199 protein-coding genes and 2 pseudogenes (2 of these 201 only partly in view) are annotated in these 230,686 nt (G+C 58.2%); 120 read left to right on the top strand and 81 right to left on the bottom strand.

All coding sequences use genetic code 11. The features are described 5' to 3' along the window. Positions 1 to 1,478, bottom strand: partial view of a bifunctional tRNA (5-methylaminomethyl-2-thiouridine)(34)-methyltransferase MnmD/FAD-dependent 5-carboxymethylaminomethyl-2-thiouridine(34) oxidoreductase MnmC gene (gene mnmC, locus ACTWLJ_RS15390; RefSeq protein WP_445177445.1) — the 5' portion only. It extends 502 nt beyond the left edge of the window; the window shows 1,478 of its 1,980 coding nt (coding positions 1-1,478); it begins with the start codon at positions 1,476 to 1,478; its stop codon lies off the left edge, out of view. 149 nt (positions 1,479 to 1,627) lie between these two features. Between mnmC and pap the strand changes: the two genes are divergently transcribed. Beyond that, entirely contained in the window at positions 1,628 to 3,142 is a 1,515-nt protein-coding gene (gene pap / locus ACTWLJ_RS15395; RefSeq protein WP_445177446.1) for a polyphosphate:AMP phosphotransferase, read from the top strand. 103 nt (positions 3,143 to 3,245) lie between these two features. Then, the gene (locus tag ACTWLJ_RS15400) at positions 3,246 to 4,430 is read left to right on the top strand and encodes a thiolase family protein (protein WP_445177447.1); all 1,185 of its coding nucleotides are present in this window, start codon (positions 3,246 to 3,248) and stop codon (positions 4,428 to 4,430) included. A 118-nt stretch (positions 4,431 to 4,548) separates the two neighbouring features. Here ACTWLJ_RS15400 and ACTWLJ_RS15405 read toward each other — a convergent pair whose 3' ends face one another. Continuing rightward, entirely contained in the window at positions 4,549 to 4,743 is a 195-nt protein-coding gene (locus ACTWLJ_RS15405) for a DUF6316 family protein (RefSeq protein ID WP_445177448.1), read from the bottom strand. Positions 4,744 to 4,951: 208 nt separating this feature from the next. Between ACTWLJ_RS15405 and ACTWLJ_RS15410 the strand changes: the two genes are divergently transcribed. Next, the gene (locus tag ACTWLJ_RS15410) at positions 4,952 to 5,911 is read left to right on the top strand and encodes a DMT family transporter (protein ID WP_445177449.1); all 960 of its coding nucleotides are present in this window, start codon (positions 4,952 to 4,954) and stop codon (positions 5,909 to 5,911) included. Positions 5,912 to 6,016: 105 nt separating this feature from the next. Here the strand turns inward: ACTWLJ_RS15410 and ACTWLJ_RS15415 are convergent, their stop codons facing one another. Next, positions 6,017 to 7,411 (bottom strand): class II fumarate hydratase, encoded by a 1,395-nt coding sequence (locus tag ACTWLJ_RS15415; RefSeq protein ID WP_401215853.1) that lies wholly within the window; start codon positions 7,409 to 7,411, stop codon positions 6,017 to 6,019. Positions 7,412 to 7,604: 193 nt separating this feature from the next. Between ACTWLJ_RS15415 and ACTWLJ_RS15420 the strand changes: the two genes are divergently transcribed. The 5 genes from ACTWLJ_RS15420 to ACTWLJ_RS15440 all read left to right on the top strand — a co-directional run bounded on the left by ACTWLJ_RS15420 (position 7,605) and on the right by ACTWLJ_RS15440 (position 12,133). After that, positions 7,605 to 8,123: a DUF2059 domain-containing protein gene (locus tag ACTWLJ_RS15420; protein WP_102354097.1), complete on the top strand. Its 519-nt coding sequence runs from the start codon at positions 7,605 to 7,607 to the stop codon at positions 8,121 to 8,123. A gap of 15 nt (positions 8,124 to 8,138) precedes the next feature. Continuing rightward, complete coding sequence (locus ACTWLJ_RS15425; RefSeq protein ID WP_201237292.1) at positions 8,139 to 8,438, top strand: BolA family protein; 300 nt, start codon at positions 8,139 to 8,141, stop codon at positions 8,436 to 8,438. Between the two features lie 304 nt (positions 8,439 to 8,742). Beyond that, positions 8,743 to 9,684, top strand: coding sequence for an oxygen-dependent tRNA uridine(34) hydroxylase TrhO (trhO, locus tag ACTWLJ_RS15430; RefSeq protein WP_445177450.1), 942 nt, complete (start codon positions 8,743 to 8,745; stop codon positions 9,682 to 9,684). A gap of 36 nt (positions 9,685 to 9,720) precedes the next feature. Beyond that, positions 9,721 to 10,323 (top strand): DsbA family protein, encoded by a 603-nt coding sequence (locus ACTWLJ_RS15435; RefSeq protein ID WP_445181360.1) that lies wholly within the window; start codon positions 9,721 to 9,723, stop codon positions 10,321 to 10,323. Continuing rightward, entirely contained in the window at positions 10,316 to 12,133 is a 1,818-nt protein-coding gene (locus tag ACTWLJ_RS15440; RefSeq protein WP_445177451.1) for an ABC transporter ATP-binding protein, read from the top strand. The genes ACTWLJ_RS15435 and ACTWLJ_RS15440 overlap by 8 nt, the downstream gene beginning before the upstream one ends. Here the strand turns inward: ACTWLJ_RS15440 and ACTWLJ_RS15445 are convergent, their stop codons facing one another. After that, a complete protein-coding gene (locus ACTWLJ_RS15445) occupies positions 12,134 to 16,750 on the bottom strand; it encodes a deaminase domain-containing protein (protein ID WP_445177452.1) in 4,617 nt (1,538 codons plus the stop codon). It lies immediately after the preceding gene. 175 nt (positions 16,751 to 16,925) lie between these two features. On the opposite strand from ACTWLJ_RS15445, the gene ACTWLJ_RS15450 reads away from it, so the two are divergent. Both ACTWLJ_RS15450 and ACTWLJ_RS15455 read left to right on the top strand, forming a co-directional pair. Then, positions 16,926 to 19,385: an EAL domain-containing protein gene (locus tag ACTWLJ_RS15450; RefSeq protein ID WP_445177453.1), complete on the top strand. Its 2,460-nt coding sequence runs from the start codon at positions 16,926 to 16,928 to the stop codon at positions 19,383 to 19,385. Between the two features lie 79 nt (positions 19,386 to 19,464). After that, on the top strand, positions 19,465 to 20,226 hold the full coding sequence (locus ACTWLJ_RS15455; RefSeq protein WP_445177454.1) for a TenA family transcriptional regulator: 762 nt from the start codon (positions 19,465 to 19,467) through the stop codon (positions 20,224 to 20,226). Positions 20,227 to 20,360: 134 nt separating this feature from the next. On the opposite strand, the gene ACTWLJ_RS15460 is transcribed toward ACTWLJ_RS15455, so the two are convergent. From ACTWLJ_RS15460 to ACTWLJ_RS15480, 5 genes are all read right to left on the bottom strand, one after another. Next, entirely contained in the window at positions 20,361 to 21,287 is a 927-nt protein-coding gene (locus tag ACTWLJ_RS15460; RefSeq protein WP_401215842.1) for a GGDEF domain-containing protein, read from the bottom strand. Positions 21,288 to 21,648: 361 nt separating this feature from the next. After that, entirely contained in the window at positions 21,649 to 22,389 is a 741-nt protein-coding gene (locus ACTWLJ_RS15465; protein ID WP_401215840.1) for a YciK family oxidoreductase, read from the bottom strand. A gap of 107 nt (positions 22,390 to 22,496) precedes the next feature. Beyond that, positions 22,497 to 23,168 carry an N-acetylmuramic acid 6-phosphate phosphatase MupP gene (gene mupP, locus ACTWLJ_RS15470; protein WP_339464823.1) on the bottom strand — a complete coding sequence of 224 codons (672 nt, stop codon included), beginning with the start codon at positions 23,166 to 23,168 and terminating at the stop codon, positions 22,497 to 22,499. A 4-nt stretch (positions 23,169 to 23,172) separates the two neighbouring features. Further along, on the bottom strand, positions 23,173 to 23,871 hold the full coding sequence (gene ubiG, locus ACTWLJ_RS15475) for a bifunctional 2-polyprenyl-6-hydroxyphenol methylase/3-demethylubiquinol 3-O-methyltransferase UbiG (protein ID WP_445177455.1): 699 nt from the start codon (positions 23,869 to 23,871) through the stop codon (positions 23,173 to 23,175). Positions 23,872 to 23,927: 56 nt separating this feature from the next. After that, on the bottom strand, positions 23,928 to 25,262 hold the full coding sequence (locus ACTWLJ_RS15480) for a TRZ/ATZ family hydrolase (protein ID WP_445177456.1): 1,335 nt from the start codon (positions 25,260 to 25,262) through the stop codon (positions 23,928 to 23,930). Positions 25,263 to 25,370: 108 nt separating this feature from the next. Between ACTWLJ_RS15480 and mtnA the strand changes: the two genes are divergently transcribed. From mtnA to fabF, 30 genes are all read left to right on the top strand, one after another. After that, positions 25,371 to 26,447, top strand: coding sequence for an S-methyl-5-thioribose-1-phosphate isomerase (gene mtnA, locus ACTWLJ_RS15485; protein WP_445177457.1), 1,077 nt, complete (start codon positions 25,371 to 25,373; stop codon positions 26,445 to 26,447). Between the two features lie 413 nt (positions 26,448 to 26,860). Continuing rightward, positions 26,861 to 29,635, top strand: a complete 2,775-nt coding sequence (gene gyrA / locus ACTWLJ_RS15490; RefSeq protein WP_401215831.1) for a DNA gyrase subunit A — start codon at positions 26,861 to 26,863, stop codon at positions 29,633 to 29,635. A 134-nt stretch (positions 29,636 to 29,769) separates the two neighbouring features. Then, positions 29,770 to 30,855, top strand: a complete 1,086-nt coding sequence (gene serC / locus ACTWLJ_RS15495; protein ID WP_445177458.1) for a 3-phosphoserine/phosphohydroxythreonine transaminase — start codon at positions 29,770 to 29,772, stop codon at positions 30,853 to 30,855. Then, the gene (gene pheA, locus ACTWLJ_RS15500; RefSeq protein ID WP_028620536.1) at positions 30,855 to 31,949 is read left to right on the top strand and encodes a prephenate dehydratase; all 1,095 of its coding nucleotides are present in this window, start codon (positions 30,855 to 30,857) and stop codon (positions 31,947 to 31,949) included. Before serC ends, pheA begins: the two co-directional genes overlap by 1 nt. A gap of 13 nt (positions 31,950 to 31,962) precedes the next feature. Further along, the gene (gene hisC, locus ACTWLJ_RS15505; RefSeq protein ID WP_445177459.1) at positions 31,963 to 33,075 is read left to right on the top strand and encodes a histidinol-phosphate transaminase; all 1,113 of its coding nucleotides are present in this window, start codon (positions 31,963 to 31,965) and stop codon (positions 33,073 to 33,075) included. A gap of 28 nt (positions 33,076 to 33,103) precedes the next feature. Beyond that, complete coding sequence (locus ACTWLJ_RS15510; protein ID WP_445181361.1) at positions 33,104 to 35,311, top strand: bifunctional prephenate dehydrogenase/3-phosphoshikimate 1-carboxyvinyltransferase; 2,208 nt, start codon at positions 33,104 to 33,106, stop codon at positions 35,309 to 35,311. Positions 35,312 to 35,316: 5 nt separating this feature from the next. After that, positions 35,317 to 35,997, top strand: a complete 681-nt coding sequence (cmk, locus tag ACTWLJ_RS15515) for a (d)CMP kinase (RefSeq protein WP_401215959.1) — start codon at positions 35,317 to 35,319, stop codon at positions 35,995 to 35,997. Positions 35,998 to 36,116: 119 nt separating this feature from the next. Beyond that, a complete protein-coding gene (rpsA, locus tag ACTWLJ_RS15520) occupies positions 36,117 to 37,805 on the top strand; it encodes a 30S ribosomal protein S1 (RefSeq protein ID WP_150630124.1) in 1,689 nt (562 codons plus the stop codon). A gap of 191 nt (positions 37,806 to 37,996) precedes the next feature. Then, positions 37,997 to 38,275 (top strand): hypothetical protein, encoded by a 279-nt coding sequence (locus tag ACTWLJ_RS15525; protein ID WP_445177460.1) that lies wholly within the window; start codon positions 37,997 to 37,999, stop codon positions 38,273 to 38,275. 154 nt (positions 38,276 to 38,429) lie between these two features. Beyond that, complete coding sequence (ihfB, locus tag ACTWLJ_RS15530; protein WP_003189779.1) at positions 38,430 to 38,726, top strand: integration host factor subunit beta; 297 nt, start codon at positions 38,430 to 38,432, stop codon at positions 38,724 to 38,726. 27 nt (positions 38,727 to 38,753) lie between these two features. After that, positions 38,754 to 38,993 carry a LapA family protein gene (locus ACTWLJ_RS15535; protein WP_401216784.1) on the top strand — a complete coding sequence of 80 codons (240 nt, stop codon included), beginning with the start codon at positions 38,754 to 38,756 and terminating at the stop codon, positions 38,991 to 38,993. Between the two features lie 225 nt (positions 38,994 to 39,218). Next, positions 39,219 to 40,295 (top strand): dTDP-glucose 4,6-dehydratase, encoded by a 1,077-nt coding sequence (rfbB, locus tag ACTWLJ_RS15540; protein WP_445177461.1) that lies wholly within the window; start codon positions 39,219 to 39,221, stop codon positions 40,293 to 40,295. Next, positions 40,292 to 41,173, top strand: coding sequence for a dTDP-4-dehydrorhamnose reductase (gene rfbD, locus ACTWLJ_RS15545; protein ID WP_401216781.1), 882 nt, complete (start codon positions 40,292 to 40,294; stop codon positions 41,171 to 41,173). Before rfbB ends, rfbD begins: the two co-directional genes overlap by 4 nt. Next, positions 41,170 to 42,066: a glucose-1-phosphate thymidylyltransferase RfbA gene (gene rfbA, locus ACTWLJ_RS15550; RefSeq protein WP_445177462.1), complete on the top strand. Its 897-nt coding sequence runs from the start codon at positions 41,170 to 41,172 to the stop codon at positions 42,064 to 42,066. The genes rfbD and rfbA overlap by 4 nt, the downstream gene beginning before the upstream one ends. 434 nt (positions 42,067 to 42,500) lie before the next feature. Then, positions 42,501 to 43,943 carry a mannose-1-phosphate guanylyltransferase/mannose-6-phosphate isomerase gene (locus ACTWLJ_RS15555; RefSeq protein ID WP_445177463.1) on the top strand — a complete coding sequence of 481 codons (1,443 nt, stop codon included), beginning with the start codon at positions 42,501 to 42,503 and terminating at the stop codon, positions 43,941 to 43,943. A 140-nt stretch (positions 43,944 to 44,083) separates the two neighbouring features. Further along, on the top strand, positions 44,084 to 45,451 hold the full coding sequence (locus tag ACTWLJ_RS15560) for a phosphomannomutase (protein WP_445177464.1): 1,368 nt from the start codon (positions 44,084 to 44,086) through the stop codon (positions 45,449 to 45,451). A 159-nt stretch (positions 45,452 to 45,610) separates the two neighbouring features. Further along, positions 45,611 to 46,399, top strand: a complete 789-nt coding sequence (locus ACTWLJ_RS15565; RefSeq protein ID WP_445177465.1) for an ABC transporter permease — start codon at positions 45,611 to 45,613, stop codon at positions 46,397 to 46,399. Positions 46,400 to 46,403: 4 nt separating this feature from the next. Beyond that, complete coding sequence (locus tag ACTWLJ_RS15570) at positions 46,404 to 47,129, top strand: ABC transporter ATP-binding protein (RefSeq protein ID WP_445177466.1); 726 nt, start codon at positions 46,404 to 46,406, stop codon at positions 47,127 to 47,129. Continuing rightward, entirely contained in the window at positions 47,126 to 48,328 is a 1,203-nt protein-coding gene (locus ACTWLJ_RS15575) for a hypothetical protein (RefSeq protein ID WP_445177467.1), read from the top strand. The genes ACTWLJ_RS15570 and ACTWLJ_RS15575 overlap by 4 nt, the downstream gene beginning before the upstream one ends. A 240-nt stretch (positions 48,329 to 48,568) precedes the next feature. Then, positions 48,569 to 49,696, top strand: a complete 1,128-nt coding sequence (locus tag ACTWLJ_RS15580) for an acyltransferase family protein (protein ID WP_445177468.1) — start codon at positions 48,569 to 48,571, stop codon at positions 49,694 to 49,696. A 277-nt stretch (positions 49,697 to 49,973) separates the two neighbouring features. After that, complete coding sequence (gene gmd, locus ACTWLJ_RS15585) at positions 49,974 to 51,005, top strand: GDP-mannose 4,6-dehydratase (protein ID WP_401216752.1); 1,032 nt, start codon at positions 49,974 to 49,976, stop codon at positions 51,003 to 51,005. Continuing rightward, positions 51,005 to 51,901, top strand: coding sequence for a GDP-mannose 4,6-dehydratase (locus ACTWLJ_RS15590; RefSeq protein WP_401216750.1), 897 nt, complete (start codon positions 51,005 to 51,007; stop codon positions 51,899 to 51,901). Before gmd ends, ACTWLJ_RS15590 begins: the two co-directional genes overlap by 1 nt. After that, positions 51,902 to 53,044, top strand: a complete 1,143-nt coding sequence (locus ACTWLJ_RS15595) for a glycosyltransferase family 4 protein (RefSeq protein ID WP_401216749.1) — start codon at positions 51,902 to 51,904, stop codon at positions 53,042 to 53,044. It begins immediately after the preceding gene. Continuing rightward, entirely contained in the window at positions 53,044 to 54,153 is a 1,110-nt protein-coding gene (locus tag ACTWLJ_RS15600; protein ID WP_401216747.1) for a glycosyltransferase family 4 protein, read from the top strand. Before ACTWLJ_RS15595 ends, ACTWLJ_RS15600 begins: the two co-directional genes overlap by 1 nt. 752 nt (positions 54,154 to 54,905) lie before the next feature. Further along, positions 54,906 to 55,877: a UDP-glucose 4-epimerase family protein gene (locus ACTWLJ_RS15605; RefSeq protein WP_401216787.1), complete on the top strand. Its 972-nt coding sequence runs from the start codon at positions 54,906 to 54,908 to the stop codon at positions 55,875 to 55,877. Further along, complete coding sequence (locus tag ACTWLJ_RS15610; RefSeq protein WP_401216745.1) at positions 55,874 to 56,923, top strand: MraY family glycosyltransferase; 1,050 nt, start codon at positions 55,874 to 55,876, stop codon at positions 56,921 to 56,923. Before ACTWLJ_RS15605 ends, ACTWLJ_RS15610 begins: the two co-directional genes overlap by 4 nt. Positions 56,924 to 57,004: 81 nt before the next feature. Continuing rightward, positions 57,005 to 58,999 carry a polysaccharide biosynthesis protein gene (locus ACTWLJ_RS15615; RefSeq protein WP_401216743.1) on the top strand — a complete coding sequence of 665 codons (1,995 nt, stop codon included), beginning with the start codon at positions 57,005 to 57,007 and terminating at the stop codon, positions 58,997 to 58,999. 110 nt (positions 59,000 to 59,109) lie between these two features. After that, on the top strand, positions 59,110 to 59,445 hold the full coding sequence (locus ACTWLJ_RS15620) for a ComEA family DNA-binding protein (protein WP_445177469.1): 336 nt from the start codon (positions 59,110 to 59,112) through the stop codon (positions 59,443 to 59,445). Between the two features lie 208 nt (positions 59,446 to 59,653). Next, positions 59,654 to 60,448, top strand: coding sequence for an SDR family NAD(P)-dependent oxidoreductase (locus tag ACTWLJ_RS15625; protein WP_445177470.1), 795 nt, complete (start codon positions 59,654 to 59,656; stop codon positions 60,446 to 60,448). A 30-nt stretch (positions 60,449 to 60,478) separates the two neighbouring features. Further along, the gene (gene fabF, locus ACTWLJ_RS15630) at positions 60,479 to 61,753 is read left to right on the top strand and encodes a beta-ketoacyl-ACP synthase II (protein ID WP_445177471.1); all 1,275 of its coding nucleotides are present in this window, start codon (positions 60,479 to 60,481) and stop codon (positions 61,751 to 61,753) included. On the opposite strand, the gene ACTWLJ_RS15635 is transcribed toward fabF, so the two are convergent. From ACTWLJ_RS15635 to eat, 3 genes are all read right to left on the bottom strand, one after another. Next, the gene (locus ACTWLJ_RS15635) at positions 61,750 to 62,307 is read right to left on the bottom strand and encodes a TetR/AcrR family transcriptional regulator (protein ID WP_445177472.1); all 558 of its coding nucleotides are present in this window, start codon (positions 62,305 to 62,307) and stop codon (positions 61,750 to 61,752) included. The genes fabF and ACTWLJ_RS15635 overlap by 4 nt on opposite strands. Before the next feature lie 137 nt (positions 62,308 to 62,444). Next, the gene (locus ACTWLJ_RS15640; protein WP_445177473.1) at positions 62,445 to 62,612 is read right to left on the bottom strand and encodes a DUF2897 family protein; all 168 of its coding nucleotides are present in this window, start codon (positions 62,610 to 62,612) and stop codon (positions 62,445 to 62,447) included. A gap of 206 nt (positions 62,613 to 62,818) precedes the next feature. Continuing rightward, a complete protein-coding gene (eat, locus tag ACTWLJ_RS15645; RefSeq protein WP_445177474.1) occupies positions 62,819 to 64,183 on the bottom strand; it encodes an ethanolamine permease in 1,365 nt (454 codons plus the stop codon). Positions 64,184 to 64,598: 415 nt separating this feature from the next. Between eat and kdpF the strand changes: the two genes are divergently transcribed. From kdpF to ACTWLJ_RS15675, 6 genes are all read left to right on the top strand, one after another. Continuing rightward, entirely contained in the window at positions 64,599 to 64,688 is a 90-nt protein-coding gene (kdpF, locus tag ACTWLJ_RS15650; RefSeq protein WP_007963673.1) for a K(+)-transporting ATPase subunit F, read from the top strand. A gap of 8 nt (positions 64,689 to 64,696) precedes the next feature. Then, positions 64,697 to 66,391 carry a potassium-transporting ATPase subunit KdpA gene (gene kdpA / locus ACTWLJ_RS15655; protein WP_445177475.1) on the top strand — a complete coding sequence of 565 codons (1,695 nt, stop codon included), beginning with the start codon at positions 64,697 to 64,699 and terminating at the stop codon, positions 66,389 to 66,391. Between the two features lie 24 nt (positions 66,392 to 66,415). After that, positions 66,416 to 68,473: a potassium-transporting ATPase subunit KdpB gene (gene kdpB / locus ACTWLJ_RS15660; protein WP_445177476.1), complete on the top strand. Its 2,058-nt coding sequence runs from the start codon at positions 66,416 to 66,418 to the stop codon at positions 68,471 to 68,473. A 131-nt stretch (positions 68,474 to 68,604) separates the two neighbouring features. Next, entirely contained in the window at positions 68,605 to 69,150 is a 546-nt protein-coding gene (gene kdpC, locus ACTWLJ_RS15665; RefSeq protein ID WP_445177477.1) for a potassium-transporting ATPase subunit KdpC, read from the top strand. 127 nt (positions 69,151 to 69,277) lie between these two features. Beyond that, positions 69,278 to 71,929, top strand: coding sequence for a DUF4118 domain-containing protein (locus tag ACTWLJ_RS15670; protein ID WP_445177478.1), 2,652 nt, complete (start codon positions 69,278 to 69,280; stop codon positions 71,927 to 71,929). Positions 71,930 to 71,977: 48 nt separating this feature from the next. Beyond that, positions 71,978 to 72,673, top strand: coding sequence for a response regulator (locus tag ACTWLJ_RS15675; RefSeq protein ID WP_445177479.1), 696 nt, complete (start codon positions 71,978 to 71,980; stop codon positions 72,671 to 72,673). 141 nt (positions 72,674 to 72,814) lie between these two features. On the opposite strand, the gene ACTWLJ_RS15680 is transcribed toward ACTWLJ_RS15675, so the two are convergent. Further along, a complete protein-coding gene (locus ACTWLJ_RS15680; RefSeq protein ID WP_445177480.1) occupies positions 72,815 to 73,852 on the bottom strand; it encodes a patatin-like phospholipase family protein in 1,038 nt (345 codons plus the stop codon). Between the two features lie 217 nt (positions 73,853 to 74,069). On the opposite strand from ACTWLJ_RS15680, the gene ACTWLJ_RS15685 reads away from it, so the two are divergent. The 3 genes from ACTWLJ_RS15685 (at position 74,070) to ACTWLJ_RS15695 (ending at position 76,227) form a co-directional block, all read left to right on the top strand. Beyond that, a complete protein-coding gene (locus tag ACTWLJ_RS15685) occupies positions 74,070 to 74,348 on the top strand; it encodes a hypothetical protein (RefSeq protein ID WP_007963692.1) in 279 nt (92 codons plus the stop codon). A 79-nt stretch (positions 74,349 to 74,427) separates the two neighbouring features. After that, positions 74,428 to 75,192, top strand: coding sequence for a CHAD domain-containing protein (locus ACTWLJ_RS15690; protein WP_445177481.1), 765 nt, complete (start codon positions 74,428 to 74,430; stop codon positions 75,190 to 75,192). Positions 75,193 to 75,432: 240 nt separating this feature from the next. Then, positions 75,433 to 76,227: an acyl-CoA thioesterase gene (locus ACTWLJ_RS15695; protein WP_401216717.1), complete on the top strand. Its 795-nt coding sequence runs from the start codon at positions 75,433 to 75,435 to the stop codon at positions 76,225 to 76,227. A 10-nt stretch (positions 76,228 to 76,237) separates the two neighbouring features. On the opposite strand, the pseudogene ACTWLJ_RS15700 reads toward ACTWLJ_RS15695, so the two are convergent. From ACTWLJ_RS15700 to ACTWLJ_RS15710, 3 genes and pseudogenes are all read right to left on the bottom strand, one after another. Further along, a pseudogene (locus tag ACTWLJ_RS15700) lies at positions 76,238 to 76,453 on the bottom strand (Mpo1-like protein); the annotation flags it as partial. 211 nt (positions 76,454 to 76,664) lie between these two features. Continuing rightward, positions 76,665 to 78,146 carry a methyl-accepting chemotaxis protein gene (locus tag ACTWLJ_RS15705; RefSeq protein ID WP_445177482.1) on the bottom strand — a complete coding sequence of 494 codons (1,482 nt, stop codon included), beginning with the start codon at positions 78,144 to 78,146 and terminating at the stop codon, positions 76,665 to 76,667. Positions 78,147 to 78,359: 213 nt separating this feature from the next. After that, positions 78,360 to 79,166 (bottom strand): TatD family hydrolase, encoded by an 807-nt coding sequence (locus ACTWLJ_RS15710; RefSeq protein WP_445177483.1) that lies wholly within the window; start codon positions 79,164 to 79,166, stop codon positions 78,360 to 78,362. Positions 79,167 to 79,403: 237 nt separating this feature from the next. Here ACTWLJ_RS15710 and ACTWLJ_RS15715 point away from each other — a divergent pair, with 237 nt between their 5' ends. From ACTWLJ_RS15715 to ACTWLJ_RS15725, 3 genes are all read left to right on the top strand, one after another. Then, on the top strand, positions 79,404 to 80,825 hold the full coding sequence (locus ACTWLJ_RS15715; protein WP_401216713.1) for a transglycosylase SLT domain-containing protein: 1,422 nt from the start codon (positions 79,404 to 79,406) through the stop codon (positions 80,823 to 80,825). Positions 80,826 to 80,933: 108 nt separating this feature from the next. Further along, complete coding sequence (locus ACTWLJ_RS15720) at positions 80,934 to 81,368, top strand: DoxX family protein (protein WP_401216711.1); 435 nt, start codon at positions 80,934 to 80,936, stop codon at positions 81,366 to 81,368. Positions 81,369 to 81,616: 248 nt separating this feature from the next. Continuing rightward, positions 81,617 to 81,925: a class I SAM-dependent methyltransferase gene (locus ACTWLJ_RS15725; protein ID WP_445177484.1), complete on the top strand. Its 309-nt coding sequence runs from the start codon at positions 81,617 to 81,619 to the stop codon at positions 81,923 to 81,925. Between the two features lie 7 nt (positions 81,926 to 81,932). Here the strand turns inward: ACTWLJ_RS15725 and ACTWLJ_RS15730 are convergent, their stop codons facing one another. Further along, on the bottom strand, positions 81,933 to 82,619 hold the full coding sequence (locus ACTWLJ_RS15730) for a response regulator (protein ID WP_445177485.1): 687 nt from the start codon (positions 82,617 to 82,619) through the stop codon (positions 81,933 to 81,935). A gap of 106 nt (positions 82,620 to 82,725) precedes the next feature. Next, complete coding sequence (locus ACTWLJ_RS15735) at positions 82,726 to 82,860, bottom strand: hypothetical protein (RefSeq protein WP_445177486.1); 135 nt, start codon at positions 82,858 to 82,860, stop codon at positions 82,726 to 82,728. A gap of 21 nt (positions 82,861 to 82,881) precedes the next feature. Here ACTWLJ_RS15735 and ACTWLJ_RS15740 point away from each other — a divergent pair, with 21 nt between their 5' ends. The 12 genes and pseudogenes from ACTWLJ_RS15740 to ACTWLJ_RS15795 all read left to right on the top strand — a co-directional run. Further along, positions 82,882 to 83,457 (top strand): fimbrial protein, encoded by a 576-nt coding sequence (locus tag ACTWLJ_RS15740; protein WP_445177487.1) that lies wholly within the window; start codon positions 82,882 to 82,884, stop codon positions 83,455 to 83,457. A gap of 84 nt (positions 83,458 to 83,541) precedes the next feature. Beyond that, positions 83,542 to 84,318 (top strand): fimbria/pilus periplasmic chaperone, encoded by a 777-nt coding sequence (locus ACTWLJ_RS15745; RefSeq protein ID WP_445177488.1) that lies wholly within the window; start codon positions 83,542 to 83,544, stop codon positions 84,316 to 84,318. Positions 84,319 to 84,328: 10 nt separating this feature from the next. Beyond that, a complete protein-coding gene (locus ACTWLJ_RS15750) occupies positions 84,329 to 85,108 on the top strand; it encodes a fimbria/pilus periplasmic chaperone (protein WP_445177489.1) in 780 nt (259 codons plus the stop codon). 214 nt (positions 85,109 to 85,322) lie between these two features. After that, positions 85,323 to 87,815 carry a fimbria/pilus outer membrane usher protein gene (locus ACTWLJ_RS15755; RefSeq protein ID WP_445177490.1) on the top strand — a complete coding sequence of 831 codons (2,493 nt, stop codon included), beginning with the start codon at positions 85,323 to 85,325 and terminating at the stop codon, positions 87,813 to 87,815. Positions 87,816 to 87,906: 91 nt separating this feature from the next. After that, positions 87,907 to 88,965 carry a fimbrial protein gene (locus ACTWLJ_RS15760; RefSeq protein WP_445177491.1) on the top strand — a complete coding sequence of 353 codons (1,059 nt, stop codon included), beginning with the start codon at positions 87,907 to 87,909 and terminating at the stop codon, positions 88,963 to 88,965. 20 nt (positions 88,966 to 88,985) lie between these two features. Beyond that, entirely contained in the window at positions 88,986 to 89,492 is a 507-nt protein-coding gene (locus ACTWLJ_RS15765) for a fimbrial protein (RefSeq protein ID WP_445177492.1), read from the top strand. An 81-nt stretch (positions 89,493 to 89,573) separates the two neighbouring features. Next, a complete protein-coding gene (locus tag ACTWLJ_RS15770; RefSeq protein ID WP_445177493.1) occupies positions 89,574 to 90,632 on the top strand; it encodes a fimbrial protein in 1,059 nt (352 codons plus the stop codon). 246 nt (positions 90,633 to 90,878) lie between these two features. Then, the gene (locus ACTWLJ_RS15775; protein WP_445177494.1) at positions 90,879 to 95,228 is read left to right on the top strand and encodes an Ig-like domain-containing protein; all 4,350 of its coding nucleotides are present in this window, start codon (positions 90,879 to 90,881) and stop codon (positions 95,226 to 95,228) included. Positions 95,229 to 95,524: 296 nt separating this feature from the next. Continuing rightward, complete coding sequence (locus tag ACTWLJ_RS15780) at positions 95,525 to 99,256, top strand: Ig-like domain-containing protein (RefSeq protein WP_445177495.1); 3,732 nt, start codon at positions 95,525 to 95,527, stop codon at positions 99,254 to 99,256. Between the two features lie 81 nt (positions 99,257 to 99,337). Beyond that, positions 99,338 to 99,856, top strand: a complete 519-nt coding sequence (locus ACTWLJ_RS15785; protein ID WP_445177496.1) for a hypothetical protein — start codon at positions 99,338 to 99,340, stop codon at positions 99,854 to 99,856. 164 nt (positions 99,857 to 100,020) lie between these two features. Further along, positions 100,021 to 100,173 carry a hypothetical protein gene (locus tag ACTWLJ_RS15790; protein ID WP_445177497.1) on the top strand — a complete coding sequence of 51 codons (153 nt, stop codon included), beginning with the start codon at positions 100,021 to 100,023 and terminating at the stop codon, positions 100,171 to 100,173. Between the two features lie 89 nt (positions 100,174 to 100,262). Beyond that, positions 100,263 to 100,418: pseudogene (locus ACTWLJ_RS15795) on the top strand (helix-turn-helix domain-containing protein); the annotation flags it as partial. A 169-nt stretch (positions 100,419 to 100,587) separates the two neighbouring features. Here ACTWLJ_RS15795 and ACTWLJ_RS15800 read toward each other — a convergent pair. After that, a complete protein-coding gene (locus ACTWLJ_RS15800) occupies positions 100,588 to 101,544 on the bottom strand; it encodes an alpha/beta fold hydrolase (protein ID WP_445177498.1) in 957 nt (318 codons plus the stop codon). 21 nt (positions 101,545 to 101,565) lie between these two features. Beyond that, positions 101,566 to 102,315 (bottom strand): 3-oxoacyl-ACP reductase family protein, encoded by a 750-nt coding sequence (locus ACTWLJ_RS15805; protein ID WP_445177499.1) that lies wholly within the window; start codon positions 102,313 to 102,315, stop codon positions 101,566 to 101,568. Between the two features lie 195 nt (positions 102,316 to 102,510). On the opposite strand from ACTWLJ_RS15805, the gene ACTWLJ_RS15810 reads away from it, so the two are divergent. From ACTWLJ_RS15810 to ACTWLJ_RS15830, 5 genes are all read left to right on the top strand, one after another. After that, positions 102,511 to 103,431 (top strand): LysR family transcriptional regulator, encoded by a 921-nt coding sequence (locus tag ACTWLJ_RS15810; RefSeq protein WP_445177500.1) that lies wholly within the window; start codon positions 102,511 to 102,513, stop codon positions 103,429 to 103,431. 798 nt (positions 103,432 to 104,229) lie between these two features. Continuing rightward, entirely contained in the window at positions 104,230 to 104,355 is a 126-nt protein-coding gene (locus ACTWLJ_RS15815) for a wax ester/triacylglycerol synthase domain-containing protein (RefSeq protein WP_445177501.1), read from the top strand. After that, the gene (locus ACTWLJ_RS15820) at positions 104,352 to 104,942 is read left to right on the top strand and encodes a WS/DGAT domain-containing protein (protein WP_445177502.1); all 591 of its coding nucleotides are present in this window, start codon (positions 104,352 to 104,354) and stop codon (positions 104,940 to 104,942) included. Before ACTWLJ_RS15815 ends, ACTWLJ_RS15820 begins: the two co-directional genes overlap by 4 nt. A 323-nt stretch (positions 104,943 to 105,265) precedes the next feature. Further along, positions 105,266 to 105,715, top strand: coding sequence for a hypothetical protein (locus tag ACTWLJ_RS15825; protein ID WP_445177503.1), 450 nt, complete (start codon positions 105,266 to 105,268; stop codon positions 105,713 to 105,715). Between the two features lie 92 nt (positions 105,716 to 105,807). Further along, entirely contained in the window at positions 105,808 to 106,434 is a 627-nt protein-coding gene (locus ACTWLJ_RS15830) for a response regulator (protein ID WP_445177504.1), read from the top strand. A 16-nt stretch (positions 106,435 to 106,450) separates the two neighbouring features. Here ACTWLJ_RS15830 and ACTWLJ_RS15835 read toward each other — a convergent pair whose 3' ends face one another. Next, positions 106,451 to 107,140: a response regulator transcription factor gene (locus ACTWLJ_RS15835; RefSeq protein ID WP_445177505.1), complete on the bottom strand. Its 690-nt coding sequence runs from the start codon at positions 107,138 to 107,140 to the stop codon at positions 106,451 to 106,453. Between the two features lie 333 nt (positions 107,141 to 107,473). On the opposite strand from ACTWLJ_RS15835, the gene ACTWLJ_RS15840 reads away from it, so the two are divergent. The 5 genes from ACTWLJ_RS15840 (at position 107,474) to greB (ending at position 116,778) form a co-directional block, all read left to right on the top strand. Further along, positions 107,474 to 109,783 (top strand): type I secretion system permease/ATPase, encoded by a 2,310-nt coding sequence (locus ACTWLJ_RS15840; protein WP_445177506.1) that lies wholly within the window; start codon positions 107,474 to 107,476, stop codon positions 109,781 to 109,783. Beyond that, positions 109,780 to 111,021, top strand: coding sequence for an HlyD family type I secretion periplasmic adaptor subunit (locus tag ACTWLJ_RS15845; RefSeq protein ID WP_445177507.1), 1,242 nt, complete (start codon positions 109,780 to 109,782; stop codon positions 111,019 to 111,021). Before ACTWLJ_RS15840 ends, ACTWLJ_RS15845 begins: the two co-directional genes overlap by 4 nt. Before the next feature lie 2 nt (positions 111,022 to 111,023). Next, positions 111,024 to 112,460: a TolC family protein gene (locus tag ACTWLJ_RS15850; RefSeq protein ID WP_445177508.1), complete on the top strand. Its 1,437-nt coding sequence runs from the start codon at positions 111,024 to 111,026 to the stop codon at positions 112,458 to 112,460. Between the two features lie 95 nt (positions 112,461 to 112,555). Then, a complete protein-coding gene (locus ACTWLJ_RS15855; RefSeq protein WP_445177509.1) occupies positions 112,556 to 116,185 on the top strand; it encodes a transporter substrate-binding domain-containing protein in 3,630 nt (1,209 codons plus the stop codon). A 116-nt stretch (positions 116,186 to 116,301) separates the two neighbouring features. After that, entirely contained in the window at positions 116,302 to 116,778 is a 477-nt protein-coding gene (gene greB, locus ACTWLJ_RS15860; protein WP_445177510.1) for a transcription elongation factor GreB, read from the top strand. A gap of 48 nt (positions 116,779 to 116,826) precedes the next feature. Here the strand turns inward: greB and ACTWLJ_RS15865 are convergent, their stop codons facing one another. Beyond that, positions 116,827 to 119,331, bottom strand: a complete 2,505-nt coding sequence (locus ACTWLJ_RS15865) for an ABC transporter permease (protein ID WP_445177511.1) — start codon at positions 119,329 to 119,331, stop codon at positions 116,827 to 116,829. Further along, on the bottom strand, positions 119,331 to 120,014 hold the full coding sequence (locus tag ACTWLJ_RS15870; protein ID WP_401216708.1) for an ABC transporter ATP-binding protein: 684 nt from the start codon (positions 120,012 to 120,014) through the stop codon (positions 119,331 to 119,333). Before ACTWLJ_RS15870 ends, ACTWLJ_RS15865 begins: the two co-directional genes overlap by 1 nt. Before the next feature lie 10 nt (positions 120,015 to 120,024). Between ACTWLJ_RS15870 and ACTWLJ_RS15875 the strand changes: the two genes are divergently transcribed. The 3 genes from ACTWLJ_RS15875 (at position 120,025) to ACTWLJ_RS15885 (ending at position 122,133) form a co-directional block, all read left to right on the top strand. After that, the gene (locus ACTWLJ_RS15875) at positions 120,025 to 120,630 is read left to right on the top strand and encodes an arylesterase (protein WP_445177512.1); all 606 of its coding nucleotides are present in this window, start codon (positions 120,025 to 120,027) and stop codon (positions 120,628 to 120,630) included. A 57-nt stretch (positions 120,631 to 120,687) separates the two neighbouring features. Beyond that, positions 120,688 to 120,981 carry a hypothetical protein gene (locus ACTWLJ_RS15880; RefSeq protein ID WP_007955656.1) on the top strand — a complete coding sequence of 98 codons (294 nt, stop codon included), beginning with the start codon at positions 120,688 to 120,690 and terminating at the stop codon, positions 120,979 to 120,981. A 180-nt stretch (positions 120,982 to 121,161) separates the two neighbouring features. After that, complete coding sequence (locus ACTWLJ_RS15885; RefSeq protein ID WP_445177513.1) at positions 121,162 to 122,133, top strand: L,D-transpeptidase family protein; 972 nt, start codon at positions 121,162 to 121,164, stop codon at positions 122,131 to 122,133. A 125-nt stretch (positions 122,134 to 122,258) separates the two neighbouring features. Here ACTWLJ_RS15885 and oprI read toward each other — a convergent pair whose 3' ends face one another. Continuing rightward, positions 122,259 to 122,510, bottom strand: coding sequence for an outer membrane lipoprotei OprI (gene oprI, locus ACTWLJ_RS15890; protein WP_003199355.1), 252 nt, complete (start codon positions 122,508 to 122,510; stop codon positions 122,259 to 122,261). A 639-nt stretch (positions 122,511 to 123,149) separates the two neighbouring features. Here oprI and ACTWLJ_RS15895 point away from each other — a divergent pair. Further along, positions 123,150 to 123,431, top strand: a complete 282-nt coding sequence (locus ACTWLJ_RS15895; RefSeq protein ID WP_003226804.1) for a GNAT family N-acetyltransferase — start codon at positions 123,150 to 123,152, stop codon at positions 123,429 to 123,431. Positions 123,432 to 123,496: 65 nt separating this feature from the next. On the opposite strand, the gene ACTWLJ_RS15900 is transcribed toward ACTWLJ_RS15895, so the two are convergent. Together ACTWLJ_RS15900 and ACTWLJ_RS15905 are read right to left on the bottom strand one after the other, a co-directional pair. Continuing rightward, the gene (locus ACTWLJ_RS15900; RefSeq protein ID WP_401213492.1) at positions 123,497 to 124,573 is read right to left on the bottom strand and encodes a 3-deoxy-7-phosphoheptulonate synthase; all 1,077 of its coding nucleotides are present in this window, start codon (positions 124,571 to 124,573) and stop codon (positions 123,497 to 123,499) included. 149 nt (positions 124,574 to 124,722) lie between these two features. Beyond that, positions 124,723 to 125,166 carry a PilZ domain-containing protein gene (locus ACTWLJ_RS15905; protein WP_401213489.1) on the bottom strand — a complete coding sequence of 148 codons (444 nt, stop codon included), beginning with the start codon at positions 125,164 to 125,166 and terminating at the stop codon, positions 124,723 to 124,725. On the opposite strand from ACTWLJ_RS15905, the gene ACTWLJ_RS15910 reads away from it, so the two are divergent. The 5 genes from ACTWLJ_RS15910 to cysB all read left to right on the top strand — a co-directional run bounded on the left by ACTWLJ_RS15910 (position 125,165) and on the right by cysB (position 129,121). Beyond that, complete coding sequence (locus tag ACTWLJ_RS15910; protein ID WP_401213486.1) at positions 125,165 to 125,551, top strand: thioredoxin family protein; 387 nt, start codon at positions 125,165 to 125,167, stop codon at positions 125,549 to 125,551. The two genes, ACTWLJ_RS15905 and ACTWLJ_RS15910, sit on opposite strands and share 2 nt — an antisense overlap. Beyond that, a complete protein-coding gene (locus ACTWLJ_RS15915; RefSeq protein ID WP_445177514.1) occupies positions 125,548 to 126,504 on the top strand; it encodes a putative 2-dehydropantoate 2-reductase in 957 nt (318 codons plus the stop codon). Before ACTWLJ_RS15910 ends, ACTWLJ_RS15915 begins: the two co-directional genes overlap by 4 nt. Positions 126,505 to 126,527: 23 nt before the next feature. Then, positions 126,528 to 127,433, top strand: a complete 906-nt coding sequence (locus ACTWLJ_RS15920) for a 5'-nucleotidase (RefSeq protein WP_122844743.1) — start codon at positions 126,528 to 126,530, stop codon at positions 127,431 to 127,433. A 97-nt stretch (positions 127,434 to 127,530) separates the two neighbouring features. Further along, positions 127,531 to 128,034, top strand: coding sequence for a universal stress protein (locus tag ACTWLJ_RS15925; protein WP_401213477.1), 504 nt, complete (start codon positions 127,531 to 127,533; stop codon positions 128,032 to 128,034). 112 nt (positions 128,035 to 128,146) lie between these two features. Then, on the top strand, positions 128,147 to 129,121 hold the full coding sequence (gene cysB, locus ACTWLJ_RS15930) for an HTH-type transcriptional regulator CysB (RefSeq protein ID WP_008079948.1): 975 nt from the start codon (positions 128,147 to 128,149) through the stop codon (positions 129,119 to 129,121). A gap of 9 nt (positions 129,122 to 129,130) precedes the next feature. Here cysB and ACTWLJ_RS15935 read toward each other — a convergent pair whose 3' ends face one another. Continuing rightward, positions 129,131 to 129,613, bottom strand: a complete 483-nt coding sequence (locus ACTWLJ_RS15935; protein WP_445177515.1) for a GreA/GreB family elongation factor — start codon at positions 129,611 to 129,613, stop codon at positions 129,131 to 129,133. 2 nt (positions 129,614 to 129,615) lie between these two features. Then, positions 129,616 to 130,026: a hypothetical protein gene (locus tag ACTWLJ_RS15940; protein ID WP_445177516.1), complete on the bottom strand. Its 411-nt coding sequence runs from the start codon at positions 130,024 to 130,026 to the stop codon at positions 129,616 to 129,618. Positions 130,027 to 130,152: 126 nt separating this feature from the next. Here ACTWLJ_RS15940 and earP point away from each other — a divergent pair, with 126 nt between their 5' ends. Together earP and ACTWLJ_RS15950 are read left to right on the top strand one after the other, a co-directional pair. Next, complete coding sequence (earP, locus tag ACTWLJ_RS15945) at positions 130,153 to 131,295, top strand: elongation factor P maturation arginine rhamnosyltransferase EarP (RefSeq protein ID WP_445177517.1); 1,143 nt, start codon at positions 130,153 to 130,155, stop codon at positions 131,293 to 131,295. A 48-nt stretch (positions 131,296 to 131,343) separates the two neighbouring features. After that, on the top strand, positions 131,344 to 131,913 hold the full coding sequence (locus ACTWLJ_RS15950; RefSeq protein ID WP_445177518.1) for an elongation factor P: 570 nt from the start codon (positions 131,344 to 131,346) through the stop codon (positions 131,911 to 131,913). A 183-nt stretch (positions 131,914 to 132,096) separates the two neighbouring features. On the opposite strand, the gene ACTWLJ_RS15955 is transcribed toward ACTWLJ_RS15950, so the two are convergent. From ACTWLJ_RS15955 to ACTWLJ_RS15965, 3 genes are all read right to left on the bottom strand, one after another. Continuing rightward, positions 132,097 to 132,516, bottom strand: coding sequence for an organic hydroperoxide resistance protein (locus ACTWLJ_RS15955; protein WP_401213466.1), 420 nt, complete (start codon positions 132,514 to 132,516; stop codon positions 132,097 to 132,099). 356 nt (positions 132,517 to 132,872) lie between these two features. Then, a complete protein-coding gene (locus ACTWLJ_RS15960; RefSeq protein ID WP_445177519.1) occupies positions 132,873 to 133,364 on the bottom strand; it encodes a MarR family winged helix-turn-helix transcriptional regulator in 492 nt (163 codons plus the stop codon). 45 nt (positions 133,365 to 133,409) lie between these two features. Beyond that, positions 133,410 to 134,366, bottom strand: a complete 957-nt coding sequence (locus ACTWLJ_RS15965) for a LysR family transcriptional regulator (RefSeq protein WP_445177520.1) — start codon at positions 134,364 to 134,366, stop codon at positions 133,410 to 133,412. A gap of 110 nt (positions 134,367 to 134,476) precedes the next feature. Here ACTWLJ_RS15965 and ACTWLJ_RS15970 point away from each other — a divergent pair, with 110 nt between their 5' ends. Next, positions 134,477 to 135,226, top strand: coding sequence for a sulfite exporter TauE/SafE family protein (locus ACTWLJ_RS15970; protein ID WP_445177521.1), 750 nt, complete (start codon positions 134,477 to 134,479; stop codon positions 135,224 to 135,226). Here the strand turns inward: ACTWLJ_RS15970 and ACTWLJ_RS15975 are convergent. Next, the gene (locus ACTWLJ_RS15975; RefSeq protein ID WP_026000633.1) at positions 135,216 to 136,070 is read right to left on the bottom strand and encodes a LysR substrate-binding domain-containing protein; all 855 of its coding nucleotides are present in this window, start codon (positions 136,068 to 136,070) and stop codon (positions 135,216 to 135,218) included. The genes ACTWLJ_RS15970 and ACTWLJ_RS15975 overlap by 11 nt on opposite strands. A 96-nt stretch (positions 136,071 to 136,166) precedes the next feature. Between ACTWLJ_RS15975 and ACTWLJ_RS15980 the strand changes: the two genes are divergently transcribed. After that, positions 136,167 to 136,388: a DUF1127 domain-containing protein gene (locus ACTWLJ_RS15980; protein ID WP_445177522.1), complete on the top strand. Its 222-nt coding sequence runs from the start codon at positions 136,167 to 136,169 to the stop codon at positions 136,386 to 136,388. Between the two features lie 64 nt (positions 136,389 to 136,452). Next, positions 136,453 to 137,679, top strand: coding sequence for a winged helix-turn-helix domain-containing protein (locus ACTWLJ_RS15985; RefSeq protein ID WP_445177523.1), 1,227 nt, complete (start codon positions 136,453 to 136,455; stop codon positions 137,677 to 137,679). A gap of 98 nt (positions 137,680 to 137,777) precedes the next feature. Here the strand turns inward: ACTWLJ_RS15985 and ACTWLJ_RS15990 are convergent, their stop codons facing one another. Further along, positions 137,778 to 139,124 carry a class II 3-deoxy-7-phosphoheptulonate synthase gene (locus tag ACTWLJ_RS15990; RefSeq protein ID WP_401213451.1) on the bottom strand — a complete coding sequence of 449 codons (1,347 nt, stop codon included), beginning with the start codon at positions 139,122 to 139,124 and terminating at the stop codon, positions 137,778 to 137,780. Positions 139,125 to 139,272: 148 nt separating this feature from the next. Here ACTWLJ_RS15990 and ACTWLJ_RS15995 point away from each other — a divergent pair, with 148 nt between their 5' ends. Then, a complete protein-coding gene (locus ACTWLJ_RS15995) occupies positions 139,273 to 140,028 on the top strand; it encodes a spermidine synthase (protein ID WP_401213449.1) in 756 nt (251 codons plus the stop codon). Between the two features lie 95 nt (positions 140,029 to 140,123). Here the strand turns inward: ACTWLJ_RS15995 and ACTWLJ_RS16000 are convergent, their stop codons facing one another. Beyond that, positions 140,124 to 140,927, bottom strand: a complete 804-nt coding sequence (locus ACTWLJ_RS16000; RefSeq protein ID WP_445177524.1) for a crotonase/enoyl-CoA hydratase family protein — start codon at positions 140,925 to 140,927, stop codon at positions 140,124 to 140,126. 421 nt (positions 140,928 to 141,348) lie between these two features. Between ACTWLJ_RS16000 and ACTWLJ_RS16005 the strand changes: the two genes are divergently transcribed. Further along, positions 141,349 to 143,022 (top strand): DEAD/DEAH box helicase, encoded by a 1,674-nt coding sequence (locus ACTWLJ_RS16005; protein WP_401213498.1) that lies wholly within the window; start codon positions 141,349 to 141,351, stop codon positions 143,020 to 143,022. A 117-nt stretch (positions 143,023 to 143,139) separates the two neighbouring features. On the opposite strand, the gene ACTWLJ_RS16010 is transcribed toward ACTWLJ_RS16005, so the two are convergent. Next, on the bottom strand, positions 143,140 to 143,907 hold the full coding sequence (locus ACTWLJ_RS16010; RefSeq protein ID WP_445177525.1) for a DODA-type extradiol aromatic ring-opening family dioxygenase: 768 nt from the start codon (positions 143,905 to 143,907) through the stop codon (positions 143,140 to 143,142). A gap of 104 nt (positions 143,908 to 144,011) precedes the next feature. Between ACTWLJ_RS16010 and ACTWLJ_RS16015 the strand changes: the two genes are divergently transcribed. Beyond that, positions 144,012 to 144,668 carry a thiopurine S-methyltransferase gene (locus ACTWLJ_RS16015; RefSeq protein ID WP_445177526.1) on the top strand — a complete coding sequence of 219 codons (657 nt, stop codon included), beginning with the start codon at positions 144,012 to 144,014 and terminating at the stop codon, positions 144,666 to 144,668. 201 nt (positions 144,669 to 144,869) lie between these two features. Here ACTWLJ_RS16015 and htpX read toward each other — a convergent pair whose 3' ends face one another. Together htpX and ACTWLJ_RS16025 are read right to left on the bottom strand one after the other, a co-directional pair. Continuing rightward, on the bottom strand, positions 144,870 to 145,757 hold the full coding sequence (gene htpX / locus ACTWLJ_RS16020) for a protease HtpX (RefSeq protein WP_401213439.1): 888 nt from the start codon (positions 145,755 to 145,757) through the stop codon (positions 144,870 to 144,872). A 305-nt stretch (positions 145,758 to 146,062) separates the two neighbouring features. Further along, a complete protein-coding gene (locus ACTWLJ_RS16025) occupies positions 146,063 to 147,274 on the bottom strand; it encodes a pyridoxal phosphate-dependent aminotransferase (RefSeq protein ID WP_401213437.1) in 1,212 nt (403 codons plus the stop codon). Between the two features lie 224 nt (positions 147,275 to 147,498). On the opposite strand from ACTWLJ_RS16025, the gene msrB reads away from it, so the two are divergent. The 3 genes from msrB to ACTWLJ_RS16040 all read left to right on the top strand — a co-directional run bounded on the left by msrB (position 147,499) and on the right by ACTWLJ_RS16040 (position 148,961). Next, positions 147,499 to 147,894, top strand: coding sequence for a peptide-methionine (R)-S-oxide reductase MsrB (gene msrB, locus ACTWLJ_RS16030; protein ID WP_445177527.1), 396 nt, complete (start codon positions 147,499 to 147,501; stop codon positions 147,892 to 147,894). A gap of 123 nt (positions 147,895 to 148,017) precedes the next feature. Then, entirely contained in the window at positions 148,018 to 148,503 is a 486-nt protein-coding gene (locus tag ACTWLJ_RS16035; RefSeq protein WP_401213432.1) for a glutathione peroxidase, read from the top strand. Beyond that, the gene (locus ACTWLJ_RS16040) at positions 148,500 to 148,961 is read left to right on the top strand and encodes a MarR family winged helix-turn-helix transcriptional regulator (RefSeq protein WP_445177528.1); all 462 of its coding nucleotides are present in this window, start codon (positions 148,500 to 148,502) and stop codon (positions 148,959 to 148,961) included. Before ACTWLJ_RS16035 ends, ACTWLJ_RS16040 begins: the two co-directional genes overlap by 4 nt. Here ACTWLJ_RS16040 and ACTWLJ_RS16045 read toward each other — a convergent pair. Next, entirely contained in the window at positions 148,945 to 151,266 is a 2,322-nt protein-coding gene (locus tag ACTWLJ_RS16045; protein WP_445177529.1) for a response regulator, read from the bottom strand. The two genes, ACTWLJ_RS16040 and ACTWLJ_RS16045, sit on opposite strands and share 17 nt — an antisense overlap. A 166-nt stretch (positions 151,267 to 151,432) precedes the next feature. Between ACTWLJ_RS16045 and ACTWLJ_RS16050 the strand changes: the two genes are divergently transcribed. Both ACTWLJ_RS16050 and ACTWLJ_RS16055 read left to right on the top strand, forming a co-directional pair. Next, complete coding sequence (locus tag ACTWLJ_RS16050; protein ID WP_401213425.1) at positions 151,433 to 152,323, top strand: ATP-binding protein; 891 nt, start codon at positions 151,433 to 151,435, stop codon at positions 152,321 to 152,323. Beyond that, entirely contained in the window at positions 152,320 to 152,802 is a 483-nt protein-coding gene (locus tag ACTWLJ_RS16055) for a GAF domain-containing protein (RefSeq protein WP_401213422.1), read from the top strand. The genes ACTWLJ_RS16050 and ACTWLJ_RS16055 overlap by 4 nt, the downstream gene beginning before the upstream one ends. Here ACTWLJ_RS16055 and ACTWLJ_RS16060 read toward each other — a convergent pair whose 3' ends face one another. From ACTWLJ_RS16060 to ACTWLJ_RS16095, 8 genes are all read right to left on the bottom strand, one after another. Continuing rightward, positions 152,803 to 155,748, bottom strand: coding sequence for an HD domain-containing phosphohydrolase (locus tag ACTWLJ_RS16060; RefSeq protein ID WP_445177530.1), 2,946 nt, complete (start codon positions 155,746 to 155,748; stop codon positions 152,803 to 152,805). It abuts the gene before it with no gap. Positions 155,749 to 155,796: 48 nt separating this feature from the next. After that, positions 155,797 to 159,447 carry a transporter substrate-binding domain-containing protein gene (locus ACTWLJ_RS16065; RefSeq protein ID WP_445177531.1) on the bottom strand — a complete coding sequence of 1,217 codons (3,651 nt, stop codon included), beginning with the start codon at positions 159,445 to 159,447 and terminating at the stop codon, positions 155,797 to 155,799. A gap of 8 nt (positions 159,448 to 159,455) precedes the next feature. After that, entirely contained in the window at positions 159,456 to 160,082 is a 627-nt protein-coding gene (locus ACTWLJ_RS16070; RefSeq protein WP_445177532.1) for a response regulator, read from the bottom strand. A 350-nt stretch (positions 160,083 to 160,432) separates the two neighbouring features. Next, positions 160,433 to 161,761 (bottom strand): deoxyguanosinetriphosphate triphosphohydrolase, encoded by a 1,329-nt coding sequence (locus tag ACTWLJ_RS16075; RefSeq protein WP_445177533.1) that lies wholly within the window; start codon positions 161,759 to 161,761, stop codon positions 160,433 to 160,435. Positions 161,762 to 161,829: 68 nt separating this feature from the next. Next, positions 161,830 to 162,993 (bottom strand): EAL domain-containing protein, encoded by a 1,164-nt coding sequence (locus ACTWLJ_RS16080; RefSeq protein WP_445177534.1) that lies wholly within the window; start codon positions 162,991 to 162,993, stop codon positions 161,830 to 161,832. 124 nt (positions 162,994 to 163,117) lie between these two features. Beyond that, a complete protein-coding gene (locus tag ACTWLJ_RS16085; protein ID WP_401213405.1) occupies positions 163,118 to 163,456 on the bottom strand; it encodes a hypothetical protein in 339 nt (112 codons plus the stop codon). Continuing rightward, positions 163,453 to 163,839, bottom strand: coding sequence for a phage holin family protein (locus tag ACTWLJ_RS16090; RefSeq protein ID WP_401213402.1), 387 nt, complete (start codon positions 163,837 to 163,839; stop codon positions 163,453 to 163,455). The genes ACTWLJ_RS16085 and ACTWLJ_RS16090 overlap by 4 nt, the downstream gene beginning before the upstream one ends. Positions 163,840 to 163,841: 2 nt before the next feature. Next, positions 163,842 to 164,156, bottom strand: coding sequence for a DUF883 family protein (locus tag ACTWLJ_RS16095; RefSeq protein ID WP_025113166.1), 315 nt, complete (start codon positions 164,154 to 164,156; stop codon positions 163,842 to 163,844). 306 nt (positions 164,157 to 164,462) lie between these two features. Between ACTWLJ_RS16095 and ACTWLJ_RS16100 the strand changes: the two genes are divergently transcribed. After that, a complete protein-coding gene (locus tag ACTWLJ_RS16100; protein WP_445177535.1) occupies positions 164,463 to 165,671 on the top strand; it encodes an ammonium transporter in 1,209 nt (402 codons plus the stop codon). Between the two features lie 11 nt (positions 165,672 to 165,682). Here the strand turns inward: ACTWLJ_RS16100 and ACTWLJ_RS16105 are convergent, their stop codons facing one another. Then, on the bottom strand, positions 165,683 to 167,395 hold the full coding sequence (locus tag ACTWLJ_RS16105; RefSeq protein ID WP_445177536.1) for a cation:proton antiporter: 1,713 nt from the start codon (positions 167,393 to 167,395) through the stop codon (positions 165,683 to 165,685). Between the two features lie 206 nt (positions 167,396 to 167,601). Here ACTWLJ_RS16105 and ACTWLJ_RS16110 point away from each other — a divergent pair, with 206 nt between their 5' ends. From ACTWLJ_RS16110 to ACTWLJ_RS16120, 3 genes are all read left to right on the top strand, one after another. Beyond that, positions 167,602 to 167,838: a glutaredoxin family protein gene (locus ACTWLJ_RS16110; protein WP_445177537.1), complete on the top strand. Its 237-nt coding sequence runs from the start codon at positions 167,602 to 167,604 to the stop codon at positions 167,836 to 167,838. 175 nt (positions 167,839 to 168,013) lie between these two features. Then, on the top strand, positions 168,014 to 168,331 hold the full coding sequence (locus tag ACTWLJ_RS16115; RefSeq protein ID WP_122591930.1) for a transcriptional regulator: 318 nt from the start codon (positions 168,014 to 168,016) through the stop codon (positions 168,329 to 168,331). An 81-nt stretch (positions 168,332 to 168,412) separates the two neighbouring features. Then, entirely contained in the window at positions 168,413 to 169,303 is an 891-nt protein-coding gene (locus ACTWLJ_RS16120) for a pseudouridine synthase (protein ID WP_445177538.1), read from the top strand. Between the two features lie 83 nt (positions 169,304 to 169,386). Here ACTWLJ_RS16120 and ACTWLJ_RS16125 read toward each other — a convergent pair whose 3' ends face one another. Then, positions 169,387 to 169,608 (bottom strand): YgdI/YgdR family lipoprotein, encoded by a 222-nt coding sequence (locus ACTWLJ_RS16125; protein ID WP_401213384.1) that lies wholly within the window; start codon positions 169,606 to 169,608, stop codon positions 169,387 to 169,389. Between the two features lie 78 nt (positions 169,609 to 169,686). Further along, a complete protein-coding gene (gene mobA, locus ACTWLJ_RS16130) occupies positions 169,687 to 170,289 on the bottom strand; it encodes a molybdenum cofactor guanylyltransferase MobA (protein ID WP_445177539.1) in 603 nt (200 codons plus the stop codon). A gap of 82 nt (positions 170,290 to 170,371) precedes the next feature. Between mobA and moaB the strand changes: the two genes are divergently transcribed. Next, on the top strand, positions 170,372 to 170,911 hold the full coding sequence (gene moaB, locus ACTWLJ_RS16135) for a molybdenum cofactor biosynthesis protein B (protein WP_085710731.1): 540 nt from the start codon (positions 170,372 to 170,374) through the stop codon (positions 170,909 to 170,911). Continuing rightward, positions 170,895 to 172,121 carry a molybdopterin molybdotransferase MoeA gene (locus ACTWLJ_RS16140; protein WP_445177540.1) on the top strand — a complete coding sequence of 409 codons (1,227 nt, stop codon included), beginning with the start codon at positions 170,895 to 170,897 and terminating at the stop codon, positions 172,119 to 172,121. The genes moaB and ACTWLJ_RS16140 overlap by 17 nt, the downstream gene beginning before the upstream one ends. 53 nt (positions 172,122 to 172,174) lie before the next feature. Here the strand turns inward: ACTWLJ_RS16140 and ACTWLJ_RS16145 are convergent, their stop codons facing one another. Then, positions 172,175 to 172,483, bottom strand: a complete 309-nt coding sequence (locus ACTWLJ_RS16145) for a hypothetical protein (RefSeq protein ID WP_445177541.1) — start codon at positions 172,481 to 172,483, stop codon at positions 172,175 to 172,177. 316 nt (positions 172,484 to 172,799) lie between these two features. Between ACTWLJ_RS16145 and yegS the strand changes: the two genes are divergently transcribed. Further along, positions 172,800 to 173,717 (top strand): lipid kinase YegS, encoded by a 918-nt coding sequence (gene yegS, locus ACTWLJ_RS16150; protein WP_445177542.1) that lies wholly within the window; start codon positions 172,800 to 172,802, stop codon positions 173,715 to 173,717. On the opposite strand, the gene ACTWLJ_RS16155 is transcribed toward yegS, so the two are convergent. Then, entirely contained in the window at positions 173,701 to 174,360 is a 660-nt protein-coding gene (locus tag ACTWLJ_RS16155; protein WP_401213372.1) for a response regulator, read from the bottom strand. The genes yegS and ACTWLJ_RS16155 overlap by 17 nt on opposite strands. Then, the gene (locus ACTWLJ_RS16160) at positions 174,357 to 175,250 is read right to left on the bottom strand and encodes a sensor histidine kinase (RefSeq protein ID WP_445181362.1); all 894 of its coding nucleotides are present in this window, start codon (positions 175,248 to 175,250) and stop codon (positions 174,357 to 174,359) included. Before ACTWLJ_RS16160 ends, ACTWLJ_RS16155 begins: the two co-directional genes overlap by 4 nt. Before the next feature lie 257 nt (positions 175,251 to 175,507). On the opposite strand from ACTWLJ_RS16160, the gene ACTWLJ_RS16165 reads away from it, so the two are divergent. Further along, on the top strand, positions 175,508 to 175,711 hold the full coding sequence (locus ACTWLJ_RS16165; RefSeq protein ID WP_401213370.1) for a hypothetical protein: 204 nt from the start codon (positions 175,508 to 175,510) through the stop codon (positions 175,709 to 175,711). A gap of 33 nt (positions 175,712 to 175,744) precedes the next feature. Here ACTWLJ_RS16165 and ACTWLJ_RS16170 read toward each other — a convergent pair whose 3' ends face one another. Continuing rightward, positions 175,745 to 176,215 (bottom strand): hypothetical protein, encoded by a 471-nt coding sequence (locus tag ACTWLJ_RS16170; RefSeq protein WP_445177543.1) that lies wholly within the window; start codon positions 176,213 to 176,215, stop codon positions 175,745 to 175,747. A gap of 453 nt (positions 176,216 to 176,668) precedes the next feature. Between ACTWLJ_RS16170 and ACTWLJ_RS16175 the strand changes: the two genes are divergently transcribed. Further along, positions 176,669 to 177,604: a chemotaxis protein CheV gene (locus ACTWLJ_RS16175; RefSeq protein ID WP_445177544.1), complete on the top strand. Its 936-nt coding sequence runs from the start codon at positions 176,669 to 176,671 to the stop codon at positions 177,602 to 177,604. A gap of 91 nt (positions 177,605 to 177,695) precedes the next feature. Next, entirely contained in the window at positions 177,696 to 178,502 is an 807-nt protein-coding gene (locus ACTWLJ_RS16180; protein WP_445177545.1) for an MOSC domain-containing protein, read from the top strand. A gap of 83 nt (positions 178,503 to 178,585) precedes the next feature. Here ACTWLJ_RS16180 and ppnP read toward each other — a convergent pair whose 3' ends face one another. From ppnP to ACTWLJ_RS16220, 8 genes are all read right to left on the bottom strand, one after another. Further along, the gene (ppnP, locus tag ACTWLJ_RS16185) at positions 178,586 to 178,870 is read right to left on the bottom strand and encodes a pyrimidine/purine nucleoside phosphorylase (RefSeq protein WP_007940055.1); all 285 of its coding nucleotides are present in this window, start codon (positions 178,868 to 178,870) and stop codon (positions 178,586 to 178,588) included. A gap of 81 nt (positions 178,871 to 178,951) precedes the next feature. Further along, the gene (locus tag ACTWLJ_RS16190; protein WP_445177546.1) at positions 178,952 to 179,494 is read right to left on the bottom strand and encodes an exonuclease domain-containing protein; all 543 of its coding nucleotides are present in this window, start codon (positions 179,492 to 179,494) and stop codon (positions 178,952 to 178,954) included. Positions 179,495 to 179,564: 70 nt separating this feature from the next. After that, entirely contained in the window at positions 179,565 to 181,526 is a 1,962-nt protein-coding gene (locus ACTWLJ_RS16195) for an acetyl/propionyl/methylcrotonyl-CoA carboxylase subunit alpha (protein ID WP_445177547.1), read from the bottom strand. 116 nt (positions 181,527 to 181,642) lie between these two features. Beyond that, on the bottom strand, positions 181,643 to 182,440 hold the full coding sequence (locus tag ACTWLJ_RS16200; protein ID WP_445177548.1) for an enoyl-CoA hydratase/isomerase family protein: 798 nt from the start codon (positions 182,438 to 182,440) through the stop codon (positions 181,643 to 181,645). Further along, positions 182,437 to 183,594, bottom strand: coding sequence for a citronellyl-CoA dehydrogenase (atuD, locus tag ACTWLJ_RS16205; RefSeq protein WP_445177549.1), 1,158 nt, complete (start codon positions 183,592 to 183,594; stop codon positions 182,437 to 182,439). Before atuD ends, ACTWLJ_RS16200 begins: the two co-directional genes overlap by 4 nt. 30 nt (positions 183,595 to 183,624) lie before the next feature. Further along, the gene (gene atuC / locus ACTWLJ_RS16210; protein ID WP_445177550.1) at positions 183,625 to 185,241 is read right to left on the bottom strand and encodes a geranyl-CoA carboxylase subunit beta; all 1,617 of its coding nucleotides are present in this window, start codon (positions 185,239 to 185,241) and stop codon (positions 183,625 to 183,627) included. Positions 185,242 to 185,244: 3 nt separating this feature from the next. After that, positions 185,245 to 186,129 (bottom strand): SDR family oxidoreductase, encoded by an 885-nt coding sequence (locus ACTWLJ_RS16215; protein ID WP_445177551.1) that lies wholly within the window; start codon positions 186,127 to 186,129, stop codon positions 185,245 to 185,247. Positions 186,130 to 186,141: 12 nt separating this feature from the next. After that, positions 186,142 to 187,932: an acyclic terpene utilization AtuA family protein gene (locus ACTWLJ_RS16220; protein ID WP_445177552.1), complete on the bottom strand. Its 1,791-nt coding sequence runs from the start codon at positions 187,930 to 187,932 to the stop codon at positions 186,142 to 186,144. Between the two features lie 186 nt (positions 187,933 to 188,118). Here ACTWLJ_RS16220 and ACTWLJ_RS16225 point away from each other — a divergent pair, with 186 nt between their 5' ends. From ACTWLJ_RS16225 to ACTWLJ_RS16235, 3 genes are all read left to right on the top strand, one after another. Beyond that, on the top strand, positions 188,119 to 188,742 hold the full coding sequence (locus ACTWLJ_RS16225) for a TetR/AcrR family transcriptional regulator (RefSeq protein WP_401213339.1): 624 nt from the start codon (positions 188,119 to 188,121) through the stop codon (positions 188,740 to 188,742). A gap of 91 nt (positions 188,743 to 188,833) precedes the next feature. Then, positions 188,834 to 189,631: a substrate-binding periplasmic protein gene (locus ACTWLJ_RS16230; protein ID WP_445177553.1), complete on the top strand. Its 798-nt coding sequence runs from the start codon at positions 188,834 to 188,836 to the stop codon at positions 189,629 to 189,631. 87 nt (positions 189,632 to 189,718) lie between these two features. Further along, positions 189,719 to 190,732, top strand: a complete 1,014-nt coding sequence (locus ACTWLJ_RS16235; RefSeq protein WP_445177554.1) for a GNAT family N-acetyltransferase — start codon at positions 189,719 to 189,721, stop codon at positions 190,730 to 190,732. 272 nt (positions 190,733 to 191,004) lie between these two features. On the opposite strand, the gene ACTWLJ_RS16240 is transcribed toward ACTWLJ_RS16235, so the two are convergent. After that, positions 191,005 to 191,559: an RNA polymerase factor sigma-70 gene (locus ACTWLJ_RS16240; protein ID WP_401213330.1), complete on the bottom strand. Its 555-nt coding sequence runs from the start codon at positions 191,557 to 191,559 to the stop codon at positions 191,005 to 191,007. Positions 191,560 to 191,927: 368 nt separating this feature from the next. On the opposite strand from ACTWLJ_RS16240, the gene ACTWLJ_RS16245 reads away from it, so the two are divergent. Further along, on the top strand, positions 191,928 to 204,926 hold the full coding sequence (locus ACTWLJ_RS16245; RefSeq protein WP_445177555.1) for a non-ribosomal peptide synthetase: 12,999 nt from the start codon (positions 191,928 to 191,930) through the stop codon (positions 204,924 to 204,926). Positions 204,927 to 205,155: 229 nt separating this feature from the next. After that, positions 205,156 to 205,980 carry an alpha/beta fold hydrolase gene (locus ACTWLJ_RS16250; RefSeq protein ID WP_445177556.1) on the top strand — a complete coding sequence of 275 codons (825 nt, stop codon included), beginning with the start codon at positions 205,156 to 205,158 and terminating at the stop codon, positions 205,978 to 205,980. Between the two features lie 83 nt (positions 205,981 to 206,063). Here the strand turns inward: ACTWLJ_RS16250 and dsbG are convergent, their stop codons facing one another. From dsbG to ACTWLJ_RS16270, 4 genes are all read right to left on the bottom strand, one after another. Then, positions 206,064 to 206,834, bottom strand: a complete 771-nt coding sequence (gene dsbG, locus ACTWLJ_RS16255; protein ID WP_401213324.1) for a thiol:disulfide interchange protein DsbG — start codon at positions 206,832 to 206,834, stop codon at positions 206,064 to 206,066. Continuing rightward, the gene (locus ACTWLJ_RS16260; RefSeq protein ID WP_445177557.1) at positions 206,810 to 207,691 is read right to left on the bottom strand and encodes a prolipoprotein diacylglyceryl transferase family protein; all 882 of its coding nucleotides are present in this window, start codon (positions 207,689 to 207,691) and stop codon (positions 206,810 to 206,812) included. The genes dsbG and ACTWLJ_RS16260 overlap by 25 nt, the downstream gene beginning before the upstream one ends. After that, on the bottom strand, positions 207,691 to 209,427 hold the full coding sequence (gene dsbD, locus ACTWLJ_RS16265) for a protein-disulfide reductase DsbD (protein WP_445177558.1): 1,737 nt from the start codon (positions 209,425 to 209,427) through the stop codon (positions 207,691 to 207,693). The genes ACTWLJ_RS16260 and dsbD overlap by 1 nt, the downstream gene beginning before the upstream one ends. A gap of 128 nt (positions 209,428 to 209,555) precedes the next feature. Beyond that, a complete protein-coding gene (locus tag ACTWLJ_RS16270) occupies positions 209,556 to 210,239 on the bottom strand; it encodes a hypothetical protein (protein WP_445177559.1) in 684 nt (227 codons plus the stop codon). A 267-nt stretch (positions 210,240 to 210,506) separates the two neighbouring features. On the opposite strand from ACTWLJ_RS16270, the gene ACTWLJ_RS16275 reads away from it, so the two are divergent. From ACTWLJ_RS16275 to ACTWLJ_RS16295, 5 genes are all read left to right on the top strand, one after another. Further along, complete coding sequence (locus ACTWLJ_RS16275) at positions 210,507 to 211,187, top strand: response regulator (protein ID WP_401213314.1); 681 nt, start codon at positions 210,507 to 210,509, stop codon at positions 211,185 to 211,187. Next, positions 211,187 to 212,509, top strand: a complete 1,323-nt coding sequence (locus ACTWLJ_RS16280) for an ATP-binding protein (RefSeq protein WP_445177560.1) — start codon at positions 211,187 to 211,189, stop codon at positions 212,507 to 212,509. The genes ACTWLJ_RS16275 and ACTWLJ_RS16280 overlap by 1 nt, the downstream gene beginning before the upstream one ends. A gap of 217 nt (positions 212,510 to 212,726) precedes the next feature. Then, entirely contained in the window at positions 212,727 to 213,212 is a 486-nt protein-coding gene (locus ACTWLJ_RS16285) for a GNAT family N-acetyltransferase (protein ID WP_445177561.1), read from the top strand. A 142-nt stretch (positions 213,213 to 213,354) separates the two neighbouring features. Then, complete coding sequence (locus ACTWLJ_RS16290; protein ID WP_445177562.1) at positions 213,355 to 214,764, top strand: aspartate aminotransferase family protein; 1,410 nt, start codon at positions 213,355 to 213,357, stop codon at positions 214,762 to 214,764. 83 nt (positions 214,765 to 214,847) lie between these two features. After that, positions 214,848 to 215,069, top strand: a complete 222-nt coding sequence (locus tag ACTWLJ_RS16295) for an MbtH family protein (RefSeq protein WP_401213304.1) — start codon at positions 214,848 to 214,850, stop codon at positions 215,067 to 215,069. Between the two features lie 817 nt (positions 215,070 to 215,886). On the opposite strand, the gene ACTWLJ_RS16300 is transcribed toward ACTWLJ_RS16295, so the two are convergent. From ACTWLJ_RS16300 to ACTWLJ_RS16335, 8 genes are read right to left on the bottom strand one after another with little or no spacing between them, the layout of a single operon-like run. Continuing rightward, positions 215,887 to 216,792 carry a metal ABC transporter substrate-binding protein gene (locus tag ACTWLJ_RS16300; protein ID WP_445177563.1) on the bottom strand — a complete coding sequence of 302 codons (906 nt, stop codon included), beginning with the start codon at positions 216,790 to 216,792 and terminating at the stop codon, positions 215,887 to 215,889. Further along, positions 216,793 to 217,692 carry a metal ABC transporter permease gene (locus ACTWLJ_RS16305; RefSeq protein ID WP_003226663.1) on the bottom strand — a complete coding sequence of 300 codons (900 nt, stop codon included), beginning with the start codon at positions 217,690 to 217,692 and terminating at the stop codon, positions 216,793 to 216,795. It abuts the gene before it with no gap. Further along, a complete protein-coding gene (locus tag ACTWLJ_RS16310; RefSeq protein WP_445177564.1) occupies positions 217,692 to 218,540 on the bottom strand; it encodes a metal ABC transporter ATP-binding protein in 849 nt (282 codons plus the stop codon). Before ACTWLJ_RS16310 ends, ACTWLJ_RS16305 begins: the two co-directional genes overlap by 1 nt. Further along, a complete protein-coding gene (locus ACTWLJ_RS16315) occupies positions 218,537 to 219,466 on the bottom strand; it encodes a metal ABC transporter substrate-binding protein (protein ID WP_445177565.1) in 930 nt (309 codons plus the stop codon). The genes ACTWLJ_RS16310 and ACTWLJ_RS16315 overlap by 4 nt, the downstream gene beginning before the upstream one ends. Before the next feature lie 35 nt (positions 219,467 to 219,501). Beyond that, complete coding sequence (locus ACTWLJ_RS16320) at positions 219,502 to 220,077, bottom strand: DUF6162 family protein (RefSeq protein WP_445177566.1); 576 nt, start codon at positions 220,075 to 220,077, stop codon at positions 219,502 to 219,504. Further along, positions 220,074 to 220,415, bottom strand: a complete 342-nt coding sequence (locus ACTWLJ_RS16325) for a hypothetical protein (RefSeq protein WP_445177567.1) — start codon at positions 220,413 to 220,415, stop codon at positions 220,074 to 220,076. Before ACTWLJ_RS16325 ends, ACTWLJ_RS16320 begins: the two co-directional genes overlap by 4 nt. After that, the gene (locus ACTWLJ_RS16330; RefSeq protein ID WP_445177568.1) at positions 220,412 to 220,954 is read right to left on the bottom strand and encodes a thiamine pyrophosphate-binding protein; all 543 of its coding nucleotides are present in this window, start codon (positions 220,952 to 220,954) and stop codon (positions 220,412 to 220,414) included. Before ACTWLJ_RS16330 ends, ACTWLJ_RS16325 begins: the two co-directional genes overlap by 4 nt. Continuing rightward, positions 220,951 to 222,153: a PepSY-associated TM helix domain-containing protein gene (locus ACTWLJ_RS16335; protein ID WP_445177569.1), complete on the bottom strand. Its 1,203-nt coding sequence runs from the start codon at positions 222,151 to 222,153 to the stop codon at positions 220,951 to 220,953. Before ACTWLJ_RS16335 ends, ACTWLJ_RS16330 begins: the two co-directional genes overlap by 4 nt. Positions 222,154 to 222,270: 117 nt before the next feature. On the opposite strand from ACTWLJ_RS16335, the gene ACTWLJ_RS16340 reads away from it, so the two are divergent. The 3 genes from ACTWLJ_RS16340 to leuD are packed head-to-tail and all read left to right on the top strand — an operon-like array spanning position 222,271 to position 224,584. Next, entirely contained in the window at positions 222,271 to 222,543 is a 273-nt protein-coding gene (locus ACTWLJ_RS16340; RefSeq protein WP_445177570.1) for a hypothetical protein, read from the top strand. An 11-nt stretch (positions 222,544 to 222,554) separates the two neighbouring features. Further along, complete coding sequence (gene leuC / locus ACTWLJ_RS16345) at positions 222,555 to 223,973, top strand: 3-isopropylmalate dehydratase large subunit (RefSeq protein WP_445177571.1); 1,419 nt, start codon at positions 222,555 to 222,557, stop codon at positions 223,971 to 223,973. After that, on the top strand, positions 223,970 to 224,584 hold the full coding sequence (gene leuD / locus ACTWLJ_RS16350; protein ID WP_445177572.1) for a 3-isopropylmalate dehydratase small subunit: 615 nt from the start codon (positions 223,970 to 223,972) through the stop codon (positions 224,582 to 224,584). Before leuC ends, leuD begins: the two co-directional genes overlap by 4 nt. Before the next feature lie 47 nt (positions 224,585 to 224,631). On the opposite strand, the gene ttdR is transcribed toward leuD, so the two are convergent. From ttdR to soxR, 4 genes are all read right to left on the bottom strand, one after another. Then, complete coding sequence (ttdR, locus tag ACTWLJ_RS16355; protein ID WP_445177573.1) at positions 224,632 to 225,639, bottom strand: L-tartrate utilization transcriptional activator TtdR; 1,008 nt, start codon at positions 225,637 to 225,639, stop codon at positions 224,632 to 224,634. 21 nt (positions 225,640 to 225,660) lie between these two features. Continuing rightward, positions 225,661 to 226,536 carry an alpha/beta fold hydrolase gene (locus ACTWLJ_RS16360; protein WP_445177574.1) on the bottom strand — a complete coding sequence of 292 codons (876 nt, stop codon included), beginning with the start codon at positions 226,534 to 226,536 and terminating at the stop codon, positions 225,661 to 225,663. Between the two features lie 212 nt (positions 226,537 to 226,748). Beyond that, positions 226,749 to 227,207: a VOC family protein gene (locus ACTWLJ_RS16365; protein WP_445177575.1), complete on the bottom strand. Its 459-nt coding sequence runs from the start codon at positions 227,205 to 227,207 to the stop codon at positions 226,749 to 226,751. A gap of 131 nt (positions 227,208 to 227,338) precedes the next feature. Beyond that, positions 227,339 to 227,791, bottom strand: a complete 453-nt coding sequence (gene soxR / locus ACTWLJ_RS16370; RefSeq protein ID WP_445177576.1) for a redox-sensitive transcriptional activator SoxR — start codon at positions 227,789 to 227,791, stop codon at positions 227,339 to 227,341. 94 nt (positions 227,792 to 227,885) lie between these two features. Between soxR and ACTWLJ_RS16375 the strand changes: the two genes are divergently transcribed. Next, positions 227,886 to 228,251, top strand: coding sequence for an antibiotic biosynthesis monooxygenase (locus tag ACTWLJ_RS16375; protein ID WP_445177577.1), 366 nt, complete (start codon positions 227,886 to 227,888; stop codon positions 228,249 to 228,251). Here the strand turns inward: ACTWLJ_RS16375 and ACTWLJ_RS16380 are convergent. The 3 genes in view from ACTWLJ_RS16380 to ssuD are tightly spaced (at most 48 nt apart) and all read right to left on the bottom strand, a layout consistent with a single transcriptional unit that may run on beyond the window. Continuing rightward, entirely contained in the window at positions 228,248 to 229,351 is a 1,104-nt protein-coding gene (locus ACTWLJ_RS16380) for a sigma-54 interaction domain-containing protein (protein WP_445177578.1), read from the bottom strand. The two genes, ACTWLJ_RS16375 and ACTWLJ_RS16380, sit on opposite strands and share 4 nt — an antisense overlap. A 23-nt stretch (positions 229,352 to 229,374) precedes the next feature. Continuing rightward, entirely contained in the window at positions 229,375 to 230,562 is a 1,188-nt protein-coding gene (locus ACTWLJ_RS16385; protein ID WP_445177579.1) for an acyl-CoA dehydrogenase family protein, read from the bottom strand. Positions 230,563 to 230,610: 48 nt separating this feature from the next. Further along, positions 230,611 to 230,686 carry the 3' portion of an FMNH2-dependent alkanesulfonate monooxygenase gene (gene ssuD, locus ACTWLJ_RS16390; protein ID WP_401213255.1) on the bottom strand. It continues 1,064 nt past the right edge of the window, so the window shows 76 of its 1,140 coding nt (coding positions 1,065-1,140); its start codon lies off the right edge, out of view; the stop codon is at positions 230,611 to 230,613.

Genomic DNA, 230,686 nt, shown 5'->3' on the forward strand with positions numbered 1-230,686 from the left:
CACACCACGGTGCGCAGTGCCTGACTTTGCTCGGTTTCGGACAAGCAGGTGATCTGCCCGCGAATGCGCTTGAGGGGCAAGTCGGCACTCTGCGCAAAGCGCTGAATCTCGGCGGCACCGGCCAGTACCACCACCGGGGCGGCGGCGAGCAGGCGGTCACCGTCGAACGCTTGCCATTGGTCATCGACCTTGCGCAGTTGCAACACGTCGTGATGTTGCAGCAAGGTGATATTTGGCTGTGCAGCTTGCGCCTGACACAGTGCTGGCGGATGCACCCAACCACCTTCGGGGTAGAACAAACCGCCATGGGCCAGAGCGATGCCGGCCTGCACTTCGGCTTGCGGCTGATCGAGCCAATGCACCAGATCTTCCGGGAACGCCTCGGCCAGTTGCGCATGACGCTCGGCTTCCTTGGCATTGAACGCCAGTTGCAGCACGCCGCAATCGTCCCAATCCGTGCCGCGTTGCAGGGTTTCCAGCAGACGTCGGGTGTAGCCGAAACCGCTGACGATCATTTGCGAAAGGGTTGTGCCGTGCGCGGACAACTTCAGATAAAGCACGCCCTGCGGATTGCCCGAAGCTTCGCGGGCCACGGCGTCATGCCGTTCCAGCAAACTGACCTGCCAACCGCGAGCAGCGAGGCTAGCGGCGCTGGCGCAACCGGCCAGACCTGCACCGATCACCAGTGCCCGACGTTCACCGGTCAGCGGTGCAGGACGGGCGAACCATGGTTTGGCCGGGACCGGTGGCACCACATCCTGTGGCCAGCCGAGAAACTCGCCGCGCAGGATTTCCCACTTGTGACCGATGCCCGGTGTGCGCTTCATCTTGAACCCGGCGGCGTTGAGCAAGCGCCGCACCCAGCCGGTGCTGGTGAAGGTGCTGATGGTCGAGCCGGGCGCGGCCAGTCGCGCCAGTTCGACGAACAGTTCGGCGGTCCACATGTCGGGGTTTTTCGCCGGGGCAAAACCGTCGAGGAACCACGCGTCGATCTGCGCGTCGAGTTGCGGCAGTTGTTCCAGTGCGTCGCCGATCATCAACGTCAGCGTCACTCGACCGTTGGCCAGGGTGATGCGCTGAAAGCTCTGATGGATCGCCACGTAGTGCGTGAGCAACTGATCGGCCAATGGCTTGAGGTCCGCCCAGAGCGCCAGTGCCCGTTGCAGATCAGCAGGGCTGAGCGGGTACTTTTCGACGCTGACAAAATGCAGCCGCGCGCCGGCCACCGCGTGCTGTTCAAACAACTGCCAGGCGCAGAGAAAATTCAGCCCGGTGCCGAAGCCGGTTTCGCCGATCACCAGTCTTCCATTTGCTGGCAACGCGGCAAAACGCTCGGCCAGACGGTTCTGTTCGAGGAACACGTAACGGGTTTCATCCAGACCTGACTTGTCGGAAAAATACACGTCATCGAACACCCGCGAATGCGGACGTCCCTGGTCGTCCCAGTCGAGTTGGGCGTGGGGCATTACAGATTTCATGGCAGGCTCGGCAACGGCAAGGCGGCCATTCTAGCTGATCGCGCAGGGGGCGCTTGATCCATGGCAAGGTGAGGGCTGGGCATGTCGGGGAAAATGCCAAAAGATCGCAACATCCGCTAGTCTTGCTGAACCCTGTAAGGAGCTGTCCCATGTTCGAATCCGCTGAAATCGGTCACGCCGTCGACAAAGACACTTACGAAGCCGCCGTGCCCGCTCTGCGTGAAGCGTTGCTTGAAGCTCAGTTCGAGTTGCAGCAGCAAAAGCGTTTTCCGGTGATCATCTTGATCAACGGCATCGAAGGCGCGGGCAAGGGCGAGACCGTCAAACTGCTCAACGAGTGGATGGACCCGCGCCTGATCGAAGTGCGCACCTTCGACCAGCAGACCGATGAAGAGCTGGCGCGGCCACCGGCATGGCGTTACTGGCGGATGCTGCCGGCCAAGGGGCGGATGGGGATTTTCTTCGGTAACTGGTACAGCCAGATGTTGCAGGGACGGGTACACGGGTTGTTCAAGGACCCGCGTCTGGATCAGGCGATCAACGCCGCCGAGCGTCTGGAAAAAATGCTCTGCGATGAAGGCGCGCTGATCTTCAAGTTCTGGTTTCACCTCTCCAAGAAACAAATGAAGGCCCGCCTCAAGGCGCTGGCCGATGACCCGCTGCACAGCTGGCGCATCAGCCCGCTGGACTGGCAGCAATCGGAGACCTATGACAAATTCGTCAAGTACGGCGAACGCGTGTTGCGCCGCACCAGTCGCGACTACGCGCCGTGGCACGTGATCGAAGGTGTGGACGCCCATTATCGCAGCCTGGCGGTCGGCAAGATTTTGCTCGAAGGCCTGCAAAGTGCGCTGAAACGCCAGAGCATCCAGACGCACGATGTCACCGCTGCGCCGCTAGGCGTGGCGGTCGATCAGTTGAACCTGCTCGACAGTCTCGACCTGACCCGGCGTCTGGACAAGAAAGACTACGAAGAACAATTGATCACCGAACAGGCGCGTCTGTCGGGGTTGATGCGTGACAAACGCATGCGTCGACATGCGCTGGTGGCGGTATTCGAAGGTAACGATGCGGCAGGCAAGGGCGGGGCGATCCGTCGTGTCGCCGCTGCACTTGATCCGCGCCAGTACAGCATCGTGCCGATTGCCGCGCCGACCGAAGAAGAGCGCGCGCAGCCGTACTTGTGGCGGTTCTGGCGGCACATTCCGGCGCGGGGCAAGTTCACCGTGTTCGACCGCTCCTGGTATGGCCGGGTGCTGGTGGAACGGGTCGAAGGTTTCTGCAGTCCGGCGGACTGGATGCGCGCCTACAGCGAAATCAACGACTTTGAAGAGCAGATCGCCGACGCCGGGGTGATCGTGGTCAAGTTCTGGCTGGCAATCGACAAGGACACGCAAATGGAGCGCTTCCAGGAGCGCGAGGAAATCCCCTTCAAGCGCTTCAAGATCACCGAGGACGACTGGCGCAACCGTGAAAAGTGGGACGTGTATCGCACGGCCGTGGGCGACATGGTTGATCGCACCAGTACCGAAATTTCCCCGTGGACGCTGGTCGAAGCCAATGACAAACGCTGGGCCCGGGTCAAAGTGCTGCGCACGATCAATCGCGCACTCGAAGAGGCTTTCGAGCGTTCCGACAAGCACGAGAAAAAACACAAGAGCTAAGCCGATGGACCCGCATACGCGAGGTGAATGATTGTCGCGGTCGGCGCCGGGGTGGACTTATGCTCGAGTCCACTCTCAACCGATAACAACAATGAGGTATGCCATGCGTGAAGTGGTGATCGTCGACAGCGTACGGACCGGCCTGGCCAAATCCTTTCGCGGCAAGTTCAACCAGACCCGCCCTGACGACATGGCGGCGCATTGCGTCAACGCGCTGCTGACGCGCAACGACATCGACCCGGCCAGCGTCGAGGATTGCATCGTCGGCGCCGGCTCCAACGAAGGCGCGCAGGGCTACAACATCGGCCGCAACGTTGCGGTGCTGTCGCAGTTGGGCACTGGCGTTGCCGGGATGACCCTCAACCGTTTCTGCTCATCCGGGTTGCAGGCAATTGCGATTGCCGCGAACCAGATTGCCTCGGGTTGCAGCGACATCATTGTCGCCGGCGGCGTCGAATCGATCAGCCTGACGATGAAAAGCGTCAATACCGACCACCTGATCAACCCTTTGCTTAAACAACAATCGCCGGGCATCTATTACACGATGGGCCAGACCGCCGAAGTCGTCGCGCGGCGTTATGGCGTCAGCCGTGAAGCGCAGGATCGTTACTCCCTGCAAAGTCAGCAACGCACCGCGCAGGCACAAGCGGCGGGGCTGTTCGCTGACGAAATCGTGCCGATGTCAGTCAAGTACCGGGTTGAAGACAAGAACACCGGTGAAGTGCAGATTCTCGACGGCATCGTCGATCACGATGACTGCAACCGCCCTGACACCACTTACGAAAGTCTTGCCGGGTTGAAACCGGTGTTTGCTGAAGACGGCTCAGTGACTGCGGGCAATTCATCGCAACTGTCCGACGGCGCCTCGATGACGCTGGTGATGAGCCTGGAAAAAGCCCTGCAACTGGGGCTCAAGCCGAAAGCATTTTTCCGTGGTTTCACCGTGGCCGGTTGCGAGCCCGATGAAATGGGTATCGGCCCGGTGTTCTCGGTGCCGAAACTGCTCAAGGCCAAGGGTTTGCAAGTGGCTGATATCGATTTGTGGGAACTGAACGAGGCGTTCGCTTCGCAATGCCTCTACAGCCGTGATCGGCTGGAAATCGATAACGAGAAGTACAACGTCAATGGTGGTTCGATTTCCATTGGTCACCCGTTCGGCATGACCGGGTCGCGTCAGGTCGGGCATCTGGTGCGTGAACTGCAACGGCGCAATTTGCGTTATGGCATTGTGACCATGTGCGTGGGTGGCGGGATGGGCGCTACCGGGTTGTTTGAGGCGGTGCGTTAAGCCTTGAGAGGTTTGTTGTCAGTCCAATAGCATCGCCAGCAGGCTGGCTCCCACAGGTTTGGTGTTCAGCACAAAAACCTGTGGGAGCCAGCCTGCTGGCGATTGGTATCAACACTATTCAAGGGCGGGAATCGAGTAGTTGCATCCGCGCGATATAGGCCTTGATCTCTTGCTCAGCGGACTCGGCACTGTCGAACGGCCCTTCAAGGGTGTTTTCTCGCGTGCTGAAATACAGATCACCATTGACCCGGCAAATCCGCTCACTACGAAAATGCGTGGCGGGGGCCGCGTCCTGGGCGCGCATGGCTAACATGGCAAGTCTCCTGAAATGGCCATGAATGAGTCCGATCAGCTTATGCCTGAAGCACTTGGCTCGCTCCTTCAGCCGATCAACGGCAGTGCGCCAATAAACCGTTGCGACCTGCACAGTTTCATTCGCGGCCTGGCCTGAACTGTCCCTGTGTCGCGCCAGCCTCTGCGCCTAGAATGAGCGCTCTCGTCAGCAGGCTTTTGGGGTTCACATGCACATATCTTCCGGGCGCTGGGTGTATGGATTGTTCCTCGCGCTGCTGACCGCGTTTCTCTGGGGAATCTTGCCGATCAAACTCAAGCAGGTGTTGCAGGTGATGGACCCGTTCACGGTCACCTGGTATCGCCTGACGGTTGCCGGTGGCTGCCTGTTTATCTATCTGTCGTTGGCCAAGCGTTTGCCGAGCCGCAAAGTGCTCGGGCCCAAGGGAGGCTGGCTGGTGCTGATGGCGGTACTCGGGCTGGTCGGCAACTACGTTTTGTATCTGATGGGCTTGCAGTTGCTCAGCCCCGGCACCGCGCAACTGGTGGTGCAGACCGGGCCGATCATGTTGCTGGTCGCCAGTGTTTTCGTGTTCAAGGAGCGTTTCAGCATCGGTCAGGGCGTTGGCCTCGCGGTGCTGCTGATCGGCTTCGTGCTGTTTTTCAATCAGCGTCTGGCGGAGTTGCTCACCTCGCTGTCGGACTACACCGCTGGCGTGCTGCTGGTGCTGTTGGGTTCGACGGTCTGGGCGTTTTACGCGCTGGGGCAGAAGCAATTGCTGACGGTGTGGAATTCGTTGCAAGTGATGATGGTGATCTACCTGTTTTGCGCGCTGTTGCTGACGCCGTGGGTGCATCCGCTGGAAGCATTGGAGTTGAGTCCGTTGCAGGGCTGGTTGTTGCTGGCGTGCTGCATGAACACCTTGATTGCCTATGGCGCATTTGCCGAGGCGCTGGCGCATTGGGAGGCTTCGCGGGTCAGTGCGACGTTGGCGATTACGCCGTTGGTGACCTTTGGCGCGGTAGCGATTGCGGCCGAAGTCTGGCCGGATTATGTGCATGCCGAGCAGATCAATGGCTTGGGTTACGGCGGGGCAGTGCTGGTGGTGCTGGGTTCGGCGCTGGTGGCGTTGGGGCCTTCGTTGATTGCCGGGCTCAAGGCGCGGCGGGCACGGATGGTTGCCAGTTAAAACGCGTCATCGTTCATCGCGGGCAAGCCACGCTCCCACAGGCGATACATGACCCTGTGGGAGCGTGGCTTGCCCGCGATGACGGTCTGACAGGCGCTAAAGTTCTCAGCCCTTGGCGCCAGCCTCGGTCATATTCTCCGGCCGCACCCACGCATCAAACTCTTCATCGGTCAGATAACCCAGTTCCAGCGCCGCCTCACGCAAGGTCAGCCCTTCGCCGTAAGCCTTCTTGGCGATTTCCGCCGACTTGTCGTAACCGATATGCGGATTCAACGCCGTCACCAGCATCAAGCCACGTTCCAGATGCTGAGCCATGACCTGCGCATCCGGTTCGAGCCCGGCGATGCAATGCTGCTGGAAGTTGCTGCAACCATCGCCGAGCAGGCGGATCGATTGCAGCAGGTTGTGGATGATCACCGGTTTGAACACGTTCAGCTGCAAGTGACCCTGACTCGCAGCGATACCGATTGTCACGTCGTTGCCCAGCACCTGACAGGCGAGCATCGACAGCGCTTCGCACTGGGTCGGATTGACCTTGCCGGGCATGATCGAACTGCCCGGCTCGTTGGCCGGCAGGCGTACTTCGGCAAAACCTGCGCGTGGGCCGGAGCCGAGCAGGCGCAGGTCGTTGGCGATTTTCATCAGCGCCACGGCCAGGGTTTTCAACGCGCCGGAGAGGGTGGTCAGCGGTTCGTGCCCGGCCAGCGCGGCAAATTTGTTCGGCGCAGTGACGAAAGGCAGGCCCGACAACGCCGCCAGTTCAGCGGCAATCGCCTCGCCAAAACCATGCGGCGAATTCAGCCCGGTGCCGACTGCGGTGCCGCCCTGTGCCAGTTCGCAAACGGCTGGCAATGAGGCGCGAATCGCTCGCTCGGCGTAATCCAGTTGCGCTATGAACCCGGACACTTCCTGACCGAAGGTGATCGGCGTGGCGTCCATCATGTGCGTGCGGCCGGTCTTCACCAGTTTCATGTGGCGGGCGGCCAGTTCGGCGAGGCCGCCGGACAACTCGGCAATCGCCGGCAGCAGTTGTTCCTGCACGGCGCGGGCGGTGGCGATGCTCATGGCCGTGGGGAAGCAGTCGTTGGAACTCTGCGAGCGGTTCACGTGATCGTTCGGGTGCACCGGCGTCTTGCCGCCGCGTGGGTTGCCGGCCAGTTCGTTGGCGCGGCCGGCGATCACTTCATTGACGTTCATGTTGCTCTGGGTGCCGCTGCCGGTCTGCCAGACCACCAGTGGAAACTGGTCGTCGTGCTGGCCGTCGAGGACTTCGTCGGCAGACTGTTCGATCAGGCGGGCGATGTCCGCGGGCAGATCACCGTTGCGGTCGTTGACCCGGGCCGCGGCTTTCTTGATCAGGGCCAGGGCGTGCAGCACCGGCAGCGGCATGCGTTCCTGTCCGATGGCGAAGTTGATCAGCGAGCGTTGCGTCTGAGCACCCCAGTAAGCGTCGTCCGGGACCTCGATCTGGCCCAGGCTGTCGGTTTCGATACGGCTCATCGTGCACACTCCTGTTGGTCTGTTTGCGCAGTTTAGGCCCGGTTCGGCCCAGGTGGTTCCATCAACCCGATTGTTGACCGGTAAAACCCGGTCAATCAAGCGCCGCAAGGCCCGGGGGTTGAGCCGCAGCGATTTTTAGGCGCAGAATGGCCCCCCTTGGGGTTTTACCTCGCCTGCTAGAAAAGGAAACTCGATGACTCGTCTTCGTGCCATCTGCACCGCGGTTGCACTGGTTTGCGCCAGCGGCCAGGTGCTTGCCGATACCGCCAGCCACAACGCCAGTGCCGAAGCTTTCCTGACCCTGGCACACGCTGACAAACTGGGCACTCCGGTGTACATGCAAGTGCAGCAGATGTTTGCCCAGCGTTTTGAACAGACCAAAGCCCCGGAAGCCAAGAAAGCCGTACTGGAAACCTACCAGGCCAAGGCCAACGCTGCGCTGGACCAGGCCATTGGCTGGAACAAGCTCAAGCCTGACATGGTCAAGCTCTACACCAGCAACTTCAGCGAATCCGAGCTGAAAGACCTGGTCGCGTTCTACCAGTCGCCACTGGGCAAGAAAGTCCTGGAAAAAATGCCGCAGCTGACTCAGCAATCGGCCCAGATGACCCAGGCCAAGCTGGAAAGCGCAGTGCCTGTCGTCAACAAACTGTTGGATGACATGACCAATGAGCTGGCTCCGAAAGGCGCAGCTCCGGCCAAGAAGAAGTAATCAGCGGAGTTCGGTATGACCATGCAACAACGCATCGAATCGACGCTGGGCCTGTTACAGCCCGAGCATCTGCAAGTGCTGGATGAAAGCCACATGCACAGTCGCGGGTTACAGACCCACTACAAGGCTGTGGTGGTCAGCGCGCAGTTCGAAGGCTTGAACCGGGTCAAGCGCCACCAGAAAGTCTACGGCACGCTCGGCGAGCTGATGGGCGAGTTCCATGCGTTGGCGCTGCACACCTACACCCCGCAGGAATGGGCAGAGATCGGCGCCGCCCCGGCGTCGCCGACCTGTGCTGGCGGTAGCAAGCACTGATAGATCTGCCGGCTTTTGTAGTGAGGGAGTATTGGGTGAGGGGCTGTTGTGGTGAGGGGATTTATCCCCGTTGGGTTACGAAGTAGCCCCAAAACCCTTCAATCCCTTTTCTCCAGTTGAACCTCCGTTATCGGATTTACGACTGCTGCGCAGCCGAACGGGGATAAATCCCCTCGCCACAGAGTTTCGACAGATCCTAAAACCATCGTGTTTTTGCTAGAATCCGCAACGCGCCGCTAACCCGGCGCGTTTTTTTTCGTATCCGGTTCACCCTTTACGAGGGTAGCCACCTGGAGAAACACCCATGACACAACCGATTGTCGTGGCGGCACTGTATAAGTTCGTCACCCTCGAAGATTACGTCGCCCTGCGCGAGCCATTGCTGCAAGCGATGGTCGACAACGACATCAAAGGCACCCTGCTGATCGCCGAAGAAGGCATCAACGGCACGGTTTCCGGCAGTCGCGAAGGCATTGATGGCCTGCTGGCCTGGCTGAAGAACGACCCGCGCATGATCGACATCGATTACAAAGAATCGTATTGCGACGATCAGCCGTTCTACCGCACCAAGGTCAAGCTCAAGAAAGAGATCGTCACCCTCGGCGTCGAAGGCGTGGACCCGAATAAAAAGGTCGGCACCTACGTTGATCCGCAAGACTGGAACGCGTTGATCAGCGACCCGGAAGTGCTGTTGATCGACACGCGCAACGATTACGAAGTGTCGATTGGCACCTTCGAAGGCGCCATTGATCCGAAAACCACCAGTTTTCGCGAATTCCCCGATTACATCAAAGCTCACTTCAACCCGGCCGTGCACAAGAAAGTCGCGATGTTCTGCACCGGCGGCATTCGTTGTGAGAAAGCCTCGAGCTACATGCTCACCGAAGGCTACGAAGAGGTTTACCACCTCAAGGGTGGCATTCTGAAGTACCTCGAAGAGGTGCCGCAGGAAGAGACCAAATGGCAGGGCGACTGCTTCGTCTTCGACAACCGCGTGACCGTGCGTCACGATCTCAGCGAAGGCGACTACGATCAATGTCATGCCTGCCGCACACCGGTCAGCGTTGAAGATCGCACCTCCGAGCATTACGTGGCCGGCATCAGTTGCCCGCACTGCTGGGACAAGCTGAGCGAGAAGACTCGCCGCAGCGCCATTGATCGGCAGAAGCAGATCGAACTGGCCAAGGCGCGCAACCAGCCGCACCCGATCGGCTACAACTATAAGCAAGCATCCTCCGAGGTCTGAACCATGTCTGCGCGCCTGCTCTATGTGATGGACCCGATGTGTTCCTGGTGCTGGGGGTTTGCTCCGGTGGCCAAGGCTCTGGTCGAGCAGGCTCAGGCGGCGGGTGTCGAGTTGCATCTGGTGGTCGGCGGACTGCGCACCGGCAGCGGTGCGGCACTCGAACCGACCACCCGACGCTACATTCTCGAACACTGGCAAGCGGTCACCGAGGCCACTGGCCAGCCGTTCAAGCTTGAGGGCGCGTTGCCTGACGGTTTTGTCTACGACACCGAACCGGCCTGCCGCGCAATCGTCACTGCGCGCAGCCTTGCGCCGGATTGCGCTTGGAAACTGGTCGGGCTGATCCAGCAAGCGTTTTACGCCGAAGGCCGCGACGTAACCCAGGCCAGCGTGCTGGTGGAATTGGCTGAACAGGCGGGCGTGCCGCGTATCGAATTTGCCGCTTTGTTCGATCATGCCGATCAACACAACGCGACCCAGGCTGATTTCAGTTGGGTGCAGGATCTGGGCATTGCCGGGTTCCCGACTCTGCTTGCCGAGCGCAATGGTCAACTGGCGTTGCTGACCAACGGCTATCAACCGCTCAGCGAACTCTCGCCGCTGCTTGGCCGCTGGCTGGAGCGCGCAGCCTGTGCCTGACCTGGCCGATGACACGCCAGCCGTAAAGCGTGTCGACCGGCTGAGCTGGGCAGAAGTCCGGCGCTTGGCACTGCATCATAAAAAATCCCTGTGGATCGCCAACGGCGTGGCCGTATTGGCGACGCTGTGCAGCGTGCCGATTCCGTTGCTGCTGCCATTGCTGGTCGATGAAGTCCTGCTCGGCCATGGCGATTCAGCGCTGAAAGTGATGAACCAGGTGCTGCCGGGTATGTGGCAGCAGGCGGCCGGTTATATCGGTCTGATGCTGGTCGTTACCCTGACCCTGCGTTGCAGCGCGTTGTGTTTTGGTGTGTTGCAGGCGCGGCTGTTTGCGCGGTTGGCCAAGGACATCGTCTATCGCATTCGCGTGCGCCTGATCGAACGCTTGAAGCGAATTTCCCTCGCCGAATACGAAAGCCTCGGCAGCGGCACGGTGACCACGCATCTGGTCACCGATCTGGATACCCTCGACAAGTTCGTCGGCGAAACCCTCAGCCGTTTCCTGGTGGCGATGCTGACGTTGGTCGGTACCGCCAGCATTCTGATGTGGATGCACTGGAAACTGGCATTGCTGATTCTGCTGTTCAACCCGCTGGTAATCTACGCCACAGTGCAGTTGGGCAAACGGGTCAAACACCTGAAGAAGCTGGAGAACGACAGCACTGCGCGCTTCACTCAGGCATTGAGCGAAACCCTCGATGCGATCCAGGAAGTGCGCGCCGGCAATCGTCAGGGATTCTTCCTCGGACGGCTCGGTTTGCGGGCGCAGGAAGTGCGCAATTACGCGGTCAATTCGCAGTGGAAAACCGATGCCTCCAACCGCGCCAGCGGCTTGCTGTTCCAGTTCGGCATCGACATCTTCCGTGCGGCAGCGATGCTTACCGTGCTGTTTTCCGATCTGTCGATTGGGCAGATGCTCGCGGTGTTCAGTTACCTGTGGTTCATGATCGGCCCGGTCGAACAACTGCTGAACCTGCAATACGCCTATTACGCGGCGGGCGGGGCGCTGACGCGAATCAACGAACTGCTGGCGCGGGCTGATGAGCCGCAATACCCGGGCGGCATCGATCCGTTCAAGGGGCGCGACACCGTTGGCATCGAAGTGCAGGGCCTGAGCTTTGGCTATGGTGATGAACTGGTGCTGGATCAGATGAACCTGTCTATCGCTCCGGGTGAAAAGGTTGCGATTGTCGGTGCCAGCGGCGGCGGTAAAAGCACTCTGGTGCAACTGCTGTTGGGTCTGTACACGCCATTGGCCGGGACCATCCGTTTTGGTGGTTCGACGCAACAGGAAATCGGCCTTGAGACCGTGCGCGAAAACGTCGCCGTTGTGCTGCAGCATCCGGCGCTGTTCAACGATACAGTGCGCGCCAACCTGACCATGGGCCGGATGCGCAGCGACGAAGACTGCTGGCAGGCGCTGCAAATCGCGCAGATGGAGGCGACCATTCGCGCCCTGCCTGATGGTCTGGACAGTATCGTCGGGCGCTCTGGCGTGCGCTTGTCCGGCGGCCAGCGGCAACGGCTGGCGATTGCACGGATGATCCTCGCCGAGCCGAAAGTGGTGATTCTCGACGAGGCCACCTCGGCCCTCGACGCCGCCACCGAATACAATCTGCATCAGGCCATGGCGCGGTTCCTCAGTGGCCGCACCACGCTGATCATTGCCCATCGCCTGTCGGCGGTGAAGCAGGCGGATCGGGTGTTGGTGTTCGACGGCGGTCAAGTGGCCGAGGACGGCGATCACCAGCAACTGATCGCCGATGGCGGGCTGTACGCCAAGCTCTACGGCCATTTGCAGCGGATGTAATCAGCTCCAGAGCACCTGCAGCGCGTTCTCCCCGCCATCGTGGCCGAACTGCTTCATTACCAGCGAACATGATTCGCACGGGCGCATGGTCGTCGCGATGTCGACCGAGCGTATTTCCGTGGTGTCGGGATATTTGTCGCGGATGACCCTGATCAGTTTGCTTTCACTGTCGAGCGAAGTCGGTCGGACGGTTTGTGCCGGCTGATAGGTTTTCAGATCCTTGATGGTCAGCGGCACGGCCAGCAGTTGACCTTGTTCCGTCACCTCCAGTGACGTTTTCGGGAAGGCTGCGCTGTAATCGACGTTGATGTAGGTGGTCTGACCGATCCGCACATGATTGGCGCCCATGTGCCGAAACAACGGCAAGCGCTGGGTGCTGCCCTGTGCACCGGAAACGCTGACATAGATTTCCCGCTGGCCACTGGCGGTGGTGACCTCGGCGTAGGCGATGTTGCGGGCGTTGACCGGTCGTTCGCGCATGGGCAACAGGTTCTGCAGTTTTTGCATGCTGCCGTCGATGCGTAGCGCCGCGTTGGCATTGGCCGGTTGAATCGTCGGTGACAAAAACAGCGTGTCGAAAATTTCAGCGGTTTTCTGCCGAAAGGCTTCCGGCGCTTCCTTGCTGCGCGCCCACGTGACGGCACCCTCAGGCAAGCGAGTGACGATCATTCGGGTCGAATGATCGAACATCAAGGCTTCGCCCGGGCTGGTGTCGACCTTCAGCCATTTCATGTTGTTCGCGGGGCGCGTGCTGGTGCCGAGAGGAATGGCGATCTGCTCCATGGTTAGCATGGCGCGCTGCACCGATTCGAGACCATGGATGCGCACCATGTTGTTGGCGTTCAGTGATCCGGTATAAACGGTCAGCAGTTCTGCGCCGAGCGTACCGTCTGTCAGTTCAGCGCTCGTCAGGCGATTGAAGGTCAGTTGTTTGCCGGGGATTTGCCCTTGGCGCAGGCTCGACAGATAGTATTCATGGCTGTTGATCCGAAAAAACACGTGGGAGGCTGAATCGTCGATGGCCTGTACCAGAATTGCGCCAACCTGATGTGAATCGTCGAGCCCGTCGTACGATCCACCGGTCTTGATCCGGGCATAGATGCCTTTGCGAAACTGCAGCGTGGCCTCGATTTTTTGTCTGGGCACCAGTCTGCCGTCACGGAAGCCGAGGGGGGCGAGTTCGCCGGTGAACAGGGACGGCCGATTATTGACGATTCGATAAAGCTTGCCATCGACCGCGAGGAACGTCCCTTCATGACGGCCCATGCTGACCGGTTCCGAGACCCGTTCGCCGAACCATGGCGCATAGCCTCTTTCCTTGTCGATCGCGCCGAGGGCCGGGGTCGGCGCGGGGTCGTCGGTGACATAGCTGACACGACAATCGCTGCGCCCCGGCGCTCGTCGAATCCGGCATGGCAGCAGTGTCCACTGGCGACTGTCATCGAGCAGATCAACCCGGCACAGCTCATCGCCGTCGAGTCGATAGGGCACATCGTCGATCATTACCGTGGTGCGTCCACCGGCCTCGGGCAGGTGTTGCACGCGTGACTTTTCCGACAGTTCGATGACGAGCTGATCGTCGTTTTTTTTCACGCCGCTGTAGTGGGAGCGCCCCGGTGAAAAATCGTGATCGAGTTGCGTCAGTCGAGGGCCGTAAGGGCGGTTGGACTGCGGATCGAGTAGATGGTACCTGGAGCCGCTGGCCGAAACGTTGCGCACCGGAACGTCGTCAATGCCTTTGACCACTGCGAGCTGGTCAGCATGGCCCAGTGGTTTCCAGCGGCCGGCGTCAAGTGACTGCGGCAAGCTATGCAACAGATCATATTCAGCGATTCTGCCTGCCTGCTTTTTCAGGCGCATTAGCGCACGATTTTCCAGATGGCCCACAGCACGCACGACTCCGCGTAATCCGCGCCCCCCAAGCTTCAGCAGCGCGGGCGCAGAGTCCAGCGGGTTGAAGTTGCGCAAACTGGAAATCAGCAGGGTTTTCGACAATTGAGCGATGCGTGGAAGCACCACACGAATGGCCATTTTCCCTGCTACCGCTGCCAGGCGAATGCTGCCCGCGACGAACTTGCCCAGAGGAATCGCGAACGAAACGATATCGAGCAACAGGCCGAGTATGCCCAGCACCCGTTTGCCGGAATTGTCCGATTGCAGGTCTTCGAGGCTGCCCCAGAACGGGATGAACCCCTTGAGGGCATGGGTCCAGTGATTTCCGTTGTTATCACGCTCGAAACCGGTATCTCCCCATGCTTCGCTGCGCAGCGTCTGTTCATCGACATAGAACAAGTGAGTAGCAACAAACGCGGCGATCTGGCCGGTTCGCGCCGAAGTAAAGGTAAGGTTCGGCAAACTGTCGTGATGGGCCTGCGGGATCGAAGATGGGCTCAAGGCTTCACCCAGAGGTTCAAGGATCGCCACGCACCTTGCGTCCTTTTTGGGTATCGAGCCGGTTTCGTGTGCGTCCCGATCGAGTGGCAGGGGGCGGCCGACGATGCGGGTAATGCTCTGGCCGCGGGTTCTTCCGCGCTTTGGGGGAAGCGCTGACAACAGCAAACCACCGATATGCGAGAGCGTCAGCTTCGGGCATTTACGTATTACACCGGCACGGGGCAGGCACTCGTAGAAACGCGGCTGCCCCAGATAAGTGACCTGCAGTATGAAGCCCATGCGGGCCCTGTAAGGCAGTATGTTTTCTGCGGTTTCGAGGTGGGCCGGAATGTGGCGTGTCTTATCCCTGAGGCTGTGAATTTTCACTTCACCATGCTCCAGTGCCCGACGATCGTCCCACGGCAATGTGACCAGCTGGCTTTTGATCAAATATTCATAGGCGTTTCTGGTCTTGGCCAGATAGTCATTGAATTGCTGATCGAACAGCGTCTTGATATCGGGCAACGTACAGTTATGCGGGAAACGCGAAAGCGGTTGCCCCGGTCTTTCATTGCTGACAAAGCCGCTACTCAGCTTCCGCTCTGCGGACAGACTGAGCCATTCACTGGCGCGTCTGCCATCGCTGCTGACGTACCACCGGGTATCGGGCGTCAGGCCACCGGATGCATAGATTTCCAGCAGCGGCCAGGTGGGCAGTGCCACATCCGGGGTGTCGAAAATACTGCGTCGGGCGCGACTGGCCGGTCGATGATGGTGGCGCTTCAACTTAATGGTGGTGTGGTCGTACAGGCCGCTTGTCAGTGCCCGTTCCAGTTCGCGTTTTGCCAGTGACAAACGTTGCGGCGGATCGACATCCAGCAGCAGGACCGCCTTGTTCAGTCGGGTCCGGTGGTCCTCCAGACGTTGCACCGCGTGTTGCCCGGTCTGCAGTTCGTCCAAAGGCCCGATCGTACCGGTCGCCAGCGCCCAGGTCAGTGCCGCCGGAGCGCGTGTCATTGCTATCAAGACCTGTAATTCGGGAGTGGCATTTTCGCTTTTCTTCAGGGGCAAATCGGTCAACTGTTGAAAGGTCAGATACTGCAACGACTCAGGATCGAGTGCGTGGGCGAGGTGGGCTCCATGCACGAAATTGACCCAGACCACCGAGGAGGCGTATGGCAGATCCTCTGGAATGTCACGCACCTGAAGCTCAACGGAAAATTGCGTCAGGCAGATGTTTCCCAGCAACGCCTTTTCGATTGGCGTCGACACTCGATCCGAGTCTTCAAGATGTTGCAAAAAGTCCCGCTGAATGGCGGTGTAGCTTTTCCCGTAGTTGGCGCGTTGCTCCATGGTAAAGCCGGCCAGATCGGTCGGACTGTCATGGCGAGGCAGGTCATACCACAGACGCAAGACATCCAGCAGCAGGTGTGTCCCGACGTCCGGGGCTGTTTGCTCCCCGGGTTCGGCACCGTACCAAGCCAGGGCTTTCAGCAGGAGCAGGCCAAGATCACGAGCTTTTGGCGTACCAAGCAGACGCTCCAGGCAGGCGAAAGGCTGGCGCTCAAGTTGTCTGGGCGTTAACGGCGGAGCCACCTCGCTGGCCAGGCAGTCGATTGCCGACAGGGTTTTGCCCGTGAGCCAATCGCCAATCAGGTCGTGGACGGTGGTTTTGTCGTCGTCAGTCATCAGAATCGCAGGCGCCGAATGAAGATTCAGCCGATGGCGCGCGCGTTGCTCTTCAACTTCGTCGATCAGTCGGGTCAGTGCATCTGCATCTTGCGTTCGCGGTAGTGTGAACCCGGACTCACTCAGCAACTGCGAAAGCGGCAGCAACCTGTCGGAACGCAGGTGTGCGCCTATACTCAGCAATGCTCGTTGAAACCGGCGAATCTTTTCTGGCGCTTTGGTCACATCCTTGATGATGTAGCTGGCATCACTTTGATCACGACGACTGCTGGTGAACCGGCACTGGTTGGCCACCGCACTGACGTGCGTCAGCTGCCCGCTGGATGCTTGCAATTGCTGGGTTAAAAGTGCGTCGCCCGCATCCTCGAACAGCGCCTGCAGGAGTGTTTGCGCGAGGTTGTGCGCTATGCCGAGGCGCGAGTCGGGTTCGGGCGAAAGGTAAAAGTTGTCGAGATCAGTGGAGGCTGCCTGTACGGCCCGCAATCCAGTCACCAGCGCACGGTATTCTGTCTGTTGTGCGGTATGGCGTTGCAGCGGGGATATCGGTGTTTGCATGGGATAACAGCTCTGGAATGGTCGTGAGCCGTCAGTGTCGAAGTATCGTGTGCACTCGGTGCGGTACATATGTATCGCGCGATGCAGTGTCTTGGCTTGCCGTAAGGAGGAACGCCCCCTAGGCTAGCTCTAGCGGTCTCCTCTTACGATGGCAGTGCGTGCGCAAAAGGACCTCATGAAGCAAAAAAGGACTCTCGGAACGCCACGGCTGTTGGGCATCGTCTGGCCATTTATTGCCGTTGTGTTATTTCAGGCGTTATTGGGGGGCGTGAGTCTTTACGTCCTGTCAGCCGTACGCGGCTATGTCGCTGGCGAAAGTCTTTGGTCCAAGGGCCAGAAAGACGCCATCTATTACCTCAATCTTTATGCCGACAGCCGTGACGAGGCGATTTTCCTCAAATACAAGGACGCGATTGCGGTGCCGCAGGGCGGACATCAATTGCGCCTGGCACTCGACCATCAACCGCCGGATCTGCAAGCAGCACGCGAAGGCATTCTCAAGGGAGGCAATCATCCGGACGATGTTTCGAGCCTGATCTGGCTGTACCTCAACTTCCGTCATTTCAGTTATCTGGAAACTGCCATCGATCGCTGGACGGTGGGCGATGCCTATCTGGTCGAGTTGGACAACGTCGCCCGCGAGATGCACCAGGGCATCAGCGAGAATGCCGCGACCCCGGCCGACATCCACCGCTGGAAGGAACAGATCTTTGCCATCAACGACGGCGTGACCCCGGCGGCGAAAGCGTTCAGTGATGCCTTGGGCGAAGGCTCGCGGATGATTCTGAGGTTGTTGCTGTTCACCAACCTGGCGACAGCGGCGGGGCTGATCCTGCTGGCGCTGTTGCGCACCCATAAGCTGCTCAAGCAACGCCATGCCTTTGCCGAGGCGCTGCAACTGGAGAAGGATCGCGCGCACATCACCTTGCAGTCGATTGGCGATGGTGTGATCACCACCGACGTCAGTGGTGCAATTGAGTACATGAACCCTGCCGCCGAAGCGATGACCCACTGGAAGGCCGAACAGGCTGCCGGTTTGCCGTTGGCGGCGCTGTTCAACCTGCTGGATGACAATGCCCAGGCCGAGGGGCTGACCCTGATCGAGCACATTCTCAGCGGCGGGCTCAGTGGCGGCAGCGAGCATTCCAAACTGATTCAACGACTGGATGGCAGCACCGTGTCAGTCAATCTGGTGGGCGCACCGATCCGCCATGCCGACAAGGTCAGCGGCACCGTGCTGGTGCTGCATGATATGACTCAGGAGCGGCAATACATCGCCAATCTTTCGTGGCAGGCGACCCATGATGCGCTGACCGGGCTGGCCAATCGCCGCGAGTTCGAATATCGCCTGGAGCAGGCGCTGCACAACCTGACGCGTCAGGTCGGGCGGCATGCCTTGATGTTCCTTGATCTCGACCAATTCAAACTGGTCAACGACACCTGCGGTCATGCTGCCGGTGACGAACTGTTGCGGCACATCTGTGCGCTGTTGCAGTCCGGTCTGCGCGAAGGCGACACGCTCGCGCGGCTCGGTGGTGACGAGTTCGGCATTCTGCTGGAGAACTGTGCACCAGAGGCGGCGGAAAAAATTGCCGAAATTTTGCGGCAAACCGTGCAGAACCTGCACTTCGTCTGGAAGGGCCGGCCATTCCTGACCACCGTGAGTATCGGTCTGGTGCACATCGCCCAGACACCGACCACCCTTGAAGCTTCGCTGCGCGCCGCTGATATGGCCTGCTACATGGCCAAGGAAAAGGGCCGCAATCGGGTGCAGGTCTACCACGCCGATGATTCGGAATTGTCTCTGCGCTTCGGCGAAATGGCCTGGGTTCAGCGCCTGCACATGGCGCTGGAAGAAAACCGCTTCTGTCTGTACGCCCAGGAAATCGCTCCGCTGGGCGCTGCTCCAGGGGGCGGCGGCCACATCGAAATCCTCTTGCGCCTGCATGATGAAGCCGGACGTATGATTCTGCCCGACAGTTTCATTCCGGCGGCAGAGCGTTATGGCCTGATGAGTCAACTGGATCGCTGGGTAGTCGAGAATGTTTTTAAAGTAATTACCCAATGTATAAACGAAGAGCGCGAAGGCCCTTTGGCAATGTGTGCGATTAATCTTTCAGGCATTACTATCGGAGATGACGCGTTCTTGCACTTCCTGCGTGAACAGTTTGTTAACTACGCTATACCGCCTGAAATGATTTGTTTTGAAATCACCGAAACCAGTGCTATTGCGAATCTAGGAAGTGCAATTCGATTTATTAACGAACTCAAAGGCTTAGGTTGTTACTTCTCACTGGATGACTTTTGCGCCGGTATGTCTTCGTTCGCTTATCTGAAACATTTGCCTGTAGACTTCCTGAAGATCGACGGGAGTTTCGTAAAGGATATGCTGGACGACCCGATTAACCGCGCTATGGTCGAAGTGATCAATCACATCGGGCATGTCATGGGTAAACAGACCATTGCCGAGTTTGTTGAGACGGCCCAGATCGAGCAAGCATTGCTTGAAATTGGGGTGGATTACGCTCAGGGTTATGTCATCGAACGCCCGCAATTGTTTACCTGCGACAGTTTGCAAAGTCGGCCCGCCAGACCGCAGCCGTTGTTATTCAAAGCGCCTGGCACGTTCCGTTGAAGTCTTTCGCCGATCCTTACAATCACAAATCAAAAGGAGCCGAACAGTGATCGACACATTCAACCGAACCGGACCACTCATGGAAGCTGCAAGTTACCCCGCCTGGGCACAACAGCTCATTCAGGATTGCAGCGAGAGCAAACGCCGGGTTGTCGAACATGAACTCTATCTGCGCATGCGTGATAACAAACTCAGCGCCAAGACCATGCGTCAATACTTGATCGGCGGCTGGCCGGTCGTCGAACAATTCGCCTTGTACATGGCGCAAAACCTGACCAAGACCAAATTTGCCCGCCATCCGGGTGAAGACATGGCGCGGCGCTGGCTGATGCGCAACATCCGCGTCGAACTCAATCATGCCGATTACTGGCTGAACTGGAGCCGTGCCCACGGCGTGAGTCTGGAAGATTTGCAGGCGCAACAAGTGCCGCCCGAGTTGCACGCGCTGAGTCACTGGTGCTGGCACACCAGTTCGGCGGATTCACTGATCGTCGCCATTGCCGCCACCAACTACGCAATTGAAGGCGCGACCGGCGAGTGGTCGGCGCTGGTCTGCTCCACGGGCGTCTATGCCGCAGCGTTTCCGGAAGAGGATCGCAAGCGCGCGATGAAGTGGCTGAAGATGCACGCCCAGTATGACGATGCGCATCCGTGGGAGGCGCTGGAGATCATCTGCACGCTGGTCGGGATGAACCCGAGCAAGGCATTGCAGGCAGAACTGCGCCAGGCCGTGTGCAAGAGTTATGACTACATGCACCTGTTTCTTGAGCGCTGCATGCAACTGGAGACGGCTGATCGGGCGCTTCACGGGCGCGAGCGGCGGGCGTTGGTCGAGAGCTGATTAACCGGCCATAAAGCCAATGTGGGAGCGAGCTTGCTCGCGAAAGCGGACTGTCAGTCAACTCATCGTTGAATGGCAGATCACATTCGCGAGCAAGCTCGCTCCCACAGTAGTTTTGTGTTGTTGCTGAAAGCCTAGCCCGCCATTGCCAGGCGATTACGACCTTCGCGCTTGGCCACGTACAGCGCGTTATCGGCGCGACGCAGCAGGCTGTCGGCAGACTCGCCCGGCAGCAGGTTCGAACAGCCGAGGCTTACCGTGAGTTCGATCAACTGGCCATTGGCGTTGTATTCAGCGGCTTGCGCAGCATGGCGCAAGCGTTCACCGACCATCGCCGCAGCCTCGCGGCCGGTGTTCGACAGCAGGATCAGAAACTCTTCCCCGCCATAACGAAACACCATGTCGACGTTGCGCAACTGACCCTTGATCGATGCTGCAACGGCTTTGAGCACGATATCTCCGGCGCTGTGGCCGTGACTGTCGTTGACCCGTTTGAAGTGGTCGATATCCAGCATCAACACCGACAGCGGCTGCAAATGCCGGCGCGACATCTCGATCTCGCGTTGCAGCGTTTGCTCCATGGCAATGCGGTTGCCGGTCCCGGTCAGCGGGTCACGCAGCGCGCTTTGTGTGGCGGCGCGATAGAGCAGGGCATTGCGCATCGGGTACAGCAATGCCGAGAGCAGCGATTCGAGGTTGCCTTGCTCCAGATCGCTGAAGCGTTGATTGCGACGGAAGATCACCACGCCCATGTGCTCACCTTCGTGGCTCAGGCTGTAGCTGACCGAATGATGACCGCGTGCCCCGAACTCCAGACGCAGGTCGCTGCCCTGATGCTCGTAGCTCAAGGCATCAAGCGGCACGAGGCGCTGAACTTCGCGGAAAAACAGACCGAGGATTCGTTGTGGCTCAAGGCTGGTTTGCAGTTGCAGGCTCAGTTGCTGGCGCAATTGCGCAAGACTGGTCGGACGCTCCAGAAGCGGAGGTTGTTGACCAAAGCCCAGGCGTTGCAATTTGGCACTGTCGAAGTCAATTGCATTGGTCTGGGAGGGTGATTTCATGTGGCGTGAGCCCCTAAGCACTAAGTCTGTCTTACAGGCTGGGTGAGAGCGGCTATGGGCTGCGCGTCGTACTGATCCATCAGTCCCGTAGGACGTTTGGCGTAAGTCTAGTCTGCCTGATGTCGATTAGTAAGCTATCGATTCAGGCGTCGCCCCATTGCCATCACGCGGCATGCTGTGAAGAAATTTAGAGCGAAAGTCGTGCCATTTGTTTCAAGTTTATTAAAGTCGTTATAAATCAATCGATTGAAGATTGATGGCTTTAATCTGCGCTGGTTATTTGACTAGGCTGTGCTGGTTTTGTGCGGCAATTGCTTGCCGCGACGGGAAACCGCCACGGCAACAAAAGCGACGTATGGCATTACTGGGCGTTGAATGCCTGACCGTTGATGCCGGTGCTGTCCGGGCCCATCAGGTACAGGTAGACCGGCATGATTTCTTCCGGTGTCGGGTTGTTCAGCGGGTTTTCGCCCGGGTAAGCCTGGGCGCGCATGCTGGTGCGGGTGGCGCCCGGGTTGATGCTGTTGGAGCGTACCGGCGCGACGGTATCGACTTCATCGGCAAGGGTTTGCATCAGGCCTTCGGTGGCAAACTTCGACACGCCATAAGCGCCCCAGTAAGCACGACCCTTACGGCCGACGCTGCTGGAGGTGAACACCACCGAAGCATCCTGCGAGAGCTTGAGCAGCGGCAGCAGGGTGCTGGTCAGCATGAACATCGCGTTGACGTTGATCTGCATGACGCGCATGAAGTTTTCGCCCGACAGCTGTTCGATCGGCGTCCGTGGACCAATGATCGAGGCGTTGTGCAGCAGTCCGTCGAGGTGGCCGAATTCGGTTTCGATCATCGCTGCCAGCTCATCGTACTGATGGGGCAGGGCGGTCTCGAGGTTGAACGGAATCACCGCTGGCTGCGGGTGGCCGGCGGCTTCGATTTCGTCGTAGACCTGACTCAGATTGGCTTCGGTCTTGCCCAGCAGCAGTACGGTGGCGCCGTGGGCCGCGTAGGTCTTCGCGGCAGCCGCGCCGATGCCACGTCCGGCACCGGTGACCAGAATGACCCGATCCTTGAGCAATTCGGGGCGAGCGGAGTAATCAAACATAAAAACCTCACAATCCATTAATAGCTAAAAGATCGCAGCCTGCGGCAGCTCCTACAGATCATCACAACCGGTAGGAGCTGCCGCAGGCCGCGATCTTTTGACGTTGGTCAGCAACTGCAAAGCGCGCTGTCCAGCACCTTGCGCAGCTCCAGCGGGTGATCCACCACCACATCCGCACCCCAATGCCGTGGGTTGTCGTCCGGATGGATGTAGCCAAAGGTCACGGCGCAGGTCTTGGTCCCGGCATCGCGACCGGACTCGATATCACGCAGATCATCGCCCACAAACAAAACGGTCGATGGATCCAGATCAAGCATCTTGCACGCAAGGATCAGCGGCTCCGGGTCCGGTTTGCTGTTCTTCACGTGGTCCGGGCAGATCAGCAGCGCCGAGCGTTCGGCCAGCCCCAATTGCTGCATGATCGGCTCGGCAAAGCGCAACGGCTTGTTGGTCACCACACCCCAGATCAGGTTGGCTTTTTCGATATCGGCCAACAACTCGGCCATGCCATCGAACAGTTTGCTGTGCACCGCGCAGCCGACCAGATAACGCTCGAGGAACTCCAGACGCAACTCTTCGAAACCCGGCGATTCCGGGTCCATCGAAAACGTCACCGCGACCATGGCCTTGGCGCCACCGGAAATCTCGTCACGGATGTGCTTGTCGTTGATCGGCGGCAAACCACGATCCGCGCGCATCGCCTGGCAGATAGCGATGAAGTCCGGCGCGGTGTCGAGCAGGGTGCCGTCCATGTCGAAAAGGACTGCTCTGATGGCCATCGGCTTACTCCTCGCGCAGGGTCTGGATCATGTAGTTGACGTCCACGTCCGAGGCCAGCTTGTAGTGCTTGGTCAGCGGGTTGTAGGTCAAACCGATGATGTCCTTGACGGTCAGGCCGGCCATGCGGCTCCAGGCGCCTAGTTCGGACGGGCGGATGAATTTCTTGAAGTCGTGGGTGCCGCGTGGCAACAGCTTCATGATGTATTCAGCGCCGATGATGGCGAACAGGTACGCCTTCGGATTGCGGTTGATGGTCGAGAAGAACACTTGGCCGCCCGGCTTGACCATGCGGAAGCAGGCGCGGATCACCGACGATGGATCGGGTACGTGCTCAAGCATTTCCAGGCAGGTGACGACGTCGAACTGTTCGGGCATTTCTTCGGCCAGGTCTTCGGCGGTGATCTGCCGATATTCGACGCTGACACCCGATTCCAGCTGATGCAGTTGCGCAACGGCCAGCGGCGCTTCGCCCATGTCGATGCCCATGACGGTGGCGCCACGCTGGGCCATGGCTTCGCTGAGGATGCCGCCGCCGCAACCGACGTCGAGGACTTTCTTGCCGGCCAGATTGACGCGCTCGTCAATCCAGTTGACCCGCAGCGGGTTGATGTCGTGGAGCGGCTTGAACTCGCTTTCGCGATCCCACCAGCGATGCGCTAGGGCTTCGAATTTGGCGATTTCGGCGTGGTCGACGTTGCTCATGTTCATTTCCTCAAAACTTGAAAAATGCTGTAGTCCCGCAGTGTGCTGCGAGAGGTTTACGATTCGGTGTGGCCGCTGATGCGCTGGCCCCAGGCACGGGCGGTAGCGGCCAACTGTTGTTCATCCATACGTGTCAGTTGCCGGTCATCGAGCAGTTGCTTGCCGGCGACCCACAGGTGTTTCACGCAATCGCGGCCGGTGGCGTATATAAGCTGCGAAACCGGGTCATACACCGGTTGCTGCGCCAGCCCGGAAAGATCAAATGCGACGATGTCCGCCGCTTTACCGATCTCCAGCGAGCCAGTCTGCGCTTCGATCCCCAGCGCCCGTGCGCCGTTGAGCGTGGCCATGCGCAGGGCACGGTGGGCGTCGAGGGCGGTGGCCGAACCGGCTACGGCTTTGGCCAGCAGGGCGGCAGTGCGGGTTTCGCCGAGCAGATCGAGATCATTGTTGCTCGCCGCGCCATCAGTGCCGACTGCAACATTGACGCCAGCCTGCCACAAACGCTCGACCGGGCAAAAACCGCTGGCCAGCTTCAGGTTCGATTCCGGGCAATGGATCACGGTGGTGTTGCTTTCTACCAGCAACACCAGGTCGTCATCGCTGATCTGGGTCATGTGCACCGCCTGGAAGCGCGGCCCCAGCAGGCCCAGTCGGCCGAGGCGGGCCAGTGGTCGCTCGCCGCGTTGCTCCAGCGATTGCTGGACTTCGAACGCAGTTTCGTGGACGTGCATGTGGATCGGCGCGTCGAGCTCTTCGGCAATCACGCGGATTTTTTCCAGATTCTCGTCGCCCACGGTGTAGGGTGCATGAGGGCCGAAGGTGATCTTGATCCGTTCGTGATGCTTCAAGTCGCCGAACAGCTCGACGCCCTGACGAATGGCTTCATCGGCGTTGCTGGCGCCCGGGATCGGGAAATCGAGGATCGGAATCGCGATCTGCGCCCGGATACCGCTGTTGTGCACGCGTTCGCTGGCAACCTTGGGGAAGAAATACATGTCAGAGAAACAGCTGATGCCACCTTTGATCTGCTCGGCAATGGCCAGATCGGTGCCGTCACGCACAAAGTCTTCATCGACCCATTTGGCCTCGGCCGGCCAGATGTGATTTTCCAGCCAGGTCATCAGCGGCAGATCGTCTGCCAGGCCACGGAACAGCGTCATCGCCGCGTGGCCGTGTGCGTTGATCAGGCCCGGGGCGAGCAAAACATCCGGCAATTCGCGGATTTCAGTGGCGTTACACTTGAGCGCTTCGGCGCGCGGGCCGATAAACACGATGCGACCGTCACGGATGCCCAGGCCATGCTCCTTGAGCACAACGCCTGCGGGTTCGACGGGTACCAGCCAGGTCGGCAGCAATAATAAGTCGAGCGCAATGGCAGGTTTCGGCATCGAGGGTCGGTTCCAGTGCTTTTGTAAAGGATGGCGAAGTATACCCGAGCGTCTTCGCGGGGGGATCGCTATAATCGGCGGCTTTTGTTCATGAGTGCGGGGTTTGGGATGCGCGATCGACTGTTGGCTGCGGAGAAAGTTAAGGCCATCGATTGGCGTGACGGCGCGCTTTACCTGCTGGATCAGCGCATTTTGCCGTTCGAGGAAACCTGGATCGCCTATACCTGCGCTGCCGGTGTGGCTGAAGCCATTCGCTCGATGGTGGTGCGCGGTGCACCGGCCATTGGCATCAGCGCGGCCTACGGCATCGTCCTCGCGTTGCGTGCCCGACTGGCTGAAGGTGGCGATTGGTATGCGGCGCTGGAAGAGGATTTCGCCTTGCTGGCCGATTCGCGTCCAACAGCGGTCAACCTGTTCTGGGCGCTGGGCCGCATGCATGATCGGCTGGATCGACTGAAGGACAATGCCGATCCGCTGGCGGCGCTGGAAGCTGAAGCCATCGCGATTCACGAAAGTGATCGCGAAGCCAACCTGACCATGGCGCAGCTCGGCGTCGATCTGATCCGCAAGCATCAGGGCAACGCACAGGCGATTCTCACCCACTGCAACACTGGCGCACTGGCTACCGGCGGTTTTGGTACGGCGCTGGGGGTGATTCGTGCGGCGTTCCTTGAAGGCATGGTCGAGCGTGTTTATGCCGATGAAACCCGGCCGTGGCTGCAGGGTTCGCGTCTGACCGCGTGGGAATTGGCCAACGAAGGTATTCCGGTGACCCTGAACGCCGACTCCGCCGCTGCGCACATCATGAAAACCAAAGGCGTGACCTGGGTGATTGTCGGCGCCGACCGCATCACGGCCAACGGTGACGTGGCGAACAAGATCGGCACCTATCAACTGGCGGTCAACGCCATGCACCACGGCGTGCGGTTCATGGTGGTGGCACCGAGTTCGACCATCGACATGCATCTGGCCAGCGGCGACGACATTCCAATCGAAGAGCGCGACGGCAAAGAGTTGCTGGAGGTCGGCGGCAAGCGTGTCGGGGCTGATGTAGAGGCGTTCAACCCGGTGTTCGACGTGACGCCAGCGGATCTGATCGACGCGATCGTCACTGAAAAAGGCATCGTCGAGCGTCCGGATACCGCGAAGATGGCCCAGTTGATGTGCCGCAAACGCCTGCATTGATTGGCTGGAACGCCATCGCCAGCAGGCTGGCTCCCACAGAATCCGTGTCGATCACAAACCCTGTGGGAGCTAGCCTGCTAGCGATAAGGCCCTAAACGTCAATAAACATCCGTAATTCAGTCCTGAATTCTGCATTCCAACAAGCTCTGAGCTTCTCTCGTCCCCGTTAAGCCTGTCACCGGTCAACTTACTATGCTCCATGCGCATCTGGGGGATAGGTGCGTGGCGGCTCTTGTGATAACATCCGGCGTTTTCCGAGGCAGCCCCACGGGGTTGTCTTTACTGCGCAAATCCGGGATCAAACTCGTTGATTTGTCGTAAGTCGGAGCCAGGCATCGAGCCTGCCCCGACGAGCTTCGTTGCTCCCCTATGGATATGGCGAAGTTTCACCAGAAAAAGGAATCAGGCTTCTCATGGGCGAACTGGCCAAAGAAATCCTCCCGGTCAATATCGAAGACGAGCTGAAGCAGTCCTACCTCGACTACGCGATGAGCGTGATCGTCGGCCGTGCACTGCCGGATGCGCGCGATGGCCTCAAGCCCGTGCACCGTCGCGTACTGTTCGCGATGAGCGAGCTGGGCAACGACTTCAACAAGCCGTACAAGAAATCTGCCCGTGTTGTCGGCGACGTGATCGGTAAGTATCACCCGCACGGTGATACGGCGGTGTACGACACCATCGTCCGCATGGCCCAGCCTTTCTCCCTGCGCTACCTGCTGGTCGACGGTCAGGGCAACTTCGGTTCGGTCGACGGCGACAACGCTGCGGCCATGCGATACACCGAAGTGCGCATGACCAAGCTGGCGCACGAGCTGCTGGCCGACCTGCACAAGGAAACCGTGGACTGGGTGCCGAACTACGACGGCACCGAGATGATCCCGGCGGTGATGCCAACGCGCATCCCGAACCTGCTGGTCAACGGTTCCAGCGGTATCGCCGTGGGCATGGCGACCAACATCCCGCCGCACAACCTCGGTGAAGTCATCGACGGTTGCCTGGCGCTCATCGACAATCCCGAGCTGACTGTCGACGAACTGATGCAATACATCCCCGGTCCGGACTTCCCGACTGCCGCGATCATCAACGGTCGCGCCGGTATCATCGAAGCCTACCGCACCGGTCGCGGGCGCATTTACATGCGCGCTCGCTCGACTATTGAAGACATCGACAAGGTCGGTGGTCGTCAGCAGATCGTCATCACCGAACTGCCTTACCAGTTGAACAAGGCGCGTCTGATCGAAAAGATCGCCGAGCTGGTAAAAGAGAAGAAGCTGGAAGGCATCACCGAACTGCGCGACGAGTCCGACAAGGACGGTATGCGCGTCGTGATCGAACTGCGTCGCGGCGAAGTGCCTGAGGTGATCCTCAACAACCTCTACGCCCAGACCCAGCTGCAAGCCGTATTCGGTATCAACATCGTGGCCCTGATCGACGGCCGTCCGCGCATCCTGAACCTCAAGGATCTGCTGGAAGCCTTCGTTCGTCACCGTCGCGAAGTGGTTACCCGTCGTACCGTGTTCGAACTGCGCAAAGCCCGCGAACGTGGCCACATCCTGGAAGGTCAGGCCGTTGCCCTGTCGAACATCGACCCGGTCATCGCCCTGATCAAGGCTTCGCCGACGCCGTCGGAAGCCAAGGAAGCGCTGATCAAGACCGCGTGGGAATCTTCCGCCGTGGTCGCAATGGTTGAGCGTGCCGGTGCGGACTCTTGCCGTCCAGAGACTTTGGACGAGCAATACGGTCTGCGCGAAGGCAAGTACTTCCTGTCGCCAGAACAGGCGCAAGCCATTCTGGAACTGCGTCTGCACCGCTTGACCGGTCTGGAACACGAGAAGCTGCTGGCCGAGTATCAAGAGATCCTCAACCAGATCGGCGAGCTGATCCGCATCCTCAACAGCGCCGTGCGCCTGATGGAAGTGATCCGCGAAGAGCTGGAAGTGATCCGCGCCGAATACGGCGACGTGCGCCGCACCGAAATTCTCGATGCACGCCTCGACCTGACCCTGGGTGACATGATCCCGGAAGAAGAGCGCGTCGTGACCATCTCCCACGGTGGCTACGCCAAGACCCAGCCGCTGGCTGCGTACCAGGCTCAGCGTCGTGGCGGTAAAGGCAAATCGGCTACCGGCGTCAAGGATGAGGACTACATCGCTCACCTGCTGGTTGCCAACAGCCACACCACGCTGCTGCTGTTCTCCAGCAAAGGCAAGGTGTACTGGCTCAAGACCTACGAGATTCCGGAAGCGTCCCGCGCTGCCCGTGGTCGTCCGCTGGTCAACCTCTTGCCGCTGAGCGAGGGTGAATACATCACCACCATGTTGCCGGTCGATCTCGAAGCCATGAAGCGTCAGGCTGAAGAGGAAGAGGCTGAAGGCGTTGAGGCTGATGTAGAAGAAATCGAAAACAGCAACGAGACCGACGAAGAACGTCGTGCCCGTATCAAGGCTGCAGATCGCAAAAAAGCCCCGTTCATCTTCATGTCGACCGCCAACGGCACCGTGAAGAAGACGCCGCTGGTGGCCTTCAGCCGTCAGCGCAGCGTCGGTCTGATCGCGCTGGAGCTGGACGAAGGCGACATCCTGATCTCCGCTGCTGTCACCGATGGCGAGCAGGAAATCATGCTGTTCTCCGACGGCGGCAAAGTAACGCGCTTCAAGGAATCCGAAGTTCGCGCCATGGGCCGTACCGCTCGCGGTGTGCGTGGCATGCGTCTGCCAGAAGGGCAGAAGCTGATCTCCATGCTGATTCCAGAAGAGGGCAGCGAAATTCTCACTGCTTCCGCGCGCGGCTACGGCAAGCGTACGGCGATCACCGAGTTCCCTGAATACAAGCGTGGCGGTCAGGGCGTTATCGCCATGGTCAGCAACGAGCGTAACGGCCGTCTGGTCGGCGCGGTTCAGGTGCAGGACGGTGAAGAGATCATGCTGATCTCCGATCAGGGCACATTGGTGCGTACCCGTGTCGACGAAGTGTCGAGCCTGGGCCGTAACACCCAAGGTGTGACGCTGATCAAGCTGGCGAAGGATGAAACCCTGGTCGGGCTGGAGCGGGTTCAGGAGCCTTCGGAAATCGAAGGCGAAGAGCTTGAAGGTGAAGAGGGCGAAGAATTCGAAGGCACTGTCGTGATCGACGATGCTGTTGAAGACCAGCAACTCGACGCCGCAGCAGACGAAGAACCGCAAGAATAAGCGGACAACAAGGGGGCGGATGAAAATTCGCCCCCTTGTTATTTGTCCGGTATGAAATTTCGGCGCCCATGAAGATCCACATAAAATCAGCGCCGACTGATATGTGATACCACCAAATCAGAGCGAGATTGGATGTGAGCAAGCGAGCCTATAACTTCTGCGCCGGTCCTGCGGCGCTTCCTGAAGCTGTCCTGCAGCGCGCTCAGGGTGAACTCCTTGATTGGCACGGCAAGGGGCTGTCGGTCATGGAAATGAGCCATCGCAGCGATGAGTTCGTGTCCATTGCCAACCAGGCCGAGCAGGATCTGCGTGACCTGCTGAATATCCCTTCGAACTATAAAGTGCTGTTTCTGCAAGGTGGCGCCAGCCAGCAGTTCGCGCAGATCCCGCTGAACCTGCTGCCTGAAGGCGGCAGTGCCGACTATATCGACACCGGTATCTGGTCGCAGAAAGCCATCGAAGAAGCTTCGCGCTACGGTCACGTCAATGTGGCAGCGACCGCCAAGCCTTACGACTATTTCGCCATTCCCGGCCAGAACGAGTGGAACCTGTCGAAAGACGCGGCCTACGTTCACTACGCGCCGAACGAAACCATTGGTGGCCTGGAATTCCAGTGGATTCCGGAAACCGGCGATGTGCCGCTGGTGGCTGACATGTCTTCCGACATTCTCTCGCGTCCGGTCGATATCTCGCGTTTCGGCATGATCTACGCCGGCGCGCAGAAGAACATCGGTCCGAGCGGCATCGTCGTCAACATCATCCGCGAAGACTTGCTGGGCAAAGCACGTTCGCTGTGCCCGACCATGCTCGACTACAAGGTCGCGGCTGACAACGGCTCGATGTACAACACGCCGCCGACACTGGCCTGGTACTTGTCCGGTCTGGTGTTCCAGTGGCTGAAAGAGCAGGGCGGCGTCGAAGGTATTGCCAGGCTCAATGACGCCAAACAGCGCACGCTGTACAACTTCATCGACGCCAGCGGCCTCTACAGCAACCCGATCAACAAGTCGGATCGCTCGTGGATGAACGTGCCGTTCCGTCTGGCTGATGATCGTTTGGACAAGCCATTCCTGGTCGGCGCCGACGAGCGCGGCTTGCTGAACCTCAAGGGCCACCGCTCAGTGGGTGGCATGCGCGCCTCTATCTATAACGCCGTCGACATCAACGCCGTCAATGCGCTGGTGGCGTACATGGCAGAGTTCGAGAAGGAACACGGCTAATGTCCGAGCAAGAACTCAAGGCACTGCGCGTTCGTATTGACGCTCTGGACACCAAGGTCCTGGAGCTGATCAGTGAGCGTGCGCGTTGCGCCCAGGAAGTAGCGCGAGTCAAGATGGCCTCGCTGGCCGAAGGCGAAGTGCCGGTGTTCTATCGCCCTGAGCGTGAAGCTCAGGTGCTCAAGCGTGTGATGGAACGCAATCAGGGGCCGTTGGGCAACGAAGAGATGGCGCGGTTGTTCCGCGAAATCATGTCGTCGTGCCTGGCGCTCGAGCAGCCGCTGAAAGTGGCTTATCTCGGCCCTGAAGGTACTTTCACTCAAGCTGCGGCGATGAAGCATTTCGGTCACGCGGTGATCAGCAAGCCAATGGCGGCGATCGACGAAGTGTTCCGTGAAGTGGCAGCCGGTGCGGTGAATTTTGGCGTGGTACCGGTGGAAAACTCCACCGAAGGCGCGGTCAACCACACCCTCGACAGCTTCCTCGAACACGACATGGTTATCTGTGGCGAAGTCGAGCTGCGGATTCACCATCACCTGTTGGTCGGTGAAAACACCAAGACCGACAGCATCAGCCGTATCTACTCCCACGCCCAGTCGCTGGCGCAGTGCCGCAAGTGGCTGGACGCGCATTACCCGAATGTCGAGCGCGTAGCGGTTTCCAGCAACGCCGAAGCGGCCAAGCGGGTCAAGGGCGAGTGGAACTCGGCGGCGATTGCCGGCGACATGGCGGCGGGCCTGTATGGTCTGACGCGTCTGGCCGAGAAAATCGAAGACCGTCCGGACAACTCGACGCGCTTCCTGATGATCGGTAGCCAGGAAGTGCCGCCGACCGGCGACGACAAGACTTCGATCATCGTGTCCATGAGCAACAAGCCCGGTGCACTCCATGAGTTGCTGGTGCCGTTCCATGACAACGGGATCGACCTGACCCGTATCGAGACTCGTCCTTCGCGCAGCGGTAAATGGACCTACGTGTTCTTTATCGACTTCGTTGGCCACCACCGCGATCCGTTGATCAAAGGTGTGCTGGAAAAGATCAGTCAGGAAGCAGTAGCACTCAAAGTGCTGGGTTCCTACCCGAAAGCAGTTCTGTAAGGGGCGGTAGTAAATGAGTGGCAATTTCCTCGCTCTGGCACAGCCGGGCGTGCAACAACTTTCGCCGTACGTTCCGGGCAAGCCTGTGGACGAACTGGCGCGGGAGCTGGATCTTGATCCGGCGAAAATCGTCAAACTGGCAAGCAACGAAAACCCGTTGGGCGCCAGCCCTAAAGCGCTGGCAGCGATCCGCGAAGAGCTGACTGAACTGACGCGTTATCCAGACGGCAACGGCTTTGCGCTGAAGTCCCTGTTGGCCGAGCAGTGCCGCGTCGAGCTGAACCAGGTCACCCTGGGCAACGGCTCCAACGACATTCTTGAGCTGGTCGCGCGCGCCTATCTGGCGCCGGGCCTGAATGCGGTGTTCAGTGAGCACGCGTTTGCCGTTTATCCGATTGCAACTCAAGCGGTCGGCGCGCAGGCCAAAGTGGTTCCGGCCAAGGATTGGGGGCATGACTTGCCTGCCATGCTCGCGGCCATCGATGCCAACACTCGCGTGGTGTTCATCGCCAATCCGAACAACCCGACCGGCACCTGGTTCGGCGCCGAAGCGCTGGACGAGTTCCTGCAAGACGTGCCGGAACATGTTTTGGTGGTGTTGGACGAGGCCTACATCGAGTACGCCGAAGGCAGTGATCTGCCGGACGGCCTCGACTTTCTCGCGGCTTATCCGAATCTGCTGGTTTCGCGCACCTTCTCCAAGGCCTACGGTCTGGCAGCGTTGCGTGTCGGTTACGCGCTGACGGCCCCGGTGGTTGCCGATGTGCTGAACCGCGTTCGCCAGCCGTTCAACGTCAACAGCCTCGCGCTGGCGGCGGCTTGTGCTGCGCTGAAAGACGAAGAATATCTGGCTGAAAGTCGTCGCCTGAACGAAGCAGGCATGCAGCAACTGCAAGCGGGTTTCCGCGAGCTGGGGCTGAGCTGGATCGAGTCCAAGGGCAACTTCATCTGTGTCGACCTCGGTCAAGAAGCGGCGCCGGTGTTTCAGGGCTTGCTGCGCGAAGGTGTGATCGTGCGTCCGGTGGCCAATTACGGCATGCCGAACCACCTGCGTATCACCATCGGTTTGTCGGTTGAAAACAGCCGCTTCCTCGAAGCGTTGCGTAAGGTTCTGGCTCGTGGTTGATGTCACTGCGCTGCAACCTGCTGCACCTATGATCGGTCGCCTGGTGGTGGTCGGTCTGGGGTTGATCGGTGGTTCGTTTGCCAAAGGCTTGCGTGAAAGCGGCGTGTGCCGCGAAGTGGTCGGGGTCGATCTCGATCCGCAATCGCGCAAGCTGGCGGTCGAGTTGGGTGTGGTTGATCGCTGCGAAGATGATCTGCAGGCAGCCTGTCAGGGCGCCGATGTGATTCAACTGGCGGTGCCGATTCTGGCCATGGAAAAAGTGCTCGCCCGTTTGGCCGGCATGGATCTGGGTCAGGCGATTCTGACTGACGTCGGCAGTGCCAAAGGCAATGTGGTGCGGGCGGCGACTCAGGCGTTCGGCGGCATGCCGGCGCGTTTCGTGCCGGGTCACCCGATTGCCGGTTCCGAGCAGAGCGGGGTGGAAGCTTCCAACTCCGAGTTGTTCCGTCGTCACAAAGTGATTCTGACGCCGCTTGAGCAAACCGATCCGGCCGCGCTGGCGGTAGTTGACCGTTTGTGGCGTGAGTTGGGCGCCGACGTCGAGCACATGCAGGTCGAGCGTCACGATGAAGTGCTGGCCGCGACCAGTCATTTGCCACACCTTCTGGCGTTCGGTCTGGTCGATTCGTTGGCCAAGCGCAATGAAAACCTTGAGATCTTCCGGTACGCTGCGGGCGGTTTCCGCGATTTCACAAGAATCGCCGGAAGCGACCCGGTCATGTGGCACGATATCTTCCTCGCCAATCGCGAGGCTGTTCTGCGCACACTCGATACATTTCGCAGCGACCTCGACGCCTTGCGCGACGCGGTCGATGCAGGGGATGGGCACCAATTGTTGGGCGTTTTCACTCGCGCCCGGGTTGCCCGCGAGCATTTCAGTAAAATCCTGGCCCGCAGGGCCTATGTGGACGCTATGAATTCCAACGATCTGATTTTCCTGGCTCAACCTGGTGGCCGCCTGTCCGGTCGGATTCGCGTACCGGGTGACAAATCGATTTCCCACCGCTCGATCATGCTCGGCTCGCTGGCCGATGGCGTGACCGAAGTCGAAGGTTTCCTTGAGGGCGAAGACGCCCTGGCTACCTTGCAGGCGTTCCGTGACATGGGTGTGGTCATTGAAGGCCCGCATCACGGTCGCGTGACCATCCACGGTGTCGGCCTGCACGGTTTGAAACCGGCGCCGGGCCCGATCTATCTGGGCAACTCCGGTACTTCGATGCGTCTGCTGTCCGGCCTGCTGGCCGCGCAGAACTTCGACAGCACTTTGACTGGCGATGCTTCGCTGTCCAAGCGTCCGATGAATCGTGTGGCTAACCCGCTGCGCGAAATGGGCGCAGTGATCGAAACCGCAGCCGAAGGTCGTCCACCGATGACTATCCGTGGCGGTCACAAGCTCAAAGGCCTGACTTACACCATGCCGATGGCCAGTGCTCAGGTGAAGTCCTGCCTGTTGCTCGCTGGTCTGTACGCTGAAGGCAAGACCACCGTTACCGAGCCAGCTCCGACCCGTGACCACACCGAGCGCATGCTGCGCGGCTTCGGTTATCCGGTCAGCGTCAATGGCGCCACGGCTTCGGTCGAGTCCGGCGGCAAGCTGACGGCCACCCATATTGAAGTGCCGGGCGACATCTCGTCGTCGGCATTCTTCCTGGTAGCGGCGTCGATTGCCGAAGGTTCCGAGCTGGTGCTGGAACACGTCGGCATCAACCCGACCCGTACTGGCGTGATCGACATCCTGCGCCTGATGGGCGCTGACATCACGCTGGAAAACCAGCGTGAGGTTGGCGGCGAGCCAGTGGCTGACCTGCGCGTGCGAGCAGCTAAACTCAAAGGTATCGAGATCCCTGAAGAGCTGGTTCCGCTGGCTATCGACGAGTTCCCGGTGCTGTTCGTGGCTGCGGCCTGTGCCGAAGGGCGCACCGTTCTGACCGGCGCCGAAGAGCTGCGGGTCAAGGAATCGGATCGCATTCAGGTGATGGCGGACGGTTTGCTGGCGCTGGGCGTCAAGTGCGAACCGACCCCGGACGGCATCATCATCGACGGCGGCCAGATCGGCGGCGGCGAAGTGCATGGTCATGGCGATCACCGGATCGCGATGGCATTCAGCGTTGCTTCGTTGCGTGCTTCTGCACCGATCCGCATCCATGATTGCGCCAACGTCGCGACGTCGTTCCCGAACTTCCTTGCGCTGTGCGCGCAGGTCGGTATTCGTGTGGCACAAGAGGCTCAGTCGTGAACAACATGGCACCGGTCATCACCATCGATGGGCCAAGCGGTTCGGGCAAAGGCACGGTAGCCGGGATTCTGGCCAAGCGTCTGGGCTGGAATCTGCTGGATTCCGGTGCGCTTTACCGTTTGCTGGCGTTTGCTGCGCACAATCATGGTGTCGATCTGACCAACGAAGAGCTGCTGAAAAAACTCGCCGCTCATCTGGATGTGCAGTTCATTGCAGCGACCGATGGTCAGTTGCAGCGCATCATTCTGGAAGGTGACGAAGTCAGCGATGTCATCCGCACTGAAAGCGTCGGCTCCGGCGCTTCGCAAGTGGCTGCATTGCCGGCGGTACGCGAGGCGCTGCTGATGCGCCAGCGCGATTTCCAGGAGGCGCCGGGCCTTGTCGCCGACGGTCGTGACATGGGCACGGTAGTTTTCCCGGGTGCACCACTGAAAATTTTCCTGACCGCCAGCGCCGAAGAGCGAGCGCGCCGTCGATATTTGCAGTTGAAGGGCAAAGTCGAGGGTGTTAGTCTGTCGAGTCTGCTAGATGAGATACGTGCGCGCGATGAGCGTGACACCCAGCGAGCGGTAGCCCCGCTCAAACCGGCGGCTGACGCCATACAGCTGGATTCCACGGAATTATCCATCGATCAGGTGCTGGAACGCATCATGAGCGAGATCGCCATTCGCGATATCGCCGGGTGACCAAGAGGGCCGCAGGGGACCAGTCATAGTTCTGCGGTGCTTCTTTCATATGAAACTAACCCACACCGTCTGGGGTGTGGAGATGGGCGTATCCTTCGCCCTCATTTACAGGAATTAAAATGAGCGAAAGCTTTGCGGAACTCTTTGAAGAAAGCCTAAAAACCCTGAACCTTCAGGCAGGCTCCATCATCACCGGTGTTATCGTTGATATCGATTACCAGGCTCGCTGGGTAACCGTTCACGCTGGCCTGAAGTCTGAAGCACTCATCCCGCTTGAGCAGTTCTACAACGACGCTGGCGATCTGACTATCAATGTCGGTGACGAAGTTCACGTTGCTCTGGACTCGGTTGAAGACGGTTTCGGTGAAACCAAGCTGTCCCGTGAAAAAGCCAAGCGCGCTGAGTGCTGGATCGTTCTGGAAGCAGCATTCGCAGCTGAGGAAGTGGTCAAGGGCGTTATCAACGGTAAGGTTAAAGGCGGCTTCACTGTCGACGTTAACGGCATCCGTGCGTTCCTGCCAGGTTCCCTGGTTGACGTCCGTCCAGTGCGCGACACCACGCACCTGGAAGGCAAAGAGCTGGAATTCAAGGTCATCAAGCTGGACCAGAAGCGCAACAACGTTGTCGTTTCCCGTCGCAGCGTCCTGGAAGCCGAGAACTCCGCCGAGCGTGAAGCTCTGCTGGAATCCCTGCAGGAAGGCCAGCAAGTCAAAGGTATCGTCAAAAACCTCACCGATTACGGCGCATTCGTCGATCTGGGTGGCGTGGACGGCCTGCTGCACATCACCGACATGGCCTGGAAGCGCATCAAGCATCCTTCCGAGATCGTCAACGTTGGTGACGAAATCGACGTCAAGGTTCTGAAATACGATCGCGAACGCAACCGTGTTTCCCTGGGCCTGAAGCAACTGGGCGAAGATCCATGGGTTGCTATCAAAGCCCGTTACCCAGAAAGCACTCGCGTTACCGCTCGTGTAACCAACCTGACCGACTACGGCTGCTTCGCTGAGCTGGAAGAAGGCGTTGAAGGTCTGGTACACGTTTCGGAAATGGACTGGACCAACAAGAACATCCATCCTTCGAAAGTCGTACAAGTCGGCGACGAAGTGGAAGTTATGGTTCTGGACATCGACGAAGAGCGTCGTCGTATCTCCCTGGGCATCAAGCAGTGCAAATCTAACCCATGGGAAGATTTCTCTGGCCAGTTCAACAAGGGCGATAAAATCTCCGGCACCATCAAGTCGATCACCGATTTCGGTATCTTCATTGGTCTGGACGGCGGCATCGACGGTCTGGTTCACCTGTCCGACATCTCCTGGAACGAAGTGGGCGAAGAAGCCGTACGCCGTTTCAAGAAGGGCGACGAGCTGGACACCGTTATCCTGTCGGTTGACCCAGAGCGCGAGCGCATCTCCCTGGGTATCAAGCAGTTGGAAAGCGATCCGTTCTCCGAGTACGTTCAAGAGAACGACAAAGGCGCAATCGTTAAGGGCATCGTGAAAGAAGTTGACGCTAAAGGCGCCATCATCACTCTGGCCGACGATATCGAAGCGACTCTGAAAGCCTCCGAAATCAGCCGTGACCGCGTTGAAGACGCGCGCAACGTTCTGAAAGAAGGCCAGGAAGTAGAAGCCAAGATCATCAGCGTTGATCGCAAGAGCCGCGTAATCCAACTCTCCATCAAGTCGAAAGATGACGCTGAAGAGAAAGAAGCCATCCAGAGCCTGAAATCGGCTCCAGAAGGCGAAGCGGCAGCTGACACCACCATGGCGGCATTGCTGCGCCAGGCAATGGCCAAACAGAACTAAGTTCTGCTTGATCATTAAAAAGGGCGACTTCGGTCGCCCTTTTTTGTGCCTGCGATTTGAGCGGGTCTGTTCGTGAAACCAACTGTGCTAAAGGGCTGTCTGTTTCTTTAATCAGAATAATCGTCTATTCGCGACTAGGCTTAGTCTGAAGATCGCAGTAGTCGGGCAGCGTGCCTGGCATAAGGAAGTGAATGAACAAGTTTATTGTCTTGATGGTTATGTTGATGCTGGCCGGGTGCGCTGCCAGTGCCAAGACTCACGTGGTGCGTGGCGTGAGTGGCATCGAGGTTGATTGTTCTGGTCTGGGCTCCAACTGGGAGAAGTGCCAGAAGCGCGCTGCGAAAGAGTGCAAGGGGGCGGGTTACAAAGTCATCACACGCTCCGATGATGCCAAAGACGAAGATGAATATCCCTTCGGCTTCAATCCTGCCGGCTATGTCACTCGCACCATGCTGGTGATCTGTCGTTGAGCCTGCTGCGCTCGGGCTTGAGTGATTTGGTGCCCTGAAAACGGGCGTCGCGACGCGGAGGAAGATATGTCAAGTCCTGGGCTGTTCAAAATCTTCAGGGCATGCTAAAACCTTTCAAGCGCTGATCTAGCTGCTTGAAAAAGAAGGGAAAAATATGACGAAGTCGGAGTTGATCGAACGAATTGTCACCCATCAAGGGCTGCTCTCATCCAAGGATGTGGAGCTGGCCATCAAGACCATGCTTGAACAAATGTCCCAATGCCTTGCCACTGGTGATCGGATCGAGATCCGTGGTTTCGGCAGCTTCTCCCTGCATTACCGTGCGCCGCGCGTCGGTCGCAATCCAAAGACCGGTCAGTCGGTCAGTCTCGACGGTAAATTTGTGCCGCACTTCAAGCCGGGCAAAGAGTTGCGTGATCGCGTCAACGAGGAAGAGGAGGAGGGGGTTTGACAGTCGCTACCATTCAAGGAGCTATTAATGCGTAACCTCAAGCGCATCCTTCTTGGCGTATTCATACTTTTGCTGGTACTGGTGATCCTGGCGTTCGTGCTCGAGAATCAGCAGTCCGTTTCGCTAATGTTTCTTGGCTGGGCAGGTCCGCAACTTCCAGTGTCATTGGTAATGGTTATTGCATTGCTTGTTGGCATGCTGATCGGGCCGATACTGGGGTGGTTTCTGGGGCGTTCGTCGAGAGCTGCGCGCAAGCGCCTTGTCTGAAAGCGACAGGCGCGAGACGTCCGCCGGATTTGCGTTACAACCTGTCTATATCCATTAGTAAAACGTCGATTAAGCTGTAAAATGCAGCCCTTGTTCGATAGTGGGATTGTTGCCACGTCGATTCAGACTGGCTCTGACAGAGGCCCTGAAACGGCGGCCTCTGTATTCATGGATTGACGGTGCTCGGCTGACCGGCCTGTCAGCAGCTCAAGGGTATGGTTTCGCGTGAAAATTCTCGTTACTGGCGGTGCCGGATTCATCGGCTCAGCGGTTATTCGTCACATCATCTCCAATACCACCGACTCTGTCGTCAACGTCGATAAGCTGACTTATGCCGGCAATCTGGAGTCCTTGGCTGAGGTCAGTCAGAACCCGCGTTATGCGTTCGAGCGCGTTGATATCTGTGATCGTGATCAGATCGACCGTGTTCTGCGTGAACACCAACCCGATGCGATCATGCATCTGGCCGCAGAATCTCACGTCGATCGTTCGATCACCGGCCCGTCCGAGTTCATTCAGACCAACATCATCGGCACCTACACGCTGCTTGAAGCCACCCGCCATTATTGGGCTGCGCTGGATGACGCACGTAAAGCTAGCTTCCGTTTTCACCACATTTCGACTGACGAAGTTTATGGTGATCTGGAAGGCCCGGAAGATCTGTTTACCGAAACCACTCCGTATCAGCCAAGCTCGCCTTATTCGGCGAGCAAAGCCAGTTCTGACCACCTTGTTCGTGCCTGGGCTCGCACCTACGGCCTGCCGACGCTGGTTACCAACTGCTCGAACAACTATGGCCCGTGCCACTTCCCTGAGAAGTTGATCCCGCTGATCATTCTCAATGCACTGGAAGGCAAGCCGCTGCCGGTATATGGCAAAGGTAATCAGGTTCGCGACTGGCTGTATGTCGAAGATCACGCCCGTGCGCTGTACAAAGTCGTGACCGAGGGTGTTATCGGCGAGACCTACAACATCGGTGGTCACAACGAGAAACAAAATATCGAAGTGGTGAATACCCTTTGTGCGTTGCTGGATGAACTGCGTCCTGACTCCGCCCATCGTCCGCACGCGAGCCTGATTACATATGTTCAGGACCGTCCTGGCCACGACGTGCGTTATGCGATCGATGCGAGCAAGATCCAGCGCGAACTGGGCTGGACTCCTGAAGAAACTTTTGAGACTGGTATTCGTAAAACCGTTGAATGGTATCTGACCAATACTGAATGGGTAGAGCACGTGAAGAGCGGTAGCTACCAGCAGTGGATTGATCAGAACTATGCGGATCGTTCGAGCAAGGCATGAGAATCCTACTTCTAGGAAAAAACGGCCAAGTGGGCTGGGAGTTGCAACGCTCCCTTGCGCCACTGGGTGAGTTGATTGCCCTTGATCGCAACACAGGGGCTGACTTGTCCGATCTTGACGCCTTGCGCGCGACGATTCGGCAGATCAAGCCTGACGTTATCGTCAACGCTGCGGCCTACACTGCTGTTGATAAGGCTGAGTCAGAAACCGAACTGGCCGATCGTGTTAATGGTCTGGCAAGTCAGGTCATGGCTGAAGAAGCCGTGTCATGTGGTGCTTGGCTGATTCACTACTCGACCGATTATGTGTTCAGTGGGCAAGGTTCAAGAGCATGGCAAGAGGCAGATCCAGTCGCCCCGGTAAATCACTACGGCGCCAGTAAACTGGAAGGTGAGCAGGCGATTGTCGCGTCAGGTTGCAAGTATCTGATCTTCCGCACCAGTTGGGTTTATGGCGCTCGCGGCAATAATTTTGCCAAGACCATGCTGCGTCTGGCCAAAGATCGAGAAGCTCTTAGTGTTATCGCCGACCAGATCGGAGCGCCGACGGGAGCAGACCTGATTGCCGACGTGACCGCATTGGCTATTCAACAAGTCATGCAGCGGCCCGAACTCGCGGGCCTGTATCACTTGGCCGCTAGCGGAGAGGTTTCCTGGCACGGCTACGCGAGTCATGTGATCGATTTTGCCCAGGCTAATGGCGAGGAGCTTGCCGTCAAGGCAGTCAATCCAATTGAAACCAGCGCATATCCAACACCTGCACGTCGTCCTCTGAATTCACGTTTGAATACTCAGAAACTACGCGACAATTTTTCTCTACACTTGCCGGATTGGCAAAGTGGTGTAACCCGAATGCTTAGGGAAGTTCTGAACAAATGACCACGACAAATCGTAAAGGCATCATCCTCGCTGGTGGTTCGGGTACGCGTTTGCACCCACTGACCCTCGGCGTCTCCAAGCAGATGTTGCCGATCTACGACAAGCCGATGATCTTCTATCCTCTATCCGTGCTGATGCTGGCAGGGATGCGTGAAATTCTGATTATTTCCACGCCTGAAGATTTGCCATGCTTCCAAAAATTGCTGGGTGATGGCAGTCGCTATGGCATCAATCTGACTTACGCGGAGCAACCAAGCCCAGATGGTTTGGCGCAAGCTTTCATTATCGGTGAGGAGTTCATCGGCAGCGACCCTTGCTGTCTGATCCTAGGGGACAATATCTTCTATGGTCAGCACTTCTCGGACAATCTGCGTGCGGCCAATCTGCAAGAGCAGGGCGCTACCATCTTCGGCTACCACGTATCTGATCCCGAACGCTTCGGTGTGGTCGAGTTTGACGCCGCCGGACGTGCATTGAGTATTGAGGAGAAGCCTCTGGCGCCTAAGTCCAACCACGCTGTGACAGGGCTGTATTTTTACGACAATCAGGTCGTCGATATCGCGAAGAATATCAAGCCGTCCGCTCGCGGAGAGCTGGAAATTACCGACGTCAATCTGGCCTACCTCGAGCAAAAATCCCTAAAGGTCGAAATGCTCGGGCGCGGCTTCGCATGGCTTGATACCGGTACGCATGATTCGCTGCTGGAGGCCAGTCACTTCGTGCATACCATCGAAAAGCGCCAAGGTTTGAAAGTCGCTTGCCTCGAGGAGATTGCTTACAGTAAAGGCTGGATTGGCGCGGCTGAGTTGCGTGCGCAGGCCGAGCGTCTGAAAAAAACGGGCTATGGGCAGTACTTGTATAAGCTCCTTGACTATCCGGTACGCCGAGGCTGACGATTGTTAGTGGGTTCGCCGTGGCTTCTAGGATGTTCTGGATGGACCCTGCGAAGTGAATGGTAAGTGGCATTTTGATGTTGCGTGCAGAGGTGTAATCGGGCTTTTCAGGCGTTTTTTGTACCTTCCGCCGAAGGGAGTTATTAATGTCCAAGCACAAGATGTAGAATAGTCTGCAAAATCACATGATCATACGGCTCGCGCCCCTCGGGTGCTTTTGAAGGTGCATCTCAAAGAAGCGGAGCGCCCCAAGAGCGTTGGTGACCTGAAATGATCTGGTTTAAGCCGATGGATTTGCATTAAGGCCAAGCTGCTGACCTTGCTTGAGCTTGGTGCGACTATTTTTGCATCAATTACGACGCATTATTGACCGGAAATATAACTGAACCCGCTTCTGGAAGTATCTACCAGAGAGGGGATTAAGGATTGAGAGCATGGAACTGATTCCCGTAATTTTGTCTGGCGGAGTGGGCAGCCGGTTGTGGCCGGTTTCTCGGGAAGCCCATCCAAAGCCGTTCATGGATTTGCCAGATGGTCAGAATCTAATCCAGAAGACCTTCCTGCGTGCTTCCCGCCTGGATGGCGTTGTAGAAGTTCTTACGGTGACTAACCGTGAACTTCTGTTCAAGACCGAAGATGAGTACGGTGCAGTCAATTCCGCCAAGCATGCTCAGGGTTTCATCCTAGAGCCTTTTGGTCGCAATACAGCTGCAGCTGTTGCTGCAGCTGCACTTCAGCTTGAATCCACACATGGTTCCGATGCTCATATGTTGGTGTTGGCTGCAGATCATCTGATCAAGGATGAAGCTGCGTTTGCCAAGGCGGTTGCTAGCGCCTTGGCTTTGGCTTCCGAAGGCTGGTTGGTCACATTCGGTATTCAGCCAACCTATCCTGAAACTGGGTTCGGTTACATCGAAGCTCAGAAAGATACGCCGCTCAACGGCGGACTGAAAGTTGCCCGGTTTGTAGAAAAACCTAATCTTGAGACCGCCCAAGATTATATCAGTGCCGGCAATTACTACTGGAATTCGGGCATGTTCTGCTTCCGGGTAGGCACTGTTCTCGAAGAACTCCGGCGTCATGCTCCAGACGTTGTGGATGCGGTAAGCAAAACAATCGAAAAATCCCGCCAAACCTTATCTGAAAAATACCGTTGCCTTGCGCTGGACGCTGACGCATTCGCGGGAGTTCCCGATATTTCTATCGACTACGCGCTGATGGAGCGTTCCGATAAGGTAGCGACCATTCCGTGTGATATCGGCTGGAGTGATATCGGATCATGGAACGCAGTTAGCGAACTAACAGAGCCTGACGAAAATGGCAATCGCTTCGAAGGCGAAGTTTTATCTCATGCGTCTCGTAACAACTATGTAAACAGCGAGGATCGACTGACCGCGCTGGTGGGTGTTGAAGATCTTTTGGTAATCGATACACCCGATGCGGTAATGATTGCCCACAAAGATCATGCTCAAGACGTAAAGCATATTGTCAATCAGTTGAAAGCATGCAGTCACACAGTTCACCTGCTTCACCGCACGGTGCATCGTCCATGGGGTACCTATACCACGTTGGAAAATGGTGAACGTTTCAAGATTAAACGTATTGTAGTGAAGCCGAAGGCGTCACTATCGTTGCAGATGCATCACCATAGAAGCGAGCACTGGATCGTCGTCAGCGGAATGGCAGTAGTTGTTAATGATCAGCAAGAGTTGATGCTGAATACCAACGAATCGACGTTTATTCGTGCTGGTCACCAACATCGCTTAATGAATCCTGGGGTGATAGACCTCGTGCTTATCGAGGTGCAAAGCGGCGACTACCTTGGAGAGGATGATATTGTCCGCTTTGAGGATAAATACGGACGCGTCGACAAGTAACCTCCCATTCGATGGACTTAAGCCTGTTCGGTAAATTTTTCCGAACAGGTTTCTATCTTGGCTCGGCGCGACGCTCTTATCTTGCGAGTCAACAACTGTGTCAGTTGCCTCGCTCCTACATACTCCAGCAAGGGAGTGGTATGCATACCCCTATCAAAACCCAGTGCTTCAAAGCCTATGATATTCGTGGTCAAGTCCCGTTCGACCTTAATGAACACGTCGCTTATCGAATTGGTCGCTCGTTGGTCGTCGAGTTGCAGGGTAAGCGGATCGTGCTCGGGCGTGATATGCGGCTCGAGAGTCCTATGCTTGCAGAGGCAATGAGTCGCGGCATTCGCGAAGCAGGTGCCGATGTCGTCGATATTGGCTTGTGCGGAACTGAAGAAGTCTACTTCGCCACGAGCGCATTCAAGGCGGACGGCGGTGTCATGATCACTGCAAGCCATAATCCCAAGGGCTACAATGGGATGAAATTAGTGAAGTCCGAATCACGACCGATCAGTGGTGATTCGGGGCTCAATGCCATTCGCGATAGGGTGGAGAGCGGTAATCTCGGGCCGTTGGCAGGCACTCCGGGTGTAGTTCAATTTGAACTGGATAAAACTCGTTATATTGAGCATCTGCTTGGCTACGTAAGCGTAGGTGATCTCAAACCACTGAAAATACTTGCCGATCCTGGCAATGGTGCTGCGGGTCCCGTCCTGCAAGAGTTGATCAATAAATTGCCCTTTGAGTGGGTAGTTATAAACGCGGATCCCGATGGTAACTTTCCCAATGGCGTACCGAATCCGTTGTTGCAAGAAAATCGTCATCTGACGCAGAACGCGTTGCTGGCTAATGGTTGTGATATTGGTTTGGCGTGGGATGGTGACTTTGATCGCTGCTTCTTTTTCGATGAAACGGGGCGCTTCATTGAAGGCTATTATCTAGTGGGGTTATTGGCGGAAATGTTGCTCAAACGCCACCCGGGCGGCAAAATTATCCATGATCCTCGTCTGACTTGGAACACGATCGATCAGGTGCAGCTGGCAGGAGGAGTGCCGGTTCTATGTAAAACCGGCCACGCGTTCATTAAAGAGCGGATGCGGCTGGAAGATGCTATATATGGTGGTGAGATGAGTGCACACCATTATTTTCGCGATTTTGCTTATTGCGACAGCGGAATGATTCCGTGGCTTTTGATAACTGCGCTTATGTCAAGTACTGGAAAAACTCTTGCACAGTTGGTTGATGAGCGTATCGACACTTACCCTTGCAGTGGGGAAATTAATTTTCGAGTAGAAAGCGTACCGGCGATTTTGGAAAAAGTGTTGAATAAGTATCTGCCGTTGAATCCAAATTTCGATCAGACGGATGGTATAAGTATATCGTTTGAAAATTGGCGCTTTAATTTAAGAGCGTCTAATACCGAACCTTTGCTTCGGCTGAACGTAGAAGCCAAGAGAGATCGGGGGCTTATGGAAGAACAGTTGAGGGAAATTTCACAGTTAATTGAAGGCGCAGGGTGAGTTCGGAAAATATGGTTCTCTCGGTTTGATATTTTCGGCACTCTTTGGAATTGTCTGGTGAAGGGGTTATATGGCTTCAGTTGAATTTGTTAGTTGGGGCAAATATTTGTATTTTAAATTCGAATTGCCGTCTGGCTTTTGCAAGCTGAGAGATGAATTATGAGTATGCTAGATTTTTTTTTTAGAGAGCTGAGCGTTTTTCGTGGGGGATGGCACGCTTGGTTTCTGTTGTCGCTTCAAGATGTGAAGGGGCGGTATCGTCGATCTGTAATCGGTCCGTTCTGGATTACATTGACGTCCATTTTTTTTGTGATGGGTTTAGGCTTGGTTTACTCGCGACTGCTAAATCTTGATCTCAAGGAGTATCTGCCTTTTCTTGCGTGCGGGATAATAGTCTGGACGTTTATTCTTGGTTTTATAAATGAAGGTGCAAACTCTATTATAGGGGCAGGACATATAATCAAGCAGATTAGTATGCCTTTTCTTGTCCATGTAATGCGTGTGGTATTCAGGAATGTGATAATTTTTCTGCATAGCTGGGTGATTCTGGTTCCCCTGTTGATGTGGTATGGCTATCTCAGTCCTTATGGTTTGTTTTGCTCTGTGGTTGGCATCTGCCTTATTGTATTTTCCTTGACCCCTCTGGTTACTCTTCTGGCGGTTATCTGCGCGAGGTACAGAGATGTGCTGCCCATGATATCCAGTGGAATGCAGTTGCTGTTTTTTGTGACGCCTGTAATGTGGCATCCCAATCAACTGGCCGGTTTAAGTCTAGTTATAAAGTATAATATTTTTGTATACTTTATCGATCTTGTGCGCGAGCCGATGTTGAATGGTTACTTTCCGTTAAAGTCTGCGATTGTGGTTTTTGTTTTTGGAGCGGTTTTATGGGCAGTGTCCTTCCTTGCCTTATTCCTGAATCGTAAAAAAATCTCTTATTGGCTTTAATATTATGTCTTATATACTGGCTAAATCGGTAACTGTTGATTATCCAATTTTGGATTTGTCAAGGCGTTCATTCAAGAAAGACGCGCTATCCTGGGTGACAGGCGGACGGGTGGGAGAAGACGCCAAAAAGCATCTGAGTATCAGAGCACTTGATAATGTAGATCTTGAAATAAGGTCTGGAGAAAAAATTGGCTTACTTGGCCATAATGGATCAGGCAAAAGCACATTGCTAAAGGTGATGGCGGATGTTTATTGGCCAACTACCGGTTCGATGAAGACCTCGGGCAGAATTACATCCCTTCTGGATTTGACTCTTGGGATGGAGCTTGAGGCTACAGGTTATGAAAACATATTTCTCCGTGGTGCGATTCTTGGGATAAAGCCTAAGGAAATTAAGCAGATAGTTGGCGATATTGGCGAGTTTTCAGGGTTGGGTGATTATCTCAGGTTGCCGATCAGAACCTATTCATCCGGGATGTTGGTACGTTTGGGTTTTTCAATTTCAACAGCTTTTCCCGCAGATATAATCTTGATGGATGAGTGGTTAGGTGTTGGGGATGCGCAATTCCAAGCAGAAGCTAACCTCAGATTACAGCAAATGACGGAGAACGCGGCAATACTGGTCCTTGCTTCTCACTCCCCTGAGCTTATCAATCAAACTTGCGGGCGTTGTATAAAGCTGGAGCACGGTAAGGTGCTGGAAGACTATTTGGTAGGGGGTAACTCATGAAAATTGCAATTGTTTCTTCTTATAAGCTGGAGTGCGGGATCGCCAGATTCTCAGAGATTCTGCACAAGGGGTTGTCGGCAAGTGATGAGGTGACAGTTTTTGAGCTGCCCCCTCAAGAGCTTAAAAAGAGTTTCGGTGCAACTGCCGAGGGTTCGAACAAATTCATCAAGGACCTTTGTGAGAAGCTGAAAGAGTTCGACGCAGTGTCGGTGCAATGTGAATATAGCCTTTTTGCTGATTCGGTATCTGTGTCAGTAGAAAGAATTCAGCGGATTTTGGCGGCTAACAAAAATTCGACTATTACGCTTCATACGATCGTAAATAGGTCTTCTTCGGCCGAGATTGAGTTTCCTTCTATTGCCAGTTTACTTGGGCATCCCAAGTCTACAATTCTCAATTTTTTTAGAGACTTGCGTTTAACTGGTATGGCGAAGGGTGAATTGCGCCTGTTTCAGTTTATTAAGAAGAATAAGATTAAGATAATAGTACACACTGAAACGACCAAAAGAATATTGCAGCAGCGCTTCGGCTTGATAAACGTTGATTGTCATCCTCTTTGCTATACGAACGAAAAGGACAAAGCTGGTTTTAGTCATGAAGCTTGTCGCGGTGATTTACTCAAAAGGCTTGGATTGAAACCTGAGGATAAACTTGTTGGCGTTTTTGGTTTTTTTGGAGCATATAAAGGTTTTGATTACGCAATAAAATGTATATCCAGGCTAGATAGTCGCTTCAAGCTGTTGGTGTTTTCGGGGTTGCACCCAAACGCTATTCGTGCTTCTGATACCTCGCAAATTGATGGTCTCATCGAACTTGCTAGAAAGAACAAGGTATTGGATCGTGTGTTTTTTATGGGCAGTGTTGATGATGAGTCAATGTATAAGGCGATTGCAGGCGTAGATTATTCTTGGTTGCCTTATCGAGAAGTTGGGCAAGAAGCTTCAGCTATTTGTAGTGAGGTAGCAGAGCTCTCGAAAAGAATGATCGTGTCTAGAAATTTCGCGTTTGTTGATTATATGAAGTTTAATTTAAGAGATGATTATGAGTTTTTCGAGATCGGTAATATCGAAGAGCTTAAGCTGAAAACAGTTTTTTACGATGAATTTCATCCTGAGACCTCCTTGCCGCCAACTGTGCTCGATCATGCTGGGTTGCAAACCAGATTCTATTTGGATGTATTAAGCAAAAGCGGGGTTTGAATTCGCTGCCTGCTCTGTGCTGAGTGTGGGGCGAAGTCGTATTCTAACATGCATGAGCCATGTTGCTGGTTTTCTCGGGGAGGGGGGGCGGCGTGGCTTTGCAAGTCTTACATACGCGAGACTTTGAATTGAGCTCTAATTCTATACCCTGCCTGATTGCTTTTTCGGGGGGATGAATATAACGCATCGAGTTTTCAAGGGCGCTCGGTCATAAGAATTTTAAAATGAGGCAGAGTTAAAATGAAAATAAAAACAAGATTGTCTCCTGAGTTTTCTGTTTATCTTGATTTTTTGCGAGTGTTTGCAGCTTTGATGGTTGTCGTGTCGCATTACCCCCTATTTTTATTCCAGGCCCATATTACTAATCGTTATAATTTTGGTTATGACGCGGTTGTCGTATTTTTTGTATTGTCCGGCTATGTGATAAGTTACGCGGCTGATCAGATTGAGAAAACTTGGTTTAACTATACTGTTAGTAGGATGGCGCGCATATTACCTGTTTCTACAATGGCGGTTTTGGTTTCGCTGGTCTTGATGTGTTTTGCTTATCCGTATTCACCTGAATCCTACCCCGAAATTGCTCAATTACAAAAAATTCCGTATGTCTCCATTGTTACGATGTTTTTCGCAAACGAGTTTTGGTGGACTGACGTACGCCCCTTCGGCAATGGTCCTTACTGGAGCCTGGCTTTTGAAGTCTGGTGCTATGTTATTTATGGTCTCGCTATTTTTGTACCTGGGCGTAAACGGTTTTTCTTGATTTTCATAGCACTGCTTATCACCGGCCCAAAACAGTGGCTTATGTTGCCGATCTGGCTGGCGGGTTCCTTTGTGTATCGGTATCGTAATAAATTCGATTTGTCAAATATTACGCTTTTGATGTTGGCGGTTGTTCCGATTTTTGTTTTTTTTGCCATTCAGTTGAGTCAGCCTCGTGATTGGTCTTATTTTGTCGTGGGGCGATATGTAGAAAGCTTTTTTGGTCACGGCTTGGATGGTGCGGCAAACTTTTTTTGGGGGTATATTCTTGCAGTTCTGGTCTCCATTCATTTATATGCCGTGAATAGGCTAGGGGGTGTAGGGCTTCTCAATGGTCCGCTGATATCTGGCGTTATCCGCAAGGTGGCCGGCTATACATTTAGTCTATACATATTTCATTATCCGATGTTTTTCTTTTGGAATGCGTTGCTGAAGCCTATGCCTGCACCCTATGACTTTGTTCATGTGTTGATAGTTTATGTTTCCACCTTTGCGGGTGTCATCATTCTTGCGGGGATTGTTGAGCATAAAAAAGCTCTTTACCGAGAGTTCTTCGCTCGTAGCTTGAGTTCTTTTGAGCGCCTCGTCAGTCGTCGGTCGTCGGTTTGAGTTTGAGTTGGCAGCAGGGGGGGCAGGCGTTTCATGGGCTGTTGATTAAATGATACGAAAGAGGTTTGTGTTTGGTGCATGTAGCAATACAGGTGGATTTTATCAGTTGCTCATGGCTGCTTGACCTCCTTGCATTTTTCGAAAATGGAGGCCGAACCAGTCGTTGCTCCGCGCTGTATTCTGTATAATTCAAGCTTTCACGATTGGTCTGTCTGTCGGTGGATCAAGCTGCTTTTTGCCGTGAAGGCATTTTCAAAACGGAGTTTAGAGGATTCGCATGAAAGCAATCGTAACTGGCATCACTGGTCAAGACGGCGCCTACCTGGCGGAACTGCTGCTGGAGAAGGGGTACACCGTTTACGGTACCTACCGTCGTACCAGTTCTGTCAATTTCTGGCGTATCGAGGAGTTGGGCATTCAGTCCAACCCTAACCTGCATTTGGTCGAATATGACCTGACCGACCTGTCGGCCAGCATCCGTTTGCTGCAAACAACTGAAGCCACCGAGGTGTATAACCTCGCCGCGCAGAGTTTTGTCGGGGTTTCGTTCGAACAGCCAATTACCACGGCTGAAATCACCGGCCTTGGCGCGGTGAACCTTCTTGAAGCGATTCGTATCGTTAATCCGAAGGTTCGTTTTTACCAAGCGTCGACGTCCGAAATGTTCGGTCAGGTACAGGCCATTCCGCAGGTTGAAAGCACTCCGTTCTACCCACGTAGCCCTTACGGTGTCGCCAAGCTGTACGCTCACTGGATGACAATCAACTATCGTGAGTCGTACGGTATTTTTGCCACCAGCGGTATCTTGTTCAACCACGAATCGCCACTGCGAGGTCGTGAATTTGTAACTCGTAAAATCACTGACTCCGTTGCCAAGATCAAATTGGGTCTGTTGGACAAGATGGAACTGGGTAACCTTGATGCCAAGCGTGACTGGGGTTTCGCCAAGGAATACGTAGAAGGCATGTGGCGCATGCTGCAGGCCGATGTCCCGGATACGTTTGTTCTGGCGACCAATCGCACCGAAACCGTCCGTGATTTCGTATCCATGGCGTTCAAGGCTGCCGGTATCACTATTTCTTGGTCGGGCACTGCAGAGGCCGAGCAGGGCACTGATGCCGAGACTGGTAAAGTCCTGGTTGTTATCAATCCCAAGTTCTACCGTCCGACTGAAGTTGAGTTGCTGATCGGCAACCCGGCCAAAGCCAAGGAAATCCTGGGCTGGGAGCCGAAGACTTCACTCGAAGAGCTGTGCCGCATGATGGTCGAGGCTGATCTGCGCCGTAACAAGCAAGGGTTCTCTTTCTGATGATCAATGCTGGCAAACGTGCGCTGATTACGGGTATTCACGGTTTTACCGGTCGCTATATGGCGGCTGAGCTGGAAGCTCATGGCTACGAGGTCGTCGGGATGGGTAGTCAACCTTCTGACGATCGCAACTATCACCAAGTAGATCTGGCTGATGCGGTTGGTCTGCGTACGTTGCTGGCAAAGATTCAGCCAGATGTTGTTGTGCACCTCGCCGCGCTGGCATTCGTCGGACACGGTGCAGCGGACGCGTTCTATCAGGTTAATTTGATCGGAACGCGCAATCTTCTCGAGGCGATTGCTGCCTGCGGGAAGACGCTGGATTGCGTATTGATAGCCAGTAGCGCGAACGTGTATGGCAATGCTTCGGGCGGCTTGCTGTCCGAAGCAACGGTTCCGGCGCCGGCCAATGATTACGCTGTCAGCAAGCTGGCGATGGAGTATATGGCCAAGCTTTGGCTGGATCGTCTGCCTATCGTGATCGCCCGGCCATTCAACTACACGGGGGTCGGGCAGGCTGAGAACTTCCTGTTGCCGAAAATCGTCTCCCATTTCCTTCGTAAGGCTCCACGGATCGAATTGGGTAATCTCGACGTTTGGCGCGACTTCAGCGATGTTCGGGCTTTGGTCAAAGCCTATCGTGGGTTGATCGAAGCGAAACCGTTGGGCCAGACTGTGAATGTCAGTTCAGGTAATACACACTCGCTACGAGAGGTCATCGAGTTGTGCAAGGGGTTGACCGGGCATGACATTGAAGTCGAAGTGAATCCAGCATTTGTTCGTGCCAACGAAGTGAAGACCTTGTGCGGGGATAACTCCAGGCTGCGGGAACTGGTTCCCGGGTGGGCAACGCCCGCTCTAAGCGAAACTCTGAGCTGGATGCTGACGGCTGAATAAATGAAGTTAATCCTTTCTGTTGAGCCGGTTCGTTTTCCGCTGACCGGCATTGGTCGCTACACCTATGAGTTGGCGCTGCGACTGCAGCAGAATCCCGAAATTACCGATCTGCAGTTCTTTGCAGGTCGGCGATTTCTACCTTCGCTGCCCGCTGCCTCCGATACATCGGGCAATGGTTATGGTCTCAAACGAGCAGTTCAAAAGAACTTCCTGGCGGTTGAAGCCTATCGTTTGCTGATGCCATTACTCAGGAAACAAGCACTTAAAGGTCATGGTGATTTTCTTTACCATAGTCCGAATTATTACCTGCCCCCGTTTGCCGGGCGCAGTGTTGCTACCTTTCACGATCTGTCTCCCTTTACGTGGTCCCACTGTCATTCTCCGCAACTTGTGCGTTATCTGCAGAAAGAGCTCAAGACCACATTGGTCAGAGCTGATGCGTTGATAACGGACTCTGAATACACGCGTAAAGAGTTATCCGACTATTTCTCTTGGCCCATTGAGCGTATACACACCGTAGCGCTGGCCAGTTCAGCCGAATTTCATCCCCGATCGGCAGATGCCCTCAGAACGACGCTTTCGCGCCACGGTCTTAAAGTGGGCGGTTATAGCCTGTTTGTAGGCACTATTGAGCCGCGCAAGAACATTGAAACGTTGTTGGACGCTTATTCACGTCTACCACTGGAACTGCGCAAGCGCTGGCCATTGGTTCTGACTGGCTACTATGGCTGGCGGAACGAGGATATCCACCATCGTCTTGAAAGCGCTCGTCGCGAAGGGTGGGCCTTCTATCTGGGATTTGTTCCCAGTGAAGACTTGCCTCTGCTGTTCGCCGGTGCGCGGCTGTTTACTTTCCCTTCGTTGTACGAGGGATTTGGTTTGCCGGTGCTAGAGGCCATGAGCTCGGGAGTGCCCGTTGTTTGCTCGAACAGTTCATCACTACCAGAGGTTGCCGGAAACGCGGCGCTCATGTGTGAGGCGACGGATACGGTGGCGTTGACCGAACTCTTGCAACAGGGTCTGGAAGATGAAACCTGGCGTGCGAGCGCTATTGAGCAGGGATTGTTGCACGCGGCAAAGTTTTCCTGGGAGCGCTGCGCCAGGGAAACTTTTCAGGTTTATCAGAAGGTGGTCAACGGTTAATGATCAAGGTTCTGCATTTCTTCAAAACCTATTACCCAGAGACAATGGGTGGAATAGAGCAGGTCATTTTTCAGATTGCCGAAGGTGGTTTGACGCAGGGGTACGAATCCCAGGTGCTCTATCTCAGTGAGCGAGGGGCTGCACGGAATGAACCGATTGCGAATCATCTGACTCATCGCTCGAAACTGGATCTTCACGTCGCATCCACGGGATTCTCGTTTTCGGCGCTCAAGGATTTTGCTGAGCTGGCCCGAGAAGCGGATATCGTTCATTACCATTTTCCATGGCCGTACATGGACCTCGTTCATTTTTTGAGTCGAGTTCGCAAGCCGACGGTAGTCAGCTATCACTCCGATATCGTCAAACAGAAAACTCTGCTTAAGCTGTATCAACCCTTGATGAATCGTTTCCTGTCGAGCGTTGATTGTATTGTCGCCTCATCGCCAAATTACGCGGAGAGCAGTCCAGTGCTGGCCCGCTTCAAAGATAAGGTGCGTGTTGTTCCATACGGTCTGGATCGTGCGACCTATCCTGTTCCTTCGGCGCAAAAATTGGCATTTTGGCGAGATCAACTGGGTGAGCGATTTTTTCTGTTTGTAGGTGCCTTGCGTTACTACAAGGGGCTGGATTACTTGCTCGAGGCCGCCAGGACCAGCGGATTGCCGGTGGTTATCCTCGGGGGGGGGCATCTTGAGGCGGAACTCAAGGCGCAGGCTGCTGAATCCGATCAGTGCAATGTGATTTTTTTGGGACTCTTACCCGACGAAGACAAGGCTGCACTTCTGATGCTTTGCTATGCCTTCGTTTTTCCCTCGCACTTGAGGTCTGAATCCTTTGGTATCTCACTGCTTGAGGGGGCCATGTACGGTAAACCGATGATTTCTTGCGAGATTGGCTCGGGTACAACTTATATTAATATTGCTGGAGAGACCGGATTGGTCGTTCCTCCCAAGGATTCTGTTGCACTGGCTCAGGCTATGACAACGCTGTGGAACGATCCTGCCACTGCGGCCAGAATGGGCGAAGCCGCCAAGCATCGATTTGAGGACGTATTTTCTTCGGATTTGATGGCGCAATCCTATGCTGATATTTATCGCTCGTTGCTTTGAAATCTCTTTGCACCTCATGTTAAGGGTTACTTGATTCTTCCAGGTGGCCCTGCATGGGCGATGATTTTTACGCTAGCTTCCAATCGAGGACGGATTAGATTTTTGCTGAGTGGTTTTTTCAGCGAGGCAGGTATCCAGTGCGCGATTCAAACGACTTTTAAGTCTGATGGAGTTGTTCTCGATCAAAAAGCAGGCCAGCGTCGATAAGATAGAGTATTAAGGATATGTAACCCGAACAGGGGGTAGGTTAAAACACATCGTGTAGCAGAGCTCTGGATAGCGTCTATCGCAGTTAGGATGGACGAATAAAAATAGAACTAATAACTGTTTGTTCAGAAATAATTGACTGCTCCTTCTATAGTTCTAATGCTGTTGCAGTCTTGTCTCTTAAAAGCAATACGCATTGTTGAAATTGGCAGCCCAGGTGATTTATTTTGTAGCTGGATAAATTTTCGCGAACTTTACTGTGAATATTCATTACGAACTGCATGCCCCCCGCATCGGGGCAATAGTTGGTATCGTTGTAAACGAGTTCGCCGGCACACAGGATGACGGATGTTTGCCCGACACCCGGCAAATATCCGCCTCAGGAGGCTTTGACGTGGCTAAGAAAGGCGTAATTCAATAAACTGCCCCTCATTTATTGCTTCGGCGACGCGATTTCCGTGATTGCTGAATTGACGCGTCCACTTGCCGGGTCAACCCTGCTGATGTGTACCGTCGGCATTGATTTTTTAACTCAAGGTGCTTCCATGCGATCCAAGACATTCCTGATTACCGGTGGTAATGGTTTTTTGGGGAGTGCACTCATTGATCGGCTGATGATGGAGCCGGATTGTTCTGTCGTCGCGCCGATGCGGTCGAGGGCCGGTGAATATGCTACGGGTGTGCGGGTTCTACCATTCGAGGGTTTAAATGGTGCTAATGACTGGAGCCACGCCCTTGCCGATGTTGATATCGTCGTTCATGCAGCGGCACGTGTTCACGTCATGGATGAAGTGGAGACCGATCCAATCGCTGCTTTTCGTGAGATCAATGTCCACGCAACGTTGAACCTCGCTCGTCAAGCCGCAGTGTCGGGGGTTAAACGCTTCATCTTTATCAGTTCGGTGAAAGTTAACGGAGAGGCAACCGGTCCTGGTACTGCTTTCCGTGCCGACGATGTGCCTGCACCGGCTGACGCCTATGGCGTTTCCAAGTTTGAGGCTGAGCAGGGGCTGCGCCAATTGGCTCAGGTCACAGGTATGGAAGTGGTGATTATTCGCCCGGTTCTGGTCTACGGGCCAGGGGTGAAAGCCAATTTTCTTTCCATGATGCAATGGCTGGCCCGCGGGGTGCCGTTGCCCTTTGGTTCAGTGCGTAATCGTCGCAGTCTGGTATCAGTTGGCAACCTTGTGGATCTTATCCTGACCTGTGCCGAGCATCCGGGGGCGGCAAATCAAGTGTTCATGGCCAGTGATGGCGAAGATGTTTCCACCTCCGAACTTTTGCGCAAAGTGGGCCTGGCGCTGGGGAAGACCAGTCATCTTTTACCCGTGCCGGTATGGATGATGGAGCGGGTATCGGCATTGATTGGGCGGCGTTCGATATCGCAGCGGCTTTTTGGCTCTTTGCAGGTTGATATCAGTAAAAATCGGCAGTTGCTCGGTTGGACGCCGCCCATCAGTCTCGATAAGGGCCTGGACCTGACCGCAAAGCATTTTCTGGAAACGCAAAAATCATGACTTATGGATGGTTTCTCCCAGTCGTCTTCTGTTTATCCTTTATTCTCACGTGGGCCTTACGCCGTTACGCGTTGGCGCGCAGTCTGTTGGATATTCCGAATGCGCGCAGTTCGCACTCAGTGCCTACTCCACGCGGAGGTGGTGTAGCGATAGTGGTGGCATTTGTCTTGGCGCTAGTGGTGTTATGGGGCGTTGGCATGACTTCATCCAGCGCTTTTTTTGCTGTTGCCGGCGCTGGAGGTCTGATCGCGGTAATTGGCTTCATGGATGATCACGGCCATATTGCGGCGCGCTGGCGTCTGCTGGGGCATTTTTTCGCCTCTGGTTGGCTGTTGTTCTGGCTCGGTGGCATGCCTGCTGTCGAGGTATTCGGGGCGCAGGTTGACCTGGGTGTTGCTGGTCATCTGCTGGCGCTGTTCTACCTCGTGTGGCTACTTAATCTTTACAACTTCATGGATGGCATCGACGGCATCGCGGGTGTTGAGGCGATATGCGCTTGCCTCGGCGCATGCCTGTTGTATTGGCTCGTCGATGCAACAGCGTTGATCTGGGCACCGTTGTTGTTGGCGGCGGCGGTCATGGGCTTTCTTTGCTGGAATTTTCCACCGGCAAAGATTTTCATGGGTGATGCAGGTAGCGGTTTTCTTGGCGTTGTTCTGGGAGGGCTTTCTCTCCAGGCGGCGTGGCAAAACCCTTCGCTGTTCTGGGGGTGGCTGATCCTGCTTGGTGTATTTATCGTTGATGCCACTTTTACACTGTTCCGGCGCCTGCTCAGAGGTGACAAGGTTTATGAGGCGCACAGAAGCCATGCCTATCAGTTTGCTTCCAGGGAATATGGTCGGCATTTGCCCGTTACACTCACAACGGGTCTGATCAATCTATGCTGGTTGTTGCCAATTGCGGTAGGTGTTACACGGTTTGGGCTGGGCGGCGTATGGGGTGTACTTTTAGCCTACATCCCGCTGGTTTTTCTGGCGATCAGGTTTCACGCGGGAGAACTTGAAAAGAACGCCGATGGCGCAAAAGATAACCAGTCTGTTATCTAGGTTTAGAGTCATGCTGCTGGCGGGTGATTCATTACGGCGATTGGCATTTGAAGGAGGGAAACTGAGGTGCTTGAAGAGTTAATGGATAAGGTCAGAGAGCGTCTCGTTGGACTTCCACGGCGCCGCAAACGACTGATTCAGGTCGGTACAGACATTTTTCTGGTGTGGAGTGCTCTGTGGTTGGCGTTCATCGTGCGATTGGGTATCGATGATATGTACAACCCGTTCAGGGTCCACTTCTGGTTATTCGTCTGCGCCCCGGTTGTCGCTATTCCCTTGTTCATTCGCTTCGGCATGTACCGTGCCGTCATGCGTTATTTCGGCAATGACGCCCTGATTGCAATTATCAAGGCTGTCAGTTTGTCGTCGCTGATTCTGGCCGTGGTTGTTTACTGGTACAGCAACCACGAAGCAGTTGTGCCTCGCTCGATCATTTTCAACTACTGGTGGCTGAGCTTGGTCATCATTGGCGGGTTGCGGCTATGCATGCGCCAATACTTCATGGGTGACTGGTTTTCAGCTGCTCAGCATGTCCCTTTTGCCAACCGTGATGACGGGTTGACCAAGGTCGCGGTTTATGGCGCGGGCGTCGCGGGCAATCAACTGGTCGCTGCATTGCGAATGGGGCGAGTCATGCGGCCCGTGGCCTTTATCGATGACGACCCGGGTATTTCCGATCGCTCGATCTCGGGTCTGCAGGTCTACAAGCCCAAGCATATTCAGCAGATGATCGATGTGACTGGAGCGCAGGAAATCCTTCTCGCACTGCCATCGTCGACTCGCGCTCGTCGGCGGGAAATTCTCAACTTGCTGGAAGGCTTTCCGTTGCATATTCGCAGCGTGCCGAATTTCTCCGATCTGGCGAGTGGCCGAGTCAAAGTCGAAGATATTCAGGAAGTCGATATTGCAGACTTGCTGGGGCGCGATGCCGTTCCAGCTCAGCCTGATCTTCTCGAGCGCTGTATCAAAGGCAAGACTGTAATGGTGACAGGTGCAGGTGGCTCGATCGGTTCGGAGCTGTGTCGGCAGATTTTCTTGCTTGGTCCGACGACGCTTCTGTTGTTCGAACACAGTGAGTTCAATCTCTACAGCATTCTTTCAGAGCTGGAGCAACGCAGCTCCCGAGAGTCGGCTCCAGTTCGATTGCTTCCCATACTCGGGTCCATACGCCACCAGGACAAATTGCTCGATGTGATGAAAACCTGGAAGGTCGACACGGTTTACCACGCGGCCGCCTACAAGCACGTGCCCATGGTCGAGCACAACATAGCCGAAGGCGTGTTGAACAATGTTATTGGTACACTCAACACCGCTCAGGCTGCCCTGCAGTGCGGTGTATCGAATTTTGTCCTGATCTCGACTGATAAAGCGGTGCGTCCCACCAATGTCATGGGCAGTACCAAGCGCCTGGCGGAATTGACGCTTCAGGCACTCAGCCGAGAAGTCGCCCCAGTGCTGTTCGGTGACAGTGCAAAAGTTTCCCGGGTGAATAAAACCCGGTTCACGATGGTTCGCTTCGGCAATGTGCTGGGCTCTTCGGGTTCGGTTATCCCGCTGTTCCATAGCCAGATCAAGTCCGGTGGCCCGCTGACCGTCACCCATCCGAAGATCACCCGTTATTTCATGACCATTCCCGAAGCCGCGCAACTGGTTATACAGGCCGGTTCGATGGGACAGGGTGGCGATGTGTTTGTGCTGGACATGGGCGAGCCGGTGAAAATCGTCGAGCTGGCAGAGAAGATGATTCACTTGTCCGGTCTGAGTATTCGTTCCGATCGCAACCCGCAGGGCGATATCTCCATCGAGTTCACGGGGTTGCGTCCAGGTGAAAAGCTCTACGAAGAGCTGTTGATCGGTGACAACGTTGCTGCGACACCGCATCCGATGATTATGACGGCCAACGAGGATCACTTGCCTTGGGATGTCTTGAAGTCCCGGCTGACTGAACTGCTCGCCGCTGTCGCAGCGGATGACTATTCCCGAGTTCGCCAGTTGTTGCGCGAAACCGTCAGCGGCTACACCCCTGACGGCGAGATCGTTGACTGGATCTACCAGCAACGCCGCCTCGAACCCTGATTGTTTCACATCCTGCAACAGACACATTTTTGACAGGCTCCATTCATCGCCTAAGTTTGGGGAGCAGCTTCGGAAAAGCTGCTTTCTCAAATGATGATGGAGCGTCACTTATGCGTACCGGTTTTTTCAACTCTCTGGTTTTTGCCCTGCTCACCAGCGCCTCGATCGTCGCAATTGCGGCTCCTGGGATTGCACCAAAGCCTGAAAAATCGATCATGATGACCGAGGCGGTCACCGTTTCAGTAAGCGACAAGGTCGACCTGAATGGTGCTGATGCCGCGACCTTGCAGAAGGAACTGGCCGGCGTGGGTGAGGCCAAGGCGAAGGCGATTGTTGCGTATCGTGATGATAATGGGCCATTCGCCTCGGTAGATGAATTACTCGAAGTGAAGGGCATTGGCAAGGCGATCCTGGATCGCAACCGCGAGAGGCTGGAAGTGAACTAAGCTGATTATTCAACGCCGAGGGGCCGGTCATTGACCGGCCTTTTTTCGTTCTGATGAGTCATGAGACGCGAACGCGGTACGGGAGAGTTTCGTCGGGCTACATAAAATTACGGCTATCATATGGCGTTGAGATTATGCCTATAATAATTCCCTCGGCGCTCAGGTGCGCCTCCGCTGTCCTTCTCTAAAGCTCATCTGGAGTCCCGTCATGAATTCTGCCAAATCCCAAGGTACAGCCCTCATCACCGGAGCATCTTCCGGAATCGGCGCCATCTACGCCGAGCGTCTGGCGGCGCGCGGGTTTGATCTGTTGCTGGTGGCTCGCGATCAACAGCGTCTGGAAACCGCAGCAAGTAGCTTGCGTGAGACGCACGGTGTAGAGGTCCAAGTGCTCAAGGCCGATCTGACGCAAAAGGACGATGTACTCAAAATTCAGCAACGGCTACGCAGCGATTCAAGCATCAGCCTGTTGGTGAACAACGCAGGCGTGGCTGCCGATGGTCTGCTGGCCAATTCAGATTCCGAACAACTGGAAAGTCTTATCCAGTTGAACATTACTGCCGTGACGCTCCTGGCCTCAGCTGCTGCGGCGAGTTTTTCCAAGGCCGGTCGCGGCACGATCATCAATATCGCCTCGGTGGTGGCATTGTTCCCCGAACGCTTCAATGCCACTTACAGCGCTAGCAAAGCCTACGTGCTGAGCCTGACCCAATCGTTGAATGCTGAACTCGACGGCACGGGGGTCAAGGTACAGGCGGTATTACCCGGTGTTACCCGTACTGAAATCTGGGAGCGCTCGGGTATCGACGCCAGTGGTATTCCCGCCGAAATGGTGATGGAGGCGGGCGAGATGGTTGATGCTTCGCTGGCAGGTCTGGATCAGGGTGAGTTGATCACTATTCCGTCGCTGCCCGATGCGGCGGACTGGCACGCCTTTGTCGCCGCCCGTTATGTACTCGCGCCGAACCTTTCGCACAGTTCTGCGGCCAAACGTTACAAGTAAGACTTTCGAAAACATTGAGGTAAACGCGGTATGGATCAGCGTCGAGTAGTCGTTACGGGTATGGGCCTGGTTTCCCCCTTGGGCAGTGGTGTCGAAGTCGTCTGGCAGCGCTTGCTGGCCGGGCGGTCGGGAATACGTATCTTGCCGGAGGCGGTGAGTGCGGACTTGCCGGCGAAGGTCGGCGGCGCGGTGCCGACGATGGAAGAGGATACAGAAGCCGGTTTTGATCCGGATCGTGCTACGCCGCCCAAAGAACAGAAGAAGATGGATCGCTTCATCATGTTCGCCATGGAAGCGGCCCGGCAGGCTGTAGAGCAGGCCGGATGGCAGCCATCCGAGGCGAAGGATCAGGAACGTACCGCGACGATCATCGGCTCCGGTGTCGGTGGCTTCGGTGCAATTGCCGATGCTGTACGCACTACCGACAGCCGGGGCCCGCGACGTTTGTCGCCGTTCACCATTCCGTCGTTTCTGGTCAATCTGGCGGCGGGGCATGTATCAATTCAGCATGGCTTCAAAGGGCCGCTCGGTGCTCCGGTAACCGCTTGCGCCGCCGGGGTTCAAGCGATTGGCGATGCTGCGCGAATGATCCGCGCTGGTGAGGCCGATATTGCGGTGTGTGGTGGGGCAGAGGCGGCGATTGACCGAGTCAGCCTTGCCGGTTTCGCGGCGGCGCGGGCGTTGTCCAGCGGCTACAACGACACCCCCGAGCGGGCTTCACGGCCGTTCGACAGCGGTCGCGACGGCTTTGTGATGGGCGAGGGCGCCGGGTTGCTGGTGATTGAATCGCTGGAACACGCATTGGCTCGTGGTGCTCAACCATTGGCCGAGTTGGTCGGTTACGGCACCAGTGCCGATGCCTATCATCTGACCGCAGGCCCCGAAGACGGTAGCGGCGCGCGTAGGGCGATGGAACTGGCTTTGGCGCAGGCCGGTATTTCACCGGCTCAGGTGCAGCATCTCAATGCCCATGCCACTTCTACTCCGGTTGGCGATCTGGGCGAGCTGGCAGCGATCAAAAGTGTGTTTGGCACGGAAAACAAAATCGCCGTGACTTCGACCAAGTCCGCTACCGGGCATTTGCTTGGTGCTGCTGGCGGGCTTGAGGCGATCTTTACCTTATTGGCAATCCGCGACCAGGTGGTACCGCCGACGCTCAATCTGGAAAACCCCGACCCGGCGAGCGCGGGTGTGGACATTGTTCACGGTCAGGCACGTTCAATGCCGATCGAGTATGCATTGTCCAACGGCTTCGGGTTTGGTGGAGTCAACGCCAGCGTGCTGTTCAAGCGCTGGCAGGCTTAATCGTCTGATTGCAGGAGGTGATCGCGGGTGACGTCGAGGATTTTTTGTGCGAAATCGGCATCCGCGATACTGCGCGAAAGCAGCAACGAACCGATCAATGTCGACATGATGACAATGGCCCGGTCTGCGGTCTTTTCGCCTTCGAGGGTTTGCTCGATCTGGTCCAGCCGCGCATTGAGTATTTTGTCGGTGGTCGGGCTGGGTTGCCCGCGCAGGCCGAGTTCAGAAGAAATGGTCAGCAGTGGGCAGCCTTCGTGGGGCGAAGTCTGATGCCATTCGGACAAGTAGGTCTCAATGAACGCCTTGAGTGGATGTTCCTGGGAGAATAACTCCTCACACAACTCGTCGACCTGATCGCTGGCCTCTTGCAAAGCCTTCTCGACCAAATCGTCCTTGGATTTGAAGTGCGAGTAGAAACCGCCGTGGGTCAGCCCCAAGGCTTTCATCAGCGGCTGCAGTCCGGTCGCACCAATTCCGTCCTTGCGAAAGCGTGCCGACGCTTCCTTGATGATGCGCTGATGGGTTTGGGCTTTATGATCCTGCGAGTAACGCATTTGGAACTCTCCGCAACAAGACCACCATCTTAACCACTGAAAATTAAATGGTGACTGTACTTCTACTTCTAAAAAGCATGCAGATACGTCCAATGGCTATATAAAGCACAAACCCCGCCGATCTGGCGGGGTTTTTGTTAGCGGTCCTGCGCTTCCTTGGCGTCCGCTTCGGCGTTGCGTGCGGCTACGCGTTTGCGCTCGTCATCGGTCAGTTCGACCTTGTTGGCGGTGTCGCGCAACATCATCAGACCGCCAACGATCGAGCCGATTGCAACGACCAGAATCAACCAGGCATACCAGGGCATAACGGCTCTCCTTAAGGGCAGATCGACGGGCGAGGATTTCGCCGTGCGACGCTGCATACCACTTTTGAGCGAAATGAATCCGCAGTGGTTCCATTCTAGGCGCGTTATGCCCTCAGCACCGCTTTGGGCTCAAGAGAAGGTCAAAAGATCGCTGCCTCGTTTCACTCGTGAGCTCCTACAAATATGTTCGGAGCCCTTGTCAGTGTTCACAACCCGGTCAGCATTGCGTCAGCGGGGGCGTTGGCACGCAGATGCCCGGTGAGCAGGAAGTAACCAAATCCTACCGCCATGAAACCGAGGAAGATCAGCCCGATCAATGCATTGAACCATGCCATCGCAATCAAGCAGACCACCGCCAGCACCAGCGCGATGATCGGCACCAGCGGATAACACGGCGCGCGGAAAGTACGTTCCAGATTCGGTTCCGATTTACGCAGTTTGAACAGGCTGAGCATGCTCATGATGTACATCACGATGGCGCCGAACACCGCCATGGTGATCATCGCTGCCGTCAGTGTCATGCCGCCGAGGTTGATCAGCCCGTCGCTGTAGATCGCCGCGATACCGATGATGCCTCCGACGATGATCGCCCGATGCGGGGTCTGAAACCGCGAAAGTTTGGCCAGCGAAGCCGGCAGATACCCGGCGCGGGCGAGGGCGAAGAACTGGCGCGAATAGCCGAGGATGATCCCGTGGAAACTCGCGACCAGACCGAACAGACCGATCCAAACCAGCATGTGCAGCCAGCCTGAGCTGTCGCCAACTACCGCTTTCATCGCTTGCGGCAGTGGGTCATTGATGTTGGCTAATGCACGCCAGTCGCCAACGCCGCCGGCAAAGAACATCACACCCATCGCCAGCAAAACCAGAGTCAGAATGCCACTGATATACGCCTTGGGAATCGTGCGTTTCGGGTCCTTGGCTTCTTCGGCGGCCATGGCTGCGCCTTCGATGGCGAGGAAGAACCAGATCGCAAACGGAATCGCCGCGAACATCCCGGCAATCGCCGGAGCCCCAAAGGTATCCGAACCGGCCCAGCCATTGAGAGCGAAGCTGCTGAAGCTGAAGGCCGGGGCAACCACGCCCATGAACACCAACAACTCGGCGACAGCCAGCACGCAGACGATCAGTTCGAAGGTCGCCGCGAGTTTTACACCAAGAATGTTTAGCCCCATGAACACGATGTAGGCGCCGACCGCTGCGTGTTTCGGGTCGAGTGCCGGAAACTGCACATTCAGGTAAGCGCCAATCGCCAAGGCAATCGCTGGCGGGGCGAAGACGAATTCGATCAGCGTCGCCAGCCCGGCGATCAGTCCACCTTTTTCGCCGAACGCACGACGGCTGTAGGCAAACGGCCCGCCAGCGTGCGGGATTGCGGTAGTCAGTTCGGTGAAGCTGAAAATAAAGCAGGTGTACATGGTCGCGACCATGAACGAAGTCACCAGAAAACCTAATGTGCCGGCCACGCCCCAGCCGTAACTCCAGCCGAAATATTCCCCGGAAATCACCAGTCCCACGGCGATGCCCCACAAGTGCAGCGTGCCAAGCGTGGGTTTCAGTTGTGTGTTCATGCGTTTGCTCCCTGAACGGTTTGGAAAGCTCGGGGAGGGCGTGTGCAGTGGGCGTGCCAGTGCGCTGAAACAAGTCGTAATGAGTTGAAAGCTGTCGTATCGGGGATGTTCGCGGTGGGATAGCTGCTTTTTGTGCGCCAGTTGAGTGCGATGTTGCTCGTTATGCCGTCTTCGCGAGCAAGCTCGCTCCCACAGGTTTCAGCGGTGTCTGGACGCGCGCATTTCAAAATGTGGGAGCGAGCTTGCTCGCGAAGAGGCCCGCCCAGCCAACGCAAAACCCTCCTGTAAAGCCCGCATAAACCCACTCTTTACGCTTTCTTTATGCCCAGCCAACCCCCTCGGCCTCGCTCCTTTACAGCCACTTTTCCGACAATCACTCCACACGCGGCAATACGCCGTAACACGGAGATCTTCCATGAGCGTTCTGGACGGGGTGTCCCTGCTGTTGGCAGCGGGGCTGTTCATTTATCTGTTGGTTGCGCTGTTGCGCGCGGACCGGAACTAGGAGCGGCTATGCACAGTTATGACTATTGGCTGATCCTCGCGTTTTTCGCGGTGGTTCTGCTGCCGGCGCCGTTTCTCGGGCGCTTCTACTACAAAGTGATGGAAGGGCAGCGCACCTGGCTGTCGCCGATTCTCGGCCCGGTCGAGCGCGGCTGTTATCGTGTTGCCGGTGTCGATCCGCAGGCCGAACAGAGCTGGCAGAAATACACGCTGGCTCTGCTGGCGTTCAACCTCGCCGGTTTCCTGCTGCTGTTCGCGATCCTGTTGTTCCAGGATCACTTGCCGCTGAACCCGCAGAATCTGCCGGGCCAGGAATGGACGCAGGCGTTCAACACCGCGGTCAGTTTCATGACCAACACCAACTGGCAGTCCTACAGCGGCGAAGCGACCCTCAGCTATCTGAGCCAGATGGTCGGCCTCACCGTGCAGAACTTCGTCAGCGCCGCCACTGGCCTTGCCGTGCTGGTTGCGCTGTGTCGCGGTATCGGTCGCAAATCGACCAAGACCCTCGGCAACTTCTGGGTCGACATGACCCGCGCCACCCTCTACGGCCTGCTGCCGCTGTGCTTGCTGCTGGCGCTGTTTCTGGTGTGGCAGGGCGTACCGCAGACCTTCGCGCATTACGTGAATGCGGTGACCATGCAGGGCGTCGATCAAGTGATCCCGCTCGGCCCGGCCGCCAGCCAGATTGCGATCAAGCAACTGGGTACCAACGGCGGTGGCTTCTTCGGTGTCAACTCGGCGCACCCGTTCGAGAACCCGACCGCGTGGAGCAACCTGTTCGAAGTCGGCTCGATCATTCTGATCCCGGTGGCGCTGGTGTTCACCTTCGGCCACTACGTGAAAGACTTGCGTCAGAGCCGCGCAATCATCGCCTGCATGTTGGCGCTGTTCCTGATCGGCGGCGCCACTTCGCTGTGGGCCGAGTATCAGCCGAACCCGACGCTGAACAACGCTGCCGTCGAACAGACCGCACCGCTGGAAGGCAAGGAAGCACGCTTCGGCACCACCGCCACGGTGTTGTGGTCGGTGACTACCACTGCTGCGTCGAACGGCTCGGTCAACGGCATGCATGACAGCCTCAACCCGCTCAGCGGCATGGTTGCGCTGGTGAACATGATGGTCGGCGAAGTGATCTTCGGCGGCGTCGGTGCCGGGCTCTACGGGATGTTGCTCAACGTGCTGATCGCGGTGTTCCTCGCCGGTCTGATGATTGGTCGCACACCGGAATACCTCGGCAAAAAACTGCAAGCCAAAGAAGTGCAATTGCTGGTGGTGACGCTGCTGGTGATGCCGGTCGGCGTGTTGGTGCTGGGCGCAATTGCCGCGAGCGTGCCATCAGCGGCGGCGACTATCAGTAACCCCGGGCCGCACGGCTTTAGCCAGTTGCTGTACGCCTACACCTCGGCGAGTGCAAACAACGGTTCGGCGTTCGGTGGTCTGAGCGCGAACACTCCGTTCCATAACCTGATGCTGGGGCTTGGCATGTTGATCGGACGCTTCGGTTACATCCTTCCGGTTCTGGCTTTGGCCGGCAGCCTGGCGATGAAGAAAACCGCACCGATCGGCCAGAACAGCTTCCCGACCCATGGCCCGCTGTTCGTGACCCTGTTGACCGCGACCATTTTGCTGGTGGGTGGCCTGACCTTCTTGCCGACCCTGGCGCTCGGCCCTATCGCCGAACACTTGAGCATGGGCTTCTAAGCCTCTCTATTTAGGAGCTGCATCATGAATATGCCCGCAATCAAACCTGCCGCCGTCAAGGCGCCGGAACAAGCGAAAACATCGATCTCGGCCCTGTGGCGGCCGGCGCTGGTGCAAGCTTTCGTCAAGCTCGATCCACGGCAACTGAAGCGTTCGCCAGTGATGCTGGTGGTCGAACTGACCGCCATTTTCACCACCGTGCTGTGCTTCATTCCCGACGCCGAGGTACCGACCTTTGTCGCTGCGCAAATTGCGCTCTGGCTGTGGTTCACCGTGCTGTTCGCCAACTTCGCCGAAGCACTGGCCGAAGGTCGCGGCAAGGCCCGCGCCGACAGCCTTAAGGCTGGCAGCGAAGGCCTCAGCGCCCGGCGCAAACTGGCCAATGGCAGCTTTCAGGTAGTGCCCGCCACCGCGCTGCGCAAAGGTGATGTGGTGCGCGTCGAAGCGGGGGAGATGATCCCCGGTGACGGCGAAGTCATCGAAGGGATCGCCGCGGTCAACGAAGCGGCGATCACCGGGGAATCGGCGCCGGTTATTCGTGAATCCGGGGGCGACCGTTCGGCCGTCACCGGCAACACCCGACTGGTGTCCGACTGGCTGCTGGTGAAGATCACCGCCAATCCCGGCGAGTCAACCCTCGACCGGATGATCGCGCTGGTCGAAGGCGCCAAACGCCAGAAGACCCCGAACGAAGTCGCGCTGGACATCCTGCTGATCGGCTTGACCCTGATCTTCCTGGTGGTGGTCGTGACCCTGCAACCGTTCGCCCGTTTCGCCAACGGCAGCCTGCCGCTGGTGTTTCTGGTGGCGCTGCTGGTGACATTGATTCCGACCACCATTGGCGGTCTGTTGTCCGCCATCGGTATTGCCGGGATGGATCGTCTGGTGCGCCTCAACGTGATCGCCAAATCCGGTCGCGCGGTAGAAGCGGCGGGTGACGTGCATGTGTTGCTGCTGGACAAGACCGGCACCATCACCTTTGGTAACCGTCGTTGCAGCGCGGTGTATGCCGCGCCGGGCGTCAATGCCCGCGATCTGGCCGAAGGCGCGTTGTTCGCCTCGCTGGCGGATGAAACCGCTGAAGGTAAATCCATCGTCGAGTTTCTGCGTGGCACCAATTCGCTGCCTGAGCCGGCGCTGGATACCTTGACCGCCGTACCGTTCAGCGCTGAAACCCGCCTGTCCGGTGTCGACTATCAGGGCCGCGTTTACCGCAAAGGCGCGGTGGATTCGCTGCTGGCGTTCATCGGTCAACAACGTGGCGATCTGGCCCCGGCGCTGTCCCGTGAAATCGACAAGATTGCCCAGAGTGGCGGCACACCGTTGCTGGTCTGCGCCGACGGCAAACTGCTTGGCGCGATCCATCTCAAGGACGTGGTCAAACCGGGCATTCGCGAGCGTTTTGCCGAGCTGCGCAAACTGGGCATCCGCACCGTCATGGTCACCGGCGACAACCCGCTGACCGCTGCGGCAATCGCTGCCGAAGCAGGCGTCGATGATGTGCTGGCCGAGGCGACGCCGGAGAAGAAACTCGCACGCATTCGTCTCGAGCAGAACGACGGTCGTCTGGTCGCCATGTGCGGCGACGGCGCCAACGATGCTCCGGCGCTGGCCCAGGCTGACGTCGGCATGGCGATGAACGACGGCACGCAAGCCGCACGCGAAGCGGCGAACATGGTCGATCTCGACAGCGACCCGACCAAGCTGCTGGACGTGGTGCAGATCGGCAAGGAATTGCTGGTGACCCGTGGCGCGCTGACAACCTTTTCCATCGCCAACGACGTGGCCAAATACTTCGCGATTCTGCCGGCGCTGTTCGCCTCGATTTATCCGCAACTGGGGGTGCTGAACATCATGCACCTGACCAGTCCGCAGAGCGCGATCCTCTCGGCCATCGTCTTCAACGCGCTGATCATCGTTGCGCTGATTCCGCTGGCGCTGCGTGGCGTGCGGGTGCAGGCGGCGAGTGCGGCGGCGTTGCTGCGACGCAATCTGCTGATCTATGGCTTGGGCGGGATTCTGGTGCCGTTTGTGGGGATCAAGGCGATCGACATGCTATTGACGGCGTTGCATCTGGTTTAACCCATTCGCGAGCAGGCTCGCTCCCACTTTGAAATGCATTCCCCTGTGGGAGAGAGCTTGCTCGCGATGAATGCACCGCTGGTTCTCCTGAATCAACGCAGTACTTGTTCTCCGAATTCGAGGATTTTGAAATGTCCACAATGATACGTCCGGCCCTGAGCCTGCTGGTGCTGATGACCCTGATCACCGGCGTCGCCTATCCACTGGTCGTCACCGGCGTCGCGCAAGTCGCGTTCCCCGATCAGGCCAATGGCAGCCTGGTGCATGACGCCGACGGCAAAGTCCGTGGCTCATCGCTGATCGCCCAGGATTTCGTCGGTGAGGCGTGGTTTCACCCACGGCCATCGGCTGGTGCTTTCGCTACTGTTTCGAGCAGCGCAAGCAACCTGGCACCGAGCAATCCGGCACTCGCTACTCGCGTGATCGACGACGCCAACAAGTTGCAGGTTCCCGGCCAGGGCCCGGTGCCATTGGCGCTGTTGACCACCTCCGGCAGTGGCCTTGATCCGCACTTGCCACCAGCAGCAATTGCCTATCAACTGGCGCGAGTTGCGGCGGCGCGAAATCTGCCGGTGTCGACTCTTCAGCAACTGCTCGATGCGCATATCGAACAGCCGCTGGTAGGGCCGCCAGTGGTCAACGTGCTTGAGCTGAATATGGCACTGGAAAAGCTCTGATTCGGCGTGGCGTCGAATCGCCAGCAGGCTGGCTCCCACAAGGAAATGTGAGCTCCTGTGGGAGCCAGCCTGCTGGCGATGGCGGCATTCCATGCAATACACAAACTTCAGGTAGAGAATTTCAAGCATGAGCGATTCCGGCCGCGCCGACGCGCTGTTAGCAGACCTGCCCCGCGATGGCCGTGGCCGGCTGAAAGTGTTCCTCGGCGCCGCGCCGGGCGTAGGCAAGACCTATTCCATGCTTCAGGCCGCCCACACCCAATTGCGCCAGGGCGTGAAGGTCATCGCCGGGGTCGTCGAAACTCACGGCCGCGCCGAAACCGAAGCACTGCTCGGCGGCTTGCCCCAGCAGCCGCTGGTGCGCTCGGAATACCGTGGCGTGATGCTCGAGGAAATGGACCTCGACGGCCTGCTCGCGGCCAGGCCGAAACTGGTATTGGTCGATGAACTTGCCCACAGCAATGCCCCCGGCAGCCGCCACGCGAAACGCTGGCAAGACATTCAGGAACTGCTCGCCGCCGGCATCGACGTGTACACCACGGTCAACGTCCAGCATCTGGAAAGTCTCAACGATCAGGTGCGCGGCATCACCGGTGTGCAGGTACGCGAAACCCTGCCGGACTGGGTCCTGCAAGAAGCCTTTGAGCTGTTGCTGATCGACCTGCCGCCGCGCGAATTGCTCGAGCGTCTGCGTGAAGGCAAGGTCTACGTGCCGGAGCAGGCGCGGGCGGCCATCGATGCATTTTTTACCCAGACCAACCTCACCGCGTTGCGCGAACTGGCGATGCAAACGGCAGCGGCGCAGGTCGATAACGATCTCGCCCAAGGTTATCGGCAACTCGGTCAGGCCGCACCGGCAGTGCGCGGACGCTTGCTGGTCGGTGTCGATGGCGATGCGCATGCAGAACGACTGGTTCGTCATGCCAGCCGCGTTGCCCAGCGTCGGCATTTGCCGTGGAGTCTGGTGCATGTCGACAACGGCACCGTGCGTGATGAGCAATCGCGTCTGCGCCTGCAAAATGCCCAGCAACTGGCCGAGCGACTCGGCGGCGAAGTGGTGTTGCTGCGTGCCGGCGAAGTGGCGAAAACCCTGATCCAGCATGCCGCCGAACGTCGGGCAAGTCTGGTGCTGGTCGGCCAGTCTCGACCAGGTTTGCGCCGCCGTTTGTTCGGTGGTGGTCTGGCGGCACGGTTGTTGCGTCAGGCCCATGGGCTGGAAATCAACGTCCTCGACAGCGATCAGGAACACCATCAGCCACGCCTGCGCACCACTCCGACGCTGGTGTGGTTTGACTACGCGTTGGCGCTGGTCGCGACGGTGCTGGCCAGCGCATTGGCGTGGGCTGTTTCCAGCGTATTGCCGCTGCCGAATATCTCGCTGGTGTTCCTCGCGGCGGTGTTGCTGGTGGCGGTGCGCAGCAGTCTGGGGCCGGCATTGGCCTGTGCGGCGCTGTCGTTTCTGACCTACGACTTCTTGTTTATTCCGCCGAATTTTTCCTTCGCCATCCAACGCGAAGAAGACGTTCTGACCCTGTGTTTTTTCCTGCTGATGGCGGCGCTCACCGGCAACCTCGCGGCACGTCAGCGTCGACAATTGCAGGCGCTGCGCGACACCCAGGAAGAGACCACCGAACTGCTCGATCTGTCGCGCAAACTGACTGCCGCCACCGATCGCCAAGCGGTGGTCAGTGCCGCCGCCCAGCACCTCAATGGCTGGAGCGATCTGCAACTGTGCCTGCTCAATCGTGACGGGCAGGGCGGCTGGAAAGTCGAGACCGGCGGGCCGCTGCAATTCTCCGAATCCGAACGCGCCGCTGCCGATTGGGCTTGGCAACACGATCAACCGGCCGGCATGGGCACTGGCACCTTGCCGCTCGGTCGTTGGTGGTGGTGGCCGCTGTCGGTGGAAGACGGGCCGCTGGCATTACTCGGTGTTTGCGCCAAAGAAGGCCAGACCTTGAGCGGTCAGCGTCGGCGTTTGCTCACAGCGTTGAGCCAGCCGCTGGCGCAGGCATTGGCCCGTGCGCAACTGGCGGATGACCTCGAAGCCGCACGGCTACACGGCGAAACCGAGCAGTTGCGCAGTGCGTTGTTGGCGTCGGTGTCCCACGATCTGCGCACGCCGCTGACCGCCATGCGCGGCAGCATCGACAGCCTGTTGGCGCTCGGCGAAGCGATCCCTCTGGAAGATCGCCGCGAACTGCTGGAAGGCACCCGCGATGAAGCCGAGCGCCTCGACCGCTACATCCAGAACCTGCTGGACATGACCCGTCTCGGTCACGGTGCATTGAAACTGGCGCGGGACTGGGTGTCGCCGGCGGACATCGTCGGCAGTTCGCTCAATCGTCTGCGTGCGGTGCTGGCGCCGTTGCAGGTCAGCACCGACGTGCCCGCCGAACTGCCGCTGCTGTTCGTGCATGCGGCGTTGATCGAACAGGCGCTGGTCAATGTGATGGAAAACGCTGCACGATTCTCACCCACCCATGGCCGCTTGCAACTTAGCGCCGGGGCCAATGACGAAGAGATTTTCTTCTCGGTCAGCGATGAAGGGCCGGGGATTCCCGAGGACGAACGGGCGAAGATTTTCGACATGTTCTACACCGCCGCACGCGGTGATCGCGGCGGTCAGGGCACGGGCCTCGGGCTGGCGATTTGTCAGGGCATGGTCGGTGCGCATGGCGGACGCATCAGTGTCGCTGACGGCATCGACGGGCGCGGCACCTGCATTACCTTGCACCTGCCGTTGCAGACGCAACCGGGGATGGACAATGAAGCCTGATCCCGGCTGCGCTACTCTCTTGCCAATCTTTTGTGTCGATGTGAATTCATGAGCCAGACCGCGACCATTTTGGTCATTGATGACGAACCGCAAATTCGCAAGTTTCTGCGCATCAGCCTCGCCTCGCAGGGCTACAAAGTGCTTGAGGCCGGCACCGGAGCTGAGGGCTTGGCCCAAGCAGCGTTGAACAAGCCGGACTTGCTGGTGCTCGACCTCGGCCTGCCGGACATGGACGGCCAGCAAGTGCTGCGCGAGTTTCGCGAATGGGCCACGACGCCGGTGCTGGTGCTGTCGGTGCGCGCCAGTGAAGGGCAGAAAGTCCAGGCCCTCGATGGTGGCGCCAATGATTACGTGACCAAGCCGTTTGGCATTCAGGAATTCCTCGCTCGGGTGCGCGCATTGCTGCGTCAGGCACCGGCCGGGGAAGCGCAACCCGCAGCGCTGAGTTTCGGCCCGTTGACGGTGGATCTGGCTTATCGGCGGGTGCTGCTCGATGGCGTTGAAGTGGCGCTGACCCGTAAAGAGTATGCGGTGCTGGCGCAACTGGCGCGGCACCCGGGGCGGGTCATCACGCAGCAGCAGTTGCTCAAGGATATCTGGGGGCCGACCCATACCGAGGACAGCCATTACCTGCGGATTGTGGTCGGGCACTTGCGTCAGAAACTGGCGGACGATCCGACCCGGCCACGGTTTATCGTGACCGAGGCGGGGGTTGGATATCGGTTGCTGGAGGCGGGTTCTTAGATCTCCAGTTGTCTGTTCCGGCCTCATCGCGGGCAAGCCCGCTCCCACAGTGGTCGGTGTGATGTATCGATTTAGAACACACCCGAGACACCTGTGGGAGCGGGCTTGCCCGCGATGAGGCCCTGACAGATAGCAGGGCTCTTACTGTTGTTCACTTTCGTATCGATCCAGCGTGTCCCGTGCGATTTCGCGTCCCAGTGCGATCAACTCCGGTGCCTTGTAGAACTCGAAAAACCGGCAAACCCGCTTCGGCACGTTGATCAGAATGTCCGGCGGATACCCGGCAATCTTGTACTGCGCCAGCGAGGTCTGCATCACCTCGAAACTCTGGTTGATCAAATCCAGCAACGACGCCGGCCCGACGTTATCGATGATGAACGAACCGGTCGCGGACTTCGGCGCACCTGCGCGTTCGGGGGCGGCGGCCGGTTGCTGACTTTCCGGCTCGGCACCTTCGAGCCATGGATTGATCTCCGCTGCTTCGGCGCGCAACGCCTCCTGTTCGAGCTTGAGCAGTTGTTCGGCCTGTGTGCGGCGAAACGGCATCTTCGAACCCAGCGAACTGATCAGGCTGTCGAAGCGCGAGCGAAATGCGGCGGGGCGCTCGATTACCGGCAGTTTGTAATGGCGCTGGTTAGTCGAGTTGAGGTTGACCGCGATGATCAGATCACAGTGGCTTGAGACCACCGGCACGATCGGCAGCGGATTGAGAATGCCGCCGTCGACCAGCATCCGGTTGCCCTGCATCACCGGGGTGAACAGGCTGGGAATCGCCGCCGAGGCGCGCATTGCCTGATGCAGGCAGCCTTCCTGAAACCAGATTTCCTGTTGGTTGGTGAGGTCTGTGGCGACAGCGGTATAGGGGATGCGCAGGTCTTCGATGTTCATTTCGCCGACGATCTTGCGGATCTGCCCGAAAACCTTTTCACCACGAATCGCGCCGAGCCGGAAACTCACGTCCACCAGGCGCAGGACGTCGAGATAGTCGAGGCTTTCGATCCAGTTGCGATACTCGTCCAGCTTGCCGGCGGCGTAGATCCCGCCGACCACCGCGCCCATCGAACAACCGGCAATGCAGGCGATGTCGTAGCCGCGTTTTTCGATTTCTTCAATGACCCCGATGTGGGCATAGCCCCGGGCGCCGCCGGAACCCAGCACCAGTGCGACTCGTTTTTTCATCAAACTTCCTCCGGTCAAGGTTGCACAATGCACCCATCGAACGGTCGGCTCAATCGTCAGGAACGATTGATAGCGCCATGGCGTCGTTTTTTCGATACTGGGTGACGGCGCGACGCTATCCTTGTCGCCACGAGTCTTTGCAGGGCGGACAAGGCACTTTTTCGTCGCCGCATCGTCTTACCTGCACGAGTGTTGACCTATCTTTGAGGTGTGAGTGATGAAAGCCTGGATCTGTGTACCGTTGATTGCTCTGGCATTGGCCGGTTGCGCCGGTAAAACCGCTTACCGCGACAGCTGCGGCAGCCAACTCGACGCGGCGTGGCACGAACTGGATCTGGCCAAGGCCGAAGGCTTTGCCGGCACCGTGAGCTACTCCAAAGCCCTGTCGTTGCTGACGGCAGCCAAGACTCAACAGCAATTCGAAGGCTTCGAAGGTTGCTCGAACAAGGCTGAGAAAGCGCGCTTTTACATTCGCGAATCCCGCGCCGGACGTTAAGCTGCTGACGTGAAGCAAGGATGCTGCGTTCGCGAAACGCCACACTCATCCGCAAAGTCATTGAACCAAGGAGCAAGTGATGTCTGCGTTGGTTGACCGCTTGGTGGCTCATATCCTGAGTTTGGAAGTGCGGGTGTTGGCGTGTCAGGCGCGTTTGACTGCGCGCACCGACCCCGAGGCGTTGCATGATCTGCGCACCACCGTACGGCGTTTGCGCAGTCTGCTGCGGCCGTTGCGCGGGTTGCCCGGTGTCGAGCAACTGGAAAGCGCGGCGGCGAGTGTCGGCCAGTTGACCACGCCCTGGCGGGATCGCGAGGTGCTGGCGGCGTACTTGCTCAAGCACGATCAGCCCGAAGCCGCGCAGCGGCGCATGGTGCAAATGGCCGAGGCCTATCCGGCGTTGGCGGCGAGTGCCGAAGTGGCGTCGTTGTTGATCATCCTCGATGCCTTTCCACGGTTCTTGCGCGCATCGCAGCGTCAGGGCCTGCTCAAAGGCCTCGGTAAACGCATCGAAAAACGCCTCGACAAACAGTGGAAGAAACTCGATGAAGCGCTGCACGATCCAGCCCATGACCGCCATCGTCTTCGTTTGCTGATCAAGCGTGTGCGCTATGGCATTGAGGCCTATCCCGAACTGGATCGCCTGCCCGAAGCGGCGCTGCCGCGCTTGAGGTCTGCACAAGGCGCCTTGGGCGACTGGCACGATTGCTGGCAGTGGCTGGCGCGGGCCGAACTGGAGCCGGATCTGCAACCGTGTGTGGCGACCTGGCAGACGACCATGATCAAGGCTGAAACCAAGGCTGATCGGGTTCTCGAAAAACTCAGCTCAAGCTGCTTCAAATAATCCTGAATCCACCCGAAATCCCTGTGGGAGCGAGCTTGCTCGCGAAGAGGTCGAGTCAGTCAACATCATTGTTGTCTGACCCGGCGCATTCGCGAGCAAGCTCGCTCCCACAGTTGTTTTGCATTTGTTTGAAATCTGTTTAAGGCCTTTCTGTCAGTCTATTTGACCGGAATAGACGCTGCGGCGCTCTGCCATGCTGGTTAAGATCAGGGCATTCCCTTCGCGCTTTCTGAGGTTGTCATGCAATTTTCCGATCTGCTGGACGCTGTTCGCCGTCATCCGGAGTTGTCGATCCCGGCAGAGTGGGCACAGGGCCGCGCGAGTTTTGGTGGCTTGATCGCCGCGCTGCAATACGAAGTCATGCGTGCGAGGGTGCCGGCAGATCGACCGGTGCGGTCGCTGGCGATCACTTTCGTCGGGCCGGTCGAACCGGGTGTGCCGGTGAGCTTCGATGTCGAAGTCCTGCGTGAAGGCAAAGCCGTCAGTCAGGTACTCGGCCGCGCAGTGCAGAACGGTCAGGTTGTGACGCTGGTGCAGGGCAGTTTTGGCGCGTCGCGAGTCTCGGAAGTGGCGGTGCCGGCGCATCCCGCACCGGAGATGAAACACTGGGACGAATGCCAGGAGTTGCCCTACATCAAAGGCGTGACCCCGGAGTTCATGCGCCATCTGGCGATGCGCTGGAGCGTCGGTGGTCTGCCGTTCACCGGCAACAAATCGCGGGACATGGGCGGGTGGGTGCGTCTGCGTGGTGATGTGAAGGAGGAGCCAATCAACGAGTCCTACATTCTCGCGCTGGTGGATGCGTGGCCGCCGTCGCTGTTGCCACACCTCAAGCATGTGGCGCCCGGTAGCACGCTGACCTGGACCATCGAATTCGTTCAGCCGTTAAAGGATGTGAGCACGCTGGACTGGTGCAAGTATCTGGTGCAAACCGATTACGCTGCCGACGGTTACGGGCATGCCGCCGCCAAGCTGTGGAGCGCGCAAGGCGAGTTGATCGCGATGAGCCGTCAGACCGTAACGATCTTTGCCTGAATCAATGCCGACCGTGGCGCTGCAAACCGAGCGCCGCGACGATACCAATCACGCCGATAGTCACGCTGGCCAGACTCAGGCTGAACACGCCGGACACGATCAGCAGAAACGCGACAATGAACAGCGGTACGGCAATCAGGTGCAGCACCAGATTGGTCGGATGCTGATGATTGTTCGGGTACGCGCGCCATTGCCACGCGGGAAGATTGGGGTGACGTTTGCCCATGTTGCTACTCCTCATTCCATTTGGACTCAATGGTTGAAGAATAGGCGCGGGCGAGGAGGGCGGCGAATCGAGGTTGGCTATTGACGTGATAGGGACAACGGTCGGATTCGATGTCGTTTCGGCTGCCGCCATCGCCAGCAGGCTGGCTCCCACAAGGAGCCTGTGTGAACTTCAAATCCTCTGTGGGAGCTAGCCTGCTAGCGATGGGTTCTCAGAGTTTCAACTGACCAATCGCCTTGCTCAATTCCCCGGCCAACGTCGCCAACTCATTACTGGTCGTCGCCGAATCCACCGTCTGCTGCACTGTGTTTTCCGTCACATCACGAATACTCACCACCGCCCGATTCATCTCCTCGGCAACCTGACTCTGCTGCTCGGCGGCCACCGCAATCTGCGTGTTGCTCTCGCGCATCTGCGCCACCGCGCCAGTGATTTCCGCCAGCGCTTCACCGGCCTCCTGCGCCTGCTGCACGCAGTCGTCAGCCTTGTACGAACTCTCCTGCATGAAATCCACCGCATCGCGGGTCCCGGCCTGCAACGCCGACACCATGGTGGTGATTTCATCGGTCGACGCTTGCACCCGTTTCGCCAGGTTGCGCACCTCGTCGGCGACCACCGCAAAACCACGGCCCATTTCACCGGCCCGGGCCGCTTCGATGGCGGCGTTGAGCGCCAGCAGATTGGTTTGCTCGGCGATGCTGTGGATCACGCTGACCACGCCATTGATTTTCTGACTATCTTCCGCCAGACGCTGGATCATCTCGGCGGTTTGCTGCACGCCGCTCGACAGCCCGGCAATCGAATGCTGCACCCGTGCGACCACTTCCTGGCCGCTGCCAGCGAGGCTGTCGGCAGTCTGCGACAAATCGCGAGTGGCGCCTGCATGCTGGGCGATGTGATAAACCGTGGCGGTCATTTCATTGATCGCGGTGGCGGCCTGATCGGTTTCGCTTTGCTGGCCGAGCATGCCGTGACGCACTTCGTTCATGCTCGCCGCCAGCCGTGCCGCGCCGACATCCAGTTGCCGTGCGGTATCGGCGACGGTGCCGACCACGCGTTGATAACCGGCTTGCATTGCGTTGAACGCATTGGCCATCTGCCCGACTTCATCCTTGCAGGCCAGCGGCACACGGGCCGACAGATCGCCGCTTTTTTCCACATGCAGCATCACGTCTTTCAAGGTATTGAGTTGCGCGAGCAGGAAACGGATCAGCAGTTGCGAGGCACAAAGCATGGCGAACATCAGAACGAACACCGCCACCGCGTAATTGGCGAAACGTTCGCTGAACACCTGGCTCAGGCTCGGGCCATAAGCGATCACGGCGACCTGTTGGCCGTCAGCGCGGCTGAACACTTCAGCGCCCATCAGTGGGTTGTCGCCGAACAGCGGTAGATGATTGATCTCGATCCAGCCGTTGCTGTCGGTGATTTCCAGCAGCGGTTGATCGTGGAGACGCGGCGCTTCACCGCGTTTGAAGGTGAGTATCTGCTCGGCTTGGGGCAGCGGCTGGCCTGCCGGCCACGCCTTGAGCAATTGCGCCTGAGCCTGCGCGGACGTCATGGACGCATGACTGCGCGCCTGTTGCTCAAGCTGCACGGCGTACAACACCAGCAGCAGGGTAGTGACGAAGGCGACGGCATTGACCGCCCAGAATTTGTACTTCAGCGAGATATTGCTAAGCCAGGCACCCATGTAGGTTTTCTCTGATAGCGGAAACAGCATTGGCAAGGTGCCAGTATTGTGCCGCTATGCAGGCCTTCAGAACTTGATATACATCAACAGGCAATACGGTCCAGTCCTTGTAGGAGTGAGCCTGCTCGCGATAGCCGCATGTCAGTCAATGCAGTGTTGAATGGATGATTGCAATCGCCAGCAGGCTAGCTCCCACAGGGGGAAAAGGGTGTGTCAGGGGAGGGTGGGAAGGCCGAAAAATGCCCGGGCGCACGCGGTGGTATGCGCGGCCAGATCTTCCTCGGTTTCACCGCGATGCAACGCGACTTCACGCAACACTTCAGTCAGATAAGCCGGTTCATTACGGCCGTTTTTCGGTTTTGGCCGCAAGGTGCGTGGCAGCAGATACGGCGCATCGCTTTCCAGCATCAGCCGTCCGCGCTTGATCTCCTTGACCAGCGGATGCAGATGCGTGCCACGGCGCTCGTCGCAGATCCAGCCAGTGATGCCGATGTGCAGATCCATATCCAGATAACTGAACAACGCCTTTTGTTCGCCGGTGAAGCAATGCACCACCGCGGCCGGGAGTTGATCGCGGAAGTCTTTGAGGATTTCCAGCAAGCGCTGACTGGCGTCACGCTCATGCAGAAATACCGGCAATTGCAGTTCTACCGCCATTGCCAAATGTTCTTCGAGGACTTTTTCCTGCTGCGGACGCGGCGAGAAATCGCGGTTGAAATCCAGCCCGCATTCACCGACCGCCACCACGTTCGATTCCTGCAACAGACTGCGCAGGCGACGGGCGCTGTCGGCGTTCCAATCACTGGCGGAATGCGGATGAATACCGGCTGTGGCGAACAGTCGCTGACCACTTTCATCCAGCTGTTGGCACAGTTCCAGTGCCTGTTCGCTGCCCTCGACGCTGGTGCCGGTCAATACCAGTTGGCAGACCCCGGCAGCGTAGGCGCGATCAAGTACGGCCTGATGTTTGTCGGCGAAACTTGGGTTGGTCAGGTTGACGCCGATATCGATGAGTTGCATGGTTGCTACCTCGGGCCGAAGGCCGGAAAGCATACCAGAGCTGTAGATTCATAAGAAAAGCCAAGAACTACAACGAGTTATAGCTGTCTCTTGATGCCGCGACGCAGTCGGTGTTGGCGCAAATGCCATCACTGTGCCAGTCTCTCGCACTTTGCCAGCGCTCATGGCGCTCTGTTTTCGTCGGTGATTTCGACCGTTCAGCGGTAAAAATCGCCCCGTAATCTTTCCGGAGAGTGGATGGTTCGTCCCTCGGTTTTGCTCCTGTTGTGTGGATCGTTGCTACTGCCGATGACGGCGGTTGCACGCCTGCCCGGGCCACTGCAAGCCGTGCCGGCCGCCAAGGTGCGCGACCTGTCGGAGATTCGCAGCAGCCGCGTGTTGCGGGTGCTGGTCAACCAGAGCCGCAACAGCTCCGGTGAAGTGCAAGGCCAGGCCATCGGCGTTGAATACCATCGCCTGCGCGCCTTCGAGCAATACCTCAATGGCCATGCCCGCGATGGTCAGGAAGTAACCCTCAAGATCATCCCCAAAGCCAAGGATCAACTGCTCGGCGCATTGCAGCGCGGCGAGGGAGATCTGATGGCGCCGGGAGAATTGTTGGATCTGCAACCGGGCCATGCGGTCGCCAGCAGTGAACCGATCGCCAGCAACGTACCGCTGGTGTTGGTCGGCATCAAGGGTGAACGACGTTACACCAAGGTCGAACAGCTTTCCGGCAAGACGCTGGCCTTGCCCGCCGGTAGTGCGGCGGGCGAGGCAGTCAGTCAACTCAATCAAAAACTCGTACTGCGCAAACTGGCACCGATCAAGATCGAATGGGTCGATCCGACGCTGGCCGTCGAGGACGTGCTGGAAATGGTGCAGGGCGGGATTTTTCACCTGACCATCGTCGAGCAACCGATAGCCGAGCGCTGGGGCAAGATCCTGCCGAAGCTGCGCTTTGATCGTCAGATGATGATCAGCGAGCCGGGCGAGGAATACTGGTTCGTGCGCCGTGATGCATCGATGCTGCGGGCGAGCATCGATCGTTTCCTCGGCGGCTACAAGAAACCGGCGAACGAGGATGCGGCGTTTCTGCGCATCTATCGTCGGCTCTACCAAGTGCACTACCCACTGGCCAAGGCCGACCGTCAGCGCCTGGAAAACCTGCGTCCGGTTCTGCAAAAGCATGCCGATGCGCAGAACATGGACTGGCTCAATCTGGCGGCGCTGGCGTTCAAGGAATCGGCCCTGCAACCCAATGCCCGCAGTGGCAGCGGCCCGACCGGGCTGATGCAGATCACCCCGTCCGCAGCGCAACGGGTCGGCGTCAACAATATCCAGAATCTCGATGCCAATGTGCAGGCCGGGGCCAAGTACCTGGCGATGATTCGCCGCAAGTTTTTCAACAGCCCCAAGCTCAACGAGCGCGAGCGCATGGCCTTCACTCTGGCGGCCTACAACATCGGCCCGGAGCGGGTGCAAGGCATGCGCGCCGAAGCGCGGCGCCGTGGCTTGAATCCCAATCAGTGGTTCTTCCAGGTCGAGCGCATCGCCATGGAGCAGGTGGGAATGGGGCCGGTCAGCTATGTTAATAGTGTGAACAAGTACTACCTGGCATTCGACCGGGAACGGGAGTCGTTGGAGCCCAAGGGACAGAAAGTCGCCTCGCGCAAATAATCGAATAAGTTGATTGTTATGGCGGAATATTTGCGCTTTTAACATGAAAATAACTGATTAATATAGCGGCCAACCAACACACACTTTGCATAACAAGGAATGACCCAAATGAGCTCTCTGATCAACAAGGTACTGTTCACCCGCGCCGGTTATGGCCTGACCGTTCTGCGCATTGCCGTCGGCGTGATCTTCGCCGCCCACGGTTCGCAGAAGCTCTTCGGCCTGTTTGGTGGTTACGGTCTGGCCGGCACCGCGCAGTACATGGAAAGCCTCGGCCTGACCCCGGGTTACCTGATGGCCACGCTGGCTGGCGGCACCGAGTTCTTCGCCGGTCTGGCACTGATCATCGGCCTGCTGGTACGCCCGGCGGCATTGGGTTTGACCTTCCTGTCGCTGGTGGCGATCTTCACCGTACACATCGGCAACGGTCTGTTCATGGCCAACAACGGTTATGAATTTGCCCTGGCCCTGCTCGGTGGCAGCATCGCGGTAATGATCGAAGGCGCCGGCAAGCTCTCGGCTGATCGCGCCATCGCCGGTTAAGCGCTCTGGCTCAAGCCAAAGGCCCGCATTGTGCGGGCCTTTTTTGTTGCTGCTGATTCTTGACACTCATCAGTCACGTTCTCTAGGATGTTGCTCATGCGCCGATTTAAACAGCTACTTGCGGGGCGCCAGGTGACTCAATCAGTTGCCGTCAGAAGCCGGAACAGGGCTTCGAAATACCGCTAAAGCGCTGGTTCGGTGTTGCCTCTCACCTGCCATGCAGACTTTTGAGGCAGAGACACGACCCAATGAATGCACTACGCCCTCCAGCACGTCCCGCGCCGATCACGGCACATATCACCCAGCGCAACCCGAAAATCCTGCTTGGCGGCAGACATCAGCCAACGCTGTTGCGTTATCTCGATGGCTGGCCACGTCGCAGCGGCGGTCCTGCCGCGTTCCTGATCCAGTTTGTCGAAGACGGCGAGTCGCTGGCGCGTTTCGCCAGTGACAGCTTTGATCTGGCGGTGATTCAGTCGCCGAGCCGTGAAGACGCGCCGGAAATGATCAAGCAACTGACTCGTGTGGCGCGACAGGGTTTGATTGCACGGCGCTGAATTCAGCTCACTTGTTCAGTGAATTACAAAGCTTGAATAGCTGGTTGTCATTCTTGATACCCAGCTTGCGGTAGGCGGACAGCTTTTGAGTACTGATGGTGTTGGCGCTACGGAAGAATTTTGCTGCGATCTGATTGACCGACATGCCATCGAGAAAACACCGCAGCACCTCCTGCTCCTTGGGTGACAGCGCCGAGTGACGAGTCAGATCCACATCGTGCTCGGCTGCGTTCGAGCCTTCGTCCACGGCAGCGATTTCCGAACATGCCAGTTCGCTGGCCATGGCCGCATCCAGATAAATCTGGCCTGTGGCGACTTTGCGAATCGCCATGGCCAGATCCTCCAGTTCCTGAGTCTTTCCATAAAACCCCGAGCAGCCGTTCTGCATCGCCAGGGTCACCGTGGCCGGGTTGTAATGCGATGACAGCACCAGAATTTTGCAATCGGGATAATTCAACTTGATCCGGCGAATCATGTTGATGCCATCGATTTCCTTTTCGCTCAGCACAAAGTCGACCACCACAACGTCGACCTTCTGAGTGGCCATGGCTGCCAGAAATTCCTTGCTCGTCGCAAACGCGCCGACAACCTCTATATCCATCTCGGTCGCCAACCAGGCGGCAACTCCAAACCGAATGATCTTGTGGTCATCCAGCAACATGACGGTGTACGGCCTGAATTGCCGGCTGACCATTTGGCTCTTCCTGTTTTCAGTAAATAACGATTTAAGTCAGGCCACTTTGACAGGTAGGCAAATCGATTTTTACAGGCTTTGTCTCAATTTTTCCCAGAGGGCTCTTTTAAATACCGATTTCGTAATCTTTTGAATTAGGTTTTTCTCGATGGTTTGCATTTTGGGCACTGACCAGAATGATTCCAGGGCCAGTGGGTATCACCTTGGTCTGGCCGTCAGCCATCGGCAGGCGGGAAATCATTTGCAGTGCTCAAGGTGTTCCATGGAAAAGAAAACTTTATTTGCAGCCTTTGCGCTGGCGACCTCGGCCATTGTGACTTTGCCGGCCTATGCCACCGACGGTGTGATCAATTTCACGGGCTTGGTCACCGACGTGACCTGCACCATCGAAGGTACCGTTCCAGGTACTGGAGGTGCGACCAAGGATGTGCCGATGAACGGTATTTCCGCGGCGAACCTGGATGCAGCCGGTAAGTTCGGCCCCCTGACGAGGTTCGAGATTCTTGTCGGTGGTCCAGGACAAAACGGTTGCACCGACGGCCGCAGCGCACTGATTGCGTTTGATACTGCCAGCCCGATGATCGATGTCGCTACCGGTCGCTTGAACATCGATGGCTGGAACGTACCGACTGACCTTATCAACGCCAAGAATGTGCAGATCCAAGTGACCAAACAAGACGGCACTCCGCTGAATCTCTACACCGAAAAATCAGATGCAGTGGTCATTGCCAGTAACCAGGCAATCATCCCGCTGGCGGCACGGTACTACGCAACGGGTGCCGCGACAGCGGGTCTGGTCGCCTCTCGTGTCGGTTTCACCATCGAATATACCAACTGAAAATGTACCGGGAGCGTACGCGCTCCCCTGTGCCGATCTCGCGCAACTGCGCGGCATCGGCAGTTCTTGCCGAGATTTTTGCTGATGAACACCAGAGCCCGTCGTGCGCTCGCCGTTTGTGCGCTGGCGATGACGTCGTTGTACATGCCCGCGTCGCAAGCCTCGTTGGTTATTCAAGGCACCCGGGTCATTTATCCGGCCGCAGAGCAGGAAGTTGTGGTCCGCATGGAAAACAAGGGCGAGCGACCGACACTTGTTCAAACCTGGCTGGACAGCGGCGACAAGACAGCGACACCAACCACGGCGCACGCACCTTTCACCGCGACACCACCGGTTTTTCGAATCGACCCAGGCAAGCAACAAGCTTTGCGCCTGCGTTATACCGGCGAACCATTGCCCACGGATCGCGAGAGCCTGTATTGGCTCAACGTCATGGAAATTCAGCCGAAGGCGCTCGATGCCGGGGGGAGAAACCTGATCGAGCTGTCGTTTCGCTCGCGTATGCGGGTGTTTTTCAGACCTGAAAAATTGCCGATAGAGCGTTCTGAAGCCACGTCAAAACTGACCTGGAAGCTGATTGCCTATCAGGGCGGATACGCCTTGGCGGTGCTGAATCCGACGCCGTATCACATCTCTCTGGCATCCGTTGAATTGGTCGGCAGCAAGGGCGAGCGCTTCCCGAAAGCCGCGAATAAAGAAGCCAATGACAGTCTGTTGTTCCCGGCGGGTGACGTTAAGCGTTTCTTGTTGCCGACGCTGCAGAGCAAACCTGCTGGTGCGGCGGATGTCGAGTTCACCGAGGTAACCGACTTCGGTGCCCGAGTAAAACACTCAGTTCATCTGAGCCCTGATTCTCAATGAATTGATCATCATGAATATCTTGTTTCGCCTGAGGGCAGCGTCCCGCATTAGCGCAATTGTCGTTGTCGGCCTGATGACAACGACCGTTGCCGAAACCTCGCAGGCAGGGGTGGTGATCAGTGGCACCCGGGTCATTTACCCGGCAGAACAGAAAGACGTGTCGGTGTGGTTCCAGAGCAAGAATCAGACGCCGGTACTGGTGCAGGTCTGGCTCGACGACGGTGATGAAAATATCGCGCCGGAAAAGGCCAGTGTTCCGTTCGTTGCGACGCCACCGATCTTTCGTCTGGAGCCGGGCAAGCAGCAGGTCGTGCGGTTGATCTATACCGGCGAACCGTTACCGACAGACAAGGAAAGCCTGTTCTGGTTGAACATGCTTGAAGTGCCGCCCAAAGCGCAGGGCGACGAGGCGAGCAGCCAGTTGCAGTTGGCGTTTCGGACGCGCCTCAAGGTGTTTTTCCGGCCTCGGAATTTACCGTATGACCCGACCCAGGCAGCAGAAAAGCTGCGCTGGGAGTTGGTCGCTGAACAACAGGGCTTCGCCTTGAGGGTGACCAATCCAACGCCCTACAACATCAGTTTCGATTCGGTCGAACTGGTGGCTGGTGGACAGCGACATGCAAAACCGACGGGCCAGACCGCTGCACAAAATATGGTCGCGCCGGGCGCCTCGAATCTGTTCTCGCTGCCGGGCTTGAAGTCCTCGTCAGCATCGGGGGCGCTCGTTGAATTCAAGACCATCAACGATCTGGGATCGGTGACTGCGTACAGCGCAAAAATTTCGCCCTGATCATTCACGCGTTGCAGCGGATTGATTCCGCCACGCCCGACAACCAACTCTGCGGCAAGACATGCGCATGCCATGCCTGCATCAGGCCCGGCTTGCCCGTTTTTGGCTGAGTTCACGTTCTGGAACACCGGCTATGAGATCGTACATTGCTCTTTCATCCCGGTTTGTACAGCTGATACAGGGCCGCTTTGTCGCTGTCATTCACAGTATTTTGATGCTGGGCAGTGGTGAAGTGCTTGCTGCATCGAGTGTTGAGCAAGTCGAGTTCAATCCGGCATTTTTCCAGGGCGGTGCCGCCGGTAAACAGTTCGATATTTCACGGTTTAACACTGGCAACGTAGTGTTGCCGGGTGTTTTTCGTTCGGACGTTTACATCAACGGTGCCTGGATCGGCCGGGAGGAACTGACGTTTGCCGCCGTCGACGGGCAGCCCAGCGCCCAGTTGTGTCTGGATCGTTCGATGCTGGTCAAACTGGGTGTCGATGTCGATGGCATCGCACAAAAAGCCAGTCAGGCTGGCGTGGTCGCGCCGCCGCCATTTCCCGCGAAGCCGTTCTGTGCCGACATCGGTATTTATGTGCCGGACGCCAGCGCCACCTTCGACAGTGGTGAAAGCAAGCTCGACATTCAGGTCCCGCAGCTCTACATGACACGCATGGCGCGTGGCTATGTCAGCCCGGAGCACTGGGACGACGGAATCAACGCAGGTTTCGTGCGCTACAACGCCAACACCTATTCCAGCAAAAGCAGTGGCGTCACCAACAACTCCGGCTACCTGGGGTTGAACAGCGGCCTGAATCTGGGCGAGTGGAATTTTCGTCATAACGGCGCCTACAGCCGTGACCAGGAGAGTGCCGGTTACCAGAGCAGCGCGACCTACGTGCAGCGCGGATTTTCGTCGCTGCAATCGGAGTTCACTGGCGGCGAGATCTACACCTCCGGTGAGCTGTTCGACAGCGTGCGCCTGCGTGGCGTAACCCTGGCCACCGATGACCGGATGATGCCCGACTCGATGACGGGTTATGCACCGATTGTCCGTGGGGTTGCCGAGACCAATGCCAAGGTGACCATTCGCCAGCGCGGCATGTTGCTGGATGAAATCACCGTGCCGCCCGGGCCGTTCGTGATCGAAGATCTGTTCCCCAACGGATATGGCGGCGACCTCGAAATCACTGTCACCGAAGCCGATGGGCGTCGCCGGCAATTCATCGTGCCATTCGCTTCCAATGCCCATTTGTTGCGTCCGGGTTATCAGCGCTTTTCATTGAGCAGCGGGGTGATGGCCGATCCGGGATTGTCCAGCCATCCGTGGCTGATGCAGGGTACATATCAACGCGGTCTGAACAACGTGATCACCGCCTATACCGGTGGCAACACCTCGCAGGATTACCTGTCGGAACTGATCGGTGCGGCGTTCAACACACCAATCGGTGCGGTGTCGCTTGACGTCACCGCATCTCAGGCCTCGGTCCCGACACTTGGCGCGATGCAGGGGCAGAGTCTGCAAGTGCGTTACAACAAGAACTTTGCCGAAACCGGGACCAACTTCGCGCTGGGTGCTTTTCGCTATTCCACCGACGGCTTCCTCAGCCCTCGTGATGCTGCGCAGTTGCGCGAGACTGTTCGCGAAGGCGGTAACGTTGACGACGTCGGTCGGCTGCGTGAGCGTTTCGATATCAGCCTGAGCCAGAGCTTCGAGCGTGGCTCGGTGTTCCTCACCGGCTCGCAGCAGGAGTACTGGAATCGGCAAAGCAGCACGGTGAGTTTCACTGCCGGTTACAGCGGTTCCTGGGACCGGGTCAGCTACACCGTCACCGCTCAGCGCAGCCGGGATCTGGTGAGCAACCGCAGCAGCAATCAGATCGATCTGAGTTTCAGCATTCCCATCGGCAGAGGGGCGCGCTCACCGATGCTGTCGACCACTCTCAGCCATGGCGATACGCAAGATACTGCGCGCACGGGTGTCAGTGGCGTGCTTGGCGAGCGAAATCAGATCAACTACGGCGCATCCACCAGCTATTCGAGTGGCAACGGCTCCAGCAAAACCACGAACGCTGACGTGACGTATCGCGGCCAGAACGCGGAAACGTCCGCCAGTTACAGCGACGGGACGGGTTACCGCGCGGCCTCGCTGGGCGTATCCGGCGGGGTAGTGGTGCATTCGGGCGGGGTGATTCTGGCACCGGAACTCGGCGATACCATCGGCATTGTGCATGCCACGGGCGCGGAGGGCGCCGGGATCGGCAGCAGCAGTAACGCGCGCGTCGGCGCCAATGGGTACGGCGTCGTGCCGTATCTGGTTCCCTATCGCAGCAACTCGGTTGAGCTGGACCCGAAAGACATGTCGCAGGATGTCGAGCTCAAGACTGCCTCGCAGAACGTCGCGCCCAAGGCCGGTGCGGTGGTGATGATGGGCTTCGATACCAGCACTGGCCGGGCAATGCTGATCAATGCCGTGCAGGCGGATGGCAGCCCGATTCCGTTTGGCGCCGATGTGTTCGACGAGGCGGGCACCGGCGTCGGTGTAGTAGGGCAGGCCGGCAGGATGTTTGTGCGCACGGCGCAGGACAAAGGCGAGTTGACGGTCCGTTGGGGCGAAGGGGCCGACGCGGTGTGCCGCATTCCTTTCGATATGAGCACCGTTGCGCCGTCTCCGGCAAATCGCAGTCTGGCGCAGATGAATGGTGTTTGCAGGCGCGGCGCATGAATCAGCTTTTCAACAGCGGCAGACATCAATTGCCTTCCATGCGCGGTTCCGTCTCTGGCGGACATTCGGCGCTAACGACGGAGCTTCGACGATGAACACAATCACTCGAAAATTCGCCAGGCAGCGCGGTTTGGCTGAACGCTGCTCTCTGATATATGCAGTCCTGTCAGGACTGTTACTGCTGGGGATTAGCGGCCAGGCTTACAGTGCCTGCGAGCCGACAATCGTATTGGCTGATCCGCAAATTGTTACGGCTGCGGCGCAATCCATCCCGGCGCCGTTGGCGGCGGGCGTCAGGATCGGCACTTTTACCGCCAGCAACCTCTATTACAATGTTTTCCAGACCTCTTGCGGCGGAACTCAAAGTGCCTCCACTTGGGGGCGTGCGAAAGTATCCGCGGTATCGACCTGGAATGGATATTCGGTCTATCCCACTGGTGTAGCAGGCATTGGCTATGCCGTTGAACTGGCCGATCCCAACGGCAGTTATACGAAGTTGACGACCAATGAAACGGGGGGCGGCAACAGGTTTTTCAGTGGCACATACATTGGCACTTTAGGTATCAGATCCAGAGTCTACTTTGTCACCACCGCGCCTCTGGCCAGTGGCGTCTACGATATTCCTACCCAATTCATTGCACTCACGCGCTCGCGCAATCTGTCCGCGACATCGATTGATGGCTCCCCCGGCGCCAGCAGCAATATGCGCCTCAATACCTTCCGGTTGACGGTTGGCAATACCACCTGCGATCTGGCCGCTGGCGATGTTTCCCGGACGATTACCCTCGATACGATCAAACGTGCCGATTTTGTCGGGCAATGGGCTGGCCTGAAGATCTTCGAAATCACTGCGAACTGTACTGCCGTATCGAGAGTGACCTTCAGTTTCAGTGGTACTCCAGCACCTGGAGATGGCTGGCGTTACGCCAATACCGGAACCGCTACCGGCATAGGTTTGTGGCTTTACTCGCTTATTGGAGGCGTACGGGAAACCATCACCCCCAATACCGGCAACTATCAACGCACGGTCAACGTCGTCAGTGGCAAAGCGGTTCTGCCGGGGGGGATGGGGTATTTCAAGACCACCGGTAACCCTATTACCAGCGGCACGCTCGTCAGCACCGTGACCGTCAATATCACCTACCAATGAACAGGCCATGGAACGTTCCCGTGAAACAACAATTGCTGTGCATGGCGCTGATTCTGTCCGGTGTGTCGGCGCAAACGGTTCATGCCGCCACAACCGGAACCCTGAGAGCCGAAGGGCTGATCATCAACGGCACCTGCAATCTGGCAGCAATCGGTGTTGATCCGATCAAGCTGGCGACCGTCAAGTCGTCCGACTTCGATCATCAGCAGTCCGTCGCGCCTAAAAACTTTCAGCTGACGGCGAATTGCGAACCGGAAGTGCGCAATGTCACGTTCATTTTTTCCGGGACACCTTCCAGCGCCGATGGCGGGCGATTTGCCAACACCGGGACGGCCGCAGGGGTTGCGCTTGGATTGGTGTCGAGTGATGGACGTGCCATCCGCGCCGACGGTACCGACAATACCCGCCTCATTCCGGTGGTCGCGACGAAGGCAGTGATACCGCTCACGGCGTCCTACTGGAAAGTCGGCCCGGTCACTGAAGGAACGCTGGTGAGTCAGGTAATCGTGAAGATCACCTACGACTGAAGCTGCAATCAATATTGGCGAAGCAGATTTGCCTGCGCTGCGCTATCCAGACGCTGAACTACCAACCAAAGAAATCCTACGATGAATACGATAAACCGAGCAGTTGCAATGCCGCGCGGCATGACTTGCCATTACTCCCAGTGCGCACGCAGGCTTTATACAAGCATCGCGGGTCTGTTACTGCTGGGCGTTTCGGGCGAGGCTTTCAGCGCCTGCGAACCCATTTCGTATATCGCGATACAAAGCGCCACGACAGGGGCGCAGACCATCAGCGCGCCGCTGGCAGCCGGGGTCAGAATCGGAACCTTCACCGCGAACAGCTCCAATATCGAGGTCTTCAGAACCATATGCACGTCCTCCATGTGGATGCGCGCAGCCAAGGCTCCGGTTTCAACCTGGAATGGCTATTCGGTTTATCCGACCGGCGTGACAGGGATCGGTTATGCCGTGGAAGTCGCTGATTACAACGCTGCCAGTTATACAAAACTGACTACACCTCAAACCGGCGCGGGACAAAGTTATTACCGGGACAACTACTTTGGAGGACTAGGAGTCAAATCGCGGATCTACCTTGTCACCACCGCGCCGCTTGGCAGCGGTGTTTACAATATTCCTGCTCAGGTCGTGGCGCTGACCCGTGCGCTGAACAGGGACGTGACGTCGATTGACGCGAGCCCCTCGGCCAGCAGCAATCTGCAACTGTCCGCGTTTCAGTTGACGGTTCGCAATACGACGTGCGACCTGGCTGCTGGCGACGTCTCTCGAACGATTGTCCTCGACACCCTTAAACGCGCCGATTTCATCGACAAAGCGGCTGGTCTGAAAGACTTTGAAATTACCGCGAACTGTACCGACACATCGAGTGTGACCTTCTCTTTCACTGGTACTCCGGCACCTATCGATGGCTGGCGCTTCGCCAATACCGGAACCGCTGCAAACATAGGGCTATGGTTTTACTCGCGTATTGGGGGCGATGTGATAACCATTACCCCCAATACCGGCAATTATCAGCGGACAGTCAACGTCGTCAACGGTAAAGCGGTTCTTCCGGTAGGCATGGGATATTTCAAACTTACCAACAATCCGATCAGCAGCGGCACGCTGGTCAGCACGGTGACCGTGAACATTACTTATCAATGACCCAGCGTGGCAGCACCGCTCACCACCAATGCTGATAAAACCGGTGATGGGAAAGTTACCTACGACTAATTGTCCGAAATCCTTGATCCAGAAGCTAATTCGAGACATGTCTCATGTCTCGGTCCTCTCTCTCTCGACAAGATTGCGCTATCCGCTGTGCGCACTGAAAAGCCATGCGAAACGGCAGGTCATTCGAACCAATGACACCACGAGTGCATTGGTAATCTTGTTGAGAGGATATGAAAGTTGACTACAGCAACATATAAAGTCGCCATTGCTGATGGCAAGACCATGACCGACGTGCAGGAACTGTCCACCTCTGGCCAGCCGGTACGTATCAAAGCCGTCGCCAATGGCAAATACGTTCTTGCCGAAGGCGACAAAGGCATCGCGCCAGCGAACGTCACCGTCAAACGCGTAGGCAAGGACCTGCACGTCACGCTCGAAGGTGGCAATCCAGATCAGCCGCAACTGATCATCGAAGGTTTCTACGATGCACAGGGCCAACTGGTGGGCATGGCCGAAGACGGCAGTTTCCACGAATACGTTGCGGCAGATGCCGTGCAGGATCACAGCTCGGCGTTCCTGATTGAAGGCGTGCCGGCACCACAAGTGCTGGGTGTCGAGTCGGTATCGAGCATGAGCGGTATGAGCGGTATGAGTGGCGTTGGCGGTTTGGCCGGCGGCGTATTCGGCACTGGTATCGGCTTGCTCGGTGCGGGCCTGATTGGCCTCGCGGCTGTTGGCCTGGCTGGCGCAGCGGTTGCCGCCGGCAATGACGATGACAAGAAGCACGACGACGCTCCCGCGACGACGCCACCTCCTGCACCGGTAGTCGGTGACAACGCCGGCACCGATAGCGGTTCACTGGTCAATGGCGGTATCACTGACGACACCACCCCGACCTTCAGTGGGGAAGGCACGCCGGGCAACACCATCATCATCAAGGATGGCGACAAGGTCATTGGTGAAACCATCATCGGTGAAGATGGCAAGTGGACGTTTACCCCCGAGCCGCTGGATGGTGGCTCGCACGAGATCGTCTTCGTCGAGCGCAATCGCGATGGCATCGAAGGCCCGCCATCGCCCGGTTTTGAATTCATTATCGACGTTCAGGCACCGGCTCAGTCTGTAATCAACAGCGTGCAGGACGATGCCGGCGTCCCTGGCCCGATTGCGCAAAATGGCCGGACCAATGACACCACGCCGACCCTAAGCGGTCAGGCCGAACCCGGCTCCAGGGTCGAGATATTCGCCAATGGCGAAAAAATCGGTGAAGCCCCGGTCGGTGCGGATGGCACATGGTCGTTCACCCCATCGCCACTGGATGACGACAGCTACTCCTTCACAGTAGTCGCAGTCGACGCGGCCGGTAATCGTGGCCTGCCTTCCGATCCTTTTGTCTTCACCATCGACACCAACGTGCCGGGCACCCCGGGCGAGAATGGCGCGGGTGGCATTGGTCAGGTGATCGATGACGCCGGTAATGAAATCCCTGCCGGCAGCTCAACCAACGACACCACCCCGACGTTCACTGGCAGCGGCCAGACGCCGGGGAGTACGGTCAAGCTGCGTGATAATGGCGTGGTCATTGGCGAGGCGATTGTCGATGAGAATGGTAACTGGTCGGTCACCCCCGACGAGCCCCTCTCCAACGAGAACCACGAGATCGACATGACCATCACGGACCCGATCGGCAATGAAAGCCTGCCGTCCGAACCGTATGTCATCGTCGTCGATACCATTGCACCGGGCACCCCGGGCCAGGACGGTAATGGCGGCATCGACACCGTGCGTAATGACCTCAACCCAGCGACCATTGATATCGGCAACGGTGAATCGACCAACGACACCACCCCGACCATTGTGGGCAGCAATCAGAAGCCGGGCGACAAGGTCACGATCTACAACGGCTCCGACATCATCGGCACCGCTATTGTGCAGGCCGACGGTACCTGGTCGATCACCCCTGCGATGGCCCTGACTGCGGACACCTACTCGTTCACCATGACTGTCACCGATCTGGCCGGCAACGTAAGTCCGCCGTCTTTGCCGTATGTGGTGACGATTGACACCACTATTCCGGGCACTCCGGGAGAGGGCGGCAATCCTGCGATCGGCCAGGTGGTCAATGACGACGGTGACGTAATCCCCGCCGGTACCTCGACCAACGACACCACCCCGACCTTCAGCGGCAGCGGCCAAACTCCGGGCGAGACCGTCACCCTCTACGATGGCATCGAGGTCATCGGTTCCGTTGTGGTGGCGGATGACGGCAGTTGGGCGATTACGCCGGATACCCCTCTGTCCAACGCCGATCACGACGTCACCATGACCGTCACCGATCCGGCCGGTAACGAAAGTGCGAAGTCCGATCCGTTTGTCATCACTGTGGACACCATTGTGCCGGCCACCCCGGGCGAGGGTGGCATAGGCGGCTTCGACGTGGTCAATGACAACGGTTCAGCGCACACGCCTATCGGCAACGGTGATTCGACCAATGACAACACCCCGCTCTTCAGCGGTAGTGATCAGCAACCGGACGACATCATCAAGCTCTACAGGAACGGCGCCATTGCAGGCTCCGCCATTGTGCAGGCCGATGGGACGTGGTCGTTCACCCCTGATCCGTTGCTGACTGACGGTACCTATTCGTTCACCATGACTGTCACCGATCAGGCCGGTAATGAAAGTGCGCATTCCGATCCGTACGTGTTCACCGTTGATATCGTGGCACCGGTCAAACCGGGCGACGACGGCACTGGCGGCATTGATCAGGTAATCGATAACGTCAATCCAGGCGGGGTCGAGGAAGATCTCGTCAGCGGTGATTCGACCAACGACAGCACCCCGACCCTCAAAGGCGGCAGCCAGCTACCGGGCGCCACGATCACGATCCGCAATGGTATTGAAATCATCGGTACCGCTGTTGTCGATGACATGGGCAATTGGGAGATCATCCCGCTCACGCCACTACAAGATGCCACTTACAACCTGACGATGACCGTCACCGATGAGGCCGGCAACGAAAGTGTGGAGTCCGATCCGTTCGTGGTGACCGTCGACACTGTTGCGACGGGTATTACCATCGACAGCATGGGCAAGGATGGCGGCAGCAGTAGCACTGACTTCATCACCAATGATGGCAGCGCGGGTCGGTTGATTCAGGGCACTACGTCGCAGGCTTTGGTCGCAGGCGAAAAAGTTCAGGTCTCGCTGGATAACGGTGTGACGTGGGTAGATGCGCTGGTCAATGGTGATACCTGGAGTTATCTCGACACGGGTGCGCACAGCAGTGACTGGACCGTGCAGGCGCGTGTGACAGATATCGCAGGTAATATTGGTACTGCCAACCAGGATATTCAACTGGATACAGCGGCACCGACGGCGCCGAGCTCATTTGTATTCAATGGTCCTGTGGTCACCGTCAACTTTGACGGTACAGGCCTCAACGTAGGCTCTACGGTAGAGGTGGTCGTCGGCAACGAACGTTTCGCGGTTCAACTGACTCAGGCTCAGATCGATGCCGGTTCGGTAGATGTTACAACCAATGCCAACGCAGCGATGACAACTACCCAGGCAATGATTGTTGATACTGCCGGCAACGTTTCTCAGTACCTGGTACCTGGTGTGTCAGTTGTTGATTTTGAAAGCGTGCCTGTCCAAAGAGTTGCAGCAAACGGGGAAGTAGATTTTGGAGCTTTCGTACTGAATTGGGGGGGCGCGGTTATTGGCACCAAACCGGTGGGAGTGCTTGCGCAGGGCACTGACTACTGGGGGTACATAACCCCATCACGTGGCATTGGTGTCATTCTTGACGATGGTGTTGCCAATCCGAGAATTACTCTGGCAACTGGTACAGAAGCCAGCGCAATGTCATTTCGGGCGGGGCACAATAGTGATCCGATCACCGTAAGGTTCTATGACAGCAGTAATAATCTCGTTCACTCTATTGCTATGACTCAAGGTTTGCAGGAGGTGAACTTCCAGCTGCCTGATGGCAAAACATTCACGAGTGTTGAGTTCGACGGTACAGCTTCGGACTGGCTCTGGCTCGATGATTTCCAGTTCTCGAATGGCACCTATGAGCATGTGGATGCGCCAGCGGATCAACAAATAGCTGGAACTGGCGGCTACTACGGCGACGACGCTGCCAATAACTTCTCGCTGGACACCACGGCCTTCCTGAACAATGTCAACAGCGTCATCAGCGGTGGCGCTAGCAACGACACTTTGGCCTTGACCGGTGCTGGCCAAGTCCTGGACTTGACCAACATCGCCGGCAAGCTTGAGTCCGTCGAAATCATCGATATCACGGGTACTGGAAACAACACCCTGACCCTGTCGCTGGAGGATGTCCTTGAACAGGGGCAGACCTCATTGTTCACCAACGATGACACGGTGCAAATGATGATCAAGGGCAACACTGGCGATACCGTTAACCTGAATGATCAACTGTCCGGCATTGATGCCCCGGGCGACTGGGCGGCCAGCGGCGCTGTCGAGGTGTCTGGCGTGACGTACAACGTGTTCAAACATGACAGTCTGGATGCCCAGCTTCTGGTTCAGGACGGCGTTACCACAAACCTGGTGTAAGCCAGGTCCTCCTCAAGTTCTATTCCTTTAATGTTGATAAAGCCGGGCGCCGCAAGGTGCCCGTGCTGGAGTCGTTCGCATGTTCAAAGCCAAAAAACTGTTTCTTGCCGCCGTACTTTGCCTGCAGTAAACACCGCCTCGAAGATGTATTTCGGGACATGTCTTATGTATCGCTCACCCTCACTTCTAGATGATCGCGTTATCCACTGTGCGCACTGAAAAGCAGACGCACAAGTTGGCCAATCAAACCAATGACATCACGAACGCATTGGTAGTCTTGTTCAGAGGGTGTGCAGTTGATTAATGAAACCGTGAAAGTCGCCATCACCGATGGCAATACAGTCACCGATGTAACGGAACTGTCCACTTCCGGTCAGCCGGTACGTATCAAAGCGATTGCCAACGGCAAATACATTCTGGCCGAAGGCGACAAGGGCTTTGCGCCTCAGAACATTACCGTCAAACGCGTCGGCAAGGATCTGCACGTTTCCGTCGAAGGCGGCGATCCTGATCAGCCGCAGCTGATCATCGAAGGTTTTTACGATTCCCAAGGCCAGTTGGTCGGCATGGCCGAAGACGGCAGCTTTCACGAATACATCGCCGCTGATGCCGTGCAGGATCACAACGCGGCGTTCCTGATTGAAGGCGTTCCGGCCCCACAAGTGTTGGGTGTCGAGACCGTTTCCGGCATGAGCGGCATGAATGGCGTCAGCGGTTTGAGCGGTGGCGTGTTCGGCACAGGCTTGAGCATGCTCAGTGCCGGCCTGATCGGTCTCGCCGCTGTCGGCCTGGCCGGCGCAGCGGTTGCCGCCAGCAATAGTGATGACGACAAGAAAGACGATTCCGCCCCGACGCCACCGGCTCCGGTGGTTTCCGTCTCCGGCGACAACGTCGGCACCGATACCGGTCCGCTGGTCAATGGCGGTACCACCGACGACACCACCCCGACCTTCAGCGGCGAAGGCACGCCGGGCAACACCATCATCATCAAGGACGGCGACAAGGTCATTGGTGAAACCATCATCGGTGAAGATGGCAAGTGGACCTTTACCCCCGAGCCGCTGGGCGATGGCCCGCACGACATCGTCTTCGTCGAGCGTAATCGCGATGGCATTGAAGGCCCGCCATCACCCGGTTTTGAGATCATTATCGACACTCAGGCTCCCGCGCAGACTGTGATCAGCAGCGTGCAGGACGATGGCAGTACTCCAGAAGCGATTGTACAAAACGGCAAAACCAATGACTCCACGCCGACCCTGAATGGTCAGGCCGAACCGGGTTCCACCGTCGAGATTTTCGCCAATGGTGAAAAAATTGGTACAGCCCCGGTTGGTGCCGATGGCACCTGGTCGTTCACCCCGTCGGCACTGCAGGACAACACCTATTCATTCACGGTGGTTGCAGTCGATGCGGCCAGTAATCGTGGCCTGCCTTCCGAGCCCTTTGTGCTGACCATTTACACCGTCGTACCGCCCACTCCGGGCCAGGACGGTAATGCCGGCATCGGCCAGGTGATCAATGACGACGGTGACGAGATTCCCGCCGGCAGCTCGACCAACGACAGCACCCCGACCTTCACTGGCAGTGGTCAGGAGCCGGGTACCACCGTTACGTTGCGTGATGAAAATGGCGCTGTCATAGGTGAGGCGATTGTTGATGCCGACGGTAATTGGTCGGTCACGCCAGACGCGCCACTCTCGGAAGAAAACCACGAGATCGTCATGACCATCACGGACCCGCTCGGCAACGTAAGCCTGCCGTCCGATCCGTTTGTCGTTGTCGTTGATACCACGCCGCCGGGCATCCCGGGCCAGGACGGGAATGGCGGCATCGACAGCGTACGCAATGACGCCGGTGACCTGATCGCCGCCGATGGTTCGACCAACGACACCACCCCGACCATTACTGGCAGCAATCAGCAACCGGGCGACAAGGTCACGATCTACAACGGCACCGACGTCATCGGCACCGCGATTGTGGCTGGCGACGGTACCTGGTCTATCACCCCGACGATGGCCCTGGGCGAGAACACCTATTCGTTCACCATGAGCGTCACCGATCAGGCGAACAACGAAAGTGCGCAATCGCTACCGTATGTGGTGATCATTGACACCACGGCGCCGGGTACTCCGGGCGATGGCAGCAATCCTGCCATCGGCCAGGTGGTCAATGATGACGGTGATCCGATCGCCGACGGTGGCGCGACCAACGACACCACCCCGACCTTCAGCGGCAGCGGCCAGACTCCGGGCGAGACCGTCACCCTCTACGATGGCATCGAGGTCATCGGTTCCGTTGTGGTGGCGGATGACGGCAGCTGGACGATCACGCCAGATACCCCCCTGTCCAACGCCGATCACGACGTCACCATGACCGTCACCGATCCGGCCGGTAACGAAAGTGCGAAGTCTGATCCGTTTGTCATCACCGTGGATACCATTGTGCCTGCGGCACAGGCCACCATTGTCAGCATGGACAAGGACAGCGGCACCGCTGGGGACTTTGTGACCAATGACGGCACGGCCGGACGTACGATCAGCGGGACACTCACAGCAGCCTTGACTGCTGACGAAAGAGTTCAGGTTTCTCTGGACGGTGGCACGACCTGGGAAGATGCCATTGATGATGGGGCCGGGGGCTGGACCTTCGTCGATAACAATGCTCACGCTACCAGTTGGGAAATCCAGGCGCGGGTCGTCGATGCGGCCGGTAACCTTGGCGCCATCACTACCCAGCAAGTGACATTAGATACGACCGTTGAATCGCCGACAGACATTTCCTGGGACGGCACAACTATCCACGTAGGTTTCGCACCTGCGGGATTGGTGGTTGGTGATGTCATACAGCTTACGGTAGATGGCATAGTTACCGATCACACGTTGACGGCTGCAGAAATCAGCGCAGGTGGCGTCGATTTGCCATTCACGGGCGCCATTAACAACGCTCCTGATGACATACGTGTAGCCCTGGTGGATGGCGCGGGTAACGTCTCTGATCATCAGGTATTAAGCAAGGATGTGACACCTACGTTTAGCGAGGACTTCAACGGCCAAAGCGACATCAGGTTTGCTCAAGGGAGCGTGCACACCCTGACCGGTTTCACCGTTACAGCGACGCATATCGCGGATCCCCTCGGTTTCTGGAACACAGGATTTGGTAATCAGACCGGGTCCGGAAATCGGCCAACTACCAGAGCGCTTGAGCTCGGTACAGCAGGTTCCACTCTGCGTCTGGATATCACCAATCCTGAACCGGTCAACACGGTCAAGATGACAGTGGGTGATCTGGGAAATACGGAGGTTTTCACCGCGACCTTTTATGATGCAGGTGGCAATGTGGTGTTCCAGCAAGTCCTCACTGCCGCATCTGGTGGGCTAACACAAAATATTGTTCTGGAATTGCCCTATGGGCAGGAATTCAGCGCAGTGGAGCTGAAGCTTGCCGATGGGCCTGGCGGCGGGACCTACGTCTGGATCGATAACATCGAGTTCGGTCATTACGACTATGTGGAGTCAGTGGACACTAGCTTCGCTGCTGCCGACGTGGCGATAACAGCGGCGGACACCTACCTGCTCACCAGCGACGACGATGTTTTCTCGGTCGCCGACGTCGCGCTTCTCGACGATAGCAACAGTCAGGTAATCGGTACCGACGGTCACGATACGCTCATGCTCACCGGTACCGATCAGGTTCTCGACCTGACCAATATCGCCGGCAAGCTTGAATCGATCGAAGTTATCGACATCTCGGGTACCGGCAACAACACCCTGAACCTGTCACTGGGCGATGTCCTTGAGCAGGGCCAAACCTCTTTGTTTACTGGCGATGACACTGTGCAGATGATGGTCAAGGGTAACGTGGGCGATGTGGTCAATCTGGATGACTTGCTGTCCGACAGCAGCGACCCGGGTAACTGGGCCAATCAGGGCACCGCGACCGTTGGCGGCGTGACTTACGACGTCTTCAGCCACTCCACCGTGGATGCCGAGTTACTCGTCCAGCAAGGCGTCACCACTAACCTGGTGTAAGCCGGGACACACCCTCAAGTTATCTTCAATTACTGTTTGAAAAGCCGGGCACCGCAAGGTGCCCGCGCTGGAGTCATTCGCATGTTTACATTCAAAACCCTGCTTCAGACCGCATTAGTGGGTCTGGCCCTGTCCAGCACCGCTAACGTATTGGCCGGCGAAGCATTCGGCAAGCCTTACACCGCCGTGGGCCCGGTCTCGGCTGAACAAGCCCAGGTGGTGGTTTACCGTCCTGCAGCGCCGCACGCCACAAACGGTGCGGCTAACGTCTATGTCGACCGCGAGTTTCATGCCGCACTGCTGCCCGGTGGTTTTTCGACCCTGTGCGTCGCTGCCGGCGTGCATAGTCTTGGTGCCGCTCTGAACGGTGCGCCGAGCTACAAGGGCAAGGAGACTAATGCCATGTGGTTTACCCTGGCCGCTGGCAACACTTACTTTCTGCGCGTAGGCGAAGATGCCAACATGGCGCCGCAATTCGTCAAGCGTGACGGTGCTGAGCGTGAGCTGGCCGGTATGCGTCAGCAGATCCAGGCATTGTCCCGCGCTTCAAGTGTGAAAGCTTGCGACTACTCGCAGACTGGCACCTCGATCAGCCAGTAAAACATTAGGTCATACCGATGCCATGTCGTCAGCGGTATGACCTGTATGTCGAATACCGCTTCGGTTCGTGAGCGCATGCCCGAACAGCTATCTCAAGGATGATTCAACGCTGATGCCGACACTCGATCTTCACGGAAATGAAGGAGAAGCCATGCTGATTGGATATGCCCGAATCGTCAAACGACGACCCACACCTCGAACTGCAACGCGAAGTATTGGGGGCATTCGGCTGTGGGCGCATGTTCGAAGATACCGCAGCGGTGCCAACGCTGAGCGAGCCGGGTTGGCGGCTTTGGCCGAGTTTGAGTGCAACCTGAACCGTAAGCGCGCTGAAGCAGGCCGCGTTCCTAAAGTGGGCAGGAAAAACAGCGGGCGCAAATAACAATTCCCTGTAGCCCAACAAGCGCAAACGCTGACGCTTTATCACGAAGGAAAACTAACCGCGGCGCAGATTGCCCAACAGTTGGGCGTCTCTCGTTCGACGTTCTACCGATATCTGGCCGAAGCCGAACACGCGGCCCGCCGAATGCCTCGCATAAGGCGGTTGGGCGGAGCCGCTTAACCTCGAAGGGATTGTCTGCTCCATTGCGCCCCGACATCAGGTAATTCAAACGCAGACATAGATGGAAATGTAATGCTTCAACCTCCCTCGGACTCAATCAAACCGGACGGTTCTCGACTTGCTGTCGCGTCAGCAAAATCAAAGCCAGGTCGTCAGGCGGAATTCCTGGTTACTTACCGTCGAAAAAGTTGACCACCAGTGGTTCCACAAGCGTCGGGCACTCCTCCATCAACCAATGCCCGCAACCTTTCAGTACATGGCCTTGTACATTAGTGGCGTACTTGTTCATCAGATCAATTTGAGTCTGACCAAGGCTGCCTCGCCCGTCCCCCGCCAGAGCCAATAAAGGCATGCTGAGCTTTCCTTGGGCCAACAGAGCCTTGTTCTGCTCTACCGATTGCGGCAGTGCGCGGTAGTACTCGAATGCAGCGTGCAGGGTCTGGGGTTTTGCATACGATTTTGCGTAGAGTCCCAGCAGTTCATCAGTAAACACTGCCTGGTTTTCGGCATGTTTTTTGATGAAGTGCGAGAGAAACAGCTTTTCTTTCCCGGCGATCAGGGTTTCGGCAAGTCTGTCGTCTGCTGAGAAGAAACTGAAGTGCCACGCTGTTGATTCACCCTGAGGAGTAAATGCCGGGAAGGTGTACATCAATTCGTCTGGAATCACCGATTCCAGATAGGCAACCTTGGTTATATCTTTTTGATGTTTTGCGAGCATCGGGTACGTTGCCCATATGCCGATATCATGCGCTATCAGATTAAACGGCGCGTCAGGGCTGAAACGTTTGGCAAACGCGTAGATATAGGGCGCGACTTCTTGCCCGCTATAGGATGTCTTTAGCGGCTCAGACATCCCAAGGCCGGGCAAATCGACAGCGATGACTCTATATTTTTTCGCCAACTCCGGCATGAGTTGCTGCCACTCGTACCATGACTGGCCGAAACCATGCACCATCAACATTAATGGCCCACTCCCGCCTGCCACATAGTGAAGTTTCAAGCCGTCGACTTCTTCAAAGCCACTTTTAAATCCCGTCGGGACCGGAAACTCCTCAGTCGCTTGCACGGCAAAGGGAAACATCAAGCTGCAGGCTGCAATAACCAGACTCTTGAGAATGTTTTTCATACGTTTCACTTTTTTAGAGGATCACGCTGCAAAGCCACCATCTATGTTCAGACTGGCGCCTGTGATAAATCCGGCTTCCGGGCCAGCGAGATAGGCAACAAAGCTCGCAACCTCTTCACTTTGCCCGTATCTGCCGAGTGCCATCAGCTGTTTAAGTTGGTTGGCGACCTCGCTGTTGTCTGGGTTCATATCTGTATCGATGGGGCCTGGCTGAACGGTGTTGACGGTAATGCTGCGGGGTCCAAGGTCTCGCGCCAGACCTTTGGTAAAGCCAACGAGCGATGCTTTAGTCATCGCATACACCGCACCTCCAGCAATCGGGATTCGGTCAGCATTAACACTGCCGATATTGATGATGCGCCCGCCTGCACGCATATGACGCACCGCTTCCTGGCTGGCAATAATCACGGACCTCACGTTAACCGCCAAGGCGAGATCAATCTCTGCCAGGGTCAGTTCTTCGAGTGCACCCCACGGCAGAATACCGGCATTGTTTACCAGGATGTCCAGCCCGCCAAAGTGCTTTACCGCTTGGAGAACGGCCTGCTGTAGCGCTTCTGGGTCAGCACTGTCTGCACGAATCGCGATGACATTGCACCCTGAAATATTCAACTCATCCATCAGTTCTTGAGCTTCATTTGGAGAGGATCGGTAAGTGAAGGCAACGGATGCACCGCCCTTGGCCAAACGTTTAACAATCGCAGCACCAATACCCCGGGAGCCGCCTTGTATGAATGCAACTTTTCTGTCGAAGTCTTTCAAAATATTCAATTAGCTAACTCTCGATAATCAGGGCAAACGATACGTTTGCACTTCGTTTTTTAATCGCCAGTCAGGCAATGTTTAGGAGAAGTTTCAATATGGTTTAAATCTGTTTTGCAGCAGTTGAATTAGTTTATGCTGTTTGCCGAAGATGATTAAGTCCATAAAATTCAAAAGTCTCGGTCCTCTGTGGAACCAATCGGCATGCTAAAAAACCAGTTTTTAGAGATTCGAAATTTCGTCACCGTAGCCCAGGCAGGTAGCTTCACTTCTGCTGCCCAGGCGTTGGGGATGACCGGGTCAGCTCTTAGCAAAAGCATCCTGAGGCTGGAGACTCGCCTGGGAACCAAGCTGTTGCACAGGACCACCCGCCGCGTGAGTCTGACCAATGACGGGGACTCTTATCTAAGCGACTGCAAGGATGCTATGGCGATTCTGGACGAGGCCGAAAACCGATTGGGTAGCGCGCAGCATTTACCAGCCGGACGTGTTCGTATTGATTTGCCAACGGCGTTTGGCCGCCGATACATTTTGCCTTCGCTCCTGGAGCTGTCGACACGTTACGAACAACTGGAACTGTCGATAACCTTCAGCGACCGAACCACCGATTTGATGGACGACGGGATAGACCTTGCGGTGCGCGTCGGTGCGCTTGGCAACAATATGGATTTGGTCGCTCGCAAGCTGGGTGAGCATCGCCGGGTTATTTGCGCTGCACCTCTCTACCTCGAGCGCCGCGGTATGCCACAGACCCCTGCGGATCTAAAGCAACACGATTGCGTTGTAGGGTGGCCTTTAGGTCAAAAGCCCAGTTGGTTACTGAAAAATACTGACGGGGTGACTGAGGCACACGAAATCCCGGTGCGTCATGAAATAGGCGACTGCGAAGCCATTTTGGCCGCAACACTGGCAGGCTGTGGTTTGGCCCAGGTACCCACATGGTTGGTGGAGGACTACCTGCGATCAGGTGCGCTTGTTTCTGTACTCGATGATCAAGCGGCAGATGCTCTGCCCGTTCACGCTATTTGGATCAAGACGCCCTATATCCAACCAAAGATGCGCGTGGTTATTGAAGCGTTACTCCTATTGGCGACGGCCCCTGGCAGTAAATTTGAAGCACTTTAGCCACATGCCGTCAACTTGTAGCGTCGCATCCACTCGGCCGGATTCTGAAGCGATTCCCACTAAATCCAGATTTCGTATGGTGTTCTGCTGTGCAGAAACGGCTGTACGTGATCGGCAATAAAAAAACCGAGAGCCTCGGGGTAAGGGCTCTCGGTTCGGACGCTTCCGTAAAATAAAGGCACATCAGCACCCTCAACTTAGACCGATTTACGGTAAGACGAACTCGAGATAATCCTAATCGTACTTCCAGCTTGCGTTCGTTCCGAAAAATCTTGTAGCAAGTTTCGATTTATCTTGAGTTCGTCATTTTTTAAAACGGTTTATTTTGATGATGCTTACTTGTGCTGATGTACCTCTCTTTTCTACGGAAATGTACCGAACCGAAAGCCCACCTTGGGGCTCTCGGTTTTTTTTGCAGACTGGGCCATGATCGAAAAAATCCTGGGTAACAGTTAGTTCGCATGACGCCGTTTGATCCCCGAAGACGCTGACTGTCGCTGGTGTCCGTCGATGGCTTGCCATCCATTGATCGATGCGCAGCGATGCCTGAGCAGTCTTTGACATCAAGGGCAATGACCTCTGCTTCGATTCTGCTTCCGGCATCTTTTTTTCCTCCCTTGGTCGCTCCCTGAAGTCAAATTCTGAACCGCTGAGAGTGCGAAGGAGTTTGGGGTTTTTCCTACATCAGTTGTTTTTTTGCCTTGCTAGGGTCTCGAGGATTCCAAGCGAAATAATGGCCAGGAAAACCTGCACCAGCCTCGCCAGCAATAACGAGAAATTTGTCGGGCAACGATTGCGGTGTGGGCGGACGATGAGGATATCGATCTGGATCACCATGTTCTCCACGTCACTCTGCCCAAGCCAGGTAGCAACCGTCAGTTACAACAAACGATAGCCCGCTGGATAGAATCAAGCGTTGGATGAAGCCACGTACCCCGCTCAATGGAGCGATCACCAATCAGCGAAGTTTCGCCGGGCGCACCGTTCCCCTGGCGGAAATCAAGAAGATCGCCAAGGGTTTTTCGGTATCGCTCAACGATGTGGTAATGGCGACTGTCGCTGGCACTCTGCGACGCTACCTGAGCGAGGGCGGGGAACTACCATCGCGAGCAATGAGCGCGGGGGTGCCGGCCAGTTTGCGCGAGGCTGGGGATGACACTGCGAACAATCAGATCAGTATGATTATCGTGGACTTGGCCACGGATGAGCCTGATCCATTAGCGCGACTTCGCCGAATAAGTGCGTCATCGGCCCGTAGCAAGGATTCGTTGAGTAATTACATCTCGGCCATTCCCACCGATTTTCCAATTCTCGCCGCGCCCTGGCTGATTTCAGGAGCGGCGTCACTTTATGGTCGATCGCGCATGGCCAACTGGATGCCGCCTCCGGCGAATCTGATCATTTCCAACGTGGCGGGGATACCGGTGCCGCTGTATTTCGCCGGCGCCAAGGTCATCAGCTACTACCCGGTTCGGTTTGATCGCGTGTCGAAGGACCATCGCCGACCTTAACGAATTTGGCGATTACCTGTTGGCCGAGCATCGCCTGCTGTTTGAGCTGACGCAGAAAGGCGAGCCTCAAGAGGAGCAGGTTGTAACTGCCGCTAGCTCTGATGCTCCTGTCATAAATAACAAGAAAGCACGCAGTATTTCGCAACACAAGGTCGACCAGTGATATCGCGCTGCCGGGTGTCGTAGGCCTGATATGGCAGGACCGGTGCAGCCTCTGCGCCGGTTTTTACCTGTATTTCCGCAAATATGAGACAGGTCTTAAGGTGCCCCCGGGAGCGTTCGGATACTTTTGCAATCGTCATGTCCATAAACGAGTGTCGATCATGAAAGTCTCGTCCTCCGGTAACAGCCAGATGAGAGTGTTAGTCGCCGACCAGCAGTGCGCGCAGCGCATTGTCATCGAAAAATCTCTCAGTCTTCTGGGGTACTTCAGAGTCTGCCCCGTCAGCTCTTTTGAAGAACTCACCCTTCTGAGTCATTACAGTCCAAATCTGTATGAGCGTTTTGACCTGTTGATAGTCAACGCCGAGTTGATATCAGCCGCAGGGATTAACGCTGCGGATTTCTGTCTGAATAACTCGCGCTTCCGCCATGTACTTATCTACGATTCGTCGCGTGAGCGAAGAGGTATTAAAACCCTGTCTACAGTGCCGCATCATCAAGTGCGCGTGGTTGATGCGATGGGTTTCGAAGTGTTGACGGATTTTCTTGCTTTAATTGACAAGAACTTCAAAAGAGACAAGTTGAAGCCTCTGTCCGTCAAAGCGGCTTGAGCCTGATCACGACACGCGGATTTCGACTGGCTGATTCCAATTGGGCGAATTTATATATAAGGCATCCGGTTTTTAATAATAGGCGCTACGCAATGAATAATCGGATTTTGATAGTGGACGACCATCCTGCCGTGCGCATGGCCGTCCAGTTGTTGTTGGCCAGTGAAGGTTTTTATGTTGTAGCGGAGACGGACAACGGCGTCGATGCACTGGAACTTATCGAAACTTTGCGCCCGTCGATACTGATTCTCGACATCGGGATATTGATGGTCGACGGGTTGACGGTAATCAGCAGGATCGTCGAAAAAAAGTTTCCAGTGAAAGTGATCGTGTTGACCGGGCTGCCATCGAGCCATCTGGCGGAGCGCTGCCGACAGATCGGCGCTCAGGGCTTTGTCAGCAAGCAGAACGAATTGTCCGAGTTGGTGCATGCGATCAGGGCAGTTCGAGCCAATCAGCAATATTTTCCATCGCTGTCGGATGTCGTGCGGCGCTCTACGTATCCCGCCGGCGAAGGCGAACTGCTGACTCGGCTGTCAGTGCGCGAATACCGGGTCATGCAGCAGTTGGTGCAAGGCCTGAACAACAAGGAGATCGCTGACTCGATGCAACTGAGCAACAAGACCGTCAGCACCTACAAGAAACGTCTGTTCGACAAGCTCAACGTCAACGCTCTGGTGGAGTTGTACGCGTTGGCCAAACGTAATGGCATTGTTTAAGCCGGCGTTCACCGGCTTAAAGGCTTTTGAGATGAACCTGCAGTTTGAATAATTCGGTATCAGTCTTGATCCCGAGCTTTCTGAATGCCGCCTGTTTCTGCCCGCTGATGGTCTTGCGGCTACGAGAGAACTTGGCGGCTACTTGTGACACCGACAACCCCTCCAGACAGCAGCGCAATACTTCCCGCTCCTTGGGCGACAGCTCAGGGTAGTCGACCAGCGCCTGATCGCCATCGAACTCATGATCGTTCTCGGTCGATTGCGGAATTGGCAGCTTTTCCAACTCTGCCGCAATGGCAGGCGCCAGGTAGATACGGTCCAGAGCGGCCATTCTGATGGCGCGCAACAACTCATCGGTTTCCTGAGATTTGCCGACAAACCCATTCGCGCCTGCGCGAATGCACATGTTGACGGTCGCGGCTCTTTCCGCCGACGAGAAAATCACAATTCGTAATTCAGGATGTTGTATGCGGATCGATTTGATCAGGCGCAAACCATCAAGTTCGCCTTCAGCTAACTGGTAATCAAAGATCAATAAGTCTGTTGGCTGTTCGCGTAACCCTTCAATCAAGTCGCGGCTTGTGGTGTAGATACCAGTTACTTTGAAGTCTGTTTCCAGTGACAAACGAATTTTCAGCGCATCTCGGATCAATGCGTGGTCATCCAGTAGAGCAATTCGCAATGGCGAAACTACAGACCATCTCATTATCGAACTCCTGTTAACGGATGGGGTATGAAAGTTCTTACATGATTAAAAGTAACAGGTTGTTACAGTAACTGATTGTTGCTGCAAAGCAAATGGCCCGCCTTCAGTACTTTAGTCGCAAAAAATCCCTGCATTTCACCCGAATGTCTGTCTGGAGCTCTTGAGCAGTTTGAGACAAGTCTCGTTCTCCGCTGGAAGTCGCCTCGTCAGAATTCAATTCATGAATACCAAGACGACCACGAACGCTGTGGCGCCACCTGAATCGGAGAATTTCTTCTTGAAAACCTTTCATGACTGTCGCCACGCGCAGGCTAAAAAATCGGGATTACGTTGATGGCTATCGATAGCACTGCTCCAGACACGGCAGCGGACGCACAGCCGTCACCCGCACCGAAAACACCTGGGCATGACACGCTTCTGTTGAGTGTTTCGTGGCTTTGCGATCACTACCGTGTGGGTCGTTCGCCTCAGGCATTGACCGCCGGTTTACCGACCACTGGCGTACTGTCTCCGTCACTCGCGCTGGCGAGTCTGGCCAATGCCGGTTTGTCGGCAGGTCTGGTGGAACGCCGGGTTCAGGCGTTGCCGCTGCAGCTGGTGCCGATGATTCTGCTTTGCAAAGGGCAGGGCGGTTGTATTCTGCTGGGCCGCCGTCTCGATCCGCAGGCGCAGGACAAACGCACGTTCCTTTATCAGGTGATCCTGCCCGAGATCAGTAACGAACCTGTTGAGTTGCCGCAGGCCGATATCGATGCGATGTACACCGGTTTCGCGATTCTCGCCAAGCTCACTGCCAAGATCGACGAGCGCGCCGGCGAAGAGACTCCGCGTCCGGCCGGTCACTGGTTGCTGAGCACCCTGTGGCGCTATCGCCGTTACTACCGCAGTGCCGCAATTGGCGCGGTACTGATCAACGTCCTCGCGCTGGCGAGCATCTTTTTCACCATGAACGTGTACGACCGCGTCGTGCCCAATCAGGCGTTCATTACGCTCTGGTCGTTGGCCATCGGTGTGGTGGTGGCGATGGTCTTCGAGGCGATTGCCCGTTACGTGCGGGCGCACTTGCTGGATGTCGCCGGCAAGAAGGCTGACCTGGTCTTGGGGACGATGCTGTTTCGCCAGGCGCTGTCGATTCAGATGGAGCACAAACCCGCGTCCTCCGGATCGTTTGCCAACCAGTTGCGCGAGTTCGAATCGGTCCGCGACTTTGCCACGTCGGCTACTTTGGCGGCGATTTCCGACCTGCCATTCGTGCTGATGTTTGTTGCGGTGATTTTTGTGATCGGCGGCCCGCTGGGCTGGATTCCTTTGTTGCTGATCCCGCTGATTTTGATCATCAGCATCATCATTCAGTGGCCGCTGGCGCGGACCATGCGCGAAAACCTGCGTGAGTCGTCGCTCAAGCAAGGCGTACTGATCGAGTCCATCGAAGGCCTCGAAACACTGAAGGCCGTGGGTGGTGAAGCCTATATGCAGCGCCGTTGGGAAAACTTCAGTGCGCTGGCCTCCAGCACATCCCTGAAATCCCGGCAGTTGTCGAGCGTGGCAACCGGCACGGTCGCGTTCTTTCAACAAGTACAGACCGTCGCGTTGATCGTGGTCGGTGTGTACCTGATCGATGCCGGCGACCTGACCATGGGTGCATTGATCGCCACCGTGATGCTGGCGGGCCGGGCGACGGCGCCGTTGGGTCTGGTGGTGGGCCTGGCCGTGCGCTTTCAACAGGCCAAGGCTGCCATGCACTCGCTCAACGGTCTGATGGCGTTGCCGATCGACCGCGACGTCAATCGCGATTATCTGCCCAAGCCGAGCATCGAAGGTCAACTGACCCTCAAAGGCATTGCCTTCGCTTATCCCGCGCCACCGATGCAACCCAATCCTTCGGTGCTGCAAGGCATCAATCTGAAGATTGAAGCAGGCGAGCGAGTGGCGATTCTCGGGCGAATCGGCAGTGGTAAATCGACGCTGCTGCGCGTCATGGCGCGCCTGTATTCGCCGGTCGACGGGCAAATGTTCAGTTCGGGTCTGGATGTCAGTCAGATCGATCCTGCCGACTGGAGAAAAGCCGTGGGCTATGTCGGTCAGGACGCGCGTCTGTTCTACGGGTCACTGCGTGAAAACGTGATGATCGGCCGCCCGGCTGCGACTGCCGACGAGTTCTTGCAAGTGCTGCGTTTGACTGGTCTCGATCAAGTGGCTGCGCGTCATCCGCAAGGCATCAACCTGCCCATTGGCGAAATGGGCGAAGGCCTGTCGGGTGGCCAGCGTCAATTGGTCTCCCTGGCTCGTACGCTGCTGGCGCATCCGAATCTGCTGCTGCTCGACGAGCCGACCAGCGCCATGGACACCCAGACCGAAGCGCTGTTCTTGCAGCATCTGCAACGCGCAACGGCTGGCAGGACGCTGGTGGTGGTGACGCATCGTCCATCGCTGCTGGCCCTGGTCGAACGCATCGTGGTGGTCGAGGACGGCAAGATCGTCGCCGACGGCCCGAAAGAAACCATCCTCGCGGCGATGAACGCCAACGCCAATAAATCTGCTCCCGCGAATGCTGCGAAGAGCGCTGCCATGTCCCTGACCGCGAAAAAAGTACCGGCAGTGGCAGCGGCTAACTCGTCCGGCAATTCGGAGATTACCCAATGATCAGGAAACTGTTTGGCCGACCCGAGGCTGCCACGCTGCAGCCCGGCGATGCCGCGTATATGAATGACATTCAGGAGTCGCTGCTGAACCAGACGACGCCGGGTTCGAAGCTGATTCTCAACCTGATCGCCGTAGTGCTGATCGGCGGCCTCGTCTGGGCATATTTTGCCCGCGTCGAAGAAATCACCCTCGGTGAAGCCAAGGTCATTTCCAAGAGCCGCGAACAAGTGATCCAGAGTCTGGAAGGCGGGATTCTCGCCGAGATGAACGTGCGCGAAGGCGACGTGGTGGAGAAGGGGCAGGTGCTGCTCAAGATCGACCCGACCCGCGCTCAGGCCAGCTACCGCGAGACCCTGTCGAAAGTCATCGGTCTCAAGGCGAGCATCACTCGTCTGCGTGCCGAGGCCTATCAGCAACCGCTGGAATTCGACGACATGGTCAAGACCGACATGGCCGTGGTCAAGCAGGAAATCCAGGCCTACAACGCCCGCAAGAATGCCCTGAACGAAAGCATCGGTGGCCTCAATCGCAGTTATGCGCTGTCGTCTCGAGAAATTCAGCTGGCCGAGCCGCTGGCGGCCAAGGGTTTGATGTCGGAGGTTGAACTGCTGCGTATGCGTCGTCAGGCCAACGAGATCAAATCGCAGATTGTCGAGCGCACCAACCGTTATCAGGCCGAGGCCAACGCCGAGCTGGCGAAGTTCGAACTGGAGTTGTCGCAAACCAGCGAAAACCTGATCGGCCGCGCCGACGTGGTCGAGCGCACCACCGTCACGGCGCCAGTGCGCGGCACCATCAAGAACGTTCGCGTCAACACCCGAGGCGGGGTGATCCAGCCCGGCGAGCACATTCTTGAAATCGTCCCGCTGGAAGACCAGTTGCTGGTGGAAGGCAAGATTCGCCCGGCGGATGTCGCGTTTCTCCGACCAGGTCTGCCGGCCACGGTGAAGATCACTGCTTACGACTACGCGATTTACGGCGGCCTGCACGGCGTGGTCGAGCACATCAGCCCCGACACCTTGAAGGATGACCAGAAAGCCGCTGCCGGACGTCCCGACGATACCTATTACCGAGTGCTGGTGCTGACCGACAAAAGTTATCTGGAGGCTGGGGAAAAATCCCTGCCGATCATTCCCGGGATGGTTGCCTCGGTAGAGATCCGTACCGGTGAAAAAACCATTCTCGACTATCTGCTCAAACCCGTGCTCAAGGCCCGGGAAGCGTTCCGGGAGCGATAGACATGAAAGCTGATTTTTTCGCTTTTCCCCTGAGCTTCGCCGCTCGATTGACCTCGGTGGTGTTGTTGACCGGGCTGTTTGCCAGCGCAACGCAAGCCGAGGCCGAGCCATCGAGCCCGAGCCGTAAGAGTGGACAGGAGATCGGCAGCGTTTCGGCGCTGGCCTATGCCGGGTTGCCACCGCGTCTTGCCGAACGTGCGCAAAAGGGTGCGCCAGCCATCGGTCCTTCGGAGAACGATCTGCGCAAGATCTTTCTCGGTGAGGTGCAAGCGGCGGTCATTCGCAGCCCGAAGATTCTGCGTACCCAAGGCGAGCAACAGGCAGCGCTCTCCGACGTCGATGAAGCCAAGGGCCAACGCTGGCCGCAGGTCGATGTCGGCACGCAGTCCAAGGCTTTGCAGTTCGGCGGCGGCGCCGAAAACGACGCCAATTCTGCCGGGATCAATGTCGCGGTATCGACCATGGTTTATGACTGGGGCCGCATCGACAATACGGTCGGAAGCAGGGAGAAACTGGCGGTCGCTGCCGATGAAAACTACCTGGCCGAGAAAGAAAACATCGGTTTCGAAGTGGTCACCACACTGATCGAGTTGGGCAAACAGCGAATTATCGTCGGGCTCAGCCAGGATTTTGCCAACCGCATGAAAGAGCTGGTGGATATGCTTGCCGGCATTGTTGCGGTGGACGCCGGTCGTTCCAGCGAGCTGACTCAGGCCAAGGCGCGCCTTTTGCAAGCACAAGCACTGCGCGACACCGCCGATGCCAAGGCACGGGATGCGGAAATCACCTTGCGCAAACTGGTGGGCGAGCGGCCGTTGCCGATCCCCCGTGGCAAGGAATGGAACATCGGTTTGGCGGATATGAATCAGTTGTTGGGTGTGGTGAAAAGTCACCCGACTGTTCTTCAGGCCGTCGCTCAAGCCGAGTCCGCCGAACTGGATGCACAAGCGGTGCGGGCATCCGGGTTGCCGCAATTGAACTGGGTCGTCAGTAAAAATACCGCAGAGGATGCATTGGGTCGGGAGCAGGCGTGGCAGACCAATCTGAGCATGAGCTGGGGCGCTTTCCGTGGCGGCTCGACCCGTGCGGCAGAGCGAGCAGCCCTTCAACGCGCAGATGCCAGCCGCCATGAAACGGCGCAACAACGTCAGGATCTGGAGTTTCGGATTCGCACTGCCGATAACGATGCACGTACCCAACTGGAGCGTGCTGAGCTATACCGAGATCTATCGGTGGAATCCGATCGTATTCGCGAGGCGTTTTATTTGCAGTGGCACCACTTGGGCAAACGCACCTTGCTGGACGTGCTCACGGCTGAAAGTGACCATTACGGTAATCAGGTCAGTGAAATCAGCAATCGTTTTGATGGCTATCAATCGGTCGTTCGCCAATACGCCAGTGCCGGTTATCTTACCCAGTGGCTGCAAGGTGCGCGCTGATCAATCGGTGTGACTGAATAAACTGTTCTTCGATAAGTACTATCGCGCACTGTGTATATGCAGTGTTCACCTCGGCGTTTCGGACGTAGAAAAACTTGAAAGCATTGCTTGATACCCGCTGTTGTCTGTTGGCTTGCCTGCTTTGGCTTTTTGCGGCCAGCCAATCCGCTGTTGCGGAAGACGACCGGCTCATCGTCCGCACGCCCGAACTGGCACCGGCCGTTACCTTCGATGCGCCGACGCAAAAGTGGCTCGATGGTCGATCTTCGATCAGGGTGGCTTTCTGGGGCAGGGCGCTGCCGCCGATGTACACCGGCTATGAGCCGGGCGGCTTTGAAGGCGTGACCGCCGATGTTCTGGGCCTGTTGCAGCAGACGCTCGGCGTGCCGCTGGAAATGATCAGCTATGCGAACCGCAACGAAGCGTTGCAGGCGATGGCTAAAGGCGAGGTTGACATGCTCGCCCTCAACGATGCCAGTGCTGATCCGAGCCCGCAGTTCACGACGTCCACGCCTTATTTGCTCAACCGCCGAGTCGTCGTGCGGCGGATCAATCAGACCCATGAGTCCACCGTTGATCTGGCGGGAGAGCGTCTGGCGTATATCGCCACCAGCGATTCATTTGCCGGGCAGTTACATGCGCAGCATCCCAAAAGCACCTTGGTTGAATTCAACGAATATCTGACGGCGATTGCCGGCTTGGCATTTGATCAGGCGGACGTATTCATCACCGACGCGGTGACTGCCGAGTTTCTGATTTCGCGTTACTACCGTAATAAAATTTTTATCGCCGGTGACGCGATCAAGCCCAATTGTGCGGACTTCAACTTTGCTGTCAGTGTGGCGCAGCCGCAGTTGCTGGACGCGATCAATCAATCACTGGCGAGCATTCCGGTCGCGAGCATTTTGCGAATCACGTCGCGCTGGGGCTTGAGCAGCAGCTTCGTTGTCCCACGGACAACATTGAATCTGACTCAGGAGCAATCCGACTGGATCGCCAGTCACCCGAAAGTCAAAGTGGCAGTGACCAACGCCTTCGTCCCGATGACGTTCTTTGATGAGCACAATCAGTTGAAAGGGCTGAGCGCCGATCTACTGAAGAAAATCGAGGAATTGACCGGGCTGGATTTCGAGATAGTGCGCAGCAACAGTGTCCGGGAAATGATTGATGAGTTACAGGATCGCAAGGTTGACCTGATTGCGGCGTTGAACATCGGCGATCAGTCCCTGGCTCCCGAGCAGATCACTCGTCCGTACGTGATCACGCCTTCGGTTGTCGTCACCCGCAGCACCGAGGCGGGTATTCGTAGTCTGGATGAACTGAATAACCTGCGTGTCGCCGTGACGTGGGGTAATCCGGTGTCCGGATGGCTCAAAGAGTACTTTCCGAAAATTCAACAGGTCACTGTGCGCAACGCCACCCATGGCATTGAAATGCTCGCCGACAAAGAGGTCGACGGCGCGGTCACCACTCAGTTCAATGCCGACTATTTCATCACTCACCATTTCCAGAAGGACTTGCACATCGCTTCGGTGATTGGTTCGCGTTCCTCGATGATCGTCATGGCGGTGGCACCCGGCGATGAGGTGCTGCGTGGGATTATCAATGACGCGCTGGTGTCCATCGCCCCGGAAGAACTCAAGGACATGACCGACCGCTGGCGCAACAACGTCACGCCGGCAATGGCCAGCCCGTGGGCCAGTTACAAGGATGTGGTGATTGACGTTGGTATTGTTGCGGCGATTTTAGTGCTGATATTTATCGGCTGGAATTACTACCTGCGTGTGCAGATCCAGAAACGTCGCAAGGCTGAACAGGATCTCGAGGATCAACTGCAATTCAGTCGCACGTTGATCGACGGTGCGCCGGTGGCACTGTATGTGCGTGATATTCATGGGCGTCTGGTTCAGTGTAATCAGGCGTATCTGGATTTCTTCGAAACGTCCCGTGAGGAAGTCCTCGGCAAGACCCTGGTCGAAAGCCAGGTGTTCAACGCCGAATTCAATGCTCGTTACCATCAGGTCTACCTGGATACGCTAAAACACGGTCAGCCAGCCTTTAACGACCTTGACGTCGAGGTGCAGGGGCAGCAATACCGCGTGTATCACTGGATTCTGCCGTTCCACAATTTCAATGGCCAATACATCGGTGTCATCGGCGGCTGGCTGGATATCACCGAGCGCGAGCATCTGACCGAGCAATTGCGTCTGGCTAATGAAACCGCCACAGACGCCAACCGTTCGAAATCGGTATTTTTGGCGAGCATGAGCCACGAGATTCGCACACCGGTCAGCGCCTTGATCGGACTGATCGAGTTGTTGCGCATGAAAGGTTGCAGCCCGGCGCAGGTCGAGGAAAGCCTTGATGTAGCGCACCAGTCCGCGCAGTCGTTGCTGTCGTTGATTGGCGACATTCTGGATCTGTCGAAAATCGAAGCCGGGGAGATGAAGCCAGTGCCACGGCCTACGCACCTGGGCGAGATGGCGCAGAGCATCTATCGGTTGTTCGAATCCAATGCGCAGAAAAAGAACCTGGAATATCGACTGGTCACCGAGGTTGAGCACAACGGCATCATGATTGATGCGCTGATGCTCAATCAGATTGTCTCCAACCTGTTGAGCAACGCGATCAAGTTCACGGATCAGGGCAGCGTTCAGTTGTTGATGCGTGAGTTGCCGGGCGAGTCTGCACCCGGTCATGCGCGGTTCGCGATCCAGATCAGTGATTCCGGTAAAGGTTTGAGTGAAATCCAGCGCCAGGAAATTTTCGAACCGTTCGTTCAGGCCGAACCTCAGGCCAACCGCTCGATGGGCACCGGCCTGGGGCTGAGCATTTGTTCCAGTCTGGCGAAACTGCTGAATGCGCAGCTCAGCGTCGACAGCCAGTTAGGGCTGGGTTCGCGGTTTACCCTGACCTTCGACGCTGAGTTGGCCGAGGTTGCACCTAGTGAGGCGCCAGTCCCGGTTCCAGAGCCGCAATCGAGTCATAAGCTACGGATTCTGGTGGTTGAAGACCATGCGCCAAACCGGTTGTTGCTGTGCCGGCAACTGGAATACATGGGCCATGAAGCGTGGCCCTGCGATGACGGCGAATCGGCGTTGACGCAGTGGATGCGCGCGGAGCCACCCTTTGATCTGACCATTACCGACTGCAACATGCCGCGTATGGACGGCTATGAGTTGAGCCGAACAATGCGTGAGTTCGAGCAACAAAATGCCATGCGCATGCACCCGATTTTCGGTTTGACCGCCAATGCTCAATCGGAAATCACCGAGCGTTGTCTGGACGCTGGCATGACCCGCTGCCTGTTCAAACCGGTGGGCATGGAAACGCTGACAGCGATAATCGAGGAGGTGGCGCAGACCAGCAAGCGACGCGCGCTGGCCGCGACCAACACCGGCAGTGAACTGGATAAAATCCGCCTGCTGAGCCCCGAGGCCTATGCGCCTCTGGTCGAGCAGATCGTCCTGACTCACCGCGAAGACGGCAGCGATCTGCAGCGCTTGACCCTGGAAGACGACCGAAACGGTCTGATTCGCGTGGCGCACAAAATCCGCGGCGGCGCACAGTTGGCGGGTGATGCCGCTCTGAGCGATGCCTGTCATGCGCTGGAGCAGATCGTGGCCGGGAAAAACGGCTCATTGCCCTATGACTCCGAGGTGAAACAGGTGCTGGCCTGCCTTCAGGCACTGGAGGATCGGCTGTTGCAGAACGTCGCTTCGTGACATGCAGGTTGTTGATTGCGCCGTTGTCACCGATAGTTGCGTGCGATCCATTTGAAACGGATCATCTGTAACCCGATCCCGCCTGCGCGGAAGTCATCGTCAGTGAGAAAGCCGACTTGAGCACCAACATCATCACAAAGGAAGGTCACGAGGCGTTGAAGCAAGAGCTCGACTACCTTTGGCGCGAGAAACGTCCTGACACCACCCGTAAAGTCACTTGGGCAGCCTCGCTGGGTGATCGCAGTGAAAATGCCGACTACCAGTACAACAAGAAGCTGCTGCGGGAAATTGATCGGCGTGTTCGATACCTGCGCAAGCGCCTGGAAGATGTGCGGGTTGTCGCCTATTCACCCGAGCAGGAAGGCGCAGTGTTTTTCGGGGCGTGGGTCGAGATCGAAAACGAGGCGGGCGATATCAAGAAGTTCAGGGTTGTCGGCTACGACGAAATCTACGGACGCAACGATTACATCTCGATTGATTCACCGATGGCTCGTGCGCTGTTGAAGAAGCGAGTAGGCGATGAAGCTGTGGTGCAGACGCCATCCGGCGAAGTGCTGTGGTGGATCAACGAAATCGTTTACGCCAAACCTTGAGGCAACCGCGCGTCACCTTCGGGGGATCAGCGCGGTAATGGCTTGCTTTCAACCTTCGCGTAACACCGTTAGCGGGCTCGCATTCAACGCCCGCCGCGTACCAAACACCCCCGCGCCACCAATCAGCACCGCGCCAATCAATGGCAGTACCAGCAGCCACGGATGCGGATGCCACGGCAGATCGAAGGCGTAGCGATACAGCACCAGACTCACCACTTCCGATCCGATGGCTGCGAGCAAACCGCTGACCGCGCCGAGCAGGCCGAACTCGATGCGCCGCGCCTTGACCAGCAACTTGCGCTCGGCCCCCAATGCGCGCAACAGCGCACCTTGGCGAATGCGTTCATCCAGTGTTGCCTGCAACCCGGAAAACAGCACCGCCATGCCTGCCGCCAACACAAACAACAGCACATATTCCACCGCCAGCGTGACTTGAGCGAGGATGCTGCGCAGTTGTTCGAGCAGGGCTTCGACCTGAAGAATGGTCACGGCCGGGAAGGCCCGCGACAGTTCGACGATCTGCTGATCGTGGCCGGGCGCCAGATAGAAACTGGTCAGGTAGGTCGCCGGCAGATCCTTCAGGGTGCCGGGCTGGAAGATCATGAAGAAGTTCGGCTGGAAGTTATCCCAGTTGATGTCCCGCAGGCTGGTGACCTTGGCCTCGCGATTGACGCCGCCGACATTGAAGATCAGATGATCGCCAAGTTTGAGCTTGAGACTCTCGGCGACTTTGCCTTCCACCGACACGCCGGGAATATCGTCCGTCGGCTGTTCGGTCCACCATGAACCGGCAGTGAGTTTGTTGCCGACAGGCAGGTCGGCGGCCCAGGTCAGGCTCAGGTCACGCTGGATCGCCCGGTCGCCGGCCGAATCCTTGCTGACGATTTGCTGCACTGCTTCGCCATTGATGCTGACCAATCGTCCGGGGACTACCGGATACAGCGGCGCGGCTTGGGCCGAGACGTTGACCAGATGATCGGTGAACGCCTGTTTGTCTGCCGGCAGAATGTTCAGGGCAAAATAATTGGGCGCGTTTTTCGGCAACTGGTTTTGCCAGGTGTCGAGAAGTTCGCCGCGCAACAGGGCGATCAACGCCATCGACAACAGAATCAAACCGAAGGCCAGCGACTGACCCGCCGCAGCCAGTGGATGGCGCAGCAATTGACCCAGACCGAGCCGCCAAGGTAGAGACGCACGGGCGAGCATCCGCCGCAGGCTGTTAAGCAGCAACAGCAGTAATCCGCCGAGTACCAGCGCAGCGACCACGCCACCGCCGAGCAGGGCGAAAGTCAGCAGCAGGTCGAGGCTCAGGCGCCACATGATCAGGCCGAGCGCACCGAGTGCTGCGCCGTAGACCATCCACGTGCTCGACGGAATCGGCAACATGTCACGGCGCAATACGCGCAATGGCGGTACCCGACCCAAAGCAGCCAACGGTGGCAGAGCGAACCCCGCCAGCGCTACCAGACCGGTGCCGATCCCGGCGATGGCCGGAAACAGTCCTCCCGCAGGCACATCGCTCGGCAATAAATCATGCAGCAGCGCGAACAGGCCCAATTGCGCCAGCCAGCCGAGAATCGCACCGCTGAGGGCGGCAAGCAGGCCGAGCACGGCCAGCTGCACACTGAACAACAGCATGGTTTCCCGACGTGACAAGCCGAGGCAGCGGAGCAGGGCGCTGGCGTCGAAACGTCGGCTGGCAAAACGGTTGGCGGAAAGCGCCACCGCCACGCCGGCCAACAGCACCGCAACCAGACTGGCCATGTTCAGATAGCGTTCGGCCTTGCCCAGCGCGCCGCCAATCTGTCGGTTGCCGTCGCGGGCATCCTGAATTCGCTGGTTGGGTGCGAGTCCCGGCTTGATCAGTTGACGATAGGTTTCCAGCGCTTGCGGCTCGCCGCGCCACAGTTCGCGATAACTGACGCGACTGCCGGGCTGGACCACGCCGGTCGCCGTGAGGTCGTCGAGGTTGATCATTACCCGTGGCGTCAGGCTGTAGAAGTTGCCGGCGCGATCCGGCTCGTAAGTCAGCACCCGGGTCAGCTTGAGGGTTTTCATGCCGACGTCGATGTTGTCGCCGGTCTTCAGGTCCAGCGCAGTCAGCAGACGTGCCTCGACCCAGGCTTCACCGGGTTGTGGTTCACCGCCAGCGGTTTCTTCAGCGAAGGGTGCGGGTGCGCTTTTCAGCTCGCCGCGCAATGGGTAGGCGCGATCAACGGCTTTGATGCTCGACAACTGAATGCCGTTGTCGGTGGCAATGACGCTGGAGAACTCCACCACTTGAGCGTGAGTCAGGTGTAAATCGGTGCCGCTGCGGATTTGCTCTTCACGAGCCGGCGAGCTGCCTTCGAGTACCAGATCAGCGCCGAGAAACTCGGTGGCGCGCAGCATCATCGCGCCGTTCAGGCGGGCGCCGAAGTAGCCGATAGCGGTGCTCGCCGCCACCGCGACGACCAAGGCGAAGAACAACACCCGCAACTCGCCTGCGCGGGCATCGCGCATGAGTTGGCGCAGGGCAAGACTGATCAGGCGCAACAGCGGCAAACGTGCCATCAAGGCTCCAGAGGGGCGACCATCAGCCCGGCTTCAAGTCGGATCAGGCGCCGGCAGCGATGCGCCAGGCGTTCGTCGTGGGTCACCAGCACCAGCGTGGTGCCGCGCTCCTTGTTCAACTCGAACAGCAAATCACTGATGCGCTCGCCGGTGTGGCTGTCGAGGTTGCCGGTCGGTTCGTCGGCAAACAGCACGTCGGGTTCGGCAGCAAACGCCCGGGCAATCGCCACGCGTTGCTGCTCACCACCGGAGAGCTGACGCGGCGAATGGGTCAGGCGCTGGCCGAGGCCAACACGCTGTAACAATTCGGTGGCGCGCTCGCGGGCGTCTTTGCGGCCATCGAGCTCCAGCGGCAGCATGACGTTTTCCAGCGCATTGAGGCTGTCGAGCAACTGGAAGGACTGAAAGACGAAACCGACGTGCTCGGCACGTATCCGCGCGCGCTGGTCTTCATCGAGGTTGCTCAAGGATTGCCCGGCGAGGATGACCTCGCCGCTGCTCGGCAAGTCGAGGCCGGCAAGCAAGCCGAGCAGGGTGGATTTGCCGGAACCGGACGCGCCGACGATGGCCAGGCTGTCGCCCTTGTTCAGTTCCAGGCTGAGTTCGTGCAGGATAGTCAGTTCACCTTCCGCGCTGGGAACCACTTTGCTGAGGTTCTTCGCGGTGAGAATGCTTGCGCCCATGGAGAATCCGATGCGTGTGTGGTTTTTGAGTGCTGGCCTGGCCTTGATGTGCATGGCCCAGAACGCAGCGGCGGGTACAGTCCTGATCGTTGGCGATAGTATCAGCGCCGGTTTCGGACTGGATACCCGCTTGGGGTGGGTGTCGTTGCTCGAACAACGGCTCAAACAGGAGGGTTTCGACGATAAAGTGGTCAATGCCTCCATCAGTGGCGACACCAGTGCCGGAGGCCAGGCACGCCTGCCGACGCTGCTTGCAGAGCACAAACCCGAACTGGTGATCCTCGAACTGGGGGGCAACGACGGCCTGCGCGGAATGCCGCCCGCTCAATTGCAACAAAACCTTGCAGCGATGATCGACAGCTCCCGCGCCACTGGCGCCAAAGTGCTGCTGCTCGGCATGCAATTGCCGCCTAACTACGGCAAGCGCTACACCGACGCTTTCGCCGAGGTCTACGGCAAACTCGCCGACGAGAAAAAAATCCCGCTGGTACCATTTTTCCTCGACGGAATCGGCGGCCACGCGGACCTGATGCAGGCCGATGGCTTGCACCCGGCGGTCGGGGCTCAGGGCAAGTTGCTGGAAAATGTCTGGCCGACGCTAAAACCGCTGTTGTAAGGCTTTTCTACAGGCAGGCTTTCGGCTAATGTGGCGCCCCCTTATTTGGAGCCCCCAATGCCGCGTTCTGCCTGGTCCCTGTTTGCCTACCAACTGATCGAGCCTGACGAGCAGCTGGATCTGTTCGCCTGCCAGGAAGTGCGGGTGCATCTGGTGACGCGTCAGCTCGAACTCGGCGGCTCGGCGGACCGCACGCTGTGTGGCAGTCTGCTGCCGGCGCAGCCACGCTGGTCGAGCGTGGATCGGCGAGTGTTCCAGGATCAGCGTCTGTGCTCGTTGTGCCGGGCGATTCTGGAGTCGCAAAAACGCGGCACGTCACCGATCTGGCCTGAGTTGCGCTTCGAGCTCTAAAATCAAAAGATCGCAGCCTTCGGCAGCTCCTACAATTGGAATGCATTTCTCTGTAGGAGCTGCGGCACGCTGCGATCTTTTGCTAAAGGCACGGTCTATCGGCGTGTCTCCCCGAATGCTCAAGGTGCGGTGTACAATCGCGCTCTTATACCCTTGTTGATCATGCGAAGGATTTTCCGGATGTTGCCGCGCTTTCCTGCCGTCACCCGCTGCCTGTCACTTGCCGCCCTGTGTGTGGCCGGTCCCGTTGCTGCATTGGAGTTTCCCCTGCCACCACCCGGTGAAGACATCATCGGCCAGGTACAGGTGATCAAAGCCAAATACGAAGATACCTTCGCCGATCTGGGCACTGCCTACGATCTGGGTTATTCGGAAATGGTTGCGGCCAACCCGGGCGTCGATGCCTGGCTGCCGGGCGCCGGGACTGAAATCGTCCTGCCGACGCGTTTCATTCTGCCGCCGGGCCCGCGCGAAGGCATCGTGATCAACCTCGCCGAATATCGTCTCTACTACTACCCGAAAGGCCGGAACGTGGTTTACACCTTCCCGCTGGGTATCGGTCGTGAGGGTTGGGGCTCGCCAATCGCGCACACCACGATTACCGCGAAGACGCCGAACCCGACCTGGACGCCGCCGGCTTCGATCAAGGCCGAGCACGCCGCTGATGGCGATCCGTTGCCGAACGTGGTGCCAGCTGGCCCGGATAACCCGCTGGGACCGTTCAAGTTCACCTTGGGCACGCCGGGTTATCTGATTCATGGTTCGAACAAGAAGTTCGGCATCGGCATGCGCACCAGCCACGGCTGCTTCCGTATGTTCAACAACAACGTACTGGAAATGGCCGGCATGGTCCCGGTCGGTACCTCGGTACGCATCCTCAACGATGCCTACAAGTTCGGTCGCAGTGGCGGCAAGATCTATCTGGAAGCGCACACGCCGATCGACGACAAGGGCAACCCGTCGGTGGTCGACAAGCACACAGCAGTGATCAACGCGATGCTCAAGCGTGAAGACATCACCAACAACCTGCGGATGAACTGGGATGTGGTGCGTGATGTAGTGGCGGCCGAAGATGGTCTGCCAACCGAAATCGCTACGCCGAACACGTCGGCGCCGATTGTTTCGAGCGCGCCGATCGATCTGCAACAGTAAGGTCAGATCCAGAACCCGTCGATGCGTGATGCGTCGACGGGTTTTTTATTGCCCGGACAAAAGTGCGGGCAATAAAAAAGCCGACCCAAAAAATGGGTCGGCTTGATAACAATCCCGAGGGATTATTACTTGCGGCTAGCTTTGTCCAGCATACGCAGAGCGCGCTCGTTAGCTTCGTCAGCAGTCTGTTGTGCTTTTTGAGCAGCAGCCAGAGCTTCATCAGCTTTACGGTAAGCTTCGTCTGCACGAGCCTGGGAGCGAGCAGCTGCGTCTTCAGTAGCGGTCAGACGTGCTTCAGTTTCTTTCGATGCGCTGCTGCAACCGGTAGCCAGAACTGCGGCCAGAGCCAGAGCAGAGAATTTCAGAACGTTGTTCATCGTGTTCCCCTTCAAGGACTTTCAATTAAGTGGCTGTCTCCTCCGATTGAGGAAATAGCCGGCGTACATACTACCCATTACTTGTAGTAAGTAAACTGACGTAGCGCAAGAAGCAAAAAAAATTGTAGGCGCTGATTCTTTTTCGAGCAACTTTTTAACCGGCCTGTTAAAAAAATACTCCGCTGTGAGCCCCGAGCTGAGCGTGCCACGCGAGAAAAGTTCCCAGTGCCGACAATTGTTTTACAGGTCGGAATAAAGTCCGACTAGATGGATTCGTCTATACTTCTGTACCCATGTGTCGTCGCGTCCTGGCTATTCTTTGTCCATGTTGAGGTGACTTTAAAAAAGACGCTGCGTCTTAAGTCTCAACATCCGGCAATGTTCAGGTGAGCGGTTCGGGAAGATCTTTTTACCCGACCATCCCTGCGTCTATCGGAACCACCACCTGCGAACGAGCATGATGACGAGCGTACCTTGAGCATTTTCGCCAATGGTGCCTACTATTTAGCACGTGCTCGGTTACGCGAGATCGGTGTGTTCTTCTCGGTGTCCAGCAGGCACGGGGTGGCGTAGATGTTCCTTCGCCGGAAAAACATCGGTAAGGTAGGGGTCAGAATTCAAGACCCGCGAGGAGTAGTGATGAGCGAGGCGTTGTCCATCCACCATGACCAGGCTGGTCATCAGTTCGAGACCAATGTGGACGGTCATCGTGCCTACCTGACCTATATGGATCTGGGGAAACAGACTCTGGATATCTATCGCACGTTCGTGCCCAACGCACTGCGTGGTCGAGGCATCGCGGCAGCACTGACCGAAAGCGCGCTGCAATACGCCGAAGAAATGGGCTACACGGTGATTCCGTCGTGCTCCTACGTGGAGCGCTACATGGAGCGTCATCAGCGCCGCGCCGCGAAGATCTGAGCCATACGCCACACACAACAACGCCGGGCAATGCCCGGCGTTTTTTTATGCCTGCAAATCGCGTATCAGCTGCGCTGGCGCTTCGGCAGAACATCCTTGAGCTTGGCGTGCATGCTGCGCAGGGTGTTCTCGGTGGCGGACCAGTCGATGCAGGCATCGGTGATCGACACGCCGTATTGCAGATCGGCGAGGTCTTTCGGAATCGCCTGGCAGCCCCAGTTCAGGTGACTCTCGACCATCAGGCCGATGATCGACTGGTTGCCTTCGAGGATCTGGTTGGCGACGTTTTCCATCACCAGCGGTTGCAGGGCCGGGTCCTTGTTGGAGTTGGCGTGGCTGCAATCGACCATGATGTTCGGCTTGATCTTCGCCTTGTTCAGTGCCTGCTCGCAAAGGGCGACGCTGACCGAATCATAGTTCGGCTTGCCGTTGCCGCCGCGCAGCACGACGTGGCCGTAGGCGTTGCCTTTGGTGGTGACGATCGACACGCCACCTTCCTGGTTGATACCGAGGAAACGGTGCGGGCTGGAGACCGACTGCAAGGCGTTGATCGCCACAGTCAGGCCGCCGTCGGTGCCGTTCTTGAAGCCGACGGCCGAGGACAGGCCGGAAGCCATTTCACGGTGAGTCTGGGATTCGGTGGTGCGAGCGCCGATAGCCGACCAGCTGATCAGATCCTGCAGATACTGCGGAGAGATCGGGTCAAGGGCTTCGGTGGCGGTCGGCAGGCCTTTTTCGGCCAGATCCAGCAGCAACTGGCGACCGATGTGCAGACCGTCCTGAATCTTGAACGAGTCATCGAGGTACGGATCGTTGATCAGGCCTTTCCAGCCGACGGTGGTCCGTGGCTTCTCGAAATACACGCGCATGACCAGATACAGGGTGTCGGAGACTTCCTCCGCCAGCACCTTGAGGCGTTCGGCGTATTCGTGAGCAGCCTTGATGTCGTGGATCGAGCACGGGCCGATCACTACGAACAGACGGTGGTCGGTGCCATCAAGAATGTTGCGAATGACTTCGCGGCCCTTGGTGACGGTGCGCAGGGCAGCGTCGCTCACAGGGATATCACGCTTGAGCTGATCGGGAGTGATCAGGGTCTCGTTGGAGGCGACGTTTAGGTCGTTGATCGGTAAATCAGCCATCGTTTACTCGTCAGGTCACGGGTGCCGGCCGCCAGCGATCCCCGCGCGGCGGAGCACAGCAGATTTAAGCGCGTCGGGGAGCGGAACCTTAGCGCGTTAGGCGCCTGCTCGACAATGGGCAAGTAACTGTTTAGGGGCTTTGGCGCCGGTTAATCCAGCACCGGTTGCGCAAAAGCCTTGCGCATGGAGTCGTGGGAGAACTCGTCGGCGTGCTGCTCGACCCATTGCAGGGCCAGTGCCTGAATGTCCTGCAAGTCATCGTGCGCATCGTTGAGGCGACAAAAACGTTCGATCTGGCATACCTGTTCGCCCATGCGCGCACTGAACAGCGTCTGCTCATCGGTGAACGCGATCCCCACCAGATAACCTTTTTTACGGCGCAGACACCAGGCGACATAACCCGGATAACAGATGTCGGCATTGAGGGTCGGCATGCGCACTTGCAACGCGGTGCCGTGGCGCCAGGCGCGGTGGTAATTGCAAGCGATACCGCCGAGGCTGATAGTGTGCAGCTGTTGCCTGGAAATACACTCAGGTTTGAGTAACGTTAATTCGACGGGCACATCTTCCGGATGAGGAATAAAACGTCCCATGAGCACAGACTCCCTGTGTCGGCCATTTGACATTGTTTCCCCCAGTATAGTGGTCGAATCGGAACTGACCGACTTCGACGCCGATCAGCGACTACTGGCGATGAGCGGCATTTCGCTGGTGATTTTCACCAGTGTCGGCTGCTCCAGTTGCCGATTCGCCCGCGAGGTATTGCCGGGGTTCGCCCTGACAGTGGATCGGCTGTGCTGGATCGACGCCGGTAACAACGGTGGTCTGGTGGAGCGATATCAGGTCTTTCATTTGCCGGCGCTGTTTGTAGTGCGCGACGGCGAGTTCTTTGGTGCATTGCATACACGCCTGACGGCCGACGCGTTGAACGCGGCGCTGGCACAGGCGTTGGGGCGAATTGCAGAGGAGTTGCCATGATGGGAGCAGTCAACAAACCGGTGATCGGGATTATCGGCACCGGCGCAATCGGCGGGTTCTACGGCCTGATGCTGGCGCGGGCCGGATTCGATGTGCATTTTCTGTTGCGCAGCGAGTTTTCGGCAGTGGCCGAGCGCGGTCTGCAAGTGGACAGCGCGGTACACGGCAAGCTGACGCTTGATCCGGTGCAGGCTTATTCGTCAGCCGAAGATATGCCACCGTGCGATTGGCTGCTGATCGGCGCCAAGACCACCAGCAGCGCCGGTCTTGCGCCTGCGATCATTCAGGCGGCGAAGCCCGGAGCGAAAGTGCTGGTGCTGCAAAACGGTCTGGATGTCGAAGACAGCTTGCGTGAACTGCTCCCGGACTCCCTGCATCTGCTCGGTGGCCTGTGCCTGATCTGCGTGCACCGCGAAGGCCCGGGCCAGATTACCCATCAGGCGCTCGGAGCGGTAAACGTCGGTTACCACAGCGGCCCGGCAAGCGATGACGCTGCACGCATGGCGCTGGTCGAGGAGGGCGCCGGGTTGTTCCGCGCCGCCGGTCTCGATTCCCAGGCAATGCCCAATCTGCATCAGGCGCGCTGGCAGAAACTGGTCTGGAATATCCCTTACAACGGTCTCTCGGTGTTGCTCGGCGCGAGTACCACACCGCTGATGGCAGACGCTGACAGCCGCGCCTCGATTCAGGCGTTGATGGCCGAAGTGGTGCAGGGCGCCAAGGCCTGTGGTCATGACATGCCAGCGGGCTACGCTGAATATCTGTTCATGATGACCGAGAAAATGCCCGACTATTGGCCGAGCATGTATCACGATTTCCTGCATAAACGACCGCTGGAGCTGGAGGCGATTTACGCCCGGCCACTGGCGGCGGCCAAAGCGGCGGGCTGTGAGTTGCCGCGTATCGAAGCGTTGTATCGCAATCTGCGTTTTATCGACCGACGAAACACCTGAGCCGGTCGCTCCGGGGGGAAGGCATGGCAAAGAACATCGATGACAAACTGGTGCTGGCGATTTCGTCACGCGCCCTGTTCGACCTGAGCGAGAGTCACAAGGTTTACCTGTCGAGTGGCGTCGAAGCCTATCGGCAATATCAGATCGAGCACGAAGACGAGATTCTCGCGCCCGGCGATGCCTTCCCGCTGGTGGAAAAACTCCTGAGCCTGAACAGCCGCCTCGGGCGTGCGCGGGTCGAGGTGATCCTGGTCTCGCGCAACAGCGCCGACACTGGCCTGCGCGTATTCAACTCGATCCACCATTACGGTCTGGCGATTTCCCGTGCGGCGTTTGTCGGCGGGCGCAGTCCTTATCCGTATCTGAAAGCTTTTGGTTGCGATCTGTTTTTGTCGACCCATGCCGAAGATGTGCGCGCCGCGCTGGATGCCGGATTTGCTGCCGCAACGATTTTGTCCGGTGGCGCCAGCCGTGCTGCCAGCGACGAACTGCGCATCGCCTTCGACGGTGACGCGGTGATTTTTTCCGATGAGTCGGAGCGCGTTTATCAGTCCGGCGGGCTGGAAGCGTTCCAGGCCAAGGAGCGCGAATCGGCCCGCGAGCCGTTACGCGGTGGGCCGTTCAAGGGCTTCCTCGCCGCACTCAATCTGCTGCAACGCGAGTTTCCCGACGACGATTGCCCGATCCGCACCGCATTGGTGACCGCGCGTTCGGCGCCGGCCCATGAGCGAGTGATCCGCACGTTGCGCGAGTGGGACATCCGTCTCGACGAATCGCTGTTCCTCGGCGGGCTGACCAAATCGGCGTTTCTCGAAGCGTTTGCCGCCGATGTGTTTTTCGATGATCAGGCCGGTCACTGCGAGCTTGCCCGCGAGGTGGTTGCCACCGGTCATGTGCCTCACGGCATCAGCAACGAGCCGTCGGTCTAAAGCCCCGTGGTTCAAGACGTTGCGTCACACGTCGTACTCGCCAAGGCACTGCTAAGCTGAATCAAATCTCCGCCATGTTGGCACGCGAGGAGGTCATATGATTCGTTCGATGCTGTATGCCACTGACCTCGGTCTGTACGCACCGTTAGTGATGCAGCATGCCCTCGCTTTGGCGCGCACATTCAATGCCGATCTGTATGTGGTGCATGCGGTGGAACCGATGGGGCTGTTTGCCGAATCGGTGTTGCAGAGTTATCTCGACGAGGAGGCATTGAACGAATTCCAGAGCGAAGGTCTGAAAACTGTCATCGCCAATATCGAGCAGCGGGTGCTCGACAGTTTTCGTGAAGAGCTGGGGGAGGAGGGCGAGCAGGAACTGCAGCGGATTCGCGCCGTGCGCGTGCTGCAGGGTGACCCGTCGGAAGTGATTCTCGAACAGGTGCAGAAACTCTCGGTGGATCTATTGATTGTCGGCAGTCACAGCCACGGCGTCGGTGCGGAAACCCCGTTGGGGCGCACGGCGGCGCGGGTCCTGCAATTGTCCAAGGTGCCGGTTTATCTGGTGCCGCTGGTGGGGCGTCGGCGTCGGGAGGATCGCTGAGGCAAAATAATGGCATTCTGATAAAAAAGTTCTAGATTTATTCTTCAAACCATTAATATAGTTATATACCGTCGCTGATGCCCGTGGCGTCTACCTGCTTTGAGGGATTCATATGAAGCTTCAACAATTGCGCTACATCTGGGAAGTGGCGCACCACGACCTCAACGTTTCCGCTACAGCCCAAAGCCTTTACACCTCGCAACCGGGTATCAGTAAGCAAATCCGTCTGCTGGAAGACGAACTTGGCGTTGAAGTGTTTGCCCGCAGCGGCAAGCACCTGACCCGCGTAACTCCGGCCGGCGAGCGCATCATCACCACCGCTGGTGAGATTCTGCGCAAGGTCGAAAGCATCAAACAGATCGCCCAGGAATTCTCCAACGAGAAGAAAGGCACGCTGTCGATTGCCACCACCCACACCCAGGCACGTTATGCGCTGCCGCCGGTGATCAGCAACTTCATCAAGCAATACCCGGACGTGGCGCTGCACATGCACCAGGGTTCGCCGATGCAGATCGCCGAAATGGCCGCTGACGGCACCGTCGATTTCGCCATCGCCACCGAAGCGCTGGAGCTGTTCGGTGATCTGGTGATGATGCCGTGCTATCGCTGGAACCGCTGCGTGGTTGTGCCGCAGGGTCACCCGCTGACCAAGTTGCCGAAGCTGACCCTCGAAGCGCTGGCCGAATACCCGATCGTGACTTACGTGTTCGGTTTCACCGGTCGTTCGAAACTCGACGAAGCGTTCAGCCATCGCGGTCTGACGCCGAAAGTGGTGTTCACCGCCGCCGACGCCGACGTGATCAAAACCTACGTGCGTCTGGGTCTGGGCGTCGGCATCGTGGCGAAAATGGCCGTCGATACCAAACTTGATAGCGACCTGGTGGTGCTGGATGCCAGCGAGTTGTTCGAGTCGAGCATCACCAAGATCGGTTTCCGTCGCGGCACCTTCCTGCGTGGTTTCATGTGCGACTTCATCGAGAAGTTTGCCCCGCACCTGACCCGCGAAGTGATGGCCAAAGCCATCCAGTGCCACAACAAGCAGGAACTGGAAGAGCTGTTCGACGGCGTCGAACTGCCGGTACATTAATTCCCCGCGTTAAAGCACCTCGGTGACAGCGAACTGTTGCCGGGTGCCCGCTACCAGAATCTCCACCTCATCACCTTCGAACTTGCCCATCAGGCTTTTGCCCAGCGGCGAGCGCGGGGTGATGACGGTAATCGGCTGACCCACCACATCGATTTTCAGGCCCGCCGCATCCGGCGCCAGAAACAGCCATTGCTCACGACCGTTTTCATCTTCCAGGCCCAGCAGGGCGCCGATTTCGATTCCACGATTTTCATCGTAGGCACGCAGCACCAGGTTCTGGCACAGCACCAGTGACTGACGGATTTCCTCGACCCTTTTCGCCTGACCGGCCGCCAGATACGACGCCTCTAGCCCGAGCGTGTCGTACTTGTTTTCGGCGATGTTCTCTTCGTGGGTCGCGGTTTCGTAGGCGGTTTGCGCAGCGCGCTCGGCGATGTCGAGATCAATGCGCAGCTTGTCGAGAATCAACTGGTGAACGTGTTGTTTATTCATGATCAATCGCAGAATTGCAGGACGTTGGCGCGGCTCTTTTCGCTAGGAGCGGTCTGATCCTGTTGCAGCCAGAACTGGCATTTCGGGTTCGCCTGATTGCGGCTGCTGCTGCGCGCCTGATCCATGCGTACCTGTTGCTCGTTCTTGCGCAGGTTCTCTTCATATTGTTGGAACAGCGGACTCTGCGGCGGAATGTCCGGCTGTACCTGGACGGCTGCCGGCGGGGTGGCGAGTTGTTGAACCGCCTGAGCGACCGGCGCCAGTTGTTCCTTGAACAGAAAATGTGAAAGCAGCCAGCACGTCAGCGCGATAGCCAAAAAGCCTACCCACAGACCCAGGGCAATACTGCCGGTCAATTGCAGAGCGCTAAGCTGAACAGGCAAGGGGCGACGCGTGTTGGGACGGTAGGGCATGACTGCCTCCTGGCGGATGATTGCGGGCAAGTGGCGATTGTCGCACGAAGATTAATCGCCGTCGGCTCTTCTGCATTAGGTCATTTATGCGGACAATCGGTGCTTTTGCCAACGGGGGAGTCTTGAATGTCGCAACTGAAAACCCGCTGGGATATTTTCTGCACGGTGGTCGACAACTTTGGCGACATCGGCGTGACCTGGCGTCTGGCTCGACAACTGGCTGCCGAGCATGGACTGGCGGTGCGGTTGTGGGTCGATGATCTGCGAGCGTTTGAGCGGATCTGCCCTGAAATCGATATCCATGCCGAACAGCAATGGCAGCAGGGTGTGGAGGTGCGGCACTGGCCGGCCGAATGGCCATCGACGGAGGCTGCCGACGTGGTGATCGCCGCGTTCGCCTGCCAATTGCCGAGCGCCTATATGGACGCCATGGCCGAGCGGGAAAGGCCGCCGCTGTGGATGAACCTCGATTACCTCAGCGCCGAAGACTGGGTGGTTGGTTGTCACGGTCTGCCGTCGGTGAAGTACAAATCGGTGCAGAAGTTTTTCTTCTTTCCCGGGTTCCAGCCAGGCACGGGTGGTCTTCTGCGCGAAAGCGGTTTGCTTGAACAGCGTCGGCAGTTTCAGCAGGAACCGGCTGCGCAACGACAATTCCTGCAAGCGCTGGGTGTTGAGCGCGCAGCCAATGCGTTACTGATTTCTTTGTTCGCTTACGAAAATGCCGGGCTCGCCAGTTGGCTGGGTGTGCTGTCCGCCGATAACACGCCGACCCATCTGCTGGTGCCGGAAGGGCGGATTCTCGGTGATGTCGCACGCTGGCTCGGGGTTGAATCGCTGGCGGTCGGCGATCTGCATGTGCGTCAGGCGCTGACCGTGCAGGTATTGCCGTTCGTTCGTCAGGATCAATACGACCGATTGCTCTGGTGCTGCGATTTCAATGCGGTGCGTGGTGAGGACTCGTTTGTCCGGGCGCAATGGGCGGCACGGCCGATGCTCTGGCACATTTACCAGCAGGACGAAGACATCCATCTGGACAAGCTCGACGCGTTTCTGAGTCTCTACACAAAGGGCCTTTCGGCACCGGCGGCCGAAGCGATGAATGGTCTTTGGCGGGCGTGGAGTGCCGGGCAACCAATCGGCGAGCACTGGCTAGAGGTGCGCGCGCATTGGCCGGAACTGCAAAAAAACGCTGAGCAATGGTCTCTGGAACAGGCCTTGCAAGCCGATCTTGCCGCAGCGCTGGTACAGTTTTACCTAAATTGGATATGATACGCGGCCTAGATTTTTGTAAATCCCATCCAAATTCGGATATTCGCAATGAAAACTGGTAAAGAACTGAAACCCGGTACCGTGATCCGTCTCGAAAACGATCCTTGGCTGGTTCAGAAAGCTGAATTCACCAAATCGGGCCGTAACAGCGCGATCATGAAGACCAAGCTGAAAAACCTGCTGACCGGTTACAAGACCGAGATCGTTTACAGCGCCGACGACAAGATCGATGACGTGATCCTCGACCGCAAAGAAGCGACCCTGTCCTTCATCAGCGGCGACACCTACACGTTCATGGATACCACTGACTACACCATGTACGAGCTGAACGCTGAAGACATCGAAGCTGTTCTGCCTTTCGTTGAAGAAGGCATGACCGATATCTGCGAAGCGATCTTCTTCGAAGAGCGTCTGGTTTCCGTAGAACTGCCGACCACCATCGTGCGCGTAGTTGACTACACCGAAGGTTCGGCTCGCGGCGACACTTCCGGCAAAGTAATGAAGCCAGCCAAGCTGAGCAACGGTACTGAGCTGCAAGTTGCTGACTTCATCGAAATCGGTGACAAGATCGAAATCGACACCCGCGAAGGCGGTTCCTACAAAGGCCGTGCCAAATAAGCACTGCTTTTTGCGGAAAGAAAAAGCCCGACCATTGAGTCGGGCTTTTTTGTGCCTGCCATAAAGCGTTTACCCCTGTGGGAGCGAGCCTGCTCGCGATGGCGTTGGATCAGTCAATGAAAAGACTGACCGGACTGACGCCTTCGCGAGCAGGCTCGCTCCTACAGTTGTTTTGCGTTTATCTCAAACGGTGACGTGCAAGCGTACATCGACATTGCCGCGAGTGGCGTTGGAGTACGGGCAGACCTGGTGTGCGGCTTCGACCAGGCTTTGTGCGTCAGCTTGTTCCAGACCCGGGAGGCTGATGTGCAGGTCGATGTCCAGACCGAAACCACCGGGAATCTGGCCAATGCCGACATGCGCGGTGATCGACGCATCGTTCGGGATGCTGCGTTTGGTCTGGCTGGCAACGAATTTCAGCGCGCCAATGAAGCAGGCCGAGTAACCGGCTGCGAACAGCTGCTCAGGGTTGGTGGCTGCACCGCCGGCACCGCCGAGTTCTTTCGGGGTGGCGAGTTTTACGTCGAGCACGTTGTCGCTGGAAATCGCACGACCGTCACGGCCGCCAGTGGAGGTTGCGATTGCGGTGTAGAGAGTTTGCATGATGTGAGCCTCGTCGGGTGTGTGTTGTTGCGCTAATTGTTTGCGCGCTAAGTAAGTGCGAGGTGAATGTATCGCGCTAATGTTTAGTGCGCAATGTAATTTTTTGAATAAAACCAGCTCCTGCGACGAATCAGGTCGATTTCACATGCGCAAAGCGCCGATCTAGAGGGTTTTTAGGGGGTATAGCCGGCTGTGAAAAAATTTCATGTCGGGCGTGTATTGGGCCGCGATGACGAACCTTGTGGGAGCCGGGCTTGCCCGCGATGGCGGTGTGTCAGCCCAATGGATGTCGGTTGACAGGACGCTATCGCGGGCAAGCCCGGCTCCCACAGGATTTGTGTTTCAGTCAGAATTGGTCAAATCAGGCTGTTTTGCAGATGGCTGCGCAGGGCCTGCAACTCTGATTGCAGGTGTTGCAGTCGCTCCAGCGAGAAGCCGCTGGCGCCGAGGATGCACGGTGGAACCGTTTTCGCTTGTTCGCGTAAAGCGCGGCCTTGTGCCGTCAACTCGACAATCACCACCCGTTCATCCTCGCGACTACGAGTACGGTTTAGTAAACCTTCACCTTCCAGACGCTTGAGCAGTGGCGTCAACGATCCCGGATCAGTCAGTAGCCTCGCGCTGATTTCTCCCACGGTCAGTCCGTCCTTCTCCCACAGCACCATCATCGCCAGATACTGCGGATAGGTCAGGCCAAGCGCTTGCAGCAATGGCTTGTAGACCTTGGTCATCATCAGCGAAGTGGAATGCAGGGCGAAGCAGGCCTGATTATCCAGTAGCAGTTCTTCGCAGACAGCGGAGTTGTCGTGTTCGGTGGTCATGTCGGAGCCTTGATCGGTGATGGCCATGAATCTAGCGCTCAAATCTTTAATGCGCCAGATAATTCTCCAGCGCTAGTGACGGCCCAGCTCTCGCTGCAACGCCAGATCCCACGGCGGCACCGGACTGAACCGAGTCTTCAGGTATTCCAGCAGCAAGCGGCTGCGCGAGTGCGTTTGTTGTTCCATGCGCAGCGCATAAATGCAGGTGGTTTCCGGTTTCGGCAGACCGTTTTCGCAGAACAGCGGCAACAGTTCGCCGCGCAACAGGTATTCACTGGCCAGCCAGGTTGGCAGATGCGCGATACCCAACCCGGCCAGCGCACCGCAAACCAGTGCCTCGGCATTGTTGGCGCTCATGCGGATGCGGGCGGGGCGATGCAATTGCATCTGCCCTTCCTGCTCGAAGCGCCAGGCGAAGGGCGGGGCGAGGCCTTCCCAGTCGAGGCCGTCATGTTTACTCAGTTGCGCAGGTTCGTTGGGCGCCCCCCGGCGCTTGAGATAGTCGGGGCTGGCGCAGGCGATTCGCACCATGCTTGCCAGCGGCGTGGCGACCAAACGGGTATCGGCCAGTTGCCCGGCGCGCAGTACCAGATCGACCTTGCCCAGATTCGAGCCGTGCATGTCGACGAAGCTGTCGATCAGATGCAACTGCACATCCAGCCCCGGATACAGCACCAGAAAGTCAGCGATCACCGGGGCCAGATGTCGCCGACCGAATGCGGCCGGTGCATCCACGCGAATAAGACCTTCCGGCGCACTGCTCAACGACACCGCTTCGGCCCGGGCCAGTTGCAGTTCGGCGACGATTCGCCGGGCACGTTCGGCAAACGCCAGACCTGCCGGCGTGGCGCGCACCGCGTGGGTACTGCGCACAAACAATTGGCTGCCGACGGCGCTTTCCAGGCTGTCTATTCTTCGGGCGACGGCCGAGGGTGTCAGCGGATGCCGGCGCGAGACCGCGGAGAAGCTGCCGCTTTCCAGCACATCGAGAAACAGTCCGAACTGGTCGGTCAACTGATTGGGATTCATAGCGATTTCAATGCTTGTGCGAAGTTGGCATAGCCATTGTGCGTTGCTGTGCGTTTCCCCGCCAGCGGCGACTGCGTAGGATGAATCGCCTGAAAAGAGAGGATGTCGTTGTGATCGAGTTTTTGTTGTACCTGCTGTTTGGCGCCGCCCTCGGCACGCTAGGGGGAATCTTCGGTATCGGTGGCGGCTTGATCGCCATCCCGTTGCTGGGCGTGTGGTGCGGGCTCGATCAGCAGATCGCCCAAGGCACGGCGTTGGTGATGGTGGTGCCGAACGTGATGCTCGCACTCTGGCGTTATCACCAGCGCAATCGCATCGAATTGCGTCATGCGCTGCCATTGGCGCTGATGGGTTTCTGTTTTGCGTGGATCGGTTCGATCTGGGCGGTGGGCATCGATGCGCAAACCATGCGCATCGGTTTTGTCGCGTTTCTTGTGGTGCTGTCGGTTTACAACCTGGTGCGCATGTTCGGTGCTCAATCGTCAGGGACGTCCGAGATGCGTTATTCCTGGCCTTGGCTGGGTGTGCTGGGCGCGGCGTCCGGCACCATGGGCGGTTTGTTCGGGGTTGGCGGCGCAGTGGTGGCGACGCCCGTGTTGACCAGTCTGTTCGGGACCACGCAAGTGGTTGCCCAAGGCCTGTCGCTGGCGCTGGCATTGCCCAGCACCGGCGTCACGCTGGTGACCTACGCGGCGCATCAGGAGGTGAACTGGATGATCGGTTTGCCGCTGGCAATCGGTGGTCTGGCGAGCATCAGTTGGGGAGTGAAGATCGCCCACGCCATGCCGGAAAAGCTTCTGCGTGGGCTGTTCTGCGGTTTTCTGGTGCTGTGTGCGGTGATGCTCGCTTTTAAAGTTTGAAGCCTTCGACGATGTGCTCGGCCAGGCACTCGGTGATCGGCGAGGGATTGTTGAGGTTGCGGATCAGCATGATGCTGGCCTCCGGCAACAGCGGCAGGTCTTCGGCGGCGCCGAGAATGCGCATGTCCGGGGTGATCAGGCTTTCCAGTTGCGCCGTGATCGCCAGACCGGCGCTGACCACCGCCATCAGCGCCGACAAACTGGTGCTGTTGTAGGCGATGCGGTAATCGCGGCCCATCGCGTCCAGCGCATTGCAGGCCCACAAGCGGCAGAAACAGTCACTGTTGAACATCGCCAAGGGCAGCGGCGTCTGTTCGTGGGCACTGAAATTTTGCGCTTCGGCCCAGACAAATCGTTCCTTGCGCAGCAGTTGGCCGATCTCGTTGCCCGGCTCGCGGGTGACGATCGACAAATCCAGATCTGTACGTTGCAGCAACTGCTTGGTGGATTCGCAATGCACTTCAATCTGGATCAGCGGATAAAACTGGGCGAAGCGCGACAGAATCCCCGGCAGAAAACGCATCACGTAATCGTCCGGCGTGCCGATCCGTACGGTGCCGACCATGTGCGGTTCGCGCAGCGTGTTGAACACTTCGCTGTGCAATTTCAGGATGCGCCGCGCATACCCCAGCAGCACCTGGCCTTCGGCGGTCAGCCGAACCTGACGGCCATCGCGCTCGAATAACTGGCGCTGCAACACGTCCTCTTCCAGACGCTTCATTTGCATGCTCACCGCAGATTGCGTGCGGTTGACCATCTCGCCGGCGCGGGTGAATCCACCCTGGTCGGCTATCGCGACGAAGGTGCGCAGGACATCGGTATCGATACTCGGGTAGGCCGACAATTGATGAATCTCCGTGATGCATGCCATCAGAAACATTCGTTGGATTGATCTTAGCGCCGGAGCGAGACTTGAGCCATCCACAAGGAGGGCAAGACGATGAAAGGTCAAAGAGAGTATGTAAGCGAAGATAAAGTGTCGGGTCACGGGCATATCGTTTCCGATCTGCTGCACAAGTTTAGCCGCTGGTACGAACTTCACCGCGAACGCGAGTTGCTCGCCAGCCTCAGCGACGAAGCGCTGAAGGACATCGGCGTCAGCCGTGCCGATGTTGAACATGAGTCGGTAAGGCCGTTCTGGGACGATCCGATCCATAAATGATCAGGGCATTACTACACAAACCACTTTCAGGTGAGGTAAGTTGCGAGCAGACAAGGAGATGCTCATGCCCGCAACAGTATCCTTTTCCCTCAAACAGGCTCGACGTCTGGCGCTGGCTGCCCAAGGGTTCAACGGGCGCCAGCCGCCGACCGTCAAGGCGCCACACCTCAACCGGCTGATCGAACGGCTGGGCCTGCTGCAAATCGACTCCGTCAACGCCGTGGTGCGCTCGCACTACCTGCCGCTGTTTTCCCGTCTCGGTTGCTATTCCTCTGATTTGCTCGACCAGGCTGCCTGGAGTTCCGGGCGACGTCGCACGTTGTTTGAGTATTGGGGGCATGAAGCTTCGTTGTTGCCGTTGGCGATGTATCCGCTGATGGGCTGGCGCATGCAAAGGGCCAGGCAAGGCGACGACATCTATCAGCAGTTGGCAAAGTTCGGACGCGAGCAGCAAGACACGGTTCGCCGGGTGCTGGCGGCGGTCGAAGAGCGTGGCGCGCTCGGTGCTGGCAGTTTGTCGACCCGTCAGGAGAAAGCCGGACAGTGGTGGGACTGGAGCGCGGAAAAGCATGCGCTGGAATGGTTGTTCGCTGCCGGTGAAGTGACGGTGGCCGGGCGTCGCGGTTTCGAGCGTTTGTATGATTTGCCGGAGCGGGTGATCCCGGCGACGATCTTGCAACAACCGTTGCCCGACGAATCCGAGGCCCTGCGTGGGCTATTACTGCATGCGGCTCAGGCGCTGGGCGTCGGCACGGAAAAAGACCTGCGTGATTACTTTCGATTGAATCCAGCCGATGCTCGCCCGCGTTTGGCGGAGCTGGTTGAGGATGGCCAATTGCAGACCTGCGAGGTTGCCGACTGGCGCCAGATCGCCTACTGCCTGCCGGAGCCGAAAGTCCCGCGCAAGGTTGCTGCGAGTGCGCTGTTGTCGCCGTTCGACTCGTTGATCTGGGAGCGTAGCCGCACTGAGCGGTTGTTCGATTTTAGATATCGGCTGGAAATCTATACACCGCAGGACAAGCGCGTTTACGGCTATTACGTATTGCCGTTTTTGCACAATGAGCGGATTGCTGCGCGGGTTGATCTGCGCGCCGAACGGGCGTCTGGACGACTGGCAGTGCATGCGGTGCACGAAGAGGAACCGGGGCTGGATGAGGAAGGGATGTTGGCGCTGGCGCTGAATCTGCGGCGGATGGCCGATTGGTTGGGGCTGGAGCGAGTGCAGCTTAATTGTCAGCGGGAGAGTGCTGGCCGATTGAGGGTGGCATTGGCTCAGGTCGGTGGTGACTGAGCCGACGCCATCGCTAGCAGGCTAGCTCCCACAGAGGATCTGTGCAGTACACAAACCCCTGTGGGAGCTAGCCTGCTAGCGATTATGAGCAACGCGACTTAGCGGCGCACTTGCTTCAGTGTTTCAGCAATCAAAAACGCCAGTTCCAGCGACTGATCGGCATTCATCCGTGGATCGCAGTGGGTGTGATACCGATCCGACAAACCATCCTCGGTAATCGGTCGCGCACCGCCGATGCACTCGGTGACGTTCTGCCCGGTCATCTCGATGTGGATACCACCGGCATAAGTGCCTTCCGCTTCATGCACCTGGAAGAACTGCTTCACTTCACCAAGGATCTGCGCGAAGTCGCGGGTCTTGTAACCGCTGCTGGCCTTGATGGTGTTGCCGTGCATCGGGTCGGAACTCCACAGCACTTGCTTGCCTTCACGCTGCACCGCGCGGATCAGCGCTGGCAGATGATCGCCCACCTTGTTCGCGCCCATGCGTGCGATCAGGTTCAGCCGGCCGGGATCGTTGTCCGGGTTGAGCACATCGATCAGACGAATCAGGTCGTCGGGGTTCATGCTCGGGCCGACTTTGACGCCAATCGGGTTGTTCACGCCGCGCAGAAACTCGACGTGGGCACCGTCGAGCTGACGGGTGCGGTCGCCGATCCACAGCATGTGCGCCGAGCAATCGTAGTAATCGTTGGTCAGGCTGTCGCGACGCACGAAGGCTTCTTCGTAGTTCAGCAGCAGCGCTTCGTGGGCGGTGAAGAAACTGGTTTCGCGCAGTTGCGGCGAAGTGTCCATGCCGCAGGCACGCATGAACGCCAGGGTTTCATCGATGCGGTCGGCGAGGTGGCTGTACTTCTCGGCCAGCGCCGAGTTGGCGATGAAGTCCAGGTTCCACTTGTGCACCTGATGCAGATCGGCAAAGCCGCCCTGGGCGAAAGCGCGCAGCAGGTTCAGGGTGGCGGTGGACTGGTGATAGGACTGCAACAGGCGTTCCGGGTCCGGTACGCGGCTCTTTTCGTCGAAACCAATGCCGTTGACGATGTCGCCACGGTAGGCGGGCAGGGTCACGCCGTCGATGGTTTCGTCATTCGAGGAGCGAGGTTTGGCGAACTGGCCGGCCATGCGCCCGACCTTGACCACCGGGCAACCGGCAGCGAAGGTCATGACGATCGCCATTTGCAGCAACACTTTGAAGGTGTCGCGGATCTTCGCGGCGGAGAACTCGGCGAAGCTTTCCGCGCAGTCGCCACCTTGCAGCAGGAAGGCGCGGCCCTGGGTCACTTCGGCAAACTGGCGACGCAATTCCCGGGCTTCACCGGCAAACACCAGTGGCGGGTAACTGGCCAGCGTCTGCTCGACCTGACGCACATGTGCGGCGTCGGGATATTGCGGTTGTTGCTGGATCGGCAGGGCGCGCCAGCTATCAGGGCTCCAGGGTTGGCTCATCACGGTCTCTAGTGTTTTACGCACGGAGTCTCATGGTATCAGCAATTAGTGCGTGACCTGTTCCTGCACCTTCGTCGACAATCGCCGCTTTGCCACGGCGCCAGAGGTGCCATCGCGTCACCGCGCCCGGTGACCATCAGGAGACGAAATGACTGAGGAGCGCGTCGAGCATCTGCTCGCCGAAGTACAGGATGAGTTCGGCGTGATTCGCGTGCTGGAAGTGGCTGATTACCGCTTTCTGGAATTCGGCGATGCCATCGAGCAGAGTTGCGTGTTCACTGCCGACCCGAGTTGGCTGGAGTACGACTACACCCGGGCGATGCTGATTGGCGCGTTGTGCCACGAACACCCGGAAAGCGCGCTGTTTCTCGGTCTCGGCGCCGGCACGTTGACTCAGGCCTGCCTCAAGTTCCTGCCGCTGGAGGATGTCGAAGCCATCGAGCTGCGCCCGGATGTACCGCGCCTGGCCATTGAATATCTTGGGCTGGATGACGATCCCCGCCTGTATATCCGTGTCGGCGATGCGATTGAATTGCTGCCGACTGCCGAACCGGCGGATCTGATCTTCGTCGACCTGTATACCGATGTCGGCCCGGGTGTCGGGCATCTGGCCTGGAGCTTTCTTGGTGATTGTCAGAAACGTCTGAATCCGGGCGGCTGGCTGGTGATCAATCAGTGGGCTACCGACGACGGTAAACCGCTCGGCGCGGCGCTGCTGCGTGGGCTTTATCACCGGCATTACTGGGAACTGCCGGTGAAGGAGGGCAATGTGATTCTGCTGGTGCCGGCGGATCTCGATCAGGCGCTGGACATGCAGGCGCTGACGGAAAAGGCCGAAGCGCTGGCGCCGCAGTTGGGGTATTCGTTGCAGTCGTTGATCAAGGCGATTCGCCCGGCGACTTGAGTCGTCAGTGATGGCCTCTTCGCCAGCAGGCTGGCTCCCACCTCCCCTGTGGGAGCTAGCCTGCTAGCGATGACAACCTGCCAGCCTCCGATTTTTCATATCCCTTTGAAAACCCCGGGCCGCCGCTCAACCAGCGACCGCACACCCTCTTTGGCATCCTCACTGGCCAGCAATTTCTTCACCAGCACCGGCAACCCCTGCGCCGCCGCAGTCTCGCCTTCATAACGCGCCTGTCGCGCCGACATCAACGTGGCCTGCACTCCCAGCGGTGCCTGCCGCGCAATCCGTTCAGCCAGTTCAACCGCCCGTGGCAGCAGGTCTTCACTGGCCATCACTTCCTGGACGAGCCCCAGACGCAGCGCATCATGCGCATCAAACTCATCCCCGGTCAGCAGCCAGCGCATGGCATTGCCCCAACCGGCAACCTGATGAAAGCGTAAAGTCGCGCCACCAAAAGGAAAGATCCCACGCTGCACTTCCATTTGCGCAAAGCGGGTATTGCTCGCGCAGAGATTAATGTCAGCAGCCAGCATCAGCTCGATGCCAATAGTCAGGCAGTAACCCTGCGCCGCGACGATCACCGGTTTGCTGACTCGTGGTCCGACGAAAACACCCCAGGGGTCGCAACCGCCGGTCGGAACCTGCCAGCCCTGAGCGAGTGCCGAGCTGGCGTTAACCAGATCCAGCCCGGCGGTGAAATGCTCGCCATGACCGAACACCACTGCCACCCGCGCTTCACTGTCTGCCTCGAACTCGCCGTAGGCCAGGCTGAGGTCATTGAGCAGGTCGAGGTCGAAGGCGTTGCGCTTGGCTACCCGGTCCAGACCGATCAACAGCACATGCCCGCGATGCTCGCGAGTGACACGGCTGGGGCAGGGGATAGCGTCAGGCTGACTCATGGGTGTTTCCTCGAACAGGAAAGGACGGTGCAGCGACCACATGCCGCACATGAGTGAATCGTTTTAGCGCCATCGCCAGCAGGGCCGGGCCCTTGCAAAATAGACCTTCGCACGATTATCCGCAAAGGCCCGTGACACAGCGGTGACAACCGCTCTGTGGCGATAAAAAAAGCTCCCTTTTTGGGCAAATTCCGGTATAGTGCGCGCCGGCCTTTAACAGGGCCGCGTTAAGGTAGCGCAATTCCCCGAAGTCAGCTTCGGCTGCACGTCCGCACTGCGGGCTCTTCCAAGACGATTCTTTTTCATTCATTCGTTTTCGCAAATCCCCGCCGACAAAGCTGCCAGGGCGACTCTTGAGTCTCAACACGGCACGCGCAGCTTTGGAGCATGGGTCTTTGCGGATGCACTTAGAGGCAGACCCATGACCCAGGAAACCGGCGGCTTCGCCGCTTTTAATCTTAATCCGAATATTCTTGCAGCCGTCGCAGCGACTGGCTACGAAGAGCCTTCGGCTATTCAGCAGCAATCGATCCCGATCATCATGGCCGGCCAGGACATGATCGGTCAGGCGCAAACCGGTACGGGTAAAACCGCTGCGTTCGCCCTGCCGATCCTGCACCGCATCGATCCTGCTAAGCGCGAACCGCAAGCCCTGATCCTGGCGCCAACCCGTGAGTTGGCGCTGCAAGTAGCAACCGCTTTCGAAACCTACGCCAAGCAAATGCCAGGCGTTACTGTTGTGGCCGTTTACGGCGGCGCGCCTATGGGCCCGCAACTGAAAGCAATCCGTAATGGCGCACAGATCGTTGTCGCCACTCCGGGCCGTCTGTGCGACCACCTGCGTCGTGACGAAAAAGTCCTGTCGACCGTGAACCACCTGGTTCTCGACGAAGCGGACGAAATGCTCAAACTGGGCTTCATGGACGACCTGGAAGTTATCTTCAAGGCCCTCCCTGCAACCCGTCAGACTGTTTTGTTCTCGGCTACCCTGCCGCAGTCGATCCGTGCCATTGCCGAACGCCATCTGCGCGATCCGCAACACGTGAAGATCCAGACCAAGACTCAGACCGTTACCGCGATCGAACAGGCTCACCTGTTGGTTCACGCTGACCAGAAGACTTCGGCCGTTCTCAGCTTGCTGGAAGTGGAAGATTTCGACGCTCTGATCATGTTCGTACGTACCAAGCAAGCGACCCTGGATCTGGCAAGCGCCCTCGACGCAAAAGGCTACAAAGCCGCTGCGCTGAACGGTGACATCGCCCAGAACCAGCGTGAGCGCGTCATCGAGTCGCTGAAAGATGGCCGTCTGGACATCGTTGTAGCGACCGACGTTGCTGCTCGTGGTCTCGACGTACCGCGTATCACCCACGTATTCAACGTGGACATGCCTTACGATCCTGAGTCCTACGTTCACCGTATCGGCCGTACCGGCCGTGCTGGTCGCGAAGGTCGTGCACTGCTGCTGGTAACTCCTCGTGAGCGCCGCATGCTGCAAGTGATCGAGCGTGTAACCGGTCAGAAAGTTGCCGAAGTACGTCTGCCGGACGCTCAGGCTGTTCTCGATGCCCGCATCAAGAAACTGACCAACAGCCTGTCGCCGCTGGTTGCTGATGCCGAGTCGACTCACGGTGATCTGCTGGATCGTCTGACCGCTGATATCGGTTGCACCCCGCGTGCCCTGGCTGCAGCTCTGCTGCGCAAGGCTACCAACGGTCAAGCGCTGACACTGGCCGCTATCGAGAAAGAACGTCCACTGGTGCCGAACAACGCACCGCGTGGCGATCGTCCAGAGCGTACCGGTGACCGTCCTGATCGTGGTGACCGCGAGCGTCGCGCGCCAATGCCTTTGGGCGAAGGCCGTGCTCGTTGCCGTACCGCGCTGGGTGCGCGTGACGGTATCGCTGCAAAAAACCTGCTGGGCGCCATCCTCAATGAAGGTGGTCTGGCCCGTGAAGCGATCGGTCGCATCCAGGTGCGTGACAGCTTCAGCCTCGTTGAGCTGCCGGAAGATGGTCTGGACAAACTCCTGACCAAACTGAAGGACACTCGCGTTGCTGGCAAGCAGTTGAAGCTGCGTCGCTATCGCGAAGATTGATCCGCCCTTGGGCTGATTGATCGAACATAAAAAATCCCCGACTGGTTCGGGGATTTTTTTTGCCTGCTATTCAGGGTCATGCAGAACCCTGTGGGAGCTAGCCTGCTAGCGATTACATCAGCCGAAGCGATAGATATCCATACCCAGCGCGCCCATTGTGAAACCCTGATGCGCAACACTGAACTCGCCCCCGGCGCCTCGCGCAAAATACAGTGGCAACAGATGTTCATCACTCGGATGGCTGCGCACCGCGTTCGGAGCCTGCTGGCGGTAGTCGTGCAGCGCCGCCTCATCGTTGGCGGCGAGCTTGTCGATCATCCAGTCACGGAAGTCTCTGGCCCATGGCTCGACGCTTTCCGGGCCAGCGTGCCAGTCCAGCTCACGCAGGTTGTGGGTGATGCTGCCGGAGCCGATCAACAGAACCCCCTGCTCACGCAGGCCTGCCAGTGCTTTCCCGACACGGGTTTGCAGTGCCGGGCCACCACGGCTGGGCAGTGAAACCTGCACCACCGGAATATCGGCCTGCGGGTACATCAACGACAGTGGCACCCAGACGCCGTGATCAAACGGCCGTTGCGGATCAAGGCGTGCAGGTAGATTGTTGGCAGTCAACAAGGCCGCGACTTCGTTGGCCAGTTGCGGATTTCCCGGCGCCGGGTATTGCACTTCAAACAGTGCGCGGGGGAAGCCGCCGAAGTCGTGCCAGGTTTCTGGCTGCGGATTGCTGCTGACCAGCAGCTCCTGGCTTTCCCAGTGTGCGGACACAATCACGATGGCTTTTGGCCGCGGCAGCTCGGCAGCCAATCGCGCGAGGGCCGGACCACTGGCCCCGGGCTCAAGCGCCAGCATCGGTGAGCCATGAGAGATATACAGGCTGGGAAACATGGAAAGGCTCCTGAGCGGTAAGATGACCTCATCTTCAGGCAGATCATTGATCTAAATCTAATATAAGTTTTAGCGCTTTTTAATCGAATTTTTGGGAGTTAGACATGCAGCCCGAGTTTTGGCACAAGAAGTGGGCTTCGAACCAGATCGGCTTCCATCTGCCGGAGGTGAACCCTTATCTGCAGCGGCATTGGGCATCTCTGGCGCTTGCTGCGCAGACCCGTGTGCTGGTGCCGTTGTGTGGCAAGAGTCTGGATTTGCGCTGGCTGGCGCAGCAAGGGCATGAGGTGCTGGGCGTCGAGTTGTCGGAGCAGGCTGTGGAAGATTTCTTTCGCGAGCAGCAACTGGAACCGCAAATCATCGAGGAGGGCGCGTTCAAGGTATATCGCGCCCACTCGATCGAGTTGTGGGTCGGTGATTTTTTTGCGCTGACGGCAGCGGATGTCGCGGATTGTGCTGCGCTGTATGACCGCGCTGCGCTGATCGCTTTGCCACCGCCGATGCGCGAGCGTTATGCGGCGCATCTGCAGAAAATCCTGCCGACGGATTTTTGCGGTCTGCTGATTACCCTGGATTACGATCAGACGCAGATGCCGGGGCCGCCGTTTGCGGTGGGTGATGGGGATGTTCAGCAACTGCTGAGCGGCGCCTGGCAGGTGCAGATGCTCGAAGAGCAGGATGTGTTGGGCGAGAGCTGGAAGTTCTTGCAGGCGGGCGTGACGCGGCTGGAGGAGCGGGTTTATCGGGTTTCTGGCCGGTAGAATTTTTCCCGCAATGCAGGCCTCATCGCTGGCAGGCCAGCTCCCACAGTGATTTTTGGTGTGCTGGAGATTGAAAGAACATCCCGGAACCCTGTGGGAGCTGGCTTGCCAGCGATGGGGCCAGCAAGATCACCCCATAAATCAAGCAAACAAAAAAAGGCCCGCATCACTGCGGGCCTTTTGTTTACTGCATCGGACGGATCAACCGCGACGACGCAAAGCGTCAATACGCTCTTCCAGCGGCGGGTGGCTCATGAACATGCGAGCGAACCCTTGTTTGATGCCGCCGTTGATACCGAAGGCGTTCAGGGTGTCCGGCATATGCACCGGGAGGCCCTGTTCGGCGCGCAAGCGTTGCAGTGCGCCGATCATCGCGGCGGTGCCGGCCAGGCGAGCACCGGCTTCGTCTGCACGGAATTCGCGTTTGCGCGAGAACCACATGACGATCGAGCTGGCGAGGATGCCCAGTACCAGTTCGGCGAAGATGGTCGCCACGTAGTAAGCGATGCCCTGGCCTTCTTCGTTCTTGAAGATCACTTTGTCGACAAAATTGCCGATGATCCGCGCAAAGAACATCACGAAGGTGTTCACCACGCCCTGGATCAGTGCCAGGGTGACCATGTCGCCGTTGGCAACGTGGCCGATTTCGTGGGCAAGAACCGCCTTCACTTCATCCGGCGAGAACCGTTCCAGCAAACCCTGGCTGACCGCGACCAGTGCGTCGTTCTTGTTCCAGCCGGTGGCGAAGGCGTTTGCCTCGTAGGCCGGGAAAATACCGACTTCGGGCATCTTGATCCCGGCTTCGCGGGACAGTTGCTCGACGGTTTGCAGCAGCCATTGCTCATGCCGGGTACGTGGCTGGCTGATGATCTGGGTGCTGGTGCTCATCTTCGCCATCCACTTGGAGATGAACAGCGAGAACAGCGAACCGGCGAAACCAAAGACCGCACAGAAAACCAGCAGCTGACTAAGGTTGAGATCAACCCCGTTGGCCGCCATGAACCCGTTGAAGCCGAACAGGCTCAGGGTGATGCTGGCTATCAGCACGACCGCCAGGTTAGTGGCCAAAAACAGCAGGATGCGCATCATGGTTGTAGAAATCTCCTCAAGCTAAAGATGTAGCGTACTGCGGGGTATATAAGGTGCTGCACCGGGCTATTCAACTGAGTGACTATTTCAAACTGTGTCCTACAGCAGATTCCTCGGTATTTGCGCCTGTTCCCCCGGCCGAAACTGCAACAGACGACAGACAGCCATCACCCGCCGCCGTTACGTCAGGTGCGGATGATCTGATTGAATCGCAAGTGTAGAAGGCGCTGGGGGGCTGGTGATGCAGAAGTGTTGCTGAATCAGACAGTGCGCAACGTTTTGGGCCGTTGCGCACTGATGGCCGGTTATTGGCGGTAGGTCTTGAGGAAGTTGCCGATGCGTCCGATGGCCATGTCCAGTTCATCGACACGGGGCAGAGTGACGACGCGGAAGTGGTCTGGCCATGGCCAGTTGAACGCGGTGCCCTGGACCACCAGCAGCTTTTCGGACAGCAGTAGATCGAGCACGAATTTTTCGTCGTTGTGGATCGGGCAGACCTTCGGATCGATACGCGGGAACGCATACAGCGCTCCCATTGGCTTCACGCAGCTGACGCCCGGGATGTCGTTGAGCAATTCCCAGGTGCGGTTGCGCTGTTCCAGCAGACGACCTTGCGGCAGCACCAGATCGTTGATGCTCTGATAGCCGCCGAGTGCAGTCTGGATCGCATGCTGGCTCGGCACGTTGGCACACAGACGCATGTTGGCCAGCATGTCGATGCCTTCGATGTAGCTCTGGGCATTGTGCTTCGGCCCGGAGATCGCGATCCAGCCGGAGCGGAAACCGGCCACGCGGTAGGACTTCGACAGGCCGTTGAAGGTCAGGCACAGCAGATCCGGGGCCAGCGATGCGGTGCAGATGTGCACGGCGTCGTCGTAGAGGATCTTGTCGTAGATTTCGTCGGAGAAAACCACCAGATTGTGCTTGCGCGCCAGTTCGAGCATGCCCAGCAGGACTTCCTTCGAATACACCGCGCCAGTCGGGTTGTTCGGGTTGATGATCACCAGAGCCTTGGTGTTCGGGGTGATCTTGGCCTTGATGTCAGCCAGATCGGGGAACCAGTCGGCGCCTTCGTCGCACAGGTAATGCACCGGATTACCGCCGGCCAGGCTGACGGCGGCAGTCCACAGCGGATAGTCCGGCGCTGGCACCAGCACTTCGTCACCGTTGTTGAGCAGGGCCTGCAACGACATCACGATCAGCTCGGACACACCGTTACCGAGGTAGATGTCTTCGATGCCGACGCCTTCGACCTGCTTCTGCTGGTAATACTGCATCACGGCCTTGCGCGCGCTGAACAGGCCTTTGGAGTCGCTATAGCCCTGCGCAGTCGGCAAGTTGCGGATCACATCCTGAAGGATTTCGTCCGGCGCTTCGAAACCAAAGGGCGCCGGGTTGCCGATGTTCAGCTTGAGGATGCGTTGGCCTTCCTCTTCCAGACGTTTGGCGTGCTTGAGCACCGGGCCGCGAATGTCGTAGCAGACGTTGGCGAGCTTGTTCGATTTGCTGAACTGCATGGCGATGTGATCCCGAAAATGAACGATCCAGACGGCGGATGGACAACCGTACTGGGATTCCTGCGTCTTCGCACAGGCGGACGTCTTGCGCCGTGGCGCTCAGAATCCGTTTGAATGCGCCCGGTCTGACTGCCAGACTGGCGTGTGACGAGGCGCAATCATACGTGCCACCCGATCCGTGGAAAAGGTACAGATCGGGCTTTTTCAGCCGCTGAGGTGTGATGATGGAAAAGTTGGAAAAAACCCTGGAAGAATGGAGAGCCATGCTCGACCCGCAGCAGTACGAGGTCTGCCGCCTCAGTGCTACCGAGCGACCGTTCTCCGGCAAGTACAACGCCACTAAAACCGATGGCGTTTATCACTGCGTCTGCTGCAACGAGGCGCTGTTCGACTCCCAGACCAAATTCGACTCCGGATGCGGCTGGCCGAGCTTCTACGCGCCGATTGGCGAGAGCGCCATGACGGAAATCCGTGACACCACTCACGGCATGATCCGCACCGAAGTGAAATGTGCCCGTTGCGATGCGCACCTGGGCCATGTATTCCCGGACGGCCCGCCGCCGACTGGCCTGCGTTATTGCATCAACTCGGTGTGTCTGGATCTGGTTCCTCGCGAGTAATCGCATGACCTGTTGGAGCCGCCAGTGGCGGTTCCAACAGGTTTTTTATTGATTTATTAAATTGCACGCAATTCAATTGCTCGCTATGTTTATCCCTTCTTCTTCATTTCCGAGTGCGCACACATGAGCGACAACCTGCTGGATATCCCGTGCACCACCATCAAAGGCGAACAAAAGACCCTGGCCGATTTCGCCGGTAAAGCGGTGCTGGTGGTCAACACCGCCAGCAAGTGCGGCTTCACCCCGCAGTACAAGGGTCTGGAAGAGTTGTGGCAGACCTATAAGGATCAGGGTCTGGTGGTGCTGGGGTTTCCGTGCAATCAGTTCGGCAAGCAGGAGCCGGGCAACGAAGGTGCGATCAGCGAGTTCTGTGAGCTGAATTTCGGTGTGAGTTTCCCGCTGTTCAAGAAGATCGAAGTTAACGGCACCGGCGCTCATCCGCTGTTCGTGCAGTTGAAGAAGCGTGCGCCGGGCCTGCTCGGTTCTCAGGGCATCAAGTGGAACTTCACCAAATTCCTGATTGGCAAGGACGGCCAATTGGTCAAACGCTTCGCGCCGGCCACCAAGCCGCAGGATCTGAGCCGCGAGATTGAAGCCCTGCTGAAATGAACGACCTGCCCGTTGATTCGTTGAAGCTCGACAGTCAGTTGTGCTTCAAGCTGTACGCCGCGTCCCGGGCGGTGATTCGCGCCTACAAGCCGATGCTCGATCAGCTTGGCCTGACGTACCCGCAATATCTGGCGATGCTGGTGTTGTGGGAATGGCAGGAAACTGCGCCTGAGCAGCCCACGGTAAAGGCCTTGGGTGAGCGTCTGCTGTTGGACTCCGGCACGCTGACGCCACTGCTCAAGCGTCTTGAGCAGTTGCAATTGGTGCTACGTCGTCGCTCGACGCGTGATGAACGTGAAGTTCACTTGAGTCTGACGTCAGAAGGGCTGGCACTGCGCGAGCAGGTCGGGCCGATCAAGGCCCGGTTGCTGTGTGACAGTGGTGTCGATCTGGATCGCTTGAGTGAGTTGCGCGACGGCCTCGATCATTTGCTCGGGCAGGTCAAAGCGGCGTTGTAGTCGGTATCCACAGGTCCAGCAACGCCGCGAGTTCTTCGCGGCGAAATGGTTTAGCCAGATAATCGCTCATGCCCGCTGCACGGCAACGTTCGCGTTCCTCGGACATGGCGTTGGCGGTCAGCGCGACGATAGGCAGGTTCGGCCAGCGTCCGCTCTGGCGAATCTGCCGGCTCGCTTCGTAGCCATCCATGACTGGCATGTTGCAATCCATCAGAACCAGATCGAAGGCGTCGTGCTCCAGTTGATCGAGCGCCTCTGCGCCGTGCGCCGCTACCACAACTTCACAACCGAGTTTGCCGAGCATGCCTTTGGCTACCAGTTGGTTGACCGGATTGTCCTCGACCAGCAGCACTCGCCCGCGACGGCGGCTTGGCAGTGATTCAAGACGCGCGTCGTTAATGCTGGTGGCATCCGCTTGCAGAACTCGCCGCAGGGATTGATACAACGCATTGCGCGCCAGTGGGCGAGCCTGTTGTTGCAGTGGGGCAAGTGCGGCGGCTTCCTCGCTGGGCATGAAGCTGCCGTAAGCAGTGACCACCAGGATCGGCACGCTGAGGGTCGGGCGCAGGGCGAACAGGCATTCCGGGCAATCGGTTATCAGCACGTCGGGGGACAGGCCGAGTAACGGGTCGTCCATCGAGCGCTGTTCATATTCAATGCCCCAGCCCGGCAGCAAGGTCTTGAGCAACTCGGCCAGTCCACTGCTGGCGGCGGTGATTGCCAGCACCTTGCCGTGTAGCGGTGCCGGAACCACCGCACGGGTGTGGCAAGGCAGCGGCAGTTCGGCGCAGAACTGACTGCCGAACCCGGCTTCGGAGCTGATGGTCAGTCGCCCCTGCATGGCTTCGCACAGGTTATAGGTCAGCGCCAGTCCAAGCCCGGTGCCGCCATATTGGCGGGTGATGCCGGCGCCGGCCTGGGTAAAGGGCTGGAAGATTTTTACCTGCGCATCCTGGGCGATGCCGATACCGGTGTCACAGACCTCGATGCGTACGCCGTCCTTGTACGCAGACAAACGCACATCAACCCGGCCGAAACGGGTGAACTTCAGCGCATTGGACAGCAGGTTGCTGACGATCTGCCGTACCCGGGTCGGGTCGCCGAGCACCAATGCCGGGAATTGCGGGTCGATCAGGCAGGTCAGTTCGACACTCGGCGCGGCGTTCTGCGACAGCAGGTTGGCGGTGTCTTCAACCAGTGAGCCGAGATCGAACGGGATGTGTTCGAGTTCCAGTTGCCCGGCATCGAATTTCGACAGATCGAGAATGTCGTTGAGCAACTCGACCAGAACCTTGCCCGAGTCATGCGCAATGGACAGTTGTTGCTGCTGTTCGGCGTTCAGTGGGCCGTCGAGTGACAGGGCGATCATGCCCAGCAGGCCGTTGAGTGGGGTGCGAATCTCGTGGCTCATGTTGGCGAGAAAGGCTGATCGTGCCTCGGCCATATCGAGCGCGGTGCTGCGGGCGACTTCCAGTTCCTCGTTCGACTGGCTGAGCCGGGCGTTGATCGCTTTCAGTTCAGCGGTGCGTGCCGAGACGATGTGTTCCAGTTGTCCGAGGTATTCGGTCAGACGGTTTTCGGCGTTGCGTCGCTGCTGGATTTCCGTGGCGATGTTTTCAAATTGCTGGTTGGCAACCTTGACCAGCACGCCGATCTCGTCGTTGGCGTGCCCTGCCGGGCATTCCAGGGTTGTGGCCTCGGCGCTGCGCGGGTCGCGTCCGCTAAGTTCGCGGATGACCCGCACCAGCGGTTTGGTCAGCATCACGTAAAACAGCGCGAGCAGAAGGCCGGTGAGGATCAGGCTACGGGCAAAACCGTTAAGCAGGGTGACTTCTGCCCGGCGCAAAAAACGACTGCCGAACGCGTAAGTATCAACCTCCAGTTTCAGCACGCCCAAAGATTCGGTCGGCAGATGGTCAAGGTACAGACGGTCGTTGAACTCGCGTTTGGCGCCGAACAGGAAGTCACTGATCACCCGATAACCGCTTTGCAGTCCCGGTCGTTTGACGCTGGCGAGTACGTTGTCGTTGTTGTCGGTCAGTTGCGCGGAAATGATTGCCGGCGAACGTAGCAGTCCCAAGGTGAGTTCCTGGGCCAGTTCGGCGTCGATGTTGTAGGCGATACGGGACGCCGGATTGTGGCTGATTTCCAGTAAAGACAGGATTTCACGGTTGATAGAGGCGTCTTCACTGGCATAATCGATGCCGATTTGCAGCAGGCTGAGCAGCGTGCCCAATATGAACCCGACCAGCACGGTAAGCCGGGCCTGTTTGTAAGACAGCCGGTGGGTGAATTTGATATCCATGGGGTGTTGAACCACTTCCGTTTCCCTTCGCTGCTCAAGCATAGTCGATCATGTATGGATGCCGAGGTTCCCGAATCGCCTTGTAACAAGGCTTGGAGCGGAAAACTGGATCTGTGCATTGTCGCAGGATCGCCATCATCACTGTGAACGTGCCCGAGGAGAAGACGTGGATTCCCGATTGAATGCTTTTCTTGAACGTGCCGAGTCGGTTCTGGCACGGATCGAACCGCTGTTGCCGGCCACTCGGCCGGTGATCGACTGGAACACTTGTCTGGCCGCACGCTGGCAGCGCGACGGGCGCAGCGGTTATCTGCTGCCGCTGGAAGTCAGCCTCGACATGCGTCTGTCCGACCTGATCGGCGTTGACCGTCAACTGGAGCAACTGGGGCGCAACACCCGGCAATTTCTCGATGGCATGCCGGCCAACCATGCCCTGCTCTGGGGTTCGCGTGGTACCGGCAAGTCGTCGCTGGTGCGGGCACTGCTGGCCGAACACGCCGGCGCCGGTCTGCGTCTGATCGAGATCGAGCGCGACCATCTGGCTGACCTGCCGCGAGTGGTCGAACAGATCGGCAAGCTGCCGCAACGCTTCGTACTGTTCTGTGATGACCTGTCCTTCGAGTCCGGTGAAGGCGACTATCGCGTGCTGAAAAGTGTGCTCGATGGCTCGCTCGAACAAGCCCCGGACAACGTCTTGTTGTACGCCACTTCCAACCGCCGCCACCTGGTGCCGGAGAAGGAAAGCGACAACGAGAACTGGAAACGCGTCGATGGCGAACTGCACCCAAGCGAAGCAGTGGAAGACAAGATCGCGCTTTCCGATCGTTTTGGCCTGTGGCTGTCGTTCTACCCGTTCACCCAGGAACACTTCCTCAATGTCGTCGAGCACTGGATCGGCCAGTTGGCCGCCAAGGCCAACCTGAGCTGGCAGCGCGATGAACAGCTGGACATCCTTGCCGTGCGCTGGGCAACCGGTCGCGGCAATCGCAACGGACGTTGCGCGTACCAATTCGCCCGTTACTGGGTGGGACTGAAATTGTTGGAGCACAAGGCATGATTGATTTGCAACAGAGCGGCCAAGGCCTCGAAGGCTATGGCATGTTGGCCGCGCAACTGGAATCGCTGTTGGCGGACGAGCGCGACTTCATCGCCAACGCCGCACAGTTTTCGGCGTTCCTGTTCAACCAGCTCGATGATTTGAACTGGGCTGGTTTCTATCTGAACCGTAATGAAGAGTTGGTCCTCGGGCCATTCCAGGGCCAGATTGCCTGCGTGCGCATTCCATTCGGGCGCGGCGTTTGTGGCGCGGCGGCGGCCACTTTGCAGACCCAGCGCGTCGAAGACGTGCACGCTTTTCCCGGCCACATTGCCTGCGACAGCGCATCGAACAGTGAGCTGGTCGTGCCGTTGGTCAAGGACGGTCGTCTGATCGGCGTGCTCGACCTCGACAGCCCGAAACTGGCGCGTTTCGGCGCGCAGGATCAGGCCGGAATCGAGCAGTTGGCGGCGATCTTCCTGCGCCTGACCGACTGCTGATCAAGCGGCCAGACCGGCCTTGCGTAACAGGCTGGCCGGATCTACCGCGTCGATTTGCGCGGGCTCGAGAAAGCGCGTGGCGTATTGCATGTACACGCCATCGTTGATGAACAGACCGAACAATTGCGCATCGATATGGGCATCGCGGCACATCGTCGCCATGATGCCCAGCGCCTCACTCAGGGTCTTGGCTTTCTTGTAAGGCCTGTCCGCCGCGGTCAGTGCTTCGAAAATATCGGCAATCGCCATCATCCGTGCAGGCAGGCTCATCTCTTCGCGCTTCAGGCGTTTCGGGTAACCGGTGCCGTCCATTTTTTCGTGATGGCCGCCGGCGATTTCCGCGATGCTGTCGAGGTGGCCGGGGAAGGGCAGGTGGCTGAGCATCAGAATGGTCTGCACCATGTGATGGTTGATGATGTAGCGCTCTTCCCGAGTCAGCGTGCCGCGCGCAATGCTCAGGTTGTACAGCTCGCCGCGGTTGTATTTGTATTGCGGGGCGTCAAGCTTGAACCCCCATGGATTGTCCTCAGGGATCAACTCGCTTTCCCCGCGCTCGAACAGATGCTCGGGTTTGTCTGCCAGCAACGGCTCGCTGACCGGCAACTGCGATGCCGGCGTTCGTGCCTGTCGCCGATTTTCTTCCCATGAAACCCCGAGGCGGTCATCCAGCGTGCGCGTCCAGGTGCGTTGCGCAAGTTTGTTGAGTCGTTGCCGATCGGCTTCGGCCATGGCTTCCCCGCCCAGATTACAGCGGGCAACGAAGGCGAAATCATCGTCCAGACCGGCGAGGGTGGCGTTGCGCAGTTCGCTCAGTTGCGTGTTGTCGCCGCCCATAGCCAGTGCCTGCCAGTAGCTGACCCAGGCATCGCGCTTGAGCACTTCGAAACGGGTGCGGATTTCGTGGATGCGGTCGTTGAGGGTTTCCAGTTTGGTGGCTTTATCGACCACGTACTCCGGCGTGGTGACTTTGCCGCAGTCGTGCAGCCAGGCCGCGATGTGCAAGGCTTCCCAATCGTCTTCGCCTGGTTGGTAGGCGGCAAAGGCCGGTGCCTGACTGGCGGCAGCGGCGTGCGCCAGCATCATGGTCAGTTCCGGTACGCGTTGGCAGTGGCCACCCGTGTAAGGACTTTTTGCGTCGATGGCACCGGCGAGCAATTGAATGAAGGCGTCGAGCAGTTGTTTCTGCTTCGCTTGCAGGCGCTGGCTTTCGATGCTGACTGCCGCGGCACCGGACACGGCTTGCAGGAAAGCGATGCGGTCGGGGCGCAGTTTTTCCAGATCCTGAGCGGCGCCGCTGTCGTTTATCAGCAGTATCAGCAGGCCAATGGTTTCGTTATGCCGATTGCGCAAACGGATACCGATCAGATGCACCCGGGGCGAGGTCATCGCGAGCAGGATTTTTTGCAGATCCCCGGCCTGTTCGAAGCCGAGATTGCTCACCACATTGTCCGCCTCGACCAATTGCTGGAACCACTCCGGCCCTTGATTCGCTTGCAGGTCGTGGCCCTGAATGTCGAAGTCTTCCAGCGTCTGGGAAACATCGTCGATCACCAGTCCGTAAGGCTCCATCCGGTTGCCATCGCTTTCGCGCAGATAGATCAGGCCAGCCTGGGCCTGGGCGATGTGCACCGTTTCAAATAGCACGCGTTGCAACAGCGGGGCGAAACGGGTTTCGGCGCACAGGCTGTCGGTGATACGAAAGAAGCTCGCCAGCGTGTCTTTCATCCGCGCCATCGACAGGCTTAGCTGATCGACTTCCAGTACCGGAGAGCGGCGGGTGACCGGAAAGTTGAAATCGAAACTGCGGATGGCATCCGCTTCTTTGACCAAGGCGTGCAGCGGCTTGACCAGAATTCGCGAGATCAACCAGCCCAGCGGCAAGCAAAGCAACAATGTCGCCAGGGTTATCAATGCGCCTTGCCAGCGCATGCGATAGGCATCCACCAGCAATTCGTCTTCCGGCACCAGCAACGCCATCTGTAAACCCTTCGGTCCGCCCTCTCGCAGGCTGCTACGGGCGACGATCCATTGGCGCCCATCGACCTCAAGCCGTTTGCCCTGCTGCTCTGTCGATAGCAGTGCATGCAGGGTCGGGCTCAGGTCAGCAGCTTTGGCCAGACGTGCGGTGCGGTCGTCAACGATCAGACGGCTGCTGTCGGGATAGGCCACGGCATTGCCTTCGGCATCGAACAGGACGATTTCAGTGGCCGGGGTCACCACATGTTTGGTCAACGTCGCGGAGAGCGCGGCCAGAGTCAGGTCGGCGCCGATCACGCTTGCCGCACCGCTGCGCCGCGCCAGGGTCGTGCCGACGTTGTGGGTGGAGAAAAACACGTAGGGTTCGGTAGTGATCTGATCGCCTTGGGCAATGGCGTTCGAGTACCACGAGCGGCTGCGCGGATCGTAGCTGTCGTCGGGATTGTCCTGGTGGCCGATGGGTTCTAGCGCTTGATCGAAAAACAGTGACTGTGAGGACGCTTTGCCGCTGGCGTCATGCTCGATGCTCCAGACTTGATAGGCGGCGGCCTCCGGAGCCTTGAACAGGCTTTTCAGTGCGGCGGTGCGCAACGGGCGCACCATGAAAAAGTCGCCGTTAGCGTAACCGAGGTACAGCGAAGCGAGATCGGGGTTGTCCTTGAGCGACTGACTGAACGGCTTGAGCAGCGCCAGACGTTGCTCAAGATTCGCAGACTCGCTCGCAGGATTGATGGCCAGCAAACTCAGCAAGTGCCGAATCGGCTCGTATGTCGAGTGCAGATCAAGACGTACATCCTGTTCGATGCGATTGAACAGGTTCTCGCTGCTCGAAAGGATGACGCGAGTTGTCTGGCGGTAATTGAACAGGCCCAGCACCACGCCGGTCAGCAACAGCAGAAACGTGAACATGACACTGATGTGCACGTGCAGCGGAAATCGCCGTTGATCCGGGCGCAGTGGGCTTGGCATTGCTCAATCTCCATGAGGATAAACACACTGCTCAGCGCCCAAGCATAGTTAAGGCTCGGTCATTTTGCTTTTGTGAGGCTGTTCCAGTTGTTGCAGTAATGCCTGTTCCAGTTCGACCATCGCCGTGTCCGTGGCCTGGCTGCAGAGTGCGAGGGTTTGCGCTGGCTCCATTTGGGCGCAGGCATGCTCCAGTGCGTCGCAACAGGCGATCAGGCGCGAGGCTTGAGCGATCCGCGCTGCACCTTTGATCTTGTGTGCGACTTCGGCCAACGCTTTAGAGTCATTCTTTGGCGACAGGGCCAGCAGTTCCTGGCGATCCAGGCGACTGCTGTTGAGCAACTCCAGGAGCAGACGCTTGATCTGTTCAGGATTGCCGCCCGTCAATTGGCTGAGTCCGCGGAGGCTGAACGTCGGGGCGGGGGCGGGGGAGGCCGGTTGCAGCTCGTTGATCCATTCGCTCAGGGCGCTGAGACTGAGCGGTTTGAACAGGCAATCGTTCATGCCGGCCTGTTTGCAGCGTTGTACTTCTTCAGGTTGAGCGTTGGCGGTGAATCCCAGCACGGTGCACGGCGGTCGCCCGGTTTGTTGTTCCAGCTGGCGGATCGCCCGGGTCAGTTCATAACCATTGAGCAAGGGCATGTTGCAGTCGGCGATCACCAGATTGAACTCGTTGGCTTGCCATTTCTCGAGAGCGCTTCGGCCCTCTTCGGCAACACTGAAACGGTGACCGAGAAACTCAAGCTGCTGACACATCAACAGACGGTTGGCAGGATGATCGTCCACTACCAGAATATTCAGCGGTGTGAAAGATACCCGGATCGCAGGTTCGGCTCTTGAACGAATCACTTCGCCTGGATGCGTTTTCAAGGGCAGCGACAGGCTGACTTGGGTTCCGATGCCAGGTTGGCTGCTCAGTTGCATCTGGCCGCCCATCATTTCGCATAGATTGCGGCTGATGACCAGTCCCAGGCCAGCACCACTGCGGGGTTGCTGGTGGGCGTTGTCGGCCTGGGCAAAAGGTTCGAACAATCGCTGTTGATCTTCGGCGCTGATACCGATGCCAGTGTCCTGGATCGTCAACTGAATGATCGAGCGGCCGGCCGTAGCGGTTGGCATTACCTCGAGGTTGACCCTGACTTGCCCATGTTCAGTGAACTTGATGGCGTTACTGATCAGGTTCGACAGGATCTGTTTGAAGCGCATCGGGTCCAGATGCACATCGATATCGAGCCCCATGGGAGTGATGGTCAGTGGCAGCGTCAGGTTTTTCTGGCGTGCCAGGCCATCGAAAATGCGCACCACAGAGGCCACGGTTTCGATCAGATTGACTCGCTCGGGGCTCAAGCTCAGACGTCCGGACTCGATTCGGGCAATATCAAGAATGTCGCCAATCAACTCCAGCAGATCCTTGGCGGAGTGGTACGCGGTTTCAATGGACGAACGGTCCGGGTGCTGTTGGGCCATGCGTTTGAGCGTCAGTTCAAGCATGCCAATCACGGCATTCATGGGGGTGCGGATTTCGTGGCTCATGGTCGCCAGAAACGTACTTTTGGCGCGGCTGGCGTCGTCGGCCTGTTCCTTCGCCAGGCGTAATTCATCAAGTAGCTGATGGCGTTCACTGATGTTGACCCAGCCACCGATGATCCCCTGTACATCGCCGCTGGAGTCGCGGTAGGGCAGAATCCAGTGATAGATCGTCAGTCGTCGGTTACCGATGTGCAGTGGACGGTCAAGCACTAGTGGCGTGCCTTCGGCTATTACCCGTTGATAATCTGCCTGGAAAGCCTGTGCCTCGAAGGCATTGCTGAGCGTGCCTTGCATCACGCTTTTTCCGATCACGTCTTCGCGTTTGGCGTTGAAGGCTTCGAGATAGCTGTCGTTGCAACTTTGCAACAGACCCTGGCAGTCGCGCACGTAGATGGGATGAGGTGTGCCGTTGACCAGCGAACGCATGAACTCGAACTGATCATTCAGTGCCCGCTCGGCCTCTTTGCGCTGATTGATCTGACGGCGCATGTAGGCATTCCAAAGCAGCGACAGCAGTAGTAGCAGGCATGCGCCGAAAATAACCTGATAAAACACGCGTTGGTAATGGTGCCAATTGCTCTGCGCAGCGGTTGAAAAGCCACGCCAGCGACTGTTGATGACACCCAGCTCTTCGGGAGTAATGCTGAGTAATGCCTTGTCCAGGATCGATCCCAATTCTGTATTGCCGCGGGCAGTGGCCAGCGAGAAAGCGGCCTGGCGTGTGCCCAGAGTGGTGGTAATCTGCAGCGGATGTTCGAAAATTCGCGACGAAATCAGATAGTTGGCGATCACTAGTGAGCTGACGGTGCCTTCCACCTTGCCTTCGGCAAGTAATGTCGCGGCACCGAAGGTGTCCGGAGTTTCAATCAGGCGGATCTGCGGGAATTCCCGGCGCAGGTATTCGCCCATGGGATTGCCTTGGGCGATCGCCAGATATTTGTTTTTGAGTTGGGTCAAATGGCTCGGACTGTCGGCACATTTGCGTGTCAGCAGCACGTAGGAATTTTCCAGGTAAGGCCGGCTGAATTGCAGGTTTTTCTCTCGCTCAGGGCTGGGCAGCAGTGCGGCGATCAGATCGGCCTGTTGATGATTGATCTGGTCGATCATTTCACCATCGCTACGGCTGCGCCTGATTTCGAAACGCAATCCGGTACGCAGACGCAAAATTTCCAGCAAGTCTGCGGTGATGCCGCGAAAGTTGCCGTCGCTGTCGAAGAACGTCAGTGGAGCGTGGGACTCATTGACGACGACCCGAATGACCGGATGCTCTTTCAGCCACTCTTCCTCTGGTCGGGTCAGTTGCAGTTTCTGGTCAGTCAGCAGGATGTCGCTACCAGCACTCCAGCGTTTGGCGATGTTGTCCCGCTCACTGCCTGGTATGGCATCGAGCACGTTATTGATGATGCCGAGCAACTGCGGATTGTTTGCGTTGACGGCAAAGCTGAAGCCATGGGCTTCCTGTTTGCCGAAATTGGCCATGCGAATGTTGTTCAGATAGCCCTTGTTGATCATGTAGTGGGTGGAGATGGTATCGCCGAGAAATACATCAGCCTGATCGAACGCCACGGCATTGATTGCATTCTGGTAGGACGGGTAGGACGTGAGGATGGCTTTTGGATACAGGGCTTTGACTTCATCCTGCGGAAGATAGTGATAGACCATGCTCAGTCGCAATCCCGCCAGGCCGTTACTGAGCGAGCGGGTTTCGTTCTCACGGGTGACGAGTACGGGCTGGTCGATGGCATATGGCGTGGAGAGCATGACGTTGGCGTTGCTCGCTTCGAAACCGTTGGCAGTGCCGAGAATATCGACTTCGCCAACCGTCAGTGCCTGCAATGCGGCGTCCCGGGAGGCGAAGCGCTTGATCCTGATCGGTAACCCGGTGGCCTGGCTCAGTAATCCGGCATAGTCAGCGGTGAAACCTTCGTAGTCGCGGCCGCTGGCAGTCATGTCAAACGGAGGGTAATCCGGGGCAGATGTGCCCAGTACCAGTACGTTGCGGGTTTGCAGCCATTGCCGTTGTGAGGGTTGCAGGGATGCAGGCGTCGATTCGTAGGTCGACCGACTGCGAAGGACATAGTCCTGCGGGGTGACGAAAGTGGCAGAGACCTGAAAGCTCAGGCACAAGCCGGCGAACAATCCAACGAGATAGACCTTTAAACGACTGGGCATCCTGGCTCTCACACTAGCGCGTTACGTTTGGCCATCTCGATAAGTTCTACCAGGGACTTGGCTTTGAGTTTCTGCATCAGGCGTTTCTTATAGGTGCTGACGGTCTTGTTACTGAGGAACATGCCTTTGGCAATTTCCTTGTTGGTACGACCTTGGGCAAATAACTGAAGAACCATAAGTTCCCGGTCATTCACGGATTTGAAAAGTTCCAGTTCTGCATAACGCACATCATCGCTGCGCACCGGATTTAAAGCCTGACTGGGGAAATAGTTATAACCGGATAAAACAGCTTTGATGGCGCTGACCAGTTCGCTCAAGTCTTCTTCCTTACAGACATAACCCGATGCGCCAGACTGCATACAACGAATACCGAACAGTGTCGGACATTGTGCGGTCAATACCAGGGTTTTGAGGGGCGTGCTCATGGCATTGAATCGGGCGAGTACTTCGAGGCCGTCCAGCTTGGGGATGCTGATATCGAGGATGATCAGGTCAGGCATGCATTCGCGGACCATTTGCATGGCATCGACCCCGTTATCGGTTTCGCCGACGACTTTGTAACCTTCATGCTCCAAGAGCATTCGAACGGCAAGTCGGATGACGGGGTGATCATCGACAATAAAAACGGAGTTCATAATCAAATCCCATACGTGCGCGAATAAAGCGCGCACCTTAGCTCAGATGTATGAGCGCTCGCATGGACTGACATGGCTCCAGCGGCAATATAGGATAATTCCTACAAAGTAAAAGGAAAGCTACTACGGTTCAACTAGGTGTGGCGTAAGGAAGTTTGTGCTTTTTTATTTGTCAGGATGTTTTAAACGGTTTGTCGGATGATGATTAGGTAGATGTTCTGTTGGGGTTTTTCATGTTTAAACGGAGTTTAGTATCGGTGTGAAATATTTGCTCCACGGATTGTAGTTGTTCTTCATCCCTGACGATCACTCAACCGGACAGTGGTTCTGACCGGTTGAGATGAATGCCGTCAGTGGCTGGAGCGTCCGGTCATTTCCAGAGCCATCTCGCTGGCGTAACTGTCGGTCATACCGGCGATGAAATCGATCATGCGCAAAAACGAACTGTGCAGCGGGCCATGCGGGTCTGGCGCGTTATTGCCCAACAGATCAAGGATGCGCCGGCTCTTGAATGACGGCGTACGACCACCATGTTGCTCCAGCGCCGCTCCGCAAAACGAGTTAAGCAGGATTTCCAGTGTCGTGTAGGCACCGATTTCATGCAGGGTCTTGCGCTTGTCCTGGAAGATTTTCTTGCGAGCCATGTCCTTGGCATTCAACACGCAACGTTTGGCCGGGCCGTGCATGTGCTCGACCAGATCGCCATGCAACGTGCCGGCAAGCAGTGCATACTGTTGCTCGACAAAGGCCCGGGCGGCGGCGTTGGTCAGGTGCTCGATGGCTTTGCCGCGCAGGATCGCCAGTTTGCGCCGACGTGAGTCCTGTGGGCCGAGCTGACGATAGGTTTCCGGCAGATCATCGCCTACCAGTCCAAGCAGCAGCGATTCGACTTCGGCGTATTCCAGCAACTCCATCTCGAGACCGTCTTCCAGATCGATCAGCGCATAGCAGATATCATCGGCAGCCTCCATCAGGTACACCAATGGATGCCGTGCCCAGCGCTGGTCCTCCAGTTGCGGCAGGCCGAGCTTGTGCGCGATCTGCTCAAGCAGCGGCAGTTCGCTCTGGTAGCAACCGAACTTGTGTTTCTTATAGCCGAGGGAGTCGGCGTGACGTGCGGTCCACGGGTATTTCAGATAAGTGCCGAGGGTCGCGTAGGTCAGTCGTGTACCACCGTCGAACTGGTGGTATTCCAGTTGCGTCAGTACGCGGAAGCCTTGGGCATTGCCTTCGAAATTGAGAAAATCACCACGTTCGACTTCGCTCATCCCGTCGAGCCAGCCACGTCCGGCGGCCTGTTGGAACCAGTGACGGATCGCGTCTTCACCGGAGTGACCAAACGGTGGATTGCCGATGTCATGCGCGAGGCAGGCCGATTGCACGACCATGCCCAGGTCAGCCGGATCGCACCATTCGGGCAGGGCACTGCGCAGGGTTTCGCCCACGCGCATGCCGAGAGAACGGCCGACGCAACTGACTTCCAGCGAGTGGGTCAGGCGCGTATGAATATGATCGTTGCTGGACACCGGATGCACTTGGGTCTTACGGCCCAGGCGCCGGAAGGCTCCGGAGAAAATGATGCGGTCATGGTCTTTATGGAACGGACTGCGGCCGAGCTCTTGCGGGCTGTGCAGCGGTTTTCCAAGACGTTCGCGGTTGAGCAGGGTTTGCCAATCCAAGGCTGATTCTCTCCGTCGGGTGACTGGTGCCTTAGCTTCCCGGTTCGGACCCTGACCTGCAAGCGGAACTACAAACCTGCTGCATCAATATCGATCAGCAGCAGCCGTTCGCCGTTGTCGAAAAACTGTCCTGCGGTCAGGCAATACTGGTTGGTCGTGGCGTCGCGGTAGGTGTTCGACAGCGTCAGGCGCCGCTCTTCCCAGCCTTCGGCCAGCAGGTGATAGAAGTACGGGCGCCATGACCAGTTATGCCCCAGATAACGGTTATCCGCGAACCAGCCATGTTGGCGCCATTCAAGATTTGGCGTCAGTTGCGTGCCGTGGCGATCGCATTGATAGAAACGCAGCAGCCAGGGAAAGGCTTCCAGTTGCGGCAATGCACTGAGCGGCGCATGCGCCTGAGCCCAGGCTTGCAGGATCGACATCAGTTCCGCGAGCTGGTGGCGCATCTGCATCAAATGGCCGCGTTCGGCGAGTTTTTGCTTCACGTAGCGTTGGCGCAGTTCGGCGAAGCGCGGCACGAAAGCATCGGTGGCATAGAACGCTTCCTGCGCCCGGGCGAACAGAAAACCCTGAACGTAGCGCGAACCGCATTCAAGGGCGAAATTCAGTTGCGTTTCGGTCTCGACCCCTTCGGCGATGATCCAGCACCCGGTCTTCTCGGCCATTTGCGCCAGTGCCTTGACCACGTCACTGCTGGGGCCGCCGAGTGCGGCGGCCTGGAATAGACGCATATCCAGTTTTAGGATATCCGGTTGCAACGCCAGTACCCGATCGAGTTGCGAGTAGCCGGCGCCGAAGTCATCGATGGCAATCCGGGCGCCAGCCTCGCGGTAGCGCTTGACCACTTCGGCTAGCCGTTGACTGTTGCCGCCCAGTTCGGTGATCTCGAACACAATGCGTTGCGGATCGACTCCGTGTCGCGCCATTTGTTTAAGGCTGGGCAGGGCCTGATCCGAGCGCAACCGGCTGATCCAGCGTGGCGACATGTTCAGGCTTAGAAACCAGTCGGCGGGCGCCTCATGAAAACGGCTCAAGGCATGGTCGCGGATTTGCCGATCCAGACGACGCAGCGCGATGGCCGGGGTGCGCGGGTCAGCGAACAGCGGCCCGACCGAGGTCAGTTGACCATCGACCTGACGCAAGCGGCCAAGTGCTTCTATTCCGGCAATACGCCCGGTGGCGGTATCGATGAAAGGCTGAAAGCAGGCGAGCGGTTGCCCGTCGATCACGAGGCCTCCTTAGTATTCTTGTTCGGGTTGAACCCCGACCGGCCGGATAGGCGTGCGGGATTGAACCTCTGGATCAAGAGGTTCATCCCGCCGATATTGCAAGAATGCCGCCAGAAGCATGAGCTCAGCGCTTGGCGGAACTCTGCATGACCAGTCTGATCAGCGGCCCGAGGCTGGTGCCAAGGCGGATCAACCGGGTCAGGCCACCGACGCCGCCGCTTTTCGTACCTTTGCCGGTGAGAAATCCCAACAAGGTGACAGCGGCCACGCCCCACAACGGCGCGTGTTTGATACCGAAACCGCCTTGCAGGTTTTGCGTCATGCCGCGCACGCGCTGCAAGGGTTGCAGTACTTGCCCGACTTCATGGCGGATTTCCTGACGATGCATTTCCATGCGCAGGCGGATCAGTGCCTTGCGCATTTCCTGACGTGAGCTGTTGTGCGGAAGTTCAGGCAGGCTCATGGCAGCAGGCGCTCCCGGTCGTTGGCCAGCTCTTCGAGCGTGCCGTGGAAGGGTGAGGATTCATCGAAGACCGCCGCTTTCAGGCGCAGTCCACAGAAGATCGCGGCCAAGGTGTAGAACACGCACAAGCCAATGATTGCGGCCAGGCGATAGGTGTCCCAGAACACGATCATGACAAGGGTCGACAAGCCAACCAGCAACAGCAGCGCAAACACCAGCGCCAGACCTGCGAACAGCAGCAGGCTGACGGTGCGTGCTTTTTGTTCTTGCAGTTCGATGCCGAACAATTCGACGTGACTGTGCAGCAAGCCAAGAACAGCGGCGCCAAGACGCCGCGTGGAAGAAGCTGTGCCCGACGCCGGGCCGGATTCGCCGATCGACATAATCAGCGCCGAGTAGCCAGCAGGCCGATCAGAAAGCCGACGCCGGCAGCAATGCCGACCGACTGCCAAGGGTTGGCCGACACGTAATCTTCGGTGGCGGTCACCGCAGCCTGACCGCGATCACGCAGCGTGTCTTCGGTCAGTTTCAGGGTTTCGCGGGCGCGCAGCAGGCTGTCGTGGATCTGTTCGCGCAGCTCATCTGCCTGATCGCCGGCCAGGGTGGCGGTGTGCTCGAGCAACCGTTCGGTGTCGGCGACCAGAGTCTGGAAGTCGTTCATCAGGATTTCTTGAGCAGTCTTTGCCTTGATGCTGGCCATGGGTGGATCTCCGTAAGTGACGTCTGAAGCGTTCGAGTATGAGCCTTGCGTGAAGGTTCATTACAAATGACTGGTACAACTTTTGCTGTGTCGTGGTGCGTCGTTCGGTGCTCGTGCGCCGTCGTCGGGCGTCAAGCCGGGGAAACCTTAACTCAAATAATCAGGGTTCGTGTCAGGACATCGATCTCGTGCGCCAAAGCGGGTCACCGAAGCTTCAATTGGGTGACTGCGCGGTCGCAACTTGGTGCATGAAATGTTCGCGCGAACCGCTTTGGTGCTTTTTTCAGCCTTCAGGTCTGCCACTCCATGGAAAATCTGCAAAGCGCTGTGGACACGTTGGTCCATAGCTCCAATACGTTGTTCATTCTGATCGGTGCGGTGATGGTACTGGCGATGCACGCCGGTTTCGCTTTTCTCGAAGTCGGTACGGTTCGCCAGAAAAACCAGGTCAATGCGCTGTCGAAGATTCTCAGCGATTTCGCGGTCTCGACGCTGGCCTATTTCTTTATAGGCTACTGGATCTCCTACGGTGTGACCTTCATGCAACCGGCTGCAGTGTTGAGTGCCGATCATGGTTACGGGCTGGTGAAGTTTTTCTTCCTGCTGACCTTCGCGGCGGCGATCCCGGCGATCATCTCTGGCGGAATCGCCGAGCGCGCACGGTTTGTTCCGCAACTGTGCGCCACGGCGCTGATCGTGGCGTTCATCTACCCGTTCTTCGAAGGCATGATCTGGAATGGCAACTATGGCCTGCAAGCCTGGCTGGCGGCTGAGTTCGGCGCGAGTTTCCATGATTTCGCCGGCTCGGTGGTGGTGCACGCCATGGGTGGCTGGCTGGCGCTCGCGGCAGTGTTGCTGCTGGGCCCGCGCAACGGGCGTTATCGGGACGGGCGACTGGTGGCGTTTGCGCCGTCGAGCATTCCGTTTCTGGCGCTGGGTTCGTGGATTCTGATTGTCGGCTGGTTCGGCTTCAACGTAATGAGCGCGCAAACCCTGCAAGGCGTCAGCGGTCTGGTTGCGGTCAATTCGCTGATGGCGATGGTCGGCGGCACGATGGCGGCGCTGATCGTCGGGCGCAACGACCCGGGCTTCCTGCATAACGGCCCATTGGCCGGACTGGTGGCGATCTGTGCCGGCTCGGATCTGATGCATCCGGTCGGTGCATTGGTGACCGGGGTGATTGCCGGCGCACTGTTTGTCTGGTGCTTTACCGCAGCGCAGGTCAAATGGCGCATCGACGATGTATTGGGTGTCTGGCCGTTGCATGGCTTGTGCGGCGTGTGGGGCGGAATCGCCTGCGGGATTTTCGGCCGGACCGCGCTCGGCGGTCTGGGCGGCGTCAGTTTGATCAGCCAATTGATTGGCACGGCACTGGGCGTGGTCGTGGCTTTGGTCGGTGGTTTTGTTGTGTATGGCGCGATCAAGGCGCTGCATGGTCTGCGCCTGAGTCAGGAACAGGAGTATTACGGCGCAGACCTTTCGGTGCACAAGATCGGCGCTGTGAGTCAGGACTGAAGCTTTCAGGATCAGGTCTCCTCATCCTCTGCACCGGGGTAGAAACCGCGCAGCAGACGATAACGATCAATACGCACGTGATCGACTTGTTCCTGCACCTGGTGCGCCGGCAGACCGAGCAGAATCAACGCATGTGAGGCGAGCATCAGGCTCGACTCCAATAGCTCCGGCACCACTTCGGTGGCGCCGGCGGCTTTCAGCTCGGCCCATTGGCTGTCGTCGCGAGTGCGCACCAGAATCGGCACCTGTGGATTCAGTCGTCGGGCTTCCTTGACGATGCGCAGGGCGACGTCACTCTGATCCACGGCAATCACCAACAGCCTTGCGCGCAGCAAGCCAACAGCGGTCAGCAGATCAGCGCGTGAGGAGTCACCGTAATGCACGTCACTTTCGCCGGACGCGGCTTCTTGCACCCGCACCGGGTCGGTATCGAGGGCGATGTAAGGTTGCTTCGCGCTGCGCATGAAGCGGCCGATGGACTGGCCAACACGACCATATCCGCAGATCACTACGTGTTTATTCAACCCGGCGTTGAGTGCGCTGATCTCTTCGATCTGCGCTTCCTGATTGGGCTTGCGGTGCAGGGCGGCGGCGATGCGTGGCGCCGCGCGCAGCAGCATTGGCGTCAGCACCATTGAACAGAAAGTAGCAGCGAGCAGCAGTGCGCCCAACTCGCCCGGTAGCAGGCTGTTTTGTTGCATCTGCGCCATCAGCGCAAAGCAGAACTCGCCGCCCTGAGCCAGTGCCAGGCCACTGCGCCATGCGGTTTCGCTGTCATTGCCGCGCCATTTCACCAGCAACGCCACTACGCAACCCTTGATCAGCATCAAGCCGAGGGTCAGGCCAAGGATCAACAGGCTATGGCTGATGAAAAGTTGCAGATCAATCAGCATGCCGATGCTGACGAAAAACACACCGAGCAATATGTCGCGGAACGGTCGGATATCGGCCTCGATCTGATGCCGATAATGGCTTTCGCCGAGCAGCATGCCAGCCAGGAAAGCGCCGAGGGCGGGGGACAGGCCAAGCAGGTGAGTCAGCCATGCGGTCAGCAGCACGATGACCAGTGCCAGCAATACAAACAGTTCTGCCGAGCGCGAAGCGGCGACTTCCTGAAACAGCCGTGGCAACAACCAGCGGCTGGCCAGCAGCAGACCTAAAAACAGCACCACGGTTTTGCCAAGGGTCAGTGGCAGTGCCCAGTACCAGGCCTGATCGCTGCTGCCGGCAAATACCGGGACCAGTGTCAGCAGCAGTACCGCAATCACATCCTGAAACAGCAGAACCCCGACGGCGTTCTGGCCATGACTGCTGAACACTTCGCCGAGGCTGCCCAGTTCTTTGGTGACAATCGCCGTGGACGACAATGACAGACCGGCGCCGAGCAGCAATGCCGGAGCGACAGGCATGCCCATCAACATCAGCACCACCCCCAACAGCGCCGCGCTGATCAGTACCTGCTGGCTGCCGAGTCGAAACACAACCTGGCGCAGGGCAATCATTTTCGACAGGGAAAACTCGAGCCCCAGAGAGAACAGCAGAAACACCACGCCTAGCTCAGCGACGTCGGGCAAATGTTCACTTTCGTTGACCCAATTGAAAGCGGTCGGTCCGACCATCAAGCCCACACACAGGTAACCCAGCACCGGCGGCAAGCGCAGGCGACGGAATAACGCAATCACCACGAGGGACGAGGCGAGGATGATCAACAGGTTTGCAAACACACGACACTCCGATGTCCGGCTCTGGCCTCTCAAGCGTAGAGGCAAAAAGAGCGGGAGCATCGCGTAATTGAAAAATGGCTGGACTGATTTGCGTCAGGGTTTTGCGCATCCACCCGCGTGATGCGCTCAGACCTTTGAGCAGCAGTGCCTCGACGGGTTTTCCTGTCGGGCCTAGAATGGGCGCTCAAATTTACTGGCGAGCGATCATGCCTCCTGAATGTCAGTTGTTCGGCACCCTGGGCTGCCATTTATGTGAATTGGCCGAGGCCGATTTGATGCCGCTTGTCGAGCACGGTTTGCTGGTGGAACTGGTAGATATCGCAGACAGCGAATCGCTCTTCGAGGCTTATGGGCTGCGTATCCCGGTGCTGCGCCGAATTGATACCGGCGCGGAGCTGGACTGGCCGTTCGATGCCGAACAAGTCGTGGCGTTCCTGCGCTGATCGTTTTTCTCTTCTGTAGTTTTCATCCTTCCGCCGGTCGCAACCGCACAGCCTTCCCTTGGCACTTTCAGGTTTATTCGGTTACTGTATGCCCATACAGTAATTGGGTCGACCTGCTGCGAAGTGTGCTTTTTCAGACGCTGGGCAGGTGGGCCGGACGTCAGAGGGATGAACCGTGGTCAATGTCGAACAGTTGAAAAACAGCGTGAACCGGATGTCGGTTGACGTGGTGCGCGAGGCCGTCCTCGAATTGCGCCTTGACGGCCTGGTCACGGAAGGCAAGACGCCATTCAACAAAGTGCATTTCAACACCTGCTTTGCCGAGATCGAGGCGCTGTTTCAGCGTGCCGGGTATCACAAGCAACTGGATGTGGTCGGGTATCAAGGCTTGCTGTACGCGTTGTATGACCCGGGCCGCTGGGAGGCTGTCGATGTGTTGCGCTGGTTGAAGGAGTTCACCGAGGCGGCAGCGCTGAAGTCGATTCCGGCCTGAATCGGCCAGCGGATTCTGCGCTAGGTTCGTCTCGCTCAGTGTTGGATAATGCCGGCCTGCATTGAGGGTTCGAATTTTCGTATGTCCACATCAACATTTTCTGCTGCGCAGAATCAGGCCAGTACGCTGTACCTTCCACCGGGAGCCTGGCCGACGGTACTCGATTGTCTGTGTGAGCATTTCAAAGCCATCGGCCGCGAGCAATGGCTGGACCGAATCGCCCGCGGGCGGGTGCTGGATGCGGATGGTCAGCCGATTGCGCTGGATCTGCCCTACAAGGAAGGCCTGCGCATTCACTACTTCCGTGAAGTGCCGGACGAAAAACCGATCCCGGTGGTCGAGTCGATCCTCTATGCCGACGAACATCTGGTGGTGGCGGACAAACCTCACTTTTTGCCGGTCACTCCCGCTGGCGAGTACGTGGAGCAGACGCTGCTGCGCAGACTGATCCATCGTCTGGATAATCCGCATCTGGTGCCTCTGCATCGTATTGATCGGCATACGGCGGGGCTGGTGATCTTTTCTGCCAATCCTCAGACCCGCTCGGCCTATCAGTCGTTGTTTCCGACACGCAAGATCGACAAGCGTTACGAGGCCATCGCCCGAGCATTGCCCGAACTGGAATTCCCGTTGGTTCACAAGAGTCGTCTGGTCGATGGCGAGCCATTTTTCCGCATGCAGGAAGGGCCGGGTGTCGCCAATACCGAAACGGCAGTGGAGGTCCGGGAAAAGAACGGTGATCTGTGGCGCTATGGGTTGTTCCCGGTGACCGGCAAGAAGCATCAGTTGCGCGTACACATGACGGCGTTGGGCGCGAGCATCTGCAATGACCCGTTCTACCCGCACGTACTGAAAGACGTTGAAGATGACTACGCCAACCCACTGAAGCTGCTGGCGCAAGGGTTGCGCTTTATCGACCCGGTTACCGGTGAAGAGCGTGAGTTTGAAAGCCGAATCACCCTGCAGTGGTGATGTCGGTGGCTGAGGGCACTTTCCATCGCCCATGAAAAAGCCCGCATGATGCGGGCTTTCTGTATCTGGTGCGGGCGTAGAGCTTACAGCTCTTTAACGGTCCGAACCTGATCCTTGTTGATGCGGGTTTCTTTACCATCCAGTTGCTTGAACTCGTAGAAGCCCGAATCTTCATCATATTTTGGCGTGTCGACGGCCTGGATTTCGCGACCGTCATTCATGGTGATCACTGTTGGCGAGGAGCAACCAGCGAGGGTAGCCAGGCCCAGTGCGAGCATGAGAGTGGCGAGGGTCCGTTGAGTCATGGGTGTGTCTCCGAATGGGAATTCTTTTGGTTACTGAGCTTGAGACGTATACAAGGCGTGCAAGTTCCTTGAATGCTGTCAGTCTGACACAGTGTTATGCGAGCTTAACAGTTCCGGGGTGTTCAGATTGGCCAGCCGCGGGTCGTTGTCCGGGCATTGCAGGGCGGTTGCACCCAGATTGCGCATGATCCGGCCGGGACTGCGCTCACCGGCGTTCCATGCCTCTTCGAATGCCGCCAACAGAGCCACCGGTATGACGCAGAGCAAAGGTTCCCAGTGATCGTCGTGGCGCAACATTAAAGGTTTTTCACGATGCCGGGCGGCGGTTTCACGCATGTCTTGCAACAACAGCGCATCGATTCGCGGGACGTCGCATGGCAGTACCAGCAGATGTCCATGTCGGGCAGCCTTGAGGCCCGCAAGAATGCCGGCCAGCGGGCCGGGGAAGTCTTGCTCATCATCCATTACCAACTGATCGGCGAACGATGCGTAGCGTTCACGATTACGGTTGCACGAGATGATCAGGTCATCCGTCAGCGAGCGTACCTTGCGTTGCAAATGCGCGATCAATGGCTCCCCCTGCCATTCAATCAGTCCCTTGTCCTGTCCACCCATACGCTGACCGCGTCCACCCGCCAGAAGCAGAATGGAGCAGGGGGGCAATGGCGTATTTTCGGTCATGGCAGCTCTCCGGCAGGGCGACGAAAAAATCAGGCGCTGTGATATAACACCGGGCTGTTTCTCCTACAACTGGACGAGCCTAATGAAAGCCAAGGCCGATGTACCTTTCGCACCGCTGAACATCGCGGTGTTGACCGTTAGTGACACCCGAACACTGGAAACCGATACTTCAGGCCAGGTCTTCGTCGACCGTCTGACTGCCGCCGGCCACAATCTGGCCGAACGGGTATTGCTCAAAGATGACCTGTACAAGATCCGTGCGCAAGTTGCTCACTGGATTGCCGAAGATGTGGTGCAGGTTGTGCTGATCACTGGTGGCACTGGCTTCACCGGACGTGACAGCACGCCGGAGGCTGTGGCTTGCCTGCTCGACAAACAGGTCGATGGCTTTGGTGAGTTGTTCCGGCAGATTTCGGTCGCCGATATCGGCACCTCCACCGTGCAGTCCCGTGCTCTGGCCGGTCTGGCCAACGGTACGCTGGTTTGCTGCCTGCCCGGCTCGACCAATGCGGTGCGCACCGGCTGGGACGGGATCCTGGCGGAGCAACTGGATTCACGGCATCGTCCATGCAACTTCGTGCCTCATCTGAAACAGGCTGCACCTTGTGAATCCCGTGGGTAAGCCGGGCAAGACCGGCAGCCTGATGCCGGTTGAAACGGCATTGGCGCGCCTGCTGGAAATGGCGGAGGCCTCGCGCATTGTCGAGCGTGAATATTTGCCGCTGGCGCAGGTGCAAGGTCGGGTACTGGCAGAAGATTTGATTTCGACGCTCGATTTGCCGCCATGGCCCAATAGCGCTATGGATGGCTACGCCTTGCGCCTCGCCGACTGGAAAGGCGAGCCGCTGCCGGTCAGTCAGAAAATCTTTGCCGGGCAGTCGCCGGAGCCTCTGGCACCAGGCACTTGTGCGCGGATTTTTACCGGAGCGCCGGTGCCGCTTGGCGCCGACTGTGTCGAGATGCAGGAAAATGCCGAGTTCCAGCTCGATGAGCGCGTGCGCTTTATCGAGCCGATGAGCGTCGGGCAGAACATCCGGCCGCAAGGTCAGGAAACCACTGTCGGCGAACTGATTCTGGCGGCAGGTACGCGGCTTGGTCCGATCGAACAAGGACTGGCAGCGTCTCTGGGTTGTGCTGGCCTCTACGTCATTCGCAAGGTGCGAGTGGCGGTATTGTCCACTGGCGACGAATTGGTGGAGCCCGGTCAAACTCTTGGTCCGGGGCAGATCTACAACAGCAACCGGGTTCTGCTCTGCAGTTGGTTGGGACGTCTGGGATGTGAAGTGATTGATGCCGGCATTCTTCCGGATGACCTGGCGGCCACTCGCCAGCGACTGGGCGAATTGCAGGATGTTGACCTGATTCTTTCCACTGGCGGCGTGTCAGTTGGCGAGGCGGATTTTCTCGGTATTGCATTGAGAGAAGAAGGTGAGTTGAGTCTGTGGAAGCTTGCCATCAAACCGGGCAAGCCATTGACCTTCGGACACTTTCGCAACCTACCGGTGATCGGCTTGCCTGGCAATCCGGCATCGACACTGGTGACGTTTGCACTGTTGACCCGCCCCTATCTGTTGCGTCGCCAGGGCGTGCAGTCTGTGGAACCGTTGAAGTTTCCGGTACCTGCCGGCTTCGACTGGCCTCAGGCGGGAAATCGTCGGGAGTACCTGCGTGGACGTATGGAGCAAGGGCAGGCAACAATTTACCGCAATCAGAGCTCCGGAGTCCTGCGCAGTGCCGCCTGGGCCGATGGACTGGTCGAAGTGCTGGAGGGCCGCACGTTGCTCAAAGGGGAAGAAGTATTTTTCATCCCTTTGAGTGACCTTCTGGGCTGATAGGTTTTGCATTTGTATGGAGATGGCTGAGCGCAGCCGTCTCCTGCATGCATTCAATGGCCCAAAAGCGTGACCACCTGATCGAACCGACTATTGGCTACCCAACCGAGCAGTCCCATGGCTACCGCTGTTGCACCGGCGGCATAGGCAAGTCGATGCTTGATGGTTTTGACGTCGCTTCTGACTTCATCCATGTCCCTGCGGATGTACTTGAGGTGGGTTTCCAGTTCGGTGACACGAGGTTCCATTTCTGCTTCTCCGGTATTTTTAGCGCCGCTTTTGAAGTCGGGCTTGTGATAAGCGCATTTTTCGGCGAGAGGAGAAAGCGGACTTAACTGCGCACTGGCTTCATGGCTTTGCATGGGTAAGCCGGCTCCCTGTCTTGATCCCACAAAAATCTTCGGCATCATCTACTGCGCAACTCTGCGCCCCTGCAGTGAATCGACTCATTACATTCACATCCCTGTGTGTTGTCTGATTGATATTGGTACGGCTCGCACAAGGTGTACCAATGACCGGGTTAGGTCAATTAAGCCAATTCATCGCTGTTTGTAGGAAAAAACCCCGCCTTGTAGGACGTGCAGTGCTCATTGCGAACTTATTCAGGCCCTTGCGACTCTTTTACAAGAGCAAGCGGTCAACATGTTCCGCATCGATTCGACTCCAGGAGTGACCGTTATGAGTGAACGCAGGGCGCTGTTGATTCTGCATGGCAAGCAGGCACTCAACGAAGCGGTTCGCACCGCCGTCGAGGAAAAACGTAAACAGGGCTGGGATCTGGCGGTGCGTCTGACCTGGGAGGCGGGTGACGCTCAGAGGTTGGTTGAGGAGGCGCTGGCGACTGGTTACAAGAAGATTATTGCCGGTGGCGGTGACGGGACGTTACGCGATATTGCCGAAGCGCTTGCGGAACATGCTGGCCAGGCCACTCTGGTGCTATTGCCCTTGGGGACCGCTAACGATTTTTCGCGCGCTGCGGGTATTCCGCTGGAACCGGCGGAGGCGTTAAAGCTGCTGGATGTGCCAGCGAAGGATATCGATCTGGGAGAAGTGGGCGGCCAGATATTCCTCAACATGGCCACCGGAGGATTTGGCAGTCAGGTCACGGCCAATACCTCAGAGGATCTGAAAAAAGTATTGGGTGGTGCAGCTTATCTATTTACCGGGTTGTCGCGGTTCGGCGAACTGCATGCGGCCTATGGTGAATTGCATGGGCCGGATTTTCACTGGAGTGGTGAGTTGCTGGCGCTGGGTATCGGCAATGGCCGCCAGGCCGGTGGCGGGCATGTCCTGTGCCCGCAGGCATTGGCTGATGACGGGTTACTGGATATCAGTATCCTGCCGGCGCCACAGGAACTGGTGGGCACTCTGAAAAACCTGCTCAGTGACGGATTCGGCATAGACAATATGTTCGTCAGGGCGCGTTTGCCATGGGTCGAGATCAAGGTCGCCGAGGGTCTCTACATCAACCTCGATGGTGAGCCACTCGAAGGCAACAGTCTGCGGTTTACGGCGTTGCCAGGAGCGTTAAAGGTGCATTTGCCGCCTGACTCACCACTCTTGAGCGGGGCGCCGCCGGTCAGTCATCCAGGCTGATGATCTGCTCGCGCACGGCGAACAACACCAGGCCCGCCACGTCGTAGATTTGCAGGCGTTTCATGATCTGCGAGCGGTGGGTCTCGACAGTCTTGATGCTCAGTCCGAGGCCATTGGCAATTTCCCGGGTGGATTTGCCACGCACGATCAGGCGCAGGATTTCCAGTTGGCGAGCCGTCAGATTATGGGAGTCAGCGACTTCCGGCTGGTTTTTCTGAGTGCGGATCAACGCCTGGTTGATCACCGTGTGGGCAATCGCCGGGCTCAGATAGCGTTCGTTATTGCGCAGGGCTTCCAGTGCATGTTCAAGCTCAGTGGCCGTCGTGTCCTTGAGCAGATAACCATGTGCACCGGATTCCAGCGCTTGCATGATCAGCGCCGGATCGGTATGCATCGACAGAATCAGTACCTTGCTCTGCGGGCGCACTCGTTTGAGTCGTTGCAGGGCTTCGAGGCCGCCAGTCTCTTTCATCGAGATGTCCAGCAGAACGATGTCGGGGCTCAGTTGCTCGACCATTTCGAGTAATTGCGAGCCATCATTGGCCTCGCCGATTACCGCATAACCCGGAATGTCGAGCACCAGAGCGCGCACGCCGGCCCTGATCAGCGAGTGGTCATCCACCAGAAGTAAGTTACAAGTCAACGCATAACCTTATTCGTACTGGCCCGTTCGAGCGCACGTGGCGCCCAAGGGAAAAGTGCTTCGATTTGAGTGCCTTTGCCCGGCTCGCTGATGACGCTCAGTGTGCCCCCCAATTGCTCGATCCGTTCGGCCATCCCGGCCATCCCGCGTTGTCCTTCACGACCTGGATTGGCCGCAGGCGCGAAGCCCTGGCCATCATCGCTGACCAGCAGGGTCAAGCCTTGCGGCAGGCGCTGTACGCGAATCAGCAAATTTTTCGCCTGCGCGTGACGCAGGATGTTGGTGACCGCTTCCTGGGTGATGCGAAATGCCGCGACGGCCATTTCTTCCGGAATGCCATTGAGCCGCTGTTGGCAGTCAAGGCTCCAGTTCACTGACGTATTGCTCAGGGTCTTGAGCAAATGTGCGCGCAGGCTGGCTTCCAGGCCAAGGCTGGTCAGTTGTCGGGGATTGAGAATGGCCGATACATCACGAACCTTGTTCAGGGTTTCTTCCAGCGTGTCGCAGAGTGACGTGCATTGTTCCTGCAGCTCTTCGGGCAGGCGTCTTTTCAGCCACTCGCTTTGCAGTTTTGCGGCGGTCAGCAACTGGCCTATATCATCGTGCAGTTCACGGCTGAGCCGGTGACGCTCGTTTTCCTGGACTTCGAGCAATCGGTCCGCCAACTCCTGGGGCTGGAACTTGATCGACTTTCGCGAAAGACGGTGCTGAGTCCACACGCATCCGGCTGCGGCGATGTTGATCAGCAAAAGGACAATTGGCAGTTGCGCGGACAAGCCATAGATCAGCAGGCTGCCCAATGCCGAGCCGATGCACAGCGTCAGGGTGAACCGGCGTGCGTTCTCTCGGGAAGGTGGCCATGTGGCGATTGACTTGAGGCTGGCGTACATAGCGGATGGAGCCAATGGATGTTCGCTGCGGGTAGACCGGTCAGAGTGGCTGACGGGCCCCTGTCTGAAAATACTGTCGTTTATGTTGTGGATTTCAAGCGCGTGCAGTGATCAGTCTGTCGATCGTCAACTTTGTTGACGTATATCGTTGAAGTCACTGTGCCATTAATTGAAATCAACTAATGGGCGGCATAATACCACTTAAGATACCGTTGGTCGCGCTTGCTATATATGTCCAATGGGTCAGGAAACTGATCATGTTGGACGCAAGTTCCATAATGGAAAAAGTTGATTTGTTGTCTTTGAGTGATATCGGCAATGCCTTAAGTTGGTCTTTTCAGACACAGGCAAACCCTGACGCCGACAGCAAAGATTCTGCACGAGTCAGTACGATTATTTATTTGGCTTTGTCGCTGACAGGTATGAACTATTCATTTGCGACATTCGGTGTCTCTAACTAATAGCCCGGTCAGCTGGCAAATGACCGCTTCGGGTCAGGCCTGTCGCTCCGAATAGGACATCAGCGGCTGCGATTTGGCATTGACTGATGGCTGGAACTCACACTGTCCGACCTGAAAGGCAAAGGCTTCGATCAGCGAGGTCTGCTCACTTTCATCAAGGCCCAGCTGCCCCGTACTTTGATCGACCAACTCGAGTTGCCACGCCATCAAAGTGAAGCAGTCCTGCAATGCATCCAGCGCCTGTGTGTGCAGGTCGACATGATCCGGCGCATGGTTGAGCAGGCTGTGAATGTGCAGGGAGAATTCGGAAACCGCCGCCAGTGCCAGGGCTTCAGCCCTGCTCGCAAGCTTGAGCAGGGTGCTGAGCATGCAGTCGATGGCGTCTTTGTCGTTGCTGATCAGTTGCAGATGGCTGAGGCACTCTTCGGACTTGGCCAGAAGCGTTTCAGCTTCGACAAGAAACTCCGGGAAGCGCTGCGCCCACTCTTTACGATCGTTCGGCATGCTTATCTCCACAGCGTCATGTCTGATGACGGAATGCCGTGTGTGTCGACGATCGTGAATCGTCGCGAGATCGCGCCCCGGTGTGCAGGTACACAAGCTGGGGGTTTCGAGAGGATGTGTTTCCACTGAAGTGCGATCGCACACAATAGCCTGACTCCGTTCATGCAATGAGAATGGCGTCACATTAATGGCTATTGGATATTGCGAACATCAGGTTGGGCCTGATTGCCGGTAGGGGAATCCCCTATGCGCGGGAACCTAACGCCTGAACCGTGGTCGCGCTGCAGAGAATGTAGCAGATGAAAATAACGGCGCCAGTAAAGCATGATGCTAATGTGGCATCAATGCCTTGATGTGGCATTTTGATGTCACTTAATGCAGGGATCAAGATACGCCACTCGTGGCCGATAACCCCTGATAGTGAATTCATCAGAACAAGCCCAGGAGTCATTGATGGCCGGCATTCTCGACACGGTAGACCAACGCACGCAACTGGTGGGTGAGAATCGCCTGGAAATTCTCATGTTTCGACTGGCCGGGCGCCAATTGTTCGCGATCAACGTGTTCAAGGTGCAAGAAGTTCTGCAACTGCCGAAGCTGACCCTGATGCCGCAGCGTCATCCGTTTGTCTGCGGTGTGGTCAACCTGCGTGGCCAGACTTTGCCGGTGATCGATCTGTCCCAGGCGATCGGTATGCGGCCGCTGGTACCGGGCCCTGGCAGCACCATCATCGTCACCGAATACAACCGTTCGGTGCAGGCGTTCCTCGTCGGTGGCGTGGATCGCATCGTCAACATGAACTGGGAAGCCATTCTGCCGCCGCCAACCAGCGCCGGTCGCCAGCATTATCTGACCGCGATCAGCAAGGTAGACGATCAACTGGTGGAAATCATCGACGTTGAAAAAGTCCTCGCCGAGATCGTCCCGTACAACGCCAAAGTGTCGCGTGAAAAACTCGAAGACCCGGTGCTGGAGCGTGCCCGTGGCCGCGAAGTGCTGCTGGTCGATGACTCCAACGTGGCGCTTTCGCAATTGCGTGACACCCTCGGCCAGCTCGGCGTGAAAATGCACATTGCCAGCGATGGCCTGAAAGCCTTGAACATGCTCAAGGCCTGGGCCGATACCGGTGTGAACATGACCGATAAATTGCTGATGATCTTCACCGATGCGGAAATGCCGGAAATGGACGGCTATCGTCTGACTACCGAAATTCGTAACGACCCGCGTCTGCGCAGCCTGTACGTGGTGTTGCACACCTCGCTGTCTGGCAGTTTCAACGACTCGATGGTGAAGAAGGTCGGCTGCGACAACTTCCTCTCCAAGTTCCAGCCCGACAAACTGGTCGACGTGGTGCGCCAGCGCCTGATGCTTGACGAAGTGCCGGCCTGACGGCGTTGTCAAAGGCTGGCATGCGCCAGCCTTTGATTCGCTGAGCAAGCTCGTATAGGGTGGCGTTTTTCGCCCACCAAGGGAGCTGGCCATGCTGCGTCTGAGCGCGCTTTATCGTTACCCGTTGAAATCCGGCAAGGCCGAGATCCTGCACTCGATCGGCCTCGACAAGCTGGGGCTTGATGGAGATCGACGCTGGATGTTGGTTGACGAGGCCAGTGGGCGTTTCCTGACCCAGCGCGCCGAAGCGAAAATGAGCCAGCTCTCGGCGCTGTGGAATGCTGAAGGCGGCCTGACTCTCAGCGCCCCGGAACATGCCGCTATCGAGATTGCCTTGCCCGGCGACGGCGCCGACTTGCGTGGTGTGACCATCTGGCGCGACACCTTGCGTGTGCCGGATGCCGGTGATGAAGCGGCGCGTTGGGTCAGTGATTTCATCGGTAAGCCGACACGGCTGGTACAAGTGCCGCTGGATCGTGCGCGTATGACCCAGGCCGGCTATGGCAACGAAGACGATCAGGTCGCGTTCGCCGACGGCTTTCCGCTGTTGTTGATCGGTGAGGCTTCGCTGCAGGATCTTTCGCAGAAAGTCGGGCGGTCATTGGAGATGCTGCGTTTTCGTCCCAATCTGGTAATCGAAGGCAGCGACGCTTATGCCGAAGATACCTGGAAGCGTATCCGCATCGGCGACGTCGAATTCCGCGTGGTCAAGTCCTGCTCGCGTTGCATCCTGACCACCATTGACCCGCAGACCGGTGAGCGCAGCGCTGATCGTGAGCCGCTGGCAACCTTGCAGAAATACCGTGCCGAGGCTGATGGCGCGATGTTTGGCCAGAACCTGGTCAACGACAGTAACGGTCAGCTTGAAGTCGGGATGCCGGTGGAGATTCTCGAGTAATCGCGCGAGCCATCTTGAAGCTCAAATAAAAATGCCCGCGTCCAAGGACACGGGCATTTTTTTGCGCTGTGAAACCCGTGGGTTTAGCCGCGGTATTCGCACAGGTAAGCGGTGTCGACCGCGACTTTTAGCTGGAACTTGCTGTTGGCCGGGACGTTGAACTGGCTGCCGGCGGCGAAGGTTTCCCAGTCGCTGCTGTCCGGCAGTTTGACGGTCAGTGCACCAGAGACAACGTGCATGATTTCACGCTGGCTGGTGCCGAATTCGTATTCGCCCGGGGCCATGACGCCGATGGTCGCTGGACCTTCAGCGGTGCCAAAGGCGATCGACTTGACGGTGCCGTCGAAGTACTCGTTGACTTTAAACATGGGCGATTCCTCTCGAAAAGAGCAAAAAAGGACTAAAAATGGTCGGCCAGTATGCACAAGGCATCTGGCGCCGTCACGCCCCTAAAGCGGCAGCACCAACGGCAATAAGCGCGCGGTGTTGCGCGCGTCTTCCAGCGCTCGATGTTGTTGACCGCTGAACTGCATCCCCGCCAGTTGTAACGCGCCATTGAGCCCCAGTGGTCGTTCCAGGCGTCGGGCCTTGGCGAAGCGTTGTTTGAGGTTCATGTGCGGCACTCGGCTCAACGCACTGTCGAGTTGCAGGCGCTGCCATTCCTGAAGCAATTGCTTGCGGTCGTAATCGCCCCAACTGACCCAGCCTTCCAGGCGCGTCTGATGCTGGCCGAGCCAGCGTTCGAACGCCGGCCACACGTCGCTGAGCGGCTGGGCACTGTCGATATTGGCCTGGGTGATGTGCGTGAGCTCGCGACAGAAGGGCGTGAGCAAGGGCCGCCGCGTCGGTTTGACGAAGCGCTGAAAGTGATCCTGCTCGCGTCCGGTTCGATCCACCAGCGTGGCGCCGATCTCGATAATTTCCATTTCTGTAACCGGCCAGCCACCCTCGTCGGTGGTGGCTTCCAGATCAATGACCAGCCAGTGAGGCATCGCAGGGTTCCTGATTTCCGCGTCCTGATAGTTCAGAGCGTAGCCAAACCCTGCGTTTGCGCCTGGCGACTCACTCGATCTGCAACAGAACCTGACGATTTTTTACCTGATCGCCGACCTTGACCTGCACCCGCTGGAGTACGCCGTCGATACCGGCCTTGAGCGGGTGCTCCATTTTCATTGCCTCCAGCACCATCAGCAGTTGGCCTTTAGTGACCGGACTGCCCTCGCTGACCAGCACGTCGATGATCGCGCCATCCATCGGTGCCTTTAGCGTGCCTGTACTGACGCTGGTCTGACTGCCGATCACTTCGTGAGTTCGATCCTCCAGCAGCAGGCTGCCGGGATGGGTGAACAACCAGAGTTGATCTGAGCCGAGGCGACAGGCGTGCCGTTGGCGCAAGCCGTCGATTTCCAGTGTTACCGAGCGTTCGTCGTGGTCGATGAGTTTCAGATCGAGCGAGCGATCAAGCGTTTGTACTTTGAATGTTCCTTCTGTCTCGGCAAGCAGTTGCACCGTCCAGTCCTGCTCATCGAGGCCGAGACGATAATGCAGCGGCACGCTGGCGTTGTTGCGCCAGCCCTTCAAGGGCGCGCGATGTTTACTTGCGGCCGCTTGATAAAACAACACGGCGGCAATCGCCAGCTCCTCGGCTGTCGGCACGTATGCGTGCAGGCATGGATGATCGGAGAAGTGACGGGGAATGAATCCAGTACCGAATTCGCCGCTGATAAATTGCGGATGTTGCAGCAACTCGGCCAGCAAACGTTGATTGCTTTGTACGCCGAGCAACACGCTGTCCTGCACCGCACGCAGCAACTTGCGCCGGGCCTCTTCACGGGTGGCGCCATGGGCGATCAGTTTGCCGAGCATCGGGTCGTAGAACGGACTGATCGACTGGCCTTCGCACAGCCCGTGGTCGATTCGTGTATCTGACGTCTGCGCAGGTTCCCAGCCTTCGATACGACCGGTTTGTGGCAGAAAGTCCTGCGCCGGATCTTCGGCATAGAGGCGGACTTCCATGGCATGCCCGTCAAGCCGCACCTGCTCCTGCGTCAGCGGCAACGGCTGGCCTTCGGCAACCTGCAACTGCCAGGCCACCAGATCCAGACCGGTTATCAACTCGGTCACCGGGTGCTCGACTTGCAGGCGGGTGTTCATCTCAAGAAAGTAAAACCGGCCACTGTTGTCGAGCAGAAATTCCACTGTGCCGGCACCGACATAATTCACCGCACGGCCAGCCTTGAGCGCCGCTTCGCCCATGGCTTGACGCAACTCGGCGGTCATCACCGGGCAGGGGGCTTCTTCGATGACTTTCTGGTGACGGCGCTGAATCGAGCAGTCGCGTTCGCCGAGGTAAATCAGATTACCGTGCTGGTCGCCAAACACTTGCACCTCGACATGCCGCGGATCGATCAGCGCCTGTTCAAGGATCAATTCATCACTGCCAAATCCGTTCAGTGCTTCGGAGCGAGCCGTGCGCAACTGCGCCGGCAATTCCTCGGCGTTATGCACCAGGCGCATGCCGCGCCCGCCACCGCCGGCGCTGGCCTTGATCATCAGTGGATAGCCGATGCGTTCGGCTTCGCGCAGCAGGGTTGCGTCGTCCTGTACGGCACCTTGATAACCGGCGACGCATGGGACGCCGGCGTCGAGCATGGCGATTTTGGACAGACGTTTGCTGCCCATCAGTTCGATGGCATCGGCGCTTGGGCCAATGAAGGTCAGGCCGGCGAGTTCGCAGGCGCGGGCGAATTCGGAGTTTTCCGAGAGAAAGCCGTAGCCGGGATGGATCGCGTCGGCGCCGCTGCGGCGGGCGGCGTCGAGAATCGCCGGGATATTCAGGTAGGACTGCTGCACGGGAGGCGGGCCGATGTGCACGGCTTGATCGGCCATTTTTACGTGCAGGGCGTCGTCGTCGGCATCGCTGAATACCGCGACCGTGCGGTAGCCCAGCGCCTGGGCGGTGCGCTGGATGCGGCAGGCGATTTCACCGCGGTTGGCGATCAGGATTTTGTGGATGGCGGGCATGCTGGGCTTCCTGAAAATGGGCGGTGAAAGTGATGGCCTCTTCGCTGGCAAGCCAGCTCCCACAGGGGATGTGTGTTGTCACAAAACCTGTGGGAGCTGGCTTGCCAGCGATGCTTTTAGGAGGCCCATGCCGGTTTGCGTTTCTGTAAAAAAGCCATGGTTCCCTCGACTCCTTCCGCACCCGTCACCGCTTCGCTGAACCACTGCGCCGCTTCATCGAGCAATTCACTCGACGGCTTCCCGGCGCTGGCCAGCAGCAGTTTTTTAGTCGCGGCATTCGCTTCCGGCGCGCAACACAAAACATGGTCGAGCACTTCATCAAGCCGTTCGGCCAACGCCTGCGGATCGTGTTCGACAAAATGCACCAGGCCCATGCGCCGCGCTTGATTGCCATCGAAGCGCGCGGCGGTCAACGCCAGACGCCGGGTTTCGGTCAGACCGATGCGTTGCACCACAAACGGAGCGATCTGCGCCGGCAGCAGGCCGAGGCTGGTTTCCGGCAGACCGAATTGCGCCTGATGATCGGCCATCGCGATATCACTGACACAGGCCAGACCAAAACCGCCGCCGAGCACCGCACCGTGCAGGACGGTGATCAGCACTTGCGGCGCGTGCTGAGCCTCTTCAAGCAAGGCGCCAAAAGCACGATTCAGATCGCGGTAAGCGTCGCCACCCTGGGCGCGGGCGTTGGCCATGTCCTTGATATCGCCACCAGCGCAGAAATGCCCGCCAGCACCGCCAATCACCAGTGCTCGCACCGCGCGGTCATCGCGCACCGCTGCCAGCACTGCGCGCAGTTCGGCGACCATTTGCAGGTTCATTGCATTGCGGCTTTCAGGGCGATTGAGGGTGATGTGCAGCACGCCACCGTGCTGTTCCAGCAGCAAAGTCTGGCAATCCGGCAGGTTGCTCATTTCTTCTTCCCGGGCAAGGTGCCCATCAGTTTGCAGATGATCCCGAGCATGATTTCGTCGGCGCCGCCGCCAATCGACACCAGCCGCACATCGCGATAAGCGCGGGCGACCGGGTTGTCCCACATGAAGCCCATACCGCCCCAGTATTGCAGGCAACTGTCGCTGACTTCACGGCCAAGACGCCCGGCCTTGAGCTTGGCCATCGACGCCAGGCGCGTGACGTCCTGCCCGCGCACATATTGTTCGGTGGCCTGATAGACCAGTGCCCGCAGGCATTCGATTTCGGTCTGCAATTCGGCAAGGCGGAAGTGAATGACCTGATTGTCGATCAGCGTGTTGCCGAAGGTTTTGCGTTCCTTGCAGTATTCGATGGTGCTGTCGACGCAGTATTCCAGACCCTTGATCATGTTTGCCGCGCCGAACAGTCGTTCCTCCTGAAACTGCAGCATCTGCATCATGAAACCTGCGCCTTCGTGGCCGATGCGGTTGCGCTGCGGCACGCGCACATTATCGAAAAACACCTGGGCGGTTTCCGAACTGCGCATGCCGAGTTTGTCCAGGTGCGAACTCAGGCTGATGCCCGGCGTGTTCATCGGCACCATGATCAGCGACTTGTTGATGTGTGGCTTATCGTCCGAGGTGTTGGCCAGCAGACAGATGAAGTCGGCGCTCGGCGAGTTGGTGATCCACATCTTGCTGCCGTTGATCACATAGTCGTCGCCGTCCTTGCGCGCTGTGGTTTTCAGCCCGGCCACGTCGGAGCCGGCACCGACTTCCGAGACGCCGATGCAACCGACCTGTTCGCCGGTAATCGCCGGACGCAGGAACTCTTCGCGCAGTTCATCGGAGCCGAAACGGGCGAGGGCCGGGGTGCACATGTCGGTCTGCACACCGATCGACATCGGAATACCGCCGCAGTGAATGGTGCCGAACTCTTCGGCGGCGACAATCGAATAGCTGTAGTCGAGGCCCATGCCACCGAACTTTTCCGGTTTGGAGATCCCCAGCAGACCGAGGTCGCCGGCCTTGCGGAATATTTCGTGGATCGGGAAACGTCCGGCCTTTTCCCATGCTTCGACGTGCGGGTTGATCTCGTGATCGACGAACTGGCGGACGGTGCGACGCAGTGCCTCGTGTTCCGGGGTGAAGATCATTTTTATTGTTCTCCGTAAGATCCGTGGCAGTCAGAACCGGCTGACGCCGAAGCTGTTGGGTTGCAGTTCGCGTATGTCGGCTTCGTGGCAGATATCCAGCAGATAACCGAGCAGGGTGCGGGTGTCGCTTGGATCAATCAGCCCGTCGTCCCACAGGTTGGCGCTGCCATAGAGGGCGGTGGACTGGCTGTCGAGTTTTTGTGCGGTGACCTGTTCCAGCATGTCGAGCATCTTCGGGTCCGGAACCATACCGTCCTTGAGTTGCTTGGCTTCGGTGACGATACGCAGCACCTTGCCGGCCTGCGCGCCGCCCATCACAGCGGTGCGACTATTGGGCCAGGCGAAGATAAACCGTGGATCGAGGCCGCGCCCACACATCGCGTAGTTGCCGGCACCGTAGGAGCCGCCGACCACTATGGTCAGTTTCGGCACCCGTGCATTGGCCACCGCTTGAATCAGTTTCGAGCCGTGTTTGATCACGCCTTGTTGTTCAGATTCAGTGCCGACCATGAACCCGGTGGTGTTGTGGAAAAACAGCAGTGGCGTCTGGCTCTGGTCACAGAGCTGAATGAACTGCGCCGCCTTGCTCGCGCCGTTGGGGGTGATCGGGCCGTTGTTGCCGATAAAACCACAGGCACGTCCCTGAATTTTCAGGTTGCCGCAAATGGTCTGCTGGTCGAACTCTCCCTTGAATTCAAGGAACTCTGATTCATCGGCAATCCGCGCAATGATTTCCCGCACGTCGTAGGGTTTTTTCGGGTCGTCGGGGATCAGTCCGAGCAGCTCTTCGATGGGATACAACGGCTCCTTGTATTGCGGTTCCGGCAACCACGGCAGTTGCTCGTTCCACGGCAACATACGCAGGATCTCGCGTACCAATCGCACGCCGTCGGCATCATTTTCCGCAAGGTATTCAGCTGTGCCAGCGACCTGCGCGTGCATCTCGGCACCACCCAGTTCTTCATCGGTGGCTACTTCTCCGGTTGCCGCTTTCAATAACGGCGGGCCGGCGAGAAACAGTTTGGCCTTGCCGCGCACCACCACCACGTAATCCGACAGCCCCGGCTGATAAGCGCCACCGGCGGTGGCCGAACCGTGCACCACGGTAATCTGTGGCAAGCCCATGGCGGACATTCGCGCCTGATTGGCAAAGCTGCGCGCGCCTTCGACGAAAATGTCCGCCGCGTAATTGAGGTTGGCGCCGCCGCTTTCGGCGAGGGTGATGACCGGAAGTTTGTTTTCCTTGGCGATCTGTTGCAGTCGCAGGGATTTTTTCAAACCGCTGGGGGAGATCGTCCCGCCCTTGATCGCGCTGTTGTTCGCCACCACCATCGCGCGGATGCCGCAGACATAACCGATGCCGGCAATCAATCCTCCACCGGCGGCGCTGCCATCCTTGTCATCGTGCAGTTTGTAGCCGGCGAGACTGGCCAGTTCGAGGAATGGCGCGCCGGGGTCGAGCAGCAGGTTCAAGCGTTCGCGCGGCAGCAGTTGCCCGCGCTTGTCGAATTTCGGTTTGGCCTCAGCGGCTTTGTTCAGCAGGTTCTGTTCGAGCTGTTGCACATGTTCGATGGCTGTGAGCATTGCAGCGCGATTGCGGCTGAATGCTTCGCTGTGTGGATCGAGTTGGGAGTGGATCACCGGCATGGCTTACTCCTTGTCCTTAGGGACTTGCGGACGAAGCACTTCCGGCAAATAGGCACGGTGAAAGCCATTGAACGACTCGCTGTTGGTCGCCTTGTGCAATGGCCAGGCACGACTGCCGAGGCTGGCGGCGCCATCGATTTTCAGTGTGCTGCCGCTGATAAATGCGGCGGCCGGGCTGAGCAGGAAGACAATCGCCGCGCTGACCTCCGATTCAGTGCCGATGCGCTTGAGCGGTACGTGCTCGCGCAAGGTCGGAATCACCGCTTTGAATGCGCCTTCGTAAGTGTCCATGCCGCTGGACGCGATCCAGCCCGGCGCCACCGCGTTGACCCGCACTCCGGCGTAACCCCACTCGAATGCGGCGGTCTTGGTGAAGTTGTCCATGCCCGAACGTGCGGCGCCCGAGTGGCCCATGCCGGGCATGCCGCCCCACATGTCGGCGAGCATGTTGACGATGTTGCCGCCATGTTTGCTCATCGACTGATTGAACACTTCCCGCGCCATCAGAAAACCGCCGACCAGATTGGTGCGCAACACGGTTTCGAAGCCTTTCTGATTGATCGAGGCCAGCGGTGACGGGTATTGGCCGCCGGCATTGTTGACCAGACCATGGATCGGCCCGTGTTCGCCGATCAGTTCGCTGACCAGTTGCCGGACCGCGTCTTCATCGCGAATATCGCAGGCCTTCCAGTGCGCACGACCACCGTCCTCGGTGATTTCTGCAGCAACTCGTTGCAGCTTTTCCGGCTTGCGCCCGACCAGCAATACATTGGCCCCGAGTGCCGCCAGTTCATGGGCGGTGCAACGACCGATGCCGCTGCCGCCTCCGGTGACGATGATGGTCTGGCCGCTGAACAGATCGGCTTTGAAAATCGATTCGAACGCCATGCACACAATCCTCTAGTCGAACTGCTCGGCGATGCTCTGCGGCACCGGGATCTGGATTTCCAGCAATTGCTGGGCGAACGCTTTGCCTTGCGGGTCGATACGCAAACTCGCTACGCCGCCGCCACCGAGGGCGTTTTCCAGAAGGAAATTCAGGCTGTGGGTGCCAGGCAGATACCAGCGTTCGACCCGGCCGTGAACCGGGTCGAGCACATGGCTCATCCAGTCGACGATCACTGCCGGGGTCAGGGCTTCGGCGATCCACGGCAGATATTCGGCACGACGTGGCATGACGCCGATGTTGCTGTGATTGCCCTTGTCGCCGGAGCGCGCCACTGCCAGTTTCACCAACGCCACACTGGCATCGGCGCGGCCATCGGGTTTGGGAGGTTGATGCGGCGTCGGCAACTCTTCGGTGTCGAGCGGCACTTGCGAGGGCAGGGCGCAGGGGTGAGATTTACCGGCCATGTCGATTTGCAGGGTGCAGGCGTTTTTGTCGATCAGGAATGAGAACAGCCGGATCAATGGGTAAACCGTGGGGCGTCCGCCGACGATCCCGGTCAACCCCGGTGCCATGCCGGTGGCGGCTTGGGCGATCTCGCGGGAAAACAGGATCAGCGCCTGTTTGTTTGGATGACGCACCGCAAGTTTGATCACCACTTCGCGGCTGTCCTGGCGCTGGCCATGGGGGCCGTAGGTGGCTTCGCTGCCAAGCAGTTCGATGTGCGTTTCGCTGTAGGGTCCCCAGCCGCGTTGCTCGAGTATTTCCGAGGTCTTGGCGATGATCGCCTGACTGACACGGCGAGCCTTGTCCACCGCATCGATGCCGGCGATCAGGCAACTCGCGGTGCAGCGGAAACCGTCCGGATAAGTGGCGCTGACTTTGTATTTATCGCTGGGCGGCAGGCCTTTGGCTCCGTGCACATGCACTGCGTTTTTGCCCTGTTGCTGAAGTTTGACCTGAGTGAAATCGCAGATCACGTCCGGCAACAGATAAGCCTGCGGATCGCCGATTTCGTAGAGCATCTGTTCGCCGACGGTCAGCGGCGTGATTAGCCCACCGGAGCCTTCGGGTTTGCTGACGATGAACTGACCATCAGCGACGACTTCGACGATGGGGAAACCAATGTGTTCGTAATCCGGCACGTCGCGCCAATCGGTGAAGTTGCCACCGGTGCACTGTGCGCCACACTCGATGATGTGCCCGGCCAGCGCGGCCTGGGCGAGTTTGTCGTAGTCGTGCCACGACCAATCGAATTCATGCACCAGCGCCGCGCTGACCACTGCGCTGTCGACCACGCGCCCGGTAATCACAATGTCGGCGCCCAGGCGCAGGGCTTCGACGATGCCGGGGGCGCCGAGGTAGGCGTTGGTCGAAACGCACATCGGCGGCAACGGTGCAGCGCTGAACATCTCGCGGATGCCCAGTGTTCCGAGCTGTTTGAATTGTGGTTGCAGGTCATCACCCGACAGCACGGCGATTTTCAGCGTGACACCGGCCTTGTCGCAGGCGGCTTGCAGAGCGGCGGCGCAGGCGTGGGGATTGACCCCGCCAGCGTTGCTGATGACGCGGATTTTCTGTTCGGCAAGTTGCGGCAGCAGTGGGGCGAGCACCTCGATAAAGTCGCTGGCGAACCCGGCCTGTGGGTCTTTCATGCGCGCGCCGGCCATGATCGACATGGTGATCTCGGCGAGGTAGTCGAACACCAGATAATCCAGCCGTCCCCCAGCTACAAGCTGCGCGGCGGCGGTCGACGTGTCACCCCAGAATGCACTGGCGCATCCGATGCGGACGGTGGTTGGCATTTTTATCTCCGGCTCGGAAACCTGCGATAGAAGTGGATCGAGGCTACCAAGCAAGCGCTTGGTTTGTAAACAGCAAAAATTATCTTCCAGCCAAGCGCTTGCTTGGTCGCTGTCGGCGGCTTAAATTGCGCGCAACCCTGCGATTTTTCAGGGGGCAACAGACTGATCGACTGTAGGAGAGAACGGGTGGACGAGCAAAAAGCCCTGAGGGTCATGCGCGAACTGGTCGACAACGGCGAGTTGACCGACCCGGACAGTGCCCGTGGCAAATTGCTGCAAGTGGCGGCTCATCTGTTCCGCAACAAAGGCTATGAACGCACCACAGTGCGCGATCTGGCCGGGGCGGTGGGGATTCAGTCCGGCAGCATTTTTCATCACTTCAAAAGCAAGGATGAAATCCTCCGTGCGGTGATGGAGGAAACCATCCGTTACAACACCGCATTGATGCGTGCGGCACTGGCTGACTCCAGCAATGTGCGCGAGCGGGTGCTGGCGCTGATTCGCTGTGAGTTGCAATCGATCATGGGCGGCAGCGGCGAGGCGATGGCGGTGCTGGTCTATGAATGGCGTTCCCTGTCCGAGGAAGGTCAGGCCAAAGTCCTCGCGCTGCGCGATGTCTACGAAGATATCTGGTTACAGGTGTTGGGCGAGGCCAAGGATGCCGGGTTCATTCGCGGCGACGTATTTGTTACCCGACGTTTTCTCACAGGCGCGTTGTCCTGGACCACCACCTGGTTCCGTGCCGGTGGCAGCCTGAGCCTCGATCAACTGGCTGACGAGGCGCTGATTCTGGTACTTGAAGAGCGCTGAGACGCTTTCTATCGGATTGGGAAACTGGCTAACTGGGCGAAACCGCCTAGCTTGAATGCATTGATCGGTATTTTTCGGGGAGTGGGGTGTTTTGAAGTCTTCGCCAATTGGGACGGCCGCGAGTCTGGTACTCGTAGCGCTGGCGGCATTTTTGGTTTTGCCCGTGCAGGCGGCGCAATTGGTTCGAGTGGGCGCGGCGCATTTTCCGCCTTATACCATCCGTCCGGAAAACGGCGCAGATACGGGTTTGTTGCCGCAATTGGTCGAGGCGCTCAATGCGCTGCAGAGCGACTATCAGTTCGTCCTCGTTCCGACTTCGATTCCCCGTCGTTTCGGTGATTTCAAGCAGGGCCGGATCGACATGGCGATCTTCGAGAACCCCGATTGGGGGTGGAAAGACATCCCTCATACCGATGTCGATATGGGCCTGGAGGATGCGGAGATTTTCGTCGCGCAACACAAGGACGGTCGTCAGCAGAACTATTTCGCTGATCTCGCCGGCAAGCGTCTGGCATTGTTCAGCGGCTATCACTACGAGTTCGCCAACTTCAATGCCGACCCCAAGTTCCTCGACCAGAACTTCAATGCGACGTTGACCTATTCCCACGATAGCAACCTGCTGATGGTGCTGCGCGGGCGGGCCGACATTGCGTTGGTGACACGCTCCTATCTGTTCGATTACCTGCAACGTAACGAAAAGGTACGCGATGAGTTACTGGTCTCGCAGCGTATCGATCAGGTCTATCACCATTACGCCATTCTTCGACCGACCGCGCCGATTACAGGCGAGGCTTTCAGCAAATTGATGCAAGGTTTGCGCGACAACGGTCAGTTGTTGAAAATCTTCGAACCCTACAAGATTGCCATCGTGCCGGTTCCTCATACATGACCTGCGGATTTTGACTTCCAGCCTAAATTTCCTCCCCCGGCTCACGTCACATCGTTGAACTGTCGACGATTATCGTGAGCCCGACCCATGTCCAATCTGAATGATCTGACTGCCCTTGCCTTGCCTTCGGGCAGCCAATTGGTAGCCGATGCAACCGAAAGCCGTCTGTGCCTGAGCCTGGACGGACAACCGCTGATCCGCCTGCGTCTTGACCGGGAAGCCAAGGGGCCGATCCAGCTCGATGAACGTTACGCGTTGCCGCTCGGCCAATCGCTATGGGCTGCCTGCTATTGGCTGTTTACCCGTGACCCTGAGAGCCAGCAACTGATCTGGCAACTGGATCAGCCGCCGACCGAAGCCTTGCTCAGTGGTTTGTTGGTGAGCACCGAAGTGCCTGGCGAATATCGCTGCGAGCGCACGCTGTTCTGGCAATTGCCGCAACCGTGGCTTGGCACCTCGCTGACTGGCAGCTATCCGCAGCAAATGATCATCAGCGATGGCAAACGCCATCCACTACGTCCGGTGAAACCACGCGGTGAAGTCTATCGGCGTTTCGACGCGCGCCTCGGCGCGTGGATTTCCTTGCGTACGGTCGAGATCGAGGAAGACCTGCCGCGCTTCAATCGCTGGCAGAACAGTCCGCGAGTTGCCAGTTTCTGGCAGGAAGAGGGCAGCATCGAAAAGCATCGCGAATACTTGAGTAAACTCGACGCCGATCCGCACACGCTGACCTTGATTGGTTGCTTCGACGATCAGCCGTTTGCCTATTTCGAGGCCTACTGGGCCAAGGAAGATCGCATCGCACCGTTTTACGATGCCGACAATTACGACCGTGGCATTCACATGCTGGTGGGTGAGGAAAGTCATCGCGGCCCGCACAAGGTTGCGAGCTGGCTGTCGGCGTTGGTGCATTACCTGTTTCTGGATGATCCGCGCACTCAGCGTGTGGTCGCCGAACCGCGTGCCGACAACGCGAAGATGATCGGTCACATGCAGAACCAGTGCTTCCACTGCGAAAAAGAGTTCGACTTCCCGCACAAGCGTGCAGCGCTGATGATGTTGGGGCGTGAGCGGTTTTTTGATCGGTGCAAGCTGGCTTGAAATGGTAGGGGGTTGAGTCCCATTGCGGTCTCAAGTCCGCCTTCGCGAGCAAGCTCGCTCCCACAGGGGTTATGAACCACACCAATCCATTGTGGGAGCTAGCTGCCACAGGGGTTATGAACCACACCAATCCATTGTGGGAGCTAGCTGCCACAGGGGTTATGAACCACACCAGTCCATTGTGGGAGCTAGCTGCCACAGGGGTTATGAACCACACCAGTCCATTGTGGGAGCTAGCCTGCTAGCGATTCGCGGCGCTGAAGTTTTGCGGCTTATCGACGGCCTGCAGCCACCACATCACGACGGCTGCCCGACACCTTGCGGCAGTGCACCAGCGCATCACGGATCATGAAGTTGACCAGGGTCGGCGACACGCCAAGTTCCTTGGCGATGTCCTTCTGCGGCACGCCGTGCAAACGGTACATCTCAAAGGCGTAGCGAGTGCGGCTCGGCAGCTCGGTCAGCGCATCGGCGATGTGTTCCAGGGTGGAGAAGTTGATGTGCGAGGTTTCTGGCGAAGCACCCTGAATGACCACGTTCAACCCTTCCTCTTCAGGACCGGAGTATTTCTGCTCCAGTGCCTGTTTGCGGTAGTGATCGATCGCCAGGTTACGCACGATCTGGAACAGATAACTCAATTGAGCCTTGATCGACGACGTGATCGGAGGCGCCGACTGCAGTCGGAAGAACGCATCCTGCACCACATCTTCGGCACGTGATCGGCAGCCGGTAATGCGGGCTGCAATCTTGACCAGAATCAGTCGATTCTCGACGAAGGCCTGAAGTAGCGGTGAATCGCACCTGCTTGTGGATACTTGTTCCGTCATGGAAATCACCTTGCTGCCAATAGGTTAGTGGGACGCCTGGGGACGGGGCCGTCCTACACATCGAGCGACAAATTATGTTGAATGATAATGATTGTCAATTGAGAAAGAGAATTAATGATCCACAACAGTGCGTAATGAGAACTGCGACACGCCGCCGCAGCCCAGCCCCATTGGCGATACAGCCTGCCGACTAATTATTTCAAGACGTCATCCGTTCTCATTGGTGAATGGTTTCGGGTGCAAGAGCCCCGGCCAGACGTATTCCCAAGCCTTGCGTGGTCGGCACAGACCGCGCCCTGCATGCCCCCGAACGGGCGTGACGCAGCAACCCGATTCCACTAGCAAGCCGAATTCAGGCAGGAAACCTCATGACCGACGCGTTCGAACTCCCCAGCACTCTGGTCCAAGCCCTCCAGCGCCGCGCGGCCCTGACGCCGGATCGGCTGGCTCTGCGTTTTCTCGCGGAAACCGAGGAACAGGCTGTGGTGCTCAGTTATCGCGAACTGGACCAGCGCGCACGGACCATTGCTGCTGCGTTGCAAGCCCAGGCCGGATTCGGCGATCGCGCTGTCCTGTTGTTCCCCAGCGGACCGGATTACGTCGCGGCGTTCTTTGGTTGCCTGTACGCGGGCGTGATCGCGGTGCCGGCCTATCCGCCGGAGTCGGCTCGTCGTCATCATCAGGAACGTCTGCTGTCGATCATTGCCGACGCCGAACCCAAGCTGCTGCTGACCAGCGCCGACCTGCGCGACGCCTTGCAGCAGATCGAAGGCGCGCCGCCGTTGCTGTGCGTCGATACGCTCGACAGCGCATTGGCCGAGCGCTGGGTTGAACCGACGCTGCCGCAAGATCACATCGCCTTCCTGCAATACACCTCGGGCTCCACCGCGCTGCCGAAAGGCGTGCAGGTCAGCCACGGCAATCTGGTGGCCAACGAACTGTTGATCCGCCACGGTTTCGGCATTGATGTAAACCCGGACGACGTGATCGTCAGTTGGTTGCCGCTGTACCACGACATGGGGTTGATCGGCGGTTTGCTGCAACCGATTTTCAGTGGCGTGCCGTGCATTCTGATGTCGCCGGCGTACTTCCTCGGTCGGCCATTGCGCTGGCTCGAAGCAATCAGCCAATACGGCGGCACCATCAGCGGCGGCCCGGACTTCGCCTACCGCTTGTGCAGTGAGCGAGTCAGCGAGTCGGCGCTTGAGCGACTCGACCTGAGCCGTTGGCGCGTGGCCTATTCCGGCTCCGAACCGATTCGCCTCGACAGCCTCGAACGTTTCGCCGAGAAATTCGCCGCCAGCGGCTTCAGCGACAGCAGTTTCATGGCCTCCTACGGTCTGGCCGAAGCGACCTTGTTCGTCGCCGGCACGCCGCGTGGCACCGGTATTCCTTCATTGCGCGTGAACGACCAGGCGCTGATGCAAAACCGAGCCGAGCCGGGCGAGGGCAGCCCGATCATGAGTTGTGGTATCAGCCAGCCGGATCACGCGGTGCTGATCGTCGAACCAAACACACTGCAAGAACTCGCCGACAATTCGGTCGGTGAAGTCTGGGCTGCCGGGCCGAGCATCGCCCTCGGCTATTGGCGCAACCCCGAGGCCAGTGCCAAGACCTTCGTCCAACATGCCGGTCGTACCTGGCTGCGCACTGGCGATTTGGGCTTTATGCGCAACGGTGAACTGTTCATCACCGGACGCCTGAAAGACATGCTGATCGTCCGTGGTCACAACCTCTACCCGCAGGACATCGAGCAAACCGTCGAGCGCGAAGTCGAGGTGGTGCGCAAGGGCCGCGTTGCGGCGTTCGCGGTCAGTCACAATGGCGAAGAAGGCATCGGCATTGCTGCGGAAATCAGCCGCAGCGTGCAGAAAATCCTCCCGCCGGAGGCACTGATCAAAGCGATCCGCCAAGCCGTAGCCGAGGCCTGTCAGGAAGCGCCGAGCGTGGTGGTGTTGCTCAACCCCGGCGCGCTGCCGAAGACTTCCAGCGGCAAGCTGCAACGTTCGGCCTGCCGTAATCGTCTGGCGGATGGCAGCCTCGACAGCTACGCGCTGTTCCCGTCGATGGACGCGGCAAGTGCCGAATCGACGATTGAAGTGACTGAGCTTGAAGCACTGATCGGCAAGATCTGGGCCGAGCAACTTAACGTGAAAACCGTCGCTGCCGATGATCATTTCTTCCTGCTCGGCGGCAACTCCATCGCCGCCACTCAAGTAATCGCCCGGGTGCGTGAAGAGCTGGGGCTGGAGCTGAACCTGCGTCTGTTGTTCGAAGCGCCAACCCTGTGCGCATTCGCTGCGGCGGTGGCGCAACAGCAACAGGACGGCGGCAGCGCCCAAGGCGAAATCACCGCTCTGTCGCGTAATGAACCCATGCCGCAATCGCTGGCACAAAACCGTTTGTGGATCACCTGGCAACTCGATCCGCAAAGCAGCGCCTACAACATTCCTGGTGCTTTGCGTCTGCGCGGTGAACTGGACGAAGACGCACTGCGCGCAAGCTTCCAGCAACTGATCGAGCGCCACGAATCCTTGCGTACACGCTTCTTCGAACGCGACGGCGTAGCACTGCAACAAGTCGATGCGGCGGGTGAATTCAACCTGCAACTGATCGACATCAGCGACCTGCCGGCCGCCGAGCGTGAGGCCCGCGCACAACAAATCCGCGAAGACGAAGCCCGCACCCAGTTCGATCTGGAAAAGGGCCCGCTGCTGTGGGTGACGCTGGTCCGCCTCGACGATGAGGATCACCAGTTGCTGGTGACGATGCACCACATCATCGCCGATGGCTGGTCGCTGAACGTGTTGATCGACGAGTTCTCGCGGCTGTATGCCGCCGCGTCCCAAGGTCAGCGAGCAGAACTCGCTGTGTTGCCGACGCAATACGCCGATTACGGCAGTTGGCAGCGTCAGTGGCTGGCGCAAGGCGAGGGCGAGCGTCAGTTGGCTTATTGGAAAAACCAGTTGGGTGATGAGCATCCGACGCTGGAACTGGCCGCCGATCACCCACGCTCTGCCAAACAAACCCACAGCGCTGCGCGCCACACGGTGCGTCTGGGCGTGAGCTTAAGCGATGCAATCCGTCAGACCGCGCAAGCCCATGAATCGACCTCGTTCATGTTGTTGCTCTCGGCATTGCAGAGCCTGTTGCACCGCTACAGCGGTCAGCGTGATATCCGCATCGGCGTGCCCAATGCCAACCGTCCGCGCCTGGAAACCCAGGGCCTGATCGGCTTCTTTATCAACACCCAAGTGCTGCGTGCGCAGATTGATTCGCGCCAGCCTTTCAGCGAACTTCTGGCGCAGACTCGCCAAGCCGCATTCGGCGCGCAGGCGAATCAGGATCTGCCGTTCGAACAACTGCTCGAAGCGTTTCCGCAGGCTCGCGAACAAGGTCTGTTCCAGGTCATGTTCAACCACCAGCAACGTGACTTGAACGCGCTCAAGCGTCTGCCGGGTCTGCTCGCCGAAGAGCTGCCGTGGCACAGCCGCGAAGCCAAGTTCGACCTGCAATTGCACAGTGAAGAAGATCGAAACGGCCGTCTTACCTTGTCCTTCGACTACGCCAGCGAACTGTTCGACGGCGCGACCATCGCGCGTCTGGCCGAGCACTTCACCAACCTGCTGCGTGAAGTCTGCGAACGCCCGCAACAAGCCATCGGTGATCTGCAATTGCTCACCGTCAGCGAGCACGCTCAGCAGAACGACTGGAGCATCGCGCCGTGCGACCCGGCACAACAATGGCTGCCGGAACTGCTCAACGAACAGGCACGCCTGACCCCGGAACGCACCGCGCTGGTGTGGGAGGGCGGCAGCCTCGATTTCGCCGAACTGCATGCGCAAGCCAACCGCCTCGCGCATTACCTGCGCGACAAAGGTGTCGGCCCGGACGTGTGCGTGGCCATTGCCGCCGAGCGTTCTCCGCAACTGCTGATCGGCCTGCTGGCAATCATCAAGGCCGGTGGCGCTTACGTGCCGCTGGACCCGGATTACCCGGCTGATCGTCTGGCCTACATGCTCAGCGACAGCGGCGTCGAATTGCTGTTGACCCAGACCTCGCTGCTTGACCGTTTGCCGGCCAGCGCAGGCGTCAGTGTTATCGCCATGGACGCTCTGCATCTGGAAAACTGGCCGAGTCAGGCGCCGGGTCTGCATCTGCACGGCGACAACCTCGCCTATGTGATTTACACCTCTGGTTCCACCGGTCAGCCAAAAGGCGTCGGCAACACCCACGCAGCGCTGGCCGAACGTCTGCAATGGATGCAGAACAGCTATCGCCTGAACGACAGCGACGTGCTGATGCAAAAGGCGCCGATCAGTTTTGACGTGTCGGTGTGGGAATGCTTCTGGCCGCTGATGACCGGGGCGCGCCTGCTGATTGCAGCTCCCGGCGAACACCGTGATCCGCACCGAATTGCGCAACTGGTTCAAGAGTACGGCGTGACCACGCTGCACTTCGTACCGCCGCTGCTTTCGTTGTTCATCGACGAACCGCTGAGCGCTGAATGCACCAGCCTGCGCCGGGTATTCTCCGGTGGCGAAGCGTTGCCTGCCGAACTTCGCAACCGTGTATTGGCACAACTGCCAGCGGTGCAACTGCACAACCGTTACGGCCCGACCGAAACCGCGATCAACGTCACCCATTGGCATTGCACCACCGCCGATGGTGAGCGTTCGCCGATTGGCCGGCCGCTGGGCAATGTGGTGTGCCGCGTGCTCGACGCCGATCTCAATCCAGTTCCGGCGGGTGTGCCGGGCGAACTGTGCATCAGCGGTATCGGTCTGGCCCGGGGTTACCTCGGTCGTCCGTCGCTGACGGCCGAACGTTTCGTGGTCGATCCGCTGGGTGAAAACGGTGCGCGTCTGTATCGCACTGGCGACCGCGCACGCTGGACTGCCGATGGCGTGATCGAATACCTCGGTCGTCTCGATCAGCAGGTAAAACTTCGCGGCTTCCGCGTTGAACCGGAAGAAATCGAAGCGCGTCTGCTGGCGCAGGACGGCGTCGCCCAAGCCGTGGTGCTGGTGCGCGAAACCGCCGCTGGCGCACAGCTGATCGGCTACTTCACCGCACTCGATGCCAGCGAAGATCAGGACGCGCAAAGCGCTCGTCTGAAACTCGCGCTGGCCGCCGAACTGCCGGAATACATGGTCCCGGCGCAACTGATGCGCCTCGATGCCATGCCGCTGAGCCCGAGCGGCAAACTCGACCGCCGCGCCTTGCCCGAGCCACAGTGGCAGGTGCGCGAGCACGTCGAACCGGTCACCGAGCTGGAGCAGCAAATCGCCGCGATCTGGCGCGAAGTGTTGGGCCTGACGCAAGTCGGTCTGCGCGACGACTTCTTCGCCCTCGGCGGGCACTCGCTGCTGGCCACGCAAATCATTTCCCGCACCCGTCAGGCCTGCGACGTCGAGTTGCCGCTGCGTGCCTTGTTCGAACACAGCGAGCTGGGCGATTTCGCCGAGCAGATTCGTCTGATCCAGGCCAGCGGTCGCACCAACAAACAGCCACCGATCGACAAGGTCGACCGTAGCCAACCGGTGCCGTTGTCCTATTCCCAGCAACGGATGTGGTTCCTCTGGCAGATGGAGCCCGACAGCCCGGCGTACAACGTCGGTGGCATGGCGCGCCTGCGTGGTGTGTTGCATGTCGAGCATTTCGAGGCGGCGTTGCAAGCGCTGATCCTGCGTCACGAAACCCTGCGCACCACGTTCCCGAGCAACGACGGCGTGGCCCGTCAGCAAGTGCATGCGGAAACCGGCGTGCGCATGGGCTGGAAGGATTTGTCGAAACTCGCCGCTGACCTGCGTGAGCAAAAGGTCCAGCAACTGGCTGATGAAGAAGCGCATCAGCCGTTCGATCTGGAAACCGGTCCGCTGCTGCGCGCCTGTCTGGTCAAGACCGCCGAGCACGAGCACTACTTTGTCCTGACCCTGCACCACATCGTCACTGAAGGTTGGGCGATGGATATCTTCGCTCGCGAACTCAGTGCGTTGTACGAAGCATTCGTCGATGACCGCGATTCGCCGCTGGAACCGCTGCCGGTGCAATACCTCGATTACAGCGTCTGGCAGCGCAACTGGCTGGAGTCCGGCGAGCGTCAGCGTCAGCTCGATTACTGGACCGCGCAACTCGGCCGCGAACATCCGCTGCTGGAACTGCCGGGCGACCGTCCGCGTCCTCCGGTGCAAAGCCATCAGGGCGAACTGTTCCGCTTCGATCTGAGCGACGACCTCGCGGCTCGCGTTCGTGCGTTCAATGCGCAAAACGGTCTGACCCTGTTCATGACCATGACCGCCGCGTTGTCCGTGCTGCTTTACCGCTACAGCGGTCAGACCGATCTGCGCATCGGCGCGCCGGTGGCCAACCGTATCCGCCCGGAAAGCGAAGGGCTGATCGGCGCGTTCCTCAATACCCAGGTGCTGCGTTGCCAGCTCGACGGGATGATGTCGGTCGGTGAATTATTCGAGCAGGTGCGTCACACCGTGATCGAAGGCCAGTCGCATCAGGACTTGCCGTTCGATCATCTGGTTGAAGCCTTGCAGCCGCCACGCAGCGCCGCCTACAACCCGCTGTTCCAGGTGATGTGCAACGTGCAGCGCTGGGAATTCCAGCAGAGCCGCATGCTTGCCGGCATGACCGTCGAGTATCTGGCCAACGATGCGCGGGCGACCAAGTTCGACCTGAATCTGGAAGTCACCGACCTCGACCATCGCCTCGGTTGCTGCCTGACGTACAGCACCGATCTGTTCGATGAACCGACCATTGCGCGCATGGCTGGGCACTGGCGCAACTTGCTGGAAGCGCTGATCGCCGATCCGCAACAGCGCCTCAGCGAACTGCCGCTGCTGGATGCGCCGGAGCAACAACAACTGCTCGCCAGCCTCGGTGAGGAACCGGGCGAACATCGCCTTGATCAGTGCATCCATCACCTGTTCGCCGAACAGGCGCTGCTGCGCAAAGACGCGCCAGCGCTGACCTTCGCCGGGCAGACGCTGAGCTACGCCGAACTTGATGCCCGCGCCAATCGTCTGGCCTGGGTGCTGCGCGAGCGTGGGGTCGGGCCGCAAGTGCGGGTCGGTCTGGCGCTGGAGCGTTCGCTGGAAATGGTCATCGGCCTGTTGGCGATCCTCAAGGCTGGCGGTGCTTATGTGCCGCTGGACCCGGAATATCCGCTCGACCGTCTGCATTACATGATCGAAGACAGCCGTATCGGCCTGCTGCTCAGTGATCGTGCGATGTTTGAAACCCTTGGCGATTTGCCGCCGAGCGTGGCGCGCTGGTGCCTGGAAGAGGACAGCGCTGCGCTGGCCAATTACCCGGCGACCGAGCTGCCATTTATCAGTCTGCCGCAGCATCAGGCATACCTGATTTACACCTCGGGTTCGACCGGTAAGCCGAAAGGCGTGGTGGTCTCCCACGGCGAAATCGCCATGCATTGCCAGGCAGTGATCGAGCGTTTCGGCATGCGCCCGGACGACTGTGAACTGCACTTCTATTCGATCAACTTCGACGCCGCCACCGAGCGTCTGCTGGTGCCATTGCTCAGCGGTGCGCAGGTTGTTTTGCGTGCGCAAGGTCAGTGGGATGCCGAGGAAATCTGCGGACTGATCCGTACTCATCGGATCAATGTGCTGGGTTTCACCCCGAGTTATGGCAGCCAGTTGGCGCAATTCCTCGCGACGCAAAACGACACTCTGCCGGTACGGATGATCATCACCGGTGGCGAAGCACTGACCGGCGAACACCTGACGCGGATTCGTGCAGCGTTCAAACCGAGCCTGTTCTTCAACGCCTACGGCCCGACCGAAACCGTGGTCATGCCGCTCGCCAGTCTGGCGCCGGAAATGCTGGAAGAGGGCGCCGCCAGCGTGCCAATCGGCAGCGTGATCGGTGCGCGTGTTGCGTACATTCTCGACGCCGATCTGGCGCTGGTGCCGCAAGGCGCGACCGGTGAGTTGTTCGTCGGCGGCGCCGGTCTGGCGCAGGCCTATCACGACCGCGCCGGCATCACCGCCGAACGATTCGTCGCAGACCCATTCGCTGCCGACGGTGGCCGCATGTACCGCACCGGCGACCTCGTGCGGCAACGCGCCGATGGTCTGGTGGAGTACCTCGGGCGGATCGACCATCAGGTGAAAATCCGTGGTTTCCGTATCGAACTCGGCGAGATTGAAACGTGCTTGCTCGATCACCACTCGATCCGCGAAGCGGTGGTGCTGGCCCTTGATGCGCCAAGCGGCAAACAACTGGTCGGCTATCTGGTGAGCGACGTTGCCGAACAAGGCGAGGCTGAACAGGCTTCACTGCGCGAAGCGCTTAAAGCACACCTGAAGACGCGACTGCCGGACTACATGGTGCCGACGCACCTGATCCTGCTGGCGAGCATGCCGCTGACTGCCAACGGCAAACTCGACCGTCGCGCTTTGCCGGCGCCGGACCCGGAGCTCAACCGTCAGCACTACGTGGCACCGAGCAACGAGATGGAACTGACGCTGGCGCAGATCTGGTGTGAAGTGCTCAACGTCGAACAGGTCGGTCTCAATGACAACTTCTTCGAGTTGGGCGGTGACTCGATTCTGTCGATTCAAGTTGTCAGCCGTGCGCGGCAGCAGGGTATTCATTTCAGCCCGCGTGACCTGTTCCAGCATCAAACCGTGCAGACGCTTGCTGCCGTGGCCAGCCGCACTGAATCGGTCACAGCCGAACAAGGTCTGGTGGCAGGTGATTCGCGTCTGACGCCGATTCAGCACTGGTTCTTCGACACTGAAATTCCTCAGCGTCAGCACTGGAACCAGGCGTTGCTGCTGGAGCCGACCGTCGCGCTTGAACCGCATCGTCTGGAGCAAGCGTTGCTCGCGGTGATTGAACAGCATGATGCCTTGCGCCTGCGTTTCAATGAGGTGAACGGGCAATGGCAAGCGGCGCACCAACCGGTGTCTGAGGTTGCCGTGCTGTGGCAAGTGCAGGTGTCGTCGATGGACAAGTGCGCGGCATTGTTCGCCGATGCCCAGCGCAGTCTTGATCTGCAAGACGGACCGTTGGTGCGTGCCTTGCTGGTCGATGGCCCGGAGGCTCAGCAACGACTGTTTATCGCGATTCACCACTTGGTGGTGGATGGCGTGTCGTGGCGCGTGCTGCTCGATGATTTGCAAACCGTGTACCGCCAACTCGACGCTGACCAAGCGGTGAAACTGCCGGCGAAAACCAGCGCCTTCAAGGACTGGGCCGCACGTTTGCAGGCGTATGCCGGCAGCGAATCCCTGCGTGAAGAATTGAGCTGGTGGCAGACCCAACTGGCCGGGCCGAATGCTGAGCTGCCTTGCGAAAACCCGCAGGGTGGACAGCAAAATCGTCACGCGCAAACCGTCAGCGTGCGCCTCGATGCCGAGCGCACCCGGCAACTGCTGCAACAGGCGCCAAGTGCTTATCGCACGCAGGTCAACGATCTGCTGCTGACGGCGTTGGCCCGCGTGCTGTGCCGCTGGAGCGGTCAGCCATCAGCGCTGATTCAAATCGAGGGCCACGGTCGCGAAACCCTGTTCGACGAGATCGATCTGACCCGCACCGTGGGCTGGTTCACCAGCGCCTATCCATTACGCCTGACTCCGCACAACATCGAAGAAGCCGCCGGGCAGGGCGCTTCGATCAAGGCGATCAAGGAGCAACTGCGCGACGTGCCGCACAAAGGCCTGGGCTATGGCGTGCTGCGTTATCTGGCGGATGACCTTAGCCAGCGAAGCATGGGTGCACTGCCGAATGCGCCGGTCACCTTCAACTACCTCGGCCAGTTCGACCAGAGTTTCGGCAGCGATGCGCTGTTCCGTCCGTTGGACGAACCGGTCGGTGCCGCTCACGATCCGCAGGCACCGTTGCCGAACGAATTGAGTGTCGACAGTCAGGTGTATGGCGGTGAACTGCTGCTGCGCTGGACCTTCAGCGCCGAGCGTTACGACGCGCAAACCATCAACGAACTGGCCGACGCTTACCTCGGCGAACTGCAAAGTCTGATCGAGCATTGCCTGCAAGACGAGGCGGGTGGCCTGACGCCGTCGGACTTCCCGCTGGCCAGACTGACCCAATCGCAGCTCGACGCCTTGCCGGTACCGGCGGCACACATTGAGGATGTTTACCCGCTGACGCCGATGCAGGAAGGCATGTTGCTGCACACCTTGCTCGAACCGGGCACCGGCCTTTACTACATGCAGGATCGCTACCGCATCAACAGCGAACTCGACCCCGAGCGTTTCGCTCAGGCCTGGCAAGCGGTGGTGGCGCGTCACGAAGCGTTGCGGGCATCGTTCTGCTGGAACGTCGGCGAAGACATGCTGCAAGTGATTCACACGCCGGGGCGCACGCCCATCGAATTCCTCGACTGGAGCGCCATCGCCGAAACCGAGCAAGAGCCGAAGCTGCAAGCACTGCTGAAAAGCGAGCGCGAGGCCGGGTTCGATCTGCTCAATCAGGCACCGTTCCACCTGCGTCTGATCAAGGTCGGCGCGGAGCGTTACTGGTTCATGATGAGCAACCACCACATCCTTATCGATGCGTGGTGCCGCTCGCTGCTGATGAACGATTTCTTTGAAATCTACACCGCCCTCGGTGAAGGCCGCGAAGCGCAGTTGGCCGTGCCGCCGCGCTACCGCGATTACATCGGCTGGCTGCAACGCCAGAGCCTGGCCGAAGCGCGCCAGTGGTGGCAGCAGAGCCTGCAAGGTTTCGAGCGCACCACGCCGATCCCGAGCGACCGTCCGTTCCTGCGTGAGCATGCTGGCGAAAGCGGTGGCATGGTCGTCGGCGACCGATACACCCGACTGAGTGTCGAGGATGGCGCTCGTCTGCGTGAACTGGCGCAGGCCCATCAGTTGACCATCAACACCTTTGCGCAAGCCGCTTGGGCCTTGGTACTGCGGCGCATGAGCGGTGATCGCGACGTGCTGTTCGGTGTGACCGTGGCCGGGCGTCCGGTGGACATGCCGGAGATGCAACGCACCGTCGGCCTGTTCATCAACAGCATCGCGCTGCGGGTGAAAATGCCGGCGGACGATCAGCGTTCCAGCGTGCGTCAGTGGCTGAGCGGTTTGCTCGACAGCAACATGCAATTGCGCGAGTACGAATACCTGCCGCTGGTGAACATCCAGGAGCAAAGCGAACTGCCGAAAGGCCAGCCGCTGTTCGACAGTCTGTTCGTGTTCGAAAACGCCCCGGTGGAAGTCTCGGTACTGGACCGTGCGCAAAGCCTCAATGCCACCTCGGATTCCGGCCGGACCCACACCAACTTCCCGTTGACCGCAGTCTGCTACCCGGGCGATGACCTCGGTTTGCACCTCTCCTATGACCAGCGTTATTTCGACGAATCGACGGTCGAGCGCATGCTCGGCGAGTTCAAACGTCTGTTGCTGGCATTGGTCGACGGCTTCCATGGCGACATGGCCGATCTGCCTCTGCTCGGCCATGAAGAACAGGACTTCCTGCTGCACGGCTGCAACCAGAGCGAGCACGATTACCCGCTGGAGCAGAGTTACGTTTCGCTGTTCGAAGCGCAGGTCGCACAACATCCGCAGCGCATCGCCGCCAGTTGCCTCGATCAGCAACTGAGTTATCAGGCTCTCAACCACAACGCCAACCGTCTCGGCCATGCCTTGGTCGCAGCCGGGGTGCGGATGGATGAGCCAGTGGCTTTGCTCGCCGAACGCAACCTCGATCTGCTGGGCATGATCATCGGCAGCTTCAAGGCTGGCGCCGCGTATCTGCCGCTGGACCCGGGCCTGCCGAGTCAGCGTCTGCACCGCATCATCGAACTGAGTCGCACGCCGGTATTGGTTTGCAGCGAGGCTTGCCGGGTACAGGCACAGGCTCTGCTCGATGAGTTCAGCTGCGCCAACCGTCCGCGTCTGCTGGTCTGGGAACAAGTGCAGGCGTTGGCGACGTCGCAGGACAACCCGGGTATTCACAGTGGCCCGGACAATCTTGCGTATGTGATCTACACCTCGGGCTCCACCGGTTTACCCAAAGGCGTGATGGTCGAACAGCGCGGGATGCTCAATAACCAATTGAGCAAACTGCCGTACCTGAACCTGAGCAGCGCTGACGTAATCGCCCAGACCGCTTCGCAAAGCTTCGATATTTCGGTCTGGCAGTTCCTTGCCGCGCCGCTGTTCGGTGCGCGAGTGGACATTGTGCCGAACACCATCGCCCACGATCCGCAAGGTCTGCTGGTGCACGTGCAGGAGCAGGGCATCACCGTGCTGGAAAGCGTGCCGTCGCTGATCCAAGGCATGCTCGCTCAGGAACGTTTGAGCCTGGATGGCCTGCGCTGGATGCTGCCGACCGGTGAAGCGATGCCGCCAGAACTGGCGCATCAATGGCTGCTGCGTTATCCGGACATCGTTCTGGTCAACGCCTACGGCCCGGCGGAATGCTCGGATGACGTGGCATTCTTCCGCGTCGATCTGGCCTCGACTCGCGGCAGCTATTTGCCGATTGGTACGCCAACCGACAACAATTTGCTGTACCTGCTCGACGGTGCGCTGGAGTTGGTGCCGCTGGGCGCAGTCGGTGAGTTGTGCGTGGCCGGTACGGGCGTCGGTCGCGGTTATGTCAGCGATCCGTTGCGCACCGCGCTGGTGTTTGTACCGAACCCGTTCGGTGCGCCGGGCGAGCGCCTGTATCGCACCGGTGATTTGGCGCGGCGTCGCAGTGACGGCGTGCTGGAATATGTTGGCCGGGTCGATCATCAAGTGAAGATTCGCGGTTACCGGATCGAACTGGGTGAAATCGAAGCGCGTCTGCACGAACAACCGGAAGTCCGCGATGCGGCGGTCGGCGTGCAGGAAGGCGTCAATGGCAAGCACCTCGTCGGTTATCTGGTGGCTGCCGACTCCGCGCTTAATCCGGGCGAACGTCTGGAGCGGATCAAACAACGCCTGCGCGCTGAACTGCCGGAATACATGGTGCCGCTGCACTGGTTGTGGCTGCAGCAACTGCCGCTCAACGCCAACGGCAAACTGGATCGCAAGGCCTTGCCGGCGCTGGAGATCGGTCAGTTGCAGAGCCAGGATTATCTGGCGCCGCGCAATGAGCTGGAGCAGAACCTGGCGGATATCTGGGCCGAGGTGCTGAAGGTCGAGAAGGTCGGCGTGCGCGACAACTTCTTCGAACTGGGCGGTCATTCGTTGCTGGCCACGCAGATTGCGTCGCGGGTGCAGAAAACCCTGCAACGCGATGTACCGTTGCGGGCGATGTTCGAGTGCAGCACGGTGGAGGAACTGGCCGAGTACATTGAAGGGCTGGCGGCCAGTGATATTACCGAGGACAAGGTTGATCGGCTGAATGACCTGATGGCGGAGCTGGAGGGGCTTTAACTTTCTGCGGTCTTACTGGCCTCATCGCGGGCAAGCCCGCTCCCACAGGGTTATGGGGTGAACACAGAACCTGTGAACACCACCGACCACTGTGGGAGCGGGCTTGCCCGCGATGGCGTCAATGAAATCAGCAAAAATCACCCTGTACATCTGCGTACATTTCCAAGGTTGACGATCCACAACCGGCAGCTCAGTCTGCCGGTTGTGTTTTTCTCCCGAGAGGTGGTCGATGCCTTTACTCACGATTGACGGACAAGCGCTGCACTACACAGATCAAGGCACCGGCCCGGCCGTGTTGCTGGCTGGCAGTTATCTGTGGGATCAGGCCATGTGGGCACCCCAGATCGCCGCGCTGTCGGCGCATTACCGGGTGATCGCGCTGGATCTCTGGGGTCATGGCCAATCAGGGCCGCTACCCGAAGGCACCACATCACTCGACGACATTGCACGGCAGGCGCAAGCCTTGCTCGATCATCTGGAGATCGACCGGGTCACGCTGGTCGGTTTGTCGGTCGGCGGCATGTGGGGCGTGCGGCTGGTACTGTCGGCACCGCAACGAATCAACGGTCTGGTGCTGATGGACACCTATGTCGGTGTCGAGCCGGAACCGACTCGTCAGTATTACTTCTCGCTGTTCAAGCAGATCGAAGACAGTGGCGCGATCGTCGAGCCGCTGCTCGACATCGTGGTGCCGATTTTCTTCCGTCCGGGCATCGATCCGCAGTCGGCGCTGTATCAGGATTTTCGCGCGAACCTCGCGGCGCTGCCGTCCGAGCGCTTGCGCCAAAGCATCGTGCCGATGGGCCGGATAACGTTCAGTCGGGATGATTTGTTGCCGCGTCTGGGCGAATTGAACCCAGCGACCACGTTGGTGCTGTGTGGCGATCAGGACAAACCACGGCCACCGTCGGAAGCGCAGGAAATGGCTGAGCTGATCGGTTGCCCGTGCGTGCTGGTGCCGGAGGCGGGGCATATCTCCAGTCTGGAGAACCCGGAGTTTGTTACCGAGGTGTTGTTCACCTTTCTTAGCGAGCGCAACCGGATCACCGAGTAATCGTTCTTCGCGAGCAAGCTCGCTCCCACAAGGATTACGCATAACCTGTGGGAGCGAGCTTGCTCGCGAAGGGGCCGGCCGGGTTATTTAGGTCCGAGAATCTTCGCCAATTTGTCCGGCGAAGGCGCGCCCTGCTGTTGTTGCAGTTCACCCTTTTCATCCAGATAGAAGATCGCCGGCGTCGCTTCCAGATCGAGGTCCTGCATCAACTGCATGTTCGCTGCGAGTTTGGCCTGCACCGCCGCAGGAATGTCTTTCAACGGCTTGAGCGTGCTGGCCTTGCCAGCCTTTTCGTGCTCTTCCAGGGCCTTGGCCGGGTCTTTGGCGGCCAGCAACGCAGCAGATTTGGCCGGGCTGTCCTCGCGGATGATCCCGACCATGATGTGCCGCAACTGCACTTTGCCGGACTTGACCCATGGCCGCGCCTGTTCCCAGAACATGTTGCAGTACGGGCAGTTCGGATCACTGAACAGGTACACGGTGCGCGGCGCATCCTTGTTACCGTCCTGAATCCAGTCGCTCGCATCGAACTTGGCCCAGACTTCCTTGGCCATCGGCGCGTAGACCAGTTTCTGCAACGGCTCGCTGCTCAGGTCCTTGCCGTCGGCGTCGTACAGGTTGCCGAGCAGCACATGCTTGCCATCGGGCGTCAGGTACAGCGCCATGCCACGGTTCTGATACTGCGCCGCGTAACCGCGCAGACCGTCCGGGGCATCGAACTGGCCGACGATTTTTGCGCCCTTGGCTTCGATCTGTTTGATCGCGGCAGGCAATTCTTCAGCGGCCTGTACCGACGGCAAGTGCAGCAGGGCAGTGCCCAGGGTCAGCGTCAGCAGGTGGCGGAGGCGGGGCATGGCAATTTCCTTGAGGAGGCGGCCGGTACGGCGCTCGGATTCTGATTGGAATTAGGGACGTCGAAGGCTTCCAGGGCACGGGCCAGGCTGGCATTCGACAGTTCGCCCAGGTGGCTGCTCAGCAAGCGACCCTCAGGGCTATAGAACAGCGTAGTCGGTAGCGCCATGGAACCCACGGCCTGACCCAGTCGGCCGCCGCGATCGAACAACACGTTGTTCAGGCTCAGGCCCTGGGTTTCGAGAAAGGTCGCCACGCTTTGCATGCTTTCGGCCTGATTGACGAACAGGAACGTCAGGTCCGGGCGTTGTTGCTGGGCGCTTTCAAGCACCGGCATTTCACGTCGGCACGGCGGACACCAGGTCGCCCACAGGTTGATCACCAACGGCCCGCCCTGATAGTCGCTGAGTTTTATCGACTCGCCGGCGGCGTTGCGCAGATCGATCTCCGGCAGGCGCGTACCTTGTTCGTAAATGTTCAGCGACAGGCTCGCAAACACCCAGAATGCCAGACCGCTGGCCACGCCAAACCCCAAGGGACGGCGCAGTCCTGGCCGACGCCAGCCACGGTAGAAAGCTGTCAGCAGCAATACGATCACCCCCGGCCAGGCGAGGAAGCCACCGTCGCGCAGGTCGATGATCTGCCACGGCTCGTTGCGATAGTGGCCCCAGTAAAGGGCGACGAACGCGATACGCGCCGCGAGCAGGCCGATCAGGAACAGCGTGAACAGCGCCGACTCGGGGTTATCGCCGCCGCGCTTGGCGACCCGCCAGCCGACAAAGGTCGCCAGCGCCAATGCACTGATCAGCAGCAGGTGGTTAAGCGCGATGGCAAAGGTGCCGAGGGTGAAAGTCAGCATTAACGAGCGTCTCGGGTAGTGGTCCAGCGTTGCAGAAAGGTATCGGCATCGACTTCGCCGGTGATGCGCTGGCTGCGTCGTTCTTCACCGTCGCCACCGATCCAGACGAAACTCGGCGGTCCTGGCACTTTATAGCGGCTCAGCAGTTCACGGCTGGCGGCATCGTCAGCGGTCACGTCGAGACGCAATAAACGAACGTCGCTCAGCGCTTGCATGACCTTGTCTTTGCCAAAAACCTGTTTCTCCATGACTTTGCACGACACACACCAATCGGCGTAGTAATCGAGCATGACCCACTGGCCCTGAGCCTTGGCGGCGTCGAGTTCACGTTGCAGCGCGGCCGGGTCCTTGATCGTGGTGAAGGCGTCGTGACCTTCTGCAGTCGGTGCGCCGGTACGTCCAGCGCTGTAGACCTGCAATGGCTGATACGGGTCGTCACTGCCACCCGCTGCACCAACCACCAACAGGCTGCCCCACAAACCGAGCAACACCGCAGTGGCACCGAACATCTGCGCAACACGGCCAAAGCCTTCGGACTGTTTCCAGGCGCAGTAAGCGGCGATCAGCAGCAGAGCGCCGCACAGACCGAGCCACAGCGAAGCGTCCAGCACCGGGCGCAACATCAACAGCGCGGTGGCGAGGAACAGGAAACCGAATACACCTTTAAGCAGGTTCATCCAGGCGCCGGGTTTAGGCAGGAAGCGGTTGCCAACCGTCACCAGTAGCAACAGCGGGACACCGATGCCGATGCCCAGCGAGAACAGAATCAAGCCACCGTGCAGCGCATTGCCGCTCTGCGCGATGTACAACAGCGCACCAGCCAGTGGCGCGGTCATGCACGGGCCGACCAGCAGGCCGGACAGCGCGCCAAGCACGCCGGCACCGATCAGGCTGCCACCGCTGCGACTGCGCGAAGCGTGCTCGAGTCGGTCACGCAATGCTGTGGGCAATTGCAGCTCGAAGAATCCGAACATCGGCAACGCCAGCACCACGAACACCGCGGCGAAGGAACCGAGCAGCCATGGGTTCTGCAACCACGCTTGCAGGTTCGCACCCAACAGAGCCGCGATGACACCCATCGCCGCATACACCAGCGCCATGCAGATCACATAGCTGCTGGCCAGCGCAAAACCGCGACGCGGCGTGGCACCGCTACCGACAATCATGCCCGCCAGAATCGGCAACATCGGCAGGGTGCATGGAGTGAAGGCCAACAGCAAGCCAAGGCCGAAGAACACCAGCAGGCTCCAACCTAATGCGCGCTGTTGCAGACCGCTGGCGAGGGCTTGATCCGGTGCTTCATTTGTATTTGCGGTCGGTGACGCCTGACCGCCCAGATCGATGACCCGGGTTTGCGGCGGATAGCACAGGCCCGCATCGGCGCAGCCCTGATAGCTGACTTTGATCTGGCCACTGGCATTGGCCGGAATTTTCACTTCCAGACCTTGGCGATAGACCGGTTGTTCGCCGAAGAACTCGTCACTGTGCGACTCGCCTTCGGGCAAGGCAGGCTGCTGCGCTGCGCTCAGGCCGTCGAACTTCAGACGTTTCTGGTACAGGTAATAGCCATCGGCAATCTGCCAGAACAGTTGGGTCTCACCGGACTCCAGACGTTCGTTGGTAAGAACGAACGCCTTGTCGACCGGCAGAAACTCCGGTTTCGAATCGAATGGATTGTTCCCGGCCTGAGCCAGGCTTGAAATCAGCAGTGCAAACAAAAGAAAAAAACGACGCATGGAGGAGCCTTGTCCCTGTGCAATTGAGGTGCACAGTGGCGGGCGGCGATTAACGAGTGATTAACCGCACCCTGCAGGATGTCGACCCGGGAAGGCCGACGTCGGAGCACTGGACCTTGTTGATGTTCTCAGCCCTTCAGCAGCCCGGGCCAAGAGGTTTCGGAGATTGTATACGGGCCAAATAGTTTTTTCGCACCTTGTTCATATCGCAGGTACTGATTGTCGTTGAGAAAGATATAGAAGTAAGTGTCGAGCGTCGGGTAATCGTTAAGTACCGCGGTCATCATGCGACCTTCGTACTGTTCCAGTTCCGACCAAGGCGAGTTTTTGAGTGGCAGTACTTCAAGTTTTTTTGAGTAAATATCGTAAATCAGATAGTTTCCGTCATTCAGTAATACCCAGTATGTTTCCTTCTGTGCAGAGCTCTCACTCCACATGACGCCGACGACTTTATAGAAGTAAGGAAGTAGCGGTGCCCACATCGACTGGGCGACGGAATTTTTGGAAAGTGCTTTGTCGGATTTTTGGCTGAATTCGCAGACTGATGGAGTATCACCCTCGTCGTAGAACAGCCAGAGTGTGTCAATGCCACCGTTCCAGCTGGCAGTCGTTGTGGTGAAGCCGAAACGCAGATCGGCGGCAGGTTTGTCGAAACCTTCCCATTTGCCATCAAGAAATTTTGGGAAGCCGGGAAGGACTTTATTGTCCTCGATATCGAAGCGGGAATAAGTGTTTTTCTCTTTGAAGAAAAAATAAATCCGATCAGGGCCTTGGCGCCAGTCAACGGCAGTAAAGTTTTTAGTCGCGGTCATATTAGTGTTCTTTAGGTGTAAGTTGGTTTTAATTGGTTAGTTTGTATCGCCTGGCAAGGTTAGTGTTGGGTGTTTTGCTTGTATAGTTTAATGGTGTTTGGTTATGTTTCTTTTTGGTGGTTGTATTGTTTGTCTGTTGTTAGTTGCTGTGGTTGTTTAAGCAAATCAGCAGAAACTGAATCTCGTCTGCCGCAAGCGTTGTCGCCCTGCCATAATTGCGGCTTAATCCTGCTCTGTTTGACTCACCTTTTTTCTCAGGGAACCGCCATGCACGTACTGGTTTGCGAAGACGATGAGTTGATTGCCAGTGGAATCGTCGCCGGGCTGACGGCTCAAGGCTTGACGGTCGAACACGTCAATACCGCCTCGAAGGCGCGGGCGATGCTCAAGGTTGCTGAATTTGACGTGATGGTGCTCGATCTCGGTCTGCCCGATGAAGATGGGCTCAAGCTGTTACAACAGTTGCGTCAGAGTGGCCTGGAGATTCCAGTGCTGATTCTGACCGCGCGCGATTCGGTCACCGACCGCGTTGATGGCTTGCAGGCCGGTGCCGACGATTACCTGTTGAAGCCGTTTGATCTGCGTGAGCTGTTTGCCCGTCTGCAAACCCTGTTGCGACGGGTGGCTGGGCGTAGCGTCAATCTGATCGAACACGGCGCGCTGACCTACGACCCGAGCAGCCGCGAAACCATGCTCGCCGGGCAACCGATCGACTTGTCTCGCCGCGAACAATCGTTGTTGCAGGCTTTGTTGCATAACCGTGGCCGCGTGCTGTCCACCGAGCAATTGAAGGACAGCGTCTATGGTTTCAACGACGAACTGGAGAGCAATGCGCTGAACGTGCATATCCATCACCTGCGCAGCAAACTCGGCAAAGGCATTGTTGAAACGGTGCGCGGTCTTGGCTATCGCCTTGGTCCGGCCGACGGTGGAGAACAGAACAAGTGATGAGCCTGCGTCTTCGTCTGAGTCTGACCCTCGGCGCCGCGTTCGCGCTGATCTGGGCTCTGGCAGCAGCCTGGATGCTCAGCGACCTGCGCAATCAGATGATGTTTTCCCTCGACCAGCGTCTGGTGGCTTCGGCGCGCATGGTTGCCGGGTTGCTGGAGCAATTGCCGGCGCTGCCGAGCAAGGGCGAGGGCACCCATTTCAGTGCTGAACAACTGAATGTTCCCGGTGGCATGGCCTGTCAGGTCAGCTCGTTGCGCGGGGAAATTCTCGCCCGCAGTCACAGCAGTCCCGAGCAAACTCTGGAAGCCGAAAAAATGGGCTTCCACGATCAGATGATCGATGGCGCGCCGTGGCGCAGCTTCACCCTGGCGCGGGGCGATGTGCGGATTACCACGGCGGATCGACAGATCGAGCGCGAGGCGCTGAACATGTCTATTCTGCTGGCGGCCTCGGTGCCGGTGGGCGTGGCGTTGCTCGGCTGCCTGTGCCTGTTGTGGCTGGGCATCGGTCAGGGGCTGGCGCCTTTGAACCGCTTGCGCGAAGCCCTGATGCGGCGCAATGCCGATTCGCTGGAACCGCTGCAGTTGCAGTCGTTTCCCAGCGAACTGAAGCCGTTGCTCGACACGCAGAATCAACTGTTCCAGCGCATCGGCAAGACCATCGAGCGCGAGCGTCGGCTGACCGGCGACGCCGCGCACGAACTGCGCAGCCCGCTGACGGCGATCAAAACCCACCTGCAAGTGGCGCGGATGACCGAAGGCAGTGTCCGCGATCAATCCTTGGCACGGGCCGAGGAGGGCGCCGACCGCTTGCATCGTACGCTTGAGCAATTGTTGTTGCTGGCGCGGGTCGAGGGCAGCCTGTCGTTCGATGACGGTGCGCAATGCAGCGCCGAGCAAGTGGCGAAACTGGCGATTCAGGATGCCGCTGGCGGTGAGCGCCAACGGATCAAATTGCACCTGCCGACAACGCCTTCCGACGCACCGCTGCAAATGCCGGCCGTGCTGTCGATTGCCGCGTTACGCAATCTGCTCGACAACGCCTTGCGCCATACCCCGGCGGATGGCGCGGTGGAATTGAGTCTGGAAACCATCGGCGATCGTGCACGCTTTATCGTGCGCGATCATGGCCCGGGTATTGCGCCGGACGATTTGCAGCATCTGACCCAACGTTTCTGGCGCAATGGGCAAAGCACCGGTTGCGGTCTGGGTCTGGCGATTGTGCAGGCGATTGTCCAGCGCTGTGCCTGCACGCTGCATTTCGACAGCCGTCCGGACGGCTTGCGCGTCGAACTGAACATGCCGTTGCAACCCATCTAATCCCCACCCCCGATCCTTGTGGGAGCGAGCTTGCTCGCGAAGACGTCCTGTCAGTCGATATTGATGTTGGCTGACCCAACGCTTTCGTGAGCAAGCTCACTCCTACAAGGGATCTATGTTGTGGCACATCAAATGTAACTTCTCTCCATTAGTTTTTCCGCGTTCACGGCGTTATGGTCGCGTCAGCTTTGACTCAATGGATTGAGGGGACAGCGCCATGGAAGCACCCATCTGCATTAGCCCGGCCAGACCGGCCGACGCCGGTATCATCAGCCGCATCATCGAACGTTCCATCCGTGTCGGTTGCGTGCTCGATCACCGCAATGATCCGCAACTGGTCAGCCTTTGGGTTCTGCGCCAGTCGGCCGATCTGATCAGCGCGCGTCTCGCCGACCCTCACGTTTATTTAAATATCGCCTTGTTGCATGACAAACCGATCGGTGTCGGCATGGCCACAGCCAATGGCGACATCACCTTCTGTCATGTCCAGCCGGAATGGTTTCGCCGTGGTGCCGGACGTGCCTTGATCGCCGATCTCGAGGGCTGGCTGCGGATTCGCGGCGTGCCCCATGCAAGCCTTGCGAGCACCCGTGCAGGCGCGGCGTTTTATCGTCGTCTGGGGTATCGCGAGTCAGCGCAACCGGTCACCCACGAAGGCTTGGCGCGTGTCTTGATGCACAAGCCGTTGTCATCGCCCGACTGACAACTCGATCAAGGGTCTAAATCCTCGACCCGCTTAAGCGTTTCCAGAACAGGAAAACCTGCATGTGCGCCCCGTGACCGGAACGCGCACCTGCCCGGTGTGCAGTTTTGGTCACTATCCATAGCGTATTGAGGGTCGAGAGATGTCAGTCGCCACCAGCCTTATCGAAGAATCGTCGGCCCGGATTACCGCGCCGGCGGAAACGCTGTATCAGTTCAATGAATCGCCGTTGCTGGCCCGTCAGAGTCAGCAGGAATCCAATGCCCGCAGCTATCCACGGCGCATTCCGCTGGCGCTCAAACGCGCCAAGGGTTTGTACGTCGAAGACGTTGAAGGCCGTACCTTCATCGACTGCCTGGCCGGTGCCGGTACGTTGGCGTTGGGGCATAACCATCCGGTGGTGATCGAGGCGATCCAGCAAGTGCTGGCCGATGAGCTACCGCTGCACACCCTCGACCTGACCACGCCGGTCAAGGATCAGTTCGTTCAGGATCTGTTCGGTCTGCTGCCAGCGGCATTGGCTGCTGAAGCGAAAATCCAGTTCTGCGGCCCGACCGGTACCGATGCCGTCGAAGCTGCACTGAAACTGGTGCGCACCGCGACCGGTCGCAGCACCGTGTTGTCGTTCTCCGGTGGTTATCACGGCATGAGCCAGGGCGCATTGAGCCTGATGGGCAGTCTGGGGCCGAAAAAGCCATTGGGCGCGTTGCTCAGCAACGGCGTGCAATTCATGCCATACCCTTACGACTACCGTTGCCCGTTCGGCCTCGGCGGTGCGGCCGGGGTGAAGGCCAACCTGAGTTATCTGGAAAACCTGCTCAACGACCCGGAAGCTGGTGTGCAATTGCCGGCGGCAGTGATCGTCGAAGCGGTGCAGGGCGAGGGCGGGGTGATCCCGGCAGACATCGAGTGGCTGCGCGGTTTGCGCCGGATCACCGAGAAGGCTGGTGTGGCGCTGATCGTCGACGAGATTCAAAGCGGCTTTGCCCGCACCGGCAAAATGTTTGCCTTTGAACATGCCGGGATCATCCCTGACGTGGTAGTGCTGTCCAAGGCCATCGGTGGCAGCCTGCCGCTGGCGGTAGTGGTTTATCGCGACTGGCTCGACACCTGGCAACCGGGCGCACACGCCGGGACTTTCCGTGGCAACCAGATGGCGATGGCTGCCGGTTCTGCGGTGATGCGTTATCTGGTCGAGCACAAGGTCTGCGAACACGCAGCCGCCATGGGCGAACGCCTGAGCGAGCACTTGCACATTCTGCAGCGCGACTTTCCGCAACTGGGCGACATTCGGGGTCGTGGCCTGATGCTCGGCGTCGAACTGGTCGATCCAAGCGGCACGCCGGACGCCCTCGGTCATCCGCCAGCATTTGCCCGTCTGGCGCCGCTGGTGCAGCGCGAATGCCTCAAGCGCGGTTTGATTCTGGAGCTGGGTGGCCGTCATGGCGCGGTGGTGCGATTCCTGCCGCCGCTGGTAATCACCGCTGTGGAAATCGACCGCGTTGCCGAGATCTTTGGCCGTGCGCTGATTGCCGCAACGGCGGCGGTGTAAATTTTTCGCCGTCTCGAACGTTCCTTCTACATACCCGGCTGCACCCCGCGTGCAGCCTACCCTTACAGCGATGGAGAACCAGCATGACGTCAGTATTCGACCGCGAGGACATCCTCTTTCAGGTCGTGGTCAACCACGAAGAGCAGTACTCGATCTGGCCGGACTACAAAGCCGTACCAGAAGGCTGGCGCACCGTGGGCAAGAGCGGCCTGAAAAAGGAATGCCTGGCCTACATCGAAGAAACCTGGACCGACATGCGCCCGCTGAGCCTGCGTCAGAAGATGGAAGCTCAGGCTGCTCACTAAGCTGGCAGCCAAAGAAAACCCGCTGAACCGGTGATGGTCAGCGGGTTTTTTCATGCCTGGCATTTGTGTTGCCTGTTATGGCCTCATCGCGAGCAGGCTCGCTCCCACATTGGATCTGCGTTGCTCATAAAACCCTGTGGGAGCTAGCCTGCTAGCGATAAACGATCATTCGGTCTCAAGCCCCGCTCAAACCTTTCAATCTCGCCGTCAGTTGCTTCAAGTCAACCGGCGTCCACTCAGCATCAGCAACAGGCTCCCACATTGGATCTGCGTTGCTCATAAAACCCTGTGGGAGCTAGCCTGCTAGCGATAAACGATCACTCGGTCTCAAGCCCCGCTCAAACCTTTCAATCTCGCCGTCAGTTGCTTCAAGTCAACCGGCGTCCACTCAGCATCAGCAGCAGGCTCTTACATTGGATCTGCGTTGCTCATAAAACCCTGTGGGAGCTAGCCTGCTAGCGATAAACGATCACTCGGTCTCAAGCCCTGCTCAAACCCTTGAGCACCCGTTGTCTTTCAATCTCGCCGTTAGTTGCTTCAAATCTTCCGGCGTCCACTCAGCATCAGCAGCAGGCTCCCACATTGGATCTGCGTTGCTCATAAAACCCTGTGGGAGCTAGCCTGCTAGCGATAAACGATCACTCGGTCTCAAGCCCTGCTCAAACCCTTGAGCACCCGTTGTCTTTCAATCTCGCCGTTAGTTGCTTCAAATCTTCCGGCGTCCACTCAGCATCAGCAGCAGGCTCCTACATTGGATCTGTGTTGCTCATAAACCTCTGTGGGAGCTAGCCTGCTAGCGATAAACGATCACTCGGTCTCAAGCCCCGCTCAAACCCTTGAGCACCAGATCCACATTCCCCTCAAGCTCCGCCACCGGGTCCTCGGCATCGGTGCTCAGCACCAGCAACCGACTGCCCGATTCGGCAATCGCCGCTTTCACTGCATCCGATGGCTGACGATGATGCAGCACCACCGCCACGTCGTTGTCCTTCAATGTCGCCGTCAGTTGCTTGAGTTCTTCTGGCGTCCACTCGGCATCCGGCCGCGCATCCTGGCCAATCAGCTCCAGATTGAGACTGCCGATCAGATAACCAAAGTGATCGCTCAAGCTCATCACGCTCAGATTGTCGGCACTGGCCAGACGCGCTTCGCTGTCGGCGCTGAGTTTCAGCAAGCGCTGTTTCAGTGTCGCCAGATTGGCTTCGATCTTCGGCTTGGCCGCTGGCGCCAGACGCACCAGATCCGCCGCCATCACGTCGGCCATGCGCCCCATGTTGTTGCTCGCCAGCCACGGCTGACTGTTCAAGCCATCGACCTTGAGTCCCGGCTGCACGGCGATGCCAGGCAGGGCGCCATCGACCGGGCGGGCAGCATCGACTTCGACGATGCGGATATTGCTGCGACGGCTGATCGGGTACAGCGGATCATCCGCCCACAGCGAGCGCACGCCGATCACCGCGTCGGCGCCGGTCGCCAGTTTGCTCAGTGCCGGAGCGCCGCGACCGGTGAAATACGCGGTCTGGCGACTGCCCGGCAGATTCGCCGGCGCCGCACGTTCCAGGCTGACATCGGTGCCTTTGAGCAGCACTTCGCCCAGGCCATAAGTAATCGGCAACGAAGCCAGCACCCGCAGTGGTTTCGCGTTTTCGGCGGCCATCAATGGCGCGCAGACTACGCCGCACAGGGCCATGGCCAGGGTCAGTTTTCGCAGAGAGAAAGCCATTTATCCAAGATTCCCTTTGAGGCTGGGGACCACACCGCGCGCGATGGCGGCGAGAGCGAAAGCGATGCCGGCGACCAGAATGATCGCGGCGCCGGACGGGATCGGCAGATCGAAGACGATGGGCGCGAGAATCCCGCACAGGGTGCTGACCGTGGCGATCAGCACCGAACACCAGAAGAAACCCTTGAGCGACTGGCTGAGCAAGCGTGCCGCCGCTGCCGGAATCACCAGCAGCGCGCCCACCAGAATTGCACCGATGACCTTCACTGCGGCGACGGTGATCAGCGTCACCAGAATCACGAACAGATAGTCCAGAGTCTTCACCGCCACACCGCGCACCGCCGCCAGTTGCGGGTTGAAACTGGCGAGCATGATCCGGTTGTACAACGGCAGCGCCAGCGCCATGACCAGCGAACCGACGATGGCCAGCACCAGCAGGTCGTTACCGTTGACGGTCAGCACTGAGCCGAACAGCACGTTTTCCAGAATGTGCACGTTGATCTTGCCGGCCAGAATCAGCAGCAGGCTCGCGCCCAATGCCAGCGATACCGAGAGGAACACACCGATCAATGTGTCCGGCGCCAGTCCGGTACGATTGCGCAGGTAATTAAGCAGAATGCCGAACAGCAGGCAGTAACCGAACAGGCTGCCGTACGGCCCGGTGTAGGGTTCGCCGAGCAGAATGCCGATGGCCACACCGGTCAGTGCCGCGTGACCGACCGCTTCGGAGAAAAACGCGAAGCGCTTGACCACCACCAGTGTGCCGAGACCGCCGAGCACCGGGCCGATCAGCAGGCCGGCGAGCAGCGCGTTGACCACAAAGCCGTAGGCCAGCGCTTCCGGCAGGTAACCCGACGAGGCCCAGCCCTGGACCATCAAACGAAAGGCTTCATAACTCATCAGGCAGCGCTCCGTGGATGGGTCGAGAACAGCGACAGCAAGCGTTCCGGAGTCAGTGCCAGTTCTGGCGTGGTCTCGAACAGCACGCGGCGATTGAGGCCGGTCACCCGGTTGGCCAGACGTTTCACCGCTTCCAGATCGTGTTCGATCCACAGCACGGTGATGCCCGCCGCCCGCCAGTCATTGAGCAGGCGTTCGAACACCTGAATCCCGGCTTCGTCGAGGGCCGACATCGGCTCGTCGAGGACCAACAGTTGCGGCGCCGGAATCAGGCCCTGCGCGAGCAATACGCGTTGGCGTTCACCACCGGACAGCGCACCCATGCGCCGTTTGCGCTTGTCTTGCATGCCGACCCGCTCCAGCGCGTCACCGATGGCGCCGGCGTAGTGCTTGCTCAAGCCAAGAAAGGCCGGGCGGCGCTGACACATCGCCGCCATGAAATCGTCGACGGTCATCGGCAAACCGCGATCAAACTCCAGCGCCTGCGGCACATACCCGATGATCCCCGGTTCGCCGGGCCATTGCAGGCTCAAGCGACCCTGATGTGGCATTTGTCCGAGCAGGGTCTTGATCAGCGAACTCTTGCCGCCGCCATTCGGCCCGACCAGCGCGTGCACACTGCCGGGCTGCACCTGAAAGGTGACCTGGTCGAGAATCGTCGTGCGCCCCAGCGTCAGGCAAACGTTGGAGAAATCCAGAGTCGGCCCCAAAACCTGTGGGAGCGAGCTTGCTCGCGAAAGCGGAGTCTCGTTCAAAGGTGATGGTGACTGACTTGACGTCTTCGCGAGCAAGCTCGCTCCCACAGGGACGTTGGTGTTGTCCGGGATTAGGGTTTCTCTGGAAGTCATGCGCCGGACTCCTGAATCGCCCGCACCACGGTGTTGAGGTTGCCGGTCATTTCCTTTTCGTACTTGTCGGCGGTGTATTCGCCGTAGGAGATGTGCGACAGCGGATACAGCTTCACGCCCGACTCACGCTGGATGGTTTCGACGTAGGTGGACGGGAAGTCCATCTCCGAGAAAATCACCTTCACATCGAGTTCGCGCAGTTGGTCGATGGTCTTTTTCAACTGGCTCGGACTCGGCTCGATGCCGTGGGCTGGCTCCACCACCGCGGTGACTTCCAGGCCGAATTCACGCAGCAGATAGTCGTACGCCGCGTGCACCGTGGCGACGCGCAACTCGGCATTCGGCGCCTGCGTCAGTTTTGCCAGTGCATCAGCGCGCATCTGCCGTAGACGTTTGCCATAGGCGCGGGCGTTCTGCGTGTAGGTCTTGGCGTTGTCCGGATCAAGCTTGCCCAGTTCGCGGGCAATGTTGTTGACCTGGGCAATCGAAGCGCTGATCGACAGGAACGTATGCGGGTTGACCACTTTGCCAGCCCCGCGCGCGGCAACGCCGGTGGCGGCCAGCAACGGCACGTTTTCGTTGGCTTCGATGGTCTTGATGTTCGGCGTTTCGCTGGCGGCGATCATGCGGTCGGCGAAGTCGTCATGGCCGACGCCGTTGAGCACGATCACATCCAGCCCGCTGATGCGCTTGATGTCTTCGGCACGAGGCTCGTAGGCGTGCGGGTTGAACCCGGCGGGAATCAGCGGCACCACATCGGCCTTGTCGCCGACGATGTTCGCCACATAGCTGTAATAAGGATGCAGGGTGATGCCGATGCGCAAGCGTTTGGCGGGGTCGGCGCTGGCCAACGGACTCAGCAGACAGGTGCACAAACCAACCAGCAGCAGGCGCAGAAACGGACGACGAGGAGATGAAATAGACATGGGCAAGCGGTCTTCTCTCGGGTGAAGGCGAAGGTTCAGTGGCGATGTTCGCGGGTAACCCCGGCATCGAATTGCGCGACGATCTGCTTCCAGCCGGCAGCGGACAGCACGGCGTCGGTCAGATCGGAGGGCACCTGAAGATCGGCATTGCGGTTGAGCCAGATGTCCGGTGCGGCGTGTTCATCGGCACTCACGCGCATCAGGAACGAGCCGGCGACGGCGGGCGACTGGCTGTGCCCGAAGTAGCTGGTATCGGCAATCAACTGCCAGACATGGCCGCCACGGCTGACCGAACTGGCATCCCGGGCAAACGGCGCGAAGCCTTCGTCAGCAAGACTTTGCGGAGTCGGCAGGGTTTTCTGTTCTTCGCGCAGCAGGTGGATTTCGTCGAGGGTCACCCGCAAGTCGGCATAGATGCCTTGCTCGGAGGCGCCGAGGTCACGGCGCGCATCCAACTGGTTGCTGGCGACCGGCTGCGGTTCCTGCGACACACTCCGCCAGGCCACCACCGAGCCTGCGACCGCAAGAATCAGCAGGCACAAACACAGTACGGTCAGCGTTTCGTGGCCAGCGCCGGCCGGGCGTACGACTTGGGTGGTTGGCGTACTCATGGGGCCTCGATATCCGCTTGGTCGATTTCGACGACATGCCCGGGGCCGGCATCGAACAGCACGTAGAACTCGGCACCGGGTTTCTTGAAGGTCAGGGTCGAATCGGCGCCGAGTTTGCCCGGTACAAGAATCGTCTCGTCGTAGCCGATCACATCAAGGGTCACCCCCGGCGCGCCGCTGCCATCCGAGAAGCCGCCAGTGCACTTGATCTGTTGATCATCGACGGCTTTGCATTCGCACATCGGGTTGTGGGCCAGCGCGCTGGCGCTGAAACCGGCGCACACCAGCAGCAGCGCGGCGCTCAGCCGCAGGCGGGAAGGGCGTTGAACGTGGCTCATGGTTTGGCTCCTTGTTTGTTCAGCCAGTCGATGGTGGCGGGGGAGGCCTGACTCAGCGGAATCGATGCTTGATGCATCGTGCCGTCCCAGCCTTCCATGGTGATCCACAGTTCGGCGTCGGTTTTGGTCTTTTCCGGAATCGGCAGTTGACTGCCCATGCGGTATGGCGTGCCGAAGAAGATCACCCCGGCGGCGCGCAGGCTGCGGGGTTTGCCGATGCGCAGGTAGGTGGCCTTGACCTGTTCGACACAGGCGTCGCATAGCGCAGCATTGAAGTCTTTCATGTAGCCGGCAGGGCCGGTGAGCAGCGGTGCCTCATTCCGCAACTCAGCCAGTCGCAGGCTCCAGGGGCCGACCTGGACTTCGCCGATCTCCCGTTCGCCAAGTCCACTGTCGCCACGAAATAACGCGGCGTCGGCGAAGTATTTAGGCATGAATCCCAGCGGAATCAGGAGCAGCAGCGCGTTGATATGGAACCGCCATTTGCGCCAGATCCGGCCAAGGCGCGAGGGTTGGGCAACAGGCGTGGACTGGCTCACAGGCTGGCCTCCGAAGGTTCACGGGCGATGGCCGTTTTTGCCGGGGTGCTGCGAGCTTTCTTGCTCTCGCGTTTGAGCGCATTGGCGGTGGCCAACGCGGTGCGTTTGGTCCAGATCAAAAGGCCGCTGAGCACCATCATGCTCAACAGCAGACCGAAGAAGAACCAGATCAGCTTGATCCACAGCCCTCCGAAGTCACCGGTGTGCAGCGGGCGCATGGATTCGGTGATGAACTCCAGCGATGAGCGATCGGAGATCAGCCGCGATGCCGCCATATCGCCGTTGTATGGATTGAGCGTGGCGGTCTGGAACATCAGTGGATACCAGCCACGGCCGCCGACGCTCATATGGCTGTAGGCATTGCCCGGCAGGCTGATGAAACTGACTTCCAGGCCGGGAATCTTCTGCTCGGCGATGCTCACTGCGCGGTCGAGGCTGATGCGCGGCGGTGAGGTGGCGTCGACGGACAACGGTACGCTTTCGCGGGCCATCGCCGGAATGATCGGCTCGGTTGAAATGGATACCTGGTTGTCGAAGAGAAAAGCCTGAATCAGAAACCAGGTGCCGGTGATGGAGATCACCGCAATGAACCAGATCGACCAGATGCCGCTGAGTCGATGAAAATCGCCCCAGAAGATCCGCGCGCCGTGATTGAAACGCAGAGTCGGGCGCAGGAAACCTCTCCAGAAACGCTTGTAGACCACCAGCCCGGTGATCAGCGAAACCAGCATCGGCAAGCCGAGGAACGACACCAGATACCAGCCCCAGCTGTAACCATTGGTGAACGGCACCAGCCACCAGCCATGCAAGGCGCGGGTGAATGCCTTGAAGTTGAATTGCGGCGCCGAACCCTGGATCACCCCGGTGTAAGGGTTGACGTAGACGGTTTGCGAACGGCCGTCGGGGTAGCTGACTTCGACGTCGAGGGCGAAGTGCGATTCGTCAGGGCGGCTGATGCTTTCGACCAGCGTTTGCGGTTCGGCTTTCTTGATGGCCGCGATGACCTGGTCATAGCTGAGCAGCGGCGCATCGTCCGAAGGCGCACTGGCGCGCATTTGCGGGTTGGCCAGCCAGACGATTTCCTGACTGACCACGGCCAGCGTGCCGGTGACGCAGACGATCAGGACAAAAAACCAGATCGGTAACGCGAGCCAGCTGTGCACCAGGAACCACAGTTTCGAGCGGGATTTCTTCGACATGATTCAACGTCTTTTCGGTGAAAGGAGCCGTGACTACGGGCTTCGCAGTACGACAATCCCGGAAAGGGCCGGTCGTGGCTGTTGCCTACGCGAACGGCCTGCATCTCTATAGGACGGATGAGCGAAGCAAATCCCGATGAGGGATATGAAAGTAAATGTTTCGCACTTCGCACGATCACCACACAACCGTGTGGGAGCGGGCTTGCCCGCGAAGAGGCCATCAGCCCCAGCATCAAAGTGACTGACCCGACGCCATCGCTGGCAAGCCAGCTCCCACAGGTATTGCCGCTGCGTTGGGGATTGAACACGATTCATGATCTGCGCCATCACTGTCCGCCGATTGATGGCCGCCACGGGCTGCCTATGATGGAAATCAAACAGACTCCCTGAACGAGCGCTTGATGAATCCCAGAACCCTCTATGACAAACACATCGATTCGCACACGGTGTGCCGCCTCGATGACCAGGGCCATGTCCTGTTGTACATCGACCGTCAGGTGATCAACGAATACACCAGCCCGCAGGCCTTCAGCGGTTTGCGCGCCGCCGGGCGCGAAGTCTGGCGGCCGGGCACGGCGCTGGCGGTGGTCGATCACGTCAACCCGACCACGCCGCTGCGAGTGGCCGAGATGCCTGATGCAGGTGGTGCGCGGCAGGTGTCGTATCTGGCGGAAAACTGCCGGGACTTCGGCATCGAGCTGCTGGACATTCTCGATCAGCGCCAAGGCATCGAGCATGTGATCGCGCCGGAGCAGGGGTTTATTCTGCCGGGCATGGTGATCGCTGCCGGCGACAGCCATACCACCACCTACGGCGCGCTCGGTGCATTCGGTTTTGGCATCGGCACTTCCGAGATCGAACATCTGCTGGCCTCGCAAACGCTGGTCTACAAACGCTTGAAAAGCCTGCGTGTGACCGTCGATGGCGACCTCGCGCCGGGCCTGACGTCCAAGGACGTGATCATGGCGCTGATCGGCCGGATCGGTGCCTCCGGCGCCACCGGTTACGCGATTGAATTCTGTGGTTCGACCATCGATGCCCTGAGCGTCGAGGCGCGCATGACCATCTGCAACATGGCGGTGGAGGCCGGCGCACGTGGTGCGTTCATGGCACCGGACGCCAAAGTCTTCGCTTATCTCAAAGGCAAGCCGCGAGCGCCTCAGGGTGAAATTTTCGAGCAAGCCGTGGAGAAGTGGCGCGAGCTGCGCAGCGATCCCGGCGCCGTGTTCGACCGCGAAGTGCACCTCGACGCCAATGCGCTGGAGCCGATGGTCACCTGGGGCACCAGCCCCGATCAGGCCGCGCCCATCGGTGGCCGGGTGCCCGATCCGCAAGCCATCGACGACCCGATCCTGCGCCAGGACATGCGCCGCGCCCTCACTTACATGGGCCTTGAAGCGGGTATGGCGCTGAGCGATATCGTCATCAGCCATGCGTTTATCGGTTCGTGCACCAATGCGCGGATCGAAGATTTGCGCGATGCCGCCAGTGTCGTGCGCGGTCGGCAGATTGCCGCGCATGTGCGGGCGATGATCGTGCCCGGCTCCAGCGAAGTCCGCGCTCAGGCCGAGGCTGAAGGACTGGCGGCAATCTTCATCGACGCTGGTTTCGAATGGCGACAGTCCGGGTGCTCGATGTGCCTGGCAATGAACGATGACGTGCTGGCGCCCGGCGACCGCTGCGCCTCCAGCACCAATCGCAATTTCGAAGGCCGTCAGGGCGCCGGCGCCCGCACCCATTTGATGAGCCCGGCGATGGTCGCGGCGGCGGCAATCACCGGCCACTTGACCGACATTCGCCATTTTGGAGAACGCCCATGAGCCTGCAACCCTTCACTCAGGTCAGCGGCCAGGCCGCGCCGATGCTGGCGGCCAACGTCGACACCGACGTGATCATGCCCAAACAGTTTCTCAAGGGCATCGACCGGCAGGGGCTGGATCGCGGCTTGTTTTTTGATCTGCGCTTTCTCGCAGATGGCTCGGCCAATCCTGATTTTGTGTTGAATAAACCGGCGTGGCAGGGTGCGAGTTTTCTGCTGGTCGGGCCGAATTTCGGCTGTGGTTCCAGCCGTGAACACGCGGTATGGGGCCTGCAACAGATGGGCATTCGCGCATTGATCGGCAGCAGTTTCGCCGGGATCTTTTACGACAACTGCCAGCGCAACGGCGTGTTGCTGATCACGCTGGACGAGGCGCAGGTGCAGCGCATCGGCAAACTGGTCAGCCAGCCTGACAGTGCGCGGATCAGCATTGATCTTGAGACGCAGCAGATTGGCTTGGCGGATGGCAGCTCCGTCGATTTTCAGATCGACACGTTGCGCAAGACTGCGTTGTTGCTGGGGCTCGATGCCATCGGCAGTACCTTGCAGCGCCGCGAGCAAATCAAGGCCTTCGAGCGCGAACACCTCGCCAACAACCCATGGCTAACCTGACACCCCGCTAACCCTGTAGGAGTGAGCCTGCTCGCGATAGCGTCGTGTCAGTCGACATCATCATCGGCCGAATGACTGCTATCGCGAGCAGGCTCACTCCTGCAGGGGATTGAAAGATCCTTGAAGTGTTCCTGCAAAAATTCCACACACGCGCGCAGTTTTCCGGAACTCGCCAGCCGCGTCGGGTACACCGCCCAGACGTTGGCACTCTGGCTGTAATCCTCCAGCACTTGCACCAGTCGGCCTTGCTCCAGCAATGGCTTCACGTCCCACAATGAGCGCAGCAATATCCCACGCCCGTCGAGCGCCCATTGCAGGACGATTTCGCCACTGTTGGACGACAACGGCCCACTGACCCGGACACTTTCCTGCGCGCTGTCGCGATCCAGGTTCCACACCCCGAAAGCGTTGTCGCGCTCCTTGATTACCAGGCATTGATGCTGTTGCAGATCGCTCAGGGTTTGCGGCGTACCGTGGCGCTGCAGATAACCTGGCGCTGCGCACAGCACCCGTCGATTGCTGACCAGTTGCCGGCCAATGTGCTGGCCGGGCAGGTCGTCGCCGACACGGATTTCCAGATCGAAACCTTCATTGACGATGTCCACCGTGCGGTCGAACAGGTCGAGGCGAATCTCCAGATCCGGATAACGCTCGGCCAACAACGAGATGGCCGGTGCAACGTGATTGCGACCGAAACCAAAACTGCTGCACATGTGCAAACGCCCACGAGGGCTGTCGTGGGCGTCGGTCAGTTCGTCATGCAGTTGCTGGAAGTCATCAAGAATGCGCAAGGCCCAGCGCTGCACGCGCTCACCGTCTTCGGTCAGCGCGACGCGTCGACTGGTGCGGTGCAGCAGACGAGTGCCGAGGGTGGTTTCGAGGATCTGAATGCGCTTGCTGACATAGGCCGGCGACAGGCCCAACTCATCGGCGGCAGCGGCAAAGCCGTTCTTGCGGATCACGGTGAGTAGAACGCGCAGGTCTTCGGGCAGGGGCACGGTGTCTTTCTTCTGGGTCATGTCGAAACGAACACTGGCGGCACAAGCCGCCAGCATAGCATTGCCTCTAGGGGCGATTCAGCGCAGGAAACTTAGCACTTCGGCGAGCAACAGTTCGGGGACTTCTTCGGCCAGATAGTGGCCGGCCGGCAGCGCCTTGCCGCGTACATCGCTGGCGACTTGTTGCCATTCCTTGAGTGGATCGAAGCAACGGCCGACCGTGCCTTCGGCGCCCCATAGCACCAACAGGGGCAGCTTCAGGTGATGGCCGGCGTCGAGATCGGCGCGGTCGTGTTCCAGGTCAATCCCGGCGCTGGCGCGATAGTCTTCGCAGATACCACGGGCGCTGCCCGGACGTTGCAGGCATCGCAGGTATTCGGCGAAAGCCTCGTCGGTGAATGGCTTGAGCCCGGCGCTGCGACTGCCCATCACACTGCGCAGGTAGGCTTCGGGATCGGCTTCGATCAGGGTTTCCGGCAGCGGTGCCGGGCGGATCAGGAAGAACCAGTGCCAATAGGCGCGGGCGAAGGCTTCGTTGGTTTGCGCGTACATCGACAGGGTCGGGGCAATGTCGAGCAGCGCCATGCGTTGCACCGCTGCGGGGTGGTCGAGCGCCAGACGATGGGCGACGCGGGCGCCACGGTCGTGGGCGAGGATCGAGAATTGCTCGAAACCCAGCGCCTGCATCAAGTCGACGCCGTCACGGGCCATTTCGCGTTTTGAATAGTTGGTGTGCAGATCCTCGGCGGCAGGTCGGCCGCTGTCGCCGTAACCGCGCAAGTCGGCGGCGACCACGGTGAAGTGTTCGGCCAGTTGCTCGGCGATCTTGTGCCAGATCACATGAGTCTGCGGGTGTCCGTGCAGCAGCAACAGGCCGGGCCCGCTGCCGCTGATGCGGTAGGCAATGTCGACGCCGTTGACATGGCGCTGGTCTTTGAGGAATCCGGCAAACATCGGGCTGATCCTTTTTCAGGGTTCTTGTTGCCCGCATCCTGAAATCGTTCGGCGTGTGGGGCAAGGGTTGAAGCGTGGTGTGGTGGTTCATGAAGTGTGATGTGAGTTGCCAATACGGGCCCTATCGCCAGCAGGCTGGCTCCCACAGGGGAAAGCGATCAATTGTGGGAGCCAGCCTGCTGGCGATAGGGCCTGACTGGGCCCCGCGAATCTCAACCCTGACTGAACATCTCTTTCGCCCGCTGCTCAATCTGCTCCTGAGCCAGATCCTCCTTGCGCGTGGCGAGAAACCACAAATGCCCATACGGGTCCTTCAAGGTCCCGCTGCGATCACCATAAAACTGATCCTTGACCTCCGAAACCGCCGTCGCCCCGGCGTCCAGTGCGCGTTGAAAGGATTTATCGACATCAGTCACATACAGATGCAAGCCAACCGAGACGGCTTTATCCGGGCTGCTCAATGGCCCTTGATCGCACGGCGAACCGAGCATGATCGCGCTGTCACCGATACGCAGTTCAGCGTGGCCGATGCCGCCGTCGGGCATGGTCAGGCGCATGACTTCGGTGGCTCCGAAGGCTTTCTTATAGAAGTCGATGGCTTCGGCCGCTTTCTGGATGCCGAGATAAGGGGTAATGCTGTGATACCCCTCGGGAATGGGTTTGACGCTCATGACGTTCTCCCTGTTCTTTGTTGATGAACACACCGGATTTCCGGTCGATTCACTATAGAACTGTCGATGTGCGCCAGCCGCTGGCCCGACGACTGGATGTGCATGGAGATTGTGGTGTTCTAAAAAAGGGTTCAAACCAAGGGGAAATGCGGCCCCGGGCCTTGTTCTCCCAGCACATCGCCCTGATTGCGCAGCGGGCAGGCCTGCATCGACAGACAACCACAGCCAATGCACCCATCGAGCCGGTCACGCAGCGACGTCAGCTGATTGATCCGCTCATCCAGTTCGCGCCGCCATTGTTCGGACAAAATCTTCCAGTCCGCTGCCGTTGGTGCGCGGTCGTTCGGGAGGATTTTCAGCGCCTCGCCAATCTCTGCCAGCGGAATCCCCAGCCGTTGCGCAACCTTGATCAGCGCGACTCGACGCAAGACTTCTCGCGGATAACGCCGTTGGTTTCCGGCATTACGCTGACTTTTGATCAATCCCTTGGATTCATAAAAATGCAGGGCCGTGACCGCGACCCCGCTGCGAGTCGCGACCTCGCCGACGGTGAGTTGCTTGTGCACGTTCTCGGGAGTGATCATTTTGCAAATGGCTCTTGACCTTGACTTAACTAGAGGTTTTACCCTGCACGCCTTCGAGTCGCAAGATTCGTCTTACAGATGAGTGGGGGCTTTCATGCAGGCATCAGCGAAAAATCGCAGCTTTACCCAATTGATCGAATTCGAGATCGAACCGCAGCAGCAATCGGCGCTGGTGTCGGCGCTGTCGGTACAGACCGAACGTCTGGCCCAGCGCTACGACGGTTTTCTCAGTGCCAGCGTCCAGGCCAGCGACGATGGCCGGCGGGTGCTGAGCTTTCTGCAATGGCAGTCGCGGGAGGCCGGGGAGGCGGCGTTCAGCAGTTTCGAGAGTGGCGAGCAGGATTTCTGGCAATTGATCCACGCCCATCAGGCGCGAACCGTGACCTTCGGTTCGTTCCAGGTGCTGAGCAGCATCGCCCGTAGTCACGACGATGCATTGCACTGCAACCTGGTTGGCTAGATCGACAGCTGGATCAGGCGTTCGCCGCGCAGGTTTTCCGTGAGCCGCCGCTTGTTCACCGCCAGTTCGCCGATCTTGATCAGCCGCGTGCGGGTGACGTTGCGGCTCAGGCCGAGCAGCGCCGCCGTGTGTACCTGGTTGTAATGGCAGAAGCGATAAGCGGCACGTAGCAAAGCGTCTTCGACCTTCTCGTGCAGGGCGCCAGCCTGTTGCTCGAAGAGTTTTTGAAAGGCCCGCTCCAGCAACGCTTCCGGCGAGTCATCGACATTCGAATGCTGATCGTCAGGCCGCTCAATGCGCAGGTTCGACAGGCGCAGGTCATCACGTTCGATCACGCCGTTACGGCAGATCAACAAGGTGTGATGGATGACGTTTTCCAGTTCGCGAATATTGCCCGGCCAACTGTAGCTGCGCAGTTTATGTTCGGCGCCGGGGCTGATGCTGACTCGCCCATAGCCGAGGCGCTGGCTGTAGGCTTCGATGAAATGTCGGGTCAACGGCAGGATGTCGCCGGGCCTGTCACGCAAGGGGCTGAGTTCCAGATTGACCACGTTCAAACGGTAATAAAGGTCTTCGCGAAAATTGCCCGCGTTGATGGCTTTCTCCAGTTGCACATTGGTCGCCGCCAGCACCCGCACATCAATCGGAATACTTTTGCGCGAACCGAGGCGCACCACTTCGCGTTCCTGCAACACCCGCAGCAACTTGACCTGAATCGCCATCGGCAGATCGCCGATTTCATCGAGGAACAAGGTGCCGCCATCCGCTTCCTCGAACCACCCGGCCTTGGCGCTCAGGGCGCCGGTGAACGCGCCTTTTTCGTGGCCGAACAGTTCGGCTTCCACCAGCGATTCGGAAAAAGCGCCGCAGTTCACCGCAACAAACGGTCGATGCCGGCGATTGCTCAGGTTATGGATGTGCCGCGCGACAAGCTCCTTGCCAGTACCGGTCTCGCCGATGATCAACACACTGGCCTCACTCGGTGCCACCTGTTGCAGATGCGCGAGCAGGGCCTGGGATTTCGGGTCTTCGAATACCTGCGCGGTGGCGCGGATCGACGTCGCCAGGGCGGGTGACGGCGGTAAGGTCAGCAGTTGCATAGGCTCGCTCCATCAAGGAAAGGCTAGGAATAGAACGTCGGCACCGGCAGTGACTGATTCAGCGCCCAATCACCCAGTTCATGAAGTTTGTAATCCAGCGGATCGTGCAGGGTTTGTGTACGCAGGTTGCGCCAGTAGCGGTCGAGGCGCAGCGAGGCGTGCGTCGAACGCGCGCCGGTGACTTCGAATAAACGGCTGCAAATATCCAGGCCCTGACGGCTGGCGGCGACCTTGGCGGTAGCAATCGCTGTGGCCAATCGTCCGCGTTCATCGGCGCTGAGATTCGCGCCTTTGGCCCAGGCTTCATCGAGCAGCGCAGCGGCGCGTTCGACCAGCAGGCGAATGCCTTCCAGCGCAACCCAGAACTCGCCGTAATGCGCGAGCACGTATGGATCTTCGCGCACTTCGCGAGCTGAAGACTTATGCCAGAGCCGGGTTTCGTTGAGGGTGTATTGCCGCGCTTCTTCGAACGCGCCTTCGGCGATCCCGAGAAACATATGCGTGAAGGTCAGTTGCGCAATCAGCGGTCGCAGGCAGGCGAACGGTGTGCTCAACGGACCGGGGTCGAGCAGCAACTCCGATTCCTCGACCCGCACTCGTTCAAACGTGGCGCTGCCGCTGTCGGTCTGGCGCTGGCCGATGTTGTTCCAGTCGTCGTGCAGGGTGATGCCGCTGCGTCCACTGGGGATTGCGGCGATCAATAATTTGCCGCCAGCGCTTTCGTCCACTGCCGAGGCGATCAACATTTGCGAGTCAGTGGCGCCGGAGCAGAAGCTTTTTTTCCCGGAAAACTCGCGCCAGCCGCCGCAGTCCTTGACCACGGTGCGGGTGTCGAGCGGGTTGAGTGCGTTGCCCCAGAACCAGTTTTGCCGCGCAGTCTGTTCGAACCACGGCTGCCATTGTTCCGGCCGCGCGAACAGGCGCACGGTGGCGAGCATCAGGTGATGAAAACCGAAGACGTGGGCGATGGAACTGTCGACCTTGGCGAACTCGCGCACGATCTGCAGGGTTTCGCTCCACGGCGCACCGAGGCCACCGTAGCGAGTGGGAATGCTCAGGGCCAGCAGGCCGCTGTCACGCAGGGCATCACGTTCGGCTTTCGGCGTGCCACCGCGCTCGTCACGCTCGACGGCGGTCAGGGCAAACCCGGCGGCCAATTGGCGCGCGGTCTGCAACGGGGATAACAGAGTGCTTTGCGGTTTGGCGGTCACACGCAGATTCCTTGCTTCAAGAGATCTCCTACACGGTTTTGTGTTGGGTCAGGACTTGTTCGGCAGGACGTCGTTGGCGATCATTTCGCCGAACGGTCCGGTCAGGTTGGTCACGCCGCGACCA

The sequence above is a fragment of the Pseudomonas sp. McL0111 genome (assembly GCF_052567255.1).

Bases quoted from the DNA above. Each gene is read 5' to 3' on its own strand.
- pap (WP_445177446.1), top strand. From the start codon at position 1,628: ATGTTCGAATCCGCTGAAATCGGTCACGCCGTCGACAAAGACACTTAC.
- ACTWLJ_RS15400 (WP_445177447.1), top strand. From the start codon at position 3,246: ATGCGTGAAGTGGTGATCGTCGACAGCGTACGGACCGGCCTGGCCAAA.
- ACTWLJ_RS15405 (WP_445177448.1), bottom strand. From the start codon at position 4,743: ATGTTAGCCATGCGCGCCCAGGACGCGGCCCCCGCCACGCATTTTCGT.
- ACTWLJ_RS15410 (WP_445177449.1), top strand. From the start codon at position 4,952: ATGCACATATCTTCCGGGCGCTGGGTGTATGGATTGTTCCTCGCGCTG.
- ACTWLJ_RS15415 (WP_401215853.1), bottom strand. From the start codon at position 7,411: ATGAGCCGTATCGAAACCGACAGCCTGGGCCAGATCGAGGTCCCGGAC.
- ACTWLJ_RS15420 (WP_102354097.1), top strand. From the start codon at position 7,605: ATGACTCGTCTTCGTGCCATCTGCACCGCGGTTGCACTGGTTTGCGCC.
- ACTWLJ_RS15425 (WP_201237292.1), top strand. From the start codon at position 8,139: ATGACCATGCAACAACGCATCGAATCGACGCTGGGCCTGTTACAGCCC.
- trhO (WP_445177450.1), top strand. From the start codon at position 8,743: ATGACACAACCGATTGTCGTGGCGGCACTGTATAAGTTCGTCACCCTC.
- ACTWLJ_RS15435 (WP_445181360.1), top strand. From the start codon at position 9,721: ATGTGTTCCTGGTGCTGGGGGTTTGCTCCGGTGGCCAAGGCTCTGGTC.
- ACTWLJ_RS15445 (WP_445177452.1), bottom strand. From the start codon at position 16,750: ATGCAAACACCGATATCCCCGCTGCAACGCCATACCGCACAACAGACA.
- ACTWLJ_RS15450 (WP_445177453.1), top strand. From the start codon at position 16,926: ATGAAGCAAAAAAGGACTCTCGGAACGCCACGGCTGTTGGGCATCGTC.
- ACTWLJ_RS15455 (WP_445177454.1), top strand. From the start codon at position 19,465: ATGGAAGCTGCAAGTTACCCCGCCTGGGCACAACAGCTCATTCAGGAT.
- ACTWLJ_RS15460 (WP_401215842.1), bottom strand. From the start codon at position 21,287: ATGAAATCACCCTCCCAGACCAATGCAATTGACTTCGACAGTGCCAAA.
- ACTWLJ_RS15465 (WP_401215840.1), bottom strand. From the start codon at position 22,389: ATGTTTGATTACTCCGCTCGCCCCGAATTGCTCAAGGATCGGGTCATT.
- mupP (WP_339464823.1), bottom strand. From the start codon at position 23,168: ATGGCCATCAGAGCAGTCCTTTTCGACATGGACGGCACCCTGCTCGAC.
- ubiG (WP_445177455.1), bottom strand. From the start codon at position 23,871: ATGAGCAACGTCGACCACGCCGAAATCGCCAAATTCGAAGCCCTAGCG.
- ACTWLJ_RS15480 (WP_445177456.1), bottom strand. From the start codon at position 25,262: ATGCCGAAACCTGCCATTGCGCTCGACTTATTATTGCTGCCGACCTGG.
- mtnA (WP_445177457.1), top strand. From the start codon at position 25,371: ATGCGCGATCGACTGTTGGCTGCGGAGAAAGTTAAGGCCATCGATTGG.
- gyrA (WP_401215831.1), top strand. From the start codon at position 26,861: ATGGGCGAACTGGCCAAAGAAATCCTCCCGGTCAATATCGAAGACGAG.
- pheA (WP_028620536.1), top strand. From the start codon at position 30,855: ATGTCCGAGCAAGAACTCAAGGCACTGCGCGTTCGTATTGACGCTCTG.
- hisC (WP_445177459.1), top strand. From the start codon at position 31,963: ATGAGTGGCAATTTCCTCGCTCTGGCACAGCCGGGCGTGCAACAACTT.
- ACTWLJ_RS15510 (WP_445181361.1), top strand. From the start codon at position 33,104: ATGATCGGTCGCCTGGTGGTGGTCGGTCTGGGGTTGATCGGTGGTTCG.
- cmk (WP_401215959.1), top strand. From the start codon at position 35,317: ATGGCACCGGTCATCACCATCGATGGGCCAAGCGGTTCGGGCAAAGGC.
- rpsA (WP_150630124.1), top strand. From the start codon at position 36,117: ATGAGCGAAAGCTTTGCGGAACTCTTTGAAGAAAGCCTAAAAACCCTG.
- ACTWLJ_RS15525 (WP_445177460.1), top strand. From the start codon at position 37,997: ATGAACAAGTTTATTGTCTTGATGGTTATGTTGATGCTGGCCGGGTGC.
- ihfB (WP_003189779.1), top strand. From the start codon at position 38,430: ATGACGAAGTCGGAGTTGATCGAACGAATTGTCACCCATCAAGGGCTG.
- ACTWLJ_RS15535 (WP_401216784.1), top strand. From the start codon at position 38,754: ATGCGTAACCTCAAGCGCATCCTTCTTGGCGTATTCATACTTTTGCTG.
- rfbD (WP_401216781.1), top strand. From the start codon at position 40,292: ATGAGAATCCTACTTCTAGGAAAAAACGGCCAAGTGGGCTGGGAGTTG.
- rfbA (WP_445177462.1), top strand. From the start codon at position 41,170: ATGACCACGACAAATCGTAAAGGCATCATCCTCGCTGGTGGTTCGGGT.
- ACTWLJ_RS15555 (WP_445177463.1), top strand. From the start codon at position 42,501: ATGGAACTGATTCCCGTAATTTTGTCTGGCGGAGTGGGCAGCCGGTTG.
- ACTWLJ_RS15560 (WP_445177464.1), top strand. From the start codon at position 44,084: ATGCATACCCCTATCAAAACCCAGTGCTTCAAAGCCTATGATATTCGT.
- ACTWLJ_RS15565 (WP_445177465.1), top strand. From the start codon at position 45,611: ATGAGTATGCTAGATTTTTTTTTTAGAGAGCTGAGCGTTTTTCGTGGG.
- ACTWLJ_RS15570 (WP_445177466.1), top strand. From the start codon at position 46,404: ATGTCTTATATACTGGCTAAATCGGTAACTGTTGATTATCCAATTTTG.
- ACTWLJ_RS15575 (WP_445177467.1), top strand. From the start codon at position 47,126: ATGAAAATTGCAATTGTTTCTTCTTATAAGCTGGAGTGCGGGATCGCC.
- ACTWLJ_RS15580 (WP_445177468.1), top strand. From the start codon at position 48,569: ATGAAAATAAAAACAAGATTGTCTCCTGAGTTTTCTGTTTATCTTGAT.
- gmd (WP_401216752.1), top strand. From the start codon at position 49,974: ATGAAAGCAATCGTAACTGGCATCACTGGTCAAGACGGCGCCTACCTG.
- ACTWLJ_RS15590 (WP_401216750.1), top strand. From the start codon at position 51,005: ATGATCAATGCTGGCAAACGTGCGCTGATTACGGGTATTCACGGTTTT.
- ACTWLJ_RS15595 (WP_401216749.1), top strand. From the start codon at position 51,902: ATGAAGTTAATCCTTTCTGTTGAGCCGGTTCGTTTTCCGCTGACCGGC.
- ACTWLJ_RS15600 (WP_401216747.1), top strand. From the start codon at position 53,044: ATGATCAAGGTTCTGCATTTCTTCAAAACCTATTACCCAGAGACAATG.
- ACTWLJ_RS15605 (WP_401216787.1), top strand. From the start codon at position 54,906: ATGCGATCCAAGACATTCCTGATTACCGGTGGTAATGGTTTTTTGGGG.
- ACTWLJ_RS15610 (WP_401216745.1), top strand. From the start codon at position 55,874: ATGACTTATGGATGGTTTCTCCCAGTCGTCTTCTGTTTATCCTTTATT.
- ACTWLJ_RS15615 (WP_401216743.1), top strand. From the start codon at position 57,005: ATGGATAAGGTCAGAGAGCGTCTCGTTGGACTTCCACGGCGCCGCAAA.
- ACTWLJ_RS15620 (WP_445177469.1), top strand. From the start codon at position 59,110: ATGCGTACCGGTTTTTTCAACTCTCTGGTTTTTGCCCTGCTCACCAGC.
- ACTWLJ_RS15625 (WP_445177470.1), top strand. From the start codon at position 59,654: ATGAATTCTGCCAAATCCCAAGGTACAGCCCTCATCACCGGAGCATCT.
- fabF (WP_445177471.1), top strand. From the start codon at position 60,479: ATGGATCAGCGTCGAGTAGTCGTTACGGGTATGGGCCTGGTTTCCCCC.
- ACTWLJ_RS15635 (WP_445177472.1), bottom strand. From the start codon at position 62,307: ATGCGTTACTCGCAGGATCATAAAGCCCAAACCCATCAGCGCATCATC.
- ACTWLJ_RS15640 (WP_445177473.1), bottom strand. From the start codon at position 62,612: ATGCCCTGGTATGCCTGGTTGATTCTGGTCGTTGCAATCGGCTCGATC.
- eat (WP_445177474.1), bottom strand. From the start codon at position 64,183: ATGAACACACAACTGAAACCCACGCTTGGCACGCTGCACTTGTGGGGC.
- kdpF (WP_007963673.1), top strand. From the start codon at position 64,599: ATGAGCGTTCTGGACGGGGTGTCCCTGCTGTTGGCAGCGGGGCTGTTC.
- kdpA (WP_445177475.1), top strand. From the start codon at position 64,697: ATGCACAGTTATGACTATTGGCTGATCCTCGCGTTTTTCGCGGTGGTT.
- kdpB (WP_445177476.1), top strand. From the start codon at position 66,416: ATGAATATGCCCGCAATCAAACCTGCCGCCGTCAAGGCGCCGGAACAA.
- kdpC (WP_445177477.1), top strand. From the start codon at position 68,605: ATGTCCACAATGATACGTCCGGCCCTGAGCCTGCTGGTGCTGATGACC.
- ACTWLJ_RS15670 (WP_445177478.1), top strand. From the start codon at position 69,278: ATGAGCGATTCCGGCCGCGCCGACGCGCTGTTAGCAGACCTGCCCCGC.
- ACTWLJ_RS15675 (WP_445177479.1), top strand. From the start codon at position 71,978: ATGAGCCAGACCGCGACCATTTTGGTCATTGATGACGAACCGCAAATT.
- ACTWLJ_RS15680 (WP_445177480.1), bottom strand. From the start codon at position 73,852: ATGAAAAAACGAGTCGCACTGGTGCTGGGTTCCGGCGGCGCCCGGGGC.
- ACTWLJ_RS15685 (WP_007963692.1), top strand. From the start codon at position 74,070: ATGAAAGCCTGGATCTGTGTACCGTTGATTGCTCTGGCATTGGCCGGT.
- ACTWLJ_RS15690 (WP_445177481.1), top strand. From the start codon at position 74,428: ATGTCTGCGTTGGTTGACCGCTTGGTGGCTCATATCCTGAGTTTGGAA.
- ACTWLJ_RS15695 (WP_401216717.1), top strand. From the start codon at position 75,433: ATGCAATTTTCCGATCTGCTGGACGCTGTTCGCCGTCATCCGGAGTTG.
- ACTWLJ_RS15705 (WP_445177482.1), bottom strand. From the start codon at position 78,146: ATGGGTGCCTGGCTTAGCAATATCTCGCTGAAGTACAAATTCTGGGCG.
- ACTWLJ_RS15710 (WP_445177483.1), bottom strand. From the start codon at position 79,166: ATGCAACTCATCGATATCGGCGTCAACCTGACCAACCCAAGTTTCGCC.
- ACTWLJ_RS15715 (WP_401216713.1), top strand. From the start codon at position 79,404: ATGGTTCGTCCCTCGGTTTTGCTCCTGTTGTGTGGATCGTTGCTACTG.
- ACTWLJ_RS15720 (WP_401216711.1), top strand. From the start codon at position 80,934: ATGAGCTCTCTGATCAACAAGGTACTGTTCACCCGCGCCGGTTATGGC.
- ACTWLJ_RS15725 (WP_445177484.1), top strand. From the start codon at position 81,617: ATGAATGCACTACGCCCTCCAGCACGTCCCGCGCCGATCACGGCACAT.
- ACTWLJ_RS15730 (WP_445177485.1), bottom strand. From the start codon at position 82,619: ATGGTCAGCCGGCAATTCAGGCCGTACACCGTCATGTTGCTGGATGAC.
- ACTWLJ_RS15735 (WP_445177486.1), bottom strand. From the start codon at position 82,860: ATGATTTCCCGCCTGCCGATGGCTGACGGCCAGACCAAGGTGATACCC.
- ACTWLJ_RS15740 (WP_445177487.1), top strand. From the start codon at position 82,882: ATGGAAAAGAAAACTTTATTTGCAGCCTTTGCGCTGGCGACCTCGGCC.
- ACTWLJ_RS15745 (WP_445177488.1), top strand. From the start codon at position 83,542: ATGAACACCAGAGCCCGTCGTGCGCTCGCCGTTTGTGCGCTGGCGATG.
- ACTWLJ_RS15750 (WP_445177489.1), top strand. From the start codon at position 84,329: ATGAATATCTTGTTTCGCCTGAGGGCAGCGTCCCGCATTAGCGCAATT.
- ACTWLJ_RS15755 (WP_445177490.1), top strand. From the start codon at position 85,323: ATGCTGGGCAGTGGTGAAGTGCTTGCTGCATCGAGTGTTGAGCAAGTC.
- ACTWLJ_RS15760 (WP_445177491.1), top strand. From the start codon at position 87,907: ATGAACACAATCACTCGAAAATTCGCCAGGCAGCGCGGTTTGGCTGAA.
- ACTWLJ_RS15770 (WP_445177493.1), top strand. From the start codon at position 89,574: ATGAATACGATAAACCGAGCAGTTGCAATGCCGCGCGGCATGACTTGC.
- ACTWLJ_RS15785 (WP_445177496.1), top strand. From the start codon at position 99,338: ATGTTTACATTCAAAACCCTGCTTCAGACCGCATTAGTGGGTCTGGCC.
- ACTWLJ_RS15790 (WP_445177497.1), top strand. From the start codon at position 100,021: ATGCCCGAATCGTCAAACGACGACCCACACCTCGAACTGCAACGCGAA.
- ACTWLJ_RS15800 (WP_445177498.1), bottom strand. From the start codon at position 101,544: ATGAAAAACATTCTCAAGAGTCTGGTTATTGCAGCCTGCAGCTTGATG.
- ACTWLJ_RS15810 (WP_445177500.1), top strand. From the start codon at position 102,511: ATGCTAAAAAACCAGTTTTTAGAGATTCGAAATTTCGTCACCGTAGCC.
- ACTWLJ_RS15820 (WP_445177502.1), top strand. From the start codon at position 104,352: ATGAAGCCACGTACCCCGCTCAATGGAGCGATCACCAATCAGCGAAGT.
- ACTWLJ_RS15825 (WP_445177503.1), top strand. From the start codon at position 105,266: ATGAAAGTCTCGTCCTCCGGTAACAGCCAGATGAGAGTGTTAGTCGCC.
- ACTWLJ_RS15830 (WP_445177504.1), top strand. From the start codon at position 105,808: ATGAATAATCGGATTTTGATAGTGGACGACCATCCTGCCGTGCGCATG.
- ACTWLJ_RS15835 (WP_445177505.1), bottom strand. From the start codon at position 107,140: ATGAGATGGTCTGTAGTTTCGCCATTGCGAATTGCTCTACTGGATGAC.
- ACTWLJ_RS15840 (WP_445177506.1), top strand. From the start codon at position 107,474: ATGGCTATCGATAGCACTGCTCCAGACACGGCAGCGGACGCACAGCCG.
- ACTWLJ_RS15845 (WP_445177507.1), top strand. From the start codon at position 109,780: ATGATCAGGAAACTGTTTGGCCGACCCGAGGCTGCCACGCTGCAGCCC.
- ACTWLJ_RS15850 (WP_445177508.1), top strand. From the start codon at position 111,024: ATGAAAGCTGATTTTTTCGCTTTTCCCCTGAGCTTCGCCGCTCGATTG.
- ACTWLJ_RS15865 (WP_445177511.1), bottom strand. From the start codon at position 119,331: ATGGCACGTTTGCCGCTGTTGCGCCTGATCAGTCTTGCCCTGCGCCAA.
- ACTWLJ_RS15870 (WP_401216708.1), bottom strand. From the start codon at position 120,014: ATGGGCGCAAGCATTCTCACCGCGAAGAACCTCAGCAAAGTGGTTCCC.
- ACTWLJ_RS15875 (WP_445177512.1), top strand. From the start codon at position 120,025: ATGCGTGTGTGGTTTTTGAGTGCTGGCCTGGCCTTGATGTGCATGGCC.
- ACTWLJ_RS15880 (WP_007955656.1), top strand. From the start codon at position 120,688: ATGCCGCGTTCTGCCTGGTCCCTGTTTGCCTACCAACTGATCGAGCCT.
- ACTWLJ_RS15885 (WP_445177513.1), top strand. From the start codon at position 121,162: ATGTTGCCGCGCTTTCCTGCCGTCACCCGCTGCCTGTCACTTGCCGCC.
- oprI (WP_003199355.1), bottom strand. From the start codon at position 122,510: ATGAACAACGTTCTGAAATTCTCTGCTCTGGCTCTGGCCGCAGTTCTG.
- ACTWLJ_RS15895 (WP_003226804.1), top strand. From the start codon at position 123,150: ATGAGCGAGGCGTTGTCCATCCACCATGACCAGGCTGGTCATCAGTTC.
- ACTWLJ_RS15900 (WP_401213492.1), bottom strand. From the start codon at position 124,573: ATGGCTGATTTACCGATCAACGACCTAAACGTCGCCTCCAACGAGACC.
- ACTWLJ_RS15910 (WP_401213486.1), top strand. From the start codon at position 125,165: ATGAGCACAGACTCCCTGTGTCGGCCATTTGACATTGTTTCCCCCAGT.
- ACTWLJ_RS15905 (WP_401213489.1), bottom strand. From the start codon at position 125,166: ATGGGACGTTTTATTCCTCATCCGGAAGATGTGCCCGTCGAATTAACG.
- ACTWLJ_RS15915 (WP_445177514.1), top strand. From the start codon at position 125,548: ATGATGGGAGCAGTCAACAAACCGGTGATCGGGATTATCGGCACCGGC.
- ACTWLJ_RS15920 (WP_122844743.1), top strand. From the start codon at position 126,528: ATGGCAAAGAACATCGATGACAAACTGGTGCTGGCGATTTCGTCACGC.
- ACTWLJ_RS15925 (WP_401213477.1), top strand. From the start codon at position 127,531: ATGATTCGTTCGATGCTGTATGCCACTGACCTCGGTCTGTACGCACCG.
- cysB (WP_008079948.1), top strand. From the start codon at position 128,147: ATGAAGCTTCAACAATTGCGCTACATCTGGGAAGTGGCGCACCACGAC.
- ACTWLJ_RS15935 (WP_445177515.1), bottom strand. From the start codon at position 129,613: ATGAATAAACAACACGTTCACCAGTTGATTCTCGACAAGCTGCGCATT.
- ACTWLJ_RS15940 (WP_445177516.1), bottom strand. From the start codon at position 130,026: ATGCCCTACCGTCCCAACACGCGTCGCCCCTTGCCTGTTCAGCTTAGC.
- earP (WP_445177517.1), top strand. From the start codon at position 130,153: ATGTCGCAACTGAAAACCCGCTGGGATATTTTCTGCACGGTGGTCGAC.
- ACTWLJ_RS15950 (WP_445177518.1), top strand. From the start codon at position 131,344: ATGAAAACTGGTAAAGAACTGAAACCCGGTACCGTGATCCGTCTCGAA.
- ACTWLJ_RS15955 (WP_401213466.1), bottom strand. From the start codon at position 132,516: ATGCAAACTCTCTACACCGCAATCGCAACCTCCACTGGCGGCCGTGAC.
- ACTWLJ_RS15960 (WP_445177519.1), bottom strand. From the start codon at position 133,364: ATGGCCATCACCGATCAAGGCTCCGACATGACCACCGAACACGACAAC.
- ACTWLJ_RS15965 (WP_445177520.1), bottom strand. From the start codon at position 134,366: ATGAATCCCAATCAGTTGACCGACCAGTTCGGACTGTTTCTCGATGTG.
- ACTWLJ_RS15980 (WP_445177522.1), top strand. From the start codon at position 136,167: ATGAAAGGTCAAAGAGAGTATGTAAGCGAAGATAAAGTGTCGGGTCAC.
- ACTWLJ_RS15985 (WP_445177523.1), top strand. From the start codon at position 136,453: ATGCCCGCAACAGTATCCTTTTCCCTCAAACAGGCTCGACGTCTGGCG.
- ACTWLJ_RS15990 (WP_401213451.1), bottom strand. From the start codon at position 139,124: ATGAGCCAACCCTGGAGCCCTGATAGCTGGCGCGCCCTGCCGATCCAG.
- ACTWLJ_RS15995 (WP_401213449.1), top strand. From the start codon at position 139,273: ATGACTGAGGAGCGCGTCGAGCATCTGCTCGCCGAAGTACAGGATGAG.
- ACTWLJ_RS16000 (WP_445177524.1), bottom strand. From the start codon at position 140,927: ATGAGTCAGCCTGACGCTATCCCCTGCCCCAGCCGTGTCACTCGCGAG.
- ACTWLJ_RS16005 (WP_401213498.1), top strand. From the start codon at position 141,349: ATGACCCAGGAAACCGGCGGCTTCGCCGCTTTTAATCTTAATCCGAAT.
- ACTWLJ_RS16010 (WP_445177525.1), bottom strand. From the start codon at position 143,907: ATGTTTCCCAGCCTGTATATCTCTCATGGCTCACCGATGCTGGCGCTT.
- ACTWLJ_RS16015 (WP_445177526.1), top strand. From the start codon at position 144,012: ATGCAGCCCGAGTTTTGGCACAAGAAGTGGGCTTCGAACCAGATCGGC.
- htpX (WP_401213439.1), bottom strand. From the start codon at position 145,757: ATGATGCGCATCCTGCTGTTTTTGGCCACTAACCTGGCGGTCGTGCTG.
- ACTWLJ_RS16025 (WP_401213437.1), bottom strand. From the start codon at position 147,274: ATGCAGTTCAGCAAATCGAACAAGCTCGCCAACGTCTGCTACGACATT.
- msrB (WP_445177527.1), top strand. From the start codon at position 147,499: ATGGAAAAGTTGGAAAAAACCCTGGAAGAATGGAGAGCCATGCTCGAC.
- ACTWLJ_RS16035 (WP_401213432.1), top strand. From the start codon at position 148,018: ATGAGCGACAACCTGCTGGATATCCCGTGCACCACCATCAAAGGCGAA.
- ACTWLJ_RS16040 (WP_445177528.1), top strand. From the start codon at position 148,500: ATGAACGACCTGCCCGTTGATTCGTTGAAGCTCGACAGTCAGTTGTGC.
- ACTWLJ_RS16045 (WP_445177529.1), bottom strand. From the start codon at position 151,266: ATGGATATCAAATTCACCCACCGGCTGTCTTACAAACAGGCCCGGCTT.
- ACTWLJ_RS16055 (WP_401213422.1), top strand. From the start codon at position 152,320: ATGATTGATTTGCAACAGAGCGGCCAAGGCCTCGAAGGCTATGGCATG.
- ACTWLJ_RS16060 (WP_445177530.1), bottom strand. From the start codon at position 155,748: ATGCCAAGCCCACTGCGCCCGGATCAACGGCGATTTCCGCTGCACGTG.
- ACTWLJ_RS16065 (WP_445177531.1), bottom strand. From the start codon at position 159,447: ATGCCCAGTCGTTTAAAGGTCTATCTCGTTGGATTGTTCGCCGGCTTG.
- ACTWLJ_RS16070 (WP_445177532.1), bottom strand. From the start codon at position 160,082: ATGAACTCCGTTTTTATTGTCGATGATCACCCCGTCATCCGACTTGCC.
- ACTWLJ_RS16085 (WP_401213405.1), bottom strand. From the start codon at position 163,456: ATGAGCCTGCCTGAACTTCCGCACAACAGCTCACGTCAGGAAATGCGC.
- ACTWLJ_RS16090 (WP_401213402.1), bottom strand. From the start codon at position 163,839: ATGTCGATCGGCGAATCCGGCCCGGCGTCGGGCACAGCTTCTTCCACG.
- ACTWLJ_RS16095 (WP_025113166.1), bottom strand. From the start codon at position 164,156: ATGGCCAGCATCAAGGCAAAGACTGCTCAAGAAATCCTGATGAACGAC.
- ACTWLJ_RS16100 (WP_445177535.1), top strand. From the start codon at position 164,463: ATGGAAAATCTGCAAAGCGCTGTGGACACGTTGGTCCATAGCTCCAAT.
- ACTWLJ_RS16110 (WP_445177537.1), top strand. From the start codon at position 167,602: ATGCCTCCTGAATGTCAGTTGTTCGGCACCCTGGGCTGCCATTTATGT.
- ACTWLJ_RS16120 (WP_445177538.1), top strand. From the start codon at position 168,413: ATGTCCACATCAACATTTTCTGCTGCGCAGAATCAGGCCAGTACGCTG.
- ACTWLJ_RS16125 (WP_401213384.1), bottom strand. From the start codon at position 169,608: ATGACTCAACGGACCCTCGCCACTCTCATGCTCGCACTGGGCCTGGCT.
- mobA (WP_445177539.1), bottom strand. From the start codon at position 170,289: ATGACCGAAAATACGCCATTGCCCCCCTGCTCCATTCTGCTTCTGGCG.
- moaB (WP_085710731.1), top strand. From the start codon at position 170,372: ATGAAAGCCAAGGCCGATGTACCTTTCGCACCGCTGAACATCGCGGTG.
- ACTWLJ_RS16145 (WP_445177541.1), bottom strand. From the start codon at position 172,483: ATGCAAAGCCATGAAGCCAGTGCGCAGTTAAGTCCGCTTTCTCCTCTC.
- yegS (WP_445177542.1), top strand. From the start codon at position 172,800: ATGAGTGAACGCAGGGCGCTGTTGATTCTGCATGGCAAGCAGGCACTC.
- ACTWLJ_RS16160 (WP_445181362.1), bottom strand. From the start codon at position 175,250: ATGTACGCCAGCCTCAAGTCAATCGCCACATGGCCACCTTCCCGAGAG.
- ACTWLJ_RS16165 (WP_401213370.1), top strand. From the start codon at position 175,508: ATGTTGGACGCAAGTTCCATAATGGAAAAAGTTGATTTGTTGTCTTTG.
- ACTWLJ_RS16170 (WP_445177543.1), bottom strand. From the start codon at position 176,215: ATGCCGAACGATCGTAAAGAGTGGGCGCAGCGCTTCCCGGAGTTTCTT.
- ACTWLJ_RS16175 (WP_445177544.1), top strand. From the start codon at position 176,669: ATGGCCGGCATTCTCGACACGGTAGACCAACGCACGCAACTGGTGGGT.
- ACTWLJ_RS16180 (WP_445177545.1), top strand. From the start codon at position 177,696: ATGCTGCGTCTGAGCGCGCTTTATCGTTACCCGTTGAAATCCGGCAAG.
- ppnP (WP_007940055.1), bottom strand. From the start codon at position 178,870: ATGTTTAAAGTCAACGAGTACTTCGACGGCACCGTCAAGTCGATCGCC.
- ACTWLJ_RS16190 (WP_445177546.1), bottom strand. From the start codon at position 179,494: ATGCCTCACTGGCTGGTCATTGATCTGGAAGCCACCACCGACGAGGGT.
- ACTWLJ_RS16195 (WP_445177547.1), bottom strand. From the start codon at position 181,526: ATGCCCGCCATCCACAAAATCCTGATCGCCAACCGCGGTGAAATCGCC.
- ACTWLJ_RS16200 (WP_445177548.1), bottom strand. From the start codon at position 182,440: ATGAGCAACCTGCCGGATTGCCAGACTTTGCTGCTGGAACAGCACGGT.
- atuD (WP_445177549.1), bottom strand. From the start codon at position 183,594: ATGATCTTCACCCCGGAACACGAGGCACTGCGTCGCACCGTCCGCCAG.
- atuC (WP_445177550.1), bottom strand. From the start codon at position 185,241: ATGCCGGTGATCCACTCCCAACTCGATCCACACAGCGAAGCATTCAGC.
- ACTWLJ_RS16215 (WP_445177551.1), bottom strand. From the start codon at position 186,129: ATGGCGTTCGAATCGATTTTCAAAGCCGATCTGTTCAGCGGCCAGACC.
- ACTWLJ_RS16220 (WP_445177552.1), bottom strand. From the start codon at position 187,932: ATGCCAACCACCGTCCGCATCGGATGCGCCAGTGCATTCTGGGGTGAC.
- ACTWLJ_RS16235 (WP_445177554.1), top strand. From the start codon at position 189,719: ATGTCCAATCTGAATGATCTGACTGCCCTTGCCTTGCCTTCGGGCAGC.
- ACTWLJ_RS16240 (WP_401213330.1), bottom strand. From the start codon at position 191,559: ATGACGGAACAAGTATCCACAAGCAGGTGCGATTCACCGCTACTTCAG.
- ACTWLJ_RS16245 (WP_445177555.1), top strand. From the start codon at position 191,928: ATGACCGACGCGTTCGAACTCCCCAGCACTCTGGTCCAAGCCCTCCAG.
- ACTWLJ_RS16250 (WP_445177556.1), top strand. From the start codon at position 205,156: ATGCCTTTACTCACGATTGACGGACAAGCGCTGCACTACACAGATCAA.
- dsbG (WP_401213324.1), bottom strand. From the start codon at position 206,834: ATGCCCCGCCTCCGCCACCTGCTGACGCTGACCCTGGGCACTGCCCTG.
- ACTWLJ_RS16260 (WP_445177557.1), bottom strand. From the start codon at position 207,691: ATGCTGACTTTCACCCTCGGCACCTTTGCCATCGCGCTTAACCACCTG.
- dsbD (WP_445177558.1), bottom strand. From the start codon at position 209,427: ATGCGTCGTTTTTTTCTTTTGTTTGCACTGCTGATTTCAAGCCTGGCT.
- ACTWLJ_RS16270 (WP_445177559.1), bottom strand. From the start codon at position 210,239: ATGACCGCGACTAAAAACTTTACTGCCGTTGACTGGCGCCAAGGCCCT.
- ACTWLJ_RS16275 (WP_401213314.1), top strand. From the start codon at position 210,507: ATGCACGTACTGGTTTGCGAAGACGATGAGTTGATTGCCAGTGGAATC.
- ACTWLJ_RS16280 (WP_445177560.1), top strand. From the start codon at position 211,187: ATGAGCCTGCGTCTTCGTCTGAGTCTGACCCTCGGCGCCGCGTTCGCG.
- ACTWLJ_RS16285 (WP_445177561.1), top strand. From the start codon at position 212,727: ATGGAAGCACCCATCTGCATTAGCCCGGCCAGACCGGCCGACGCCGGT.
- ACTWLJ_RS16290 (WP_445177562.1), top strand. From the start codon at position 213,355: ATGTCAGTCGCCACCAGCCTTATCGAAGAATCGTCGGCCCGGATTACC.
- ACTWLJ_RS16295 (WP_401213304.1), top strand. From the start codon at position 214,848: ATGACGTCAGTATTCGACCGCGAGGACATCCTCTTTCAGGTCGTGGTC.
- ACTWLJ_RS16300 (WP_445177563.1), bottom strand. From the start codon at position 216,792: ATGGCTTTCTCTCTGCGAAAACTGACCCTGGCCATGGCCCTGTGCGGC.
- ACTWLJ_RS16305 (WP_003226663.1), bottom strand. From the start codon at position 217,692: ATGAGTTATGAAGCCTTTCGTTTGATGGTCCAGGGCTGGGCCTCGTCG.
- ACTWLJ_RS16310 (WP_445177564.1), bottom strand. From the start codon at position 218,540: ATGACTTCCAGAGAAACCCTAATCCCGGACAACACCAACGTCCCTGTG.
- ACTWLJ_RS16315 (WP_445177565.1), bottom strand. From the start codon at position 219,466: ATGTCTATTTCATCTCCTCGTCGTCCGTTTCTGCGCCTGCTGCTGGTT.
- ACTWLJ_RS16320 (WP_445177566.1), bottom strand. From the start codon at position 220,077: ATGAGTACGCCAACCACCCAAGTCGTACGCCCGGCCGGCGCTGGCCAC.
- ACTWLJ_RS16325 (WP_445177567.1), bottom strand. From the start codon at position 220,415: ATGAGCCACGTTCAACGCCCTTCCCGCCTGCGGCTGAGCGCCGCGCTG.
- ACTWLJ_RS16335 (WP_445177569.1), bottom strand. From the start codon at position 222,153: ATGTCGAAGAAATCCCGCTCGAAACTGTGGTTCCTGGTGCACAGCTGG.
- ACTWLJ_RS16340 (WP_445177570.1), top strand. From the start codon at position 222,271: ATGAGCGAAGCAAATCCCGATGAGGGATATGAAAGTAAATGTTTCGCA.
- leuC (WP_445177571.1), top strand. From the start codon at position 222,555: ATGAATCCCAGAACCCTCTATGACAAACACATCGATTCGCACACGGTG.
- leuD (WP_445177572.1), top strand. From the start codon at position 223,970: ATGAGCCTGCAACCCTTCACTCAGGTCAGCGGCCAGGCCGCGCCGATG.
- ttdR (WP_445177573.1), bottom strand. From the start codon at position 225,639: ATGCTGGCGGCTTGTGCCGCCAGTGTTCGTTTCGACATGACCCAGAAG.
- ACTWLJ_RS16360 (WP_445177574.1), bottom strand. From the start codon at position 226,536: ATGTTTGCCGGATTCCTCAAAGACCAGCGCCATGTCAACGGCGTCGAC.
- ACTWLJ_RS16365 (WP_445177575.1), bottom strand. From the start codon at position 227,207: ATGAGCGTCAAACCCATTCCCGAGGGGTATCACAGCATTACCCCTTAT.
- soxR (WP_445177576.1), bottom strand. From the start codon at position 227,791: ATGATCACTCCCGAGAACGTGCACAAGCAACTCACCGTCGGCGAGGTC.
- ACTWLJ_RS16375 (WP_445177577.1), top strand. From the start codon at position 227,886: ATGCAGGCATCAGCGAAAAATCGCAGCTTTACCCAATTGATCGAATTC.
- ACTWLJ_RS16380 (WP_445177578.1), bottom strand. From the start codon at position 229,351: ATGCAACTGCTGACCTTACCGCCGTCACCCGCCCTGGCGACGTCGATC.